The following is a 230,686-nucleotide window of genomic DNA, read 5'->3' as shown; positions in this document are numbered from 1 at the left end:
CGCCGATTGTCAATAATCAGCACATCACCGGCTTCCAGGACAGAACCCACAACAACACTCTCCAACGCGGTGCGCAGCGAGGCTAACGCAGCGGCGGCACCGTCAGTGATGGCGACCGTGGCATGAAAATCTACTGCCAGGTCAGGCACCTCCGCGGCACCGGCGATAACGCTATGTGCTGGCGAGACTAACCGACTGTCAAGCCCTCGAGTAAACGACGCCGATGCATGAGTCCGGAAAAGTGGTTGGCGCAGCGTTGCCATGTCCTCTTTAGACAGAAAAGGCAACGCACGGGTAATAGACGCGGCCGCCGTGACAGCTTTCCGATCATGATCGCTTCGAAGCGCAAATAAGCAGACAAAATCGGGCGGAAACGGGTGAAAACCATTTTCGGTGTGGAACTCTAGCCACACCGACCCGCTGTTTTCTTGTTCGGTACGTCTCCCCGCTATCGGGGCAATATCCTGCACAATTCTTCCGGCCTTTTCATCCTCGTATGAAACGAGATCGCCCAGCGTTCGCGCGATGAGCAAAAGTGGCAGGTCAAATTCAGCCGATATCGGCCATTCTGGGCCATAGCCGTTCGCGGGGGTCGGGATGAGGAAATCAGGTATCGGCACGTTTCGAATGAGCACAGCACCGGATTCGTTGGAATCTCTACGAAAATCCTGCAGGGTTTGCCACGATTCGGCCGAAAGTAGGGCATTCCCATCCTGAGTCAACGCGGAAAGTGCATAGTCGATTTCGCTCGATTCCGAGAGCAACCGGTGCCGGAGCTCACTCAGGTGATCGGCCGAATCCTCTTCTGCATGGAGGACTGATCCCACCGGAAAATCAATGAACTGCGGTGCTCGAGAATTCATAATCTCACGATTCCTTCGATGTCGCTGAAATAGCTGATGATTCCACGACGATAGGCGCATGATGCCCGCGAAACCTGGTGCACTTGTGAATTCTCAGAGCATAACGAGACTGCGTTGCGTACATGCACATCGTTCTCTTGACACAGTGCTGCCTTCCTGATTCGAAAACCAGCTGAAAGCTCAGCGCAGAAACACAAAACCGCCCGCTTCCGGGGAAGCGGGCGGTTCGGTGTGTGGACTAGGCCTTCGGCCAGGCTTCGGCGATCGAGGCGCGAACCTCGCCGAGCAACTGTGGCAGTGCCTTGGTCTTGGCGATGATCGGGAAGAAGTTCGCATCCGAACGCCAGCGCGGCACGATGTGCTGGTGCAGGTGGGCGGCGATCCCGGCCCCGGCAACCTCACCCTGGTTCATCCCCAGGTTGAAGCCGTCGTTGTGGGAGACCTCCTTGATCACGCGCATCGCGGTCTGGGTCAGCGCACCGATCTCGGCGACCTCCTCGGCCGTGGCCAGATCGTAGGTCGAGATGTGACGGTACGGGCACACCAGCAGGTGACCGCTGTTGTACGGGAACAGGTTCAGCAGCACATAGGCATACTTTCCCCGGGCCACGATCAGGCCGTCCTCATCGCTCATCGAGGGGGCCACGCAGAACGGGCAGTCATCCTTGGCGGGCTGCTGCCCGTTCTGGATGTAGACCATCCGGTGCGGGGTCCACAGCCGCTGGAACTCGTCGGGAACACCGGCTAGCACGTTGCCGTCCGGTTCGGCGACGAAGCCCATGCCGGGCTCCGCCGCCGGATTCTCGGGAACTAGTCCTGCCATGCGGTGTTGACCTGGGCGTGGGTTTCGATGGCGTCCACGATCTTGGCGATCGCCTCGTCCACCGGAACACCGTTGAGCTGGCTGCCGTCACGGAACCGGAAGCTCACGGCACCGGCCACGCGGTCGTCCTCACCGGCGATCAGCTGGAACGGGATCTTCGCCTTGGTGTGGGTACGGATCTTCTTGGGCATGCGGTCATCGCTGTGATCCACGTAGGCACGGACACCGCGGGCACGCAGGCGGTCGAAGATCTCCTCGAGGTACTCGGCGTACTCCTCGGCAACCGGGATGCCCACAACCTGCTCGGGGGCCAGCCACACGGGGAACGCACCGGCGTAGTGCTCCAGCAGCACACCGAAGAAGCGCTCGATCGACCCGAACAGGGCGCGGTGAATCATCACCGGACGCTGCTTGGTGCCATCGGCCGCGGTGTACTCGAGGTCAAAGCGCTCGGGCAGGTTGAAGTCGAGCTGGATGGTCGACATCTGCCAGGTACGGCCGATCGCGTCGCGTGCCTGAACCGAGATCTTCGGGCCGTAGAACGCGGCCCCGCCCGGGTCGGGAACGAGTTCCAGGCCGGACTCCACGGCCACCTGGCGTAGGGTCTCGGTGGCGTCATCCCACATCTCGGGGCTGCCCACGAACTTTTCGCTCTCGGGATCGCGGGTCGACAGCTCCAGGTAGAAGTCGTCGAGGCCGTAGTCCTTGAGCAGACCGAGCACAAACTCCAGGGTGGAGGTCAGCTCGGACTTCACCTGGTCCGGGGTGGCGTAGATGTGGGCGTCGTCCTGGGTCATACCGCGCACGCGGGTGAGGCCCTGCAGGGTGCCGGACTTCTCGTAGCGGTACACCGAACCGAACTCGAACAGGCGCAGCGGGAGCTCACGGTAGGAGCGTCCACGCGAGCGGAAGATCAGGTTGTGGAACGGGCAGTTCATCGGCTTGAGGTAGTAGTCGGCGCCCTGACGGGTCACGTGACCGTGCTCATCGCACACCTCGTCGAGGTGCATCGGGGGGAACATGCCATCCGCGTACCACTGCAGGTGACCGGAGGTCATGAAGAGGTCACCCTTGGTGATGTGCGGGGTGTTCACAAACGAGTAGCCGGACTCGGTGTGGCGCTTGCGCGAGTAGTTTTCCATCTCCTGGCGGATGATGCCGCCCTTGGGGTGGAACACCGGCAGGCCGGAGCCGATCTCGTCGGGGAAGCTGAAGAGGTCCATCTCGGCACCGAGCTTGCGGTGGTCGCGCTTGGCGGCCTCCTCCAGGCGGGTCTGGTAGGCGCGCAGCTCGTCCTTGGTGGGCCAGGCGGTGCCGTAGATGCGCTGCAGCTGCTTGTTCTTCTCGGATCCACGCCAGTAGGCGGCGGCCACGCGCATGAGGGCGAAGCCGTTGCCGATCAGACGGGTCGAGGGCAGGTGCGGGCCGCGGCAGAGGTCCTTCCAGACGGTCTCGCCGGTCTTGGGGTCGACGTTGTCGTAGATGGTCAGCTCGCCGGCCCCCACCTCAACGGACTCGTTGTCGCCACCGTTTTCGGCACCACCCTTGAGACCGATCAGCTCGATCTTGTAGGGCTCGTTCGCGAGCTCGGCCTGAGCCTCCTCATCGGTCACGACGCGGCGCACGAAGCGCTGGCCCTGCTTGATGATGCGTTCCATCTCCTTCTGGAGGGCCTTGAGGTCCTCGGGGGTGAAGGATTCGGCCACGTCGAAGTCGTAGTAGAAACCGTCGGTGACGGGCGGACCGATGCCGAGCTTGGCGTCGGGGTTGACCTTCTGAACCGCCTGGGCCAGCACGTGGGCGGCCGAATGGCGAAGGATGTTGAGGCCGTCCTCGGAATCGATCGTGACCGGCTCGGCCACGTCGGTAGTCTCCAGAGTGGTGGCGAGGTCCTTCAGTTCACCGTTGACGCGCATGGCGACAACGTTGCGGTCGGGGAATCGTTCGAATCCGTCAGACACCTGTTGTGCTCCTCTTGTAAATAGATTCGCCCATTCTATCGGTTCCGGGCCTGCGCCGCCGACCGTCACGCGCCGTGCATCCGAGGTCACGACGGTACGAAACTTCCGCGGTACCCCCGTAGCATTGCGGCATGAATGATCGTGAACTCCGCCAACCCGCGACCAGATTGCCCTTCACCTTGATCGTGCTGGGTTTTCTGGCAATACCGGTCTTGTGGCTCTGGCAGGTACTCAGCGGCATCGGAGCGGGCGGTGGGCTTGGCAACACCAGCTACAACTACACACTCATGACCATCTTTGTTCTGGCCGTACTCTCCGGAATCGTTCCGGCGATCCTCGGCGTGGTGGGTGTACGCCGCGCGCGGAGCATTCGGCGGCAGAATTCGAACGCACGGGTAGAGTCGGCAGCCTCGGTGTGGGTCATCATATTTGGTGTTTTTCTCGCCGTAGCCTCGGGCGCGGTGACCAGCGACTATGCACACCGCGGGCTCGAGAATGAGATCGAACACGCCTACCGGACGAGCCTGCCCCTCACCGACCGAGAATCCGCCTCCGTCGAACAGGTGACGGAACACCTCCGCGACTTCGCCGAACGCTCTCTCGCCTCGGTGGGAATCGACCCGACGAGCATGTCAAACATCGAGGTTGATTCTTCTTCATCCTGTTCACTCGGCAATCTCGATGACGGCGTTGAAGTATGGTTCACGGCGACGGCACCGTATGTCGTTGATGACGAAGGATTGTGGCAGGAAGCTCGTAAGTTAGGCGACCCCTACGAGAGGTATGCCGAACTGTTTTATGCCCCCATCCTGAGTTCCTGGATAGACCAGGGTGTAGACGCACAAATATCCGGACAGGGCAAGGATTCCTCGATAGAGATCACAAGGTTTTCGGCAGCTGCCGGTTCGAAAAACGAATTTGTTGATGGCGGGTGGCTCAGCCTGGACATCGGCATACCCGAGGTAAAGGTGAATTTCGGCAGCGTATGTGTGCGGGCCCCCGAAACCGCCCAGCCGACACCGTAGCCAGCGGTGCCGCGACCGGCAGAGACTTCTGCTGACGGTGCATCCGATCTATCGGTTTGTGTGTTGCCCTGCGGACCCCACGCGCGGTGTGTGCCATTGCCGGTGCACCTCGATACACTCGCAGGAATACCGCCGGGTTCACACCCGCCCCGAGAAGGAGCACCCCGTGACCGTAGATTCCCCCGTTCCATCCGATTCTCTCGTGCGGGTGAACCTTGCGACGGGGGTTTTGCGCGGGAGCGTACGCGGCGGGATCGCCCGTTTTCTCGGGGTGCCCTATGCCGCACCGCCGGTGGGCGAGAACCGCTTTGCCCCTCCGGCACCGGTGTCGCCCTGGACGGGTGAGCGCGATGCGACCCTTCCCGGTGCAACCTCGCCGCAGGCCCCGTACCTCGGGGCGCTGCACGAGCTGCTTCCCAATCCGATCATTGAGGGACCCGATTTCCTGACGGTCTCAATCTGGGCACCACACGCGCCCGCCGCCCCCGCACCGGTGCTGGTGTGGATCCACGGCGGCTCGCTGACCCGCGGGTCCAATGCGGTTCCCCTGTATGACGGCACCGCGTTTGCCCGCGACGGCATCGTTGTGGTCTCGGTCAACTACCGGCTGGGTGCCGAGGGGTTCTCGGTGTTGGACGGCGCACCGCTGAACCTGGGGATTCATGACCAGGTGGCGGCCCTGCGCTGGGTGGCGGAGAATATCGCCCACTTCGGTGGCGATCCCGAGCGGGTCACCGTGTGTGGCGAATCTGCCGGTGGTGCCTCGGCCGCGGCCCTCATGGTGTCGCCGGAAACACGCGGACTCATCCATCGGGTGATCGTCCAGTCCGGGCCGCTGCACACGGACTCGGCGCACAAGGGTGCGCGGTTCGCCCGTGCGATCGCGCGCACGCTGCGCATTCCCGCCACCAGGGAGGCGTTTGCCGAACTCTCTCTCGCCGAACTCCTGGCCGTACAGAATCGGGTGGAGGCATCCTCCTCGCCACTCACCGGGGGCGCGGCCTTTCAGATCAGCACCGACCCGGAGCTGATCCCGGTCTCCCCCGATGCGGCGCTGGCCGCCGGCGTCGCCGCCGACATTCCCCTCCTCCTCAGCACGTGTCGAGACGAGTACCGGCTGTGGTTTGTACCGGATGGACTGGTGAATCGAATTCGGCGCTGGCACATCACCGCCGCACGCCTGCGGTTTGGCGTGAGTGCCCGCACGATCCGCGTGTTCCGGCGCGCACGTCCGGAGAGCAGGCCCGGCGAGACGCTGGGCGAGGTGACCACCGATCTGATGCTGCGCGTGCCCGCGTATGCGGCAGCCGATGCGCGGCTGAGCCACGGGGCTAGCACCCACGTGTGTGAGTTTGCCTGGCCCACCCCCGTACACGACATTCGCGCGGGGCACGCCCTGGAAATCCCGTTTGTGTTTGACCGGCTGGATGACCCCGCCGCACTCCCCTACACCGGTGCGCGGCCGTCGCAGGACGTAGCCACGGCCATGCACGGTGCCTGGGTGGCGTTTATCCGCGGTGAGACCCCCGGCTGGCCCGAGTGGGATGCCTCCCGCCCGGTGGGAGTGGTGGGCGCTCCCGGACGCCCGGTGATTGAGACCGTGCACGGGCCTCGGGAACCGGAGCGCGCGTCCCTCGCTCGGGATCTGGCCTAGCGCTCGTCCGGCACGGGGGCAGCACCGTTTCGTGTCTCGCGGTCGAACGGCAGCACGGGCCGCCATCCACTCTCCAGGATGGGGACCAGCGGCAGGCACACCACGAGGCTCCAGCCGACCGTGGGCAGGTAGGATCCAGCCCACCAGGAGTTGCCACCCTCACCGCGCAGCAGGTCGAAGAAGGTGAGGGCGAACCCAAAGACCAGGGCCACGATCGAAATGATGCTCAGCCGGACGATGCCACCGCGGGTACTCGTCGAGGGCTTCAGGTAGAACGCGGCAAGACCGGCGATGACACCCACGAGGGCGTTGGCCAGGTGCCAGTCCCAGTATGTCCAGACGGACGAGCCCTGGAGAAGGTCGACGATGGGGTTTCCGATGAGACCCACCAGGCCACCGGCAATGGGACCGAACCGAATGCCGAGGAAAACGAGCACGGCGATGGCCGGACGAATGGTCACGTCGTCGCTGTGCGGCAGCGTGTAGCTGAAAATGCCCAGCAGGCCATACAGCAGTCCGCCCACGATGCCGATGCCCACAACGCGGAGTGAGAGCGTCCAGGGGGCGGGTAGGAGCGAGCGATTGAGCAGGCTGGGTGCGGTGACGGTCATGCTGGCAGCGTACTTCCACGACCGCCCAGCGCCATAGGTTTTGCCCCGAATGGGGGCGACGCTCTACCGCACGAATCGACGGCTCAGACGCCCTGCGATGTCCGGATACCTGGATCGACACATGCGGCCACGTAGTCTGAAAACATGGAAACCGAAGCAGCCCACCCCTCCACAGTTTCTACTGGGACGAAAGCCCCCACGCGGTCGGCACGGAACCTCCTCATATTTGGAGCCATCGCATTCCCCTTCATCTTCGTGGCGCTACTCCTTGGGCAGGTGTCCTCTTCCGTTGCCACGTCGTACAGTGCGGATCTGAATACGTTCATGATTTTCAATTTTTTCGCGGCACTGATCATCGGGCTGTTACCGGCAGCGTTTGCGGTACGAGACATCTTTCGCATCCATCGCAATCCCCCTACCGACACCACGTTTCGGATGGCCTCGGGTGGTTCATTCGCCATCGCCATCACCGGAATCATCATCGCCGCACTGGGTGCGAGCGCCACGGCACCCGCGGCGCTCAGCGCCTGGGAGAGCGAGGCCAGGCAGGCGCAAATTCGCTCCGCCCCTCCCACCACTCGGGAGCAGTGGGACGTTCAGGATGTTGCCTCGGATATGACCACACTGCTGGAGGGCGGGTTGCGTACGCTGGGTATCGACCCCGCGGGGCTCGTCGAGACGACGATTGGCCCGGAGCCCGGAGAGCGGACCTGCACCCTGTCCAACCTTCAGGCGGGGACATGGGTATCGGTGAGCGCGACGGTGCACCTCCCCGAGCTCCCCACGGATGAGGGGGCCACAGACGCGGATACCACCAACGCGGGTGCCACGGAGACGACCACCGCGGAGCCGCGACGATACACAACGATTCCGGTCACGTACTGGGCACCGCTTGAGGCGTACTGGGGTGAGCAGGGATTCCGGATACTGATCCCCGATGAGACTGAGCCATCCCTACACGCCATTGTTGATGAGCCCGGTCAGCTGCACGATGCTCAGCTCAGCCCGGCATCTGAGGCGATCCGGAGCGGAAGGGCCCAAATAACTGATCTCTCCCGAGGTTCTGCCAATTCGGGGCAGGCAAGCTCCGGGGCCGAGCTCAGCCTGACCATGAGCAGCTCCTGCGTGGTGGATCCCGAACGCTAGCGCACGAGGCGCGCGCCGCCGCGGAGCACGGTTCTCCGCGGCGCTCGCACCCTGGGGAGCGGTGTCCCGCAAAAAGCGAAAAACCCGGCAGACGCTGTGTCTGCCGGGTTTTTCTGTGGTGAGCGATACTGGGATCGAACCAGCGACCTCTTCCGTGTCAGGGAAGCGCGCTACCGCTGCGCCAATCGCTCAGGTATTAAATTATTGAGTGGAGGTGGCGACGGGATTCGAACCCGTGTGGACGGCTTTGCAGGCCGCTGCCTCGCCTCTCGGCCACGCCACCGCATGCGGGTAAAACCCGCGTGCCGTAACCGATCTTTCGATCGCTTCCCAACACTCGAGCGGATGACGAGATTCGAACTCGCGACCCTAACCTTGGCAAGGTTATGCGCTACCACTGCGCCACATCCGCATTTTGTTTACCGTTTCCGGCTACATCAATAGAATACAGGAAACGATGGGGACGAAGCGAATTACACCGGTGTTTTTCTAATATTCGCCCGCCGCATACCCTCACGATCCCCGGAATGGCGCGGATTTTCGACCCGTCACACAACGACGGCATCGGGCGTGTCCCCTGGCGCGGCGCTTCCCTCACACGGACGAAGTCAGAGTGAAGCCGTCGGCTACACTCGGGGCGCGGTGCCACACTCCCCCGCCCCTCGTCCCCGTCACTCATCCCCCGACAGTCGCGCAACGGGAATGGCATCCATCGACGCGAACCCGCAACAGCAAAAACCCCGGAGAAGTCACGAGGACTTCATCCGGGGTTTTCTTTTGTGAGCGATACTGGGATCGAACCAGCGACCTCTTCCGTGTCAGGGAAGCGCGCTACCGCTGCGCCAATCGCTCAAATGTGAAACTATTCTACACCCGAGGGTATAGGGAGAAAAGCTCTGCCGGTACGAGACCAGCCCGAAGGCTTATTCCGAGCGGATGACGAGATTCGAACTCGCGACCCTAACCTTGGCAAGGTTATGCGCTACCACTGCGCCACATCCGCATTTTGTTTACCGTTTCCGGCTACGTCTTAGACATTACCGAAGCCCCGAGCGGGGTTGCAAATCGAGGGCGATTTTCGGCGTTTCGCGCGCGTCTGCCTGTCTGGCGCCGCAGACCCAGATCCCCGCACGCCACAAAAATGCCCGAACACACAAAAACACCGGATCGGTCTGCTGACCGATCCGGTGTTTGATCTGAGCGGATGACGAGATTCGAACTCGCGACCCTAACCTTGGCAAGGTTATGCGCTACCACTGCGCCACATCCGCATATTTTGTTTTTGTCCCCGTTCCCGGGTACGTCATTACTTTATCCGCATCAGGCGATTCGATGCAAATCCCCCTCCCCCCTCGGCGTTTCGCACGCCGGAAAAGGAGCGGCAGGCCCGAGGTTGCGCACCTCGGCTCGGGCCTGCCGCTGGTCTATCCGCCCAGCATCGGCGCGATCACAAACGTGAAGAGTGCGATCAGGACGCTCACCGAAATCACCGCGGTACTCGCGAGGATTCCGGTGGCGGAAACTCCGGAGTTTCCGGTCATCCGATGACCGGCCAGCCCAAACGATACGCCGCCATCGCCCTGCCCGGAATCATCATCTCGGTACACGCTGGCCTGGCGAGCGAACCGTTCGTTAAGCAGCGCGATCGAGCCCAGCAGGGAATTCATGACCTCGGCTCGCCAGATTCGGGTGGTGTGCCGCATGTAGAGGTACAGGCGATCCTCGATCACCTCAACCTCGGCGTTTTGCGCCACATCCAATACCGCAGCCATCACGTCAGGGGTGAAGATGTACAGCGCGTCACGTTCATATCCGGCCGGGCAATACAGCGTGAAGTGGCGGTGAAAGTCGCCCTCGAGATCGAGCTTGACGCGGTTCCCCAGGCCCATCCCGGCGAGGGACAGAATTCGTGACTTCGGATTCTTCAGGATCATATGCGGCAGGTCTCGCGGCAAAATAATCTCCGCAAACACAAAGGGACGGGTGATGTTGACCCGATCGTTCCGCTCCGAATTGGTCGGATAATTGGTGCCGATATCAAGCCACTCGTTACGGATCATGCCACGCTCCACGTTTTTGGCCCGGAGCGGGAAGCCGAGCCCCGGACGTCCACGCGTGATCACACGGTCGCGGTACTCCAGCCCGTTCAGCAGCGCAAAGCGTGCCAGTCGGGTGCGGTGAGCCGCCCCCAGCAGCCAGTGCACGTAGCTGACGATCAGGATCAGGCCCCAGGCGGAGACGATCGCCAGCGGGATCCACGGCGGCGCATCCTCTAACAAAACGATCAACACCGCGGCAATCGCGAAGACGGCCAGGAGCCCCAGCAGCGAAAAGATACTTACCGCGGTGAGCCTGCCCCACCACGGCACCTGTGCGAATTTCCCCAGTCGGGTAAAGTCCCGCAGCCGAATCGGCGCATCCAGGGAATCGCCCGGGTGGCCTATTCCTTCCACGCCAGGTTTCCCCACGGGCCGTTACGGTCCCCGTTCATCGCGCGGGCAAAGGCAACCATCTCAAAGGTCTGCTTGGTTTCGAACTCGTCCTCAACCTCGGCGTCGGACCAGTGCATGGTGCGTCCGAGGACATAGCTGCGCCCAAACGCGGCCCAGGAGTCGAATTCGGCCCGGGCGATGGCATTGATCTCACGGATGGCCTGGGCCGACTCCTCGCGGGTAATCAGCCCCATGCCCACACTCCAGACGCACACGGCCACGGCCTGTCCGAGCGCATAGCCGTCCAGGCTGGTCACCAGGTCTCCAGCCTCAAACAGGCCACCCTTCTTCGCGCTCTTGCGTGCCTTGTTTTCGTAGTGCATCAGGCCGGTGACAAATTTACGTTCGTCTCCCTTACCGCTACCGCCGGCCTCCCTGATGGCCGTCAGCCATTCCTTACTCGTGGGTACCCGACCGAGGCGAGCGGCCAGACCCGCACGAATCCCGAGCAGCTCCTGCCACAGGGTGCGGCGGCGGCGATTCCCGATGAGGCGCTGCACGTTCTCCGCCCAGTCATCGCGTGTGTTCAACCCCCACTGCTTGGCCAGGGCCTTCTGCAAGCTCTTTGAGGACGCGATCTCGGTGGCGGTGGGATCGTTCCAGTCGATCATGGGGTTTTGCAACTGGATAAATCCGAGGGCCAGATCGTTGGCTTCACGGGAGTCGGCGGGGAAATCATCGCTCTGATGGGCCTTTCCCGCCGGCAGCAGCGCAAGCACCACAAAAATCAGTACGATCACGCCCACGATGATCGCCAGCAGAATCCAATTGTCCATCACCCACCCGATGGCTTGATCGATGATCGATGTGCTGATGCGTGCGGCATGAACCGACATGGTTTCCCTTTCGTGCGGCGGGCCTGCGCCTCACCGTCTCCCCGTATTGCGCCGTGATGAAACATACTCACCGCGCCCTAGAACACAAGAACAATATCCAGCCGGTGCCTCGAAAAAAGAAAACCTGTCGCAATCCGCACGCTCGCTGCGACACTACGTCACACTGTCGGAAACCGGCTATCGAGGGCACAGTCTCGCGTCACAGGGGCCGGTGATAATTACGGAACTGCGGGAACACATTCGCGACCGGCCAGAGCTCTACCGCTATCGCGTGAACCAGGATTTCTCCCGCCTCAAACCACTGCGGAGGGAGTTGTGGTCCGCTAGATGAATCCTGATTCAGCGAGAGGTCGGCGACCGTCCGCCAAAAATCTGTCCACGGTTTGAGCCTGGCCGCAAGCGTGTCACTGAGACCGAGTTCGCGAGGAGACCGCGGCCCATCGATGGATTCCCAGAGCGGCCACTCGCTCCCCCAGCCGGGAGACAGGCGAATTTCTCGAAGCTGCCCCGCATCTTCCAGGTTCCTCCGCCGACGCGCCTGCTGCATCGTCGCGAACGGTGGCACCACGATTTCCAGGCCGGAATCGGGGTCCGTCTCACACGGCCAGGACTCCTGATCGGCAAAGCGATAGGCGCGAGGTGGATATCGACGGCTCACGGGGCCAGCATACGCACCATCACAAGACGAGACAAGAGCCCCGAACCGCACACACTCCGCCGGCTCCCTCCCGGAAAACACAAAACCCCGCACCATTGGATGCGGGGTAATTTTGTGGGCGATACCGGACTCGAACCGATGACCTCTTCCGTGTGAAGGAAGCGCGCTACCAACTGCGCCAATCGCCCTTTTGAGTTGTGAACCCGTTCCCGGGCACATCAATACTTTATCTGATGGCCCGGGCGCATTCCTAATCGAGTGGGGGTACGCGTGTCGCGCTCGGGCGGGTGCGCCGCCGGGTGCCGAAGATCAGCGCGCCGGCGATCATCATCGCACCGCTCCAGCCCAGGATGATCTGCAGGGTCTGCCCCCAGGTAACACCCGGGGTGATCCCCCGGTACAGCGGCACGTCGGCGATCATGTATCCGGGCTGATACGGGGCAATCTCGGCCAGCGTGTTCCCGTTGGCATCCACGGTCTGGCTGGTCCCCACGGTGGAGATGTTCACCAGGGCCCGGCCGGTTTCCAGCGCGCGCAGTCTTGCGATGGCCAGCTGCTGCTCGTTCTCGGCGGTCTTGCCGAAGTCCGCGTTATTGGTCTGGGCCAGAATCACCTGGGCGCCGCGCTCCACACCCTCGCGCAGCAGGTTGTCATCCACGATGTCGAAGCAGATCGAAATGGCCGCGATGGTCCCCCGCACGTCGAATACGTTGTCCCGAGTACCCGGGGTGTAGTCTCGCCCGATCAGCCCGATCAGGTCCGGGGCCAGCGGTTCCCAGAAGGAGCGGTCGGGCACATACTCGCCAAAGGGAATCGGGCGCACCTTGTCATAGCCGTCCAGCGGCCCCTGGCCCGCTTCCCACATCAGCGAGGTGTTGTAGTAGTTACCGTCCCGCTGGGTGATGGTGCCGGTGATGATCGGGGCATCCAGCAGCTGACCCAGCGAATTGAGCGCCTGCGAGGCACGCGGATCCAGCATCGGGTTCAGATCCGATCCGTTCTCGGGCCAGACCACCATATCCGGTCGCTTATCCAGCAGCGGCAGGGATGCCTTGAGCTGACTCTGCAACACATCTCCCGGCTCACGCTTATCGAAATATCCGGCGGGACCATTGCCCTGGACCGCGGCGATCCGGCTGGTACCGATCTGCTCGGTCTGTGCGAGCGGAACCGCAAGCAGCGCGGCCACGATCAACGCGGGCAGCAGCGCACGCGCCGGACGGTGAGCGATTCCCGAACGCCAGAAGTAGAGGAACACCACCGGCAGCAGCGCCAGGACAAACGAGGCTCCGGTAAAGCCCACCCAGCTCACCAGCGTCCCAAACGGGCTCTCGGCATGGGCGAGAATCAGTCGACCCCAGGCAAACCCGCCATAGGGCCAGTTTCCGGCGATCTCCTCGCGGGTGATCCACACGGTCGCGATGGCCATCGGCGTCACGGCCCAGGCGACTCGCGGCGAAAAGATCCGCGGAATGCGTCGGGCTACCACGGCGATGCACCCGGCACCCAGGCCAAAGATGATGCCCTCCAACACCGAGAGCGCAAGCCACGGTACCGGGCCCAGATACAGCGCGGTCCAGGACACCAGCGTCAGATAGAATCCAACACCGGCGAGGATCCCGAGCCCGGTGGCCATCCAGAACCCGCGGCCGATGACCGCGAGCACAATCATGATTACGCCCACAAAGGTCAGCGGCCACCAGCCCAGCGCGGGAAACGCCGAGGCGAGCACCGGACCGGTTCCCAGCGCCAGCAGGAGAGCCAGCGGCCAGCGCACCCAGGGGGTCTCCGCGCTCAGCCGAGAGGTCTCACCCGGCAGCGGAGCGGGACGCAGGAAGCGCCGCCAGCGGCCGTCGGCGAGCACGCTCGCGCCGGAAAAATCGGGGATAAACCGCTGTGTCATTCACGCATCTTCCTGCCCGCGCGGTGCGCGGGTCCCTCAACTTCTATCAGACCGAGCTGTATGCAACGATGCCGCGACGCACACCGTTCAGCGCACGACGGGCAACGGTCGCAACCTCGGGGTCCGCGACATTGGCCAGCTGATCCAGCAGATCGATGGTTTGCTTGGACCAGCGCACAAAGTCGCCGGCGGCCATATCGGCCTCGCGCAGCACCTGATCCAGGTCGCGTCCCCGCACCCACTCAAACATCGCGTGCGAGAGTCCGGTAGCAAGCGGCTCGCTGCCGGGAAGCTGGTGGGCTCGCTCGGTATCATCCAGCGTCGACCACAGTTCCTCGGTTGCGCGCAGCGCATCGCGGAACGCGCCACCGGGGAGATCGCGCTCATCAAGGTTGCCCTCATCCCGGCGCGGTTCATAAACCAGCGCGCAGGCCATCGCGGCCAGCTGAGGAGCATCCAGCTCGCGCCAGAGTCCACGGCGCAGGGATTCGGCAACCAGCAGGTCCCGTTCACCATAGATGCGCTTGAGGATCCGACCGCTCTCGCTGAGCACCAGGGCCCCGTTATCATCCTTGACCAGATACTCGCGGTCCTTGAGCACGTCGGTCACCCGGTCAAAGACCCGGGCCACCGCACCGGTGCGCTCGTTGATCTGCCGGGTCAGCGAGTCCGTGGAGCGCTTCAGCTTCCACCAGCGCTCGGCCCAGCGTGCATGCTGTTCCCGTTCGGGACAGCGGTGACACGGGTGCTCGCGCATCTGCCCGCGCAGCTCGGTCAGACGGTCCTGACGACGGCGCTGGGTGGCCTTGGAGCCGTGCTCATTGGACTTGCGTTCGATATCGGTCAGCTCACGGCGAATACGCGAGTATTCGGCAAAATCACCCAGGTGGCAGGTCATCGACTCGGCGTAGCCCGCGAGCGAGGCACGCTGCTCCTGAACCTGACGGGCGAGACCCAGGACCGCACGATCGGCCTGGAACTGCGCGAACGAGGACTCCAGAATGTTGCGGGTCCGGTTGCGACCAAACTGATCGATCAGATTGACGGCCATGTTGTAGGTCGGCCGGAAGCTTGAGCGCAGCGGATACGTCCGCTTGGAGGCCAGCGAGGCCACGGCCTCGGCGTTGAGCTCCTCTCGCCAGTGGATCACCGCGTGGCCCTCAACATCGATCCCGCGACGCCCGGCACGACCGGTCAGCTGGGTGTACTCCCCCGGTGTGATTGGCACGCGGGCCTCACCGTTGAACTTCTCCAGCTTTTCCAGCACCACGGTACGCGCGGGCATGTTGATGCCCAGCGCCAGCGTCTCGGTCGCAAAAACGACCTTGACCAGCTTGCGGCGGAAGAGTTCTTCCACGACCTCCTTGAAGGCCGGCAACAGACCCGCGTGGTGGGCGGCGACGCCGCGCTCCAGCCCGTCGCGCCAGCGCCAAAAGTCGAGCACCGCGAGGTCCTCGTCACGCAGCGTCCGGGTGCGGTCGTTGACGATCGAGCGGATCTCTCGACGCTCCTCGGCCGTGGTCAGCCGGACACCGGTGCGCAGCACCTGGCGCACCGCCTGATCGCAGCCGTTGCGGCTGAACACAAAGAAGATGGCCGGCAGCAGGTCGTTTTCACCCAGCAGCTCCACCAGACCCGCGCGATCCAGCTGGCCGCTACCGGGCAGGGGGCGGCGCGGACGGCGGTCGCGTTCCCGACGGCCACGGCCGCGGGAGGACCCCTGGAAGCCGCCGTGCGCCATCCGAATAAACTCGGGATTAACGGTGCGGGTATCGCCACGGAACTCGGTTTCGAACATGTCCACGAGCTTGCCGCGCACCAGCACGTGCTGGTCCAGCGGAACCGGGCGCGCCTCGGAGACGATGACCTCGGTGTTGCCACGCACGGCCTGCAGCCAGTCGCCAAACTCCTCGGCGTTGGACACCGTGGCCGACAGCGCAATCAGTCGCACCGAGCGCGGCAGGTGGATGATGACCTCCTCCCACACCGCCCCGCGGAAGCGGTCGGCCAGGTAGTGCACCTCATCCATGACCACATAGGCCAGATTATTCAGCAGCGACGAGCCCGCATACAGCATGTTGCGCAGCACCTCGGTGGTCATCACCACGATGCGGGCACCGGAGTTAATGTTTGCATCTCCGGTGAGCAGACCCACCTGATCGGCTCCGTAGGTTTCCACCAGCTCGGAATACTTCTGATTGCTCAGCGCCTTCATCGGCGCGGTGTAAAACACCTTCTGCTTCTCGGTCTGCATCGCCGCGAAGATCGCGAACTCGGCCACCACGGTTTTACCGGCACCGGTGGGGGCGGCAACCAGAACACCGTTACCCGCCTCGACGCTGATTGCCGCGGCACGCTGGAACGGATCCAGCGCAAACTTCTGACCCTGCATAAAGGCGGTCGCCACCGGTCCCACCACATCGGGACGTTCGGGGGCCACCACCGGAGCTACCTCGGCCGAGAGCCCGGCATCAAACACCTGATCGGTAATCGGAGTTGCTGCGGGCTCAGGGGGCGAGGTGGTCATTTTGCGCCTTCCGGGTCCAGGGCGGCGGCCGCATCACGCTTGGCCACCCGCCGATCATGCATCCAGGCAACTGCCCAGGCGCCAAAGTACAGCACAACCATCGGGATCGCGAGCAGGAACATCGAGGCGATATCCGCGGCCGGAGTGGCCGCCGCGCAGAACAGCGCGATGATCAGGATGGCCCAACGCCATCCCCCGATGATGCCCTTCGCACTCAGAACCCCCACAAAGTTCAGCAGCACCAGCAGCACCGGCAGCACGAAGGCGATACCCACGGCCAGGATGAGCCGCAGCACGAAGTCGTAGTAGTAACCCGCCTGATAGATGTTCGCGGCACCCTCGGGGGTAAACCACGCCATCACCTCGACGATGTGCGGAAACACCAGCCACCCGGCAACACAGCCGGCAAGAAACAGCGGAATTGCCGCGCCCACAAAGCCGGCCGCGTAGAGCTTTTCCTTGCGGGTCAGCGCGGGCATAAAAAACGCCCAGATCTGCGAGAGCCACACCGGAGAGGACAGCACCACACCGATCGTGAGTGCCACCTTCATCTGCAGGTCAAATGGTGAGGTGACCGTATCAAAGTTCAGCAGCGCCGTGCCGGTGGTGCTGAGCTGCTTGATCGGTTGGGAGATTGCCGCAATCGCCTGCCGGGAGAAGATGAACCCAACAATCATCGCCAGGACGATGCCGAGGGCGCTGATGAAGAGACGCTTGCGGAACTCTCTGAGGTGCGCGCCGAGGGACATGCGTCCCTCCCGGTTTTTCACCGGCTTGGCGCTAACCGCCACGACGGGCTTAGTTCTTGGTCGGAGCGTCGTCCGCGGTCGGCTCAGCCGGGGTGGAGTCACCCTCGGGCTTCTTGCCGGCACGGATTTCGCTCTTAAAGATGTTCATCGACTGCCCCAGGCTGCGAGCCAGGCCGGGAAGCTTCGGCGCGCCCCAGATCAGCAGAATGATGAACAGCAGGACGGGCAGGTGCCATCCGGCGAGCAGGTTTTGCATGGGAAATCCTCTGGTTGGTGTACACGTACGTACACATCGAGTCTATCGCGAATCCGAGCGAAGCGCAGTGAGGTCGATTACAGCCCGTATCCGGCCAGCGCCTCACGCGACCAGGCGGCGACCTCCTCGCGGGCGGTTCCCGGATCGGTCACCTCGGCCAGGCCTCCCAGCCCCGCCACCACGCGCTTGAAACCGTGCACATGACCAAGCCGCAGGTTGACCAGCGAGCGATTGCCCACCTCGCGCACCTGAGAGTCGGCGGTAAAGAACTCGGCGATCATCGGAAGCGCCGCGGTCTCAATGTTGATGGTGACCGTGAGATCGGTTGCCGAGGGCTGGAAGAAATCGGAGGGCACGCTGAGGTCGTCGGCACCGTGCTGGGCCTGATTCTCGCCGATCTCGACCCCGCTCATTCGATCGATGCGGAAGGTACGCACGGCCTGGCGCAGGTGACACCAGCCACGCAGGTACCAGTCGCGGTCCAGGGACTCCACCCGCAGCGGGTCCACGGTCCGATGCTCGGTCCGGCCGTCGGCCGAGAGGTAGTCAAAGCTCAGCTCGCGACGCTGTGCGAGGGCATCCCGCACGGGCACCAGAGCGGCGGTGGCGGGGCTCGCGGCCACGGCCACCTCGGTCGGGCGACCGGAGGAACCGATCGCCAGCTTGGACATAAGCGAGCCGATCACCTCGTCATCGGCCGAACCCGGCAGCGCCGAGAGATACTGCAGCCCGGCGATCAACGCGGCCGCCTCCCGCGCCGAGAAGCGCGGGGAATCGTCGATGACCACGAGCCGGGTGAGCACGATCTGGTCGCGCTGCTCAAACAGATCCCAGTCGATATCGAACAGGTCTTCATGCTGATAGGCGCTGGTCTCCCCAGGAACACCGGAGACCGCAATCAGCGCCACGGACTCACGAATCAGCGCCTCACTCACCCCGAAGTGCTCGGCGGCGGTGGCCACACTGACCTGCTCATGCTCGATCAGATAGGGCACCAACACCAGCAGGAACGCCAGGCGGTCGCGCCCCTGAAGCCCGGCACCGGCGCGGGCGGTGGACTTGGTCATCGAGACTCCCCCTCGGATCGATCGGATACGGCCTGCGCCGTGTGGTTGCGCAGCGTTCGCCGCAGACGTTCAATCACCGCGTCCCGCAATGCCGCGGGTTCCCGCACCAACACTTCGGGACCATAGCCCGCGAGCTCATCGGCAAATACATTGACATCGGTGTAGTGGACCCGCAGCGGGGCATCATCGCGATCCAGCGCACGGGTGAGCAGGCGACGGGCAGCCTCGGTGTCCGGGCGCACATCCAGCAGCGCACACTGACTCTCATAAAGCGCGCGCAGGTCCGCCAGGGCGCGATCGGCGCTACCCGCGTTGTCTTCGGTGAACGAACGACGGGTTGTGGTCACCGCCCCCAGGATGCGCGAAAGCAGGAAGGTACGCGGCCCCTCGGCATCTCGATCGATACCGTGCACATGCCAGCGACCCTCATGCTGCACCAGGGCCAGCGGGGCCACACGGCGGCGGCGCGCGTGTTCGTCACCGGGCTTGAGGTAGTCGAAGGTGACCTCAAGCCTGCGATCCATCGCCGTGTTGAGCGGCGCAAACGCGCTCTCCCGGGTGCGCAGTCGCGGCGCGTAGCCGATCAGCGGGTCCGAGGACTCGACCCCCAGCGCACGCAGCTTATGCAGCGCACGCTGCGATTCATCCGAGAGCGAGCCCTCGCGCCACACGGTTCCGGCCAGCGAGAGCACCCCAATCTCGGCCGGCGAGAAGGTGACCTCGGCGGGCAGATCGTATTCACCCTTGGGGATGCGATAGCGCAGCAGCTGGTTGTTGCCGCTCTCCCCCGGAGGCTCCACGGTCTCCAGTGGAATACCCAGCTCACGCACGTCATCCTTATCGCGTTCGAACTGACGTTCGAGCGAGGTGTTGTCCCCACCACGCACAAAGCGCTGGCGATATCCCTGCACGGTGGAGAGAATTTCGGCTTTGGTCAGCCCCTGTTCACTTGCGAGCAGCGCAAGGACAAGACTGAAGAGCCGTTCCTCAACGGGAACACGGGGCGGGGTGGCGCGAGTAGATTCGAACACGTATTCAGTTTAGCGTGTTGTGACGGCCGGTGGTTGATTCGTGTCGGGCGCGGCGCATGGCCGGGTGCCGGAGACAAAAATACGCCGCACCCCGTTGAGGGATGCGGCGTATTTGGAGAACTGACTAGACCGAGACGGTACCCAGAATGTCCACCACGTAGATGATGGCGCTTCCGTTGCCCTGCTCGGCGGGATCCTGCAGCTTCGGCGGCACAACCACCAGCACGCGCGATCCGATGGTCTGGCCCTTCAGTGCCTCGGACAGGCCCTTGCCCAGCTTATCCAGCTGCGCCACCTGCGGGGTCTTCGAGGTCCAGGTGGTCGAGATGATCGAGCGCTCGTTCCAGCTGGCCACGGTCGAGTTCATCGCGAAGGTGTCCTTCGCGCCGAGCTCCTTACCGTCACCCTTGATCAGGGTGGCCACCTTGAGCTCGTCCGGGGACTTGCTCTTGGGGATGGTCAGACCCGGGGTGCCATCCGGTGCGCTGACAACGCTCGGGAAACCCGAACCGACAACCGGGACATCCCGTCCATAGGCGCGGTCGGGCAGCACCGAGGTGATGTCGGCCACAAACACGACGGCGGGCGAGTTGCCCTCGGACTGCTGCGAGCCCACGGCCGAGACGATGCGTGATCCGGCCTGAGCGCACTCGAGGGCGGGGCGGAACTGCTCGGGCAGGCTGTCTACCAGGTAGGGCTGCGGTCCGGTCTGCTCGCTGGACTGCAGCAGTTCGCCGTTCTCACCGTTGTAGAGCGAGAAGTTCATGGTGATCACCTGGTTGCCGGTGATCGGGATTCCGGTGCCCTCACGCACAACCGTGCGCTGACCGGCACCCTTGCCCACGTACAGCGGGGTCGGAATCTCGACCTTGGCGACCGAACCGGCCTTCCCGCTGGTCTTGATGTCTTCCGAGGCCTTCCCCGACGACATCGAGGGCTTGCAGTCGGCAGCCGACGGGGCGACGGTGGAACACGCGGTCAAGCCGCCGCCAACCAGCAGCGCTGCGGCGACGATGAGTGCGGGGGTGGTGCGCACGGTACCTCACTTTGGGTCAGGAATAGGAAGCGGTCGAAAAGTCAACGCGATCGTCAGACCAGTCTAGGTGACCGGATGCTGTGGATTGAACGCGAACGGGAAAGGGTGCACGCGGCGAGTCGCCGCCGCGTGCACCCGGAGGGACTAGTCCTGAGCGGCATCCGCATCAAAATCGCGGCTCAGCGAGGATTCGGCCGCGGCCTGAGCCTCACGCACACGCTTGCGCAGCGACTTGTCGCTGGCTTCACGCACACCCAGCGATCCGGGGGTCCACGCCTCGACGTCCTCGGCGCTGAACTCGGTCTTGGAGGCTCGACGCTTGAGCTCGGGCATGATCGTGCCGTCGGCAAGCTTGCGGGCGGTGATCAGGAAGCCGGTGTGGGCGATCATCCGGTGATCCGGACGCACGGCCAGGCCCTCGACGTGCCATCCACGCACCATGCTCTCGCTCGAGCTGGGGTTGGTTACCCGGCCGGTGGCGCGCATGGCCTCGGCCACGCGGGACAGCTGGGTCACGGTGGCCACGTAGCACAGCAGCACGCCGCCGGGCACGAGGGCGTCCAGGCAGGCGTCGATGCACTCCCAGGGGGCCAGCATGTCCAGGACGATGCGGTCCACGGTTCCGGGCTCGGTGGTCTGCGGGAGGGTCTCGGCCAGGTCACCGGCGGTGATCGACCAGTTCTCCGGGGTGTAGCCGAAGAAGGTGGTCACGTTTGCCCGGGCAACGTCGGCAAACTCCTCGCGACGCTCATAGGACTTCAGGGTGCCCTGCGGACCGATCGCGCGCAGCAGCCAGAGCGAGAGCGCACCCGATCCCACACCGGCCTCCACCACGGTGGCACCGGGGAAGATGTCGGCGTCACCGACGATGGCGGCGGCATCCTTGGGGTAGATGATTGCGGCACCACGCGGCATCGACATCACGAAGTCGATCAGCAGCGGGCGCAGCGCCAGGTACTCCTCCTCGGCGGAGTTCACCACAACCGAACCGTCGGGCAGGCCGATGATCGCGCTGTGCTGAATCACGCCGCGGTGGGAGTGGAACTCGCCACCCTCCTCCAGCGCAAAGGTGTTCTTGCGGCCCTTGGGGCCGGTCAGCTGGACGCGGTCGCCAAGGCGGAAGGGGCCGGAGTTGAGGGCCCGCTCGGTGCCGGGGACAATGCTCACGAAGAAATCTCCTGGGTGTTATTGAGGGTGGTGCGACGCCAAACAAGCGCGCTCAGATCATCCAGCGTCACCCCTTCCAGGGTGGGCCAAACGGTAAAGTCGGGGTTTTCGGCGACCTGTGTGGCATGGGGAACCACGATCGCGGTGGTGCCGGCGGCGGCCGCCGAGGTGATGCCCGGGAGGGAATCTTCCAGGGCCACGCACGCGCGGATATCCACGCCCAGCGCCTCGGCACCCAGCAGATAGGGCTCGGGGTGGGGCTTGGCGTGGGTGACCGAGTCTCCGGTGACCAGCGCATCAAAGGCGGGGAAATCGATCATGTCGATGACCTTTTCGGCCATCGTTCGAATCGACATGGTGACCAGCGCGGTGGGAACGTTGTTTTCCCGCAGCTCGCGCAGCAGCTCCAGCGCGCCGGGGCGGAAGGGCACACCGTGCTCCTCGATCTTGGCGATCACGCGACCGGTCATGGTGGCCACGATCTCATCCAGCTCCAGGGCCACGCCCTTGCTCTGCAGGACCGCGGCACACTCCCAGAGGCCCGAGCCCACCATCTGCAGGGCGTCCTCCTCGGTCCATGTGCCGCCATAGGAGCCCACAAGCTCCCGTTCGGTGGCAATCCAGTACGGTTCGGTGTCTACGAGGGTGCCGTCCATGTCCCAGAGGACTGCGGCGGGAAGCTGAGTGGTCACGGGGTCCCATGTTACCTGGTCCGGCCCGGGCAGTAGGGTGTAATCACGCCCGCGCGTCCCTCGGACGCGATCACGGGCACGAGCATGCAGGAGAGAATCTGGTGACTGAGCGAATTCTAGTGGTGGCCTTCGAGGGGTGGAATGACGCCGGCGAGGCGGCATCCGGCGCGGCCAAGGTGCTGCGCGAACACCTGGCGGCAACCCCGGTGAAACGCATCGATCCCGAACCCTATTACGATTTCCAATTCACCCGCCCGACGATCTATTTCGACGAGTCGGGACGCCGCGCGCTGCGCTGGCCCGAAACCGTTTTTTATGCCCCGGGCGAGACCACACACGATGCCGAAAGCATCGAGGCGCAGCCCGCCTTCATCCCCGAATCGCTGGGGGCACACGCCAGTACCAGCAACGAATCGCAGGTCTATCTCCTGCTGGGCACCGAGCCGAGTAGGAGCTGGCAGGCCTTTGTCTCCGAGGTGCTGGACACCGCGCTGGTGCACGACATCGGCCGCATCATCGTGATGGGTTCGGTCCTGGCCGACGCCCCACACACCCGCCCGATCCAGATCGAGTGTTCCAGCGACAACGCCGACATTCGTGGGGAGCTTGAGCTGGAGCGTAGCCAGTACGAGGGCCCGGTGGGCATCCTCAACGTGTTGTGCGTGGCCGCCGAGGCCGTGGGAATTCCCACCCTGTCGGTGTGGGCTTCGGTTCCCCACTACGTCCACAACACCCCCTCGCCCAAGGCGATTCTGGCCCTAATCGATCGGATCGAGGAGCTCGTGGGTGTGGTGATTCCGCGTGGCAACCTGCTTGCCGAAGCCGCCGAGTGGGAGCAGACCGTGTCCGCGCTGACCGCCGAGGACCCCGACATGGTGAACTACATCACCCAGCTGGAGCAGGCTCGCGACACGGTCGAGGATCCCGAAGCCTCCGGCGAGGCGATCGCGCGCGAGTTCCGCCGGTTCCTGGACAGCGCGCCGGAGGCCGAAACCGGAAGCGAGCCCGGACCCGACACCGACGAGGGCAAAACGGACGCCGCGGAAGGCGACACGGAAGACGGCACGGAGGGCGCCGGCGACCCCGACCTGCCAGATTCCCCCACCGCCTAGCCATCCACACAAAAACGCCGCCCGCGGACTGCGGGCGGCGTTTTGTCTGTGCGCGAATCGGGCTAGAGCGTGATTCCCAGCAGCGCCGACACCAGATCGGCGAACAGCTCGGTGTCATCGATCTCGACCAGGGCCGCATCGATCTCCGCGAGGGCGGCCGGTGTGTCCAGGTCGTCCTGCAGGGCGCCACGCACGCGCTCCAACAGCGCCAGGGTCGATCCGGCTACCGGGGCCGTGCCAGCGGTACGCCAGGAAGCCAGGCGGCGTTCGGCGCCGCTCAGGTCGGCGTCAAACCACTCCCAGTCGCTGCGGTAGTGGTGGGCGAGCACCGCAAGGCGAATCGCCGCGGGCTCGGTGCCGGCGGCGCGCAGCTTGGAGACCAGCACCAGGTTGCCCAGCGACTTCGACATCTTCTCGCCCTCGAAGGCCACCAGGCCCGCGTGGCTGTAGATGCGAGCCAGCGGCTCCCCGGTCAGGGCCGACGCGTGGGCGGCGCTGAACTCGTGGTGCGGGAACGGCAGGTCTCCCCCGCCGGCCTGCACGGTGAAGTTCTCCCCCAGCAGGCCGGTCGCGATCACGCTGCACTCGATATGCCAGCCCGGACGGCCCGCTCCGATTGCCGCCGGCCAGGACGGATCGTTCGGCCGCTCGGCGCGCCACAGCAGCGGGTCTAGGGCGTCACGCTTGCCCGGACGCTCGGGATCACCACCCCGCTCGGCGGAGAGGGTCAACATCAGCTCACGGGTGTACCCGCTCACCGATCCCAGGGTCCAGGGCCCCTGGGAAGCGGCGGCCGCGACATCAAAGTAGATGTCCTCACCCTCGGCATCGGTGGTTTCAACCCGGTAGGCGAGGCCCGCCTCCAGAAGCTCGGCCACGGCAGCGGCCACCGCATCGATGGTGTCGGTCACCGGCACATACTCACGCGGAGGCAGGATGTTCAGGGCCGCCATGTCCGTGCGGAACAGTTCGATCTGGTCGGCGGCGAGCGCGCGCCAATCCACGCCGGTGGCCGTGGCACGCTCCAGCAGCGGGTCATCCACGTCGGTCACGTTCTGGACATAGTGCACCTCGTAGCCGGCATCCAGCCAGACGCGCTGCAGCGTGTCAAAGGCCAGATAGGTCGAGGCATGGCCCAGGTGGGTCGCGTCATACGGGGTGATGCCGCACACATACAGTCCCGCGACACCGTCGGTGTTGGCCAGGGCGGAGGAACCGGTTGCGGTGTTCAGGATGCGCGGCGCACCACCGGTCCCGGGCAGCGCCGGGACCCGCGGAGCGGTCCACGAGGGGATCGTCCCGAGGCTAGTTGCCATATGCCGACAGCACCCCGGTTCCCAGCAGCACAAACAGCACCAGTCCGAGCGCGATCCGGTAGATCACGAACGGCAGGTAGCTGCGCTTGGAGATGTAGTTCATGAAGAACACGATCACCACGAGGCCCACCACGAAGGCGACGATGGTCGCCACGATGGTCGCGGCCACACCAAAGGGCTCATGGCCGCCCGAGGTGTCGGTGAAAGCCTTGTAGACCTGGTAGAAACCGGCACCCATCACGGCGGGGATTGCCAGCAGGAATGCATAGCGCGCGGCCGCGGCCCGGGTGTATCCGAGGGCGAGGCCTGCGGTGATCGTGCCACCCGAACGCGAGACACCCGGGATCAGCGCGAGCGACTGAGCCAGACCATAGATGATGCCGTGACCGTAGGTGAGGTCCTTGACCTCGAGGCGCTTGCGTCCCAGCCAGTCGGCAACACCCAGGATGATACCGAACACGATCAGGGTCGTGGCGGTGAACCACAGCGAGCGGAAGGTGGTCTCGATGTCATCCTTGAACAGCAGTCCAAGCACCACGATCGGGATCGAGCCGAGGATGATCAGCCAGCCCATCTTCACGTCGGGGTCGGTCCGCGGCACCTTCCCCACTAGGCCCTTACACCACGCACCGATGATGCGAACGATGTCCTTCCAGAAGTACAGGATCACCGCAAGCTCGGTACCAATCTGGATGATTGCGGTAAACCGGGCACCGGGATCCTCGCCGGTGCCGAGGAAGGCACCCACGATGCGAATGTGGGCGCTTGAGGAGACCGGAAGGAACTCCGTCAGGCCCTGCACCAGGCCCAAAATTATGGCGTTAATAAATTCCACGCGAGGGGTACTTTCTTCTGTGGGGATTAGTAGTCAAGAAGCAGATCGGTGAGAACCGCGCGGCCAAACACGAGGGCGTCCAGAGGAACGCGCTCGTCGACACCGTGGAACATCGCCGGGAAATCAAGATCGGCCGGCAGCTTCAACGGGGCAAAACCGTAGCCGGCAATGTCAAGTTTAGACAGAGCCTTGTTGTCGGTGCCCGCGGCGAGCAAATATGGGAGCACCGGCGCGCCCGGATCATGCTTCCCCAGTGCCGCGGTGACCGCATCCACCAGCGTTCCGGTGACCGGGTTTTCGATACCCACGTCCTGGTGAGAAATCTCAATCTGAACCTCGTCGCCGATCAGCGCCTGCAGCTGCGCCACGACCTCGGCCTCCTCTCCGGGGAAGCAGCGAATATCGATCCGCGCCTCGGCCCGGTCGGGAATCACGTTGTGCTTATATCCCGCGGAGAGCATGGTCGGGTTGCTGGTGGTACGCAGCGAGGCATGAATGAAGGCACCCGCCGGACCGGTAGCCAGCGCAATCTCTTCCGGCCCCACCCGCTGCGGATCCACACCGAGCATGCCCGCGAGCGAGGCAATCAGCGCCTCGGTGGTATCGGTCAGGCGCACGGGCCACTGAATCGACCCGATCGCGGCCACCGCACGGGCCAGCTTGGTCACCGCGTTATCCTCAAGCACCCGGGAACCGTGGGCGGCGGTGCCGGTGGCCACAAGCTTGGCCCAGACCAGCGCCTTCTCCCCCGTCTGCAGCAGGTAGGCCCGCTTATCGTTCACGGTGACGGAGTATCCACCGACCTCACTGATGGCCTCGGTGGCGCCGGCAAAGAGGTGCGGGTGGTTGTCCACCAGGTAGTGGGATCCGAAAATGCCACCGTTTTCCTCATCGGAAAAGAAGGCGATGACCAGGTCGCGCTCGGGACCACCCTGCTCAAGCACATCGGCGAGGGAGGTCAGGATCATCGCGTCCATGTTTTTCATATCCACGGCACCGCGGCCCCAGATCATGCCGTCCTTAATCACGCCACCAAACGGATCCACCGACCAGTTCTCGGGCTCGGCGGGCACCACGTCGAGGTGCCCGTGCACCACGAGCGCACCCTTGTCCCGGTTGCGCCCGGGGACACGCGCGACCACGCTCGTACGCCCCGGCGCGGCGTCAAACATCTGCGGCTCAAGTCCGAGCGCCCGCAGCTTCGCCTCCACATATTCGGCGGCCTCGGTTTCCCCGTTCGACACACCGTCGCCGTAGTTTGTTGTGTTCATCTGGATAAGTTCGCGCGTGATTATTGCAGTCTCATCGAGCGCAAATTCCGCGTCATTCTGGGCCTCGGTCATGACCACAAGGCTATCGTGCATCCCAACCGAATGCCGGAATTGTGTCGGTTGGTAAAAACGCCGGTGGGGCGTCTGGTAAAGTTTTCCCTGTTGGAATGGCCACGGCCCAGACAACAAACGCCGGTCACGAAAGTGATCAAGCCGAGAAATCGGAAGTTACCCGCGCGGGTGGCGGAATGGCAGACGCGCTAGCTTGAGGTGCTAGTGCCCGTATTAGGGCGTAGGGGTTCAAGTCCCCTTCCGCGCACACTGTGTTGAGACAGTACAGAAAGGCTCAGATCTTCGGATCTGGGCCTTTCCTCGTTGTGAGGGGCTCACCTCCCACAGCACCATTTACAGCAGCACACTGTGCTGAGACAGTACAGAAAGGCTCAGATCCCCGGATCTGGGCCTTTCCTCGTTTTTGGGAACGCGACAGGATGCTCGATTTTGAATACACGCTCAACCCTTGGGCGCGCCGAAAGTGCCTCCGCTGATTCGAGAAAAGGGGCCGCGACACTCGCGGCGTACAGCTAAAACGCCAACAAAATGCGGAGCAGATCACCCACCTCCACCATCGCGCAACCCCGAAAAACACCGGTAATTTCGCGGAAATTCACCCTCACGCACACCGACGGTCGCGATGGGTCGGTCGCAACCCGCGAAAACGACAGTTTGGTCTCTGGTAGTGTTCTATCTGTTGGAACGGCCACGGCCCAGACAACAAACGCCGGTCACGAAAGTGATCAAGCCGAGAAATCGGAAGTTACCCGCGCGGGTGGCGGAATGGCAGACGCGCTAGCTTGAGGTGCTAGTGCCCGTATTAGGGCGTAGGGGTTCAAGTCCCCTTCCGCGCACACTGTGTTGAGACAGTACTGAAAGGCTCAGATCTTCGGATCTGGGCCTTTCCTCGTCTCCCAGCGATTTCGAACGCCTATGGCCGAATAATCGTTATCCTCTGCCGCCATTTTCAACGACGCACATTCCATAGCTCTAGATTTGCGGAATAGATCAGCGTAGCCTCTGCATAAATACGGGGACCCAATGAAAAACAGTATTGCCACGCCCAGAACGGTTCATATGGCCAGATCGAGGGCGTCATCATCAATGAAGCGCTGATCAAAAAGCTCGTCTTGCATGCCACGGCTGGGTTTCCTGACGTTACCTTCAAACGCACTGATACAGGACCGAGCACAAGTTGCCCTGAGATCCACACGATCCACTAGCGTTGGAGCTTCAAGTACGTTTTGTCGGACGATGAGAGTGAACACATGGGTTGGTTTAGTCGGAAGACGAAAGTTGCAAAAGATGACACACCTGTGGCTGGACGCGACGTCTCGAGACCCATGATCAGGACTCCTCACCCAGACTCAACGCCACGCGTTCTTTCACATAGTGCTGCGCCACCAGTGGCGACGCGAATCCGCACTATGTCGCCTGATTCGTTTGGTCTCTTTCCACACGAACTTCTACTCCTGAACTATGCCCCCAAGATTCTCACCGGTAAACCGCCACAACAACAGTTTTGGCAATACAGATATGGCGTCTCCAGCCCAATGGATATTTTGCGAAACCTGGAATCCCGCGGGTTTCTCGAAGTCGCGGGTATTGATCATTCGATATCTGCCCAAACGCTCCCCATGCTGAAGTCGCTGCTGACCAAACTGTCCCTGAGCCCAACCGGTAGCAAGGCGAAGCTCGTAGCTCGCATTCTCGAGGAAGTCTCCCTGAAAGAGCTAAACCAGTATTTTCCTGAGCGCTATTTCGGCCGCACAGTACTTGGCCAAGCTGCAATAGATGCCAGCCCACACATCCTCTACATTCACCAAAATGCCGGCATAGAAGACCTCGACATATTTTCACTTACCGAACAGATCGCTGCGCACGGCGGCAGCTATCGGCAGGTGCTTTGGAACTATGTCCATCAGGCTCAAATCGACCACACACAGCGCAGAGACTTCGGTCTCGCCAGGAACGCAAAGCTCAGACTGTCCTACCTTCTCGCGGAGGAGAATCGATTCGTCGAAGCTATTGCGATGCTAGCCGAAGTGTTTTTCTCAGACGTCAACGGCTCCACAAACGGTTTTAACATGGATTTCCTGGCCATCTACGCCGAAAACTTTTTCCCCTACGACGCATCAACTATCACCATCGCTCCGGGACTGCCAAAGCACCTCACTAAGTGGATTGACCAGGCCGGAATTTCCGAGTCCGAAGCCCGAGAAATTATGGCGGCTCGTATGCAGATTCAAACCCTCCCACTCAGCGTCTTCACGCCGGAGGAGTGTATTGACCTAGTATTCCTCACCATTTCAGGAGAACAGACGCGCATTAAACAGCTCTACATCCAGGCCGAAACGCTCTTCCTCAAACGATACTCATACGAACTCTCCAGAGGCTAAAACTAAGCTGCACCCCCAGAAAAAGGGCCGGCCCGATTACTCGGGTCGGCCATTTTTCTGCGCGAGGCTAGTCCAGTGGTGCGGCGAGCACGATGTCCAGCAGGCCCGGGAAGCGAGCGGCCAGATCGTCCACGCGTACGCGGCTGCGCCGCTCGGTGCCGTATCGGCGCTGCTCGATCACGCCGGCCTCGCGCAGCACCCGGAAGTGATGGGTCAGGGTGGATTTGGGGCGGTCGATCCCCACCCACGTGCAGGAGCGGAAGGCATCATCGCCCTCGCTCATCAGGCGCTGCACGATGGTGATTCGGATCGGATCCGAGAGCGCCGCAAACACCACATCCGCCCGCATCTCACTCGGTGCGGGCTGCTCCAGGCGCGAATCCAGGCCCGGAGCCGACTCAATCTGCACGGTCATGGCGTTTAGCATACCCCGTTTGCCGCATAGTACGACTTTGGTAGTACTCTTTTCGAGTACGACAATTCTCGTACTTGAATCCCTGGAAGGCAAACCTGATGAATTCCTCGGCCTCTTCGCGACGGGGCGGGATCTGGATCCTCGCCGGCATCCTGCTCACCTCCATCGCCACCGGCTCCGCGCCCTCGCCGCTCTATCCGCTCTACAGCGCCGAGTGGCACCTCACCCCGCTGCTGACCACCACGGTGTTTGCGGTGTATGTGGGAGGACTGCTCATCACGCTCCTGACAGCCGGCGCGCTCTCGGACTACATCGGCCGCAAGCCCCTCATCGCGATCGGGCTGGCGGGACTGCTGATTGCGATGGGGTTCTTCATGTTCGCGAACGGGCCGGGCACCCTCATCCTCGCCCGCATCGTGCAGGGCGGCTCGGTGGGCCTCATGATGGGCACCCTCGGCGCGGCAATGCTCGACAACGCACCCCGCGGCAACACCGCCCTGGCAGCCACACTGAACGGCTCGGTCCCGCCGGTGGGGCTCGCGTTTGGAGCCATCGTGTCCGGCGTTCTCACCCGCTTTGCCCCCAACCCGGCATTCACCGTCTATGCGAGCTTCACGATTCTGCTCATTGCACTGGCCGTAGCGCTGATCTGGGTCCCCGAAACCGTCACGCGCCGCCCGGGCGGCCTCGCGTCGCTGCGCCCCACCCTTGCGATCCCCGCCGCCTCCCGCTCGCTGTTTGGGGCGCTGGCCGGCGCGTTTGCCGCGAGCTGGGGCCTCGGTGGCCTGTTCCTCGCCATGCTGCCGTCCATTCTGATCGCACGCTTTGGCCTCACCGATCACCTGCTTCCCGGGCTCCTGATCGGCCTGTTTACCCTGATCGGGGCGGCCACCGGGGTCGTCACCCGTGGAATGAATCCCCGACACGCCCTCCTGGCGGGGCTCGCGGGACTCATCGCCGGTTCGATACTCGTTGTGATCGCGGTGGATATTGAGTCCTTCGCGCTCCTGATCATCGCCAGCATCGTGGGTGGCATCGGATTTGGTGCGGGTTTCCAGGCACCCCTGCGCATGCTGACCGCCACGGCCGAACCCCAGCACCGCGCGGGGCTCCTCTCGGCGATCTACGTGGTCAGCTACCTATCCTTCGGTGTCCCCGTCCTCATCGCCGGAGCGCTTGAACCCGTGCTGGGCCTCGCCACCGTCGCAACCCTGTACGGTCTCGTCATGGCGGCGAGCGCCCTCATCGCACTGATCGCGCAGCTGACCTCTCGGCGGGACCGCCGCCTGGAACGCGAGGCCGAACGCGCCGAGCACAACCCGCACCCGGAAACCGGCCCGATCGCACCCGCCGCCTAGGGCACCAGGCTATTCGAACACCCGTTCGAATACGCGTGCGGGGGCGCGCTTCGCCCGGGATCCGGCGGGCTCCACGGGGACAAGCCCGGCCTCGGCGAGCCAGCTGGCAGTGCGCGCCCGCAGCGGAGGAAGCTGAGCGAGCGTGCCACGGCCGTGCCGGGCGACGCTCACCAGAAGCGATCGATTCGCGCCCGGTGCCTGGATCTCGACGCGTGCGGTCTCCCCCGAGACCGACCACACCAGCCGGGTCACGCGACTCAACGGAATCTGCACGCTCACGCCATCTTCCGTGAGAGTGAGCCCACGCGGGGTGAATCGCAGCACAACGGAACGCGTCCGATGGGCACACACGGCACGGAACACGAGATACGGCGGAAGTGCGACGATGGCCGCTGCGGCGAGAAAAACCATCGGCGACTGGTTTGCCCAGCGCGGCACGGCATCGTTCACAATGGGAATCGAGATCACCACGGCAACCAACACCGCGAGGGCGATCCCCCAGCCATACAGCGCGCGCAGGCGCATAGGAACGGCGTGGAACGTGACGGCTACCCCGGTGCGATCCTCGACCCACTCGGGTGCCGTGCGCGGGCTTCGCGCCGGTCTCCGGGCGAGGAGCGTCACCCGACTCAGCAGCCCCAGGAGCGTCCAGCAGATCGCCGGAATCAGTGCAAGCTGGCCCATGAACACGGGACCACGGAACGCCTCGGGCAGAGCGCGAATGAACGCACCGCCACCCTCCACACCGACGATCATCGCGGTGGTGGCCACCGCGGCCACCCCGACATGCACGATCACGCCGCGGCGCACCGGCTGCATTCTCAGGGTCAAGTTCACAAACGCGACCCCGAGAAGCCATCCACCAATGAGCGTCAGAATGAACGGCGCCGCATCCATACCGCGCTCATTCAGCGTCCAGGGAAGCGTGAGCGCCAGGCACAGTGCCGCCCAGATGAGCGGCTGCGAGAGCACACGACGCCACCACGAACGGTGTGCGTGCTCCAACGGAGACGGGGAAGACGCGGACATCTTCCGAGCCTAGCGCGCAGCGCGCCCGGTCGCGGTCGGGAAAACGGGCCAGCCGATTTCCGGGCACCCGGCGTCCGAATTGCACGCCCCGCATGCACCGCCTAGACTCGCGTTCACGATGACCACCGCACCACACCCATTCCCCACATGTCGCTGAACGGCCAGATCGACGCCGACCCCGTGTGGGCGATCGACACGGATGACTTCACGGTCGCCGAGGGGATCGAGTGGGGCGCGCACCGTCATGACAACCTCAACGAGCTGCTGTGGGCGACACGCGGAACGCTGACCGTGGAGACCGAACGCGGCTGGTTCGCCGTTCCCAATGCGGTCGGGCTGTGGATCCCCCGCGGCGTGGAACACCGCGTGGTCGCGGCGGCGCACACGTCGTTCCGGTGCACACACCTGGAACCGCACATCGGTTCCCCCGCCGACGACGTCACCGCCGTCGCGATCCCCGAGACCGTCGGAGCCCTGCTCTCACGCCTGCAGGTGCCGCCGTATCTGTCACAGGAGGTGCGCACACACGCGGAGCTGCTGGTGCCGATGCTGCTGGAGCCCGTGCAGGTGTCCACCGTGGATCTCCCGCTGCCGGTTGATGACCGCACGCTGAGGATCGCCCAGGCCATCCTGGCAGACCCGGCGGATGATCGGGAGCTCGTGGACTGGGGTTTCGCCGTCGGTGCCAGCGCACGAAACCTGTCGCGCCTGTTTGTGGCCGAGACGGGACTGACCTTCACGACCTGGCGCACGCGCGCACGGATGCGGCGCGCGATCGAACTCTTGGCGGCAGATCACTCGGTCTCGGCCGCCGCAGCCAAGGTTGGCTACGCCTCGGCGAGCGCGTTTGTGCAGGCGTTCCGCCGCGAGATCGGCCATACGCCCGGAGCCTTTGCGAGCGCGCGGGCACGCACAACCTGAGCCGCCGCCCGAGGAGTTCGGCTCCTGCGCGATAGCATGTGGCAGTCAGCCGATATGATGGCGAGTAATACTGGGTTAGTTAGGCAAGCCTTGCCTGAAAATCCCCCTCGCTTCTTATTCGAAGGACTCCGCCATGCGCTCCCGTGCCCTCGCCCTCCTCGCCGCAACCGCCGTCGCCGCCCTCGCGCTCACCTCCTGCGCATCGCAAGCCTCGGGCGGTGCGGCCGCCGCCGAGACCGTCTCGCTGAAGACACCCACCGGCGTCACGATCGAGATGCCGAAGGAGCCCAAGGCCGCGCTCGGGTTTTACACAACCGACCTCGACATCCTCATGACGCTGGGCTTCCACCTCGCCGACACCCAGCCGGTGCGCGAGGACTTCAAGACCTTCCCCGCGTATTTCCCGCAGGAACCGCTGAAGGGCCTGAAGACCTTCGTCAACTTCCCGGAGTACAACTTCGAAGGTGTGCTTGCGGTCAACCCCGACTTCATCCTCAACGGCATCGGCAGTAACACCGACCTCGATCCAAAGCTGCAGAAGATCGCCCCGACGTACACGTACAACGCGTTCGCCGGCAATGACTGGCGCGACCCATTCAAGCAGCTCGCCACCGATCTCGGCCGCACCGACGAGTACAACAAGTGGACCGCGGACTATCAGGCAAAGGTCGCCGACGTCCGCAAGCGTCTGGACGAGCGCGGCATCCATCCGGTCGTCGCCGATATGGCCTTCCGCGACGGGCAGGTGAGCGTCGGCTGCTACGGCGTGCCCTGCCTCGTGTTCGGCGACCTCGGCCTGACCATCACCCCGCTCGCCAACGCCGACGCGAAGGGCCTGCCCGTGGGCGACTCGACCGCGTTCAGCCTCGAGCAGCTCGGTGGCCTCGAGGGTATCGATGCCGTCTTCGCCGGAACCAACGAGGACGGCTCCGGCCTCCTCACCACCGACGAGGCGCTCAAGAGTAACGCGATCTGGAACCGTCTGCCCTTCGTGACCAACAACACCGTCTACGGCTACGACTACGAGATGGCCTACGGCTCCCCCAGCGGCCAGACCGCGTTCCTCGAGGTCGTCGAGAAGGCACTCCTCGGATGAGCGCCGCAGCTGAGACCACGGCAACCGAGAAAACCGTGCACCTGATTCACCGCATCGTGGTGCAGCGGGTGCGGCGCCTGACCACCGGCATGGTCCGCGTCGTGTTTGGCGGCGACGGACTGGACGGGTTCGTGTCCTCCGGCATCGGCGACGAATACCTGCGCGTGTTCTTCCCCGCCTCGCAGCGCGACGAGCCGGTCCTCCCCTTCCCCACCGATGACGGCTACTGGGACTATCCCGAGGGCGTCACCCCGGCCGAGATGCGCACCTACACGGTGCGCGGCTGGGACGAGGCCGCGCGCGAGCTGACGATCGACTTCGTTGTTCACGACGGGGGCATCGCCGCGGCATGGGCACTGGATGCCCAGCCGGGCGACGTGGTCGGCGTCAACACCCCGCGCGGACTGTATGCGCCGCCCGAAGACATCAGGTGGCAGCTTCTCGTGGCCGATGCGACCGGTCTTCCCGCGGCGGCACGCCTCGCCGAGACCGCTCCGGCGGGCGTGCGCACACGCATCGTCCTCGAGGTCGCGTCGGCGGAGGATGAGCAGCACCTCACCCTGCCCGCCGGCGTCGAGCTGCACTGGGTGCACGGCGGCAACGGGCACGGCCCGACCCGTCTCGCCGAGATCGTCGCGTCCGCCGAGCTTCCGGATGGCCCCGGATACGTCTGGGTCGCCGGCGAGACGCGCGCAACCCGCGGGGTACGCAAGCACCTGCGCCACACGCTCGGCCTGCCCGCATCGGCCTATAAGGTGATCGGCTACTGGACCGAGGGTGCCGAGGAGTGGCGCGACCGCTTCGACGCGCTGTCCGATGAGGATCGCGCGCGCCTGTCCGCACTCTGGGACGTCGAGGAGGGTACCGATGCGGAGAGCATCACCGACGCCTACGAGGCGGAGCTCGAGAAGCTCGGCCTGTGACCCGATGAGCACCACCCCTGCACCACGCGTCGCCGAATCAGCGTCGCCCGTGCGGCGCGTCGTCGCGCTCGCACTGCTCGCGGGCGGCCTCATCGCCGCCATTATCGCGAGCATCATCTTCGGATCCCAGTCACTCCCGCTCACCGACGTGTGGCACGGGCTGCTCGGCGCGGACACCGAGGCCGGCGTGATCGTGCGCGAGATGCGAATTCCGCGCACGGTGATCGCCCTCGCCGTTGGCGCGGCCCTCGGCGTGGCGGGCGCGCTGATCCAGGCGTTCAGCCGCAATCCACTCGCAGATCCCGGCATCCTCGGTGTCAACGCCGGCGCCTCGGCCGGCGTCGTCTTCGCGGTCGCGTTTCTCGGTGCCAGCGGCGTGTTCCAGTACATCTGGTTCGCGTTCGCCGGCGCGATCGCGGCGACGCTGCTCGTCTTTCTCATCGGTGCCGCCGGACGCGGAGACGCGGACCCGCTGCGCATGACCCTCGCCGGCGTCGCGCTCGGCGCGGTACTGTCGGGGATCACCGGCGGCATCGCGCTGCTGCGATCGGACGTGTTTGACACGATCCGCACCTGGACCGTCGGCTCCCTTCAATCGCTCACCAGCGACGTCTTCGGCGTGCTGCCCTTCCTCGTCATCGGGCTGATCATCGCCTTCTGGCTCGCACCGTCGATGAACGCCCTGGCGCTGGGTGATGACCTCGCCACGGCCCTCGGCACCCGGGTGGGACTCACGCGCGTGATGTCGATCGTCGCCGTCGCTCTGCTGTGCGGTGCCGCAACGGCCGCCGCGGGCCCAATCGGGTTCATCGGCCTCATGGTGCCGCACGCCGTGCGCTGGCTCGTTGGCCCGCACCAGGTGTGGATCATGGCCGGCACCGTGCTCGCCGCTCCCCTGCTCCTGCTGGTGTCGGACGTTGTCGGACGCCTGGTTCTGCCGTCGGGCGAGCTGCCGGTCGCGCTGGTCACCGCGTTCATCGGCGCGCCCGTGCTCATCGTGCTGGTGCGCGCGCGAAAGGCCAGTAGCCTGTGAGCGCCCTCGATACCCGCCCGCCGCGGATGCTGGAGATCGAGCGCGGCCCCTTCACTCGACGCATCAGTCTGCGCGGCGCACTCGCCGTGATTCTCGCGCTCACCGCGGCGCTGCTGGTCTCGATCCTCGCGCTCAGCCTCGGAGACTTTGTCATCGCACCGGGAGACGTCATCGCGACGCTGTTCGGCATGGGAACGCCAAAGCAGACGCTGGTCGTGGTCGAGTGGCGTCTGCCGCGGGCGCTGCTCGCCCTCATGCTCGGGGCGGCGCTCGGTGCCGCCGGTGCGATCTTCCAGTCGATGACACGCAATCCGCTCGGCAGCCCCGACATCATCGGCTTCGACGCCGGTGCCTACACCGGCGCGCTCATCGTGATCACCTCGGGAACGTTCGGGTACCTCACCATCGCTCTCGGCGCGTTCGGCGGCGGCCTGGTCGCGGCACTCGCCGTCTACCTGCTCGCCTTCCGGCGCGGTTTCCAGGGGTTCCGCCTGATCATCGTTGGCATCGCGGTGGGCTCGATGCTCGCCTCGGTGACGTCCTGGCTGATCCTGAACTCGGACCTGCGGGTGTCGATGATGGCGGCGTCCTGGGGCATGGGAACGCTGAACGGGGCCGGCTGGGACCGGATTTTTCCCGCCGTCGCGTGCCTCGTCCCGCTCGGCGTCCTGTGCGCTGTGATGGCGGATCGCATGCACCTGCTTGAGATGGGTGATGACACCGCCGCCGCACTCGGCGTCCGCACCGGACGCGTGCGGGCGCTGCTGCTGGTGGCCGGTGTCGGATTCAGCGCCGTCGTGATCACCCTGGCGGGCCCGATCGCCTTCATCGCACTCGCCGCCCCTCAGATCGCCCGGCGCGTGGCCCGCAGCGCCGGCGTGACACTATCCGGTGCCGCCGCATTCGGCGCGCTGCTGCTCGCGACGAGTGACCTCATCGCACAGCGACTGTTCGCACCCACCCAGCTCCCCGTGGGCCTGGTCACCGTCGTGCTCGGCGGCGGATACCTGGTGTGGTTGCTGATTCACGAAGCAAGGAGACGACGATGACCGCACAGACTTCCCTGACCACCCCGGCTTCCGAGGCAGACGGGCGAGGGCCCGCCCGCATCGCGGCACACGGCGTGCGCCTCGCGTATGACCAGCGGGTGATCGACGAACGCCTGGATGTCGAGATCACCCCCGGATCGTTCACCGTGATCGTCGGTCCCAATGCCTGCGGTAAGTCGACGCTACTGCGTGCGATGGCGCGCCTGCTGAAGCCGACGGCCGGGCAGATCCTACTCGACGGCACGGCGATTGCTCAGCAGTCACCGAAGGAGGTTGCCCGGAAGCTCGGGCTGCTGCCGCAGACCTCGATCGCTCCCGACGGCATCCGCGTGATCGATCTGGTCGCGCGCGGTCGGCATCCCCACCAGAGCATGCTGCGACAGTGGTCGCGAGAGGATCGCGCCGCGGTGGACAGCGCCCTGGAACTCACCGGCACCGACGCGCTGCGCAACCGGTTCGTCGACGAGCTCTCCGGCGGGCAGCGCCAGCGCGTGTGGGTCGCGATGCTGCTCGCGCAGGAGAGCCCAACCATGCTGCTCGATGAACCAACCACGTTCCTCGACATCGCGCACCAGTACGACCTGCTCAAGCTGTTTGCGCGGCTGAATGCCGAGGGACGCACGATCGTCGCGGTCCTGCACGACCTCAACCAGGCGGCGCGCTTCGCCGACACCATCGTGATGATGCGCGATGGCGAGGTGGTTGCCACCGGCACCCCCGCCGATGTCGTCACCGCGGACAACGTGGAACGCGTGTTCGGTCTGCCCTGCACGGTCATCACCGACCCGCACTCCGGCACCCCGATGATCGTCGCACGCTGACGACGAGGGATTCGCGACAAGGGCCACCGCAACCAACAGTCAGGCGAAGCGGGGCGGGCGGCGCGCCCCCCTCCGGTCGCGGACCTAGCGCTGGCTCCCCAGCTGACGACGCAGATACTGAATCCGTGACTGCAGCTGGGTCACACTGGCCTGCGGCACCGCGGGACCGCCGCACACCCGGCGTAGCTCGGCATGGACCAACCCGTGCGGCTGGCCACTCTGCTTGGCATAGAGCCCCACCAGTGAGTTCAGCAGCGAGCGCTGTTCCTTGAGGGTTCGATACAGCGGCTCGGGGGTGGTCTCCGGCGGCGCGATTCCCGCGGCCTCACGATCATCCTGGCGGCGCTGTTGACGCTGCTGGCGCTGGGTGAGCAGCTCGTGCACCTGCTCGGGTTCGAGGATGCCGGGCAGCCCGATAAAATCGAGCTCCTCATCGGTCCCGGGTTCCGCGTAGCCGCCGAACTCCTGACCGTCAAAGACGACGCGATCGAAGTTCGCCGAGGATCCCATCGCCTCGAAGGAGAACAGCTCCTGACCGAGTTCCTCGGAGGCGCGATCCTCCTTATTGGCGGCGGCCACCATGGCGTCTTCGGGATTGTAGAAGTCGCCCTCGTCGCTGGTGGGACGATCCAGCGCGTGGTCGCGCTCGAGCTCCAGCGCGGCGGCCAGATTCATCAGCGGCGGCACGTTCGGCAGGAACACCGAGGCGGTCTCGCCGCGGCGGCGTGCCCGCACGAAGCGGCCAATCGCCTGCGCAAAAAACAGCGGGGTGGACGAGGAGGTTGCGTAGACCCCCACCGCCAGGCGAGGCACGTCCACCCCCTCGGATACCATCCGTACGGCCACCATCCAGCGGCTGGTGCCCTGGGAGAACTCATCGATCCGGTCGGAGGCACCGGCATCATCGGAGAGCACCACGGTGACCTCCTCGCCGGTGATCTCCTTCAACAGCGCCGCATACGCGCGCGCGGTGTAGTGATCGGTCGCGATGACCAGCCCACCGGCATCGGGGATCGCGTGCCGAACCTCGGTCAGTCGCTTATTGGCCGAGTCGAGCACCTGCGGCACCCACTCCCCCTTGGGGTCCAGCGCCGTGCGCCAGGCCTGCGAGGTGATGTCCTTGGTATTGCCCTCGCCGAGGCGCGCCTCCATCTCATCGCCGGCCTTGGTGCGCCAGCGCATGTGTCCGGCATAAACCATAAACATCACCGGACGCACCACGCCGTCCTGAAGCGCGCGGCCGTAGCCGTAGTTGTAGTCGGTGACCGAGGTGCGAATGCCCTTATTGTCCGGGGCGTAGAGCACAAAGGGGATCGGCGCGGTGTCCGAACGGAACGGGGTTCCGGTGAGCGAGAGTCGGCGGGTCGCGGGCTCAAAGGCGTCGCGGATCGCATCGCCCCAGCTGAGCGCGTCGCCGCCGTGATGGACCTCGTCCAGGATCACCAGGGTCTTGCGCGACTCGGTGATCTCGCGGTGCAGGGAGGCCCGTACGGCCACCTGAGCATAGGTCACCGCGGCCCCGTGATAGTGCGAGGCATAGCGGCGCTCGGCATTGGAGAAGTTCGGATCAAGCCGGATGCCGGCCCGGGCGGCGGCATCGGCCCACTGCTTTTTCAGGTGCTCGGTCGGGGCCACCACGGTGACCCGCTCAACCGTGCGCCGCGCCAACAGCTCGGCGGCCAGACGCAGGGCGAAGGTGGTTTTGCCCGCGCCCGGGGTAGCCGCGGCGAGAAAATCGCGCGGCTCGGTTTCAAAATACTTCTCGATCGCCTCGGCCTGCCAGGCCCGCAACTTGCTGACCGTACCCCACGCCGCACGCTCCGGGAAGGAGGGTGAGAGGTGTTCGGCGGCGGAGGTTCCGATGCGTGGACCGGAACCAGAATCCGGTGTCATCAACTCTTCGCTCACTGAACTAGACACTACCGGATACCCTCCGACACTGCCGAGCCGATGGCGAGTTTGCGCCCGCCTCCGAAATTTCCCGGGCGAGCCGGGTACATTAGAGGCGACCCTCGTTAGCGACCGGAAGGAACCCCGTGACCACCCCCGAACCCGCGACCGAATCACAGCTTCACCCGTGGCGACGAATGGTCTCCATCGGGGACTCCTTCACCGAGGGCATCGGTGATCCCGAGCCCGGTGCTCCCGGCGGAAACCGCGGCTGGGCCGACCGTGTGGCCGAGGTACTCGCCCGCGACTGCCCGGATTTTGCCTACGCTAACCTGGCCGTTCGAGGAAAGCTGATCGGTCAGATCATCAACGACCAGCTCGAACCCGCACTCAGCCTGCACCCCGACCTGATCACCCTGTGCGCCGGTGGCAACGATGTGATCCGCCCGGGCACCGACCCCGATGAGATCGCCGAGAAGCTCGACGGTGCCGTGCGCACCCTCTCCCGGGACGGGGCGACGATCGTCCTGTTCACCGGGGTGGACACCGGTTTCTCCCCGGTCATGCGGGCACTGCGTGGCAAGGTCGCGATCTACAACGAAAACGTGCGCGCCGTCGCCCAGCGCTACGACTGCATCGTCGCCGACCAGTGGGCACTCTCCGAGATCCAGGATCCCGGCATGTGGGCCCCCGATCGCCTGCACCTCAACCCCCTCGGCCACCACACCGTGGCCCGGATGGTGCTGGACGCGCTGAACGTCCCCAACGATCTCCAGCCGCTGCGTCCCGAGGCAATGCCCGAGTCCTCCTGGCGGCAGGCACGCTCGGAGGATCTGGCCTGGGCGCGCGAGCACCTGGTGCCCTGGGTGATTCGCCGGCTGCGTCACCAGAGCTCGGGCGATAACGTCAGCGCCAAGCGCCCCGAGGCTGCACCGATCATCTTCCCGGAGCCCTAACGTCCCACCGGATGTGAACAAAAACGCCCCGGACCGCGCCAGCATGTGGCGCGGTCCGGGGCGTTTTGGTCTGCGTGGCTACATCGGGTTGGCCAGGCGCCACCAGATCGAGGCCCCGTCCAGGTCATCCGCGAGGGCCACCGGGACCTCGGTGGACACCCCGTTCTCGGTCACCGTGATCTTGCCGGCCGGATCACCCTGCTTTCCCGAGGCCAGCGGATCGATGCTGGCCTTGCGGGTCACCGGGGAATCACGCCACACCACGGCGCGGGCATCCTCGGTGGCAACCACGTTGGCGTGGCTTCCCCACGGGGTCTGGATGAAGCCCACCGGGTCACCCTTTTTGATCAGGGTGGCCTCGCCGAAGGCCGAATACGTGCTGTCCAGCAGCTTGCTCACCGAGGCGAACAGCTCCTCATGGGTCGGAGCACCAATCACCACACCCACCACGGTGACCTTTTTGCCCGCAACCTCGCGCTCGGCGGCAAACATCAGGCAGGCCCCGGCGACAATCGTGGTGCCGGTCTTGATCCCGATGACACCGCCGGTTCCCAGCAGCTCATTGGTGTTTTTGAGGTTGCCGGCCTCGCCCAGGGCGGGAATCGAGGCGGTCTTCTCGGAGACGACGGTGCTGAGGACCGGGTGTGCCAGCACCAGCTTGGCGATTTCCACCAGGTTCGGCGGGGAGGACTGGCTGCCCGGGTTGATTCCGCTGGCATCGGCCAACACGGTGTCGGTCAGGCCGTGCTTATCCAGCCAGGCGCGTGCGGCCGGGAGGAAGTTCTCCATCGACCCGTAGGCCCAGTTCGCCAGGGTGATCGCATAGTTATTGCCGCTGGGAAGCATCAGGCCCTCAAGCAGCTGACGCTCGGTCACCTGCGCGCCCACCACCACCGGGGCACGGGATCCACCCTCGGCCACGGTGTCCTGATAGATCTGCTGATCCTGCGCGGTAAACGTATAGGTGGGGCCGGACTCCCCCTTGGCCAGCGGAAGCTTTTCCAGGACCACCAGGGCGGTGATCGTCTTGGTCATGCTGGCGATCGAGGTGCGCTCCTGCGAGCCGTGGCTGGCCAGGATTCCGTCGTATCCCACCTCACCGATCGCGGCCACGCCGTTGGCGGGCCAGGCGATGGGCTCCTTCGCGCTGGCGGGGGTGGCCAGCGTGGCCGCAGGGGTGGCGGCCGAGGCGGGCAGGGGGCGCAGCAGCGCATACCCGCCATAGCAGGCGGCTAGAACGGCTAATACGATGGCGATCGCGAGGGGCGCGCGGAGCAGCGATCGGCTGCGGGCCCGGGATCGCCGGTCTCGACGAAGGGGGAATTGGGTCACCGAATCAGTTTATGTGCGATCCCCTGAGCGTTTCGTGCGCGCCGCCGGAAACTAGTCGCGAATCCGCAATTCCCACAGCGCAACCGCACTCGCGGCGGCGACATTGAGCGAGTCCACCCCGTGCAGCATCGGAATGATCACCGTGCTGTCGGCGTGGTGCAGGGCCTGTCGGCTGAGGCCATCGCCCTCACTGCCGAGCATCAGGGCGATCTTCTCGGGCGCGTTCGCCGAGAACTCATCCAGGGTTACCGCACGCTCATCCAGAGCCAGCGCGGCCACATGGAATCCCGCGGCACTGAGGATCTCGCGCGCGTCGTCCCACTCGGGCATCCGGGTCCACGGCACCTGCAACACCGTACCCATACTCACCCGGACACTGCGGCGGTAGAGGGGGTCGGCGCAGCGCGGCGAGACCAGCACGGCGTCGGCTCCCAGGCCGGCTACCGCACGGAAGATGGCACCCACATTGGTGTGGTCCACGATGTCTTCCAGGATCACGATGCGACGGGCATCCCGAATCAGCTCGGCCATATCCGGTAGCTCGGGCCGGTGCATCGCGGCGAGCGCGCCCCGATGCATGTGAAATCCGGTGAGTTTTTCCAGCGTGGCCGCATCGCCCACATACACCGGAACATCGGGGAAGTCGGCGAGGATGGGTTCCATCTCGGCCAGCCACTTCTCGGCAAGCAGAACCGATCGGGGCACGTGACCGGCGGCGATGGCGCGGGTGATGACCTTGCTCGACTCGGCGATGTAGAGCCCGCCCTCGGGCTCGGTCACCCGGCGCAGGGCCACGTCGGTGAGCCGTGCATAATCGGCCAGTTCATCGAGCCCGTCCGGCCCCAGGGGAATAACGCGCACCCAAATACTCCTGTACTCACTACGGTGGTTATGTAACACCACGAGGGGATCATCCGATCCCCCGCTAGACCATCATTCCATCCCCGGCCCCTGGAGGCGTCACGTGCCCATTCCCGATTCGGCAGACCTCGACCGCGCGGCGGATATTCTGCGGGGCCGCAGCCTGGCGATTCTGACCGGTGCCGGTGTCTCCACCGACTCCGGAATCCCCGACTATCGCGGCCCGGGTGCCCCGGTGCGCAGGCCGATGACCGGGCCCGAGTTTCGGGCCTCGGCCGAGCGCCGTCGCCGCTACTGGGCCGGAGCCTTCCTCGGTGGACGCCTCATGCGGGCGGCCAAACCCAACCCCACCCATCGACTGCTGGCCGCGTGGGAGCGTTCGGGACGGGCCCTGGGGATCGCAACCCAGAACGTGGACGGGCTGCACCGTCAGGCGGGGACCCGAAAGCTCGTGGAGCTCCACGGGGGTCTGGATCGCGTGGTGTGTCTGTCCTGTGAGCAGGGGTTCGCCCGGCAGGCAATCACCGATCAGATCGCCCGGGAAAACCCGTGGCTGGCCCAGCTGGGTCCCGAGGATGCCGACCGGCTTAACCCCGACGGCGATGCCGAGGTGCCCGAGCTGGACGGCTTCACCGTGCCCGTGTGCACGGTCTGTGGCGGCCCACTCAAGCCCGACGTGGTCTTCTTCGGGGAGACCGTCCCCTCGGCCCGCTTTGCCCGCGCCCGCTCGATCGTGCACCGTGCCGACGCGCTGCTGGTGCTCGGGTCCTCGCTCACCGTGAACACCGGAATCCGGCTGCTGGATCAGGCCCGTCGCGACGGCTCCCCCATCATCACGATCAACCGCGGCACCACCGGCGGCGCATCCCGCGCAACGCTGGTACTGGAGGGCTCGGTGGCACCGGCCCTGCACGCACTGGATGAGCGGCTCGCCCACTAGCCGCATTCCGACCGGCCGGCCGGGTGGGGTTTCGAACTCCCGCCTGACCGGCCGGTTATGTGTCCGCCGGGTTAATTTTTTGCGCAGAGAAAACGCATAGCTGGCGTAAATACGGGGCATAGAGGGCTCATAGCCACGCCCGAGATAACAATCACTTTTGTACTTCTTGACCCGTGTTTTGGGGGTGCACTTTACTGAGCCTCGGGGGGACGAAGAGTCTTCCCCGGCTCTGGGGGAAATGTCGCGGGTCGCGACGGCATGAGTCTCGAGCTGACACCCATCGCGACCTTTCAAGGAGAACCATGTCCATCACCCTGGATGGCTCGGCTTCGGCCGAAAACACCGCGCCGCGCTCAGCCCGCGTCGCCCGAAAGATTGTGCTCGCCCTGCTGGGAGCGGCGTGCGCAGCAATCCTCGCCCTGGGCGCCGCGCCCAGCGCACAGGCCCAGGTTTTCCAGCCGCTGCCGCAGAACGCGGACGGCCTGGAGCAGACCTTCTCGCCGGCCTACGACTACGACACCGACGGCTGCTATGCCACCGCCGCGATCAGCGCCAGCGGACAGATCAACTCGGGGCTCGGCCTCGGCGGCGCGGTCAACGGCCACTGCCACGATGCCCCGCAGCTGCAAAATGCCAACACCTACTCCCGCGAGAAGTGCAATAACGGCTGGTGCGCGATCATGTACGCCAGCTACTTCGAGAAGGACCAGTCCTCCAACGGCGTCGGGGAGATCGCCGGCGGCAGCAACGGCCACCGTCACGACTGGGAGCACGTGATCATCTGGGTGCAGAACAACCAGGTGAAGTACGTCTCGCGCTCGGTGCACTCGGGATGGCAGGTGGATCCCGCCTCCAACGTCCGCTTCGACGGCACCCACGCCAAGGTGGTCTACCACAAGGAGGGTGGCTTCACCCACTACTTCCGCCTGGCCAACGCCTCAGATGACCGGGTGGAAAACGTCACCGGCGGCTGGGTCTACCCGCGCCTGGTGGGCTGGAACGGCTACCCCTCGGACTACCGTAACCGTCTGCTCAGCGCCAACTTCGGTTCGGCCACCATCAAGATCGGTGACCAGAACTTCGGTTACGGCCTGAACGCCGGCAAGCCCGCGGGAATTTCCTTCAACCCCTGGGGCTAACCCCCGGCATCAAAACATCGCACCCGCATTCCGGTTCTCCGGGTGCGGGTGTGGTGGTTAGGCCGGCAGACCCAGTTCGTCACGGATGAGGGCGGCCGCCTGCTCGGGGGTCTCATAGTGAATCAGATGCCCCACCTCGGGGATGATCTCCAGGCGGGCATCCGCAAGCTTTTCGGCGAGCTCGCGCTGCTTGGGCACCGAGGTGATGTCATCGTTCTCTGCGGCGATCAGCAGGGTGCGCACGGGAATCCTGTCGGCATACTGACTCACGTCATAGCGCACCGAGGTGTCAAACGCGTCCATCACGCTGGCCCGGTCGGCAAAAGCGCTGAAGTAGCGATCATGCTGATCGTGGATCCAGGCCCGACGCTCGGGGTCCTTGGTCTTCGCCATCGCGATACTGGAGACCCGGGTGATGATCCGCGAGCGCAGCAGCGCAAATCCCATTCCCTCGGGCAGGGACTTACCCGCCCAGTAGTAGAAGACTGCGAGTCGGGTGAGGATTCCACGCGGTCCCGACAGCGCCGGCGCGGCAATCGGGTTGACCAGGATCAGCGTGGAGACCGGCTGTCCGTCGGCCACCGCGGCCGACACCACAATCGACCCGAACGAGTGGCCGAGGATCACCGGCGGTGCGGCCAGATCGAGCGCGGCAATGAAACCTTGCAGCCAGCGCACATAGCCCTCAATATCGTGGCGGCCGCTGATAAACGCCGCGGACTCACCAAACCCGGGCAGGTCGGGGGCGATGATATGCGCGTCGGGGAACTGGGCCACAATCGGCTCCAGCCCGTGGTGATCACCGCGGAATCCGTGCACAAACACCATCGTCACCGCGGCATCCGGGTCACCATATTCCCAGTACGCGGTGCGTGCACCCTCCAGGGTCACCTCGCCGCGGCGGGTCGCAATCTGGTCGAGACGGGGCTGGTACGGGGAGATCGGTGCAGTCACATCCTCAGTTTAGGTGTTGTGCACAACACATTCCCGCCCGCTGCCCCTAGACTCGTTCGGAAGACAGTTCGATCCACCTCGTGGATCGTGCCCGTGCACCACAGATTGGAACAGTGTGACCTTTACTGCGCCCATCCAGCTTCCCGGCCTCGCACGCGAACCGCTCTGGTATCGCCGCGCGGTGTTCTATGAGGTGATGGTCCGCTCCTTCGTGGATAGTAACGCCGATGGAACCGGCGACATGAAGGGTCTGATCAGCAAGCTCGACTACCTGCAGTGGCTGGGAATCGATGCGCTGTGGCTTCCCCCGTTTTTCACCTCGCCCCTGCGCGATGGCGGCTACGATGTGGCCGACTACCGGTCCATCCTGCCGGAGTTTGGCACGATCGAGGAGTTCCGCGAGCTGGTGACCCGTGCGCATGAGCGCAATATGCGCGTCATCATCGACATTCCGCTGAACCACACCTCGGATCAGCACGCCTGGTTCCAGGCCTCCCGCGAGGATCCCGAGGGACCCTACGGCAACTTCTATGTCTGGAGTGATGACAACGAGAAGTTCCCGAATATTCGGATCATCTTCACCGACACCGAGGAGTCCAACTGGGCGTTTGATCCGGTGCGCAAGCAGTACTACTTCCACCGCTTCTTCTCCCACCAGCCGGACCTGAACTACGGCGAGCCCGCGGTTCACGAGGCCATCTTTGACGTGGTGCGGTTCTGGCTGGACCTCGGGGTGGATGGCTTCCGTCTGGACGCGGTCCCCTACCTCTATGAGTCCGATGAGGGCAACGGTGAGGGCGAACCGGAAACCCACGAGTTCCTGGTGAAGTTGCGCGCGATGCTGGATGAGGAGTATCCGGGTCGGATCATGCTCGCCGAGGCGAACCAGTGGCCCAAGGAAACCGCCGCGTTTTTCGGGACGGACGACGCCCCCGAGTGCCACATGGCCTTCGACTTCCCGGTCATGCCGCGCATCTTCTATGCGCTGCGTTCGCAGCAGTCCGAGGAGCTGGAGCGGGTTCTGCGCGAGGTCACCCACATCCCCGACTGGGCGGGCTGGGGCGTGTTCCTGCGCAACCACGACGAGCTCACCCTGGAGATGGTAAGCGAGGATTACCGCCAGGCCATGTACGGCTGGTACGCCTACGATCCGCGGATGCGGGTCAACGTGGGCATCCGGCGACGCCTCGCACCGCTGCTGGACAACTCCCGTGCCGAGTTGGAGCTCGCCCACGCGCTACTCTTCTCGCTGGGTGGCAGCCCGTTCCTCTATTACGGGGATGAGATCGGCATGGGCGATAACGTCTGGCTGGATGATCGGGACTCCTCCCGGACCCCGATGCAGTGGACACCGGACCGCAACGCGGGCTTCTCGGCCGCCGACCCCGGCAAGCTGTATCTGCCCGTGGTGCAGTCCCTGGTGTACAACTTCCAGAGCGTCAACGTCGAGTCCCAGCTGGCCCAGTCGGCGTCTCTGCTGCACTGGATCCGCAACGTGATCCACATCCGCAAGTCCCACCCGGTGTTTGGACTCGGAACCCTCGAGGTGGTCGACACCAACCACGGCTCGGTGCTCGCCTTCCGGCGCAGCTACGAGGGCAAGGTGGGACCGCAGAACGAGCCGGCCGAGGACGTCCTGTGTGTGTTTAGCTTCGCGCACCACCCTACCCCGGTGACGATCACCGACCCGTCCCTGGCCGGACATCGGGTGCGTGACCTGTTTGGTGGGGCGACCTTCCCCTCCTTCGGCGAAGATGGCACGCTGAACCTCACCATGGGCTCGCAGAGCTTCTACTGGCTGCACGTGAGCCGGCCCAGCGCCTAGTACCCCATCCGAAAACGCCTCGCGCTCCCCGGAGCGCGAGGCGTTTTTGCTGCGTGGACGGCGCTAACCGCGGTGTTTTGCCGGGCGGGCTGCCGCATGACGCGGCGCGGGCCGCTTCGTGCCGCCCGAGAGGAGCGGTGAAACCAGCCGATTCCACCAGAAGCGGATCCCGCGCCCGGGCCCCCAGTCCTTGAGTCGCATCGCCCACTTTTCCACGACGTGCCAGCTGAGCCAGGCGAGCGCAAACGAAATGACCAGGCTGGCCAGGGTCCACGGCAGGTATCCCCAGTTATGCCAGCCGAGATACGCGGTGAACTGCTGCACGAGGAACCCGTACAGGTACAGGCCGTAGGAGTAGTCGTTTTTGGCACCGATCCACTGCCAGCTCTGCGGCAGCGCGGCAGCCACCCAGAACAGGAAGTAGGCCAGGGCCGGATAGCCGAGGGTGTCCAGCAGCTGGAACTGGATGGCGATCAGGAACACCACACCCGAGGCGATACCGGCGACGTTACTCATCGGGATCCGTGTGGAATAGACCGCGAGAATCGCGCCCCACAGGAACACCAGCGGCAGCTGGATTGCGAAGCGGTCGGTGAGGAAGGGCGCATACGCGGCCAGAAACTCGGGATTGATGTGACGGATGAGGGCAAACGTGAAAAACACCCCGGTGAGCACAGGAACCATCCATCGGGCGAATCTCATCGCCCCGATCAACACGAGCACGCCGATGATGAGGTAGCAGGCCCACTCTCGCTCGAGCGTCCAGATCGAACCGTTGAGTACCGATCCGCCGGTCTGATTTCCGTACGGTGTGGTGGATTGAAAGATGTCCAGGATGCCAAAGTGCTGGATGGTCAGCATGGCGTTGCCCCGTAGGTACGAGCCAAACCACCCCGGCTGAGAAACGAAGTACGCACTCAGCGGACGATCCATCAGGTGCCACACTAGCGGCCCCACCGCGAGGGCGGCGACAATCAGCACCAGCCAGTAGGCGGGGAAAATACGCAGGCTACGACGCCAGAAAAACTGTACGGCATCGGCGTTCATCCCGCTCTTGGTGATCAGATATCCACTGATCGCGAAGAAGCCCAAAACGGCGAGTCCACCCAGGTTTTCCTCTTTGGTCCACAGCAGGGTGGGGTCCTGACCCCAGCCGCCCAGCGGAAAGGCATGGGAGAAGATCACCGACCCGGCAAGCACGAGTCGGATAATCCCGAGTGAGTTGCGATGACCCTGGAGCGCCGCGGATACCGTGGGCCGTGCCCGGCTCGTCGATCCCTGAGCGAGCGATACGGTTCGCCCCATAAGGTTCCTTTCTCCGCGGAAGCACCATCCGGGCCCGGTTCAGCCCCGCTCCTGCGCCGCCACACGGCGGCGGGAAAGCAGGCCACTCATCGCCGGTTCTCCAAGCCCTAACCAGGCGGTCAGCGTATCCTTCGGCTTCGATGGTGCGCGCGGAGACGACACCCACTGCACGCCGAACTGTCGGATGTCGCCCGCGCCCCAAGACCCGGGTTCTCCCCGGGGCGGCGCGTGTTCCACACCGGTATCGGTGGTCCGGCCTAAGCTTAGAAACGTGAATACCACCACGAGCATCTGGACCCAGCCGATCGCCGTCTTCGACCTGGAAACCACCGGGATCGACGTCACCACGAGCCGCATTGTGAGCGCGCATGTGGGCATTCTTGATGCGCGAGGCGAGGTGATCCGCAACCACGACTGGCTCGCGGATCCCGGAGTCGAGATTCCCGAGCAGGCCACCGCGGTGCACGGCATCACCACCGAGCGCGCCCGCGCCGAGGGTCAGCCCGCCGCCCTGGTGGTGGCGGAGATTATCTCGGCGCTGCGGGAGCTACTCACCGCCAACGTGCCGGTGGTCATCTACAACGCCCCCTATGACCTCAGTCTGCTGCACCACGAGGCGCTGCGCTACGGATACACGCCGCTGGAGAACCCGTCCCCGATCGTGGATCCGCTGGTGATCGACAAGGCGGTAGACCGCTTCCGCAAGGGAAAGCGCACGCTGGAGGCCTCGGCCGAGTTTTACGGGGTCTCACTGCTGGACGCGCACGACGCCGCCTCCGACGCGATTGCCGCCGGCCATGTGGCTCAGGCACTGATCCGCGCCCACGCCGACAAGCTGGAGGGGCTGAGCGCCGCCGAGCTGCACGCCAAGCAGGTGGAGTGGTGCGCCGAGCAGGCTGCCTCCTTCCAGGAGTACATGCGCCGCTCCAAGAACCCGAACTTTGTGGCCTCCGGGGAGTGGCCGGTCCGCTAGGGCCGCCCCTGCGTGTTAGCGCTGTCCCCAGCGCGGAGCGTCGGCACCCAGCGCCCGCGCCGGATGTTCCGAATCCACCCGAATACTCGCGGCGGAGGCGGGCCAGGCCAGGCGCTGTGCAAGCCCCCAGGACGTGTGTTCAATCCGGGAGGTGGGGGCCGGCGACTGCGTGACGATGGTGAGTGGATCGGTGCCGATGCGCGAATCCAGCAGGCTCGCGGTCTTGGCCAGCGACAGGCGCGCCCGCACCCCCTCGCCGTGATGCACGGACTGCGCCCAGGCGCGCAGGGCGGCGGTGGCCGCGAGCATCCCGGTTGCGTGATCGAGGGCCTGCACGGGCAGCGAGACCGGCACCGTTTCTCCCGCGGGGACGGCCGCGACGCCGGTACTAAACTGCACGATTGAGTCGAACCCGCGGCGGCCTCGCCAGGGGCCGCTCCACCCGTAGGCATTCAACGCGACCTCGGTGAGTCCCGGGCGGATTCGGGCGCGCTCCCACTCACCAAAGCCCAGACGTTCGAGGGCGTCGGCGCGGTAGCCGTGCACCAGGATGTCGGCCTCGGCCAGGAGGTTGAGAAAACGTTCCCGGTCCACCCGGTGGCGCAGATCGAGCCGGGCCGTGCGCTTGCCCCACAGCATCTCGGATTCCAGGGCGGGTTCGGACCAGTCCGGTGGGTCGATGCGGAGCACGTCGGCACCCAGCAGTGCCAGGGTGCGGGTCGCGACCGGGCCCGCGATGACGCGGGTCAGATCGAGTACCCGGACCCCGCGCAGGGGCTGCTCGGGGTCCGGGGCACCCTGTCGGCGGGCGGGAAAGCCGGTGGGGCCCCAGGCGATGAGTGGTTCGGCCGCAATCGCCTGCCCGGGGGCGGAATGCTCCCACTCCGTGCGGGTCTGTAACCGGGCGGCCGCTCCCCCGAAGCCGACGATGCGATCCTCGGCTTCGATCGAGTCCAGCTGCGCCAGGCGGGCCTCCAGACGCGCGCGGGTGGTGTCGTGAGCGAGGCCCAGGGCATCCAGCATCGCGATTCGGTGTGTGGGGGCGTTGGCGTGGGTGCGGATCCATCCGTCGGCGGTCTGGATCCCACCCGAGAGCGGGCTCCAGGGGTTGCCGGGGAGCCACCCCAGTGGGCGCAGGGTGCCATGGAACCAGGCGGATGCGCCCATCCGGGAGACGGTGACGGGTGTGTGCGCGGCGGGGGCGATGAGGTCGGCGGCGGCGATCTGGGCGGCCGCGAAGGTTGCGGCGGCAACGCTGCTGAGCAGGTCGGCGGGAGTTTCGGGGTCCTCGATACTCAGGCGTGTCGCCGCGGGATCCTGATCGCCAACCGCGGGCACGGCCTCACCACTCGCGAGCGGCGGGCGGGCCGCGAGAATCACATCGAGCAGGTCGGCAGTTTCCATAGTTTTATCCTGCCTCGCGGGGCCCGGTTCGGCAATGGCGCGCCAAAACAAAACCGGGCCCCTCCCGAAGGAGGAACCCGGTTGAGGTTTGGGTGCGGGTTACGCGCCGAAACCTGCGAAGCGCTGGTTGAACTTCTCCACGCGGCCGGCGGAGTCCATGATGCGCTGCTTGCCGGTGTAGAAGGGGTGCGAAGCCGAGGAGATTTCGACGTCGATGACCGGGTAGGTCACACCGTCGAGCTCGATGGTCTTGTCGCTGGTGACCGTGGTACGGGTCAGGAAGGTTTCACCCGATGCGAGGTCGCGGAACACAACTGCTTCGTAGGTGGGGTGGATGTCGGTCTTCATGAGGACTTCCTTGATAGTGGATGGTGGTAACGATAAACGTCTTGGGATTTGGCCGCGCGGCGCGAAACCTGCGCAGCTAAGTCAGCTACTAACTTTAGCAGACTTCATACCGGGGTGTGCGCGCACGCCCCGGCGGGTCTTGGGCCTAGACCGCGCGGGCGTTGTAACGCCCGCCGGTTTCGGTCACGTTGATCGGCAGACCAAACGTGGTGGAGAGGTTGTCCGAGGTCACGGTGTCCGCGAGCGGACCCTGTGCCACGATGCGACCCTCGCGGATGAGCAGTGCGTGGGTGAAGCCCACGGGGATTTCCTCCACGTGGTGGGTGACCATGACGATGGCCGGAGCCTCGCTTGAGCGGGCAAAACCGCCGAGCAGTGCGACGAGCTCCTCGCGGGCACCGAGGTCGAGGCTCGAGGCGGGCTCATCTAGCAGCAGCAGCTCGGGGTCGGTCATGACCGCACGGGCAATCTGTACGCGCTTCTGCTCGCCATCGCTCAGGGTGCCAAACGCGCGGTCGGCGAGGTGGTCAAGCTTCCACTCGTTCAGCACGCGGTGGGCGCGCTTCTCGTCGATGTTTTCGTACTCCTCGGTCCAGCGACCGGTCACCGAGTAGGCGGCGGTCATCACGACGTTGAGCACGGTCTCGCCCTGCGGCAGACGCTTGAAGAGTGCGCTGGAGGCGAATCCGATCCGCGGGCGCAGCTCGAAAACATCGGTGCGACCCAGGCGGTCACCGAGGATGTCCACGGCACCGAGGGTCGGGTAGAGCTGGGTGGCTGCAAGCTGCAGCAGGGTGGTTTTCCCGGCACCGTTGGGTCCGAGGATGACCCAGCGCTCATCGGAACCGACCGTCCAGGTCGCCGAATCCAGGATGGGGCTGCCATCTCGCAGCACCGATACGTCTTCTACGTGCAGAACCTTCGCCATGTTCTAAGCCTATCGCTCCCCACCCGGAGTGCGTGACACATCCGTCGCCGAGTTGATGCCAGAATGAGGCGATAGCCGTTTTGCGACAGAGAGCAGAAGACCATGAGCGACTCCCCCGCCCGTTTCCTGGTGATCCTGGATGTGGATTCCACCCTGATCAAAAATGAGGCGATTGAGCTGATTGCCGAGCGCGCCGGGAGCCTGGAGCACGTGGCCGCGGTGACCGAGCGGGCGATGCGCGGGGAGCTGGATTTTGCCGCGAGTCTGCGTGAGCGTGTCGCAACCCTGAAAGACCTGAGTGTTTCCGAGATCGACGCGGTGCGCGCAAAGATCGAGCTGAGCGATGGCGCGCGCGATCTGATCGCCGGGGTCCATGGTGCCGGTGGCCGGGTGGCCGTGGTGTCCGGTGGTTTCCACGAGCTGCTGGATCCTCTGGCGGAGTCGCTGGGGCTTGACCGCTGGCGTGCCAACCGCCTCGAGGTGATTGATGGCGCACTGACCGGCAAGGTGCTGGGTGACATCATCGACGCCGAGGCCAAGGCCGTGGCGCTGCGCGAGTGGGCGGGCGAGTTCGGGGTGCCCCTTGAACGCACCATCGCCGTGGGTGACGGCGCCAACGACCTGAAGATGATGGCGATCGCCGGGCTCTCGGTGGCCTATGACGCCAAGCCCGCCGTGCGCGCCCAGGCGAGCGTCGCCGTGGGCAGCCGCAACCTTTCGGACATTCTGCCGCTACTGGGCCTGCGCGGCTAGGCACAGAAAAACGCGGGGCACCTCGGAATCGAGGTGCCCCGCGTTTTTTCGTGTGAGACTAGTGGCCCATGCCCAGGCCGCCGTCGACGGGGATCACGGCACCGGAGATGTACCCGGCGTCCTCGCCACCGATCCACGCCACAACCTTGGCCACCTCGGAGGGCGAGGCGAAGCGTGCGGCGGGGATGCTGGCCTTGTACTGCTTCTGGGTGTCCTCGGGCAGTGCCGCGGTCATGTCGGTCTCGATGAACCCGGGGGCCACCACGTTGGCAGTGATGCCGCGGGCACCCAGCTCGCGGGTGATCGAGCGGGCCATGCCCACCAGGGCAGCCTTGGAGGCGGAGTAGTTGACCTGGCCGGGACCACCGTAGAGGCCCACGACACTGGAGATCAGCACGATGCGGCCGTAGCGCGCCTTGAGCATCCCCTTCGAGGCGCGCTTGACCACGCGGAAGGATCCACCCAGGTTGGTGTCGATCACGGTGTCGAAGTCCTCCTCGGACATGCGCATCAGCAGCGTGTCGCGGGTGATGCCGGCATTGGCGACCAGGACCTCGACCGGACCGTAGGCGGCCTCGATCTCGGTGAAGGCGGCGTCCACCGAGGCGGCGTCGGTGACATCGGCACGCACGGTCAGCGAACCGGCGGGGCCCTCACCCGAGCGTGCGGTCACGGCGACGCGGTGGCCCTGAGCGAGGAATTCCTCGGCGATGGCAAAGCCGATTCCGCGGTTTCCACCGGTGACAAGGACGGTACGAGGTTCGGTCATGTTTTCTCCTGAAACCTGGGCCTCGGCCGCGCCGGCGCGTGGGCATCCGGCGCGAATTCGAGGGAATGTTCGTGTCTGCGGGGCCACCCGGTGGCCGCGCGCTGGTTCCAGCTTAGGGTGTCCCGGGAAAGAGCGTAGGCTTAGGACCGACATGAACGACTCCTCGATCACCACACTGCCGCGATCACCCGAGGAAGACCGTCGCCGGCGCATGCGCCAATACTTCATCGCGATGGCTATCCGGATGGTGTGTTTGGTGAGCCTGATGTTTGTGCACGGCTGGTGGATGCTGGTACCCATCCTGGGCGCGGTGTTCATCCCCTACTTCGCGGTGCTGGTGGCCAATATGCCCGGGCCGGCGGTTGAGGGACACCGGGAATCCCCCGGCGGGCTGATCCCCACGGCCTCGATGCCCGAGACCGTGCGCATTCCCGAGCCTGCCCCGCAGCCGAGCTTTACCGAGGAGTCTGCCGCCGAGACCCCCGCCGATGCCGAGCCCGGCACGCCCGACAGCTGGGTCATCTATGAGCACCCCGCCGACGCCCCGACCCCCAAACCGGAGACCGCATGACCTCCTCCCCGTTGAACGCGCAGGCCGCATGCTAGGCGGACTGTTTGGTGAGCCCGCGATTCACGAGTGCTCCCGCGCCGGCTGCCGCGCCGAGGCCACCGTGAAGATCACCTGGCGCAACCCCAAGATTCACGATGAAACCCGCAGCAAGGTGTGGCTGGCCTGCGCCGAGCACGATGGGTTTCTGACCGAGTTTTTGACCTCCCGGGGGTTCCCGGTTGAGGTGGCCCCCTTTATCCCCGAGGAGACCCCGTGAACCGCTGGCGGTTTGTGTTTGAAAAGCGCTGGTTTGCCTACCTGGGCGTGGCGATCGTGTTTGCCATCGCCTGCGTGCTGCTCTCCAACTGGCAACTGGATCGCCGCGGCGAGCGCGAGGATGAGATTGCCCGCGTGGCCAAGAACTTCGACGCCACCCCGGTGCAGATCGATCAGGCACTCCCCTCGGAGAGCGCGTTCAACATCAACGATCGCTGGCTTCCGGTGACCATGCACGGTCGCTATGAGGAGGATAAGCAGATCCTGGTGCGTAACCGTCCCTACGATGGCTCGCCGGGGTATGAGATTCTCACCCCGCTGCGCCTGGATAACGGCAAGGTGTTCCTGGTCAACCGCGGCTGGGTTCCGCAGGGCAACAACGCCGAGCGTCCCGATCACGTGCCCGCCCCGCCGAGCGGCGAGGTCACGGTGGTGGCACGGCTGAAGGCCAGCGAGGACACCATTCGTGGACGCGGAGCCCCCACCGGGCAGCTGGCGACGGTCAACCTGCCCGAGGCCGAGGCGATCCTCAAGGAGCGCATCTACACCGGTGCCTATGGCCTGCTGGATACCGAGGACCCCGCCCCCAGCGAGCAGCGTCCTGCCGCCGTGAAGAAGCCGGACCCCGATGAGGGACCGCACCTGTCCTATGCGTTCCAGTGGATCCTGTTTGCGCTGATGGGCTTCACCTTCCTGGGGTGGGCCGTGCGGGAGGAGTATCGCCGGGTGAACTCGGACGATCCGGCCGAGAAGGTGCGCGCCGCCAAGCGGGCCGCGAAGCGCGCCTCGAAGCTTACCGATGCCGACGTCGAGGACGCCGAGGTGGAGGACGTGCGCATCCACGCCGAACGCTAAAGATCTATCCCGAGAAACCGCGGATCCCCAAGCCGGGGTCCGCGGTTTTTTGCTGCCCGCACATCCAAAGTGTCAAAATATTTGAAAGTTCAGGTGAGGTAAGGCTAGACTAACCACACGGTTCGATGCCCCGGTCCGCAGATGCACCATCCGCGCCGACAGAGGCGCGCGTCGATCCCCGAGTCACCGATCAGGTGCACCCTCCCCCACCGAAAGGCTCCACATGCGACGCCCCGTCCAGCGGCCCCGCCGCACGCTCTTTGCCGCCGCCCTCGCCGCGGCCACCCTGGTTCTCGCGGGCTGCTCCGCCCAGGGAACCACCGGCGATGCCGCCGGCTCCGCCGACACCGTCACGATCACTCACGCGCTGGGGACCGCCGAGATCACCGGCACCCCCAAACGCATCGTGACCCTCGGGCAGGGATCCGCCGAAACCGCCATCGCGCTCGGCACCATCCCGGTGGGCATGGAGGAATACCCCTGGGGTAGCGATGACACCGGCTACCTCCCCTGGGTCCACGAGGCAGTGACCAAGGAGGGCGGGAAGCTGCCCAAGACCTTCACCGGGAACACCGAGCTCGATGTGGAAACCATCGCTGACCTCGACCCGGACCTGATCCTCGCACCCTGGTCGGGCGTGACCCAGGAGCAGTACGACGTGCTCTCCAAGATCGCCCCGACCATCGCCTATCCCAAGCAGCCGTGGACCATCACATGGGACGACCAGATCACCACCATCGGCAAGGCAATGGGCAAGTCCACCGAGGCCGCCGACCTGGTGAGCGACATCAAGACCCAGTTGGAAAACGCCAAGCGTCCCGAGTATGCGGGCGTGACCTTCTCCTACGTGTACACCACCGGCCCCGGCACCCTGGGCGTGTTCTTCCCCGGCGAGCAGCGGGTGGCCATGGCCTCGGCGCTCGGCCTCACCGTGGACCCCGTGGTCAACTCGTTCGAGGAAACCGAGGGTACCGACTCGGCGCTGATCGGCCTGGAAAACGCCGATAAGCTCGCCGGCTCGGACCTGATCTTCACCTTCTACTCCGATGAGGAGACCCGCGCCGAGATCGAGGCGCAGCCGCTCTACGCGGCAATTCCGGCGGTTGCCAAGGGGGCCGTGGTGGCACCGACCGACCAGCCCTTCGTCACCGGATCCTCGATGATCAACCCGCTCACCGTGCCCTGGGCACTCGAGCGCTACGTGCCGCTGATCGACGCCGCGCTCGCGCACGCCGGTAAGTGACGTCCGTCTCCACCACGCCTGCGGCCGCCCGGGATTCCCGGCGCGGCCGCTTGGGCGTTCGCTCGGCACCGATCAACCTGCTGATCCTCGTGGGGTTAGCCCTACTCCTGGCCGCACTCTCGGTGCTGTCGCTGTTTGCCGGCAGTCGGGTCACCGGGATCGCCGAGGTTGTGCAGGCACTCACCGGCGCCGGCGATCCACACCTACAGCTCGTGGTCACCGAACGCATTCCGAGGACAATCATCGGCGCCGTGGTGGGGGCAAGCCTCGCGGTCTCCGGGGTCATCGTGCAGGGGGTAACGCGCAATCCGCTGGGTGATCCGGGACTGCTGGGCGTGAGTGTTGGAGCCTCCGCGGCCGTGGTGACCGCGACGGCGATCACCGGGACCGCAATCGGCGCGGGGACCGTCTGGGTCGCGCTGGTTGGTGCCCTGGTCACGGTGATCCTGGTGGTCCTGGTGGCCGGACGCCCCACCGGCGGCGGCATCGTCCCGCTGCTCCTGGCCGGTGCCGTGGTCTCGGCGGTGCTGGGCACATACATCCAGGCGATGATTCTCACCCGCCCGGCCGTGTTCGACTCGTTCCGCTTCTGGGTCATCGGCTCCCTCGCCGGACGCCGTCTGGACACCCTCGCCGAGGTCGCCCCCGCGCTGATCCTGGGCCTGGTGCTCGCGCTGATCCTCGCCTCGGGACTCAACGCCCTCGCCCTCGGCGACGACCTCGCCCACTCGCTCGGAGTCTCGGTTCCCCGGGTACGCGCCGGGGCCCTGCTGGCTGCCGCCCTGCTGTGCGCCGGGGCCACCGCGCTGGTAGGGCCGATTGCGTTCCTGGGCCTCGCCGTGCCACACCTGGTGCGGGCACTGGTGGGAACCGATCATCGCTGGCAGATGCCCGCGGCGATTCTGCTGGGGGCCTCGGTCCTGATCGCCGCCGATATTGTGGGCCGAGTCATCGCGCGCCCCGGCGAGCTGATGGTGGGGGTGGTGACCGCGTTTGTGGGTGCCCCGTTCCTACTGATTGCCGTGCGGGCCGGACGGGCGGTGCGCGGATGACCCGGCTGGCTCGAGGGTCCCGGTATCCCCGCCTGAATACCCCGCGAGAATCATCCCCCACCACGGCCCGGCCGCCGCGTCTGTTCCGGATCGGTTCATGGGTTGCCCTGCCCATCCACCCCCGGGCGCTGGCCTGGTCGGGCATCGCCCTCGTTCTGCTCCTGATCGCGGCCGTACTAACCCTGAGCATGGGAAAGCTGGGAATCGCGCCCCAGGCGCTCCCGGCGGCCCTGTTTGACCCGCCGCGGGGAGCCGCCGGGTTTACGCTAACCACGCTGCGCGGACCGCGCCTGCTGGTCGCGATCGGCGTGGGCGCGGCGCTGGGCATCTCCGGCGCGCTGTTCCAGGCCGTGACCCGCAATCCGCTCGGCAGCCCCGACGTCATCGGCCTGGGTGCCGGAGCCGGGGCGGGAGTGGCGATCTGCGCGCTGCTCTGGCCCGGCGTCCTGCCCACCCCGGTGGGCGCGCTGATCGGCGCGGCCCTGGCCATCACCCTGGTGTATTTCTCCACCGGACGCGGATTTGCCGCCCCGGCGCGCATCATCATCGCCGGCATCGGCGTCTCGGCGATGGCCCACGCGGTGACCCAGTACGTGGTCAGCGTCAAGCTGCGCGATGAGGCCAGTCAGCTCGCCGGCTATCTCGCCGGATCGATCAACTCGGTGGGCTGGGGCGCGGTGGGGATCATCGCGATCACCCTGGCGATCACCCTTCCCGCCGCCTGGGTCCTGGCCCCCTCACTCAACCAGATCGGACTCGGGGATGCGCTGGCGCACTCGCTGGGCATCCGGATCACCGCGACCCGCACGGCGGCGATTGTCGTGGCCGTGGTCGCGGCGGCCGGGGCGGTCACCGTGGCCGGACCGATCTCGTTTGTGGCCCTCACCGCGCCGCAGATCGCCCAGCGCCTCACCCGCTCCCCCGCACTCTCCCTCGGACTCTCGGCCCTGCTCGGGGCGCTGATCCTGGTGATCGCGGACCTGCTGGCCCAGCAGGCACCGTTTGCGCGTGGGCTCCCGGTGGGGATCCTCACCGCCGGGGTCGGCGGCATCTACCTGGGCGCACTCCTGATTCGCGAATGGCGGAAAGGCAAACTATGACCCCCATCACCCCCGGCCTGATCGCCCGACACCTGCGCGTGGGCTACGGCTCACGCGAGATCCTGGGTGACCTCTCGGTGGCCCCACCCACCGGCGCATTCACCGCGATTATCGGCCCCAACGGCTGCGGCAAATCCACCCTGCTGAAGAGTCTGGGCCGGGCGATGACCCCGCGCGCGGGCACGGTCACCCTCGACGGAACCGATCTGGCCCGGATGCGACCCAAGGCCATCGCACGCCGCCTGGCCCTGCTCCCCCAGGATCCGATCGCCCCGGACACCATCCGGGTGCGCGACCTGGTGGCCCGCGGCCGCCACCCGTATCACTCGGTGCTGCGGCAGTGGGCACCGGGCGACACCGAAGCCGTGGACCGCGCGCTCGAACAGACCGGGGTTGCGCACCTTGCCGATCGTTTCGTGTCCGAGCTCTCCGGTGGCCAGCGGCAGCGTGCCTGGGTTGCGCTGGTGCTGGCCCAGGACACCGAGTACGTGCTGTTGGATGAGCCGACCTCGTTCCTCGACATTGCCCACCAGATCGATCTGCTACACCGCTGCCAGGACATGCGCGCAGCCGGGAAAACCGTGATCGCCGTGCTCCACGACCTCAACCAGGCGGCCCGCTATGCCGACCACCTGATCGTCATGCATGAGGGCGCGATCGTGGCCGAGGGTGCCCCCGCGGAGGTGCTCAGCGCCGAGCTGGTGCGCGAGGTGTTTGCGCTGCCCGCCGAGATCACCACCGACCCACAGAGCGGTTCCCCGCTGATCGTGCCGCTCGCGCGCGGCTAGCTCGGCGCATTACCGTCCAGCCACCGCCAGGGTGCCGCTAGCCCTGGGCGTCCCGCTCGGCCTTGAAGCGCGCCCACTCGGTGTCCAGCGCGCGGTTATCAACCATCCACCCCATGTAGTCTCGCATGTTGCGCACGCGCTCGTGGGCGAGGCCCCCGGCGGCCACATGCTCCAGGGCCCGTTCGGCGAGCGCGCGCTGGTTGGCGAGGTAGGTCTGCTCCTGCTTGAGGAATCCGCCCCACACATCGGCATCCATCGCAAAGTAGTGCGTGCGCGCGCCCGGGCGGCGTACCCGGTGCACAAAGCCGCCCTGCTCAAGCTTGCGCACGTGCGAGGACACCGAACCGCGGCTGATATCGAGTTCGCGGGCGAGCTCATCGGCGCTGACCCCGTCGGCTTCACTCAGCAGCAGGTAGCCGGCAATTCGCCCGCCGATCCGGGTACCGCCGCCGCCCTGCCAGAACCCGGCAAACGCGTCCACAAACCAGGTGTGGAACTCGGCCTTCTGCGCGGGCGCACTCTCGGGATGCCGGGGATCGGAAGTCATGAATTCAGTGTATCCAGCGGTGTGTGCCGGACCTGAAAACGCCGCGGCCCCGGACACCAAAAAGGTATCCGGGGCCGTGAATCACGTGCCGGCTAGGCGAGCTCGATCAGGTCGTTGTAGTCCTTGTTCCAGTGGTCTTCCACACCGTCGGGCAGAATGAGCACGCGCTCGGGGTTCAGCGCCTCCACGGCACCCGAGTCGTGGGACACCAGCACCACGGCACCGGTGAAGTGTGCCAGGGCATCCAGGATTTCCAGGCGGCTGGCGGGGTCGAGGTTGTTGGTGGGCTCATCGAGCAGCAGCACGTTGGCCGAGGACACCACCAGCATCGCCAGCGACAGACGCGTCTTCTCACCACCGGAGAGCACACCGGCGGGCTTGTGACCATCGTCACCGGTGAACAGGAACGAACCCAGCACCTTACGCGCCTCGGTCTCGCCGATGTTCGGGGAGGCGGAGAGCATGTTCTCCAGCACCGTGCGCTTCACGTCCAGGTTCTCGTGCTCCTGCGCGTAGTAGCCCACCTTAAGGCCGTGACCGGGGATGATCTCGCCGGTGTCGGGCTTGTCCACCCCGGCGAGCATGCGCAGCAGCGTGGTCTTTCCGGCACCGTTGAGGCCCAGCACCACCACCTTGGAACCGCGGTCGATCGCCAGGTCGACCGAGGTGAAGATCTCCAGCGAACCGTAGCTCTTGGAGAGGTTCTTCGCCATGATCGGGGTCTTGCCACAGGGCGCGGGATCGGGGAAGCGCAGCTTGGCCACCCGCTCGACCTGACGTACCTCGTCGAGGCCGGCAAGCAGCTTCTCGGCGCGCGCGACCATCTGGTGGGCGGCCGCGGCCTTGGACGCCTTGGCACCGAAGCGGGCCGCCTGCAGCTGCAGGGTCGTGGCCTTCTTCTCGGCGTTGGCGCGCTCCTTCTTACGGCGCTCCTCGTCGGCCTCGCGCTGACGCAGGTAGTTCTTCCAGTTCATGTTGTAGATGTCGATGACCTGGCGGTTGGCGTCGAGGTAGAACACGCGGTTCACGGTTTCGCCCACGAGCTCGATGTCGTGGGTGATCACGATGAAGCCACCGCGGTAGTTCTTCAGGAACTCGCGCAGCCACACCACCGAGTCGGCGTCGAGGTGGTTGGTGGGCTCATCGAGGATCATCGTCTGCGCGTCGGAGAACAGGATGCGCGCGAGTTCGATGCGGCGACGCTGACCACCCGAGAGGGTGGAGAGCGGCTGGTCGAGGATGCGATCCGGCAGGTTGAGGTTGCTGGCGATCGAGGCTGCCTCGGCCTCGGCGGCGTAGCCACCCAGCGCGTTGAAGCGGTCGGTGAGGTTGCCGTACTTCTTCATGGCGGCCTCGGCCACGGCCGGGTCGGTGCTCGCCATGTCCTGGGTGGCCTTGGCCATGCTCAGCGCGATCTGACCGAGTCCACGGGCATCCAGGATGCGGGTGCGCGCGAGGTCTTCGGGGTTTCCGGTGCGCGGGTCCTGGGGCAGATATCCCAGCTCGCCGCGGTTGTTGATCGCGCCGGCCGCGGCGGGAATCTCGCCGGCCAGGGTCTTGGTGAGGGTGGTCTTGCCGGCACCGTTACGTCCCACCAGACCGATCTTGTCGCCCGCGGCGACCTGGAAACTCACGTTTTCCATGAGTAGCCGTGCGCCAACACGGATTTCGAGATCCTGAACGGAGAGAGCCACTGCGGGTGTCCTTTGCTAACCAGGCACCACAAATAGCGCCATAAAAGTCGAGGTAAGTCACCCAGTCTACGCGGTTTAGCCACCGTGACCTATCTGAGCCGCCCCGCGCCGCAATATCCGCCGCCCAGATGGAGAGTGAGTGTCTGGGAATTTGGGGAGAGCCCCCGAGCGGCGCGCACCCGCAAACCTAAACTGGCCACAGATCCCCTATCGGAAGGAAACGACCATGTCCGAGGTATTTGACGGTCTGGCTACCATCTACAATCAGCAGCGGCCCCGCTACCCCCGCGCCGTGTACGCGCTGCTGGAGCAGCTGGTGGATCCGACGCCGCCGCTCAACATTCTGGATGCGGGCTCGGGGCCCGGCGTGGTCCTCGAAGACCTGCTGCCCACCTTCGGTCCACTGGCCCACTACACCGCGGTGGACATCTCCGCGGACATGGTCGCCACCGGCGCCGAGCGCCTGCCCGAGGCCACCTGGGTTCACTCCCCGGTCGAGCCGGATCTGGAGCAGCGCCGTGACCTCGCCCTGATCACCGTGGGTCAGGCCGCACACTGGTTTGATCGCCCGCGGTTCTACGCGGCGGCCATCCAGGCGCTGCGGCCCGGCGGCGTGCTGGCAATCATCCAGCATAACCGCGACTACACCCGCGGCGGGTTCGCCCAGGCGTGGGAGGAGCTGGCCGAGGCCTACTCCCCCGGCTACACCCGCACCTACCGCGATTTCCCCTACGCGCAGGAGCTGGCCGAGGCCTTCGCCCCGGCGGATTCGGATCACGGCGTGTATCAGGCCGAGTGGACCCTGACCCGCTCCCCCGAGGACACCCGCGGCCGCGCGCTGTCCTCCAGCAAGATGCAGGCCGCGCTGGCCGCCGCGGGCGACACGTTTGAGGCCGCACTGGATGCCGCCATCGCCGCGAACACCGAGGACGGTCAGGTCTCACACACCATGATCACCGAGGTGTACTGGGTGCGTACTGCTGCCTAGTCACGGCAACCGCAATAGCAACGGCGTCGGCTGCGTCCGGGATCACCCCGAACACTACCGACGCCGTTGCCGTGTTGTGGCGACGATATGAGCGCTTAGACTCGCTCAAGCAGGTGCAGGCTCGGGCTGTAGTCGATCGCCCAGTCGGTGTAGACGCCGGCGATGGCGCAGTCCTCGCAGCGCAGGCCCACGCTGACCCAGCGCACATCCTCGCCCTCGATCGCAAAGCCCACGGCCACGGTGAAGTCGGTGCCGTCGCAGGTGCACTCGGCGGCGTCGAGTTCGATATCGGAATCGGCGCGGTCCAGCAGGTCGGCCGAGTCGAGCAGCGCGACCTCGGTGTCGCACTTCGAGCACAGCCGCACGGCCACGCCCTGCTCATCGTCATAGCCGAGGGCGAAGACCTCGTTGCCGCAGGTACAGACGCAGTCGATGATGCGGTCTACCGGAAAATCGCCGGCCTCATAGTCGCGGATGGAGTCGTGCAGCTGTTCGCGGCCGGTACGGGAAGTCATGCTGCCAGCTTACCGGCATAGGAGCGCACAAAACCCCGCCCACCAAATGGTGAGCGGGGTTCTGAGAGGGCAAACTACATCGCGAAGCCGAGGGCTCGCATCATGTCGCGGCCGTCATCGGTGATTCTTTCAGGGCCCCACGGCGGCATCCAGACCCAGTTGATCCGGAACGCCTCCACGACGCCATCGAGTGCCTCACCGGTCTGCTCTTCGAGCACATCGGTCAGCGGGCAGCCGGCCGAGGTGAGGGTCATGTGGATGATGAGAGCGTTGTTCTCATCGTCCCATCCGAGGTCGTAGATCAGGCCGAGGTCAACAACGTTCACCCCGAGCTCGGGGTCCATAACGTCCTTGAGCGCCTCGGTGACCTCGTCGTAACGGGCCGGGCTCAGGGTGGTAGACATGGGTCTAGCCTACGCCTGGTCGGCGGTCTGGAGGTAGCGGTCGTAACCCTCGTCTTCCAGACGGTCGGCCAGCTCGGGGCCACCCTGCTCGGCAACCTTACCGTTCACGAACACGTGGACGTGGTCCGGCTTGATGTAGCGCAGGATGCGGGTGTAGTGGGTGATCAGCAGCACGCCGAGGTCGGTGTTCTCCTGGGCGCGGTTGACACCCTCGGAGACGATCTTCAGCGCGTCAACGTCGAGGCCCGAGTCGGTCTCGTCGAGCACGGCGAACTTCGGCTTGAGCAGCTCAAGCTGAAGGATCTCGTGACGCTTCTTCTCTCCACCGGAGAAGCCCTCGTTGACGTTACGCTCGGCGAACACCTTGTCCATGCGCAGGTTGTCCATGGCGGTGCGCACCTCCTTGATCCAGGTGCGGATCGCGGGGGCCTCACCATCGATGGCGGTCTTGGCGGTGCGCAGGAAGTTCGACACGGTCACACCGGGGATCTCCACCGGGTACTGCATGGCGAGGAACAGGCCGGCGCGGGCACGCTCGTCCACGCTCATCTCCAGGACGTCTTCGCCGTCCAGGGTGATCGAACCGGAGTCCACGGTGTACTTCGGGTGACCGGCGATGGTGTACGCCAGGGTCGACTTGCCCGAACCATTGGGGCCCATGATGGCGTGGGTCTCGTTGGAGTTGAGGGTCAGGTCTACACCGCGCAGGATCGGCTTGGTGCCCTGGTCGGTTTCCACGCTGACGTGCAGGTCGCGAATCTCAAGTACTGACATGGCGCTAGATCTCTTTCGTTACGGTCGGGTCGATAAAAATGTCGCCATCGCGCAGCTCCACGGCGTATACCGGGACGGGCTCATAGGCGGGAAGGGTCAGGGGCTTGCCGGTTTTCAGCGAGAATGCGGACCCGTGGGCCCAGCACTCGAGGGTCTCCCCCTCAACAAACCCCTCGGCGAGGGAAATATCGCCGTGGGTGCAGGTGTCTCCGATTGCGTGGACCTCACCCTGCGCGTCCAACACGAGTGCGATCGGAGTGCCGTCGACCACCACGCGCAGGGCCTGGTTGAGGGTCAGATCGGCAAAGGCAGCAACGCGGGTACTCACGACTGGAGGTCACCCGCCGCAAGCTCACGCTCGATGGCGGCCTCGATGCGCTCGCCCAGCTCGGCGTCGCCGATGCGCTGGATGATCTCCACCAGGAAGCCGTGCACCACGAGGCGACGGGCGTCGGCCTCGGCGATGCCGCGTGCCATGAGGTAGAAGAGCTGCTCGTCGTCGAATCGACCGGTGGCGCTGGCGTGACCGGCACCGGCGATGTCACCGGTCTCGATCTCCAGGTTCGGCACCGAGTCGGCGCGAGTACCCTCGCTGAGCACGAGGTTGCGGTTCTCCTCATAGGAGTCGGTCGCGGTACCGGTCTGGCGGATCAGCACGTCGCCGATCCACACGGTGTGCGCACCCTCACCCTGGAGTGCACCCTTGTAGCTCACGCGGGAGCGGGTGTTCTCGGCGTCGTGGTCGACGTACACGTGCTGCTCGAGGTGCTGGTGAGCGTCGGCGAAGTACACACCGAGCGACTCGATGTCGGCACCCTGGCTACCCAGGTGGGTCGAGGGGTTGACCCGGACGATCTTGCCACCCAGAGTCACGGCCACGTGCTTAAGCTTGGCGTCGCGACCGATCTCGGCGAAGTGCTCGGCCAGGTGGCGGGCATCCTCCGCCCACTCCTGAACGCTCACCACGGTGAGCTGGGCGCCATCGCCGACGATGATCTCGATGTTCTCAGTCAGCGCGGCCTGGCCGGCGTTTTCCAGGATGACCAGGGCGCGCGAGTGCGGTGCGGCCTCGATCACGGTGTGCGCGGCGCGGGCGGTGTTCCCCAGTGCGCTGCGGTGCAGGCGGAAGGTCTTCTCCTCCTCGCCGGTGACCGAGATTACCAGGGCCTTCTCAAACGCGGTCCACGCGTTGGCGGCGGCCTTGTTCTCGGGGGTACCGGCGGTGCCAATCCGCTTATCGTCGCGACCCACCCAGGCCACGGCGACGCCGTCGACGGCGGGTGCCTCAAACGGATACTCGGATCCGTCCAGCTCGCCATCAATCAGGTCGGCAAGCTGCGCGACCGGGGTGTACTTCCAGGCGGGCTCGCGACCGGTGACCGCCGGGAAGGCGGCCACATCGGTCGAGGCGAAGCGCTCGGAACGGGTCTGGACCGGCACGAAGGCGTCGCCGCCGTCGCTGTGCGCCTTGAACCCGTGCTGTTCGGTTTCGGTGCTGCTGGTTGCAGGGGATGTGGTCGTCATTTAGCCGACGGATCCTTCCATGCCCATTTCGATGAGCTTGTTGAGTTCGAGTGCGTATTCCATCGGGAGCTCACGGGCGATCGGCTCGATAAAGCCGCGCACGATCATGGCCATGGCCTCATCCTGCTCGAGGCCGCGGCTCATCAGGTAGAACAGCTGCTCCTCGGAGACCTTGGTGACCGTTGCCTCGTGACCCAGCTCGGCGTCATCCACACGAATGTCGATCGCCGGGTAGGTGTCCGAGCGGGAGATGCGGTCCACCAGCAGGGCGTCACAGGCCACGGTGTTCTTCGAGTGGTGCGCGTTGGCGTCCACCCGAACCTCACCGCGGTATCCGGCGCGGCCGCCACCGCGGGCGATGGACTTCGACAGGATGGTCGACTGAGTGTGCGGGGCCATGTGGATCATCTTGGCACCGGTGTCCTGGTGCTGACCGGGGCCGGCGAAGGCCACCGACAGGGTCTCACCCTTGGCGTGCTCACCGGTGAGGTAGATCGACGGGTACTTCATGGTGACCTTGGAGCCGATGTTGCCATCGATCCACTCCATGGTGGCGCCCTCTTCGGCGATGGCGCGCTTGGTGACCAGGTTGTACACGTTGGTCGACCAGTTCTGGATGGTCGTGTAGCGAACGCGGGCGTTCTTCTTCACGATGATCTCCACCACGGCCGAGTGCAGCGAGTCCGACTTGTAGATCGGGGCGGTGCAGCCCTCGATGTAGTGGACGTAGGAGCCCTCGTCGGCGATGATCAGCGTGCGCTCGAACTGACCCATGTTCTCGGTGTTGATCCGGAAGTAGGCCTGCAGCGGGATCTCCACGTGGACACCCTTGGGGACATACACAAACGAGCCACCCGACCACACGGCGGTGTTCAGCGCGGCAAACTTGTTGTCACCCGAGGGGATCACGGTACCGAAGTACTCCTCGAAGAACTCGGGGTGCTCACGGAGCGCGGTGTCGGTGTCCAGGAAGATGACACCCTGCTGCTCGAGGTCCTCGCGGATCTGGTGATACACCACCTCGGACTCGTACTGGGCGGCCACACCGGCGACCAGGCGCTGACGCTCGGCCTCGGGGATACCCAGCTTCTCGTAGGTGTTCTTGATGTCCTCGGGCAGGTCTTCCCAGGTCTGGGCCTGCTTCTCGGTCGAGCGGACGAAGTACTTGATGTTGTCGAAGTCGATGGCCGAGAGGTCGGCACCCCAGGCGGGCATCGGCTTGCGTTCGAAGATCTGCAGGGCCTTCAGGCGTCGCTGCAGCATCCAGTCCTGCTCGTTCTTGAGGTTCGAGATGTTGGCAACGACCTCTTTGGAGATTCCTCGTTTGGCGGATTGACCCGCCGCATCCGAGTCGGACCATCCGAATTCGTAAACTCCCAGGGAGTCCAATTCGGGACGGTCAATGAGCACGTCTGACATGTCTCTACCTCTTTTCTACCTGCCGGTAACAGAATTTCCGTACCTGGCATTCCCTCACGGTGATGCGCTATCAGGCGCGGGCATGAGAGGGGGGTGGCGCGAGACGCTCTCCGGCGTCTCTACAATTAGTTCAAGGGGGTTTCAGTACCTGGCCCGCGGCTGGCATGCAACGTGCCAAACGCAGACAACTACTCGAACTCTTCGTATTCTATAGGTTCCGGCATATTTCCGCATGGGTGATTACCGCGAGCCGCACCGTTAACTAAGGATGGGGACCGATTCCCGTGACCACGACCTCCCGGCCGACACCAAGCCTCTATCAGCGGATCACAAACTGGCTGCCGCAGAGCGTGAACCGACCGGTTCGTGTTTTTGCCTGGCTCTCGCTGATCTTCCAGACGGTGCTGATCGGCACCGGCGGCGCCGTGCGCCTAACCGGGTCGGGCCTCGGGTGCCCCACCTGGCCCAAGTGCACCCCCGAATCGCTGACCTCGACCCCGGAGATGGGGATCCACGGGATCATCGAGTTTGGTAACCGCACGCTCACCTTCGTGCTGGTGATCATCGCCATCGGCGCCTTCCTCTCGGTCTGGAACCTGCGTAAGCGGCGCCGCGACCTGTTCTGGCTGACCTTCGCCCAGGGCATGAGCATCCCGCTGCAGGCGGTGCTCGGCGGCATCGTGGTGCTGACCGGCCTGAACTCCTACCTGGTGGGTGCCCACTTTGTGATCTCCCTGGTGCTGGTGGGCCTGACCACCGCGCTGGTCTACCGCGTGTACCGCGGAGCCGCCGGCCCCAAGCGCAGCGCGGCGCCGTACCGGATCCTCACCCACATCATGACCTTCCTGGTTGCCCTGGCCGCGGTCATGGGCATCCTGACCACCGGATCGGGTCCGCACGCCGGCGACGCCAACGTGCCCCGCAACGGCCTGGACCCCGAGTTCATGCAGCACCTGCACTCCTGGCCCGGCTACCTGATGTTTGCCTCGACCGTCCTGATCCTGATCATCGGACTGCGCCTGCGCTACCCGGTGAAGCCGGTCATCTGGCTGCTGGTGGGACAGATCGCCCAGATCGTCCTGGGCATCGCCCAGTCCCGCCTGGGACTGCCGGAGATCATGGTGGGTACCCACATGGTCCTGGCCGGCGTTGTGATCGCCCTGGCCACCCGGGTCATGCTGGACACCCGCTCCTCGATCCCCGAGCCCGAGCAGGTGTCGGCCGAGCCGCAGGCGGCACGCGCCTAACCCGGCAACAATAAGGGGCGGTGGCTCCCTCTTCGGAGGGGGCCACCGCCCTTTTGTCTGGGTACCCACGGTCCCGATTCGGGCTCACGTTGGTTCACGAGCGCTGAACGTATGTGCAGCTAAATCGACCCGCCCGATACCCAAAGCGCGAAACGTGCTGCACGAACGTGCAGATTCGCCCTAGAAGTGCAGCAGCGGGTCAATCCCCACCGCGAGGAACACCAGGGTGAGATACGAGATCGAACCGTGGAACACACGCATCGGACTCGCCGCCGCACCGCGGATAGCGAGGTTGTACAGACGGTGTGTCTCGTAGATGAACCAGCCGCCGGCCAGTACCGCAACCACGCTATATACGATGCCCATGTTGCCCACCGGAATCAGCAGCAGCGAGCAGGCCACGGTGGCCCATGCGTAGAGGATGACCTGCAGGCCCACCTGGGCCCGACCGCGCACCACGGCGAGCATCGGGACACCCACCGAGCGGTAGTCCTCGCGGTACTTCATCGACAGCGGCCAGTAGTGCGGCGGGGTCCAGAGGAACACCACACCGAAGAGAATGAAGGGCTCCCAGGAGAGCGAACCGGTAACCGCCGACCAGCCGATCAGCACCGGGAAACAGCCCGCAATTCCGCCCCAGATGATGTTCTGAGCGGTGCGACGCTTGAGCCACAGCGTGTAGATCAGCACGTAGAAGGCGATGGCCGCGACCGAGAGTGCGGCGGCCAGTAGGTTGGTGGTGAGGGCCAGCCACACCGTGGAAACCACCGCCAGAACCCAGGAAAACACGAGCGCCTCGCGCGGGCTGACCTCTCCGGTCACAAGCGGTCGACCCTGAGTTCGGTTCATCACGCGGTCGATATCGCGGTCGAAATAGCAGTTGAACGCGCCGGCGGAACCCGCACTCAGCGCACCACCAATGACCGTGGCGAGGACCAGTCCGAGGGTCGGCAGACCACCCTGAGCGAGGATCATTACCGGGACCGTGGTCACCAGCAGAAGCTCCATAACACGGGGTTTTGTGAGCGCGATGTATGCACGCACCTTGCGCTTGGCACCGATCTTCTCGGTGGCGACGGGGGTCAACTCTGCGACGTCCATTAGTTCTATATACCTCTTCACTCGACTCGCCCATCCTACGGGATCGGTTTCGGGCGACCAACCGTGCACGCGCGCCCGAACTCCCCCGCTATCGGGAGCGGAACTCCCTATACTGGTAGACGCTCGCAATAACGCGACGCCTTTCCCCCGGTCCCGCACTTCGTTGTAGTGCCCGCCGCCGGGTGCGGCGCCGTGCGCGACACGCAGTTCGCTCAGCCACGGTGGCCAACCCAGGCCGCCGGGTTCGATTAGGAAAGGTCAATAATCTTGGCAGCTCTGAAGTGGGATCCCATCGACAACAAGGCGGTTAACACCGCTCGCGTTCTCGCGGCGGATGCCGTAGAAAAGGTCGGTAACGGCCACCCCGGAACGGCAATGAGCCTCGCACCGGTCGCCTACCTCCTCTTCCAGAAGGTCATGCACAAGGACCCGAGCGACCAGGATTGGCTGGGACGCGACCGCTTCGTGCTGTCGGTCGGCCACTCCTCCCTCACTCAGTACGTCCAGCTGTACCTCGGCGGATTCGGCCTGGAAAAGGCCGACATCGAGGCACTGCGCACCTGGGGCTCGAAGACCCCGGGTCACCCCGAATTTGGTCACACCGACCACGTTGAGATCACCACCGGTCCGCTGGGCCAGGGTCTCGCCTCGGCCGTGGGCTTCGCCTACGCCGCCCGCTACGAGCGTGGCCTGTTTGACCCCGAGGCCGAGGCCGGCACCAGCCCCTTCGACCACTTCGTGTACGTCGTTGCCGGAGACGGTGACCTGCAGGAGGGCGTGACCAGCGAGGCTTCCTCGCTGGCCGGTCACCAGGAGCTCGGCAACCTGATTGCCATTTACGACTCCAACCAGATCTCGATCGAGGACGACACCAACATCGCCTTCACCGAGGACGTCGCCAAGCGCTACGAGGCCTACGGCTGGGATGTGCGCATCGTCGACTGGAAGAAGAACGGCGAGTACGTCGAGGACGTTCAGGAACTGAACGACACCATCGAGGCTGCCAAGGCTGAGACCAAGAAGCCCTCGCTGATCATCCTCAAGACCATCATTGGTTACCCCTCCCCCAAGAAGCAGAACTCCGGTGGCATCCACGGCTCCAAGCTGGGTGCCGAGGAGCTCGCCGCGCTGAAGACCGTTGTGGGCTTCGACCCGGAGCAGAGCTTCCAGGTGGACGAGGACGTCATCGAGCACACCCGCGGTGCCGTGGCACGCGGTGCCGAGCTGCACGCAGCATGGCAGGTTCGCTTTGACGCCTGGGCCGCCGCAAACCCCGAGCGCGCCGAGCTGCTGGCTCGCCTCGAGGCTGGCGAACTGCCCGCCGACATCGAGTCCGCTCTGCCGGTCTTCGAGGGTGGCTCGTCGGTTTCGACCCGTGTTGCCTCGGGTAAGGTCATCAACGGCCTCGCCTCGGTGCTGCCCGAGCTGTGGGGTGGCTCCGCCGACCTCGCCGGTTCGAACAACACCACCATCGAGGGTGCCCCCTCGTTCGTGCCCGCCGAGCACTCCACCAACGCGTGGACCGGTAACGACTACGGTCGCGTCCTGCACTTCGGTATCCGTGAGCACGCCATGGGCGCAATCATGAACGGTATCGCCCTGCACGGTAAGACCCGCGTCTTCGGTGGAACCTTCCTGCAGTTCGCCGACTACATGCGTCCCGCCGTCCGTCTGGCCGCCCTGATGAACATCGCTCCGATCTTCGTCTGGACCCACGACTCGATCGCCCTCGGCGAAGACGGTCCGACCCACCAGCCGGTTGAGCACCTCGCAGCGCTCCGCGCCATCCCGAACCTGGACATCATCCGTCCGGCCGACGCCAACGAGACCGCTCACGCGTGGTTCGAGATGCTCAAGCGTCACACCGCACCGCAGGGTATCGCCCTGTCGCGTCAGAACCTCCCCGTGTACGCACGTGGCGAGGGTGCTGCCGAAGGCGAGACCTTCGCATCGGCATCGCTGACCGCTCGCGGCGCCTACACCCTGCTGGAGGCTCCGAACGGCACCCCCGAGGTACTGCTGATCGCCACCGGTTCCGAGGTGCAGCTGGCCGTTGAGGCTCGCACCGCACTGGCAGCCGAGGGCATCCAGGCCCGCGTCGTCTCGGTCCCCTCGCTTGAGTGGTTCGCCGAGCAGGACGCCGCCTACCAGGAGTCGGTACTCCCGGCAGCTATCACCGCTCGCGTTTCGGTTGAGGCCGGTATCGCCCTCACCTGGCGGGGAATTGTTGGCGACCGTGGACGTTCCATCTCCCTGGAGCACTTCGGTGCTTCGGCAGATGAGAAGACCCTGTACACCAAGTTTGGTATCACGACCGAGGCCGTTGTGGCCGCGGCCAAGGACTCGCTCAACGCGTAGGCGTTGAACAGGAAAGAAGAAGATTCAATGACTAACGAACGTACCGCCGCCCTGTCCGAGGCCGGCGTCAGCATCTGGCTTGACGACCTGTCCCGCGGACGCATCCAGTCCGGCAGCCTGCAGGCCCTGATCGCCGAGAAGAACGTTGTCGGCGTGACCACCAACCCGACCATCTTCGCCGGTGCCCTGAGCAACGGTGAGAGCTATGCCGAGCAGGTTGCCGAGCTCAAGGCTGCCGGTGTTGACGCATCGAAGGCTGTCTTCGAGATCACCACCGACGACGTTGCCGCCGCAAGCGACATCTTCGCCGACATCTACGCCTCCTCCAAGGGCTTCGATGGCCGCGTCTCGATCGAGGTCGAGCCGGGCTTCGCTCACGACGCCGCCGCGACCATCGCGCAGGCCAAGGAGCTGTGGGCCAAGGTCAACCGCCCCAACGCCATGATCAAGATCCCCGCGACCGTTGAGGGCCTCGAGGCCATCACCGCCGTGATCGCCGAGGGCATCAGCGTCAACGTGACCCTGATCTTCTCGCTCGAACGCTACCGCGCCGTGGTCAACGCCTACCTGGCCGGTCTCGAGCAGGCCAAGGCCAAGGGCATCGACATCTCGGGCATCCACTCGGTTGCCTCGTTCTTCGTGTCGCGCGTGGACAGCGAGATCAACGCTCGCCTGGACGCCGTGGGCACCCCCGAGGCCGTGGCCCTGAAGTCGAAGGCCGGCGTTGCCAACGCTCAGCTGGCCTACGAGGCCTTCGAGCAGGAGTTCGCCTCCGAGCGTGCCGCCGGTCTGCTGGCCGCCGGTGCAAACAAGCAGCGTCCGCTGTGGGCTTCGACCGGTGTCAAGGATGCCGCTCTGCCCGACACCCTGTACGTGACCGAGCTGGTTGCCGCCGGTGTTGTCAACACCATGCCGGAGAAGACCCTCGAGGCTACCGCCGACCACGGCGTCATCACCGGTGACACCGTGACCGTGGCCTACGCCGCCGCTCACGAGATCATGGACGCCGTAGCCGCCGCAGGCGTGTCCTACGACGAGGCCACCGCTCAGCTCGAGAAGGAAGGCGTTGAGAAGTTCATCGTCTCCTGGAACGAACTGCTGGACACCGTGAACGCAGCTCTGGAGGCTTCGAAGTGAGCTTCGAAATCCACCTCTCCGGCACCGTCAAGGTAGCCGTAGTAGAAGCCGTTCCCACCCTGGTGGCCGACCTGGTCGCCTCGGGTATCACCGCCCAGAACCCCACCCTGTGGGGCGCGGACGCCGAGGCCGAGTCCTCCATCCGTCTGGGCTGGACCGAGGCCGTTTCGGTCTCGCGTCCGCTGGTGGCCCCGATCATCGAGCTGCGCGACAAGCTGCGCGCAGCCGGCGTGAACCACATCGTGCTGGGTGGCATGGGCGGGTCCTCGCTGGCCCCCGAGGTCATCACCAACACGCTGGACGCTCCGCTGACCATCCTGGACTCGACCGCTCCCGGTCAGATCCTGGCCGCGCTGAACGACCGCCTGGAGACCAGCGCCCTCGTGGTGTCCTCCAAGTCGGGTTCGACCGTGGAGACCGACAGCCAGCGTCGCGCCTACGAGGCTGCGTTCACCGCGGTGGGCATCGACCCGACCGAGCGCATCATCGTGGTCACCGACCCGGGTTCCCCGCTGGACAAGTCCGCACGTGAGGCCGGTTACACCGTCTTCAACGCGGACCCCAACGTGGGTGGCCGCTACTCGGCCCTGACCGCCTTCGGTCTGGTCCCCGCCGGTCTCGCCGGTGCGGACATCGACGAGCTGCTCAACGAGGCCGAGGCCATCTCGGTTGAGCTCGCCGTGGACAACGAGACCAACCCGGGCCTGGTGCTCGGTGCGGCCATCGCATTCCGCAGCAAGCTGGGCATCGTCACCGACGGCAGCCACATCGTCGGTTTCGGCGACTGGGTGGAGCAGCTGATCGCCGAGTCCACCGGAAAGCTCGGCACCGGCGTCCTGCCGGTTGTGCTCGAGCCGCTCTCGACCGAGGTAACCGCGGACTACGCGGACACCCAGATCGTGCGCCTGGTGGACAACGCCCACACCCACTTCGACAACCACGCACGCGAGGGTGAAATCCTCGTCAGCGGCAGCCTCGGCGCTCAGCTGCTGGTGTGGGAGTACGCGGTGGTTGTGGCCGGTCGCCTGCTGGGGATCAACCCCTTCGACCAGCCCGACGTGGAGTCCGCTAAGATCGCTACCCGCGGTCTGCTGGACTCCCGCCCCGAGCCCACCGCGCCCGCATTTGTGGACGCCGGTATCGAGGTGCGCGGCCCGGCCGAGATCATCGGCTCCGCCACCACCGTCCGCGAGGTTCTGGATGCCCTCATCGGCACCCTGCCCGAGGATGGCTACTTCTCCGTGCAGGCCTACGTAGACCGTGTCGCCAACCCGCAGCTGCAGGGTGTCCGCGACCAGTTCGCCGCGGTAACCGGTCGTCCGGTCACCTTCGGTTGGGGCCCGCGCTTCCTGCACTCGACCGGTCAGTTCCACAAGGGCGGACCGGCCGTGGGCGTGTTCCTGCAGATCACCGAGACCGCCCCCGCGGACCTCGAGATCCCGGAGCGTCCGTTCACCTTCGGTGAGCTGATTGCCGCTCAGGCGCAGGGTGACGCAAGCGTACTGGCCGACCACGGTCGTCCCGTCGTAACCCTCACCCTGACCGACCCGGCCAGCACCATCGAAACCCTGTTCGCCGCCATCGCGCGCTAACAACCCCTCGCAAAACCTTCTAGGAGTCCCATGTCCCCCGTGGATATTACGCCGGAGTTTAATCCGCTCCGGCTGAGCTCGGACCGGCGATTGAACCGAATCGCCGGCCCGAGCGGACTGGTCATCTTTGGTGTTACCGGAGACCTGTCACGTAAGAAACTCATGCCGGCCGTTTACGACCTGGCGAACCGTGGGCTGTTGCCCCCGGGCTTCTCCCTGGTCGGGTTCGCCCGCCGTGATTGGGAAGACCAGGACTTCATGCAGGTAGTGCACGACTCGGTCCGGGAGCACTCCCGGACCGAGTTCCGGGAAGAGGTGTGGGACCAGCTTGCGCAGGGTATCCGCTTCGTTCCCGGAGAGTTCGATGACAACGAGGCATTTGACCGCCTCAAGCAGACCGTGGAGACCCTGGACCGTGAACGCGGCACCATGGGTAACTACGCGTTCTACCTGTCGATCCCGCCGAAGGCCTTCCCGGTTGTGACCGAGCAGCTGCGCCGCTCGGGCCTGGCCGACCAGAAGGAAGGCTCCTGGCGTCGTGTGGTCATCGAGAAGCCGTTTGGTTCGGACCTGAAGACCGCCCGCGAGCTCAACGCCGTGGTCGAGTCCGTGTTCCCCGCCGACTCGGTCTTCCGCATCGACCACTACCTCGGTAAGGAAACCGTTCAGAACATCCTGGCGCTGCGTTTCGCCAACCAGATGTTCGAGCCGCTGTGGAACGCCAACCACGTAGACCACGTACAGATCACCATGGCCGAGGACATCGGCGTGGGTGGTCGTGCCGGATACTACGACGGTATTGGTGCCGCCCGCGACGTGATCCAGAACCACCTGCTCCAGCTGCTCGCGCTGACCGCGATGGAAGAGCCCAACTCGTTTGACGCCGCAGACCTGCGTGCCGAGAAGGAGAAGGTCCTCTCCGCCGTGCGTCTGCCCGCAGACCTGGCAACCGCTACCGCCCGCGGCCAGTACGCCGGCGGATGGCAGGGTGGCGAACAGGTTCCCGGCTTCCTCGATGAGGACGGCATGAACCCCGAGTCGATCACCGAGACCTACGCCGCGATGCGCCTGGACATCAACACCCGTCGCTGGGCCGGTGTGCCCTTCTACCTGCGTGCGGGTAAGCGTCTGGGTCGTCGTGTGACCGAGATTGCCGTTGTCTTCAAGCGTGCACCGCAGTACCTGTTCGAGGAGAGCCAGACCGCCGAGCTCGGCCAGAACGCCCTCGTGATCCGCGTCCAGCCGGACGAGGGTGTCACGATCCGTTTCGGTTCGAAGGTTCCCGGCGCCAGCACTCAGGTGCGCGATGTGACTATGGACTTCGGTTACGGTCACGCGTTCACCGAGGCGAGCCCCGAGGCCTACGAGCGTCTGATTCTCGACGTTCTCCTGGGCGACCCGCCCCTGTTCCCGCGCCACGAGGAGGTTGAGCTCTCCTGGAAGATCCTCGACCCGATCGAGGAGTTCTGGGCCGCAGAGGGTGGCCCGCTTGATCAGTATCAGCCCGGATCCTGGGGACCGGCTTCGGCCGACGAACTCCTGCAGCGTGACGGCCGGAATTGGAGACGCCCATGATCGTCGAACTGCCCGACACCACCGTCAGTGCGGTGGCTAAGCGCCTGGTAACCCTGCGCGAAGACGGCGGAGCCGTCGCCCTGGGTCGCGTGCTGACCCTGGTGATCAGCTCCGAGCACGGTCAGGAAGAGGATGCAATTCACGCCGCCAATGAGGCATCGCGTGAGCACCCGATGCGTGTGATCGTGGTCTCCAACGAGGTCACCCCCGGTACCGTGGATCGTCTGGACGCGGAGATCCGCGTCGGTGGCGACGCCGGTGCCAGCGAGGTCATCATCCTCAGCGTCTTCGGCGCGGTCGCGACCAGCGAGGAATCGCTGATCACCGGCCTGCTGCTGCCGGACGCTCCGGTTGTGGCCTGGTGGCCCGGCAAGGCTCCGGCCGACGTGGCGCACACCGCGCTGGGTCGCATGGCGCAGCGCCGGATCACCGACGCCTCGATCGGTGAGGACGTGCTGGCCACGCTGAACACGCGTGCCACCACCTACACCGCCGGTGACACCGACTTCGCGTGGACCCGTCTGACCCTGTGGCGTGCTCAGCTCGCCGCGGCGCTGGACCAGCCGCCGTATGAGCCGGTCACCAAGGTGATCGTCTCGGGTGCCTCCGACTCCCCCTCGACCATCCTGCTGGCCGCCTGGCTGCGCCGTGCGCTGCAGGCTCCGGTGGAGCAGGTCGAGACCGAGCGCGGTTCGCACGACACCGGAATTCACTCGGTGACCCTCGTGCGCGACAGCGGTGAGGTGTCGATCGTTCGTCCGTTCACCAGCACGTCGGCTACGCTGAAGCTGCCGGGTCAGCCCGAGCACGAAATTGCTCTGCCCCGCCGCAGCCTGCGCGACTGCCTCGCCGAGGAACTGCGCCGGCTCGACCCGGACGCACTGTACGGCGATGTAATCACCACCGGACTGGCCGAACTGCTGGCCGAGTCCACCACGAAGTAAAGTAAGGGATCAACGATGACCAACGAACGCCGCGTCCTCATTCATAAGGATGCAGAAGCGCTGACGGCCTCCCTGGCCGCACGCTTCCTCACCAAGACCCTCGACCTGCTCGACGAATACGATCGTGTAAACGTTGTGCTGGAGGGTGGCCGTGTGGGGATCGCGGTGCTCGAATCCATCAATGCTTCCGCCGCGCGCGACAGCGTTGACTGGTCTCGTGTTCACTTCTGGTGGAGCGACGAGCGCTTTGTGCCCGCCGGCCACGAGGACCGCAACGATGTGAAGGCGTATTCGGCTCTGCTGGATCACCTGACCATCCCGGCCGAGAACATTCACCCGATGCCCGCATCGGATGCCGGACTCGACCTGGATGCCGCCGCGGTCGCGTATGCCGAGGAGCTGGCTCGTTTCGCCGATGGCGACTCGAACCTGCCCCGCTTCGACATCACCTTCCTGGGTGTCGGGCCCGACGGTCACACCGCCTCGCTGTTCCCCGGTTTCACCGAGGTACTGGACAAGGACCACACGGTCCTGCCGGTACGCAACTCGCCGAAGCCGCCGAGCGAGCGACTGACCCTGACCCGTACCGCGATCAACACCTCCCGCCGCGTGTGGGTGGAGCTGGCCGGTGCGGAGAAGGCGTCGCCGCTGGGTCTCGCCCTGGCCGGTGCATCCTATGCGGATGTGCCGATCGCGGGTGTCAAGGGCCGTCGTCGCACCGTCTTCTTCGTGGATGAGGCTGCTGCCTCGGAGGTTCCCGAAGACCTGATCGCTCAGTCCTACTAGGGTCCCTCAACACCGCGGCCCCCGTTCCTTTTGGGAACGGGGGCCGCGGTGTTTTTATTATGCTGCTAGGCCTCGTGGTAGCGGCGCACGGTCTCGCGCAGCGCATCGGCGTGAGTATAGATCTCGGTGGGGTGTTCGATCGGGATGCGGGTCTCGTTCTTGTCCGCGTCAATCAGGCCCAGGTACTTCTGGGCGCGGTTGAAGTGCAGGCGGGCGATCGGCTTGCGGTTGTTGTCATCGAACAGGATCGCGAAGTACGACTTGGCGTCCCGGTATACCACCCGGTCCACGTCCACATCCGAGCACACGATCGCGCGCACGATGTGGTACCCCTCAAGCTCCTCCAGCGTGGTGACGATGCCGTCATCCTCGGCCTCTCCCCCGCCCGCCTCGGATACCTCGTTAGTGGGTTCGGGATCCTCGTCTTCGATCCGGGTGATCGGCAACGGCCGTGCGCTCCCCAGAGCCGATTTCAGGCGCTCGTTCACCTGATCGTTGAGGTACTGCCCGGCGGCCTTGGTGACCAGCCCGCGGAACTGCTCACGCACCTTCTGGGTGATCACGCCGTCGTATACGCGGCTGGTGAGGAAGCGCACCCACTCGTCATCGGGCTCACGGAACTGTCGACCGATCACCCGCTTGATCTGGCCGATGTACTTCAACTCCCCGGCGGCGCTGATGATCGAATCGAGGTCAAAATCGGTTTTGGTGAGCTTCTGCAGCTCCCCCACGATGCTCTCGTCGATGTCCAACAGGTCCAGGACCAGGAACGGCTTCTCGTCCATCCGGTTCGGGGCGTCGATGTCGGAGTAGAAGTTGTAGGTAACCCCGTTCGTGAGCACCGCGATCCGGGCACTGGTCACCGCGAAATAGCGGAAGAGCTGCGAGGCGTTTTCCAGGTTGAGTGGCGCACCGGCCTTCTTGCACTCGATCAGCATCTGGATCTCCCCATCCTGCATGATCGCGTAGTCGATCTTCTCGCCCTTTTTGATCCCCACATCCGCCGTGAACTCGGGAATCACCTCGAGTGGATTGAAGACGTCATAACCAAGAACGGTCGCGATGAACGGCATAATGAACGCGTTCTTCGTGGCTTCCTCGGTCGCAATCTGCTGGTGCTGATCCCGCACCTTTTCGGCGAGGGCGGCAAGGCGCGGCAAGAGTTCCATGTGTTCCTTTTTCACAAAAATGGGTGGATGCCGCCATGCTATCGTTCGTGCCCTCAGCTTCGTGACCCTCGTTTGTGGGCATGCAAAAGCGCCCCGGGAGTTTCCTCCCGGGGCGCTTCTGGCGATAAAACTACTTCTTAGGGGCCGCGGTACCGCGACGCTCCCGCAGGGCGGTCAGCGCGTCCTCGAGCAGCGAGGCGGCTTCCTCCTCGGTGCGACGCTCCTTCACGTACGCGAGGTGGGTCTTATAGGGCTCAAGCTTCGCCAGAGCCGGCGGGTTTTCCTTGTCCCGGCCGGCGGGCAGACCGCTGGTGGGGCTGTCGATGGTCTCGGGGATCTCCTCGTCGGGCAGGTTTGCCGCGAAGTACCGAACCGTCTGGTTGCCCAGTGCGTCCCAGTAGGACACCGCCACGCGGTCGGCGTGGAAGCCGTGGTCCTGTTCACCCATGGGGCCCGCACCAACGCGAGAACCCCGAATTGCACTACCTCCGGTAGCCATGTTTACTCCTTGTACCGCTCAGACTTAGAAATGCAGAGTGCGGAAAGCTAGATAACCGACTGGAACTTCGTGATCAGGCCCAGGGCCACGATCGACACGAACCAGACCAGACCCAGGATCACGGTGATCCGGTTCAGGTTACGCTCGGCCACACCGGATGCACCGAGGTTCGACGAAACACCGCCACCGAACATGTCGGAAAGACCGCCTCCGCGACCCTTGTGCAGCAGGATGAGGAAGGTGAGCAGGAGGCTGGTAATGCCCAGCAGCACCTGCAGTACGATCTGAAGAATCTCCACGAAGGACCTTTCATGTGCCGAACGCGCATCCACGCGAACCGGTCAAGTATAACGTGACCGCAAACCAGGTTCGCGGTCGTACGGAATCAGCTTATCGCTTCCGGAGCCCTTTCGGGACCAGGCGACGCGCTTCACATACGAATCGGTCCCGGCATTTCTGCCGGGACCGAAAATTCGTGGGTGAACTAGCTGCCGACGTGCTGGCGGAAGCGCACGATACCGGCAAACTCGTCCACGTCGAGGCTGGCGCCACCAACCAGGGCACCATCCACGTTGGGCTCACGCATGAACCCGGCGATGTTTGCGGCCTTGACCGAACCACCGTAGAGGATCCGGGTGCGGTCGGCGATCGCGTCACCCAGGCGAGCGCGCAGGCTCTCGCGCAGCGCGGCACAGACCTGCTCGGCCTGCTCCGGGGTCGCGGCCTTGCCCGAGCCGATGGCCCAGACGGGCTCATAGGCCACCACGATGTCCGAGTCGGCCGAGACGGAGGCCAGGGCCTCCTCCAGCTGAGCAACCGGAACGGCGCTCGGGCCGTGCTTTTCGAGGTCCTCGGCGGTCTCACCGACGCAGATCACGGGAACCAGGTTGTGTTTGAGGGCGGCGGCGGTCTTGGCCGCCACCACGTCGTCACCCTCGTTGTGCAGGGTACGACGCTCGGAGTGACCGATGATCACGTACTGTGCGTCGAGCTTGGCCAGGAAGGCGGCCGAGATCTCGCCGGTGTACGCTCCGGACTCCTGGGTCGATACGTCCTGCGCACCGAAGTTGATCTTCAGCTTGTCGGCGGCGATCAGGGTCTGGACACTACGCAGGTCGGTGAAGGGCGGGAATACCGCAACCTCGGCGTCGGCCCCGTTGTGCTTGGCGTCATCCAGGGCCCAGGCGAGCTTCTGAACAAACGCGATGGCCTGGAGGTGATCCAGGTTCATCTTCCAGTTACCCGCAATGAGCGGGGTACGGGTGGCTACCATCCGAGGACCTCCAGTCCAGGCAGGCGCTTTCCCTCGAGGAATTCGAGGCTCGCGCCACCGCCGGTTGAAATGTGGCCAAACTGATCGTCAGCAAAGCCGAGTGCGCGTACGGCGGCGGCGGAGTCGCCACCACCCACCACGCTGAGGCCGTCCACCTGGGTGAGGGCCTCGGCGACCGCACGGGTTCCCCCGGCGAACGCATCAAATTCAAAGACGCCCATCGGGCCGTTCCAGAACACGGTCTTGGAACCGGCGATTGCCTGGGCGAATGCGGCGGCGGTGTCCGGACCGATGTCCAGTCCGATGCCGGCGGCACCAAAGGCGGTGTCCTCGATGGACTCGACCGGGCGAACCTCATGTGCGGCGTCGGCGGCGAACTTCTCGGCGACGATCACATCGGTGGGCAGCACAATCTCCACGCCGAGCTTCTCGGCCTCGGCCAGGTAGCCCAGCACGGTGTCGATCTGGTCGGCCTCAAGCAGGCTCGAACCGACCTTGTAGCCGCGAGCGGCCAGGAAGGTGAAGAGCATGCCGCCACCGATCAGCAGACGGTTGACCCGCGGAAGCAGGTGGCCGATCACGCCGAGCTTGTCGGAGACCTTCGAACCACCCAGCACCACCGCGTAGGGGCGCTCGGGGGTTTCGGTGAGGCGATCCAGCACATCCAGCTCGGCGGCAATCAGTAGGCCGGCCGCGCTGGGCAGCAGACCGGCGAGCTCATACACGCTCGCCTGCTTACGGTGCACAACACCGAAGCCATCGGAGACAAAGGCGTCTCCGAGCTGCGCCAGCGAGGCCGCGAAGGCGGCGCGCTCGGCGTCGTCCTTCGCGGTCTCACCGGCGTTGAAGCGCAGGTTTTCCAGCAGCGCAACGGATCCGTTCTCGAGGCCCGCGACGGCCTCTGCGGCGGAAGCACCGATGGTGTCCGACGCGAAGGCCACCTCACGGCCCAGCAGCTCACTCAAACGAGCGGCCACCGGCGCGAGGCTAAAGCGGTCCTCCGGCTCGCCCTTGGGGCGGCCGAGGTGGGAAACAATCACAACCCGCGCACCACGCTCGATGAGCGTGTTGAGCGTGGGCAGGGACGCACGGATGCGGCCGTCATCGGTGATCTTGCCCTCCGACAGGGGGACGTTCAGATCACAGCGGACGATCACGCGCTTACCGGCGAGATCTCCCAGGGATTCCAGAGTACGAAGCGTCATGCTCGCGGGGTTCCTTTGCTGCTAGGTGGTGGTTAGAGCTTATCCGCGACGAAGACCGTGAGGTCTACCAGACGGTTGGAGTAGCCCCACTCGTTGTCGTACCAGGACGACAGCTTGACCTGCTTGCCCTGGACGCGCAGCAGACCGGCGTCGAAGATCGAGGAGTGCGGGTCGGTCACGATGTCGCTGGACACGATCTCGTCCTCGGTGTACTTCAGGATGCCCTTGAGCGGACCCGACTCGGCAGCAGCCTTGTAGGCGGCCTTGATCTCGTCGATGGTGAGCTCACGCGAGGTGGTCACGGTCAGGTCGGTGATCGAACCGGTGGGTACCGGAACGCGCAGAGCGAAGCCATCCAGCTTGCCCTTGAGCTCGGGCAGAACCAGGCCGATAGCCTTGGCGGCACCGGTCGAGGTCGGCACGATGTTGACGGCTGCGGCGCGGGCGCGACGCAGGTCGCCGTGCGGGCCGTCCTGGAGGTTCTGGTCGGCGGTGTACGCGTGCACGGTGGTCATCAGACCGGTCTCGATGCCGAAGTTGTCGTTGAAGACCTTCGCCAGCGGAGCCAGGCAGTTGGTGGTGCAGGACGCGTTGGAGATGATGTGGTCGGTCTCCGGGTTGTACTCGTGCTCGTTGACACCCATCACGAAGGTCGCGGCGTCGCCCGAGGCGGGAGCCGAGATCAGAACCTTCTTGGCACCGGCGTCGATGTGCTTCTGAGCCAGCTCAGCCTTGGTGAAGAAGCCGGTGGACTCGATCACGATGTCCACGCCCAGCTCGCCCCAGGGCAGGTTGGCGGGGTCGCGCTCGGCGAAGGACTTGATGGCCTTGCCGTTGACAACGATTTCGTTCTCGTTGTAGGTGACCTCGGCGTCGAGGCGACCGGTGATGGAGTCGTACTTCAGGAGGTGCGCGAGGGTCTTGTTGTCGGTCAGGTCGTTCACGGCGACGATCTCGATGTTGCTGCCCTTTGCGAGGGCGGCGCGGAAGTAGTTACGGCCAATACGGCCAAAGCCGTTGATACCGATCTTGACGGTCAAAGGATTTCTCCTGTCGCTGGAGCGCCGAAGCGCTGCTATTTTTCTGTGGTGAACAGTGCGCAAACGAAAAAGCCCCGGACAGCGAGTGCTATCCGGGACTTCTCTGTCCCTTAAGACAGTACCAGGAGTCCGTTTGCGTTCGAGCGTGCGTTTTCGAAGCGCAGCTGCACGTTTTCCCAGTCCACGATGGTCCAGAACGCCTTCACGTAGTCGGCGCGGACGTTGCGGTAGTCCAGGTAGTAAGCGTGCTCCCAGACGTCGAGCATCAGGATCGGAATGATCCCGGCCGGGAAGTTAGCCTGCTGGTCGAAGAACTGCTGAACGATCAGCTGCTGACCCACTGCATCCCAGGCCAGAACGGCCCAGCCGGAGCCCTGGACACCCAGTGCGGCGGCGGTGAAGTGAGCCTGGAACTTGTCAAACGATCCGAAGAAGTCGTTGATTGCACTCTCCAGCTCGCCGACGGGCTTGTCGCCACCATCCTTGGACAGGTTGGTCCAGAAGATCGAGTGGTTGATGTGTCCGCCGAGGTTGAACGCGAGGTCCTTCTGCAGCTTGTTGACGTTCGCGAGGTTGCCGGAGTCACGCGCTTCGGCGAGCTGCTCCAGGGCGGTGTTGGCGCCGGTTACATACGCCTGGTGGTGCTTCGAGTGGTGGAGCTCCATGATGGCACCGCTGATGGCGGGCTCCAGAGCGCCGTAGTCGTAGCCCAGGTCGGGAAGGGTGTAAATAGCCATAAACCTATCTCCTCTTGTGTGGGGTTCGTGCTCAGTGTGACGAACCACTGAGTCACATAACTCAGCCTATCGGGGGCAACCGCCGGTTGCCCCCGAATATTTCTCGATATCGAGAAAAAAGCCGAAACTACGCGTCGATGTCGACCGGAAGGTTGGCCTCGGTACCGGGGATGCCCTTGTCCGAGGCACGCTTGTCGGCCATGGCCAGCAGGCGTCGAATACGTCCGGCAATCGCGTCCTTGGTCATCGGCGGCTCGGCGTGCTGACCCAGCTCGTCGAGGCTGGCCTCGCGGTGGCTCAGACGCAGCTGGCCGGCGTACTTGAGGTGATCGGGGATCTCGTCCCCGAGGATCTCGATTGCGCGCTCCACGCGGGCACAGGCGGCCACGGCGGCCTGGGCCGAACGGCGCAGGTTAGCGTCATCGAAGTTCACCAGGCGGTTGGCGGTGGCACGCACCTCGCGGCGCTGACGCAGAGCCTCCCACTCGGCCACGGTTCCCGCGGCACCCATCGCGATCAGCATGGCGCCGATGGCCTCGCCGTCGCGGATGACCACGCGGTTAATGCCGCGCACCTCGCGGGCCTTGGCGGGAATGCCGAGGCGACCCGCGGCACCCACCAGGGCCATCGCGGACTCGCCGGTCGGGCAGGTGATCTCCAGGGCCGCGCTGCGACCCGGGTCGGTGAGGGTTCCTCGGGCGAGGAAGGCACCGCGCCAGATGGCGGCGAGCTCCTCGCGGCCACCGGTGGTCAGCCGGTTGGGCAGTCCGCGTACGGGACGGCGACGCTGGTCCATGAGTCCGGTCTGACGGGCGAGGGTCTCGCCGTCCAGCACGCGGATGAGGAAGAACTCATTCCGGCGCGATCCCGAGGGGGCCATCCGGCCGGCCTCGCTGCGGATGCCGAAGAGCTCGGCCAGGTCCTTACGAACCCGGCGTACGAGCTCGGGGGTGTCAACCTCGGCCTCAATGGCCAGTCGCTGGTTAATCAGGTGAAGTCCGCCACTAAAGCGCAGGATGCTGGTGAGCTCCGCAGCGCGCACGGTTGTCTTGGGTGAGACAACCGAGGTGAGTTCTTTCTTGACCTCGTCGGTCAATGCCACGCGTGTTCCAATCGTTGAATCTCTGAAAGGGTAAGTTCTGCCCGGTACTACTCGCGCCCCAGGTCGCGGTGAGACAGGCTCACTGCGACGCCCGGAGACGCGGCCAGGGCAGCGGCAATCTTGGTCGCGATGGCGACGGAACGGTGTTTACCACCCGTACAGCCGATCGCGAGCATGGCGTGCCGCTTGTTTTCACGCTGGTAGCCGGCAAGTACCGGCTCCAGCACGTTCAGGTAGCCGGAGACGAATTCCTCGACTCCAGGCTGGGAGAGCACGTATTCGCTGACCGCAGCATCCTGCCCGGTAAGGGGGCGTAGCTCCGGCACCCAGAAGGGGTTCGGAATAAAACGTGCATCTGCAACCATATCGGCGTCCGGCGGTAATCCATATTTGAAACCAAAACTCATTACCGTGAGCGTGACGCCGGGGGTGCCTTCGGCCGCGAAATAGTCGCGAACCTTACCGCCCAATTGGTGGACATTCAGCTCCGAGGTATCGATCACCAGGTCACTGGATTCACGAATTGTGGCCAAACGTGCACGTTCGGATGCAATTCCGTCCAACGTGGTGCCGCCACCCTGCAGCGGATGCGGCCGGCGGACCGCTTCGAAGCGACGAACCAGCACCGCATCCGACGCGTCGAGGAACAAAACACGCAACAGCGTGCCCTCGCGCAGGCTCTGGATCATCGACTGGAGGTCGCCAAAGAAGTCTCGGCCACGTACGTCGACGATCACGGCGATCTTGGGGATCGCCCCCTCGGCCCGTTCGGCGAGGTCGATCAGGGGTCGCAGCATCTGCGGCGGAAGATTGTCCACCACGTACCAGGAGAGGTCTTCGAGGGCATTGGCCACGGTCGATCGCCCCGCACCGGACATGCCGGTAACGATGAGCACCTCTTGCTGGGGTGTTCCTTCGGCTTGGACGTTCATGACCTGCCCTTTCTGCCCCGTCTTGGTTCGTGGGCATCGTCTAGCATATCCGGCGCGGCGCACTTCCGTGGGATCCCACGTGCCCCGTTCGAGGGGCAGGACGCGCCCGAGCATGGCTACGGCGTGTCGCCCCGGATTTCCGGGGAAGTGTGCGTCGGGCGTGGCGTCGAGCTTATCCCGGACCACCCGGGAAGGGAAGGCCCGGTCGCCCACGCGGCACGCATCCGGAAAAACCCCAGGATATCTGATGCAATGTATCATCCCTGACCATCGGTTAGGGCCCACCAGATGCGGCCGCGGGACGCCAACGACACACGCGACGAGGGCCCGCATCGGATCGATACGGGCCCTCAAAAGTGGAAAAACCGTGGGGAAACTCCCAGGGATTTGCCTCCAAAATTTATGTTTCGCGCGGCGCCGCCAGCGTGGAAACGATGGTTTCGGCCAGCGTCTCCCCCACACCGGGCACCTCGGAAATGGCCACGGCATCGGCCTCCCGCAGCCGCGTCACCGATCCGAAATGCTTCAGCAGCGCCGAAATTCGGGCGGGTCCCAGCCCGGGAATCTCACCCAGAATGGTGGTGATATCGCGTTTGCGCCGGGAGCGTTGATGGGTAATCGCGAAGCGGTGAGCCTCGTCACGCAGACGCTGAATCAGGAACAGTGCCTCGCTGTTGCGGGGCAGAATCACCGGGTAATCGCTATCGGGCAGCCACAGCTCCTCGAGGCGCTTAGCAATCCCGGCGAGCTGGATTCCGGTCTGTCCCGAGTCCTCCAGCGCCCGCTTGGCGGCGGCCACCTGGGGCTGTCCGCCGTCCACGATCAACAGCTGCGGCGGATAGGCAAACTTCTTGGGCTTGGCCACGATCTCCGAGGCCAGCGCCAGCGCCTCGGCGTCGGTACCCGCGCCGGTGGACTCGTCCAACCCTGCGGCCAGGGCCGCCTCCAACACCGGCTCCTCGGGCTCGTTCAGGTATGCCAGGCGACGCGAGAGCACCTGATAGAGCGAGTCGGTGTCATCGGTGGATTCGGCGACGTTAAAGCGACGGTACTGGTCCTTGCGCGGCAGACCATCCTCGAACACCACCATCGACGCCACGATGTTGGTGCCCTGTAGGTGCGAGGCGTCATAACACTCGATGCGCAGCGGGGCCTGGTCCATTCCGATGGCCTCCTGGATATCGGCCAGGGCCTGCGAGCGGGCGGCAAAGTCGGCCGTCCGTCGGGTCTTATAGAGCTTGAGTGTGCCGGCCGCGTTGATCTGCGCGGTCTGCATCAGCGCGGCCTTCTCCCCGCGCTGCGGGGTCTTGATTCGCACCTTGGCACCGCGCCGCTCGGCCAGCACGGACTCCATCTCGCTGACATCCTCGGGCAGCTCGGGCACGATGATCTCGCGCGGGATATCCACCCGATCGGCGCTCGCGTAGACACGCTGCAACAACCCGTCCACCAGCTCCCCGGTCGAGAGCTCCAGCTCCTTGTCCACGGTCCAGCTCATCACACCGCGAATACGCCCGCCGCGCACCATGAACTGGTGCACCGCGGCCGAGAGCTCATCGTGGACCACACCGAATACGTCGGCGTCCAGGGAGTCCCGCAGCACCATCGCGCTCTTTTCCAGCACGGCCTCCAGGGAGAGCAGGGTATCGCGGTAGCGCGCGGCATTTTCGAAGTCGAGCTCGGCCGAGGCCTGCTTCATCTTGGCGGTGAACTCGGTCACAAACCGGCGGTCTCCCCCGGCCAGGAACGAGACAAAGTCGTTCACCCGTTCACGATGCTCGGCGATGGTCACCCGGCCCGAACACGGCCCACCACACTTGCCGATCTGCCCGGCAAAACAGGGCTTCCCGGTCTGCATGGCGCGCTTATAGTTTGTGTCGTTGCACGTGCGGATCGGGAAGGCCTTGACCATCAGATCCATCGTCTCGTGCACGGCCCAGATCTTCGGATACGGACCGAAATAACGGGCCCCACGAATCTTATGGTTGCGGGTCACCATGACCCGGGGCGACTCCTCCCCCAGGGTCACGCACAGGTACGGGTATGTCTTGTCATCGCGGAATTTGACGTTGAAGGGCGGATCAAACTCCTTGATCCACGTGTACTCCAGCTGCAGCGCCTCGATGTCGCTGCCCACCACGGTCCAGTCCACCTTGGCGGCGCTGGTGACCATCCGCCGGGTGCGCTCATGCAGGCTGCGCAGCGGCGCAAAATAGTTGCTCAGGCGCTGGCGCAGGTTTTTGGCCTTGCCCACATAGAGAACCCGCCCCGACGCGTCGGAGAACCGATACACGCCGGGGCTGGTGGGAATCTCCCCCGCCTTTGGTCGATAGCTGAGGACGTCGCTCATTTAGTTATCGGAACCCGTCTTCCGGGTCTTGGTGGGGGCGACCCGCGTGGTCACAACCTTGGAGGAGCGCGACCGCTTGGGCTTGACCGGGGCGGCAGCATCGGCCGAGGCCGCCGCTGCCTTCTTGGCGGCCGCGGTCTTGGCCGCCGGCTTCCCGGTGGCCTTCTTGGTGGCACCCTTGGCCGGGGCCACCACGATCGGGGTGGGCAGCACCCGCTCATAGCGCTCGGGGTTCAGCTCAAAGATCTCCTTGAGGAACATTCCGGTAAAGCTCTCGGGGTTCTCGGCCACCCGCTCGGGGGTTCCGGTGGCGATGATGGTTCCACCGCCGGCACCACCCTCGGGTCCCATGTCGATGATCCAGTCGGCGGACTTGATCACGTCGAGGTTGTGCTCGATCGTAATCACCGTGTTGCCCTTGTCTACCAGGCCGTCCAGCACCAGCAGGAGCTTGCGCACGTCCTCGAAGTGCAGACCCGTGGTCGGCTCATCCAGTACGTAGACCGAACGTCCGTTGGTGCGCTTCTGCAGCTCGGTCGCGAGCTTCACACGCTGTGCCTCACCACCGGAAAGTGTGGTGGCGCTCTGTCCCAGTCGGACGTAGCCCAGCCCCACCTCCACGAGGGTCTTCAGGTAGCGGTGGATGGCCGAGATGGGCTCGAAGAAGTCGGCGGCCTCGGCGATGGGCATGTCCAGCACCTCGGAGATGTTCTTGCCCTTGTAGTGCACCGCCAGGGTGTCGCGGTTGTAGCGTGCACCCTGACACACCTCACAGGCCACGTAGACGTCGGGCAGGAAGTTCATCTCGATCTTGATCGTTCCATCACCGGCACACGCCTCGCAGCGCCCACCCTTGACGTTGAACGAGAAGCGTCCGGCCAGGTAGCCACGAACCTTGGCCTCCTGCGTTTCGGCGAAGAGGTTGCGGATCTTGTCAAACACACCGGTGTAGGTGGCCGGGTTCGAGCGCGGGGTGCGGCCGATCGGCGCCTGGTCGACGTGGATGACCTTGTCCAGGTGCTCCAGGCCGGTGATTCGGGTGTGCTTACCGGCGACCCGACGGGCGCCGTTGAGCTTATTGGCCAGCACCCGGTACAGGATGTCGTTGACCAGGGTGGACTTGCCCGAGCCGGACACACCGGTCACCGCAACAAAGGCACCCAGCGGGAAGTCCGCGCTGACGTTCTTCAGGTTGTTCTCGGTGGCACCCACCACGTGCAGCATCCGCTGCTTGTCGATCGGGCGGCGCACACTCGGCGGTGCGATGGCGCGGCGTCCGGAGAGGTAGTCTCCGGTCACCGACTCGGTGTTTGCCAGCAGCTCCTTGTAGCCACCGGAGTGGACCACACGGCCGCCGTTAACGCCGGCACCGGGTCCGATATCAACGATCCAGTCGGCGGTGCGGATGGTGTCCTCATCGTGCTCCACCACGATCAGGGTGTTGCCGAGGTCGCGCAGGGCCACCAGGGTTTCGATCAGGCGGCGATTGTCGCGCTGGTGCAGGCCGATGCTCGGCTCATCCAGCACGTACAGCACGCCGGTCAGGCCCGACCCGATCTGGGTAGCCAGGCGGATACGCTGCGCCTCACCACCGGAGAGCGAACCGGCCGAGCGGGCCAGGTTGAGGTAGTTCAGACCCACCTGGATCAGGAAGTCAAGACGCACCTTGATCTCGCGCAGCACCTGCGCACCAATCTTCGCCTCACGCTCGGTGAGGGTCAGGGTCTCCATGAAGGCACGGGCATCGCTCAGGCTGAGCTCGGCCACATCGGAGATGTTCTCGCCGTTGATCAGCACCGCGAGCACCTCGGGCTTGAGCCGCTTACCCGCACATACCGGGCAGGGCACCTCACGCAGGTACTCGGTCCAGCGCTGACGCTGGGTATCAGTCTCGGCCTGCAGGTACTGACGCTCGATATACGGCATCACACCCTCGAAGCCCGAGGAGTAGGTCATCTCGCGCCCGAAGCGGTTCTTATAGCGCACCTTAACCGAGAAGTTGTTGCCGCGGAGGACGGCCTCCTGGATCTTCTTGGGCAGCTGATTCCACGGGGTATTGAGCGAGAAGTCTAGGTCGTCGGCGAGGCCCACCAGCAGCTTTTCGTAGTACTGGTAGAGGCCCTTGCCCTGGGTGGACCAGGGGACGATCGCACCCTCGTTGATGCTCGCCTCCGGGTCTCCCACCAGGAGTTCCTCGTCCACACTCATCCGGGTGCCCAGGCCCGAGCACTCGGGGCAGGCACCAAACGGGGCGTTGAAGGAGAAGGTGCGCGGCTCGATCTCGGTGAGCGAGATCGGGTGGTTGTTCGGGCAGGACAGCTTCTCGCTGTAGCTGCGGAGGGCGTCATCCCCCTCGCGATCCACGAAGCTCACCTGGACGATTCCGTCGGTGAGGCGCAGCGCGGTCTCCAGCGAGTCGGTCAGGCGGCCCAGCAGTTCGGGGCCGGCGACCAGGCGGTCCACCACCACCGAGATGTCGTGCTTATAGCTCTTCTTCAGGGTGGGCGGGCTGCTCAGCTGGATCTGCTCGCCGTCCACCAGCGCGCGGGAGAATCCGGCGGCGACCAGCTCGGCAAACAGGTCAACAAACTCACCCTTTTTCTGCACCACCACCGGGCTCATGATCAGGTAGCGGGTACCCGTCTCAAGCTCCATCAGCTGATCGGCGATCTGCTGCACGGTCTGCTTCTGGATGGGCTCATGACACTCGGGGCAGTGCGCGATACCGATACGCGCCCACAGCAGACGCATGTAGTCCCACACCTCGGTGATGGTACCCACGGTCGAGCGGGGGTTGCGGTTAGTCGACTTCTGATCGATCGACACCGCGGGGCTCAGGCCCTCGATGAAATCGACGTCGGGGCGATCCACCTGGCCCAGGAACTGGCGCGCATAGGCCGAGAGCGACTCGACATAGCGACGCTGCCCCTCGGCGAAGATGGTATCGAACGCGAGCGAGGATTTTCCCGACCCCGAAAGGCCGGTAAACACCACGAGCGAGTTACGAGGAATTTCCAGGTTGACGTCGCGCAGGTTGTGCACACGGGCACCACGGACACTCAGCGAATTCAGGGAATCAGGCAGTTGGATCGACACCCGATTAGTCTACGCGCGACCACCGACATTGCATTCCGCCAGCGGCGCAATGCGTTATGGGCGTGCCGTCGCGGTGGCCGCGGGCGTGCCCTTGGCGCTGGTCCACGCCTTGTCCCCCAGCTTGGTAAACCCGGCAATCATCGCGTTGGCGACGGCCACATGGCCCGCATCATTGGGATGCTCCCCGTCTTCATAGAGCAGGTCCGGCGCAGAGACCAACGGCTGTCCGATATCGAGGTAGTGTCCACCGATGGTCTGCACGTCGTGCTGCACCCGTTCACGCATTGCGACCATAGAGTCGGGCTCATCGGTGTTCTGCCAGATCGGGCTGGTGGCCACGATATCGGCGGTGGGGTGCGCCGCACGAAGCATCGCAAAGAACGTATCAATATGCGAGTCCGAATCGGTCTCATCCACATTGACCTCATTCTTGCCGCCGTTGACCAGGATGCGCTGAGCCGAAGCGGGAATTGAGGCGATCTGCTCCAGATACGAGGCGCAGCGGTCTTGGCCGCACTCGCTCTGACTGCTGTCTCCCTCAATCGAGGTTCCATACCCCACGCCCCCCTCGGAGAGGTTGTCTACCGTCCACCCATAGTGGGCGGCAAGCAGGTGCATGTTGTCATGCTGAGGATCACTGGCCCCGCTGCTGCGCGAATAGGAGTCTCCGAGAACATAGACCTTTGGGTTGGTTGACGCCGAGGCTGCGGATTTCGCCTCGAACGCACCGGCAACCGAGAGCTCGAGGTTGTGAGCATCGGTCCCCACAAACCCGAGTACCCCGTCATCTCCGGGAATCGCGAGCAGGGCGATCAGCGCCACCGGAATCATCCCCGCCAGGAGTGCGAAGATCGCACGGTTGCGACGCACGGCCCGACTCGGCTTTGACCGGCGTCGTCCGGGGTGTGCGTCGAGGCTCACGATCAGACCGGGATCACCGTCCCGATCGGCGGGGTGTGAATCTGCGGATGCGCGCCGCGAGGGTTTTGCGGCATCGAAGTCGGACAACATGGGGCCATACTACGCCCACCCCGACCGACACCCGAACGGGTGACACGCAATACTAATTAACCCCACAGCTTCCCGTAATCCGGGGAAACACGAGGCCCCACATTTCGGGAAAATGTGGGGCCCGGGGACCTCGCCGAACGCTAGATGTGCCCGGCCTTTTCCATCTGCCGGAGCTCCTTTTTGAGGTCCTGAACCTCATCACGCAGACGTCCGGCGAGCTCAAACTTGAGTTCGGAGGCGGCGGCGAGCATCTGCTCGGTGAGGTCGGCGATGAGCGTTTCCAGCTCGGCCGCACCCTCGGCGGCGATGCCCTCCCGGCGTAGGCGCGGGGTCGGCGACTTCTTCTTGTCCCCCTGCTTACCCGCGAGCAGCTCGGCCGTATCGGCACCCTCACGCAGCAGCTGATCGGTGATGTCGGCAATCTTCTTGCGCAGCGGCTGAGGATCGATGCCGTGTTCAAGGTTGTACGCGACCTGCTTCTCACGGCGGCGATCGGTCTCATCGATGGCCAGGCGCATCGAGGGCGTGATCTTATCGGCGTACATGTGCACCTGACCGGAGACGTTACGCGCCGCACGACCGATGGTCTGAATCAGCGAGGTCGCCGAACGCAGGAAGCCCTCCTTATCCGCATCGAGGATCGCGACCAGCGACACCTCGGGGAGGTCGAGGCCCTCACGCAGCAGATTGATACCCACCAGGACGTCGTACACACCCTGGCGCAGCTCGGTCAGCAGCTCAACCCGGCGCAGGGTGTCCACATCCGAGTGCAGGTAGCGCACCCGCACCCCGGCCTCGGTGAGGAAGTCGGTGAGCTCCTCGGCCATCTTCTTGGTCAGGGTGGTCACCAGCACGCGCTCATCACGCTCGGCGCGGGCGGTGATCTCCTCAAGCAGGTCGTCGATCTGACCCTCGCTGGGCTTGATCACGATCTCGGGGTCGACCAGGCCGGTCGGGCGGATGATCTGCTCCACCACGCCGTCGGCGATCCCCATCTCATACTTGCCCGGGGTGGCGGAGAGGTAGACGGTCTGGCCCACCCGGTTCTTGAACTCGGAGAAGGTGAGTGGACGGTTATCCATCGCGCTGGGCAGCCGGAAGCCGTGATCCACCAGGGTGCGCTTACGCGAGGCGTCGCCCTCGAACATTGCACCGATCTGTGGGACGGTCACGTGGGACTCATCGATCACGGTGAGGAAGTCGTCGGGGAAATAGTCGAGCAGACAGTTGGGGGCCTCCCCCGCCTGACGCTGGTCGATATGGCGGGAGTAGTTCTCGATGCCCGAGCAGAACCCGATCTGCTGCATCATCTCCAGGTCGAAGGTGGTGCGCATGCGCAGCCGCTGCGCCTCCAGCAGCTTGCCCTGACCCTCAAGCTCGGCCAGGCGGATCTCCAGCTCCTCCTCGATGGTTTTCATCGCGCGCTGCATCGTCTCGGGACTGGCCGCATAGTGCGTGGCCGGGAAGATCGAGACGGCATCCAGCTGCTTGACGATCTCTCCGGTCAGCGGGTGCAGCGAGTAGATCGCCTCGATCTCGTCGCCAAACAGCTCGATTCGCACCGCGAGCTCCTCATACACCGGGATGATCTCGATGGTGTCGCCGCGCACACGGAAGTTGCCGCGGGAAAAGTCGATGTCGTTACGGTTGTACTGCATGCCCACAAAGCGGCGGATGAGGCGATCACGCCCCACGTTCTCGCCCACCTGCAGGGCCACCATCGCGTCTAAGTACTCCTCGGCCGCACCCAGACCGTAGATGCAGGACACGGTGGAGACCACCACAACATCGCGCCGGCTGAGCAGCGAGTTGGTGGTGGAGTGACGCAGACGCTCGACCTCGGCGTTGACCGAGGAGTCTTTCTCGATGAAGGTATCGGTCTGCGGGACATAGGCCTCGGGCTGGTAGTAGTCGTAGTAGGACACGAAGTACTCCACCGCGTTATTGGGGAGCAGATCGCGGAACTCATTGGCCAGCTGCGCGGCCAGGGTCTTATTGTGCGCCATCACCAGGGTGGGGCGCTGGACCTGTTCGATCAGCCACGCGGTGGTGGCCGATTTACCGGTACCGGTGGCTCCCAGCAGCACCACATCGGCCTCACCGGCGTTAATGCGCGCGGCTAGGTCGGCGATCGCGGTGGGCTGATCACCACTCGGGGTGTACTGGCTGATGACCTCAAACGGACGAACGGAGCGGGTGGGTTCCATGTCTCCAGTCTAGGCACCACCACCGACACCGGGCCTCCCGTTCGCCCGGGGCTGATCCGCAATGCTCGCATGCCACCCGGGATGTCCGCTAACGTGAGCCCATGAGCACCTGGAAGCCCACCGATCTCCCCCGCCAGCAGGCCAAAACGTTTGTGGTGACCGGTGGCGGCGCCGGCATCGGGTACTTCATCGCCGAACAGCTTGCCACCACGGGTGCCGAGGTCATTATTGCGGCCCGCAGCGAGGAGCGGGCGAGCCGGGCACTGGAGACCCTGTCCGCGCGGGATCCGCACGCGAGGCTGGGATTCATCCGCCTCGACCTCGCCGACGCGGCCTCCATCGAGTCCGCGTCGGCCGAGATCGCGTCACTCACCCGAGTGGACGGCCTGATCCTCAACGCCGGGCTCAAGCCACAAACCGCACACCAGACCACCACGGCCGGGGACGAACTGGTCTTTGGCACGAACCAGCTGGGCAACTTCGCGCTGATCGCGCGCACCCTCCCGGTGCTGGAACGCACCCCCGGTTCGCGTCTGGTGACGATGGGAAGTCTCGGCTACACCCTGGCCAAACTCGACCCGAGTGACGTGGACCATGTGGACGCCCCCTACCGCTCGCTCCCCTTCTATACGGCCTCGAAGTATGCGCAGATGCTCACGGCCTTCGAATTGGACCGCCGTCTGCGCGCGGCCGGGTCATCAACCGTCTCGGTGGTTGCCCACCCCGGCGTGGCCATGGATCAGCTGGCCCCGGATCGCCGACCCGCACTGCCGTATGTCCCGTGGCCTGGCTATCGAGCCGTGCCGGCGCGCCTATTTTCCCAGGGCAAGGATGCCGGTGCCTGGCCGGCGGTGCGCGCGGCGCTGGACGCTCGGGTTACCGGAGGCGAGATGTGGGGTCCACGGTTCCTCTCCAGCCGCGGGGCTCCGGTTCGCGAGCGCCTGCCGAGAAAGCTACGCACCCGCGATCTGGCTCGCGAAATCTGGGATCTCAGCGTTTCCCGGACGGGCCTCGAACCGCTCGTGCACGGGTCGTCGCGATAATCGCGATGCGTCAAAACCACGCCGGCTGAGGGCCGCGGCACGGCTACACCCGCCGCCGCGACCCCATTCCCGCCGATAGAATAGGCGAATGACCGCCGTGACTCGCCCCCTGGATCCCAACGACCCGAGCGAGCTTACCGCCCTGCTCGCCCTCAATAATGCGGCGGTTCCCGCGGTGAATCACCTGGACACACATGAACTGCGCACCCTGGTCGAGACCGCACACCTCGCGGTGGCCGTGGTGGATCCCGCCGACCCGGAGACCATACTGGGTGCCGTCATCACCTTTGCACCGGGGGCCGCCTATGCCAGCGAGAACTATGCCTGGTTCTCGGCGCGCAGCCACGACTTCCTCTACGTGGACCGGATCGTGGTGGCCGAGCAGGCTCGCAGTCGCGGTCTCGGCCCGGTGCTCTACGCGGCCGTCTTTGCCGCGGCCCGCGCGGCCGGGCTGGGAACGGTGACCTGCGAGGTCAACACGGATCCGCCGAACCCGGGGTCCCTCGCCTTCCACACACGCCTCGGCTTCGAGCAGGTGGGGGCGCTCTCGACCAAGGGTGGTTCCGTGAGCGTCGCGCTCCTGGAGGCCCCGGTTCACTAGGTGCCCGGGCGGGTACGCACCGGCGCCTCCCGCGTAGATCCCAAACACCGGAACGATCTTGTCCGCTGTGTCCGGCTGAATCATGCCTCCGTGTTTCCTCGTGGATCGCCGTCAAACGGCCGGAGTTACGGGCGTGCGGCGGCCCACAACCATCTGGTCAGACAGACAACCGTACCGCGTGCGACCGAGCACCTCGCTCGTGCAGCGATTCTGCCTAGAGTGGGCGACGGCAATGCCGCCCCGCTCCAATCCCGAGTGCGATGGCGTGCCATCGAACAAAGGACAAAATCTATGTCGCGAACCACACGACCACGCGGACTGCTTGCGGCCCCGCCTCCCGCACCACGCCTCTCGGCGGAGGTCATCGCCAAACGGTATCCGCGCCTGCGGCTCCAGGTCTTCGTGGGGATCTTTATCGGGTACGCCGGATTTTATCTGATCCGCAACAACCTGCCGCTGGTCGCGGCGATCCTCGAGGAAAACGGGCAGATCAACAAGGCCGGCATCGGCCTGGTCGCCAATGCCACGCTGATCGCCTACGGATTCTCCAAGTTCTTCTCGGCCATCCTGTCCGACCGTTCGAATGCACGCTACTTCCTGCCGCTGGGCCTGGCTCTCTCGGCGGTCGCGAACCTCGCGGTGGCGTTCGTCCCGGCGGTCACCGCGTCGCTGGCGATCTTCGCGACGGTCATGTTCATCAACGGGTGGTTCCAGGGCATGGGCTGGCCTCCCAGCGGTCGCGTGCTCGTACACTGGTTCTCCACCAGTGAGCGCGGAATCAAGACGTCGATCTGGAACGTCGCCCACAACGTGGGTGGCGTGGGTGCCGGCGCCCTGGTGGCACTCGGCCTGCAGCTCACCGCCAATGACTGGACCACCGCGTTCTGGCTCCCCGCGGTGGTTGCGCTGGTGGTCGCCCTGGCCGCCTTCCTGCTGATCCGAGATACCCCCGAGTCTCAGGGGCTGCCGCCGATCGAGGAATACCGAAACGATCCGGCCAAGGTCGCGGCGGATGAGTCCGAAGATTCCACGCGCAGCGCCTGGAGCCTGATCAAGGAACATGTACTGATGAACCGCACGATGGTTCTGCTGGCCCTGGCGAACGTCTGTGTGTACGCCCTGCGCTACGGCGTGCTGGTCTGGGCACCGATCTATCTCACCCAGGTGCGCGGCGCCAGCGTGACCGGTGGGATCGCTGGTTTCTCGCTATTCGAACTCGCGGGTATCGGCGGCACGATCCTGTGTGGCATTCTCTCGGATAAGGTGTTCCGCGGTAACCGGTCGATGACCGGAATTGCCTTCATGGTCGCGGTGGCCGGAATGACCGCCGTCTACTGGCTGCTGCCCACCGGCGTCCCGATCTGGATGCCGCTGGTCGCGGTGACCCTGATCGGTGGTCTGATTTATGGGCCGGTCATGCTGATCGGCCTGCAGGCCCTCGATCTCTCCCCACGCCACGTCGCCGGAACGGCCGCCGGATTTACCGGACTGTTTGGCTACGTTATCGGTGCCACCATGGCATCCAGTGGGGTGGGGTTCCTGGTGGAGAACTTCGGCTGGAACATCACGTTCATCGCCCTAATCGCGATCGCGCTGCTCACCGTGGTGTTCCTCGCGCTGATCAATAGGGACGAGAAGGCGGCGCTGGCTCGCTAGTTCGTGCTGTGGCGGAGGCCGTCCGGATGATCCGGGCGGCCTCCTTGGTATTTGCTTAGCGCCGCGGGGACAGACCCGGCACCCCGTCGGCGAAGACGTCGACCGCGTCGAGGGTTTCACCCAGGGTCCCGCCGGTACTAATGATGTGGGTCGCCACCGCGCGACGTTCGGCGTCGGTAGCCTGCGCGCCGATCCGACGCTCGGCCTCGGCACGCTCCATCTGACGCAGTCGCACCATGCGCTCGATCCGTACGTCGGCGGGTGCTTCGGCAACCACAACCGCGTCAAAGGGATAGGGAAGCTTGGCCTCCACCAGCAGCGGAACGTCGTAGACAACCACCGCGTTCGGATTTTCGGCCTCGGCCGCGGCAAACAGCGCACGGGTGCGCTCCTGCACGGCGGGGTGAACGATGCCGTTGAGATCCGTCAGGGCCTCGGGGTTACTGAACACGATAGAACCCAGGGCCGGACGGTTGAGTGAACCGTCTGCGGCGATCACACCCTCACCAAAGCGAGCACGGATCTTCTCCAGTGCGGGTTCCCCTGGCTCCACCACCTCGCGGGCGAGGCGGTCGGCGTCCAGGTGCACGGCACCGCGTTTCTTGAGACGTTTGGCAATGGTGGATTTGCCCGAGGCGATGCCCCCGGTCAGGCCGATCAGATACACGCTGTGCCCTTTCGCGGTTGATTCTCCTCCACCCTACTCCCCGAACGCGGCCGGGCGAACCGAACACCGCTCAACAACTCGGGGAACAACAAACGGGCCGCCCTCCCGAAGGAGAACGGCCCGTTTGTTTACCGAAGCGAAACGCTCAGCGAACGACTAAAGGCTAGTTGTTGCCAATTAGTTGTTGCCAATTAGTTGTTGCTGGAGAGCTTCTCGCGCAGTGCAGCCAGCGACTCGTCGTCGGCAAGGGTGCCGGCGCCGGTCGACTCGCTCGAGAAGGACGAACCGGCGGCCGGAGCCTCGGGTGCGTTTGCCTCTTCGATAGCGGCCTGTGCGACCTGCTTCTTGTGAGCTTCCCAACGTGCCTGAGCGGCAGCGTAGTCCTGCTCCCACTTCTCGCGCTGAGCCTCGAAGCCCTCGCGCCATTCGTTGGTCTCGGAGTCGAAGCCCTCGGGGTACTTGTAGTTACCCTGCTCGTCGTACTCGGTCAGCATGCCGTAGAGTGCCGGGTCGAACTCGGTGCCCTCGGGGTCGACACCCTCGTTGGCCTGCTTGAGGCTCAGCGAGATGCGACGACGCTCCAGGTCGATGTCGATGACCTTGACGAAGACCTCTTCGCCAACCGAGACAACCTGCTCGGCGAGCTCAACGTGCTTGCCCGACAGCTCGGAGATGTGCACGAGGCCCTCGATGCCGTCGGCGACGCGAACGAACGCACCGAACGGAACCAGCTTGGTGACCTTACCCGGTGCAACCTGGCCGATGGCGTGGGTGCGGGCGAAGACCTGCCACGGGTCCTCCTGGGTGGCCTTGAGCGAGAGCGACACGCGCTCACGGTCCAGGTCAACCTCGAGGATCTCAACGGTAACTTCCTGGCCAACCTCGACTACCTCGGAGGCGTGCTCAATGTGCTTCCAGCTCAGCTCGGAAACGTGCACCAGACCGTCGACGCCACCCAGGTCCACGAAGGCACCGAAGTTGACGATCGAGGAGACAACACCCTTGCGGACCTGTCCCTTCTGGAGGTTGTTGAGGAAGGTGGTGCGCGACTCGGACTGAGTCTGCTCCAGCAGGGCGCGACGCGAAAGCACAACGTTGTTGCGGTTCTTGTCGAGCTCGAGGATCTTGGCCTCGATCTCCTGGCCCAGGTACGGGGTCAGGTCGCGGACGCGACGCAGCTCGATCAGCGATGCGGGCAGGAAGCCGCGCAGGCCGATGTCTACGATCAGACCACCCTTGACAACCTCGATGACCGAACCGGTCACGACGCCATCGGTGTCCTTGATCTTCTCCACATCGCCCCATGCGCGCTCGTACTGTGCGCGCTTCTTCGACAGGATCAGGCGACCTTCCTTGTCCTCCTTCTGGAGAACGAGGGCCTCGACCGAGTCGCCGACATTGACGACCTCGCTCGGGTCTACGTCGTGCTTGATGGAAAGTTCACGCGAGGGGATAACACCCTCGGTCTTGTAACCGACGTCGAGGAGGACCTCGTCGCGGTCGATCTTCACAACGGTACCCTCGATGAGGTCACCATCGTTGAAGAACTTCAGAGTCTTCTCGACCGCAGCCAGGAAGTCCTCGGCAGTGCCGATGTCGTTGATCGCGACCTGCTTGAGGTTCTTGGCGGTCGTTTCGCTTGTCATGTAGTGGTTGCTCCAGAATGGACAGGGTTTCGGGCCGTGGTGGCCGGGTCACCTGGTTGGTAACACGGGTTGATCATCACGGCAGAACGGATAGATTTGTCACGAGCGTGACGCTCTATCTTATCCCGGCGACTCGCCCGACTTCAAGCCGGGATCGCGCGGTATGTCGCGATCTGGGTCAGTGCCGGGGCCAGGGTCGGGTATCCGAACGTGAATCCGGCGTTTTCAAGCGTTTCCGGGATCACCCAGCGGCTCTTGAGGATCATCTCCGATTCGGTACGCAGGACCGCCATCGCCGGTTCGATCATCCAGCGGAACGCGGGCATCTCAACCGGCACCCCCACGCTTCGGCGCAGCTCGCGCATGAACTCGGCGTTGGTCACGGTACCCGGCGAGGACACGTTGATGGCCCCGTCCAGCTCCTCGTGGTCGCGAATGAACTCGATCGCGGAGATTACATCGTCGATGTGCACCCAGCTCATTTTCTGGGTGCCGCCTCCCCCGCCGAAGCGATGGTAGGTGCCGGCGGCCAGGCGGGCGCGGCTCGCGGGCCAGCGTCCATCCATCTGCGGACCGCCGATACCCAGCCGGGCCAGGCGGGTCAGCGGCACCAGCGCGCTGCCGTCTCCGAGGACGATCGCCATCCGCAGCGCCACGCGGCGCACACCGGGCAGGTCGCCGGCGAAAAACTCGGCCTCCCAAGCGGTCGCGATCGACACCGAGAACCCGGAGCCGATCTCGCCGGTGGACTCGGTCATCGGACGGTCCCGGGCGTCGCGGTAGATGGTCGCGGTGGAGGCGTTCATCCAGACCGGCGGCGGATTCTTCAGGCTCGCCACAATCTCGCGCAGCTCGCGGGTGGTCTCAACCCGGGAACGCAGGATTTCTCGGCGATTCGCCTCGTGATAGCGGCAGTTCACGCTCTTCCCCGCCATATTGATCAGCAGGTCCGCGCCCTCAAGCAGCGCGGCAATCTTCTCCCGCTCCCCCCAGCGGGCATCGGGACCCGAGCGGCCAATACGGCTCACCCGGGCCCCGAGCCCCCGGTAATAGGAGTCGAGGTGCGCACCGATAAAGCCCGATACCCCCGCCAGTACTACGTGCTTTGGTGCACTCACCCCAGACCCCCGGTACTACTCTGCGCGCAGCGCGTCGCGGAGGGTGTCGAGACCCACACCACCCAGGCCCAGGGCCTCGCGGTGGAAGTCGCGGATGTCGAAGGACTCCCCGGCACGGGCACGGTAGTCATCGCGCAGCTGCTCCCAGATGCGCTGACCGACCTTATAGGACGGTGCCTGACCGGCCCAGCCGAGGTAACGGTTGACCTCGAAGCGCACGAATCCGGCGTTCATGTTGACGTGCTGTGCCAGGAACTCAAACGCGTATTCGGCGGTCCAGACACCCTGACCGTCGGGACGCTGCTTGCCCAGGTGCACACCGATGTCGAGAACCACGCGGGCAGCACGCATGCGCTGACCGTCGAGCATGCCCAGGCGGTCGGCCGGGGTGCTCAGGTAGCCCAGCTCATCCATCAGACGCTCGGCGTAGAGGGCCCAGCCCTCGGCGTGACCGGAGGTACCGGCCAGCAGTCGACGCCAGGAGTTCAGCTGGTCGCGGTTGTACACGGCCTGACCGATCTGCAGGTGGTGACCGGGAACACCCTCGTGGTACACGGTGGTGAGCTCACGCCAGGTGTCAAACTCGGTGACACCCTGGGGAACTGACCACCACATGCGGCCCGGACGCGAGAAGTCATCGGTCGGACCGGTGTAGTAGATGCCACCCTCCTGGGTGGGGGCGATCATGCACTCGAGGGTGCGGATCTCCTCGGGGATGTCGAACTGGGTGGCACCGAGCTCGGCAACCGCACGGTCGCTGGTCTCCTGCATCCACTTCTGCAGGGCGTCCACGCCGTGCAGCTTCATGTTCGGGTCCTGCTCGAGGTGCGCGATGGCCTCGTGCACGGTGGCACCGGGGAGGATCTGGTCGGCAATGGCCTCCTGCTCGGCAACCATGCGGGCGAGCTCCTGGATACCCCACTCATAGGTCTCGTCCAGGTCAATCTCGGCACCGAGGAAGCGACGCGAGAACAGCGAGTAGGCCTCGCGGCCCACACCGTCCACCTCGGTTGCGACCGGGGCGAGCTCATCGCGCAGGAAGCTGGCCAGCTCGCGGTATGCGGTGGCGGCGGCCTCGGCGCCGGCCTCCAGCTCGGCACGAACGGCCGCTCCAGCCTCACCGGCGGCGGCAATGTAGGACGGGAAGAAGCCGTCCACGGCACCGTTGCGGTCGGACTGGTCGGCAACCTCGATCACCTGACGCTTGGCCGGGGTGATGCCCTTTTCCACACCGAGACGCAGGGTCTCGATGTAGCCGGCGAGGGCCGCGGGAACGCGGGCCAGGCGGCGCGAGATGATCGCCCAGTCTTCGGCGGTTTCGGTGGGAACCAGGTCGAAGGCGTCGCGGATCTCCTGCGGCGGGGAGGCGATCACGTTGAGGTCGCGCAGCGGCAGGCCGGCGTCGTAAATGTCGATGTCGAGCTGCAGCGAGCCGCGCAGGTCGGCCAGGGTCACACGATCCTGCTTGTCCTGCACCTCGGCGGCGTCGAGCTGCTCGATCACGGCCGCGGCGGCGGCGCGGTAGGCGGCAAGACCCGCGGGCGAGAAGTCGCCCACAAATTCGTTTGCCTCGGTCCGTCCAATGTACGTACCGGTTGTCGGGCTCAGGGATACCAGGGTGTCAACCCACTCCTCGGCGATGCGATCAATCGGGGTCTGGGGTCGGGAAACTTTCTCAGTCATAGCTCCAGCGTATCCCTCCCCCGCCGCCGGGCGACAGAACCGCGCGGAGTTATCCCAGAGCGTAATTCTCGGGTGTGGATCCCTCTCGAGGGAGAATGCGACGTGAATCGTGGCAGCGGATCCCCCAGCGAATACTGACGAACTCTCAGGACTCCCAAACCACGGGTGTGGTGGTTCCGGTTTCCCAGTCTCCGCGCAGCAGTGCATAGGCCACGGAATCCACGGGTTCGGAGCCTTCGACGGCCCATCCCTGACGATAGTGAGCTTCCTTGACGAACCCCACGTGTTCAAAGACACGCCTCATCGGGGTGTTATCGATCCGGGTGTTACCCTCGATCCGGTTGACCGCGGGGAACAGGGTGAACATCAGACCAAGACCGATGTCGAGCGCTCGTGTGCCAAATCCCAGACCCCTGCCGTGATCGGCGAGTCGAAGATCAAGCATCGGTGTGCCATCGGAAATCTCCTGGAAGTTGAGATAGCCGATCCGCTCACCCGCGCGAGTAATCCAGTACGCAAGGTTGTTGGGGAGCGCAAAATCTCCCGAATCCCACCTCTCGCGTGCGACCTCAATCGACGGTCGCTGCACAACGTGCATGGGGAATTGGTTGCCGGCGAGAAACCCTACGACCGCTTCCCCATCGGCCTGCGGATCGAACCGCACCAGTTGAATGTCCACAGGGCGACCCTAACGGATTTGCGCCTGCTCCCGAAGCGGGCACAGGGTGTTCAGGTCGGGTTTTCAGGAAACGGCACTGCCACCCGGGAGCGTCCAACTCCGAGGTGGCAGTGCGCGCGAAACCCGTCGATCGAACTAGTGCGCGGCGGCGTCCCAATTCTGACCGTGACCCACCTGGACCTCGAGCGGCACGCTGAGGTCGGCGGCCGAGGCCATCCGGGTGCGCACGATGGTCTCCAGGGTTTCGGCCTCGGCAGCCTTGACCTCGAAGATCAGTTCGTCATGAACCTGCAGCAGCATCCGGCTCTCCAAGCCCTGCTCACGCATGTCGGCATCGATGTTGATCATCGCGATCTTCATGATGTCGGCGGCGCTGCCCTGGATCGGGGCGTTCAGCGCCGCGCGGGCGGCGTTGTCGCGCAGCACGCGGTTGGCGCTGGCGAGATCCGGGAAGAGGCGACGACGACCGAAGATCGTGGTGGTGTAGCCGTCGATCTTTGCCTGCTCCACCACGTCGCGCAGATAGTCGCGCACGGCACCGAAGCGGGCGAAGTAGTCACCCATCAGCTGCTTGGCCTCGGCGGTGTCGATGCGCAGCTGCTTGGACAGACCAAACGCGCTGAGTCCATAGGCGAGGCCGTAGGACATGGCCTTGACCTTGGTACGCATCAGCGGGGTCACATCGGCCGGCTCGACCCCGAAGATCCGGGCACCCACGAAGCGGTGCAGGTCTTCACCGCTGCGGAACGCCTCAATCAGGCCCGCATCACCGGAGAGGTGCGCCATGATCCGCATTTCGATCTGCGAGTAGTCGGCGGTCAGCAGCGAGTCGAAGCCCTCACCCACGGTGAATGCCGAGCGGATCTGGTGCCCCACCTCGGAGCGCACCGGAATGTTCTGCAGGTTCGGGTCGGCCGAGGAGAGCCGACCGGTGCTGGTGCCGGTCTGGATATAGGAGGTGTGGATGCGGCCCTCCTCGTCGATCGCCTTGTCCAGGGTTTCGACGATCTGACGCAGCTTGGTGGCGTCCCGGTGCTCCAGCAGCAGCCCGAGGAACGGGTGGGGTGCCTTGGCCTGGAGGTCGGCCAGCGAGTCGGCATCGGTCGAGTAGCCGGTCTTATTGGCGCGGGTCTTGGGCATGTTCAGCTGGTCGAAGAGGACCTCCTGCAGCTGCTTGGGGGAACCTAGGTTGACCTCGCGACCGATCTCCGCATAGGCGCGGGCAGCCAGGTCGGCGGCGGTCACGCCGAGCGACTCGGAGAGTCCGGCCAGGAGGTCGTGGTCCACGGCCACGCCGAACTCCTCCATCCGGGCGAGGATCGGGGTCGAGGGGGTCTCGATGTCGCGCAGCACGCGGGCCGAGCCCTCATCCAGTGCCAGGATCTGTGCGGCGGCCACGCGGGCTACGTACCAGGCCTTGAGGGCCGGGTTATCCGCGTTGTCCTCGGGAACCAGCTGGTTGGGGTCATCCACCGGCATGTGCTCGTCGAGGTAGCGGGTGACCAGGTCGCCCAGGGTCTTATCCGGGCTGGCCGGACGCAGCAGCCAGCCGGCAACCAGGGTGTCGGTGCGCAGGCCCTCGAAGGCCAGGCCCGCGTGGGTGAACGCCTTAATAACGGGCTTGGCATCGTTCAGGATCTTGGGATCGGGACCGGCCAACCACGCCTCAAACGGCGCATAGTCGGCGCTGCCGGCGTGCCAGGCAAGCACGGTGGACTCGGTCTCGGAGGCGATACCGATCGCGGTCGGCAATCCCTCAACCACGTCGACGTGCAGCGCCAGACCGCCCGGGTGCGCGGCGGAGTTGCGGGTCAGCCAGGCACCCAGCTCCTCATCCAGCAGCTCCTGAACCGCGGGTGCCACGGCGGCGGGTGCCACGGGCTCGGCCGGGGCATCGGCCACGACACCCTCAAGCTTGAACACGCGGTCCAGCAGGGTGCGGAATTCCAGCCGGGCGAACATATCGCGCACGGCGTCGGCGTCGATCGGCTTGCGCTCAAGATCCTGGACGGTGACCGGCAGCTCGACATCGCGCACCAGGTGGTTCAGGCGACGGTTACGGACCGCGTTTTCCTTGTGCTCGCGGAAGCTCTCGCCCACCTTGCCGGTGATGTTGTCCGCGTTGTCCAGGATGCCCTGCAGGCTCCCGTAGAGTCCCAGCCACTTGACCGCGGTCTTCTCGCCAACCTTGGGCACGCCGATCAGGTTGTCGGAGGTCTCCCCCACCAGCGCCGCCACATCGGGGTACTGTTCGGGACGGATGCCGTAGCGCTCCTGTACCTTGGCGGGATCGTAGCGGGTGAGGTCGGACACACCCTGACGCGAGGGGTAGAGCAGGGTCACGTTGTCGTTGACCAGCTGGATCGCGTCCCGGTCACCGGAGACCACGAGCACCCGGTAGCCGGCCTCGGTGCCGCGCACCGAGAGCGTGGCCAGGATGTCATCGGCCTCGAAATCTTCCTTGGTGATGGTGGTGATGTTCATCGCGGCCAGGGTCTCCTGCAGCAGCGGGATCTGACCGATGAACTCACTCGGGGTCTCCCCACGGGTGCCCTTGTACTCGGGGTACTCCCGGGTGCGGAAGGAGAATCGCGAGATATCAAACGCCACGGCGACGTGGGTGGGAGCCTCGTTCTTCAGCAGGTTGAGCAGCATCGAGATAAAGCCGTGGATGGCGTTTGTGTGCTGCCCGTCACGGGTCTTAAAGCTGTCTACCGGGAGCGCGTAAAAGGCCCGGAAGGCCAGCGAGTGGCCGTCGATGATCAGGAGGGTAGGCTTCTTGTTTTCCGACACGCACCCAGCCTACAAGGGACCACCGTCACGGGGATATCCCCCACGCCGCCCGGGCAGCCGTTCCCACCCGGGCGAGTGTGGGAGTATCGGGGGACGCCGATCCCCATCCCCGAAACGAGGAATCATGACCGACTGGAACGTTGCCGACTACACCCCCGCCGAACTCGCCCAGCGCGCCCGCACCAAGCGACGTCGCGCCTGGATCGCCGGCATCGTCGCGTTTGCGCTGGTCGCCAGCAGCCTGCTGGGCACCCTGGCGGCACTCGGAATCCTCTCCTAGGCTGGGTTCATGAGCGACACTACCCCCACCGAGGATCCCGGCATGCGCTACCTGATTGAGCGCGGCATGGGAGCACTGGCCGAAAAAATGAACATCGAGTTCACCGAGTTTTCGGTGGAACGCTCGGTAGCCACCATGCCCGTCGCGGGTAACACTCAGCCCATCGGGCTGCTGCACGGTGGCGCGTATGTGGTGCTGGGTGAATCACTCGGCTCGATGGCCGCCAACCTGTATGCCGGAGCCGACCGGGTGGCCGTGGGTGTGGACATCAACGCCACCCACACCGGCTCGGCTACCTCGGGCATCGTCACCGGCGTCTGCACCCCCATCCATCTCGGTCGCACCCTCACCGTGCACGAGATCGTGGTGACCGACGAACGCGGCCGCCGCTGCTCTACCATCCGGATCACCAACCTGATCAAGGACAAGCCGAGTCGCTAAACACAAAACCGCGGGCCCTCTCATTCGAGAGGGCCCGCGGTTTTTAACGTGTGTGTTAGCTCTTGGCGCTGAGCTGCTCGATGATGGCCTGGGCCACATCGTGCATGGTCAGACGGCGGTCCATGGATGCCTTCTGGATCCAGCGGAACGCCTCGGGCTCGGTCAGGCCCATCTTCTCGTTCAGCAGGCCCTTGGCGCGGTCCACCAGCTTGCGGGTCTCGAAGCGCTCGACCATGTCGGCAACCTCGGCCTCAAGGGTGAGGATCTGCTGGTGGCGGCTCAGGGCGATCTCGATGGCCGGCAGCAGGTCGTTCGGGGTGAACGGCTTGACCACGTAGGCCAGCGCGCCGGCCTCGCTTGCGCGCTCCACCAGTTCCTTCTGGCTAAACGCGGTCAGCAGCACCACCGGGGCGATGTTGTTCTTGTGCAGGCGCTCGGCTGCCGAGATGCCATCCAGCTGGGGCATCTTCACGTCCATGACCACCAGGTCCGGACGCAGTTCGGTTGCGAGGGCGACGGCGGTCTCGCCATCACCGGCTTCGCCTACCACCTCGAATCCGTTGTCGCGGAGGATCTCCACGATGTCCATACGGATGAGGGATTCGTCCTCGGCGACAACAACGCGTCGCGGGGCGGGGGTAGAGGTTGCTTCTTGCTCAGTCACGGTTCAATTGTACGATACAGTTTCAGATATCGACGTTAGCCGGTGTGGCGGAATGGCAGACGCGGAGCACTCAAAATGCTTTGTTCGAAAGGACGTGTGGGTTCGAGTCCCACCACCGGCACCACCACGGCCCTCGCAGAAACTCCCAACTGGGAGGATGTGCGAGGGCCGCTTTTTTGTGTATCGGCGTGTCGGATAATCCACCCCGGAAACCCAAACGGCCCCCGGCTCCTCCCCGAGGGGAGACCGAGGGCCGTGATGCCGGGCGCTAGGCGCGGGCGAGAGCCTTGGCCTTGAGGTGCGCGAACTCTTCCTCGCTGATCGCACCATCGTCAAAGAGTGCCTTCGCGGTCGCGATCTCATCGCTCGGAGTCGCCTTACCGGCGGCCTCACGAATGTAGGCGTCGGCGGCGTTCTGTGCCGAACGCTGAGCCTCGGCGGAGCGCTGGGCCATGCCGCTGCCGCGAGCGATCAGGTAGACCAGCAGGGTCAGGATCGGGATGAAGATGAGCCCCACGATCCACAGCGCCTTCCACCCACCGGCGAGCTTGTGGTCACGGAACAGGTCCGAGATCACCGCGAACAGCGCAAACAGATAGCTCACAAACACCACGATGTAGAGCAGCAGTGCCAAAACGTTCCAGAAGTTTTCCCAGATGCTGGAAGCCATAGCAATCCTTTCGATAGACGGTCGAGCCCCCTAGATAACACGCTCGATCCGACTCCGACAGTACTGCACGCCCGCCGCGCCCCGCAGGTTATTTCCTCAGCTGGGGATGACCCCAAAACGGGGTACGCGGACGTGTCCGACGACACGCCCGCGCACCCGAATTGGGGAAAAATTCACTTCCCGGGCGCGGCGTTGCCTCGATCGCTGAACCCGGACTCGATCAGATCAGCCAGAGCGTCCACGGCCACGCGACCGTCGGGATCCGGGGAGGCGATCTCGGCCTCGGCACCGGGCATCAGCCCCAGCGACATGATCTGCAGCAGGCTCTTTCCGTCGCGTCCGTTGACCGTCACCGCCACCGGGAAGGTGGCGGCCAGCTTGGCAAACTCGGCCGCCGGGCGCGCGTGGAGTCCCTCGGGGTTCACCACCACCACGCTGCGCGCATAGCCGAGCGACGCCACCTCGGGGCTGTGCTCCTCGGCCGCCAGCGCGTCGGCGGCATCGGACGCAACGGCCGGGGTGCCGTCCCCGGCACTCAGGGCGGCGGCGATAACGGCCGCCAGGTTTCCTCCCTGCTCGGCGGCCACCGCGGCGGCCACAGCACCTTCGACCAGCGGAGCCGGGGACACATGGGCGCGTGAGCGGCGCTCGGCATCGAGGAACTCGATGGCCGACTCGGCCGTCATGATCGCCGAGCCGAGATCGGCCAGCACCAGGACTCCCCCGCCGGTATCGGCACCGATCAGCGCCTCACTCACCCGCGCAAAGTCGGTGCCGAGTCCGCCTTCGGCGTCTCCACCGGCGTCCAGGATCGTAATACTCGGGGCCATCTGCCCGGCCAGTTCCCGCACACCCTCGGCGATGCGACCGCTGTGGGACACCACCACGATGCCCACCCGGGTCTGTTCCACGCTCATCGGTCACTCACATCCTGGCGCGAGCATCCTCGGGTCACGAGCGAACCGCCGCGGCCGCCGCCTCCAGCAGCAGGGCGCTGGATGCCGCACCGGGATCACGGTGACCGCGGGAACGCTCCCCCAGGTAGCTGGCGCGACCGCGCTTGGCAATCATCGGCTCGGTGGCCTCGGCACCGGCGGCGGCACCGCGGGCGGCGGCCTCGATCACCTCTTCCACCGATCCACCGGCGGCCTGGACCGAGCGTGCCTCGGCCTGTGCGGCAAGCCAGGAATCCAGCATGGTCTTGTCTCCGGCCTCGGCACCGCCACGGCTGGCAATGCCCTCCACCGCGGCACCAAGCAGATCCACCACGCCCTGCGCGTCGAGTTCGGAGTGGCCCTGAAGGGCATCGGCCGCGCGCATCAGGGCGGTGCCGTAGAGCGGGCCCGAGGCACCACCCACGGTGGAGATCAGCGTGTGGGCGGCGGTGCGGAACAGCTCGGCCGGGGTCTCGCCACCCGGGCTGGAGAGCAGCTGTCCACGCACGGCACCAAAACCACGCGCCAGGTTCTCGCCATGATCGCCGTCTCCGATGAGGCGGTCAAGCTCACTGAGGTAGGCGCGGTCGCGATCGCATACGTCACCCGCGGCAACCAGCCACCGTGCGGCCCATTCGGCATTCAGGGTCATCTTTTCTCCTTCACTGACAAAACTGTTTTTGTGCGGGCGACACGGACGTCTTACGGGGCGCGCAGCACCGGGGTGTCCAGCGGGGCATCCCACAGCGAGAGTAACTCGGGATCCAGCCGCGCAATGCTCACCGAGACGCCCTGCATATCAAGCGCTGTCACATACGCCCCCACTAGCGCACGGCCGACCGCGAAGCCACGGCCCTCCAGATCGCGCGCGACACTGTCAAAGAACAGCGCGAGTTCACCCGGCGGCGTTCCTCCCATGCCATTGATAAACACCAGCAGCGTGTCCGCGGGAGTCGCCCTCAGCTCACCCAAAATTTCGGTCAGCAGGAGTTCGGCGATCTCGTCGGCGCGGCCACGGGGCACACGGTCTCGGCCGAGCTCGCCGTGGATGCCGATACCGACCTCCATCTCGTCCTCGCCCAGATCAAAACTCGCGACATCGGCCAGCGGAGAGGTGCCCGCGCGCAGACCCACACCCATCGAGGCAAGCCCGGCGTTCAGGCGATCACCAATCGCGACCAGAGTCTCCAGGTCGTCACCGCGTTCGGCAGCGGCCCCGAGGATCTTGAGCGCGACCAGCATGCCGGCGATTCCGCGGCGACGATCGGCGGGGATCAGCGAGCCGAGACCCACGTCATCGGAAACCACCACCAGGCGGGCGGGAATGCCGAGCTCGGCGCAGCGCTCGGCGGCGAGCTCGAAGTTGAAACGGTCGCCCGAGTAGTTTCCCACCACAAACAGGACCCCGGCACCGGCATGGGTGGCCTGCACCACCTCAAGGATGGACTCGGGGGTGGGCGCGCTGAAGATCTCGCCGGGCACCGCGCCGGCCAGGGCGCCGGCACCCACGAATCCCACGTGCAGCGGTTCGTGGCCGCTTCCACCGCCACCGATCACGGCCACGGTCCCAGGCAGCAGGGGGTCAACCCGCGCGACCCCATAACCGGTGCCCACGCGGCGCAAACGCGCGCCATGAGCGCGCACAAAACCGGCCACGGCCTGCTCGGTCACCGCGCGTGGATCGTTCATCAGCTTCTTCACCGATATCTCCCAATACTCTCGCCGCGGAGGCTTGTGGCCCGGTGCGGCGGCTATGCCGTGTGCTCGGATCGTCGCGACGTTGCGGCGACCCACTGATCCAGCTTAGCGAGGGCGGCCCCGGAATCAACAGCCTCGGCGGCAACTTCCAGGGCGTCCCGGAAGCGCGCCAGAATCGGCTGCTCCATCTGGGTGTGATCCTCGGCGAGGCGATAGGACACGATACCCGCGGCCGCGTTGAGCAGCACGATATCGCGCACGGCGCCGGTCTGGCCGGCCAGGGTTTCTCGAACGATCTCGGCATTACGCACCGGATCCCCGCCCACCAGATCCTCGATTCGCGCCCGGGCAATGCCCAGATCACCGGGGTCGAGGTCGTGCTCGGCGATCCGACCACGGCTGATCTCCCAGATGTGGGAGTGGCCGGTGGTGGTGAGCTCGTCCAGGCCGTCGTCCCCTCGGAACACCAGCGCGGTGGCACCACGGGTGCGGAACACGCCGGTGATCAGCGGTACCCGATCGGCCTGGGCAACACCCACGGCGGATGCTTCGGGTCGGGCCGGATTGGTCAGCGGGCCGAGGAAGTTGAAAACGGTGGGGATACCCAACTGGGCGCGAACCGGGCCGGCGTGGGCAAACCCGGGGTGGAAGGCAGAGGCGTAGGCAAAGGTCACCCCGGTCTCACGGGCAACATCGGCCACCGCCGAGGGGGCCAGCGAGAGGTCAATGCCGAGAGCCGCCAGCACATCACTGGAACCGGAGGCCGAACTCGCGGCGCGGTTGCCGTGCTTGATGACCGGGATTCCGGTGGAGGCCGAGACGATGGCCGCCATCGTCGAGACGTTCACGGTCCCGAAGCGGTCACCGCCGGTACCCACGATGTCCAGCGCCATCGAATCCAACGGCAGCGGAAGAGCGTGCTCAAGAATCGCGTCACGGAAGCCCACCACCTCATCCACGGTCTCACCCTTGGAGCGCAGCGCAACCAGGAATGCGCCAATCTGCGCCGGAGTGGCCGCTCCACTCATAATCTGCTGCATCGCCCAGGTCGCCTCGGCGACACTGAGGTTCTCGCCGGACAAAAGAGAGGTGAACAGGGAGGGCCAGGTGAAGGTATCCAACATAGGTCAAGCATATTGGTATCCGCGACGCTCCGACCCGCAAAAACCTTTATGCCGACGTTTTGCCGACACCACGACCGGAAAGCCGCGGAATCTCGGACATTCAAGGTGAATTCACGGCGAAAACTTAGGTAGCCCTAACCCCTTGTGAAGGTCGAGCGAGACGGGAAATGGCCAATACTCGCCCGCAAATCAGCCATAATGGAGGAGTGACGAGCACTTCTTTGAACTATGCGGCGAAAGCCCCGAAGATCAACAGACCCAATAACGTAGCCGTGGGCACCATTGTGTGGCTGGGTTCAGAGGTCATGTTTTTCGCGGGTCTGTTCGCGATCTACTTCACCCTGCGTTCCGTAGCCCCCGAAATCTGGGCTCACGGAACGTCCGTACTTAACGTGCCGTTCGCGCTGATTAACACGTTGATCCTCGTATCTTCCTCCTTTGCCTGCCAGGCGGGCGTGTTTGCAGCCGAGCGTCTCCAGCCGCGGTCGACCGGGCCTAAGCCGAGCCAGTGGGGAATGGTTGAGTGGTTCTTCCTCACCTATGCCCTTGGTGCAATCTTTGTCGCCGGCCAGATCTGGGAGTACGCCACCCTGGTCAGCGAGGGAGTCGCGCTGAACTCTGACGCCTACGGATCCGCGTTCTACATCACCACCGGATTCCACGGCATTCACGTTATCGGCGGACTGATCGCCTTCCTCCTGATCATTGGTCGCGGCTACGCCGTGAAGAACTTTGGTCACAAGGAAGCCTCCAGCGCCATCGTTGTGTCCTACTACTGGCACTTCGTTGACGTTGTGTGGATCGCTCTGTTCCTCGTCGTGTACGTCCTGAGATAACAACCGAGAGCCTAATAAAGCCATGTCACGCAAAACTTCACGTCCAGCCGCCGGCAAGAGCCGCCGCACCGGTCGCCGTTCCCCGGCTGCCGCCGCGGCGCTTATTGCTGTCGGCCTGCTGTTCACCGGCGGCGCCTACGCCGCGGTGAGCGCAACCACCGCCAACGCTCAGCCCGCGCCGGCCGCAGCCAGCCAGTCCAACGTTGAGGACGGCAAGAAGCTGTTCCAGGCGAACTGCGCTACCTGCCACGGTCTCGAGGCACAGGGCACCAGCGACGGTCCCAGCCTGATCGGTGTGGGTGCCGCCGCGGTCGACTTCCAGGTCGGAACCGGCCGTATGCCCATGCAGGGCCACGGACCGCAGGCTCAGAAGAAGCCCGTTCAGTTCACCCAGGAGCAGATCAACCAGCTCGCCGTGTACGTCGGAAGCACCGCTCCCGGCCCCTCCATCCCGGACGCTAAGTACCTGGATGCAGACGGCGACGCCGCCCATGGTGCGGAGCTCTTCCGTATCAACTGCGCCATGTGCCACAACGTGGCCGGTGCCGGTGGTGCGCTGACCGAGGGTAAGTTCGCCCCCAGCCTGGTCGGGGTCACCCCGGCTCACATCTACGAGGCAATGATCACCGGCCCGCAGAACATGCCGGTGTTCAACGACATGAACATCTCCCCCGAGGGCAAGCGCGACATCATCACCGCGCTGAAGTACCAGGAGAAGGTCGGTAACCCCGGTGGTATCGGACTCGGATCGCTCGGCCCGGTGGCCGAGGGTCTGTTCATCTGGATTTTTGGCCTCGGCGCCGTTGTGGCGCTTACGGTCTGGATCACGGCCAAGTCCAACTAGGACGGCCTTGATCATGACACTGCAATCACGTAAGGAGCACAATGGCACAGGACGATAACAGCGGCAAGGATCTCGCCGCTGCGAACTCCTCTTCCCATGACCTGCTGCCGGAAGATACCGGCACAGGCGTGGTGAGCCCCGACGCCGTTGAGAACCCGGGTCACCCGGAACACCGTCAGCGCGTCACCGACCTGAACCCGAAGAAGGAAAAGCAGGCCGAGCGCACTGTCTTCATCCTCTTCTTCCTCTCCGCCGTGGGAAGCCTGTGGGCGGTTGCCGCCTACATGATGTTCCCGATCGACGGTCAGATGGAACTGGTTCGGTCAAACAACCTCTTCATCGGCCTCGGTGCCACCCTGGCCCTGATGGCCCTGGGTATCGGAGCCGTCCACTGGGGCAAGGCCCTCATGGCCGACCACGAGTCCGTGGACCACCGCCACCCCGTGCGCGGTACCGACGAGACCCGCGCCCGCGCCATCGAGATCTTCGAGGAGGCGAATGAGGAGTCCGGCTTTGGCCGTCGCTCGCTCATCCGCAACTCGCTGATTGGCGCCCTGGTTGTCTTCCCGCTGCCCGCCGTGGCCCTGTTCCGCGGTCTGGCACCGTATGACGAGGACCCGGTAGAGCTGCTGCACCACACCATGTGGAAGAAGGGCACCCGCCTGGCGCGTGACCCCTCCGGTGCACCGATCAAGGCCTCCGATGTGACCCTGGGTTCGGCGTTCCACGTCATCCCCGAGGATCTCAACGACGCCAAGGACGTGCTGAACGAAAAGGCCAAGGCCATCGTTCTGCTCATGCGTCTGAAGCCCGAGGACCTGAACGAGCTCCCCGAGCGTAAGAACTGGTCGTACAACGGCATCGTTGCTTACTCGAAGGTGTGCACCCACGTGGGTTGCCCGGTTGCTCTGTACGAGCAGCAGACCCACCACCTGCTGTGCCCCTGCCACCAGTCGCAGTTCGACGTGGCAAACCACGCGACCGTGATCTTTGGTCCGGCCGCCCGTCCCCTTCCGCAGCTCCCGATCACCGTGGACGATGAGGGCTACCTCGTCGCTCAGAGTGACTTCCACGAGCCTGTCGGACCGAGCTTCTGGGAGCGTCATTGAGTACCGCAACGGCCGCACCGACGGCCCCCGCTAAGCAGTCCGGTGGTTTCACCGGCAAGGCTGCCAACTACCTCGACGAGCGCACGAGCATCTCGGGCGCCGTCAAGGAGTTCGGTCGCAAGATCTTCCCGGATCACTGGTCCTTCCTCCTCGGTGAGGTTGCGCTTTACAGCTTCGTTGTGATCCTGCTGTCGGGAACCTTCCTGACCTTCTTCTTCGACGCAGCCATGACCCACACCACCTATGAGGGCTCCTACGCCCCCATGAACGGTGTGCACATGTCGGCCGCTATGGCTTCGACCCTGGATATCTCCTTCGATATCCGCGGTGGTCTGCTCATGCGCCAGGTCCACCACTGGGCCGCCCTGCTGTTCGTGGCCTCGATCGGCCTGCACATGCTCCGCGTGTTCTTCACCGGCGCATTCCGCAAGCCGCGCGAGATCAACTGGGTGATCGGTTTTGTCCTCTTCGTGCTCGCCATGGCCGAGGGTTTCACCGGCTACTCGCTCCCCGATGACCTGCTCTCCGGTAACGGTCTGCGCATCATCGACGGCATGATCAAGTCCTTCCCGCTGGTCGGCACCTGGATCTCCTTCCTCCTGTTTGGTGGAGAGTTCCCGGGTGAGGACATCGTGGGTCGTCTCTACTCGCTGCACATCATGATCCTGCCCGCGCTGGTCATCGTGTTCATCGCCCTGCACCTGATGTTCCTGATTGTGCACAAGCACACTCAGTACCCCGGGCCGGGCCGTACCGAGGAGAACGTGGTCGGCTTCCCGATCCTCCCCGTGTACGCAGCCAAGGCCGGTGGATTCTTCTTCATCGTGTTCGGTGTGATCATGGCCTGCGCGACGTTCTTCCAGATCAACCCGATCTGGAACTACGGACCGTATGACCCCTCGCCCGTGTCCGCGGGTACCCAGCCTGACTGGTACATCGGATTCGCCGACGGTATGCTCCGCCTGGCCCCGCCGCACCTCGAGTTTGTGTGGCTGGACCGTACCTGGAGCTTCGGAATCCTGCTGCCGGTTATCATCCTGGGTCTGTTCATCGTGACCGTCCTGATCTACCCCTTCATCGAGGCGTGGGTCAGCGGCGACAAGCGTGAGCACCACCTGCTGGACCGCCCGCGTAACGCCCCGACCCGTACCGCTATCGGTGCTGCCGGTGTGACCTTCTACGCGGTCATGTGGGCCGCCGCGAGCTCGGACCTCATCGCCACCCACTTCCGGGTGACCATGGAGGGTGTGATTCACACCCTGCAGGCCCTGCTCTTCCTCGGACCGGTAATTGCGTACTTCGTCACGAAGCGCATCTGCCTGGGTCTGCAGAAGAAGGACCGCGAGATCGCGCTGCACGGTTACGAGACCGGACGCATTGTCCGCCTCCCCGGTGGCGAGTACATCGAGGTTCACGAGCAGGTGTCCGACTATGAGCGCTGGGAGCTCGTGAGCTACAAGGACAACGCTCCGGTGATGCTCCGCCCGAACGCTCAGGGCAAGATCACCGGCTCGATGCGCCTGCGCGCAGCGATGTCCCGCTGGTTCTTCGAGGACCGGATCGCTCCGGTCACCCAGAACGAGCTGGACCAGTCGCACGGGGACGACGAGCACCACTAGGCGCTCCCCCACACAGCACGTCACAGAAGAGTGCCGGATCCTCCACTGGAGGATCCGGCACTCGGTGTTTAACCGGACCTGCGCTAGGCTGGCTCGGATCCTTCAGGGGGAAACATGACCGACAACGCCGACTGGCGCCCGCTACTCGCGCTGCTTGCCAACGACACCACCCGAGAGGTGTGGGCCCACCTGATTGTGGGTGGGCAGGAGGCGCTGAGCACGTCCCCGATTCCGCCGCAGAAGGCCGAGCGCTCGCTAGCCGCACTGGAGCGGGCGGGGCTGCTGGACCGGTCTACCCAGCCGTGGACGCAGCATCCCGAGGTCTTCGCGGCCGCGCTCTCCCGCGCAACACCCGGTACCCCGGTGGGTATCGAACGATTTTTGAGCGAAGGCCGTATTCTCAGCATGCCCACGCGACCGGCCGAGCGCCGAGAGCTCCTGGAGCTGGTGGCCGCGCGCACGTTTACCGCGGACATCGACCTGACCGAGCCCGAGGTGAACGAACGGCTCGGGGCCTGGAGTGCGGATGTGGCCCTGCTGCGCCGCCACCTGGTCGATCAGGGGATCCTGGACCGAGACCCCTCCGGCGCGCACTACCGCCTGCCAGGCGCACCCACCGCTCCTCAGCTGCCGGTAGGGCCGGCTCTGGGATAGCGCGCTCCCCTCCCCCACCGAACGTCCGCACCTACCGGAGTTTCTCGGCCACCGAGGGCTACGATAACGACCGGCGGGTATTCTGAGGTTCAGACGCTCCAGAACACGCCTTCAGCGGCCACGGCACGCCCCTGAAGGCACCCCGAAACATCACCGGAGCCACCCCAGCACCTTCCCGAAACCTCCCCCGGATCCTTCCCAGCCTCGAATCGAGACACCGTGTCCCCGTCAGATGCAGCATCCGCCTCCGCTTCCCCGGTGAACTACGGCGGCGCGGCCACCCCCGTGGGATTTCGTGAAATCCGATTCGACCTGTGTGTCGGCTCGGGCGCGGCGCTGCACGCCGAGGTAATGGCAGACGTCGATTCCTGGCGGCTACACCACGAGTCCGGGCTGCTGGTCAGTGCGAACGGGACGGCATCGGAGATCGTGGGCGAAACCATTCGGATGCGCTACCGCCCGCTGCGGCGTACGGTCCCGATCACCATCACCACCGTGCACTGCGCCATCCTCTGGGCCGGCGAAGCGCCCGAAGGACCGGGGCTTGATCTGCTGCCCGGGTCGATCGCCCGCGGCTTCGGATATGAGGCAGACCCCCGGCACCGCGAGGAGGGGCAGGAGCACTTCCTGATCACCCATGAGCCCGATGACACCGTCTGGTTCCGCCTGCGCGGCTTCTGGCGGCCGCGTGCGCCCCGCTGGAGTCCGATCTATCCGCTGACGCTCCTCGGGCAGTCCTATGCCTCCCACGGCTATCTGCGCGCGCTCAGACGCCTCACGCAGCAGCGCTAACCCAACCCTTGCCGCCGTCGGGCACCTGGCACCGGGCTCCGGGAGCCGACGGGCGTCTCACGGGCTACTCCCCATCGCGATAGCCGCGCGGATTCCCAAACTTCCGGGTACAACAAAGCGGGTCCGCCTCCCCGAAGGGAAGCGGACCCGCTCCTGTGTTACTGAACCTTAGTGTGCGAAACGACCGCGGTAGAACTCGTATACCCAGCCGACCAGGGCGACCAGGACGATCGGGGCACCGAACCATGCCAGCCAGAAGTTACCCTCCTGGGCAACCGAGATGCCGATGATGACCACCGAGGCACCGCCAACCAGAACGAACGGCCACCAGCTCCACGGAGCAAAGTGTCCCAGCTCCGGGTCGGCGTCGTCGATGTTCGCGGCCACGTTGTCCTCGGGCAGCTCGCCACCCTGAGCCCGGTAGACCAGACGCAGGTAGAAGGCGATGAAACCGGAGAGGATGGCCGAGAGCAGCAGCGCCACGGTACCCACCCACTCGACACGGCCGTGGGCCGGGTCGGCGACGTTCCAGAAGGTGTAGACACCCGCCAGAATCAGGCAGAAGACGGCGAGGATCCAGAGGATCGAAATGTTGGACTTCATTACTTCGCTCCTCCTTCTTCAACGGTCGTAATTGCCGGGGTGTCGCGGCCGGTGAACTCGGCTGCCTCCGGGTGGTTCAGGTCGAACGCGGGACGCTCGGAGCGGATCCGCGGGATCGACGTGAAGTTGTGACGCGGCGGCGGGCACGAGGTGGCCCACTCAAGCGATCCACCGTAACCCCAGGGGTCGTTCACGGTGACCTTCGGTGCCTTGCGGGCGGTGATGTACACGTTCAGGAAGAACGGGATCAGCGAGACCGCGAGGATGAAGGATCCGATGGTGGACAGCTGGTTCATCCAGGTGATGTTGTCCGCGGGCGAGTACGTGTAGTAACGACGCGGGAAGCCCATCACACCGATCCAGTGCTGGATCAGGAAGGTGGTGTGGAAACCGATGAACAGCAGCCAGAAGTGCCAGTAACCCAGCTTCTCGTTGAGCATCTTGCCGGTCCACTTGGGCCACCAGAAGTAGAATCCGGCGAACATCGCGAACACCACGGTACCGAACACCACGTAGTGGAAGTGTGCGATCACGAAGTAGGTGTCGGAGACGTGGAAGTCAAGCGGCGGCGATGCCAGGATCACACCGGTCAGACCACCGAAGACGAAGGTAATCAGGAAGCCGAGCGACCAGATCATCGGGGTCTCGAAGGTGACCGAACCGCGCCACATGGTACCGATCCAGTTGAAGATCTTCACACCGGTCGGCACGGCGATGAGCATGGTCATCAGCGCGAAGAATGGCAGCAGGACCGAACCGGTCACGTACATGTGGTGTGCCCACACGGTCACCGACAGGGCGGCGATCGCGATGGTTGCGTAGACCAGGGTCTTGTAACCGAAGATCGGCTTGCGGCTGAACACCGGGAAGATCTCGGACACGATACCGAAGAACGGCAGGGCGATGATGTACACCTCGGGGTGACCGAAGAACCAGAACATGTGCTGCCACAGCATCACTCCGCCGTTTTCGGCGTCGAAGATATGGGCACCAAATACTCGGTCGGCGGCCAGCGCAAACAGTGCGGCGGCGAGGACCGGGAAGGCCATCAGAACCAGCAGCGAGGTCACCAGGGTGTTCCAGGTGAAGATGGGCATACGCCACATCGTCATACCCGGGGCACGCATCGTGATGATCGTGGTGATGAAGTTCACGGCACCGAGGATGGTACCGAAACCGGACATCGCCAGTCCCAGAACCCAGAGGTTTCCACCGATACCCGGTGAGTATGTCTGACTCGACAGTGGCGCATAAGCGAACCAACCGAACGAGGCGGCACCCTGCGGGGTGAGGAATCCACCCACGGCGATGAGGCTACCAAAGACGTACAGCCACAGGGCGAAGGCGTTCAGACGCGGGAAGGCCACGTCGGGAGCACCGATCTGAAGCGGCATCAGGGCGTTTGCGAAACCCGAGAACAGCGGGGTTGCAAACATCAGCAGCATGATCGTGCCGTGCATGGTGAACAGCTGGTTGTACTGTTCCTTGGTCTCGATCACGGTGAGACCGGGCTCGAAGAGCTGTGCACGGATCAGCAGCGCCATGACGCCACCGATGCAGAAGAAGATGAACGACGCGATCAGGTACATGTACCCGATGGTCTTGTGGTCGGTGGAGGTGATCCACTTGACCAGGATGTTTCCCTTGCTCTCAACCTTCGAACGGTTGAGGACACTGGCCTGACCGGCCGGGATGTTCAAAGTAGTAGACATCGTTTAGTGACCCTCTCCCTTTTCAGCCTCGGCAGGCTTGTCGATGCCGGGAAGGTTCTGGTTACGGTTGAACTCGCTACCGAAGTTTCCGACGTTACCGGCGGCCTTGAGGTCGGCGAGGTGCTGGTCGTACTCAGCCTGGGAGACTACCTTCACGTTGAAGAGCATCATCGAGTGGTCCTGACCACACAGCTCCGCACACTTACCCACGAACTCGCCTTCGCGCTGCGGGATGAACGACATGTAGTTGGTCTTACCCGGGTACATGTCCTTCTTGTAAAGGAAGTCCACTACCCAGAAGGAGTGGATGACGTCACGCGACTCCAGGGCAATCTTCACGGTCTTACCTACGGGGAGGTAAAGCTCCGGAATGCTCTTGGGGTCGAGCTCGCCGGGCTTGCCGCCCTCGAGCTGACGGGCCTGAACACCGGCGGTCCAGACATCCTGTCCGTCTACCGACTTGGGGTACACGAAGTCCCAGGACCACTGCTTCGCAAAGACCTGAATCTCCACGTCGGGGTGATCGTACTGGGTTTCGATAGCCGCCTGATCGCGTGCGGTGAAGGCAAAGAAGCCCACCACCAGGATCAGCGGAATCACCGTGTAAAGGATCTCGATGGGCATGTTGTACCGCATCTGCACGGGCAGGCCGGTCTGGCCCTTCCGGCGACGGTAGACAACAATTGCCCAAATGATCAGAGCCCACGTCAGAACACCGACGACGAGCAGGACAATCCACGAGTGAGTCCAGAGGGCAGCAACCCTCTCGGTGTGGTTGGTTACGGGGGTCTCACCCTCGTTATTGAAGCCGGGGAGATAGCCGTGAAGCTCGGCCTGGGTACAACCGGCTAGCACCGCGACAAGCGCGGCGGCTAACGGGAGTGAAGCCCAGCGGAGTCTACGTTTCGAGCGCACCTGGGACCTTTCGCAAAGACACTATTGGTTCAGCGTCCAGTGTATCCCGAATGTGGGGCACGTTCGGGACCATTCAGGCCCAAAGCTCTACATACGTACGTTCATTTTCCCAAGAAAGACTGAAAAAACGCCGAATGGGGCCCAAAATGGGCCCCATTCGGTCGGAGTGTCGAAGTTATCTCGATTTAGGCGAACGAGTCTCCACACGCGCAGGAGCTGCCCGCGTTGGGGTTGTCGATCGTGAAGCCCTGCTTCTGGATGGTGTCCTCGAAGTCGATGGTGGCACCATCGAGGTAGGGAACACTCATGCCATCCACGATGACCTCAACGCCGTCGAAGTCGACGGTGACGTCACCATCGAGGAAGCGCTCATCGAAGTACAGCTGGTAGATCAGGCCCGAGCAGCCACCGGGCTGCACGGCTACGCGCAGGCGCAGGTCGTCGCGACCCTCCTGGTTCAGCAGGCTACGAACCTTGTCGGCCGCGGTATCGGTCAGCGCCACACCGTGGGCGGGGGCCTCGGTCAGGGTTGTTGCGTCGCTCATGTTTCTCCTTCGTGACGGGTGCCGCGGTGGACACGGTCTTCAACCAGGATAACCGCGATCATCGATCGGGGATTCCCGGAATTCAGAAAATTATTTCGTCTGGTTGTTCAGACGCGCCAGCAGCAGCGCCTCGGTCAGCGTGGCGCGGTGGAACACACCCAGGTGCAGGGACTCGTTCGGGCTGTGGGCGCGTGAGTGCGGGTCTTCGACGCCGGTGATCAGGATCGCCGCCTCGGGGAACTCGCGGACAAGGTCGGCCACAAACGGAATCGAGCCGCCGATCCCGAGCTCAACCGGGGCAACCTCCCAGGCGTCGGCCATGGCCTGCTTGGCCGTGGTGACGATGGGGTGGCTGGTGTCCACCAGGAACGGACTGCCGGTGTCGATGTCATCAATCGAGAGCTGCGCGCCAAACGGGGCGTTCGCGCGCAGGTGCGCGGTGATGGACTCGACCGCCTGCTGCGGGTCCTGCCCCGGAGCGATGCGCACGCTCACCCGCACGGTGACCGCGGGGATCAGCGTGTTCGAGGCGTTCTGCATGCTCGGCGCGTCGATGCCGGTCACGGTGATCGAGGGCTTGTCCCACATCCGGCCCAGAATCGATCCGGTTCCAATCGGAGACACACCCTCGGTGAGTCCGGTTTCCAGGCGCAGCTGAGCCTCATCGTAGGCGGGGGTCTCGGCCTCACGCACAATCAGGCCTGGCACGGCCACCGAACCCTCGTCATCCCACAGCGTGTTGAGCAGGCGGAAGGTTGCCAGCATCGCATCCGGGACCGCTCCCCCGAACATGCCCGAGTGGGACGCGTGATCCAGCGTGCGCACGGTGAGGCGGAAGGTGACGTTGCCACGCAGACCCACGGTCAGCGCGGGGGTCTCGGTGTCCCAGTTGGCCGAATCGGCCACCACGATCGCGTCACCGGCGAGTTCGGTACGGTGCTGAGCGAGGAAGTTAGCAAACGAACGAGATCCAAACTCCTCCTCCCCCTCGATGAACAGGGTAATCCCCAGGCTGAAGTCGGTACCGGCGACCTCGCGCAGCGCACGAATGGCACCGATATGCGACATCACACCGGCCTTATCGTCGGCCGAACCACGCCCATAAAGGCGGTCCCCCACCACGGTGGGCTCATAGACGGGGGTGTTCCACTCGGCGTCGACCCCGGGCGGCTGGACATCGTGGTGCGCGTAGAGCACAACGGTGGGGGCTCCGGCCCGTGCCTTGCGGGTCGCCAGAATGGCGGGCTGACCCAGCTCGGTCGAGCCCTCAAGCGGTGCCTGCGAGATCACCACGTCGTCAAAAACGCCGGTGTCACGGGCGAGTTCGGCGATGGCCTCGGCGCTCTTGCGGACGTGATCGTGGTCGAAGCCGTCCCAGGCCACGCTGGGAATCCGCACCAGATCGCCCAGATCGGCGAGGGTGCGCGGCAGCTGATTCTGCACGGTCTCGCGCAGGCTCAGCTCAATCGGATCGTGCAGGTTTTGCGGGATGGTGTGGTTCGAGGCGTTCATACGGGTAATCTTAGAGCGTAACGCCAACCCAAGGATCAATAAGTGACTAAGCAGACTAACGGCACGCCGGCAGAGCCGGGCATGGAATCCCTCGAACAGACCGAGGCGCGGCTGAACGCGTCCGCTGGTAAGGGACGCCCCACCCCCACCCGCAAGGAGCGCGAGGCGGCTAATAAGCGTCCCCTCGTTCCGAACGACCGCAAGGAAGCGGCCAAGCAGGCTCGCGCCCAGATGTCGGTCGAGCGCGAAAAGGCCCGTGTGGGCCTCGCCAACGGCGAAGAGCGCTACCTCCCCATCCGCGACCGCGGACCGCAGAAGAAGTTCGTCCGCGACTTCGTGGATGCCCGCTTCAGCGCCGGCGAGTGGCTGATGCCGCTGCTGCTGCTCGTGGTCATCGCCTCCTTCATTCAGGACACCCGCGTGGCCGCCTACTCCCTGTTTGTGGTGTGGGGTCTGCTGCTGATCGCAATCCTCGACTGCGTCTTCCTCGGCCTGCGTCTGCGTCGCAAGCTCACCGCCAAGTACGGCTATGCCGAAAAGGGTGTGCGCTGGTATGCGGCAATGCGGGCCCTGCAGATGCGCTTCCTGCGTCTGCCCAAGCCGCAGGTGCGTCGCCGTCAGTACCCGCAGTAACCGGTCCCAGACCACACAAAACACCCGCCGAGATCTTCTCGGCGGGTGTTTTGTTATGCGCGTGTTTGCGCGGCAGGCTAGACCCGGCGCGCGGCGCGGATCCCGGCCAGGCCACGGTTGAGCTCGCGGCCCCACAGCGGGCCGCGGTAGATGAAGGCCGAATAGCCCTGCACCAGCGTGGCACCGGCCTCAAGGCGTTCGCTCAGCTCCTCGGCGGTCTCCACGCCGCCGGCGGAGATCACACACAGCTCGGCGGGGACGGCCGCACGAATCAGACGCAGCACCTCGAGCGAGCGAGCCTTGAGCGGCGCACCGGAGAGACCACCGGCACCCATGCCCGCAACCTTCTCGGCAGGGGTGTCCAGACCGTCACGACTGATCGTGGTGTTGGTCGCGATGATGCCGTCCAGCCCGGTGGAGACCACCAGCTCGGCGATCTTAGCCACCTGGTCGTCCTCAAGGTCCGGGGCGATCTTCAGCAGCAGCGGGGTACGGCCGGCGGCGGCCTTCACCGCGGTAAGCAGGGGCTCCAGGCGGTCCAACTCCTGCAGGCCGCGTAGGCCCGGGGTGTTGGGTGAGCTCACGTTGATGACCAGGTAGTCGGCGACCGGTGCCAGGAGGCGGGCGCTCTCCAGGTAGTCCTCGACCGCGTTGTCCACATCCACCACGCGGCTCTTGCCGATGTTGATCCCGATCACCGGCAGCGCCTTGCCGCTGGCGCGCAGGGCTCGAATGCGCTCGGCGGCGCCGTGGTTGTTAAAGCCCATCCGGTTGATCAGCGCACGGTCGGCGGGCAGGCGGTAAAGGCGAGGCTGGGGGTTGCCCGGCTGCGCGTGGGCGGTGATCGTGCCCACCTCGATGTGGCCGAAGCCGAGCACTCCGAGGCCCTCGATCATCGTGGCGTCCTTATCGAAGCCGGCGGCGATCCCAAACGGGGTCGGGAAGGTGATCCCCAGGGTACGCACCGAGAGATCCGCTCCCCCGGCTGTGAACTTTCGCGCGGCCCGGCCGAGTCCCACCCGAGGAATGGCCCGGATCGCGGTGGCCGCGAGGTGGTGTGCCTGCTCGGGCGAGAAGCGGGTCAGAACGGTTTTGAACAGGAACGGGTACATGCGGGGTCCAAGCTGGGCGTGGGCGAACGGGAAATAAGGGGAGTCTGGTTAGGCGGTGCCGGCACGCAGCGCGGCGATCGCCGACTCGAAGTCCTCGAGCGATTCAAACGCCTGGTACACGCTGGCAAAACGCAGGTAGGCCACCTCATCCAGTTCGCGCAGCGGCTGCAGGATGGACAGGCCGATCTCGTTGGCGTTGATCTGGCTGGTGCCGGTCTGCCGGATGGTCTCCTCCACGGTCTGCGCGAGCATCGCCAGATCCGGATCGGTGACCGGGCGTCCCTGGCACGCCTTACGCACACCCGCCACGACCTTGTCGCGGCTGAAGGGTTCCACCACGCCCGAGCGCTTGATCACGTTCAGGCTCGCGGTCTCCGAGGTGCTGAATCGACCGCCGCACTTGGGACACTGCCGGCGTCGGCGAATGGAGAGGCCGTCATCGCTGGTGCGCGAATCGATCACCCGAGAGTCGGGGTTGCGGCAAAAAGGACAGTGCATCGGGGTACCAGACTACTGAGCGGACGGAAGAAAACGGATCGCGACGGCATCACCGTGCGCGGGCAGCGCCTCGGCATCCGAGAGCGCGCGAATGCCCGCGGCAACCTCGTTCAGCCCCACCGGGCCGTACTCGATGATCTGCTGCGGACGCAGGAAGGTGGCGGCACCGAGGCCCGCCGAGAAGCGGCTCTGACCGCCGGTGGGCAGCACGTGGTTGGATCCGGCGAGGTAGTCGCCCAGGCTGACCGGGGAGTGCTCCCCCACGAAGATCGCGCCGGCGCTGGTGATGTTTCCCAGCACCTCGGTGTTGTGCGCGGTCTGAATCTCCAGGTGCTCGGGGCCGTAGGCGTTGCTGAACTCGGCGGCGGCCGCCAGGTCGGCAACCAGCACGATCGCCGACTGCGGACCGGCCAGGGCCTGGGCCACGCGGGCGGAGTGGGTGGTCTCGGCCGTCTGGCGGGCTAGCTCGTCACGCACCCGTTCGGCAAACTCGGCCGAATCGGTGACCAGCAGCGAGGCGGCCGCCTCATCGTGCTCGGCCTGGCTGATCAGGTCGGCGGCCACATAGGCGGCGTTGGCGTGCTCATCGGCGATCACCAGGATCTCGGTGGTACCAGCCTCGGAGTCGATACCCACCTGGCCCTTGACCAGGCGCTTGGCGGCGGCCACATAGATGTTGCCCGGTCCGGTCACGATATCCACCGGCTCCAGGCCGATGTCCGGCACACCGTAAGCCAGCGCACCAATAGCGCTGGCACCACCGATCGCATACACCTCGGTAATCCCCAGCAGGCCGGCGGCACCCAGCACCACCGGGTGCACGTTGCCATCGAAGTCGCGCTGTGCCGGCGAAGCCAGCGCAAGCGACCCCACGCCGGCAACCTGTGCCGGGACCACGTTCATGATCACACTCGACGGGTACACGGCCTTGCCGCCGGGGACGTAGAGACCCACCCGGTCCACCGGCTGCCAGCGCTGCACGATGCGCGAGTCATCGGTGAGCTCGGTCACCTGGGATGCGGGTACCTGAGCGGCGGATGCGCGACGCACCCGCTCGATCGCGGTCTCCAGCGCCGCGCGCACGGCGGGATCCAGCGCCTCCACGGCGGCGGCAATGGCCTCGGCCGACACCCGAATGCTGGTGGGCTCGCCCCCGTCGAAGCGACGGGCATGCTCGCGCAGCGCCGCCTCGCCACCGGTGCGCACCTCATCGATGAGGGTGCTCGCGGCTGTCATCGCGACGGAGATGTCCACGGTGGGACGCGGCAGGAGGGCGGTGAGCTCGGCACGGCCGGGGCGGAGCTCGCGAAGATCAATCGTCTGAATCATGTCGACGCCCAGTTTAGCGGGTTTTCGGGTATCTCCGCGGCGAGACGGGCCGGGTATCCCCCGAGAATCCGGTGCACACCCGTCCAGGGTTAATCCAAACGAGCCGGGACGCGCTTTCGCACATTCCCGGCCCGTTATATATCGCGAAGGTTATCCGCGGGTGAGGTTACTCAGATCGTGCAGAATTCCGATTCGACCGTCGTCGGTGCGCAGCACCAGCGCGGTACCCCGATCCTCAACCGCGAGTACCCAGGCACCCGGTCCCATCTCGAACAGCACGGACTGGCCATCCACGCTGTGCACCGGACGCGGGGTGTAGCTGTAGACCCAGAACGGTGCGGTCCGCACCGGCTCAGCCGGTGCGCCCGCGGACACACCAAAGCCGGCGGCACCCGGGGTGGGCTGCGTGGCACGCGGACGCGGCGTCGGAGTGATCACGCGGGGTGCGCGGGCGGCCGGAGCCGCCGGAACCTCCTCGCGCTCATCGAACTCGGACTTGAAGATCGGCAGGAACGGCGCGAAGGTCGAGGTGAACAGGGTCGCCAGGGCGAGGATGGTGCCCACCGGAAGTGACCAGTTGATCTGCCCGGGGACGGTCAGCACCGTGTAGGCCGACACAAACAGGACGTAACCGACCGCGGCGATCACCGTGGCAACCGAGGCGAACTGATCCACCGAGAGCGAACCCACCCGCCAGGACACCCGGGGAACCAGGCGGCGCAGCAGAACCAGGGCCAGCGCAATCAGCGGCAGAATCGACACGGCCACCGGCATCGGCGCGAACTGGAGGTTCCACAGCGTCAGCGGGGCACCGAACTGGCCCAGGTGGAAGGCCGGCACAAATGAGATCAGCACCAGCAGCGCGCTGAGGATCACAAAGAGAACCTCGCGCAGGGTGAACACTCCCACGGTTCGGACCGGACGCGGCTCACGCGCGGCGCGAGCGGGCTGCCCGGCCCCGGGCTGTCCGACAAACTGCCCCACCGAGAACGAGCCCGCGGCCGGGTGAGCTGCCGACTGATCGCCGGGCTGCCCCACCGGATGCCCCGCGGCCGAGTGTCCCGCACTCGCGGCGGCACCCTGCGCGAACCCGGGAAGCTGCGCAGCCTGCTGATCCTGCGCGAACCCGGGAAGCGGCGTCGCCTGCTGGCTTGCGTGCGGCGGCGTGAAGGTGTCGGCGAAGGGGGCCACAACCTGTGGTGCCTCGGCCGCACGCTCCAAACGCTCCCACACCCCGGTTTCGGCCCGCTCGTCGGCGGGCTGCTCGGGTGAGGTCGGGTTCTCTGGTGTACTCATCGGGTCCTCTCATGAACACGGGTAGTGCGGGGTGAATTCAACCTAACCGAGGCAGCCGGGACCAAGCAATGATTTGAGCTCGCCGAAGAGGTCCGGGCTCACCCGAACCGGGTAGTTTGGCACCTCAAACACCCGCGCCACGTCTCCGCGGGTGAGTCGCACCCGCAGCTCGCCGTCGCCGCGGTGGCGCTCCAGGATCTCGCGCAGGTTGGCGATTACCGGTGCGGTCGCCCGGGCGTCGGGCATGGTCAGGAACAGCGTAGTGTCGCCATCCTCCTGGACAAACTCGGGTGCCATCAGGCTGTAGGCGTGCAGGTTCATGCCGTCATCCCGCATCGAGACGCGCCCGCGGACCACCACGATCGAGTCTCCCAGCAGCATCGGACCAAACTCCTGATAGCCCTTGCCCATGAACATCACGGTAATCTCACCGCTGAAGTCCTCGACGGTGATCATGCCGTACTGGTTGCCGGACTGCTTGGCCACGCGGTGCTGCACGCTGGTCACCAGCCCCGCGATGGTCACGGTGTCGCCGTCCTGGGTGGACTCCGAACTCATCAGATCGAGGATCGTCGTGGTGGCATGCTTGGCCAGCTGGAGTTCCAGACCGGCTAGCGGATGGTCGGACACGTAGAGGCCCAGCATGTCTCGCTCAAAGGCGAGCTTGTCTTTCTTAGACCACTCGGGACGCACGGGAATCGGGTCGGATTCCTGCGGGTCGTCGAACAGGCTGTCGAAGTCAAACGCGAAGTCGCCATTGGACTCCTTACGCTTGGTCTTCGCCGCATCCTCCACCAGGTCCTCAAACACCTCGGAGAGCGCGCGCCGGGTATTGCCCATCTCGTCGAAGGCACCGGCCTTAATCAGCGACTCGATCGCACGCTTATTGGCCACCTGCAGCGGCACCTTCTTGAGGAAGTCGGGCAGGGTTGCATAGGCACCCTTTTCCTCGCGGGCCGAACGGATACCCTCCACCACGTTGCCACCCACGTTGCGGATCGCACCGAGACCGAAGCGAATGTCCTCGCCGACGGCGGCGAAGAACCCAATCGACTCGTTCACGTCCGGCGGCAGCACCTTGATGCCCATCCGGCGACACTCGTTGAGGTAGATCGCCAGCTTGTCCTTGGAGTCTCCCACCGAGGTGAGCAGCGCGGCCATGTACTCGGCCGGATAGTGCGCCTTGAGGTATGCGGTCCAGTAGGACACGAGCCCATAAGCGGCGGTGTGAGCCTTGTTGAAGGCGTAGTCGGCGAAGGACTCCAGCACCTTCCAGAGGGCGTCCATTGCCTCCTGGGAGTAACCGTTGCTGGCCATTCCGGCAAAGAAGTCGGCCTGCTGCTTATCCAGCTCGGACTTCTTCTTTTTACCCATCGCGCGACGCAGCACGTCGGCCTGTCCCAGGCTGAATCCGGCGAGCTTCTGCGCCGCACTCATCACCTGCTCCTGATACACGATCAGGCCGTAGGTTCCACCGAGAATCTCCTCAAGCGGTGCCTCAAGCTCGGGGTGAATCGGGGTGATCGCCTGCTGCTTGTTTTTTCGCAGGGCGTAGTTGGTGTGCGAGTTCACACCCATCGGGCCCGGACGGTAGAGCGCGAGCACCGCGGAAATGTCCTCGAAGTTGTCGGGCTTCATCAGGCGCAGCAGCGAGCGCATCGGCCCGCCATCCAGCTGGAACACGCCCAGGGTGTCTCCACGCGCCAGCAGCTCATAGGAGCCCACATCACTCAGGTCCAGGTCTTCCAACACCAGGGTCTCGCCCCGGTTGGACTTAATGTTATCGAGGGCGTCATCGATGATCGTGAGGTTGCGCAGCCCCAGGAAGTCCATCTTGATCAGGCCGAGGCTCTCACAGGCCGGATAGTCGAACTGGGTGACGATCTGGCCATCCTGCTCGCGCTTCATGATTGGGATGATGTCGATCAGTGGATCCGAGGACATGATCACACCCGCGGCGTGCACACCCCACTGACGCTTGAGGTTTTCCAGGCCCAGCGCGGTCTCGAAGACCTGCTTGGCCTCGGGGTCGGTCTCGACCACCGTGCGAACATCCACCGCTTCCTTATAGCGCGGGTGGTCCTTATCGAAGATGCCGGTGAGCGGGATGTCCTTACCCATGATCGCCGGAGGCATCGCCTTGGTGAGCTTCTCGCCCATCCCGAAGGGGAAGCCCAGCACCCGCGAGGAGTCCTTGAGCGCCTGCTTGGCCTTAATCGTGCCGTAGGTCACGATCTGAGCCACACGCTCGTCGCCGTACTTGGCGGTCACATACTGAATGACCTCCCCACGGCGACGGTCATCGAAGTCGACGTCGAAGTCGGGCATGGACACACGCTCGGGGTTGAGGAACCGCTCGAAGATGAGACCGTGCTGGATCGGGTCCAGGTCGGTGATCTTCATCACATACGCGACCATCGAACCGGCACCCGAACCACGGCCCGGCCCCACCCGGATGCCGTTCTTCTTGGACCAGTTGATGAAGTCGGCCACGACGAGGAAGTAACCCGGGAAGCCCATCTGGATGATGACGCCAACCTCGTAGTTGGCACGCTCGCGCACATCCGCGGGAATACCGTTGGGGTAGCGCTCGTGCAGGCCCTTCTCGGTCTCCTTGATGAACCAGCTGTCCTCGGTCTCCCCCGCCGGCACCGGGAAGCGCGGCATGTAGTTGGCCTTGGTGTTGAACTCCACGTTGCAGCGCTCTGCGATGGCCAGCGTGTTGTCGCAGGCCTCCTCGTAGTCTCGGAAGAGGTGGCGCATCTCCTCGGCCGACTTGAGGTAGAACTCATCGGCGTCGAATTTGAAGCGGTTGGGGTCATCCAGCGTGGAGCCGGACTGCACACACAGCAGCGCCGCATGTGACTTGGCGTCGTGCGCGTGGGTGTAGTGGAGGTCGTTGGTGGCCACCAGCGGAATGCTAAGGTCCTTGGCAATCTTGATCAGGTCGCCCATGACCTGCTTCTCGATCCCCAGACCGTGATCCATCAGCTCGCAGAAGAAGTTCTCCTTGCCGAAGATGTCCTGGAACTCCGCGGCCGCCTTGATCGCCTCGTCGTACTGGCCCAGGCGCAGGCGGGTCTGAACCTCTCCCGAGGGGCAACCGGTGGTGGCGATCAGGCCCTTGCCGTAGGTCTCCAGCAGTTCGCGGTCCATACGCGGCTTGAAGTAGTAGCCCTCAATCGAGGCCAGCGAGTTCAACCGGAACAGGTTGTGCATACCCTCGGTGGTCTCCGAGAGCAGGGTCATGTGGGTATACGAACCCGAACCCGAGACGTCGTCTCGCGAGCCGTCGCCCCAGCGCACCCGGGTGCGGTCGGTGCGGTGCGTGCGCGGGGTCAGGTAGGCCTCGGTACCGATGATCGGTTTGATTCCCGCATCGGTTGCCGTGCGCCAGAAGTCGAACGCACCAAACACGTTTCCGTGGTCGGTCACGGCGACGGCGGGCATCCCCGATTCCTTGGCGGCCTCAATCAGCGGTTTGACCCGCGCCGCTCCATCGAGCATCGAGTACTCGCTGTGCACGTGAAGGTGGACAAACTGCTTATCCGAAGGGGTCAAAACTGCTCCGCTACTTCTTCCGAGGATGAACTTCTAGGATACCCCTCACCACCGACCGGGGCACACGCAAAAACACCCCGCGAGTGATCGCGGGGTGTTTTTGGAGGGTCAAACCGGGGTTGCCTCTAGTCGTTGCGCAAAATCTCCAGGGCGTGTTCCAGGTCCTCGGGATACGGCGCCTCAAAGGTGACCCACTCGCCGGTACCCGGGTGGGTAAAAGCCAGCTGTCGGGCGTGCAGCCACTGCCGGGTCAGGCCCAGACGCTCGGCCTGCTGAGCGTCGCCGCCATAGAGCGGGTCGCCCACGCAGGGGTGACGCTGCGCGGCCATGTGCACACGAATCTGGTGGGTCCGTCCGGTCTCCAGGTGGATCTCCAGCAGGGATCCGCGCAGGAAGGCCTCGAGGGTCTCATAGTGGGTGATCGAGTGCTTACCGTCGGTGGTGATCGCGAACTTCCAGTCGTGACGCGGGTGGCGTCCGATCGGAGCGTCGATCGTCCCGGCCAGCGGATCGGGGTGACCCTGAACCACGGCGTGATAGATCTTCTCCACCTCGCGGTCGTGGAACTGACGCTTGAGCTCGGTGTACGCCCGCTCGGACTTGGCCACCACCATCAGGCCGCTGGTGCCCACGTCGAGGCGGTGCACGATGCCCGCCCGCTCGGCGGCACCCGAGGTCGAGACGGTGTAGCCGGCACCAGCCAGGGCACCCAGCACGGTGGGACCGGTCCAGCCCAGCGAGGGATGGGCGGCCACACCCGAGGGCTTGGCCACCACGATGATGTCCTCATCGTCGTAGACGACGTCGAGGTCCTCCACCACAACCGGAACGATCGTGGGTTCGGCCTTGGGCGTCCAGGACACCTCAAGCCAGTCCCCCGCCGACAGTCGGTCGGACTTGCCCAGGGTGCGTCCGGCCAGGGTAACCCCGCCCAGATCGGCAACCTCGGCGGCGAAGGTGCGGGAGAATCCCAGCAGCTTGGCCAAACCGGCATCCACCCGGGTGCCCTCGAGCCCGTCGGGCACGGGAAGGCTACGGCTTTGCATCGGGGTTCTCCTTGGAGATGTGGGAGCCATCGATCAGATCGGGCTCAATCGGGGTCATCACCTCGGCCGCCTCGGCCTCCGCACGCGCGCGTTCGGCGCGCTGGGCGGCGCGGCTGGGCGCGCGGGTTCCGTCCAGATTGATGCCCATGAACGAGAGGATCAGGAACAGGCCCATCGAGGACACAATCAGGATGTCCGCGACGTTGTACACGGCCGGCAGCATCCACGGCGTCGAGATGAAGTCCACCACGTGTCCCAGCCCAAAGGAGGGCTCACGGAACAGTCGGTCGGTGAGGTTACCCAGCACCCCGCCCAGCAGCAGGCCGATCATGACGGCCCAGGCACGGGAGCGGATCTTGCCACGGCGGGCAAACACGATGATCGCGATGACCACGGCGGACGCCAGAATCGAGAAGATCCAGGTCATGCCGCTGGCCAGCGAGAACGCGGCACCGGGGTTTTTAATGTAATAGAACACGAGGAAGTCACCGATGATCGGGACCGGCTCGTGCAGGGTCAGGTTGGTGGTGACCAGATATTTGGCGAACTGATCAGCAGACAGTCCCGCCGCGGCGATGATCACCAACAGCGGGACTGCCCACTTACCGGTTCTGGCCGGAGATTCCTGCGACAAGAACTTACTTCGAGGAACCGGTGCCCGACTGCTCGTCGAGCTCCTTCAGCTGGCCCTCGATGTAGCCGCGCAGCTGCTTGCGGTAGTCGCGCTCGAACGTACGCAGCTCGTCGATCTTGGTCTCCAGGACAACCTTCTGCTTGTCGAGGATCTCGACCTGTGCACGCTGCTTGGCCTCGGTCTCGGCGATGAGGCGGGCGGCGGTGGCGTGACCCTCGGCGATCAGCGCGTCGCGCTTCTCGGTGCCCTCCTTGATGTGCTCATCGTGCAGACGACGGGCAAGCTGCAGCAGGCTCGAGGAGCTCTCTGCATCATCACCGGCCGGTGCGGCGGCGGCCGGAGCGGCGGCAACCGGCACGGGCACGGCGGAAACCGGTGCCGGTACGGCGGCCACGGGGGTGGTGCTCGGAGCGGCAGCCACGGGAGCGTTGCCGCTCTCGTAGGCCTTCAGGCGCTCGGCGAGCTCCTGGTTTTCCTGGGTCAGACGACGCAGCTCAACAACGACCTCATCCAGGAAGTCATCAACCTCATCCTGGTCATAGCCCTCGCGGAACTTGGTCTGCTGGAACTGCTTGTTGACTACATCTTCCGGAGTTAGCGCCATGGCTGTTCACCCTTACTTGTAACGACAGATTGCGGATTTGATATCCCCACGGTTGCGAGGACCCAAAAACTTTATGGATGACCCCGCCAGAAGACGAGGGTCGTGACACTTCACCCTACCGTGAAGCGCCTAAATACGGAGAAAGTTGTTTACGAGTGTCATCGCAATGAGGACACAGAACATTGTGATGCTCCACCCGAAGTCGAGCATCGCCCCACCGATTCGCACCGGAGGGAGGATCCGCCGAAAGAACCGAATCGGCGGATCCGTCACGGTGAACACGATTTCCGCGATCACCATGAGGGCTCGGCCCGGACGCCAGCCCGGCCGGATGGAGCGGAAAAGCTCCAGCGCAAACCGCGCCCAGAGGATCAGAAAGTAGAGGAGGAGCAGGTTCCCAATAATGAACCGGAGAAGACCAATCACCGCGAAATCAACTACTGCTGAGCGAAGAAGGTGTTCTCGGCGTCCGCGGACTCGGCCGCGTCACCCAGGATTGCCACGTGCTGCGGCGAGAGCAGGAATACCTTGCTGGTCACACGCTCGATCTTTCCGCCCAGGCCCTGGGAGAGGCCACTGGCGAAGTCGATCAGGCGACGCGCGTCACCGTCGCTCATCTGCGACAGGTTGATGATGACCGGCACTCCCTCGCGGAAGGTCTCGGCGATCACCTGGGCATCCTTATACTGCTTGGGGTGCACGGTGAGGATCTCGTTGAGCTCGTTCGGCGCGGCCTGACGGGTCACGGTCGGACGGCGCAACGGGGTGACCGAGGCACGCACGGGTGCCTGGACCGGAGCTACCGGAGCCGGAGCGGGTGCGGCACTGGCGGGCGCGGCGGGTTCGGCCGCCTGCGTCTGTGCGGCAGCCTTCTGCTGAGCCTCCTGATACTCGAGGTCATCATCAGCCAGTCCCAAATAGACCATGGTCTTCTTGAGCGGGTTGGACATTGGTACCTCCGATTTTCGCGCGGTTCTTAGGAAAATGTTAACGTGGTCAGCGGCGATTGCCGGTGATTGCGGAACCAATTCTCAGGTGTGTCGCACCCTCGGCAATGGCTTCGGCAAAGTCGTGGGACATCCCGGCAGAGATATACCGGGCGTCTGGTTTGAGCGTACGCACGCGATCTGAGAGTTCGCGCAGACGCTCGAAGGCGATCCGCGGGTCGCCCTCCAGCGGTGCCACGGCCATGACCCCCTGCAGGCTCAGTGCCGGCGCCTCGAGCACGCGGGTCGCCAGGGCGAGGACATCGTCGGGGTGCACACCGCCACGGGCGGGGTCATCGGTCAGGTTGACCTGAATGAAACCGGGCAGCGGGGGCGCGTCGGGAAACTCGGGGTCCACCTGGGCGAGGGCGTCCACGACGCTGGCTCGATCCAGCGAGTGCACACTGCTGGCGTAGCGCCGCACCTGGCGCGCCTTCTTGGACTGGAGCTGGCCGATGAAGTGCCAGCGCAGACCGATCAGGTCCGCGGTTTCCTCGGCCTTGTCCCGGGCCTCCTGATGGCGGTTCTCCCCCACGTCGCGCACACCGAGGGCATACAGGTCACGGACGAGGTCGGCCGGATGAAACTTGGTGACCACAATCGTGGTGATGTCCTCGGGGCTACGACCCGCGGCGCGGGCCGCGGCGTCAATGCGCGCGGTCATCTCGGCCAGCGCCGCGGCGCGGGTGGGATCGGTGAGCACGGGGGTGGATGCCGCAGCGGCGGCGAGGGGGCCTCCCTCGCCGCCGGCGGGCACACTGAGCGTCATGCGTGAAACTTCTTGTTACTTGAGGAAGTCCGGGATGTCCAGCTCGGCCGAGTCGGCGAATGCCGGGTCGGCGGTGGCCGGCGGGGTGTCGAGGTTCTCGGCGGTGACGTTCCAGCCCGAGGCCGGCTCGTCCACGATCATCTCGGTCGCGGCAACCTCCTCGGTCGAGGTCAGAACCCCGCCCGCGCCGATCTTCGCGTCCTTCATGGCCTCGACGTTCTTCGCCGGCGGTTCTCCGCCGTCAAAGCCCGCGGCGATGACGGTGACGCGGACCTCGTCGCCGAGGCTGTCGTCGATCACGGTACCGAAGATGATGTTCGCCTCGGGGTGGACGGCCTCCTGGACCAGACGCGCGGCGTCGTTGATCTCGAAGATACCCAGGTTGGAACCACCCTGAATCGAGAGCAGCACGCCGTGTGCACCCTCGATCGAGGCTTCCAGCAGCGGCGACGCCACGGCGAGCTCGGCGGCCTTGATCGCGCGGTCTGCACCGCGCGAGGAACCGATACCCATCAGCGCGGAGCCCGCACCCTGCATGACCGACTTGACGTCGGCGAAGTCAAGGTTGATCAGACCCGGGGTCGTGATCAGGTCGGTGATGCCCTGGACACCGGCGAGCAGCACCTGGTCGGCGGTCGCGAAAGCCTCAACCATCGAGATGCCGCGGTCGCTGATTTCCAGCAGGCGGTCGTTCGGCACCACGATGAGGGTGTCGACCTCTTCCTTGAGCTTGGCCACACCGAGCTCGGCCTGGGCCTGACGGCGGCGACCCTCGAACCCGAAGGGCTTGGTCACCACACCGATGGTCAGGGCACCGATCGACTTGGCGATGCGTGCGACGACGGGGGCACCACCGGTTCCGGTTCCACCACCCTCTCCCGCGGTCACAAAGACCATGTCGGCGCCGGCGAGGGCGTTCTCGATTTCCTCGGCGTGGTCCTCGGCGGCACGGCGGCCCACCTCGGGGTCCGCGCCGGCACCGAGGCCGCGGGTCAGCTCACGGCCGACGTCGAGCTTGACGTCGGCGTCGCTCATCAAGAGCGCCTGGGCGTCGGTGTTAATGGCGATGAATTCAACGCCGCGGAGGCCAAGCTCGATCATGCGGTTGACGGCGTTCACGCCGCCTCCGCCGATGCCGACGACCTTGATCTCGGCGAGGTAGTTCTGGTTTGCTGTCACGTCGACCTCCGGTGAGAACTTTCAACCTCTACTTGAGGCTTAAAGTTATGCTCAGTATGCATTTCCTTTCCCTGACGGTATGCCCAACGAACGCTCCCGCGCCGCCGACACGCCCGCGTGTCGAGAGTTTCCCGGCAAAGATGGGAAAAACCGCCCGGACCGGGTGGTCCAGGGCGGTTTTCCCAGGCGGATTTCCTGGCTTAGCCGACCACACCAATCTCCGGCGAGGTCACGTTGAAGCGCTGCGCATCGGGCTGGGCTCGCATCAGGGCCTCCAAAAGCTTCGCCTTGACCACCCCGTCGCTTGCATCGCCCCACAGCACCACCGTCTCCGAATCGACGAGCCCGAAGGTAACGTCGTCCCGCGTGGTAGCACCGATCGAGGACACCTTGGCCCGCAGGTCTTCGGGCATGGCGCGCAGTACCGCGGCCGCGGCACGGAACGCGTCCATAGACTTCGCTCGATCCACGGTGATCACCGGATAGTCGGCGGGCTTTTCCCCGGTGCGTTCGATCACCACACCGGCGGCATCCACGAGCTCAAACCCTCCGTCCACCGCGACCACCCCGACCGGGGTGCGTTCGACGATGCGCAGGATCAGCGTCGAGGGCGGGCTGGATTCCACCCGATACGACTCGATCAGCGGAAACTCGGTGAGCACGGCCTTGATCGCACTCTGGTCCACCAGCGGGAACGGGGTACCCAGCTCCCCGGAAAGCTTGTGCTCCAGGGCGGATGCGCTGAGCCGATCGGTGCCGCGCACCTCGATCTTGCGCACCGAGAGGATCGGGGTATAACTCACGATCAACGCGAGCAGCGCCACGACCGCGACCGAGCCGAGACCGATCAGCCAGGCCCGGCGTCGACGCCGACTCCGTACGGTGAAACGACGCACCTCGGCGCGCTCGAATCGCTTCCGCTCACGGCGCGCATCCCGCGCGGTCTGCGCCGCACGCTCGGGCGCCGGTGCGGCCTGGTCCTCGCGACGAGGAGCATCCGTGCCGCGCGGCTCGGAGAGGCCCGCGGGAATCGTGGGAGCGCGCAGCGCCGAGAGGTCCTGGGTGGCCTCATCGTCGCCGCGAGCGGACACCGCTTCGCCTCCTCGGTCGGCTGCCGACGACGAGACGGGGGGTGTGACATCGTTCCCCGGCCCAGAGGGCGCGGAGGGCTTGGAGGCTTCCGGCGCGGTGGCATCGGCGGTCTGTGCCCCGGCCGCGGCCCGGGCTCGCGAGAGCGCCTCTGCTACCCAGCCGGTTGGCGAAGATGCATCCTGACTGCTTGAGGTTTCAGGTGAGCCCGGCCGTCCGGACTCCGAACTGACCGGTGATTCCGCGGCCGGCTCGACTGTCCCTCGCGTAGCCGCACCCTCATCCGCGGTGGGCTCGACCGGCGACGCCCCGTCCCGGGCGGGACGACGCGTGTTCTTTCCCTCACCGGATGTGGGCGTGTGCGGGATTCCGGACGGGCGCTTCACCTAGTTGCCGTGTTCCTCGAGGGAGGTCAGCACCTGCGGGATGATCTTGTACACATCGCCACAGCCCAGGGTCACCACAAAGTCGCCGGGACGGGCAACGGTGGCCACGTAGTCGGCGGCCGCCTGCCAGTCGGCCTCGTAGTGCACGCGAGTGGGGTCCGCCCAGCGGGAGGAGACGATCTCTCCAGTCACGCCGGGGATCGGGTCCTCGCGGGCGGCACAGATGTCCAGCACCACGGTGTGGTCGGCCACGCGCTCAAGCACCTCGGCGAACTCGCCGGCCAGGGCCATCGTGCGGCTAAACAGGTGCGGCTGCTGGATCGCAATAATGCGCCCCTCCCCCACCACGTCGCGGGCGGCGGTCAGCGCGGCCTCGACCTCGGTCGGGTGGTGGGCGTAGTCGTCATATACGCTCACGCCGGAGACCACACCGTGCAGGTCGAAGCGGCGCTGGGTGCCACCGAACTCGGCGACGGCGGCCAGCGCGGCGGCCGGGTCAAAGCCCAGGCCGATCAGCACGGTCACTGCGCCCGCGGCGTTCAGCGCGTTGTGGTGGCCGGGCACGCGGAGGGTCGCCACATGGTCCACACCCTGATAGGTCAGGGTGAAGGTCACGTTGCCGTCGGTGAGGATGTTGTGCACGCGCACGGTGGCGTCCTCGGCCTCACCGAAGCTCAGCACACGGGTGTCCGCCGAGAACTGCGCGGTGATGCGCTTGGCACCGGGGTCATCCGAGGAGATCGCCACAAACTCGGAGGTCTTCTCGGCGAACTCCACAAAGGCCGCGTCAAACGCATCGAGGCTGCCGTAGTGGTCGAGGTGATCGGTGTCCACGTTGGTGATCAGTGCCACCGCGGTGTCATACAGCAGGAAGGAGCCATCGGACTCGTCGGCTTCCAACACAAACAGCTCGCCGGTACCGCCATCGCTGGAGACACCGAAGGGCTCGATCACGCCGCCGTTAACAAAGCTGGGGCTCTCGCCGAGGCCCAGCAGGCCGGTGACCAGCATGCCGGTCGAGGTGGTTTTGCCGTGAGCGCCGGCGACGGCGACCAGGCGCTTGCCCCGGGTCAGCCCGGCCAGGGCCTGCGAACGGTGCAGCACAGGAATACCGTTGTCGATCGCATAGCGATACTCGGGGTTCTCCGGCCACAGGGCGCTGGTCACCACCAGGGTGTCGGCACCCACCGCGTTGGCGGCGTCGTGGCCCACCGAGGTGGTGGCACCCAGCTCACGCAGGCTCGCCAGCTTGGGCGAGTCCTCACGGTCCGAACCCGACACCTCAAAGCCCGCCTGCAGGTACATGCGTGCGATGCCGCTCATGCCCGAACCGCCGATGCCCACAAAGTGCAGGCGGCCCAGGTTTTCGGGAATCTCTACCGAGAAGTCCGGTTTGATCACGATGTGTTTCCTCCTTCGCGGGTGCACCCCGCGCCGTAAAAATATGTGGGGACGGGACTAACCCTCGGCCACGGCCTCATCGATCACCGCGATGAGGCGCTCGGTCCCGTCCAGGCTGCCCATCAGACGCGACTGTACAGCCATATCCTGAACGCGGGTTCGGTCACCCAGCAGCGGGATCAGCGTGTCGCGCACCCACGCGGGGGTGAAGTCGGCGTCATTAACCAGCAGCGCGCCACCGGCGCGCACGGCGTCGGCCGCGTTGAAGCGCTGCTCGCCGTTACCCACCGGGTAGGGAATGTAGGCCGCGGGAATTCCCAGGGCCGAAATCTCACTCACGGTCGCGGCACCGGCGCGCGAGACGGCGAAGTCGGCCACGGCGAGGGCCAGGTCCATTCGGTCGCAGTACTCGATCACCCGGTAGCCGGGGGCACCGGTATCGCGCAGGTCGGAGCGTCCACCCACGATGTGCAGGATCTGGAAGCCCGCGGCCACGATCTGCTCCTGCGAGGAGGCGATGGTCTGGTTGAGCTTGCGGGCACCGGTGGAACCACCGGTGACCAGCAGCGTGCGCAGCTTCGGGTCCAGACCAAACAGCTCATAGCCTTCGGCCCGGGCGCTGTCGCGCTCGAGGTTCACGATCTCGCTGCGCAGCGGCATGCCCACATAGCTGCTCCCCCGCAGCCGAGTGCCGTGGAAGGCAACACCGATGTGATCGGTGTAGCGAGCACCGGCCTTGTTGGCCAGGCCCGGCTTGGCATTGGCCTCGTGGATGACCAGCGGGGTCTTGGTGCGCTTGGCCGCGCGGTAGGCGGGCGCGGAGGCATAGCCGCCGTAGCCGATCACCACGTCAATGTTGCGGTCGCGGATGATCCGCTCCACGTCTCCCACGGCCCGACGGAAGCGGGCGGGGAAGGTCAAGGCGGCACCGTTGAGACGGCGCGGGAAGGGCAGACGCTCGATGGTCAGCAGCTCGTAGCCGCGGGCGGGGACGAGGCGTGCCTCGAGTCCCTCCTTGGTCCCCAGGACAAAGATCTGAGCCTGGGGATCGCGGGCGCGCAGGGCGTCCGCGGTGGCGAGCAGCGGGTTCACGTGGCCCGCGGTTCCACCTCCGGCGAGAAGGTAGTTGGTCATGGATTACTCCGATTTCTGGGCGGAGACGACGGGCGCCTCACGCATGTTATTTTGCGACTGCCCCCGGGCGAAGGATAGCACCACTCCGATGGCGGCAAGCGAGGTGATCAGCGCGGTACCACCCTGGGAGAGCAGCGGGAGTGGCACACCGAGAACCGGCAGCAGACGCAGCACCACCGCGATGTTCACGAGGGCCTGGCCGACGATCCACACTAGGATCGCACCCGTGGTGATGCGCACCATCGGGTCGGTGGCCGAGCGAATCACCCGGATGAAGCCGATGGTCAGCAGGGTAAAGAGGGCGAGGACCACGATCGCGCCGATCAGGCCGAGCTCCTCACCGATGATGGCAAAGATGTAGTCGTTGGAGGCCGCGGGCAGCCAGGAGAACTTCTCCCGCGAGTTGCCAAGGCCCAGCCCAAACACGCCGCCGTTGGCCAGCGCCCAGGTGCCGTGCAGGGGCTGCCAGCACAGACCGTTATAGTCGGCGCACCCCTCCTCCAGGAATGAGCCGATGCGGTCGGTGCGGTTCTGGCTGGTCATCACGAAGAAGAGCACGGCCACGCCGGCCAACAGGATCGGCACGGCCAGGTAGCGCAGCTTGACGTTGGCAAAGAACAGGCCACCAAAAACCAGCACGGCCATGATCATCACGGTACCGAGGTCGTGGCCGAGCTGAACCAGCCCGAGTGCCACGATCGACACCGGAACAACCGGGATCACCACGTGACGCCAGTTGTCCAGCATGTTGTACTTGCGACCGAGAACGACACCAAGCCAGATGCACAGCGCGAGCTTCACGGCCTCGGAGGGCTGGGCGGTAAAGACACCCAGAGAAATCCAGTTTCGGTTACCACCGTCTTCGATACCCAGCGGGGTGAAGACCAGCAGCTGCAGCATCAGCGTGATGCCCAGCAGGACCCAGGCCCACTTCTTCCAGAAGTCCAGGCTGAACCGGCTGATGATCAGCATCAGCGGGATACCGATCACCGCGAAGGTGGCCTGCTTCCAGAACCCACCAAAGAAGCCCTTATCGTCCAGCCAGGAGTCCACGCTGGACGCGGAGAGCACCATGACCAGGCCGATCAGCACCAGGAAGATCGTGGTGCCCAACAGCAGATAGTAGTTCGATGACTGCGGGGAAAACAGCTTGCCCACGCTCACCCGAGCGGTGGTTTTATCCTGCGGTGTGCTCACCGGAGAGTCCACTGGCGCTTCCTCCCCACTTCTCGATGACCGCGGCCGCAAAACGCGTTCCACGATCGGCATAGCTCACAAACTGGTCCATCGATGCCGCGGCCGGGGCCAGCAGGACGGTGTCACCCTCCCGAGCCAGACCGGCGGCCAGTTCGACCGCCTGCGGCATGACATCTCCAGTTTCCGCTGCCGTGACCTCAACCAGGCTCACCTCGGGGGCGTGTCGCGCGAACGCGTCGCGCAACTCGTCTCGCTCGGCCCCGATCAGGACCACGCCGCGCAGGCGCGGGGCGAAATCGGTGATCAGGTCGTCGAGGTGGGCACCCTTGAGCAGCCCGCCCACAATCCAGACCACCGAGCCGAAGGCACCGAGCGAGGCACGGGCCGCGTGGGCGTTGGTGGCCTTGGAATCATCGATCCAGTGGATGCCGTGGGCCTCCAGGATGGACTCCACCCGATGGGCGTCGGCGCGGAAGGTCGACAGCGCGGTGTTGATCGACTCGGGGGTGATGCCCACCGAGCGAGCCAGCGCGCTGGCGGCCAGCACGTCCTCAACCAGGTGCGGGGCACCCAGACCGCGCTCGGCCAGGGCCTCAACGGTGATCAGTTCCAGGGCCGAGTGGTGACGGTCCTCATGGAAGGCACGATCCACCAGGATTCCCTCCACCACACCCACGTCGCTGGGTCCGGGCACACCGAGGTCAAATCCGATCGCGCGGGCACCGTCACGGACATCGGCCGCGCGGACCATCTCCTCGGTCACCACATCGGCCTTGTTGTACACGCAGGCATTGGCCACGTTCTCGTAGACGAAGCCCTTGGCGGCGATATAGCTCTGCAGCCCACCGTGCCAGTCCAGGTGATCGTCGGCGATGTTCAGGCACACCGCGGAAATCGGTTCCAGCGGGGTCTTCCCCGCCTGGACGGCCAGGTAGTGCAGCTGGAAGCTGGAGAGCTCCACCACAAAGAAGTCGAATCCCTCGGGGTCGCGCACGGCGTCCAGGACCGGCACACCGATGTTTCCACACGGGGCAACCTTGAACCCCTGGGCGGCGATCATCGAGGCCGTCAGCTGGGTTGTGGTGGTCTTACCGTTGGTTCCGGTGACCAGGATCCACTCGGCCGGGGTCCCGACCTTGTCGCGGACCCGCCAGGCCAGCTCGATGTCTCCCCAAACCGGCACGTGGGTCTCGGCGGCCCAGCGCACCAGCGGGTGGTCCGGGCGGAAGCCCGGGGACACGATCAGCAGGTCCGCGTTATGAGCGCTGAGCTCCGCGGGGACCGTGCCCAGATCGCCGGTGTACAGGGTTGCCCCGATGACCGGGACCAGGCGGGCCAGGTCGCTCTCGGCCGACTCGGCCAGAACCAGAACCTCGGCTCCGAGCTCGGTCAGGGTATCGGCCACCGAGAATCCGGTTTTGCCGAGGCCCAGGACGGCGACCCGCAGGCCCTTCCAGTCCGAGTACCAGCTGTTGAGGGAATCAAGCGATGCAGTCATACGTTCTTTCTTGGCCTAGCGGTAGAACCACTCGAGGTAAAACACTCCGACACCGGCGGCACACAGCAGCCCGGCGACGATCCAGAAGCGGACCACCACGGTGACCTCGGCCCAGCCCTTGAGTTCGAAGTGGTGATGAATGGGCGACATCAGGAAGATGCGCTTGCCATGGGTGGCCTTGAAGTAGGCCCGCTGGATGATGACTGATCCGGCCTCGATCACGTACAGACCACCGATCAGGATCAGCAGCAGCTCGGTGTGGGTCAGGATGGCCAGGGCCACCACCGCACCACCGAGGGCGAGCGAACCGGTGTCACCCAGGAAGATGTCGGCCGGCGAGGTGTTCCACCAGAGGAAGCCGATCAGCGCACCGGCAATGGCCGCGGCAACGATCGCCAGATCCAGCGGGTCCCGTACGTTGTAGCACTTGTGCACCACGTCGGCGGCGAGGGCCGGGTTGAAGCAGGACTGGTTGAACTGCCAGAACCCGATGATGATGTAGGAGCCGAGCGCCAGGATGGTGGCACCGGTGGCCAGTCCATCCAATCCGTCGGTGAGGTTCACCCCGTTGGAGGTTCCCACCACGAGGAACGAGGTCCAGATCAGGTAGAGCGCGTATCCGATGAATGGACCGGCAAAGATCAGGTCAAAGTTCAGGTCCCGAGTGAAGGAGATCGCGGTGCTCGCGGGGGTGACGCCGTTGGAGTTGGCGAAGTTGATCGCCATGATCCCGAAGGCCACGGCCACCACCAGCTGCCCGGCGATCTTGGACCAACCGCCAAGACCCAGGCTCTGCTGCTTGCGCACCTTGAGGAAGTCATCGGTGAAGCCCACGAGGCCGAGGCCCACCATCATGAAGAGCACCAGCAGGGCGGAAACCGAGACGGCCTCCCCGGTGACCAGCTTGGCGATGAAGTAACCAAACAGGGTGCCGATGATGATGACGATGCCACCCATCGTGGCGGTTCCCCGCTTGGAGTGGTGCGACTGGGGTCCATCGCTGCGGATGAACTGACCCCACTGGAGCTTATGGAACAGCTTCACAAAGACCGGGGTCAGCGTGAGGGAGAAGACCATTGATAGGACAACGGCCAAGAGCAGTGCTAGCACGTGAAAAATTCTCCCAGTCGGTCGCCGAGTAGTCGCAGGCCCGCCGAATTGGAGGACTTAACAAGCACCGTGTCTCCGGGTCGGATTGCGGTGGACAGATACTCGAACGCCGCATCTGCCTCCTCACAATATACCGACTCCCCGTCCCACGAGCCCTCATTGATGGCGGTGATGTGCAGGCGGCGTGCTGCCTGACCCACCACCACCAGCTGGGAAATATTCAGGCGGACCAGCTGCAATGCAATCCGGTCGTACTCGTCTCCGGCGATTTCACCGAGTTCGGTCATCACACCCAGAACCGCGACGGTGCGGCGCTCTCGCGGGGTGATCTGCGCCAGAGTACGGATCGCGGCGGCCATCGAATCGGGGCTCGCGTTATAGGCGTCGTTGATGATCGTGACGTCGTCACGGCCACCCAGGACCTCCATCCGCCAGCGCTCGGCGCGCGCCAGGGTACCCAGCGCCGCAATGGCGTCCTCGAGTGCGATCCCGAGCGCGTCGGCGGCGCTCAGCGCGGCCAGCGCGTTATAAACGTGGTGCTCGCCGAGGATGCGCAGGTGAACCGGATACTCGGCACCGGATTCGGTGTGCAGCACAAAGTCGGTGCCGGTACGGGTGCTCTCCACACCGCGGGCACCAAAGGTCGCCTGGTCGGTGTCCATCGCGAAGGTGCGTACCCGGGCGACGGTCTTTTCCGCCATGCCCATGACCCGATAATCATCGGCGTTCAGGATGGCCACATCCGAAGGTGTCAGTTCGGTAACCATTTCGCTCTTGGCCAAAACCGTGCGCTCCACGCCACCAAATTCGCCGGCGTGGGCCAGGCCCACCTTGAGCACGATGCCCACATCGGGCTTGGCAATCGACACCAGGCGGGCGATATCGCCCACGTGGCTCGCGCCCATCTCGATGATCAGGAAGCGGGTGTCATAGGTGGTGCGCAGGATCGTCAGCGGCGCCCCCACGTGGTTGTTGAATGAGGCACGCGGGGCGACGGTCTCGGCCCGAGCCGAGAGGATCGCGTTCAGCATGTTCTTGGTGGTGGTCTTGCCGTTGGAGCCGGTGATCCCGACCACCTTCAGGTCCCCCGCTGCCCGCACCCGGGCGACCACGGCACGGGCGAGATCGGCGATGGCCACCACGACATCGGCGACGACGATCTGGGCGATGTCCTCATCCACCACACGCTCGGTCAGCGCGAGTGCGGCACCGGCGGCCAGGGCGGTGCCCACGAAGTTATGTCCGTCGGTGACCTCCCCGGGCTTGGCCACGAAGATATCGCCGGGCTGGATCAGCCGGGAATCGGTGTCGACGAGTCCCGAAACGGTGTCGGACGCCGAGAGCGTGGTGGGGGTGCTGTGGAGTTCACCTCCAACAATTTCGGTGATCTCGGTGAGGGTCAAAGCAATCATGGTGTTTACGATCTTTCGTGCACACGAACCGGGGTGTGGCCGTGTTGAGTCTGACCCGCACCCCCGTTTGCCTCGGGGTGCGGGCGGCGCGTGTTAGTAGGTGCCCTTCCAACCGGGCGGGGTGGTGGTCGACGGCGGGATGCCGTACTTCTTGATGACCTGAGCGACGATCTCCTTGAACAGCGGAGCGGCCGCGGCCGAGGAGCGGTAGGTCAGCGGGGACTTGAGGTGGACGGTGACCACATACTGCGGGTCGTCCGCCGGGAACATGCCCGCCATCGAGGCCACAAACGTGGTCTGCAGCTGGCCATCAACGAACTGCTCACCGGTACCGGACTTCGCCGCGACCCGGTACCCGGGCATGCGCAGCTGGTCGGCAAGGAATCCGTCGGTAACCACGGTCTCCATCATACCGATCGTTTCTTTGGCGGCGCTCGCGGAGAGGATCCTCTCGCCGTCGGTCTTGGCGGGGGCATCGGTGACGGTGCCGTCGGGGTAGGAGCAGCCCTCCACCAGTTCGAGCGGCTTCATCACACCATCGTTGGCGATGCCCTGGTAGATCTGGGCCATCTGCACGGCGGTGGTGGACAGCCCCTGACCGAACATGGTCACGTACTTGGTCTGGTTGTCCCACTTATCCACGGGGTGTAGCACACCGGAGGACTGACCGGGGAACTTGATGTCGGTGGACTGGCCGATCCCAAACTTCTTCAGGTACTCGTAGCGCTGATCGTCGGGCATCTTCTCGCCGAGAATGCTCAGGCCGGTGTTGGAGGACTGCTGCAGCACGCCACTCATGGTCAGGCGCTCATCCTCATGCGGGAGGGCGTCCTTGATGCTGGCACCGTTTTTGGGGTGGTATCGGTAGGGTGCTACCACCTGCGTGTTGTGATCGGCGAGGCCGGCATCCACGAGCATTGCGGCGGTCAGCGGCTTAAAGATCGAACCGGGCTCAAACGGCACCTGGAACGCGCGGGATCCGCGGAACTCCGCCGGGGTACCGTCCACGTTGCCGGGATCCACGCTGGGCGCCTCGGCGATCGCGCGAATCTTGCCGGTCTTGACCTCGGTGACCATCGCGATACCGTACTCGGCCTTGGTATCGGCCACCTGCGAGGCGACCAGCTGCTGGAGGGTCCAGTTCAGGTCCTTGTCCAGGGTGAGCTGGAGGGTGCCACCGGGCTTGGCCTCGGTCACCGTCTCGGTGGTTCCGGGCAGGGGCACACGGTCCTTGGACTGCTGGAACTGCTGACGCCCATCGGTGCCCTCGAGGCACTGTTCGGCGCTGAGCTCCATGCCGGCCTGGCCCTGGTTGTCGGCCCCCACAAAGCCCACGATGTTTCCGGCGACAGCCCCGTTGGGATACACCCGACCGAAGGTCTGGCGAATGTAGAGCCAGGGAATGTTCATGGCGCGGATCTTGGCGAACTGGTCGTAGCTGACCTTTTCGGCCAGCAGCGCGTACGCCGCGTCCTTGTTCTTGGCGAGGGCATCGTCGATCTTGGCCTGCAGGGTCGCGGGATCAACCTCGAGGACCCCGGCAATGTCGGCGATGGCCTGCTGGGTGGAAATCTTGACGGTCTTTTTGCCGTCCTTACGGTCGAAGGCCTTGACGTCCTTCGGCGAGGTGGTGATTTCGAACTGGGCGATGCTGGAGGCCAGCACCGCACCGTTGGCATCCACGATGTTTCCGCGCGGCGCGTAGATGGTGCTGGATCCACCCATCTTCTCCAGCGAGTCGGCGACCAGGCTCTCGGCCCGCACCACCTGGATATCAACCAGCCGAGCGACAAACCCGGCCAGGATCAGGGCCACCACGATCAGGACCGCGACGAGTCGCCGCCTGGTGGACATTGCCGATGAGGTCATGCAAACACCTGGAACATTTTCTCCTCAGTTGCGTCCCCCGAGGCGGAGGGCGAGGATGACGACACGGTACCGGTTCGCGCAGCGCGGGCCGCGCGAACCGGTGGGTGCGGGCGAGGCCCGCGCGATAACCGAGGTTGCCGCGTGAAACTAGTGGGTCTTCGGCGACGGAAGTCCCGCGTCCAACGATACGTTGGCGGGGCCCGCGGGAGCGTTTGCCGCGCCCGAGTTGATCACAACATCTCCCCCGGCGGTCGCGATGGGCGCCCCCTGGATCATCGAGTTCTGAATCGAGTTCGCCGGGACCTGCTTGACCGGACCGGTGCCCGCGGCGGTGCCGGTCACCTCACCGGTCTTCAGCGAGAGATAGGCGGGGGTTCCCCCGAAGGTCATGCCGAGCGCCTGGGCGTTGGCGGCAATGTACTGCGGCGAGGAGATCGCGGCCAGGTCGGTGCCGATCGACTGGCTCTGCCAGCCCAGCTCACGGTGCTCCTTCTGCAGCGCATTGAGCTCATAGGCACCCTGGCTGAGGCCCACACTGAGCAGGATCTGGGTCAGCACAATCGCGCCGATGGCTCCCAGCGCCATAAACGCATAGAGCAGCTTGGGCTTGGCCTGGGCGCGGGTACGCGTGCCCGGGGAGACCGCGCGCAGCGGCCGTTCCCGGCCGCGCTCGGGTGCCTCGACCGGTGCGGCGGTAACATCCCACGCGAAATCGTTGCGTGCCAGGTTTTCACTCATGATCAGCCCTCACGTACTCGTTCTGCCGCGCGCAGCCGAACCGGCTTGGCGCGGGGGTTTTCTTCGATCTCGGCATCCGAGGCGAGCTCGGCGCCACGAACCAGGAGCCGGAAGCGTGCCGCGTGTTCGGGCAGCTCCATGGGCAGACCGGCCGGCGCGGTGGACGCCGTGGCCTTGGCAAACAAACGCTTGATGATGCGGTCTTCGAGGGACTGATAGGACAGCACCACGATGCGTCCTCCCACATTCAGCGCGTCCAGCGCGGCGGGAATCGCCGCGGACAGCACGCTGAGTTCGGTGTTAACCTCGATCCGCAGGGCCTGGAACACACGCTTGGCCGGGTGGCCGTTGCGGGAGACCGCGGCGGGGGTTGCATCCTGCAGGATCTGCACGAGCTGACCCGAGCGGGTGATCGGGGCTTCGTTGCGCGCGGCGATGATCGCCCGGGCGTAGCGACCGGCGAGCTTTTCCTCGCCGAAGTCTTCGAAGATGCGGCGCAGGTCGCCCTCGCGATAGGTCGCCAGGATGATCTCGGCGGTCAGCTCGCTGGTGCCGTCCATGCGCATGTCCAGCGGTGCGTCCTGTGCGTAGGAGAAGCCGCGCTCGGCGCGGTCCAGCTGGAGCGAGGAGACACCGAGGTCAAACAGGATCGCGTCCACGCCGGAGACCCCGGCGCTTTCCAGGGCACCCTCGATGCCGTCATAGACGGTGTGCACGAGGTGGGCCCGGTCGGCCACGGCGGCAAGCCGAGTACCGGCGATTTCCAGCGCCTGCGGGTCGCGGTCCAGGCCGATCAGGTTGAGGTTCGGGTAGCGGGTCAGCATGGCGAGCGAGTGCCCACCCATGCCGAGGGTCGCGTCAATCGCCCAGGCGCCGGGCTTTGCCAGCGCGGGGTCGAGCAGCTCGAGACAACGCTCGAGGAGTACGGGGGTATGAATCTTGTCGAGTTCCATAGTGTTTTCTTCCGGTGCCCGATGGGCAATCCCTGGGGCCTGATCCCCATCCGCTCCGTCCCGCCGCCAGGGAAGGGGCGTCGGCACGTTGGTGAACGGCGGGGGGTCGGGGTGCAGGGACTAGAACAGTCCCGGAATCACCTCCTCGGCGGTGTCGGCGAACGCCGCTTCCTGCTCGGCCAGATAGGCCTCCCAGGCTTCGGTGTCCCAGATCTCGGCGCGGCTACCCGCACCGATGACGGTGAGTTCGCGGCTCAACCCGGCATAGTTGCGCAGTGCCGAGGGAACCGTGATGCGGTTCTGCTTGTCCGGAGTCTCCGCGCTCGCCCCCGAGAGGAACACACGCAGATAGTCGCGGGCCTGCTTACTGGTCACCGGGGCCTGCCGAATCTTGGTGTGCATGTCCTCGAACTCTCGAGTACTGAACACGTAGATGCAGCGTTCCTGGCCACGGGTCATCACCACCCCGCCGGCGAGTTCCTCACGAAACTTGGCCGGCAGGATCAGGCGGCCTTTTTCATCCAACTTCGGGGCATAGGTACCGAGAAACATGTCTCCAGCTCCCTCCCCCGATCGGACGACCTCCACCGCTTGCCCCCACTTTACTCCACCCCCTACCACTTTCCTAGGAACCAAACCTAATTTTTCGATTTAACGCGCCGACAGCCCAGTAAATACGGGACCTGTGAAAGTGGAGGGAAATGGAGCGTTAAATCCGTTCAGCGAGTCTATGTGCCCGTATAAGCCGGAATTTGGCCAAAAAAATACCCTCCACTGCGCAAGTGGAGGGGCGTGGAGGGCTCCGGGGAGGAGGGCGGAGGAGCGCGGGGAGGGATGTGGAGCAATGCGACACAGGCCGTACAAACAAACATGGGCCACCCCGAAGGGTGACCCATGTCAAAAAATTCTCGAGAGCTACTGTTCTCCGCCGTCGCGACGATCCCAGCGCTCACCCATGCGATCCATAAATGAACTCGACGGGGAGGATGAGGAACCACCCTTGGCCTTGGCCGGCTGGGCGAAGAACTCACCCGAGGGTGCCGCCGCCGGTGCCGCCTTCTTGGAGGGGGTGATGGCAACCAGCACTCCGGCAAGCATCGCGGCAAAACCAACGATGCCAAACAGTGGCTGTTTCAGCATCACCGCGACGATCAATCCACCGATACCAACGATTGCCAGCAGCGCGCCCAGCGCGATGCTGCGGTAGCTCGGACGCCCACGTTTACTGCCCGCGGTCGACACAAAATCTGCGTCATGCCCGTACAGGCTACGCTCCATCTCGTCAAGAAGACGCTGCTCCTGCTCGGATAGCGGCATTCCGATCGCCTCCTCCATCACCTAATGCGCAAGTGCGCCCTCTCACTCTAGCCGCCCAGGGAAAGCTAAGCTAGACGCGTGAACGAAACCGAGCACCTCCGTGACCAGCTCCAGCTCCGCATCGATCAGTTTCTGATCGAGCATGAATCCATTCTGGCGCGGATTGCCCCCGACCTCTCCACGTTCTCGACGTACTCCCAGAAATTCCTCAGCGGAGGCAAGCGCTTTCGAGCGATCTTTGCCTACTGGGGCTGGCACGGGGTCCGGGCGAGCGACCCCTCGCTGAGCCTGGATGATCCCGCCGCCCGCGACATCATCCTGGGTGTGGGCGCGGCGCTGGAGATCTTCCATGCCGCCGCCCTGGTCCACGACGACATCCTGGACAACTCCGACACCCGCCGCGGAGAACCCGCCATTCACCGGCGCTTCGAGGCCCTCTCGGCCGAGGCAAACTGGCGTGGGGATCACGCGGCGTTCGGGCGTGGCGCGGCGATCCTCTTTGGTGACATGCTGCTCAGCTGGAGTGACGAGCTGATGTACAACACCCTCGCCGCACTCCCCCGCGACAACGATATGGCCGCGCGTGCCGAGTACCAGAACATGCGCACCGACGTGACCGCCGGACAGTACCTCGACGTGCTGGAGGAGAGCGCCTGGTTTGGTCACTCCGACGAGGAGCTGATCACCCGCGCACGCCAGATCCTGACCTATAAGTCGGCCAAGTACAGCGTCGAGGTACCCCTCGCTTTGGGGGCAAGTGTTGCCGGCGGGTCGGACACCCAGCTGGCCGCACTGCGCGCCTACGGCCTGAGCGTGGGAACGGCGTTCCAGCTGCGGGACGACATTCTTGGTGTCTTCGGGGATGCTCGGGTCACCGGCAAGCCCAGCGGCGATGATCTGCGCGAGGGCAAGCGCACCCTCCTGGTGGCGCTGACCCGGCGCGAGCTGCCCGAGGCCGAGCGTGCTCGCTTCGACGCCCAGATTGGCAACCCGGAACTGAGCGATGAGGAAATCCTCACGTTGCAGAACCTGATGCACACAACCGGGGCGGTCGCCGCGGTGGAAACCATCATCGCCGAGAGCGTGGCAACGGGACGAGCAGTGCTGGCCGATTCCGGACTCGGTGCCGAGGCCCGATCGGCCCTGGACGCCCTCGCCCTCAAGATGAGCAGCCGCAGCGCCTAACCCGCACAGACACAAAACCGCCGCGCACCATGGGGTGCGCGGCGGTGTGTTGTCTGGGGTTAGGCCAGGGCCTGGGTGATGCGACGCACCTCGGTCTTCCGACCGGAGATCAGCGCATCAATCGGTGCCACTCCCAGGGTCTCCTCCTCGGAGAGCAGCCACTCCATGGCCTCCTCGGTGCTGAACCCGGCGTCCTCCAGCAGGAACAGGGTTCCGCGCAGGTGCACCAGCGGTTCACCGTCCTTCAGGAAGTCCGCGGGGACACTCAGGACACCGTTTCGCTTGATTCCAAGCAGGTGCTTGTCCTCAATCAGCCGGCGAATCCGGCTCGGGGTCTGGTCAAGGATCTCTACCAGCTCGGGCATTGCGAGCCACTCACGCTGTGCATATACATCGGTCACCCCACAAGTCTTACACGCGTGGCCCCTGGGAGCCCACTTTGAACGCGACACGCGGTCACTTTTTGCCCAAAAACCCGGGATCCCCACCACCGAGCCCTCGGAAACGTCATCCCGCGGGCCTATTTCCGGCCGCCACACCGCGCCACAAGGCGTTTTGTACAGGGTCCACGCAGCTCTGACCGTAAACTTGACCCGTGACGTCCAGCCCACTTCCCGATCCCCTGATCGGTCGTCTGATTGATGACCGCTATCAGGTGCGCTCGCGTATCGCCCGTGGCGGCATGGCCACCGTGTATTTGGCCACCGACCTGCGCCTGGAGCGCCGGGTCGCGCTCAAGGTGATGCACGGGCACCTCTCCGACGACACCAACTTCAAAAACCGCTTCATCCAGGAGGCGCGTTCGGCCGCCCGGTTGGCCGACCCCAACGTGGTGAGCGTGTTTGACCAGGGCCAGGATGCCGATATGGCCTACCTGGTCATGGAGTATCTGCCGGGTATTACCCTGCGCGACCTGCTACGCGATCACGGCCGGCTGACGGCTCGCCAGGTCATCGACATCATGGATGCGGTCACCAGCGGCCTCGCCGCCGCCCACCGCAGCGGCATCGTGCACCGCGACCTCAAGCCCGAAAACGTGCTGCTGGCCGATGATGGCCGGATCAAGATCGGTGACTTCGGGCTCGCCCGGGCCGTGACCGCACAAACCGGTAGCGGCCAGGCCCTGCTCGGCACGATCGCCTACCTCTCCCCCGAGCTGGTCACCCGCGGCGAGGCCGACGCTCGCAGCGACATCTACGCACTCGGCATCATGATGTACGAGATGCTCACCGGCGAGCAGCCCTACCAGGGCGAGCAGCCGATGCAGATCGCCTACCAGCACGCCAACGAGTCGGTACCGCGGCCCAGCGCCAAGGTTCCCCAGGTCCCCGCGGACCTCGACGACCTGGTGCTGTGGTGCACCGAACGCGAGCCCGAGGAACGTCCCACCGATGCCGGCGAGCTGCTCGAACGGCTGCGCGAGGTGGAGCGCCACCTGGGCCTGTCGCACGCGACTCCGGCACCCCCAACCCCGACCGCCGTGGCCACCACCGTGTTCCCGGCACTGCTCGGGGCGAATGATGGTGCCGATGTGACCCGCGTGCTCACCTCGCCGAGCGTGCGCACGGGGCCGGTAGATCCGCACGATCAGACCTCGGCGCTCAGCGTGCGCTCCAACCGTCGCGCCAAGCGCGGCTGGTGGGTCCTGCTGCTGGTGCTCATCCTGGGTATCGGTTCCGGAACCGCCGGCTGGTACTTCGGCTTCGGCCCCGGCGGGCTGCTGGATGTCCCCAATCTCGTGGGCAAGCCCGCGGCCGAGGCATTCGACACCCTGAACAAGGCCGAGATCAAGACCGAGCGCGCCGAGGAATACTCCCTCACCGTGCCCGCCGATACGGTGATCTCCACCGATCCCGCGGGGCCCGCCCGGATCGACAAGGACCGGGTGGTGAAGATCACCGTGTCCCTGGGCCTCAAGAACGTATCCCTCGGTGCGCTGGGTGGCAAATCCCTCGAGGAGCTGCGCCCGGTTCTCGCCGAGAACAACCTCACCGAGGGCACCATCACCAAGCACTACTCCAGCAAGGTTGCCGCCGGCAACATTCTGGGAGTCAGTGTGGGCGGTAGCGACATCACCGAAAGTGGCGAAACCCAGTGGGGTCAGACCCTCGACTTCTCGGTGTCCGCCGGGCCGATCCCTCCGGTGAGTGGGCTCGCCGAGGATGCCGCCCGCAGCGCCCTGACCGGCGTGGGTCTCGTGGTCGCCAGCGAAAACAAGACCGAGTTTAGTGACACGGTCCCCGCGGGGAGCGTGATCGCCGTCAGCGAGCTGCGCGCCGGCGTGGTTCCCGATGTCGGCGGCACCGTGACCCTGGTGGTTTCACTGGGCCCCGACCTGGTCGCCGTCCCCGACGTCACCGGCAAGCCGGTCAAGGCCTCTAAGAAGGCTCTGGAGGACGCCGGGTTCACCGTGACCGTGAAGTCGGGAATCCCCCAGGCCGTGGCCGATCTGCTGGGCGATGCGTTCACCGTGGCAGGCACCGATCCGGCCGGCGGAACCAAGATCAAGCGCGGCGCGGCCGTGACCATCCAGGCCAACTTCTAGGCCGCACCCATGCGCCGCTATCGAACGCTTCTGATTGTTGGTGTGGCCGCGCTGCTGGCGCTCTGGGGCCTCGCCTATGTGGTACCCGATGACTGGTCCTGGCTGATCCTGATGGGCTACGCCCTGGTGATCGTGGGGGGCGGGCTGGCCGCAAAGTGGATTCAGCGTCGCGGGACACGCGACCGCCAACGGTAGCAGCGAGGGCCCCTGCGGCCGCGTAGGGCCCGAAAACGGCGATGGCCCACGTTCCCGAGGGAACGTGGGCCATCGCCGTTTCTGAGCGGGTTACGCGTTGCGCGCGGCCAGCTCCTCGGCCACCAGGAACGCGAGTTCGAGGGACTGCTTGTGGTTCAGGCGCGGGTCACACAGCGACTCGTAGCGGGTAGCCAGGTCGGCCTCATCGATGTGCTCGGCACCACCCAGGCACTCGGTCACATCGTCGCCGGTCAGCTCCACGTGGATACCACCGGGGAACGTGCCCACCTGACGGTGCGCCTCGAAGAAGCCCTTGACCTCGTCCACCACATCGTCGAAACGACGGGTCTTGTAGCCGTTGGGGGTCGAGAAGCCGTTGCCGTGCATCGGGTCGGTGACCCACAGCGGGGTCGCGTCGGAGTCCTTAATGGCTTCCAGCAGCGGGGGCAGTGCGTCGCGGATCTTGCCCGCACCCATCCGGGTGATGAAGGTCAGGCGGCCCGGCTCGCGGTTCGGGTCCAGCTTGTCCACCAGGCGCAGCATGTCGTCCACGCTCGTGGTGGGCCCCAGCTTCACGCCGATCGGGTTGCGGACGCGCGAGAGGAAGTCGACGTGTGCGCCATCGATCTCGCGGGTTCGCTCGCCGATCCAGATGAAGTGCGAGGAGGTGTTGTACGGGGTTCCGGTACGCGAGTCGATCCGGGTCATCGGACGCTCGTAGTCCATCAGCAGACCCTCGTGACCGGTGTAGAACTCCACCCCGCGCAACGAGTCGAAGTCGGCCCCGGCGGACTCCATGAACCGGATGGCCCGGTCGATGTCCTTGGCCAGCTTCTCGTAGCGTGCGTTGGCCGGGTTGGCGGCGAAGCCCTGGTTCCAGCGGTGCACCTCGCGCAGGTCGGCAAAGCCGCCCTGGGTGAAGGCGCGCACCAGGTTCAGGGTGGACGCGGCGGTGTGGTAACCCTGCACCAGACGCTCGGGGTTCGCGGTGCGCGACTCCGGGGTGAAGTCGTAGCCGTTGACGATGTCACCGCGGTACGCGGGCAGGGTCACGCCATCGCGGGTCTCGTCATCACTCGAACGCGGCTTGGCGAACTGACCGGCCATCCGGCCCATCTTGACCACGGGCATCGAGGCACCGTAGGTCAGGACAACGGCCATCTGCAGCAGGGTACGAACGCGGTCCCGGATCTGGTCGGCGGTCGCCCCGGCAAAGGTCTCGGCGCAGTCGCCGCCCTGGAGCAGGAACGCGTGCCCACTCGCGGCGGCGGCCAGGCGATCACGCAGCACGTCTACCTCACCGGCAAACACCAGCGGAGGCAGGGTCGAAATGGTGGCCGAGGCGCGCGCGACGGCGTCCTTGTCCGGCCAGTTTGGCTGCTGCTTGATCGGAAGCTCGCGCCAATAGTCCAGCCCGGCAATCACAGCGTCATCTGCTTGCACAACCGGCTCTAATGGATTTCCCACGGCACTTCCTATATCTGTTGTTGATGTCTTCCTGGCCGACCGATTGGGGCCAGCGATACCCAGCCTAGCGGGTAGTTGAGGCGGTCTTGTTTTTCATCGTCGTGGCGTACACATCTACATACTCCTGACGGCTCAATCGCTGCATTTCGCTCATCAGCTCGTCGGTTACCGAACGCAACACAAAACGGTCGCTGGCCATTCCCTCGAAGCGGCTGAAGTCCAGCGGCTCACCGATGATGATGCCCAGCCGGCGCGGACGCGGCAGGGCCTTACCCAGCGGCTGTGCCTTCTCGGTGTCGATCATCGCGACCGGGATCACCGGCACACCGGATTCCAACACCATCCGGGCCACACCCGTGCGTCCGCGGTACATGCGCCCATCCGGGCTGCGGGTTCCCTCGGGGTAGATCGCCATCAGATCCCCCTCGGAGAGCACACGCAGACCCGTGTTCAGCGCCGCCTCGGACGCCTTGCCTCCCGAGCGGTCGATCGGGAGCTGCCCGGTGGCCAGCATGAAGTGCTTCACCAGCCAGCCCTTGAGGCCCTTCCCGGTGAAGTAGTCACTCTTGGCCAGGAAGGTGACCCGGCGGCGCAGATACAGCGGCAAAAAGATCGAGTCCACCACCGAAAGGTGATTGCTGGCGAGGATCGCGGCACCGTGGGTGGGCACGTTTTCGGCACCCACAACCCAGACCCGGAACAGGGGCTTGAGGATGGGGGCGATAATGAACAGCTTCATGAACCGATAAAACATGGGGACCTTATTTCGGATGCCGGATCGTTCGAGCATAGCGCGTGGGCCTCAAAACAGGTGTGCACCCGGAAGCAATTGCTCCCGGGTGCACGTCGCAGCGTGTGCTGACTAGGCCGGGATACCCTCGGCATAGCGGCGTGCGATGTCCGCGGCACCCACGACGCCGGCGTCGTTGACGAGCTCGGCGATTACGAAGGTGGCCTCGGGGTGGAAGCCGTGAGCGGGGTGGTGGGCGCGATAGGCCTCGCGGATCGGACCCAGCAGGTCCTCCCCCGCCTGGGCGACGCCGCCACCGATCACAAAGAGCTGCGGGTCCAGAACGGCGCCCAGCGAGGCGGCCGCGGTGCCGATATAGGTACCGAGGATGCGCAGGGCCTCCAGGGCACCCGGGTCCTTGGCCTGGCTCAGCTGCGAGATCAGCGTGCCGTTGAGCTCGCCACCGTTCTCGGCGCGCACGCGGGCCAGCTCGGCGCCGATGCCGTCGGCCTGGGTGTCGGCGATCTCCTCGCAGTAGCGCTGCAGGGCGCGGCCCGAGCCGTAGGGCTCGAAGCAGCCGTGCACACCACAGCCACACTGGATCCCGTCGGGGATCAGGCGGATGTGGCCCAGCTCGCCACCCACGCCGAACCCGCCGCGCAGCAGGCGATCGTTCAGCACAACCGCACCACCCACGCCGGTTCCGATGGTCAGCATGACCATATCGCTGGTGAGCGCGCCGGCACCGTGCACAAACTCGGCCCAGCCGGCGGCGTTGGCGTCGTTCTCGATGATCACGGGCAGGTCGATTCGCGCCTGCAGCTTGTCACGGAAGGGCTCGTTGCGCCACGCCAGGTTCGGTGCGTAGTAGATCTCCGACTGGGCGGCGTCGATGAAGCCGGCGGCGGCGACGCCCACGGCGGCCACCTCAAACTCCTGGCGCAGGTCCTCTACCATCGCGACAACGGCGTCCTCGATGCTCTTCACGTCCGACGCGTCGGTGGGTACTCGGCGGGCTGCCACAATGTTGCCCTGCTCGTCTACAACCGCACCCGCGATCTTCGTGCCACCAATGTCGATACCGACTGCATGCATGCTGCGCAAAACCTTTCCTCGGGCTGTCTGGGTATTAACGCCCTGGTCGAGTTTAGTGGCCCCCGGCGCGCCCTGCACGACCACGCCGATATTCGGCAAAACGTTCATGATTCTCGCTGGGAACTCGGTTACGTTTTCACCCAACCCACGTTTTGCGAACTAAGGTGGGGTGTACCCGATTCCAACTGGTACCAAAGGAGATACCGTGGCTCAGATCGAGATACCCGCCGTCGTCCCCGCAGATCCGGAAGCCAACACCACCGATTTGCTGATTGAGCGAGTGCGACTCACCCCAGACCGTGCGCTGTTTGCCGTTCCCCGTGGCGACAGCGAGTGGGTCGATATCAGCGCTTCCGAGTTTTTAGACCGGGTGACCGCCCTGGCCAAGGGTCTGGTTGCCGCCGGTATTGAGCCCGGTCAGAAGATCGGCCTGCTCGCCAAGACCCGCTATGAGTGGACCCTGATCGACTTCGCCACCTGGTTTGCGGGAGCCATCCTGGTCCCGATCTATGAGACCAGCTCGCCGAGTCAGATCCAGTGGATCCTCAGCGACTCGGGTGCCACCGCGCTGATCGTGGAGAGCCCCGAACACTTCGCCAAGTTTGATGAGGTGCACCCCGAGCTCCCCGAAATCGGACAGGTGTGGCAGATGCACCTGGGCGCGATCGAAAAGCTGATCGTCGCCGGCGCCGAGGTCCCCGATGAGGAGATCGAACGCCGCCGCAACCTGGCACGCGGCGAGGATATGGCCACGCTCATCTACACCTCGGGCTCCACCGGACGCCCCAAGGGCTGTGTGCTGACCCACTCCAACTTCGTCGAGCTCACCCGCAACTCGGCCGTGGACCTGGCCGAGGTGGTCAACATGCCCGGTGCCTCCACGCTGCTGTTCATCACCACGGCCCACGTGTTTGCCCGGTTTATCTCGGTACTCACCGTGTACTCGGGGGTCAAGACCGGTCACCAGCCCGACACCTCCAAGCTGGTGGAGTCGCTGGGTTCGTTCCACCCGACCTTCCTGCTCGCGGTGCCGCGGGTCTTTGAAAAGGTCTACAACTCGGCCGAGCAGAAGGCCGAGGCCGGTGGTAAGGGCAAGATCTTCCGCAAGGCCGCCGACACCGCGGTCGAGTACTCCACCGCGCTGGAATCCGGCTCGGTTCCCTTCGGGCTCAAGCTGCGCTTTGCCCTGTTTGACAAGCTGGTCTTCAGCAAGCTGCGGGCGGCCATGGGTGGCCGGATCAAGTACGCGGTGTCCGGCTCGGCCCCGCTGGGACCGCGACTGGGTCACTTCTTCCACGCGCTGGGGATCACCATCCTCGAAGGCTACGGCCTGACCGAGACCACCGCGCCGGCAACCGTGAACCGCGCCCGGACCGCACGCATCGGGACCGTCGGTCCCCCGCTGCCCGGGAACGCCATCCGCATCGCAGAGGACGGCGAGGTTGAGGTGCGCGGCGTGTGTGTCTTCCAGAGCTACTGGAACAACCCCGAGGCCACCGCCGCGGCCTTCGACGACGGTTGGTTCCGCACCGGCGATCTCGGCACCCTGGACGAGGACGGCTTCCTGCGCATCACCGGCCGGAAGAAGGAAATCATCGTGACCGCGGGTGGCAAAAACGTCTCCCCGGCCGCGCTGGAGGACCCGATCCGCGCCAACCCGCTGGTTGGCCAGGTGGTGGTCGTGGGCGATCAGCGCCCCTTCATCTCCGCCCTGATCACCCTGGATCGCGACATGCTGCCCACCTGGCTCAAGAACAACGGGCAGGACGAGAGCCTGGACATCGCCCAGGCCGCCACGAACCCGGCAGTTCTGGCCGAGATTCAGCGCGCAATCGATGCCGCCAACACCCGGGTGTCGCGCGCCGAGTCGATCCGCAAGTTCGTCATCCTGAGCACCGAGTTCACCGAGGCCAGTGGCCACCTGACGCCGAAGCTCAGCATCAAGCGTGGCGAGATCCTGCACGACTTTGCCGGGGTCATTGACGGCATCTACGCCAAGACCCCCACCCAGAGCGTGTCGCTGCCCTAACCCGTACGGCAAAACGCCCGTGGCCCATCCTTTTCAGGATGGGCCACTGGCGTTTTCGCGGAGGCTAGAACCAGGTACTCTCGCGCACCTCGCGCATCGCGGTGCGACGGTTTTCCTTGCTCAGCCGGTCGAGGTAGAGCATGCCGTTGAGGTGGTCGGTCTCATGCTGCAGCGCCTGGGCCAGCAGCCCCTCTCCGGAGATGGTGATCGGGTTACCATCCAGGTCGATACCGGTGACGGTGGCGCGCTCATACCGGGGCGTGGGGAACCACAGGTCGGGTACCGAGAGGCAGCCCTCCCCCACCTCGACCAGTTCGCCGGCCAGCTCGGTGATCTCGGGGTTGATGATGTAGCCGATTACCCCGTCCACGTTGTAGCTGAACGCACGGAGGTTTACCCCGATCTGGGCGGCGGCCACACCGGCGCGCCCGGGGAGCTTCACCGAGTCCACCAGGTCACGGATCAGGCCGCGCACGCGCTCATCGATGGTTGTGATGGGGTCCGAAACGGTCTTCAGGACGGGGTCGCCGAAGATGCGGATCTCGCGTTCACTCACCGGTGGTTCTCCCGACCGCTGGGCAGGCCCTCGACCACGGCGGCGGCCAGCTGACGGGCTGCCAGACGGGTTTCCGGGGCCAGGTTGGCGAAGTCGATCGCCGAACCTGCGGCCAGGCGCGGGTCATAGGGCAGGTGCACCAGGGCGCGCACGCGGGAGGCGAAGTGACGGTCGATCTCCTCAATCTTGACCAGTCGGCTGTTCGGGGTGGGCGCGTTGACCACCACCACCGCGTTGCGTACGAGCTCCTCGTGTCCGTTGACCTCGAGCCAGCTGAGGGTTTCCGAGGCCAGCTTGGCGTCGTCCACACTGCCACCGGTGACGATGATGATCGAGTCGGCCCGGCCCAGGGTCGCCTTCATGACCGAGTGCACGATTCCGGTGCCGCAGTCGGTGAGGATCAGCGAGTAGTACCGGGCGGCCAGGTCGGCCACCACGTTGTAGTCGTCCTCGTTGAACGCCTCGGACAGGTGCGGGTCGGTGTCCGATGCCAGCACGTCCAGGCGGGTCTCGTCACGGGCAACCAGATCGGAGAACTCGTTGTAGCCCACGATGTTTTCGGCGTCGCGCACGACGTCGCGCACGGTGTAGCGGCTCTGGTGGGCGATGCGCTCGGCCAGGGTTCCGCGGTCGGGGTTGGCATCCACGGCGATCACGCGGTCGCTGCGCGAATCAGCCAGGGCCATGCCCAGCAGGGCGGTGACGGTGGTTTTACCCACGCCACCCTTCCGGGTCAGCACCGGCACAAAGCGGGCCTCTCCGCCGAGGGAGCGACCAATCTTGGTGTCCAGGTCCTTGCGCTCACGCACGGCCTTGGCGTCACCCACGTTGATCAGGTGACCCGAGGCGCTGTACAGCAGGTGCTGCCAGAAGCCCTCGGGAGCGGGACGGCTGGAGGGGCGGGTCTCCAGCAGGCGGTCTGCGGTGAGCAGCGCGGCCGATTCGGGACCGGCCACCTTGCCCTGCTGCTGAATACCACCGGGACGCGCAGCGGAAACCACGGCCGAAGACACGGGGACGGGAATCTCGCCGGTGGGACGCACGGTGCTCTGCTGCCCGGGCTTGGTGGTCACACCGGTGGCGGATGCCCTGTCGGTGGTGGTGTCGGCGCTGGTCCGGTCAGACGGGTTGGTCATGTCCTGGCTTTCGTCGGTCGGCTCCGCGTCGGCGGAGGGGGCGGCGAGTGATTCGGCGGGGCCGGGCTCGCTCGCGGTGATGGTGTCCGTATCGGACTCTACGTCTGCGGCCGGGTCGAGGCCGTCGGGGGTGTCAGTTTCGGCCGCCGCGATGTCGTCAACGGGCGAATCGGTGTGCTCATCTTCGACCTCCTCGTACTCGGCCTCGATTTCGGCGTCCTGGTCCGCGGCCGCCGCTTTCGTCGTGCGCTCGTCGTCGGCGATATCCGCGGGCTCGGTCTCCTCGCCGTGTGCGAGTTCGCCCTCGTCAACCACGTCGACGTCGATCACCTCGGCGTCGACCGCGTCAGCATCGGCCGGATCGACCTCTGCCAGGTCGGCGTCTGCGGCCTCCTCGGCGGCGCGCTCCTCGGCCAGGAGGCGCTCGAACTCAGCCTCCTCGGCCGCACGAGCGGCCTCGGCTTCGGCAGCGGCACGCTCTTCCTCGGCCACACGAGCAGCTTCGACTTCCTCAGCGAGACGAGCCTCCTCGGCGAGGCGCTCCTGCTCGGCAACACGTTCTTCCTCGGCGACACGAGCGGCTTCGGCTTCGGCAGCAACACGCTCTTCCTCCGCCACGCGCGCAGCTTCGGCTTCCTCAGCGAGACGAGCCTCCTCGGCTACGCGGGCTTCCTCGGCGAGACGCTCCTGCTCAGCTACGCGCTCTTCCTCCGCCACACGGGCAGCTTCGGCCTCCGCCGCCAGTCGCTCCTCCTCGGCAACGCGCTCTTCCTCGGCAATACGAGCAGCCTCAGCCTCCGCCGCAACACGCTCCTCCTCGGCAATACGAGCAGCCTCAGCCTCCGCCGCAACACGCTCCTCCTCGGCGATACGAGCAGCCTCAGCCTCCGCCGACAGTCGCTCCTGCTCGGCGATGCGCGCCTGTTCGGCTTCCTCGGCAAGGCGGGCCTGCTCGGCAAGGCGGGCCTCTTCGGCCAGGCGCTCGCGCTCGGCCTTCTCGGCGGCGCGCTGCTCCTCGGCGAGACGGGCTGCCTCGGCAGCCTGCTGCTTCTGCTCGGCGATGCGGGCGGCCTTGGCCTCTCGCGCCGCGCGCTTCTGCTCAAGCTTGGCTTCCTTAGCCGCGCGCTTCTGCTCGGCAATGCGCGCCTGCTCGGCCTCGCGGGCCTGACGTTTTTCCACGGCCACACGGGCTGCTTCGGCGGCCGCCACGCGCTTTTCTTCGGCGAGGCGTTCCTCCTCGGCGATGCGAGCTTCCTCGGCCAGGCGGGCCTGCTCGGCAGCCTCGGCGATACGCGCCTCCTCGGCGACGCGGGCTTCCTCGGCCACACGGGCCTCTTCGGCTTCGCGCTCACTCGCGGCCTGCTCGGCGATGCGCCGCTCCTCGGCTTCACGCTCCGCCTCGGCCTCCTCGGCCAGACGCCGTTCCTCGGCTTCACGCTCCGTCTCGGCCTGCTCAGCCTGGCGCTTCTGCTCGGCCAGGCGATCCGCCTCGGCCTGCTCGGCAGCACGAGCCTCCTCGGCAACACGGGAAGCCTCGGCCTCTTCGGCCTCGCGCTGCTCGGCCTCCAGACGCTCGGCCTCGTCCTGCTCGGCTCGGCGTGCAGCCTCGGCCTCGTCATTCGCGCGGGTCTCCTCGGCGATGCGGGCGGCCTCGGCCTCATCGGCCACGCGTGCCTCTTCGGCCTCGCGTTCGGCCGCGACCTGCTCGGCCAGCGCAACCTCGGCGGCGGCCTCGGCCGCGTGCAGATCATCTACCGAAAGCGGGCTCGGTCGTTCGGTGGTGTCGGCGTCAAAGTCACCGTTCACACTCACCAGGTCGTCCTCCAGGACGTCCTCATCAAAGTCATCATCGTCGGCGTACTGCGCAAGCGCAGCGCCCACGGGGATCGATACCGTGGCCGGTGCCGCAACGCTGAGCGTTACGGCACCGGGATCGAGTTCATCGATCGGGGGTAATTCAATTTCGTGCTCGTCCATGGCAGCGCCATTATCGGCCTGTGGTGCCATTGTCCTTCGCCTCCAGCTCTGGGAGCACGAACCGAATAGTTCGTGCCTAAGCGCTCGCGCTGATCACTGCGATCAGATCGCCGGCCTCTACCTGCTGGGTGCCGGAGATTGCGAGCCGCTCAATTTTGCCAGCGATCGAGGCCGTAATTGCGGCCTCCATCTTCATTGCTTCAATCGAGGCGACCGGGGTTCCGGCCTCCACAACATCACCAATCTGACCCTTAAGAGTAACAACTCCAGAGAACGGCGCCGAAACGTGGGCGGGATTGCCCGCGTCGGCCTTCTCGGCAACCACGGTTTCCACGGTGATCGAACGGTCCCGAACGAACACCGGACGCAGCTGTCCGTTGAGGATCGTCATGACCGTGCGCACGCCCTTGCTGTCGGGTGCACCGATAGCCTCCAGGCCCGCGTACAGACGCACACCCTTGGAGAACTCCACCACGTGCTCCCCGCCCGGCTCCAGGCCGTACAGGTAGTCCAGGGTGGCGAGGATCGACAGATCACCGTACTGCTCACGGCTGCGCTCGTAGCTCGCGGTGGGAGCCGGGAAGAGCAGGCGGTTCAGGGTCGAACGACGCTCCTCGGAGGTTCCATCCAGCAGCGCGGCATCGGCCGCGGAAACCTCGGCGATCGAGATGTCCACGTTGCGTCCGGCCAGCACCTTGGTGCGGAAGGGCTCGGGCCAACCACCGGGCAGATCGCCCAGTTCGCCGGCCATGAAGCCCACCACGGAGTCCGGGATGTCGTACTTCTCGGGGTTCGCCTCAAAGTCCGCCGGGTCCGCCTTGACCGCCGCCAGGTGCAGGGCGAGGTCGCCCACCACCTTGGAGGACGGGGTCACCTTAGGCACGCGGCCCAGGATGCGGTTGGCCTCGGCGTAGAGGTCCTCGATCAGCTCGAAGTCATCGGCCAGGCCCAGCGCGATGGCCTGCTGGCGCAGGTTGGAGAGCTGGCCACCCGGAATCTCGTGCCGGTACACGCGACCGGTCGGGCCCGGCAGGCCGGACTCGAAGGGCTTGTAAACGTGACGCACGGCCTCCCAGTAGGGCTCGAGGTCGCTCACCGCGGCCAGCGAGATGCCCGCGTCGCGCTCGGTGTGAGCGAGGGCGGCCACCAGGGCCGAGATCGAGGGCTGGCTGGTGGTGCCCGACATCGGGGCGCTGGCCACGTCCACGGCGTCCGCGCCAGCCTGTGAGGCCGCCAGCAGGGTCGCCAGCTGGCCGCCGGCGGTGTCGTGGGTGTGGACAACCACCGGGACGTCAAAGCGCTCACGCAGGGCGCTGACGAGCTTGGTCGCGGCGGCCGGACGCAGCAGGCCCGCCATGTCCTTGATCGCGAGCTGGTGGGCACCGGCATCCACGATCTGCTGGGCCAGGTTGAGGTAGTAGTCGAGGGTGTAGAGGTCCTCGTTGGGGTCCAGCAGGTCTCCGGTGTAGCACAGGGCAACCTGGGCGACGGCGGTCTTGGTGGCCAGGACCGCGTCGATGGCCGGACGCATCTGCTCAACATCGTTCAGGGCGTCGAAGATGCGGAAGATATCCACACCGCTCTCGGCTGCCTCACGCACGAAGGCATCGGTGACCGAGGTGGGGTACGGGGTGTAGCCCACGGTGTTCCGGCCGCGCAGCAGCATCTGGATAGCGACGTTCGGCAGAGCCTCACGCAGCTTGACCAGACGCTCCCAGGGGTCCTCGCCGAGGAAGCGCAGCGCGACGTCGTAGGTCGCACCACCCCAGGCCTCAACCGAGACCAGCTGCGGGGTCATCCGGGCCACATACGGGGCCACGGCGACCAGGTCGCGGGTACGCACACGGGTCGCCAGCAGCGACTGGTGAGCATCACGGAAGGTCGTGTCGGTCACACCCAGTGCGGTCTGGGCGCGCAGCTCGGCGGAGAAGGCCGCCGGGCCCACCTCGAGCAGGCGCTGACGCGAACCGGCCGGGGCGGGGATGGTCAGATCCAGTGCCGGCAGCTTCTCGGCCGGGTCGATGGTGTTCGGACGCGCGCCGTAGGGCTGGTTGACCGTGACATCGGCCAGCCAGTTGAGGATCTTGGTTCCGCGGTCCTTCGACACGCGACCAGCCAGCAGCTGGGGACGCTCGTCGATGAACGAGGTGCTCAGGTCACCCACCTCGAACGACGGGTCATCCAGCACGGCCTGCAGGAACGGAATGTTGGTGGAGACACCGCGAATTCGGAACTCGGCCAGGGCGCGACGGGCGCGGATCACCGCGGCGCCAAAGTCGCGGCCACGGCAGGTGAGCTTGGCCAGCATCGAGTCGAAGTGGGGGCTGATCTGGGCACCGGGGTTGATGGTTCCACCATCCAGGCGGATACCGCCACCGCCCGGGGAGCGGTAGGTGGTGATCTTGCCGGTGTCGGGACGGAAGCCCTGGGTCGGGTCCTCGGTGGTGATGCGGCACTGCAGCGCGGCACCACGAATCACCAGGGTGTCCTGGTCGAGACCGAGGTCACTCAGGGTCTCCCCCGAGGCGATCCGCATCTGCGACTGAACGAGGTCCACATCGGTGATTTCCTCGGTGACCGTGTGCTCCACCTGAATTCGCGGGTTCATTTCGATGAACACGTGCTGGCCCGCGCGCGCCCCGGCGGTGTCCACCAGGAACTCCACGGTGCCGGCGTTGGCGTAGTTGATCGACTTGGCGAAGGCCACGGCGTCGCGGTAGAGGGCCTGGCGCAGCTCATCGGAGATGTTGGGGGCCGGGGCGATCTCAACAACCTTCTGGTTGCGTCGCTGCACCGAGCAGTCGCGCTCGAACAGGTGCATCACGTTGCCCTGCTCATCGGCGAGGATCTGCACCTCGATGTGACGCGGACGCAGCACCGCCTGCTCCAGGAACATGGTGGGGTCACCAAACGCGCTGTCGGCCTCGTGCATGGCCTCCTCCAGCGCCGGACGCAGCTCGGCGAGGGTCTCGACGCGGCGCATACCGCGTCCACCACCACCGGCGACCGCCTTGGCGAACAGCGGGAAGCCCACACCCTCGGCACCGGCGAGGAGTTCCTCGATGTCCCGCGAGGCGGGGGTCGAGACCAGAACCGGAACGCCCGCGGCAATCGCGTGCTCCTTGGCGGTGACCTTGTTTCCGGCCATCTCCAGCACGTTGTTGGCCGGACCGATGAACTTGATGCCGTGGGCGGCTGCCTGCGCGGCCAGCTCGGGGTTCTCGGACAGGAATCCGTAACCCGGGTAAATCGCATCGGCGCCACTCTCCAGGGCGACCCGAATAATTTCCGACACGTTCAGGTAGGCGCGTACCGGGTGACCCTTCTCACCAATCTGGTACGCCTCATCGGCCTTCAAACGGTGCATCGAGTTGCGGTCCTCATACGGGAAGACGGCAACGGTCTTGGCACCCAGCTCATATGCGGCGCGGAAGGCGCGAATCGCGATCTCTCCGCGGTTTGCCACGAGAATTTTCTGGAACATGTAACCCTTTCTGGCAGCGGGGCCTACCTGATCTTTCAGGCGAGTTTTAGGTGTAGACAGCTTAGTGAAGGTAATATCTAGTTTTGTGCATGTACTTAGCGTTTCTAGCCTCAAGGGCGGCGTCGGGAAAACTACGGTTAGTCTCGGCCTCGCTTCCGCCGCCTTCGCTAAGGGCGTTAGGACCCTGGTGGTTGATCTCGACCCCCAGTCCGACGTCTCAACGGGGATGGACATCGCGGTGGCCGGTCGACTCAATGTAGCGGATGTTTTGGCGTCCCCCAAAGAGAAGACCGTCCGTCAGGCGATCGCGCCCTCAGGTTGGACAAAAACCCACCCAGGAACCCTTGACGTGATGATCGGCAGCCCGTCGGCCATCAACTTCGACGGTCCGCACCCCTCGATCCGGGATATCTGGAAGCTCGAGGAGGCGCTGGCCTACGTCGAAGATGATTACGACCTCGTGATCATCGACTGCGCCCCGTCGCTCAACGCCCTGACCCGTACGGCCTGGGCGGCCAGTGACCGCGTGTGTGTCGTGACCGAGCCCGGGCTCTTCTCCGTTGCCGCCGCCGACCGTGCGCTGCGGGCGATCGAGGAGATTCGCCGTGGTCTCAGCCCGCGCCTCCAGCCGCTGGGCATCATCGTCAACCGCGTTCGATCACAGTCGATGGAGCACCAGTTCCGCATCAAGGAGCTGCGGGACATGTTTGGTCCCCTGGTGCTGAGCCCCCAGCTGCCCGAGCGTACCTCGCTGCAGCAGGCTCAGGGCGCAGCCAAGCCGCTCCACATCTGGCCCGGCGACTCGGCTCAGGAAATGGCCAAGCACTTCGACCAGCTGCTGGAGCGCGTGCTGCGCACCGGTCGGGTGGGCGAGTACGCCGAGCCCGACCAGCCCTCCAACAGCCGCGCCGCCGCCATCCAGGCGGACTAGCCGGACACACCCGTCAGAGCGGGCTCGGACCTTCGGGTCCGGGCCCGCTCTCCGTGTTGTGGCCACACCACTCCCGCCTGAATTTGCCGGAGTTTGTGACGGATCACGGGGACCCGCGGCGCAAGTTGGGTCACACTCGCGGCGCAGGAATCACCAAAATTGCCCCTCTTCGGGGTGCAATTCGCGCAAACGTGCAGCGCAATCAGACTCCGCGACACGCCGAAGAATTGAGCGCGTCGGGAAAAGTTCAGAAACTCGTCAGCAGACTCTCAGCACACGGAAAAAGCACCCGCGGCAGGGGAAAAGCACCCGCGGCGGGGAAAAACAAACGAGCCAGGGGGAATCCCTGGCTCGAAGAAAACGCGGACTCCTAGGAAACGGAGCGTCCGCGGCGGCGGGCCGCGAGCTCATCCGAGGGTTCGTGCTGCTGGCGATCGAATTCCACCAGCGTGGATTCCACCTCGCGCAGAACCTTGCCCACGGCGATGCCAAACACGCCCTGGCCGCGGCTCACGAGGTCGATGACCTCATCGTTGGAGGTGCAGAGATAAACCGAGGCTCCGTCGCTCATCAGCGTGGTCTGGGCGAGATCGTGGACCCCGGCCTCACGCAGCTGCTCAACGGCCGTGCGGATCTGCTGGAGCGAGATACCGGTGTCCAGCAGACGCTTCACCAGCTTGAGCACCAGGATGTCGCGGAACCCGTAGAGACGCTGCGTCCCGGAGCCGGCAGCACCACGAATGGTGGGCTCTACCAGGCCGGTACGGGCCCAATAGTCCAGCTGACGATAGGTGATCCCCGCGGCGCGAGCGGCGACGTTACCGCGGTAACCCGCGTCGGCGTCCAGCTCCGGCAGTCCATCCGTAAACAGCGGATCAAGGTCGTAGCGCGGGCCTGTGCCCGAACCCGGTTCGTTCATGTGCCCGCTCCCTTCTGCAGTCTTCGGCGGGTGATATATCCCACGCTACCGGCAGCCGCGGACTTCTCGGCTTAGGCCCCCCAAAAAGGTGCGGCGTGTCGAGCCAAATCGGCGGATCCGTAATCGTTCCGTGATCTAGAGAGCCCGCCGAACGGCGTGTCGTGGACGGGGACACTCAGTCTAACCCCGCGGGACGTGTGAGGCCAGGATGTGGTCCCGGTAACCGCCCGGCAGGAACCACTCGACAGCATCCGCCCGGCAGAACCGACCGGGCGATAGTCACACCGATCGCCGGTTAGGGGCGCGGGCGATCCAGGGCGGCACGCAGCAGCACCGCGCGAACCCGATCAAATCCCTCGCCGATCTCGGCGGCATGCTCGGCCGCACGGGCACGACTGGCCGCATCGGGACGCGCCGCCAGCGAGGAGACCGACCGCTCGATCAGGCCCACCTCGCGCTCGATCTGGGCATGGAAGCCGCGCAGATGGCGCGGCTCAATACCCCGCTGGGACAGCGAAACCAGGGTGGATAGCATCGTTGCCGCATCCTCGGCGTAGCTCTCCCCCGCGGGAATCAGACCGGCACTCACCGCCTCGGTCAGCAGCGAGGCAGGCGCCCCCGTTGCGGACAGCAGCGTCTCACGAGTGAGGCGGCGCGCACCCTGCAGCATCGAGGTAGATCCGCCCGGGAGGACCGGAGTGATCCCGTTATCCATATCCGACAGATAACCCCGGATCACCTTCAGCGGAAGGTAGTGATCCCGCTGCAACGAGAGAATCAGGCGCAGCCGCTCGACGTCCTCGCCCGAGAACTTCCGATAACCCGAACGGGTGCGCTGCGGTGAGACCAGGCCCTGTTCCTCCAGGAAGCGCAGCTTGGAGTTGCTTAGGTCGGGAAAATCGCCCGAAAGACGAGCGAGTACCTGCCCGATACTGAGCAGACCGGTCACGCGTCCCAGATCCTGGGACGCGTGACCGGTCTGTGAACGAGCGGGTTGTGCCGACACGTTGTTAGGCGTCACCCGGTACGTGCTGGTCGACACGCAGGTCGTGGCGCGACGGGTAGAAGGTCAGGCGGAACTTGCCCACCTGCACCTCGGCACCGTCATAGAGTTCCACACTCTCGATCCGCTCACCGGCGTGGTAGGTGCCGTTGAGGGAGTTGAGGTCGCGCAGCTCGAAACCGTTCGGGGTGCGCACAAATTCCGCATGACGACGCGACACGGTCACATCATCAAGGAAAATGCTGGCGTTGGGGTGACGCCCGACAGTGGAAAGATCCGAATCGAGCAGGAAGCGAGCACCCGTATTGGGGCCGCGACGCACGATCAGCAGCGCCGAGCCCGGGGGCAGCGCGTTAATGGCCGACTGCTCGGCCTCGGAAATCTCTCGATCGATGGGCGCAACCGTGGTGCCGAGATCCTGGCTGTAAGCAGCCGTAGCATCGACAGCGGGTTCTCCCGCGTCACCTGTTGCGGGACGACGCACAAACGACTGCGTGTGCGGGTTCTTATCTTCATGGATTGACACCGTGTACCTCCTTTTTCCAGCCTATCGGATTGAACGTGCCGTGGGGAGTGCAACGCACGGACCTCTTTATAGAAGTCATTTTGGATCGGTAACCCGAACAAAAAATATGAAAATAACCCCGGGGTACCCCCAACCCGTGGGACAGATTCTCGGTAATTCGCGGCGCAACCCGCCACTTTCGCACAAAAGCGGTGTGTTTCTTTTGATTCTGCGCTACTGTGAACGAAGCAAGCTCAGTGTGTCTGAGCGGTTCGCCTCGATGTGCATCGAGGAGGAAGTCCCCCGCTGACACACTCCGCACCAACACAGGGCACCCCCAGAAAGCACACGGGGGTTCCTCGGAAATTAGATGTCACGCATTACCACGCAGACCCGGGCCACGGCGGCCCTGGGGTGTTGGCCGAGCCGGCCGACCCGCATCGCGGGTGCCATGGCGCTGTATTCAGCACCGGGTATGCCGCGGCGTGCATCAGACATGTCGATTCATTCCATGTCCCCCACCCCGATGTCGGCCAGCCCGGCATCTCCCGTCGACACGACCGTCGCGCTCTCGCGCCCTGTCGTCTCCGTCCGGGAATCCTCAGATCTTCGCGTTGACCGGACCTCGGTTGCGCGTTCATACTCGTTCACACGAGCTCCTCGGGGTTTTGGTTTCGGCCAAAACCTGTCAGGATCCTCGGTGAACGTTGTCGCACCGTTGTTGTATTGCACAGGTTTTGGGGCAGTCAGGTCTTCTTCGCAAGACATGATCGCTTTTCTTCAGGAGCTAGCACAGAACACCGCGACGAACCGGTTCGAAACTCGTACCGGGTCACCTAAAGAAAAGAGATAATCATGGCAACTGGAACCGTGAAGTGGTTCAACGCTGAAAAGGGCTTCGGCTTCATCACCCCGGACGACGGTTCGGCTGATGTTTTCGCGCACTACTCGGCAATCGCATCGAGCGGCTTCCGCTCGCTCGACGAGAACCAGCGTGTTGAGTTCGAGACCGTTGCTGGCCCGAAGGGCCTGCAGGCTGAGAACATCCGCGGCGTCTAATACCGCAACCCCGAAACCCCCGTCGTCCCTGTGGACGGCGGGGGTTTCGTCGTTGGCCAGCCGCCCCGGGGCGATAGGCTGAGGATATGAACACGGAAGGCTCGGTACGCCTGGACAGCTGGCTCTGGGCCGTGCGCCGCTATAAGACTCGCTCCCAGGCCACCACCGCGTGCCGCGCCGGTCACGTACGCGTGAACGGCGACACGGTAAAGGCATCCACCCAGGTCAAGCTGGGTGACGAGGTGCGGGTACGCATCGCCGGGTTCGATTCGATCCTCGAGGTCACCGCACTCATCACCAAACGGGTTGGTGCCCCCGCCGCCGCGCTGGCGGCCAAGGACAACACGCCGCCGCGTCCCTCAAAGCTTGAGACCGCCGCGCCCATCCTGCGTGATCGCGGAGCCGGTCGGCCCACCAAGCGGGAGCGCCGCGCACTCGATGAGCTGCGCGGCTTCGAACGCGACTAGCGCGAATTCACACGCGACCGGCGCGCGGCGTCGAACGCAGCAGCGCGGATTAGTGGGTGGCGGCGAGGGTGCCGGAAACGGCGGACTCGGTAGCGTCGATTCCGGAAGCGGGAGTCAGCCCCGAGTGCACCAGCGAGATGGTTGCACGGGCCACACGCACGTAGTCGTCCCCGCGCGCGATACGGCGCGAGCCGGCCTCAACCAGACCCTGAATCAGTTCCACCATCAGGCTGGGGTTTTCTACACCCATCTGGTCGACCGCGTCGCGCAGCGGCGACATCAGTGCCACATGCAGTTCGATGACCTCGCGACGGTGATAGTCCGGCAGTCGGGTGCCACCCAGCGCGTCGGCCACATCGTGCTTGCCCTCGGCGACCAGGCGCAGGGAGGTGAAGATATAGCCGTCCAGACGCTCGGAGGCGGTGGCCGAACCGGCCAGCGCCCGCTCGATCTCCCCGGTCCACTCGGCAAAGGATCCCAGGGCGATTTCGGCCAGCAGATCGGTGGCGGAGTTGAAGTACTCGTACACGCTGGAGCGCGCCAGCCCGATGCGCTTTCCCACCCGGGCAAGCGTGACGGCGTCGACACCGGACTCCAGGAGCTCCTCGGTGGCGGCCTGGATCAGCTCATCCCGACGACGCGAGCGGTGCTCGGCTACGGTGGGCGCGGTGATACGTGGCATGACTCAAGTATCGCTCACCATCCTCCAAAAGGTGTAATGATTCCGACAATCTGTCGGATAGGGTTTTAAGCATGGAGATCCTGAGAAACGTTCTGCTCATCCTTCACTTTGTGGGTCTGGCCGCCATTCTGGGCGGTGCAATGACCCAGATCAAGGCCATTAAGACCGGCACCGCACGCCTGGTTCCCGGCATCCTGCACGGCTCGTGGTTGCAGCTGGTCAGCGGTCTCGGTCTGGTGGCCCTGGCGGAAATGAACTCCGCCGTGGCGGTTGATCACATGAAGGTCGGTATCAAGCTGCTGATCCTGGTGGCGATTCTGGTCATCGCCCTGATCAACAAGAAGAAGGAGCCCCTGGCGGGCTGGGTGATCCCCACCGTCGCCGGGCTGACCGTGGTCAACATCATCGTGGCGGTCGTGGTTCGCTAATTCCCCTCCCCTTTTCCCCGCCGGGCCTCGAGCCCGGCGGGGTTTTCTGTTTAGCGCGTGGGGATCGCGTCCCAGATATCCGCGGCGAGACGCTCCAGCAGTGGGCCCGCCTCGGCCATGCTGCGCGCGGGATCGGGCTCGATCGCGGTGAGGGCGAACACGCGACCCAGGTGAGCGTCCCGTATGTGCGCCGGGGTGAGTTCCGAGCGCCCGCACACGACCATAACCGGCACACCCGCGCGATGCGCGGCCTCGGCCACGCCCACCGGAACCTTGCCGCCAAGGCTCTGCAGGTCCAGGCTCCCCTCGCCGGTGATGACCAGGTCGGCGTCCCGAATGAGCCGATCCACACCGGTGAGTTCACGCACCACATCGATACCGGGCCGGCGGGTGGCGTTCAGCATCCCCAGCGCCGCAAACCCCACCCCACCCGCGGCTCCGGCACCCGGGGTCCGCGCGGCCGTGCGGACCGCCGGAGCACCGGGGCCCGAAGCCGTGGCCAGCACCTCCACCAGCCCGGCCAGGGCCGCATCAAGGCGTGCACACAGGGCCTCGTCGGCACCCTTCTGAGCTCCGAATACCCGGGCCGCCCCGCGGGGCCCACACAGCGGATTATCCACGTCGGAGGCGAGGATAAATTTGCACGCGCGCACACGTGGATCAAGGGTCGAGAGATCCACCGCGGCGAGAGCTTCCAGCCCCAGGCCGCCGAGCGGGATCCGTGCTCCGGCGTGATCTTGCAGGCGGGCACCGAGGGCCATCAGAAGCCCCGCCCCGCCATCGGTGCTGGCGCTGCCACCCACGGCAAGGATGATGCGGGTGGCCCCGTGGTCCAGGGCCGCGCGGATCAATTCGCCGGCCCCCAGGGTGGTGGCTCCACCGGGATCACGGCGATCCGGCGGCACCAGTTCCAGGCCCGAGGCGGCGGCTAACTCCACCAGCGCGGTGCGGGATGATGCGGGTGGGTCCGCGGGGCTGTGTGTGCGTCCGGATTCGCTGCGGGATGGGGGCATGGGCGAGGTGTCGGCGGGTGGGAACAGCGCGAAGGATGCCACTACCGTGGCACCGTTTGGCCCGGTCACCCGCACCGGAATCTCCTCCGCCCCCGCGTCCAGCGCGGCGCGCAGCGTGCCCTCCCCACCGTCGGCCAGCGGCACCGTGTCAATGATCGGTTCCGAAGCTCCCGCCGCGTGGGCGGCCGCGCGCAGGCCGCGCGCCAGATGGGTGCCCACGGCGCGAGCGTCGAGGGAGTGTTTGAACTTATCGGTCGCAATGACGATGCGCATGGGTCCGCCTTCGTTGGCCAGCCTGGGGTGGCACCAGCCTAGCGGGCGCTCCGGACCCACGGCACAGACACGAATGCCCGGTCCCGCGGAGGCGGAACCGGGCATCGTCGAAGCGGTCTAGTCGGCGTCGAAGGGGCGCACGTTGAACGCGGCAGCCAGCGCCATGATCTTGCGGGCGCGGCCGAGGCGCGGGAGATCCGAACCATCGCGAACGATCTCACCGCGGGCGGTGAAGTCCAGCAGGAAGGTGTTGGCCCAGCTCACATCGGTGCGGGTGGGGCTGATGACCTCGTTGACCACCGGGGTCTGATCCGCGCTCAGGCAGAGCTTGCCGGTCATCCCCATCATCACGGTGATGCCCGACTGCTCGCGCAGAATCGGGTGGCTCTCGCCCACGGTAGGACCATCGATCGGGCCGGGCAGACCGGCCGCGCGGCTGGCAACAACCAGGCGGGCACGCGGGTAGGCCATCGCCTCACGGTCGGCGCTCATACCGGTATCGCGGCGGAAGTCACCGGAGCCAAAAGCCAGGCGGAAGGCACCGGGCGCGCGGGCGATCCGGCCGGCGTCCTCGATGCCCAGGGCCGACTCCACCAGGGCAACCACGGGACGCTGTCCTCCCAGGATCTGATGGGTCGCGGTGACCTGCTCGGGATCCTCGGTCTTGGCGAGCATCACACCCAGCAGACCCGGTGCGTGACGCAGGGCCTCCAGGTCGTCGCGCCAGAACTCGGTGGTGTAATCGTTGATGCGCACCCAGGCACTGTTGCCCTCGGTGTGCAGCCAGCGGGCGACGTCCTCACGCGCCTGCGGCTTGCGGCTCGGGTCCACGGCGTCCTCGATGTCCAGGATGACCGCGTCGGCCGAGGAGCGGACGCCCTGCTCGATCAGATCGGGCTGGGTCGCGTTGACCAGCAGCCAGGAGCGCGCGAGGTCCGCGGGCACCACGGTACGACGCCGAGTCGAGGGAAGATCGATGGTATTCGTGGGCAGCGGTTCACTCAATTTTGTACTCTTTCCCATTCCCCAGCCGTGGAATGTGTTCACCGGAGGCACACATGCCCGGGTACTCTCGTCCATTCACGGGTCGCGACGTCGCGAGTGGCACCACGGGGCGTGCCAGCGTCCATCGTATCCCGGCACCGCCGCGTACACGCCGAGGGGCACAAAACTCCGGGATGACCACGCGGTTTATCGTGCCCACCAACAGACACGGGGCCGAAACTTTTGTTGTCGGAGCGGATACGCATGCACCCAGAATCCGCGACTTTTCGGGGTTCTCCCCCGGAGCCTCGACGCCGGGGATCCCCAACCCGTCGGTTTGCCGAGTATTGCCCTCGTCTGGTGGGACAGACAGAAACCCGTGTCCCCGGTGTGGCAGGGCGCTCGTGCGCGACCTAGACGTACGGGCGCAGTGCGGCGACGATTCCCGCACTTCCGGCGATCAGTAGCCCGGCATCGGCACGGCCATTCGCTGGGCCCTCCGCCGCCGAAGCCTCCAGCGCTGAGACTTCGACCGCTGAGCCCTCCACCAGCCCGCCCGCTTCGCTCACGATCAGCGCGCCGGCGGCCCAGTCCCAGGGCGCGAGCCCACGCTCGACGTAGGCGGCCACGTGTCCCGCGGCAACCGCACACAGGTCGGCGGCGGCCGATCCTCCGATTCGGAGATCCCGGACCAGCGGGGTCAGCGCCTCCAGGGACGCGGCCTGGCGACGACGAATGGTCGGGTCATAGGCCAAACCGGTCGCGATGATCGCCGCGCTCAGGTCGGCACCGTCCAGCGCCCTGACGGTCCGGCCATCCGCGGTGGCGCCGCCGCCCGCGTGGGCGGAGAACAGCGTGGTCGCGGCATCGCCCAGGCACAGGGCGATCGCCCCGGCATAGGCGGTCCAGCTCGCCGGGTCGCCCGGGGCACTGACCGCCGCCACCGAGACGGCAAAGGGGCCGGCCCCGGTGACAAAGTTGGTGGTGCCATCGATGGGGTCAACCACCCAGACGATCCCGCTGGTGCCGGCGATCCGCGCGGTGCCCTCCTCGCCCAGGAAACCGTCCTCGGGACGGGCAGTCAGCAGGATCTCCCGCAGCAGGTGTTCGGCCTCGCGATCCACCTCGGTCACCACGTCGATGGCCGAGGACTTGGTGTCCACGGCACCGATACCCGTGCGGCGACGCTCGAGGATGTGCTCACGCACCCGCAGCGCGGCGAATTCGGCGAGCGCGCGCAGCTCGGTGAGGTCTGCGGGAACCGGTGAATCGGCGGAAAGGGCGGCGTCTGTCGGGCCGGCAGAGTCGGCGGTGCCGGTGGGGAAAGTGGCGGAAGTGGCGGTCATGGACGCGCTCGCTTTCTGGGGAGGCGGAGGCTAGGACAGCCCCACGACGGGCTGCACCACCCGGCGCTGTTCGGGTGTGTGGGCGGTGAGGAAATCAAAATCGCAACCGGTGTCGGCCTGCCCCACGTGACGGCGGTAGAGCAGCGGCCATCCACGCAGATCCGCGGGTTCGGGCTGAACCCGAGCCGCCAGACGGGCCTCAAGCTCGGCCGCGTCAATGTCGACGTTCAGGCTGCGTGCGTCCAGATCCAGGGAGATCAGGTCACCGGTTTGCACGAGCCCGATGGGACCGCCAATCGCCGCCTCGGGACTCACATGCACGATGCAGGACCCAAACGCGGTTCCGGACATTCGACCGTCGCTGATCCGCAGCATGTCGGTCACCCCCTGGGCGGCGAGTACCCGGGGAATGGGGATCACACCCCACTCGGGCATCCCCGGGGCTCCCACCGGTCCCGCGCCGGTGAGCACCAGCACGGTGTCCGGGGTGACCGCCAGGTTGGGATCATGAACTTCGCGGCGCATCTGCGCGTAGCTGTGCCAGACGAGGGCCGGTCCGGTGTGTACGCGGCGCAGGTCGGGGGCGGTGGCCAGGCGGATCAGGCTACCGCGCGGGGCGAGATTGCCCCGCAGGACGGCGAATGCCTCGGGGGCCACGGGGTCCGTGAGCGGGCGGATAGGCCGCGCGGTTCCCGCGAGATGCCCCGGTCGGGCAGATGGCTCGTGCTCGGTATCATCGGCGGGCGCATCAAGGCTGGGAGCTGGATGCGCCTCGGTACCATTGGCGGGCGCAACCGGGCCGGATACTCGCTGCGCCTCGGTACCATTGGCGGGCGCAACCGGGCTCTGCCCCGACACCGTCTCGGCGGCGCGCAGGTGCGTGCGCCAGGGGCGTCCGTCGGCGGCGCGCAGGTCCGCATCGATCAGGGTATCCAGCGTGTGCAGCAGGGAGGGGGTACCACCCGCGCGGTCGAAGTCGGCGAGCAGCCCGGCCCCGGCGGGTTCGATGTCCGCGATGACCGGGACCTCCCGGGAAATGCGATCCAGGGTATCCGCATCCAGGGTGATTCCCATCCGCCCGGCGAGCGCAATCAGATGGATCACCGCGTTGGGTGAGCCACCCAGCGCACACAGCGTCACCAGCGCATTGCGGAAGGCCGACTCGGTGAGGATGCGCTGCGGGGTGTCCGCGGGATCCGCGCGCAGCACCGTCTCGGTCAGCGTGATCCCGCTGCGATAGGCGGCATCCGCACGGGCCACACTGCCGGCGGCGGCCCCCGCGGTCCCCGGGAGCATGAAGCCGAGCACCTCGGTGAGGATCGCCAGGGTCGAGGCGGTCCCCATGGTGTTGCAGGTTCCGGGACCGCAGGCCAGCGCCCGTTCAAAACTCTTCCAGGCCGCCGTACCCCGGGTGCCACTCTGCCGCTCATGGTCGGCACGCCAGAGGGCCGTGCCGGTTCCCAGCCGCGTATCGTCAAGGACCCCGGCGGCACGCGGACCGCTCACCACCGCGAGGGTCGGCAGATTGGCGCTGGCCGCCCCCATCAGGGCACCGGGCAGCGACTTATCGCAGCCAGCCAGCAGGAGCAGCCCGTCCAGCGGATACGAGCGCGCGTACTCCTCCACCTCGATCGAGAGCAGGTTGCGATAGAGCATCGCCGTGGGCTTCATCAGGTCCTCGCCGAGGCTCATCACCGGGAACACCACGGGAATGCCGCCGGCCTCGCGGATGCCGCGCTCGGCATCCTCCACCAGGGAACGCAGCGGGAGGTTACACGGGTTCAGCGTCGAGGAGGAGTCGGCGATCCCAATCAGCGGACGACCCGACTCCAGGTCCTCGGTCACCCCCGAGTTGCGTAGCGCGACCCGGTGCATGACCGAGATTTCGGAATCGCCAACAAACCACTCGGCACTACGAGGTGTATACATCGGGTCACTTCTCTCGGGTGGGCAGGAGGCCGATCGGGGCCAGCGCCGGGTCAAGCCCAATCGGCACGGGCACGGGCACCCGGTCATCGCGGCCCAAGTCGTCTACGGGATGGGCGTCGACGCGCCCGATGGGAAGACCGGGAACAGCACCGGTCGGGCTCCGGCACACCCATCGCAGCAGCGTTTAGTGGCCGGGAGGTGGACACCAGAAGACGCACCGGTAAACGATCCTCGCCGCCCCGGCGGGCCCGGGTGAACACTTCGAATCAGCCCGCGCGGGCGGGACCTCGGCACACCGCCGCGGCATAGAGTGACCTCGGCCCAGCACCCATCAGGAGGAAACCGTGTCCGAACCCGCGTCGCGCCAGGGCGTCGAACGCCGCGACTACACGGTGGCCAGCGTCGCCCGCGCACTGCGCGTGGTGGACGTGGTTGCCGAAGCCGGAACCGATGGGCTGACCCTCACCGAACTCGCCCGCCTGTCCGGCATGTCCAAGAGCGCGGGCTTTGCGATCGCGCGCACGCTGGTGGACGCGGGCTATATCCGCGAGGTGCATCCCGGGCCCCGCTACCGGCTGGGCCTGACCCTGGTGCGCCTGGGTGACCGGGCGGTGGAGACGCACCCGCTGACCGAGCTGGTCAAGCCCGTGCTGCACGATCTGACCCGGCGCACCCAGATGACCGCGCGGGCGGCGATCAACGATGATGGCTATCCGATGTTCATCTCCCGGGTGGATGCTCCCGGTGTGATCCGCTTCCATGCACCGATGGGGGTGCGCGAGCTCCCCCACTCCTCCGCCGCCGGCAAGGCGATTCTTGCCCATCTGCCCGAGAGCGAGGCGATCCGCATCGCCGAGGAAACCGGGCTCCCTGCACGCACCCGCCGCACCATCACCACCGTGCCCGGGTTTTTGGAAGACCTACGCCGGACCCGCGAGCGCGGCTTCGGCATCGATGATGAGGAGGATGAGATCGGCGTTTACTGCCTGAGCGCACCCGTATTCGGACTGCACGGGGGCGTCTTTGGTGCCCTGTCGGTCACCACCATTAAGACCGGCTCCCCCGAGCGCCGCGCGAGCGAACTGGGCGGGATCCTGCGCCGGTTTGCCGCGCAGATCACCGCGCAGATTGCCGGCCGTCCGCGGGGACGCGACTAGTGCGGGCGCTGCGTATCCCGCACCCCGGAACCCTGCACCTGGCCGAGGTTGCCGAGCCCGTCGCGGGTCCCGGCGAGGAGATCTTCAGGCCGCAGCTGGTGGGGCTGTGTGGAACCGACCTCGACCTGATCGACGGCCTGGTGGACCCGGCCTTTGTGCGCTATCCGCTGACCCTCGGGCACGAGTGGGTGGGGCTTGATCCCGCCGGACGCACCGTGGTCACCGAGGGCCTGATCCCCTGCGGCACCTGCGTGCGCTGCGCCGAGGGCCGCGAAAACCTGTGTGCGACCTACGCCGAGCTGGGCTTCACCCGGGACGGGGCGGCCGCATCGGCCGTGGCCGTGCCGCGGAGCCTGGCGCACGAGATCGCGCCGGGCATCGATCCGCTTGCCGCGGTGATCGCCGAACCCGCGAGCGTGGTCTATCGAGCCATGGAGCGCGCGATTCCCGCCCCCGGGGCGCGCATCCTGGTGATCGGAGACGGCACGATCGGTCTGCTCGCCGCCGCCCTCGCCCGCGTCTGGGAGCCCGAGCGGGTCGACCTGCGCGGCCTGCGCACCGAGCAGGCGATCCTCGCCGAGCACGCCGGGGTGGACCGCTTCCTCACCCGGCGCGCGGCCAAGGGCTACGACCTGGTGATCGAGGCCTCGGGCTCCCCCGCGGGCGTCGCCGCCGCGATTGCCGCGACCCGGCGCGGGGGCACCCTGGCACTCCTCGGCTATCTGGGCCGGGATGTCCGCTTCCCGCTGGATGTGGACGCGCTGATCAACGCCGACCTCACCGTGCTGGGCAGCTTCGCCTCGACCTCGGCGTCCTGGCGCTCGGTGGTGGAGCTGATCAACGCCGGCACCCTGGATGCGGGCTGGCTGGTCACCCACCGTTTCGCGCTGACCGACTACGTGGCCGCCGTGGACGCGCTGCGCCACCCGGGCGGTGCCCGCGGCAAGATCGTGCTGGAGATCCCGCAGGGCTAAGTTCCTGCAAAACTCTCCGCCTCGATCCGCGGGCAACACAAAATCGCCGGGCTGGAAAACCAGCCCGGCGATTTTTGTGGTGCGTGCTACTTGATACCCGAGCGCAGGAACGAGTTGATGAATCCGCGCTGACCGATCAGGAAGGCCGCGAGCAGCGGGCCGATCACGATCACGGTACCGGCGGCCATCTTGGGGAAGTCCATGCCGGTTTCGGGGGCCAGGAAGCGCACCAGTCCCACGGTGATCGGCCGGGTCTCATCCGAGGTGGCCACGATCATCGGCCAGAGGAAGTTGTTCCACTGGGTTGAGACCGACACCAGCGCGTAGGCGATGATGCTGGGCTTGGCGGCCGGCAGGAACACCTTCCAGAGGATGCCCAGACGCGAGCTGCCCTCCACCTGTGCGGCCTCAACCAGCTCATTGGGCACGGTCATAAACGCCTGGCGTAGGAAGAAGATACAGAACGCGCTGGCCACATACGGCAGGCCGATTCCGGTGATCGTGTCCAGCAGCCCGAAGCCCGCCACGGTCCGATAGTTCTCGGACATGAACACTTCGGGGAAGATCATCAGCTGAATCAGAACAAACACGAAGAGTGCATTCTTGAACGGGAAGGTGAACCGCGCAAACGCGTAGGCGGCGAGCGCCCCGAACACCAGCTGGGCCAGGGTGATGCCCACCACCAGCAGCGTGGTGTTGAGGTAGTACTGACCAAACGGCGCGGCCGACCAGGCGTTTGTGAGGTTATCGAAGCCGAAACGGCTCCCCTCGGGGGATTCCACGATCACCGAGCGTACAAACACGTACGCCAGCGGGGCGATCCAGAGCAGGCCGGCGACCCAGGCGAGAACCCGTTCGATCCGGTCCGAGGTGGTGAGGATGCGATCCACTATGTCTCCTAGCGATAGTGGATCTTGCGATCCATCAGTCTGATCTGGATCAGGGCCAGTGCCACCAGCACGGCCACAACCACGAGTGAAATGGCGGCGGCGAACTGCGGCCAGTGCTGGGCGAAGGCCACCTTATAGATGTAGAACAGCAGCAGGTTGCTGGCGTTGTCCGGGCCACCCTGGGTCATCACAAACACGAAGTCGACCATCTTGATCGAATCCGAGAGCGCCACGATCGCCGCAAACAGCGTGGTGGGCATCAGCAGCGGGAAGCTGACCTTCCAGAAGTGGCGGAACTTGCCCGTGCCCTCCAGCCGCGAGGCCTCCTCGAGCTCGGGGTCGATGCCCTGGAGTCCGGCGAGATAGAACAGCATAAAGAATCCCGCCTCCTTCCAGACCATCATGACCATGAGCGAGGGCAGCACCAGGCCGGGATCGCCCAGCCAGTCGGGAGTGGGCAGGCCCACGGCACCGAGGATCGAGTTGATCACTCCGATATTGGGCTGGTAGAAGTACATCCAGATCACCGCGACGGCAACCATCGGGAGGATCGCCGGGGCAAACACGCCCGCGCGCAGGAAGCCGCGGCCGCGCACGTTCTGGTGCAGCAGGACCGCGAGCAGCATCGCCAGGCCGAGGGACACCGGCACGGTGATCAGCGAGAACAGGAAGTTGTTGCCCAGGGCCTTCAGGAAGACGTCATCGGTGGCCAGGCGGGCGTAGTTATCGAGGGTAAACCCGTCGCCACGGCGGGGCTGGGTGCTGGCGATGATCGAGCCGATCAGTGGCTTCACCGTGAACAGCGCCAGGAAGATGAAGGCGGGGAGGAGCAGGAAATAGGCGAAGCCGGCATCCGGGAGTTTGCGGGCGGCGCGGAGGGGATTCCACGACGAGCGTTCGGTCGGAGGCGCGACTGCGGGGGCGTCGGTCATGACGGGTGGCAGCCTTTGGTTCGAGGGTGTTCGGGGCGGACCGGGAGGGCCCGCCCCGAACGGGGTGTGGGGTGGTGCGAGTGGGGTGTTACTTGTGCTCGGCCAGAATCTTGGTGATGTCTGCCTGAGCCTTGGTGAGTGCTTCCTTGGCGTCGGCACCGTTCAGCAGGACCGACTGCAGGGCCGGGGCCAGGGTCTGGTAGACCACGCGGTCACGATCCAGGGTCGACATCTCGGGGATGGCGTCGGCAACGGCGTCGTGAGCGGCGATGGCCTGCGGGAACTTCTTCACGTGGGCGACCATGGCGGGGTCGTTCCAGGCTGCGTCCGAGGTCGCGATGTAGCCGGACTTGACGGACACGTCGGCCGCGCGCTCGGGGGTGGTGAGGAACTTCGCCAGGGTGACGGCTGCCTCGCGCTGCTTGTCGGAGACACCCTCGTTGAAGAGCATCAGGCTGCCACCACCGGTGGGTGCACCGGCGGCAACGTCCTTGGGCAGTGCGGACACGCCCCAGTCGAAGGTGGCCTTGTCCTGGATGGTGCCCATGCGGCCCGAGGTGGTCCACAGCATGGCGGTCTGACCGGCGAGGAAGTCATCGGTCGAGGTGGACCAGGCGACCTCGGTGCTCGGGGCGATGCCCTCGGCACCCAGCGAGGCCCAGAACTCCAGAGCCTTCACGTTCTCCGGGGTGTCCAGGGTGACCTTGGTGCCGTCGGCGTTGCTGATTGCGCCGTCGCCACCGGCCTGCTGGACCAGTGCCTGGTACAGCCAGTAGGCGGTACCGGTGGAGGTGGGGATGAACAGACCGTACTTCGATCCGCCCTTCTCCTGGGTCGCGCGGGCGGCATCCAGCAGCTCGCTGCGGGTGGCCGGACCGTGCTCGGGGTCGAGGCCCGCCTTGGTGAAGTAGTCCTTGTTCCAGTACTGGACGATGGTCGAGCGTGCGAAGGGCACACCCCACACGTGGCCGTCGCTGTCGGTGGAGTTCTTCATGAACTGCGGGTAGAAGCCGTCGAGCCACTTCTTGCTCTCGTCGTCCTTGAGGTAGTCATCCCAGCTGGAGATCGCGTCGCGCTCCACCAGGTCGAGGACGAAGGTCTGGTCCATGATGGCCAGGGCGGGGGCCTTGCCGCCGTCGATCGCGGTGTTGACCGCGGTGAGCGTCTGGTCGTAGTCGCCCGAGTAGACGCCCTTGACCTTGATCTTGGGGTGCTCGGCGGCAAATTCCTTGAGGTAGCCGTCGATCAGGGTGCCCAGGGTGCCCACCTGGTCGGGGTAGTAAAACTCGATGCTTACCTCTTCGTCGGCCTGTGCGGGCGCCGAGCAACCGGTCAGCACAACGGCGAATGCGAGTGCGGCACCGGCCGTGGCAAGAAGCTTCTTGCGGATCGGGGAAGACATGGGAAATAGGGTCCTTTCTGGAACCTTGTGGATGGGTTGTGATTGAAGGTGTTGCGGGGAGGAAAAGTTTTGGGGTGCGGGCCGGACTAGGACGCCTGGGCGAGGACCGGGCGGATTGCCGCGGGGATGCGGATCTGATCGGCGCGGGTGAACAGGTGCACGTGGTCGAGGCTCGCACCGAGCTGGGAGATGGTGGGCAGGGTGCTGGCCGCACGCACGCGGACCCGCAGGTTCTGGTCCCCCACCGAGTAGGTGGCCAGGCGGTCGGCACCGAGCAGTTCCTGGCGCTCGAGTACGCCGGGCAGACTCAGCGCGCCGGTGTCGGAAGCCACGTTCTCGGCGCGCGACGGGGAGCCGAGGCCTGGTGTCAGGTCTTCGGGCCGGATGCCCAGCAGCAGCTCCTCGGGCAGGTCGTGTCCGAAGCGGGCAAACAGGTGGGCGGCGGGGATGCGCTGGTCACCGATCAGCAGGGCATCGCCGTCCCGACGCGCCTCGATCACGCTCATCGGCGGAGCGCCGATAAAGCGGGCCACATGCGCGTTCTCGGGCAGGGCGTAGAGGTTTTCGGGGGCGCTGATCTGGTCCACGAAGCCCTCGCGCATGACGATGACCTTATCGGCCATGGTCATCGCCTCGACCTGATCGTGGGTCACATACAGCACCGTGAGGCCCAGACGCTGCTGGAGCTCGCGGATCTCGGTGCGCATGTCGGCACGCAGGCGGGCGTCGAGGTTGGAGAGCGGCTCATCCATCAGGATCAGGCGCGAGCCGCCCACCAGCGCCCGGCCGAGGGCCACGCGCTGACGCTGACCTCCGGAGAGCTGACCGGGGCGACGGTCCAGGTAGGGCTCCAGCTGAAGCTGACGGGCGGCCTCGAGCAGGCGCTCATTGCGCTCGGCCTTACCCACGCGGCGCACCTTGAGGCCGAAGATGATGTTCTCGGCGACGCTGAGGTGCGGGAACAGGGCGTAGTTCTGGAAGACCATGCCCAGGCCGCGCTCGGAGCTGGGGACGTTGCTGACATCGCGGCCGCCGATCAGCAGCTCACCGCTGTCGGCACGGTCGAGGCCCGCGACAATGCGCAGGGTCGTGGACTTGCCACAGCCGCTGGGGCCGAGGATCGCGGCGAACTCACCGTCGGCGACCGTGAACCCAACATCGTGCAGCACCGTGTGGCGGTCACCGCGGGTACCGGTGAACGATTTGCTGAGCGAGCGGAGAAGTACTTCGGGCACGGGTGTCCTCATCTGGTGTGACTGGTTCGGGAGGGGCGAACGGGGGATCGCCTTCGCAAAACAGAGTGACACGGGACTAAGACCCGGCCCGGGTACGGTTCCCATCCGCACGATGAACGTCGAATGAAGCCCCGGGGTCGGGGTTCGGCGCTGCCGAACAGGCGGGTGGGCTGGCCGCACACGCACCCCGGGCACTCAGCCAATTCCCGGGCGAATGGCCAAAGATATGCGCCCCAAACGGGGGTAGTCTCCGCGCGGACGCCACGGTACCCGGGTGACTGGACGCGGGAGCCTCGCCCGGGCGACCGGACAGGGGGACCTCCGCGCGAACAGCACAACGCCCGGGTGACCGAACCGACGCTGGATGCGTCGGCCGGGCCACCCGGGCGCCGGCGGGGACACCGGTCCCCCGCGAAACCTACTGTCCGGAGACGGTGTAGTGCTGCAGGTACATGAAGATCGACTTCAGGCCCGAACCCACGTTCAGCACGTGCAGCTGGCCACCGGTCGGTCCGAGGTCCACGGCGGTGATGCCCTGCACCTCGTCCTTGGGCTCCACGTCCTGCTTGAACTGCCAGTTGACGGCACCGGTCACGGTGTTGATCGAGTAGACCGACTTGTCACCGGAAATGTCCACCGACGCGTACAGCTCGCCGTTGTACATGGTGGCGCCCTGGATCCGGCTCAACGGACGCGAGAGCTTGACGGTGTGATCCACGGCCAGGGTAGCGCCGGGGGCGGCGGTCAGCAGGTCGTTCAGGCGGTAGGCGATCAGGCGATCGGTGCCCTCCTCGGCGCGCTGGGTCCACGGAGCGACCCAGACCAGGCCTGCCGCGGCGTCCACGGCCACCCACGGCACACCGCCGGGCAGCGAGTCCAGCGGCAGCTTCACATAGCGGCCAGTGTAGTTGAGGTTGTTTGCGTCATACAGGGCCAGCAGCGGGTTCTGGTAGCCGTTCTTACCATCCTCAAGCGGGGCTACCACCAGGCCGTCGTGGTAGGCGATGTCACCGATGTGGTTGGACTTGAAGGTGTTCGACAGGTCCGCCGGGATCGCGAAGTTGTTCTCGGCAACCTCGTGGTCATCGCTGATGCGGGTCTTGACCATGCTCATCAGGCCCGAGTAGTAGAAGTAGGTGCCGTCGTTGGCGATCCCCTGACCGCGTTCGAGGGCGTTGAAGCCGGTCCAGCGCTCATACTTGGCGGTGCGGGTCCAGGTCGCTGCGTAGGCGGCCTGCGGAACGGTGGTGAGTCCGATCGTGGCTGCGGCAACGATCGCAATGACTGCACGCAGTCGAGTTTTCTGCACGGTGTTCTCCAAAGAGTGTGTGGGTGGACGCCCGTCGCGCCCTGCACCCAGGAGACCAGTTCGGGGCACGTATCCGGCAGTCCCGATCGGTGAATTGCCGGACGCGTGGACATGAACGACCGCTGCACATCCGATGTGCTCACAGTCGACGGGTGCCAACTGGTGAGTGTTTACACCGAAGTTGCGCCGCGGGGGTTGGTCCTGCCAAACACCTGTTTGGCAGCGGACGACCCGTTTACCCCGCGTCCATCCACACCCGTCACACTGGGCGCACCAAGCAGCACCATGCATCCCCCTCCCCGGAGAAAGGCCCACGATGACCACACTCGTCCACTCCACGCCCGTGCGCGTCGATGTCCTGGATGTCGGCCAGGGTTCCTGCGCGATCATTCGTACCGGGGACGGGGTTACCGTGATCGACGGGGGTGCTCGGCGCGAATATGCGGTGCGCACCGATCCGGTCACCTGGCTGCGCGAGAACGGCATCACCCGAATCGACGACCTGATCCTCACCCACCTGCACCGCGATCACGTGCAGGGCCTGGTTGCGCTCGCCAAGGCCGTCCCGGTGTTGCGCGCCCACCTCCCGTACCCGGAGATTCCCGAACCTGCGATGAGCGATGTCTGGCGGGAGAGTTTCCGCCCCGACGCCCACGTGGATTCCCCGGACGGGCAGATTCAGTCCCTGCGGGAATTCGCCGAGCTGACCAGAATTCTGCGCGCCGGTGGCACCACCCTGCGGCCCTTCTCCCCCGCCTCCGATCCCACCGTATGGACCACATCGGGACCGGACGGCTTTTCCCTGGAACGCGTGTATCCGGTGGCCGGCGATACCGTGACCACCCCGGGCCTGGTCGCGGCGCTCGCCGAGATCTCCCCCGAACGAGCACAGACCATCGAGGGAACCGCGGCCACCACGGCCCTGATCCATGAAATCTCGGAGCAGGCAAACGCCGAATCGGGCGTGTTTATCCTGCACCGGGTGGGTACCACAGCGCATGCCCCGACCTCCGCCAACCATCCGGGTGGCGCCCTCATCTTCGCCGGGGACCACGCGGGTGAGGGATCACACTGGGAGGCGATCCACGCGCGAGATAGCGCGGGTCTCCTGCGCGACGCACTCTGGATCCTCCCCCACCACGGTGGCGATGATGGGCCCTCCCCCGAGTGGTTGGCCAAGCGTGAACCGCGCGCCCTCCTCGCCTCGGCGAACACCGATCACGCGCTCCTGAACGCCGAATACTGGGCACGCCTGCGCGCGGTCACCGGCGTGGCCGTGCGCGGGACCCACGACACGAGCCCCGTGCTCATCGAGAACACGGGGCCCGGAATCACGCTGCGCTTTGGCTAGCTAGAAGACGATTACGCTGCGCGCAACCACGCCCTTTTTCAGCTCGGCATAGCCCTCGTTGATGTCCTCGAGGGCGATGGTCTGCGAGACCAGGTCATCGAGGTTGAACCGGCCCTGGGTGTAGAAATCGGCGAACATCGGCACGTCGTGCTTGAAGTTGGTGGATCCCATGACCACACCGCGCAGGCCCTTCTGCATCGGCAGCATCGAGGTGATCGGGTCAATCTCCAAAATGGTGCCGGGCTTTTGCATCCCGATCAGGTAGGCGGTGCCACCCACGGCCAGGATGTCGTAGGCCTGCATCGCGGTGGCCTTGAGCCCGATGACCTCAAACGAGTGCTTCACTCCGCGGCCACCGGTCAGAGCCTTGACCTGCTCCACCACGTCCCCATCGGCGGTGTTCACCACGTGGGTCGCCCCAAAACGCTTGGCGAGTTCCAGCTTCGCGGGCTGGAGGTCGATGGCGATCACGCGGCGGGCACCGGCGATCGCCGCGCCCTGCACGGCCGAGAGTCCCACGCCGCCGCACCCGATCACGGCCACGGTGTCGCCCACACGAACGGCGGCGGAGTTGATCGCGGCACCGGCACCGGTCACCACGCCACAGCCAAGCAGCGCGGCCTTATCGAAGGGAATGTCCTCATTGACCGTGACCAGGTTGTTTTCGTGCACCAAAACCTGCTCGGCGAATCCGCCGATGTCCATAAACCCGAAAACGGGCTGTCCGTCCAGGCTGTAGCGGGGCTCCTGATCGGGGGTGCGCTGCACAAAGGTCGGGTTGAAGCACTCATAGGAGCGCCCCGCGCGGCAGGCCTCGCAGGTGCCGCAGTGACCCACCAGGCAGGCCACGACGTGGTCACCCACGGCAAACTCGGTCACATCGGGGCCGATCTTGGCCACGATCCCGGAGATCTCGTGACCAAGCAGGCCGGGCAGCGGGTAACCGAAATCGTTTTCGGCCACGTGCAGGTCGCTGTGGCACAGGCCACTGGCCTTGACCTGCACGGTAACCTCGCGTCCGATCGGCTCGGCGATATCCACATCACGGATGACAAACGGCTGGCCTACGGCCTCGATGATGGCGGCTTTCATGGGGTAATCCTCACTTTCGGGTCGACCTTGACCCGGGGCTGTGACGGCAGGGATCTGCCAACGGTGGGTGACCGTCGAGTTAATTAAGCAACAGATGTTGCATAAATACAAGACGGGACACGCCGTGATCTTGCCCTAGTTCCACCAGTCCGGATACATCGCGTGTACACCGGCCACAAATTCGGCGCGGGTAATCGTCGACCCCTGCGCCGTCCAGGCATCCACCGCACCGGTGAACCCGTAGGCCAGATACCGCGCAGCCAGACTCGGGGGCACCGCGGGCCGCCGGTCGGGATCGGTTTCGAGCATCAGCTTCTCGCAGGACTCGGTGAAGTGATCGATGAGGACATACCGCGCGGCCCCGCTGGTTGGCTCGGCAAAGGCTCGTCGGTAGACGGCGGCAAACCGCTCCACATGATCGGCGACCTGCTCAACCGATTCGTCGATCAACCCGAGCCTGGTGGCATCAAACCGCTCGGTCCGGCGGCGCCAATCATCGGCGCGAATCCGGTCAAGGTCCTCGCGCAATACGCTGGCCAGTAGATCCGTGGGCGAATCCGCATGGCGATAAAACGTGGCGCGGTTGATCCCCGCGGCATCGGTCACCTGGGCCACCGTCAACGCCGCCACCGACTCGGTTTCGGCCAGGCGCAGGATCGCCGCCTCGAGCGCGGCGCGGGTTGCGCGAATGCGTGCGTCTACCATCGGGAGCCCTTCATCCAGCACCCCGGCGGGGTGAGCTGCTGCTTGAAGCCTAGCCCGTCGCCGCGAGCCCGGGCAGAAGAATGCGCCGGGGACCGTGTGGTCCCCGGCGCATCGGGTTGTGGCGAATTAGTCGCGGGGGTTCTGCGTGTCATCGGAGGGGAACTCCGACACCGCACCATCCGCCGCCGCACCGCTCACGGTGCTTCCCGCCTCGGTGGTGATCCCGTCTCCGGCCACCAGGGTGACCCCGGCATCGGCCGGGCTCTGCGCCATGATGTCAATCGCGCTGGTCGCGACCGGAACCTGGGGCAGCCCACGCCGGCGACGCAGGAAGCGTGCACCCATCCGCGGCAGCGAGCCCTCCTCATTGGGTTTATCCACCTCGAGGCCGTAGTGATCACCGATCTGGTTCACAAAGGCCGAGCGTCGCGCCTTATCGTAGAGGCGATTCTCGCGCCTGAACGCGATCGCGGTGGACCAACAGATACCCAGCATGATCACGCTGAAGGGCAGCGCGATGATGATCGCCGCGGTTTTCAGCGCCTCCAGTCCTCCGGTCAGCAGCAGGGCGATGGCCAGCAGCGAGGAGGCGCAGGCGAAGAACACCCGAATCCAGCGCTTGGGTTCGGCCTGGCCGCCGGTCGCGATCATTCCCATCACCAGGGCACCGGAGTCGGCGGAGGTGACAAAGAAGATCGCGATCAGGATGATGGCACCGATGGTGAGCACCGAACCGCCGGGCAGGTTGTTCAGCATCTGGAAGAGCGCGCCCTCCACATCCACGGTGTTGCCCGGGCCAATCAGCCCGCCGCCCCCGTGCAGGGCCTGGAAGATCGCGGTACCACCGAGCACGCTGAACCACAGGAACGTGATCAGCGTGGGAACCAGGATCACACCGGTAATGAACTCACGGACGGTACGACCACGCGAAATCCGCGCGATAAAGATGCCCACAAAGGGTGCCCAGGAGATCCACCAGCCCCAGTAGAACGTGGTCCACGACGCCTGCCAGGCCTCACCATCGGCCCCGGCAAATGCCGAGACATTGAAGGAGAGCCCGATGAAGTTCTGCAGGTAGTTACCGATGGACTGCACAAAATCGCGCAGCAGGAACTGGGTCGGCCCGACGATCAGGATAAACAGCACCAGGACGGCGGCCAGGATCAGGTTGGTGTTGGAGAGCCACTTCATCCCCTTGGACACACCCGAAAGCACCGAGAAGAGCACGGCACCGGTGATGACCACGATGATAATGACGTTGCTGAAGTCGGTGGATTTAAACAGACCCGCGTGCTCGAGGCCCGCGCCAATCTGCAACACACCAAAGCCCAGCGAGGTGGCCACACCAAACATGGTTCCCACCAGGGCGACCACATCGATCAGGTTGCCCCAGCCACCGCGGACGTTGCGTCCCAGCAGCGGCTCAAGCGCCCAGCGAATCGAGATGGGCCGACCGCGACGGTGAATCGCGTAGGCCAGAGCCAATCCGATCACCACATAGATGGCCCAGGCATGCACACCCCAGTGCAGGTAGGTCTGCGAGAGTGCCTGCTGGGCGATCTGTGCCTCGGTGCCGGAAACCCCGGGACGCGGATTGGCGAAGTGACTCAGCGGCTCACTGACCCCGTAGAACACCAGACCGATTCCCATGCCCGCCGCGAACAGCAGGGAGAACCAGGATCCCAGGGAGAACTCGGGCTCGTCGTCGTCCTTACCCAGCTTGATGTCACCGAACTTCCCGAAGCCCATCCAGAGACAGAAGGCCACAAAGAAGGCGGCGATGAGGACGTAGTACCAGTTGAAGTTCTTGACGATCGTGGATTGAATCGAGGCGAACGTGGACTCGGCCACATCCGGCGCGATCATCGCGAACGCCACAAAAACAATGACAATAATCGCTGCGGGCCAGAAGACCCAGCGACTAAACGGCGGAGATTTCTCGACGGTAGTCATGCGCACTAGCGTAACGAATCGCCGTACAATCGGCCGTTATTTCCCAAACCCGGGCGCTGCGGATGACGCATTTGTGGGGATTCGGACCGTCCACCGGGTGGAAATTGGCATGTTTTTGCCGCCAGATTGGCTCGGTTGGACCTTCTAAGATGAGGGCATGTCTTTCGAAACCGCCCCGCGTCCCGCGATCACCCTGACCATTGCCGGATCCGAAGCCACCGGCGGTGCCGGTGCGCAGGCCGACCTCAAGACCTTCCAGGAACTCGGCGTCTACGGCATCACCGCGCTGACCTGCATCGTGTCCTTCGACCCCAAGGACAACTGGAACCACCGCTTCGTGCCGGTGGATGCCGGCGTGATCGCCGACCAGCTTGAGGCCATCCAGACCTGCTACGCCGGGTCCCTCGACACCGTCAAGATTGGCATGCTCGGCAGCCCCACCACCATCTCCACCGTGCGTTCGGCCCTGCAGAACCAGGACTGGAAGAACGTGGTGCTGGACCCGGTACTGATCTGCAAGGGGCAGGAGCCCGGCCACGCGCTGGACACTGACCAGGCTCTCAAGGCCGAGATCCTGCCGCTGGCCACCTTCGTGACCCCCAACCACTTCGAGGCGGAGTCCCTCTCGGGTATCACCATCAACTCGGTTGAGGACCTGACCGAGGCCGCCCGGATCATTCATGAGATCTCCGGTGCCGCGGTCCTCGCCAAGGGTGGCGTGCGCATCGCCGGCCCCGACGCCGTGGACGTCTACTATGACGGCACCGTCACCGAGATTCTCAGCGCCCCCAAGGTGGGCGAGGTCGCCGTCTCGGGTGCCGGCTGCTCGCTGGCCGCCGCGATCACCGCCGAGCTGGCCAAGGGCGCGACCCCGCTCGAGGCCGCCCGCACCGCCAAGGCGTTTGTAACCGCCGGGATCGCCGCCCGGGTGTCCTCGAACGCCCCGTTTGACGCGCTGTGGCAGGGTGGCGCGCGCGCCGCGGTGTCTGCCTAGTCTTCAGACCGAAGCCATCAAGAATTGTCGGGTCCCACCCTCCGTCTCTGTCGGGAGGATGGGACCCGGTCGCCGTTTGCGCTTCGGCGATGCGCGGTTACGCCGGCACCCGGGCGGGCAGAACCCGCGGGTGCGCACCGGCGATGCGCTCCAGCACACGCATCACCTGACAGCTGTAACCGAACTCGTTGTCATACCAGACGTACAGGATGAGGTTTGTATCGCGGGAGATCGTGGCCAAACCATCCACGATGCCCGCGCGGTGTGAGCCCACCAGATCACTGGAAACCAGCTCCGGCTCGGCCACAAAATCAATCTGCTGGCGCAGGGTTGAGGCGGCGGCGACCTGGAACAGGCGCTCGTTGACCTCGTCTCGGGTGGCCGGACGCTCAAGCTCCAGGTTCAGGATCGCCAGCGACACGTTGGGGGTGGGCACCCGGATCGCGCTGCCGGTCAGCTTCCCGGTCAGCTCGGGCAGGGCCTTGGCCACCGCGGTGGCCGCGCCGGTCTCGGTGAGCACCATGTTCAGGGCTGCCGAGCGTCCGCGACGATCCCCGGTGTGGAAATTGTCGATCAGGTTCTGATCGTTGGTGAAGGAGTGCACGGTCTCCACGTGTCCGTGGCGCACCCCGTAGGCATCGTTGATGACCTTGAGTACCGGGGTGATCGCGTTGGTGGTGCAGGAGGCGGCGGAGAGGATCCGATCCTCGGGCGCAATCGCCGCGTCGTTCACTCCAAAAACGATGTTTTTAATGTCGCCTCGGCCCGGGGCTGTGAGCAGAACCCGCTCGGCACCCGGCGCCACCAGGTGACGTTCAAGCCCCTGAGCATCGCGGAACCGACCGGTGTTATCCACGATGATCGCATCGGTGATTCCATACTCGGTGTAGTCAATCGACTCGGGCTCGGCGGCATAGATGACCCGGATCAGGGTGCCGTTGGCGAGGATGCTTGTGCCCTCGGGATCCACGGTCACCGTGCCAGGGAAATCCCCGTGAACCGAGTCGTGGCGCAGCAGGCTGGCGCGCTTATTCAGGTCGCCCGGGCCCCCGGGGCGCACCACGATGGCCCGCAGCCGGAGCCCGTGGCCGCCGCCCGCATGGGTGATCAGCAGGCGGGCAAGGATGCGACCGATCCGCCCAAATCCGTAGAGCACGACATCACGAGGTTCAATCCCCTCGGGCGCTTCCGCGTCCACCTCGCTCGGGATGCCCACCGGCAGATCCAGGCTTTCGCGCAGGTGCCGCACCGGATCTTCTCCCCCGGCACCGCGCCAGCCGGCGCTCAGGGCCGTGAGATCCAGCGACACCGGACCCGGGGCAATCTCGGCCAGGGCGTCCAGAATCAGCTCCAGATCCGCAAGCTCTCGATCGACTCCGGCGAGATCGTCGGGGTGGGTTGCGGTGCGGGTCAGGGTGCCGAGCACGTCGATCGAGGCGAGCCCAATCAGTCGGCGACCGCCGAGGGAGGTCACGACTCCGTGGTCGCGATAGAGGGAACCCACCCGGGAAACGATGCGATCGGCGGCGGCCTCCTGGGCCAACCAGCGGCGACGATGTTCACGGATGTCGATGTCCACGCTTCTCCTCTTCTCCGAGCCACCCTGGGTGTGGGAGCTCCACGCTCTGGCCGGTAAGGCCATGACCCGAGACTAGGGGAACGCCCCGAGGGGGCGCAGGAGTTTTTCGACTTATTGCGCGTCAAGAAACGCGATTCTTAAACCGAGGTTAAATCTGTTTCCGCTCACCCCTCCGCGTATTCGATCCGGCTGGGCCCGGCACCGCTCGCGTGCACGGTGAGCCTGGCGGGAATCCGCTCCTGCATGGCCGGGACGTGACTGATGACGCCGACGGTGCGACCGCCCGCCCGCAGACCGTCCAGCGTGGCCATCGCGGTGTCCAGGGTCTCCGCATCCAGGGATCCAAATCCCTCATCGATAAACAGCGTGTCCAGCGTGATGCCGCCCGCCCGCTGGGTCACCACCTCGGCCAGTCCCAGCGCAAGCGCCAGGGAGGCCAGGAAGGATTCCCCGCCCGACAGCGACTGGGTTGCCCGCGGGACTCCCGTGAATCCGTCAAAGATATTCAGGCCAAGGCCCGACTGGCCCCGTCCATGCTGCACGGTATCGTCATGTTCGAGGTGGAACCGTCCGCCACTCATCTCGGCCAGTCGCAGGTTTGCCGCCCGCACGATCTCCTCCAGCTCGGCGGCGAGGACAAAGCTTTCCAGCCTCATGCGACGGGCGTTATTCTCCCCGCCGCGGAGCACCGTGGCCAGGGCGCGCAGCCGCTCGAAAGTGGTGAGCTCCTCGGCGATGTCGGCCTGAGCGTCGGCCAGCGAGGTGAGGAGGGTGTCCAGGTCCCGGTGCCGGCTGCGCTGATCGTGATGGGCGCTCGCGGCGGTGTCACGGTCCAGGCCGGCGCGGTGCTCGGCCTCGCGTGCCTCACCCGGGTCCACCGGCTCGGCCGGCAGATCCACGAGGTCGGGGGCATCGATCCGGCCGGACACCGCGGCCAGGGCGGCATCATGGGCCGTGATGCGGGCGCGGATCTGCTCGCGGTCCGCGCGACGGGCGGCCGCCCACTCCTCCTCGCAGGAGAACCCGTTGGCCGCGAGCGCCAGGTCTCGCTCGTCCCGGGCGGTCTCCACTGCCGCCTCCAGCCGGACCCGGTCGCCCATGATTCGGGCACGATCGCGGGCCAGGTCTCGCGCGCGCGTCACCGACTCGATGGCCGCGGGAAGATCCGGGTAGCCGACGTGGGCGAGAGCCAGGCGTCGAGACAGATCCTCCGCCGCCTGATGCGCGCTCACCCGCGCCGATACGGCTGCCGCCAGGGTGTCCCGGGCCTCCGTGATCACCGCATCAACCCGATTCTGCTCGGCTTCCAGGGCCTGAATCTCGGTCTCCCGCGCGGGTAGATCCCGGGCCGCCTGCTCGGCCTCGGACCGGGTGCGGGTCGCCGCGGCAAGATCGGCGACCAGCGCGTGCCGCGCGGCCTCAAGATCCTCGGGCACGTCGACCGTGCCAAAGGCACGGGCACTCAGCGCCGAACGGTTCTGCGCCAGTTCCCCCAGGGTTGAGGTCGCGGCGGCGAGCGCGCGGGCGGCCTCGGCGACCCGCGCCTCGGCGGCGGTCACGTCCTCCTCCCCCACGGCATCCGCGGATGCCTCGGCCGGATGCGGATGGGTGGTGCTTCCGCAGACGGCGCAGGGTTCCCCGGGTTCCAGCCCGGCCGCCAGCTCCCCGGCGAAACCGGCCAGGCGACGCCGGAGCACCGCACGCTGATGCGCGGCCGCCTCCTGCTGGGCCGCCTCGGCCGATGCTGCATCCTCGCGGGCGGATGCGAGGGTCGGGCCGAGGGCGATCAGGGCGCTCAGCGCCTCGGCCCGTGCGCTCAGAGACTGGGTCTCCGCCCGCAGCGAGTCCAGGCGTGCGGCTCGCGCCGCGGTCTCGTTTCGGGCCTCGCGCGCCCGGGCAAGGTCGGCGGGCAGTGCCGCTCCCCGCTCCTGGGCGCGGGTCAGCGCACTCGCCGCGGCCCCCTCCTCTTCCGTTCGGGTGGCAACCCGAGCGTGGAGGGTGGGGAGCTCGCGGGCGGCCCGAGCCTCGGCTTCCAGCCGGCCCAGGTGACGGGTGCGGCGCTCGGCGATCGCGGTCAGGGCATCTTCGGGGGTTGCGGGATCGGCCACGAGTATGAGGTCTGCGGATTCCGCCTTCGCGTTGTCGGAGTCCTCGGTTTTCGCGGCCTCCGCCGCGCGGATCAGCGCGGTGTGGGTGTCCTCGATCGCCGCGCGGGCATCCCGAGCCGTAGTCAGACGATGCACCAGGGGCTCAACCTGCGCCGCCCGATCGGCGGCCTCCAGGGTTACCCGCTCGCCATCGATCTCGGGGGAACGCTCCCCCAGCGCGGCAAACTCGGCGCGCGCGGCCGTCAGCCGGCGTTGCCGGTCGGCCAACGCCTCGCGCTCTCGCAGCGCCTCCCGAGCCTCCTGCTGGCGGGCATCGGCCACACCCAGCGCAATCTCGGTGCGGGCAACCTCCGCCGCCGATACCTCGCGTGCCCGCGCAAACCAGTCGGCGTCGGGAACCGCGGGCATCGGGGCCAGCGTGGCGGATTCGTCGGGAAGCACCGCCTCGACCCGCGCAGCCAGCGCCTCGGCGGCCGCCTTGCGGGTGGAAAGCTCACCCTCGGCCGCCCGCATGCGCTCAAAGATGTCCCGTTCATAGTGTTCAAAACGGGCGGTTCCAAACAGCGTCCGCAGCAGTTCCAGTCGCTCGGAACTCTGGGCACGGAGAAACTCGCCAAACCGGTTCTGGGCAAGCAGGATCACTTGCAGGAACTGTTCGCGCCGCAGTTTCACAATCTCGGCCAGCTCCTTACCCACCTCGCGCGGCTGAGAAAACAGTACCTCCCAGCCGTCGGGCCGGAAAATCGCCAGCTCCGCCGTGGGCTTTTGCATGGTGGTCCCGGTTCCGCGGGATTTAGGTCGCTCATACCCCGGCGAGCGCCGCACCCGATACCGCTCACCCCCGGTGCTAAACTCCAGCTCCACCAGCGTGGGATCCCCGGGGCCACAGTGGTCGCTGCGCAACCGGCCCGGCGTACCGTCATAGCGCGGGGCACCGTCATAGAGCGCAAAACAGATCGCATCCAGGATGCTGGATTTCCCGGCCCCCGTCTTGCCCGCAATCAGAAATAGCCCCTCGGCGGCAAAGGCGTCAAAGTTCACCTCCTGGGGTTCCAGGAACGGCCCAAACCCCGCGATGTTCAGACGATGAATCCTCATGCCGCACTCTCCTGCACTCTCGTTTTCATCGGGTCACTCATGGCGCTCTCGGCGCTGTTCTGCACGGATCAGATCGGCGATCAGCGCCCGCTCCTCGACGTCCGGCCCCACCCCCTCACGCACGAGTTCCAGGAACCCGGCAATGATCTCATCATCCCCACGCTCGCGCACCCGGGTCGCATAGCTCGTGGAGGCATCCACGGCGACGGTGTCCGGCGCATGCTCCAGGGTCAACGCATAGGGGAATCTCTCCTGTAGCCTGCGCATCGGATCCAGCGGACGCACCGGATCCGCGAGGATCGCTGCGACCCAGTGCTCGCGCAGCGCCTCATGGGCGGGCTCGGCCAGGATCTCCTCGAGGGTGCCACGCAGCACCGAGAGCGGGCGCGGAATCGGGAGGTCCACCCATCGCACCTCGGAGAGACCGGCGCCGTCCAGATCCACGATCCACCCACCCCGGGGCTTATTCACCTCGGAGAAGGAATAGTGCAGTGGGGCCCCGCTATAGCGGATGTGCTCGCGCAGGGTGGCTCGGCCGTGAATATGACCCAGGGCGGCATAGTCCACCCCGTCAAACACATCCAGCGGGACCGAGTCGATGCCGCCCGCGGTGATGTCGCGTTCCCCGTCTCCCCCGCTGGCCCCGGAGGCAAAGCAGTGGGCGGCAATCACCGTGCGGGCCGGCGGCCGGGTGGCGATATCCGCCCGGATGCGATCCATCGCAAACCGCATGGTTTTTTCCTGCCCGCGCAGATCGGCATCGGGATAGCGGTAGCGCAGCAGCGCGGGTTCCAGATAGGGAATGCCGTAGATCAGGACCGGTCCATACTCATCGGCCAGTTCGATCGGCACATCCAGCGTCTCGGGATCGGTGCATACATACACCCCGGCAGTCGCCGCAAACTCGGCCAGGAATCCCAGCCGCTGGGCCGAATCATGATTACCCGAGGTGAGCACAATGCGCACCCCGGTGCGGTGCAGGTCACGCAGGACATTCCCGAGCACCGTATAGGCGGCAGCCGAGGGGGTCCCGGTGTCAAAAATGTCTCCGGAGACCACCATCACATCGACCCGCTCCTCGGTCACGATCCGGGTAAACTCCCCCAACACGGCCTCCAGATTGGCCAGCGTGCTGGCCCCGTGGAAGCTGCGCCCGACGTGCCAGTCGGAGGTGTGCAGTAGTCTCATACCCTTACGATACCGAGCCCGACGCACCGCATGCCCGGCTCGCCACACCAAAAAGTTCACCCCCGCTTTACCCTTTTGCGGAATGAACCCATGGGCAACGCCGTTAGCTCTCTGTACGTTATCCCTGAATGTCCCCAGAGGAAGAGTCTTTTTGTCATCTGTTACCACCACACCCGTCTCCGACGAGGTCGCAACCACCCGACGCAATAATCGGGTCATCGGCTTGCTGATCGCCGCCGCGTTTGTGGTGATTCTGAACGAGACCATCATGAGCGTGGCACTGCCCTCACTCACCCATGATCTCGAAATCACCATTGCCGCAGCCCAGTGGCTCACCACCGGCTTCCTGCTCACCATGGCCGTGGTCATCCCGATTACCGGGTTCCTGCTGCAGCGTTTTAATACCCGCCCCATCTTCATCGCCGCGATGGGACTGTTCTCCCTGGGCACCCTGATCGCCGCGGTGGCACCCGGATTTGTGCTGCTTCTGCTGGGCCGCATCGTCCAGGCCAGCGGTACGGCCATCATGATGCCGCTGCTGATGACCACCCTGATGACCCTCGTCCCCGCCGAAAAACGCGGCCGGATGATGGGTTCGGTGTCCATCGTCATCTCGGTAGCCCCGGCCATCGGCCCCACCATTTCGGGCCTGATCCTGCACTCGCTGGGCTGGCGCTGGATGTTTGGTCTGGTGCTCCCGATCGCGATCATCATGCTGATCATCGGCATCCGCAGCATCTCCAACGTGACCGAACCGCGCGTGGTTCCGCTGGATGTGTTCAGCGTGATCCTCTCCGCCCTCGGTTTTGGTGGACTGATCTTCGGTATCAGCCGTATCTCCGAGGAGAGCACCGACGGTGGCGTCACGCTGATCGTCTCCCTGGTTGTGGGTGCCCTGAGTCTCGCAGCCTTCATCATTCGTCAGATCCTGCTGTCGCGTCGTGACCGTGCGCTGCTGGACCTGCGTACCTTCCAGTCGCCGACCTTCACCGCCGGCATCCTGATGATGGTGGTGGCCATGGCCGCGCTGTTTGGCACGATCATCCTGTTGCCGATCTACCTGACCAATGTGATGGGTCGCGACACCATCGAGATCGGGTTGTTCATGCTCCCCGGTGGTCTGGTCATGGGCCTGATGGCACCGTTTGTGGGGCGCCTGTTTGACCGGGTGGGTCCGCGTCCGCTGATGATCCCGGGCTCGATTATCGTCGCCGGTTCCCTGTGGTTCCTGGCCACCGTGGGCACCGCCGCCGGCAGCTCGATCTGGGTTCTGCTGGGCACCCACATCGTGATGAGCTTCGGCCTCGCGCTGCTGTTCACCCCGCTGTTCACGGTGAGCCTGGGCGCGGTTCGTCCCGCACTCTACTCCCACGCCAGTGCGATCGTGGGCACCGTGCAGCAGGTCGCCGGGGCCATCGGCACGGCCCTGTTCATCACCATCCTGTCGGTTCAGAGCCAGGCGCTGCTGGCCGGCGGTGCCACCGCGGGTGCGGCGGTCGCCGGCGGTGTATCCCAGGCGTTCCTGGTCGGTGCCTGCATCGCCACCGCCCTGATCCTGATTGCCCCCTTCATCGGCAAGCCCGCGGATATGCCCGAGGGTGGGGCCCCGATGGGACACTAGCCCCGTCACCGATCACACACACGCATCGCGTGGACATCCCAGATGTCCACGCGATGCGTGTTTTCGGATAGTTTCCGCGGGCACCAAGCGCACCCGGTCGGACTGAATAACGCGCGTTCCCGCGTTGTCTGCGAGACTTATCCTCTTCGTATTCATTCATCGCTTGGAAACATCTGTGAGTTCAACACCCCGTTCCACCCTCGGCCTGGCCGCTCAGGTGACCCGCCGCCGACCCATCGACGTCCCGCTCACGGATGGATCCCAGCCCGCCCTGCGCCGCAGCCTCGGACTCTGGCAGCTGACCATGATCAGCATCGGTGCCACCCTGGGAACGGGGGTCTTTGTGGTCCTGGGGACCGCCGTGCCCATGGCCGGGCCCGCCGTGTGGATCGCCTTCATCGTGGCGGGAATTACCGCGATGCTCTCCGCTTTGTCCTATGCCGAGATGGCCGGCAGCGTGCCGGTTTCCGGATCCAGCTACTCCTACGCCTACGCGACGCTGGGTGAGGGGCTCGCCTGGGTCTGTGGCTGGTGTCTGATTCTTGAATACGCGGTCTCGGTGGCCGCGGTGGCCGTCGGCGCGGGCGAATACGTGAACGACGCGCTGGGCGTGTTCGGGCTTGAACTTCCCCGCGAGCTGGTGGCCGGGCCCGATGCCGGTGGCATCGTCAACCTGCCCGCGGCCGCGCTGGTGTTGATCGCGATGTTCCTCCTCGTGCGCGGCACCAGCGAATCGATCACCGTCAACACCATCATGGTGATCCTCAAGATTGCCACCATGCTGCTGTTCATCGTGATCGCATTCACCGCATTCCAGGCCGGAAATCTCGAGCCGCTGGCCCCGATGGGGACCGCCGGGATCGCCGCCGCAGCCTCGCGCCTGTTTTTCTCCTATATTGGCTTTGATGCGGCCTCCACCGCGGGCGAGGAGGCGCTGAACCCGCGCCGGGATCTGCCCCGTGCGATCCTGCTCTCCCTCGGAATCGTCACCGTGATCTACATCCTGGTGGCAATCGCCGCCCTCGGTGCTCACCCGTGGACCGAGTTCACCGAGAATGGCCCGACGCTCGCGGCCATTCTGGATGAGATCACCCACACCCCGTGGATCACCCTGGTCATGGCCATCGGTGCGGTTATCGCCATCGCCAGTGTGGTTCTCACGGTACTTTATGGTCAGACGCGAATCCTGATGAGTATGTCCCGGGATGGCATGGTGCCCCGGGTGTTCCAGCGCATCTCCGCCAAGAGCCACACTCCGGTGGCCGGCACGCTGATCATCGGGATCGCGGTGGCGATCACCGCCGCGCTGATTCCGCTGGGTGAGCTCGCCGATGCCACCAGCATCGGGACGCTCTTCGCCTTTGCCCTGGTCAACCTCGCGGTGATCTATCTGCGTCGAGCCCGCCCCACCGCTCCGCGCGCCTTCAGGGTGCCGCTCTACCCGGTGATCCCCATCCTGGGGTTCCTGTGCTGTGTGGGGCTGATGGTGAGCCTGGGCAGCAACACCTGGATCGTGTTTGTGATCTGGATGATCATCGGCGTGATCTGGTATCTGGTGTACTCGCGCTCGCACTCGGTCGTGGGTGCACTGAGCGCCGATGAGTATGAGCAGGCGCACGTTGCCGGGCTGGCGCACGCCGAGCGCCTCGCCCGTGAGGACGATAATCCGGACGCAGAATCGGAGCGCGACCCCCGTTCCTAGAAGTTGCCCACAGCGTCAAATAGGCGCAACGTTCTCCACAATTTGAAACCCTAGACGGCGTCAAATCCGTGCCCCTGATGGACTGAGAAACCAACCAATCAGATCCAGGGAAGGCTCCGAACGGCGGCGTCACACGCGTCGACTCGCGCACACCAGACGCATCCGTGCACCGGTGCCTCCCCCCAGAAGCAGGGAGCACGCCATGAAACCCACACCCGCTGATCGCGGTCACCCCGGGGCACCGGCCTCGGAATCTGTGCCCACGGGGCCCCCGCAAGCGGTGCCGAGGGCGGGGGCGGCAGCACGTGTCGCCGGGATTCGAACGGATGCCGAGCTCACCGATCTCCCCGAGAGCGCGGTTCTCCACCGGTTGATCCGCGATGTGCGGTTTCGGGAGCGCTCGCGCTCCCCCGTGCGGTTCCCGCCGGCCGAGCCAGCCCCGCCGGGTCCGCTGCCGGTGGGTTTTGCGGGCGCTCAGGGATCGTCACTCCCGCGTATACCCACGGCCATTAGCTCACGGGCTGCGCATCCCGCGCGGGCCCGCCAGGGGACGGTTTTGGACGCGTACGAGGCCTCGCTCCCATCGCCCTGGGGAACCCTGACCGTGCTCGCCTCGGCCGCCGGGGTGGTGCGACTTACCTTCGCCGAGGCCGGCGGCACCAGCGGTGCGCTCGCTCACCTGGCGGCGGGTCTGCGTATCACGCCCGAGCGCTCGCGTGCCCACGTTGGACTAGCACTCGAACAACTACGCGAGTACATCGCGCATCAGCGGCGGCGTTTCGATCTCCCGATCGATCTCGGGCCGTTTGGGCTTTACCATCGCGAGGTACTCGGGTTTCTCCCCCGATTACGTTACGGCCACACGGTCAGCTACGGCGAGGTGGCCTCGGCAACCGGGCGCCCGCTGGCCATGCGCGCGGTCGGCGCCGCGTGTGCCCTCAACCCGGTGCCGATCATCTTTCCCTGCCATCGGGTTATCCACGCCGACGGGAGCCTGGGCGGCCATATTGCCGGGACCTGGGTCAAACATGCCCTCCTCACGCATGAGGGGGTGTTTGACGAATGAACGGACAAACGGCGAGGGGCCGCATGGTGTGCGAAACACACCATGCGGCCCCGGTAACCCGAACCGTAGCCCGACTCCTAGCTGGTGGGCTGAGTGGGAATCGCCCCGGTGGCGTCAAAGGCCAGCGGGTCCGAGGACTCCTCCAGCTCATGACCGCCCGAGAACTGGGACATGTACAGGTTGTAGTACGCGCCCTGCTGCTTGAGCAGCGACTCATGCGAGCCCTGCTCAACAATTCGGCCCGACTCCATAACCAGGATCGTGTTGGCATCACGAATCGTAGAGAGTCGATGCGCAATCACAAACGAGGTACGGTCGGTGCGCAGCGCGGCCATCGCCTGCTGGACCAACAGCTCGGTGCGGGTATCCACCGAGGAGGTGGCCTCATCCAGAATCAGCAGCGACGGGGACGCCAGGAATGCCCGTGCGATTGTGATCAGCTGCTTCTCGCCGGCCGAGACGTTGGAGCCGGCATCATCCAGGATGGTGTCATAGCCCTCTGGCAGCTGACGCACAAACCGGTCCACAAACGTGGCCTGAGCCGCGGCGATAACCTCCTCATCGGTGGCATCAAGGCGCCCATAGCGGATGTTGTCACGAATCGTGCCCTCGAAGAGCCAAGCATCCTGCAGCACCATGCCCACCTTCGAACGCAGCTCCTGGCGCGGCACCGTGGTAATGTCCGTGCCATCGAGCAGAATGCGTCCGCCCTGAAGCTCGTAGAAGCGCATGACGAGGTTCACCAGGGTGGATTTGCCCGCCCCGGTGGGACCCACAATGGCCACCGTGTGTCCGGGTTCTGCCTCGAAGGACAGGTCCTCGATCAGCGAGGTCTCCTCGTTGTAGGAGAAGGTCACGTGCTCAAACTCCACGTGCCCATCGGTGTGAGCGGGCAGGGCACCGGTGGTGTCATCCTCGCTCTGTTCCTCGGCGTCGAGCAGCTCAAAGGTCCGCTCGGCCGAGGCCACACCCGACTGCAGCATGTTTGCCATGCCGGCCAGCTGGCCGATCGGGCTGGTGAACTCACGCGAGTACTGGATGAATGCGGTGGCATCACCCAGGGTCATCGACCCGGTAGCCACACGCAGCCCACCCACAACCGCGATGCCCACATACGAGAGATACGACACAAACTGCATCGCCGGCATGATGATGCCGGAGATGAACTGCGCACCAAACGAAGCCTTAAACAGCCCCTGGTTACGCTCGTCAAAGCCCTCCAGCATGTCCTTCTGACGGCCGAACAGGGTTACCAGATCGTGGCCCGAGAACGACTCCTCGATGTGCCCATTCAGGACACCGGTGTTTTTCCACTGAGCGGCGAACAGCTTCTGCGAGCGCGAGCCAATCACTCCGGCCACAATCGCCGAAAGCGGCAGGGCAATCAGCGCGATCAGCGCGAGTTGCCAGGACACGATAAACATCATCACCACGATGCCGATAATCGTCAGCACGGCCTGAATCATCTGCGCAAACGCCTGTTGGAGGGCGTTTTGAATGTTATCCACGTCGTTGGTCACCCGCGAGAGCAGGTCTCCACGCTGGCGAGTATCAAAGTAGTTCAGCGGCAGACGGTTGAGCTTGGTTTCGATGTCCCGACGCAGGTTGTACACAACCTTCATCACCAGCTTGTTCAGGATGTAGCCCTGGGCCCACATGAAGAAGGAGGAAATGAGGTACATCGCCAACACGATAAAGATCAGACGGCTCAGGTTGATGAAGTCAATTCCCTGCCCGGGGGTGAAGTTGATCTTCTCGAGCATATCCGCGCGCGACTGATCACCCGAGGCGACCAGTCCGGCGATGACCTGCTCCTTGGTGGCCCCGGCGGGCATTCCCGCACCGATGGCCCCACCAAAGATCACGTCCATCGCCTGACCCAGAATCTTGGGGGCAATCACGCCCAGGACCACAGATACCACGACCATCGCGACAACGATGGATACGCCCACCCGCTCGGGTGCCAGCAGCCCCATCAGGCGCTTGGCCGAGGGCCAGAACGCCTTGGCCTTCTTGGGCGGTGCCCCGCCTCCAAACATGTCGTCGCTGGATCCCGCGGTCAGCTCGCGCTCGTCAAATTCCAGAACGGCTTCGGGGGTTTCAGATTCCAGGGAATCGTTTTTCTTGCGCGCCATGAGTTACGCCACCTCCGATGCGCTGAGCTGGGAATTCACAATTTCCAGATAGGTTTCATTGGATTTAAGCAGTTCCTCGTGGGTGCCTCGACCCACAATCTTGCCGTCATCCATGACCAGGATTTGATCCGCGTCGGTGATTGTGGACACGCGCTGAGCCACGATGATCACCGTGGCATCACGGATTTCCTCCTTGAGCGCCGCGCGAAGCTTGGAGTCCGTGGTCACATCCAGCGCAGAGAACGAGTCATCAAACAGGTAGACCTTGGGCTCTGCCACCAGGGTTCGGGCAATAGACAGACGCTGGCGCTGTCCACCGGAGACATTGGTACCTCCCTGGGAGATTGGACTATCCAGCCCGTGTTCCTTCTCCCGAACAAAGCCGGCACCCTGTGCCACCGTCAGAGCCTGCCAGAGCTTGTTATCGTCGGCATGCTGATCGCCGAAGCGCAGATTACTGCCCACGGTGCCCGAGAACAGGAAGGGACGCTGGGGAACCATTCCCACCCGATCGGAAAGCTGTGCGCGGGTGTAGTGCGAAACCGGAACTCCGTCCAGGAGAACCTCGCCCTCGCCCGCGTCGTAGAGGCGCGGGATCAGGTTCAGCAGGGTCGACTTACCGGATCCGGTCGAGCCGATAATGGCCGTGGTTTTCCCGGGCTCCGCGGTAAACGAGAGCCCTTCCAAAACCTGGTTCTCGGCACCCGGATAGCCGAAGCCGACGTTACGGAACTCCACCACACCGCGCGGGTTGGAAACCTCCACCGGCTCCTCGGGCTCGGCCATGGTCGGCTCCACATCGAGAACCTCACCGATTCGCTCGGCACACACTACGGCCCGCGGGATCATCATGACCATAAAGGTTCCCATCATGACCGCCGCCAGAATCTGCAGCAGGTACTGCAGGAATGCCGTCAGCGAGCCCACCTGCATGTCACCGGTGTCGACCCGGTGACCGCCAAACCACAGCACGGCGGCCGTGGCCAAGTGCAGGATCATTCCAATCAGCGGGAACATCAGCACAAAGATCGAGCCGACCTTCAGCGAAACCTTGGTCAGCGCATGGTTCGCATCGCCAAAGCGCTGGGTTTCAAAATCCTCACGCACAAAGGCCCGCACCACGCGGATGCCGATGATCTGCTCACGCAGAACGCCGTTGATACCGTCAATCTTGTCCTGCATCGACCGGAACAGCGGCATCAACAGGGTGACCAGGTAACCAACAACGGCAATCAGCAGGGGCACCGAGACCCACACCAGCCAGGACAGGCCCGCATCTTCGCGCAGGGCCATCACGATGCCACCCACACACATGATCGGGGTAGACACCATAAAGTTCAGGGTCATCAGCAGGAGCATCTGCACCTGCTGAACGTCATTGGTTCCGCGGGTAATCAGCGTCGGTGCACCAAAGCGGCCCAGCTCCTGAGCGCGGAAGTTAGAAACGCGACCGTAGACGCTGCGGCGCAGGTCGCGACCCACGGCCATTGCGGTTTTGGCACCAAAATAAACGCCGCCGATCGCGGCGGCGACCTGGACCAGGCACACCCACAGCATGGTGGCACCGGTGGCCCAGATGAAGTTAACGTCGCCCTTAGCCACGCCCTGATCGATAATTTGGGCGTTCAGGCTGGGCAGATAAAGAGCGGCAAGAGTCGCGATCAGTTGCAATATAACAACGGCCACGATCCACCGAACATACGGGCGCGAATATCGCAGTAAGAGCCGTAAGAGCATGAGATCCATCCTGGTATGGAGTGTAAACAAGAGAGCTTCTAGCGGACGCAACCCGCTGAGCACTCATGCTAACGCGGTTTAGTTCGATTTAGCGTCCATCATTTGGCTGATGTTCGCAGTCCGTGTCGCACGATACGCGGAACCTGCGACATCGCGACGGCCTCGGCACGGGCACCGTGATCGTTGGTGAGTGGGGCCAAATCCGTTACTGTGATCACATGCGTCTCGGTGTACTCGATGTTGGCTCAAATACCGTCCATCTTCTCGTGGTGGATGCTCACCCCGGCGCGGGTCCCATCCCGATGACCGATCACAAGTCGGTGCTGCGCCTGATGCGCTACATCGATGCCGAGGGACGCATCAGCGATGAGGGCGTGACCACCCTGATCGACGCGGTGAGCGCGGCGGCAAGGATCGCCGATGCGGCGGGGCTGGACGCCTTTTTGCCCATGGCCACATCCGCAATTCGCGAGGCTGTCAACGGCCCCGAGACACTCGAGCTGATTCGCGCCCACACCGGCGTGGAACTTCAGGTCCTCAGCGGGGAGGAGGAATCCCGGCTCACCTTCCTCGCGATTCGCCGCTGGTACGGGTGGTCGGCGGGAAACATCCTGGTCTTTGACATCGGCGGCGGCTCCCTGGAAATCTCGCAGGGGTCCGATGAGATGCCCGATGTGGCCGTCAGCCTGCCGCTCGGTGCCGGACGCACCACCGTTTCTCACCTACACGATGACCCACCCACGCTTGCTCAAACCGAGGAGCTGGCATCCCATGCACGCCGGATTCTCGGTGAGGCCCTCCCGTTGTTTTCCGAGCAGGGAGCACCCGATCACATTGTGGGCTCCTCCAAAACCATCCGTTCCCTCGCGAAGCTGGCCGGCAGTAGCGGCGACAATACCGAGGGGCGCACCCGACTCAGTCTCAAGCGACTCACCGATTGGGTCCCGCGCCTGGCGATGATCCCGGCCAGCGCAAGACACGCACTTCCCGGCATTACCGAGGACCGTGCCTTCCAAATTGCCGCCGGAGGAATCGTGCTGCGCGAGGCCATGGTCACCATGGGTGCGACCTCCCTCGAGGTCTCACCCTGGGCTCTGCGCGAGGGCGTCATCATGCGTTATCTGGACCAGCTGCACGGTGTGCAGTAGCCGCGAGCCACGCGGGCGATACCGGGGCCTGGGCGCCGTTGCCCTCCCCAGCGCCGAGGTCTAGGCTGAGCATATGGAGATCACCCGATCAAACGAGCATTCCCGCTACGAACTCCGCGAGGACGGCATGGTGCACGCCACACTCGCCTTCACCGAGCGTGAAGGTGTGACATTTCTCACTTACAGCTACACCGAACCCACCCAGCGTGGTCGCGGACTTGCCGCACAGCTGGTCGAGTTTGCGATTCAGGACATCTCCCAAGACCCGGCACGTCGGATCACCCCAACCTGCGGGTATGTGCGCGGGTGGTTCGCCGCTCACCCCGAGCACCAGGCCCTGCTGGCCAGCTAGCGGCAAACGCCTGCGGCCCACGGCGGCCGAAATCGGCCGCCACCACCACTACAGCCACGAATCCGGCACGCCTACGACCACGGCGACAGCTACACCTACAGCTACAGCTACAGCCACAGCAACAGCAACAGCCACGAATCCGGCTACTTCCACCGTGAGTTTCGTCTGTCGGTGCCGGCAATAGCGGGAGCATCCGGGCCGATGCTTTCACCGATCTGATCCAAAAAGCGCACGACGGCGGCCCGCTCGGCCGGGTTTAGTGATTCGGCCGCGGCAAGCATGCGCTCATGTCTACCGCTCAGGGTGCTGCGCACCTCACGGTGGGTCTGGGTGCTGGCCTCAAGCAGGATCGCCCGACCATCCACCGGATGCGGCAAACGACGAAGGTGCCCCGAGGCCTCCAGCCGATCGGTGAGTTTGGTCGTCGAGGCCGAGGATATCCCCAGATGATCGGCAAGTCTTTTCCCCGTAACCGGTTCGTCACGACCGGCGGCGGCGATCAGGAATCGGAGGGCTGCCATATCGGTCTCCCCCATTCCCATCTCCCGTCGGGTTTCCCGGCGCATGGCCTCGTCGCGTTCACGCCAACGTCGCAGCGCCCGCAAAACCCCGACCGGTCCAACCGTTTCGGTGCCCGACTCGGCACCCATCGCGGTCCGCGCGTCCCGACCGGAACGAGAATCGGCAGCGGTGTCCTCGTCAGCAGCCCACTTGGGAACCGCACCCTCGGGAACCGCACCTCCGGTATTAGCACCGGGTTCAGCGGGAGCGCCCGCCGCGATTGAGACGTCGAGGTCACCCACACCGGATTCGCTCGCTCCGGGATCTGCCACAACGGGTTCACTTCCCGAAGCACTCCGCCCCGTGGACCCTGGCGCGGGCGCTGTGGACGCCTCGTCCTGCAGATACCAATAGGGGGCGTTCATGAGGTCCAAAAGTTTGGGGACGGGATGCGAAATGCACTGATCACATGATACCGTCAACTCATTAGCTAGCCTAGCTAGTTATTTAATCCGGGAGGCACAACGATGAATGCACCGCTAGGTCACACCCTCGTTCGAGCAACACCCGCCGGGACGGCCGCACCCACGGCATCGTCCACGGAGGAGGAGTCAACCGCCGCGTCGTCCGCGCGCGAACGGCATCGACTCGCCCGGATTAGGTCCGTGACTGGCGACCCGAATGCACGTCATGGGCACAGCCACCTCCCCGGGGGCGCGATCCAGAATCACGATGAACGTGCACTGCTCGTTTCCGTGGACGGTGGAATCCCCTCCCCCCAGACCGCCATCACCGATGGCGCAGCACGCGTCGAGCATGCGCTCCCCTCGGACTCCGAGCTGGGTGCGCTGCTCGACGCCGGCTACGATCAGGACGGGCTCGACAGCGTTTGCACCTGCGACATCCCGCCACGAGTGAGCGAGCTGAGCCACCGCGTGGAAACCACACTTTCGGCCTTCCTGCAGGATGGTCTGGCCAAGAGTCGCCGGATGGACGCCTCCTATCCCCCGCTCTGGGCGGGGCTAACCCAGGCGCTCACCGGGGGCAAGCGCATCCGCCCGCGCCTGGTCCTCGGTGCGTATCTGGCTCTGGCCGCAGAGGACGCCGTGCCGGAGGGCATCAAACCAGCACTCGAGAGCGGCGTCGCCGGCGACCCGACCCAGACACGGCCCGCGGCCGCCAGCTCCGCCACCGCCGCTGCCAATGCCACTGCCACTGCCACTGCCACTGCCGCTGCCGCTGCGACGGACTCTCGGCTGAGCGCCCTGGTGGCGACGGCCGCCGCGCAGGAACTGCTGCACGGGGCATTTGTGGTGCACGATGACATCATCGACGGCGATCTGCTGCGTCGAGGCAAGCCCAACCTGACCGGGGCCATCCTCGCCGAGCACCCGCTGCGCGAGTCCGATCCGGCGCGGGCCCGCCGCGACGCCGAGTCCTCGGCCATCATCGGCGGAGATCTGCTACTCAGCGCCGCCCAGCGACACATCGCGCTCCTCGACGTGGACACCCGGATCCGGCATCGCCTGCTCGATCTGTTTGACGAAGCCGTACACATCACCGCGGGCGGCGAACACGCCGATGTGAGTCTCGCCGCGCTGGAATCCGGATCCCCGTCGATCACACGCATCCTCAACATGACCGAGCATAAGACGGCCAGTTACACCTTCTCGGTCCCGCTGCGTGCGGGGGCGGTCCTCGCCGGGGCGGATGAAAATCTCCTGGGGGCACTGGATGAGGTCGCCCGGGCCCTCGGCCTGGCGTTCCAGCTGCAGGATGATCACCTCGGGGTTTTTGGGGAGAGCGCCCGCACCGGTAAGAGCATCACCGCCGATCTGTCCTCGGGCAAAAACACCGCGCTGGTCTCGCTCGCCCGTGATAGCACCGCCTGGCCACTGATTGTCGCCCTGCAACACGCCCCCGAATCGGCGAGCGCCGCCCAGTGGGAGCAGGTGCGTTCCGAGCTGGTGCGCGCCGGGGTGCGCGAGCGTCATGATGCGCTGGTGGCCGATGCCACCCGGCGAGCCCAAGCCGCGACCCTGTCCCCCGCGTTACCGCCACGGTTGCGCAGTTACCTTACATCCGTCATTATCGAGCTCGGGGGACGTGATGTTTAGTCTGCGACTCCTGGCAACAGCGCCCGTTCCCACCCAGATTGAGCCCGTGACCCCCACCTCCGAACACTCAGACAGCGGCACACAGCCCGCAGCGACCCCGCCCGAGGCTCCGCGGAGTCGGCGTCCGTCCGCGCCCGCGCGCACCCCGGAGACCGGGCTCGACCTCTACAATCGGGTCGCGACCGAGAACAGTGTGCACCTCCTCAGCCGCTACTCAAGCTCATTCGGTGCCGCGAGCCTCCTGCTGCCTGGTCGCATGCGCACCCGAATTGCCGCGATCTACGCGCTGGTGCGGGTAGCCGATGAGATTGTGGATGGGCCCGGTGAGAGCGCCGGACTCAGCACGGCGGAGTGTGCGCAGACCCTGGACGCCCTGGAGGCCGAGACCGAACACGCCCTGGACACCGGATTCTCCAGCAACCTGGTGGTACACGCGTTTGCCCAGACCGCCCGTGCCGCCGGTTTCGGAACCGAACTGACGCGACCGTTTTTTGCCTCCATGCGCATGGATCTCGAGCAAAACGTGCACGATCAGGCGAGTATCGACACCTATATCTATGGTTCGGCGGAGGTCATCGGGCTGATGTGCACGGCGGTATTCTGCCAGGACTCCCGCGTGGATCCGCAGCGCCCCGAAATTGTGGATGCCGCCCGGGCGCTGGGCGCAGCCTTCCAGAAAATCAACTTCCTGCGCGATCTGGGCAGCGATCTGGACGCGCTGGGGCGTAACTATTTCCCGGGGATCAACGTGGCTCTGCTGACAGCGCGAGATCGTGACACCATCATCGCCGATATCGATGGCGACCTGGCCCGCGCGCGGGCGGGCATTGGCCTTCTCCCGCGGGTGAGCCGCCCGGCGGTGATCTGCGCGACCGAGCTGTTTGCAACCCTGACCCGCAAGATGGGAGCCGTTCCCGCGCGGGAGCTGCTGCGCCGCCGCATCCGCGTGAGCAACCCCCATAAGGTGGTGATCGCGCTGCGCGCCCTGGTTGTCGGCCGGTTCCTGCCCTTCCGCGGCGGGCGGTAGCCCGGAGCTCGCTCGCCCCGTTCTACGACCGCTCTCCCTCGGCCATCCGCCACCACTCAACGATTGGACCCCTCCTTGTCCGAGACCGCACAGCCCGACACCTCCGCAGGGCACCCCCAGCATGCCGTGGTGATCGGGGGTGGCGTGGCCGGGTTGGCCACCGCCGGGCTGCTGGCCCGTGACGGATACCGGGTCACCCTGGTGGAGCAAAATGCCCAGGTGGGTGGGCGTGCTGGTTCCTGGAGCGCCGAGGGCTTCCGCTTTGATACCGGACCCTCCTGGTACCTGATGCCCGAGGTGTTTGATCACTTCTTCGCGATGATGGGGTCCAGCACCGCCGCCGAGCTCGACCTGGAAACCCTGGACCCGGGTTATCGGGTGATCTTCGAAAAGGATCACGAGGCCGTGGACATCCGCGCCCAGCGGGACGCCAACCGGGCACTGTTTGAGCGGCTGGAACCGGGGTCCGGGCCCGCGTTTGACCGCTATCTGGCCTCGGCTGAACAGACTCTGGAGCTTGCCACCCGGTCCTTCCTCTACACCAACTTCGAAAACCTCTCGGCTTTTTCCAGTCGCGCGGTCATCGCCCGCGCGGGCACACTCGTTCGTCTACTGACCCGATCTCTGCACGCGTTTGCGCGCGACCACTTCACGGATTCGCGGATCCTGCGGATACTCGGCTACCCGGCGGTGTTTCTGGGGTCCTCGCCGTTTCAGGCCCCGGCGATCTATCACCTGATGAGTGGCCTGGACCTGAACGGCGGAGTGCAGTACCCGCGCGGCGGTTTCACCGAGCTGGTGCAGGCGCTCGCGCGACTGGCACACTCCGCCGGGGTCACGATCCTCACCGACACCCGGGTACGGGAAATTACCACGGCACCGGGCGGCCGCCGGGCACGCGCCACCGGGGTGATCATCGAGCGCGGCGACGAGACCTCCAGAATTGAGGCGGACATTGTGGTGTCCGCGGCGGATCTGCACCACACCGAGACACAGCTTCTTCCTCCGGCACTGCGGTCCCGGCCCGAGCGCTCCTGGAAACGCACGGTCCCCGGTCCCGGCACGGTTCTGGTGTTCCTCGGCATCCGCGGGGAGATTCCCGAGCTCGCGCACCACACCCTGCTGTTTACCGAGGACTGGGAGGGTAACTTCCAACGAATCGACGCCCCGGCACCCGCCCCCGGGGAGCCCTGGCTGCCCGATCAGACCTCGCTGTATGTGTGTCATCCCTCGGCCTCGGATGCCAGCGTGGCACCGCCGGGCCACAGCAACCTGTTTGTTCTGGTGCCCGCGCCCTCCAACCCCGATCTGGGCGGCGAAGGCGATGCGGAGGTTGAGCGGATCACCGATGCGGCGATCGACCAGATCGCCACCTGGGCGAAGATCCCCGACCTGCGCGAGCGGATTTTGGTGCGCCGCAGCATCGGCCCGCGTGATTTCGAACGGGACTTCAACGCCTGGCGCGGAACCGCACTGGGCCTTGCCCACACCACCGCACAGAGCGCGTTCTTCCGCGGCAAAAACGTCTCCTCCAAGGTGTCCGGGCTGTACTACGCCGGGGCCACCACGGTTCCGGGCATCGGGTTGCCGATGTGCCTGATTAGCGCCGAGCTGGTTCTCAAGCGCCTGCGCGGAGACCGTAGCAGCGCGCCGCTGCCCGAGCCCGCCCGCACACTCGGCGATCGCGACACCGCATGACCGGCGCCTACGCCCTCGCACTGCTGATCTCGATCGGCGGTCTCGCCCTGATCGACCTGCGCCACAAGCTGTTTTTCTGGGCCTCCCCGATTCGCGCCGCGCTGACCCTGACCGCCGGCCTGGTCGCGTTCATCGCCTGGGACCTGTGGGCGATCCACGCGGGCATCTTCTTCCGTGGTGACAGCCCGCTGCTGTTGCACTGGAACCTCGCACCCGAGTTCCCGGTGGAGGAGATCCTGTTCCTCACCCTGCTCTGCTATTCGGCGATGATCCTCTACACCCTGGGGGCCAGACTACTCACCCGCATCCGCACCCGTCGGAGCGCGGCCGCATGATGTACTGGCAGATCTGTGCGGTCGTGCTGGCCGGCGGGCTGGGGGTGTTTGCCCTCACCCGTTCCGGAGGTGCCCGGGTCTCACTCGGCGCGGCGGCCATTTCCCTGGCCGGGCTGACCGTGGCGACCGCGATCTTTGACAACATCATGATCGCGCTGGGCCTCTTCGACTACAACCGCGACACCCTGCTCGGTCTCAACATCGGCAACGCCCCAATCGAGGACTTCACCTATCCACTGCTCGCGCTGCTGATCCTGCCCGGTGTCTGGCTCGCGCCGGGCACGCTCAGTAACGCCGACTGGCGGACGATACTGCGCTCCTCCCGGCCGGTGTCCTGGATCAACACCGCCTATCCGTTTGCGGCGGCCATGCTGATCACCCGCGGCACCGTGGATGGCGAACTCATCGTGGGCACGCTGTTTTTCCTGATCCCCTACAACCTGCTGATGTACGGGGTGAACGACGTCTTCGACTATGAGTCCGACCTGCGTAATCCGCGCAAGGGTGGCATCGAGGGCGCGGTGCTCGAGCGCCGACTGCACCGGCCGGTTCTGTGGACCGGCGCGCTGCTCGCGCTGCCCGGCTTTGTGTACCTACTCGCGGTGGGCAGTCCCCTCTCCGGGCTGCTCCTGATCCTGTGTGTCGCCGGCGTGCTCGCCTACTCGGTCCCGCCGTTGCGTACCAAGGAGCGCGCGGTGGCCGACTCGGTCACCTCAAGCCTGCACTTTGTGGGCCCGGCGATCGTGGGTCTCGCTCTCGCCGGTGCGCAGTGGACCCCGGCGCTGATCTGCCTCCTGGTGGCGTTTTTCCTCTGGGGTGCCGCCAGCCACCTGTTTGGGGCCGTCCAGGATGTGGAGGCCGACCGCGCCGCCGAGATCTCATCCTCGGCCACCGCCTGGGGTGCCCGGGCGGCGGCGCGGGTGTCCGTGCTGCTCTATCTCGCGGCGGGAATCGCGGCCCTCGGCATCCCCGGTTGGGGCCGGCTCTCGGCGCTCCTGGTGATCCCGTACCTGATCGTGACCCTGCCCTCCTGGAACATCACCGATGCCACCGCCGAGAGCGCCAACCGTGGCTGGCGACGCTTCCTGCTGCTCAATCAGTTCACCGGGTTTGTGATCACGATGCTGCTGATCCAGTTCGCGCTGGCCACCGTGCAGGCCTAGCCCGAACGCCCCACCCTCCAGTACCCGCAAAACATGATCCGGTCCTTGGGGACCCCTCGGGACACCCACTCGCGGCGCACCCCGGTCGCCAGCGCCGACTCCCCCACCACCCAGCCGAAAAATCCCTCGACGGGCAGTGGCACATCCGCGGCGATGGTGCGGGCCAGCACGCCGGGCACCGCATGCGGGTCCTCGCGCACCAACCAGCGCACCGAGATGCCACGCGGAGCCGCCAGCACACGTCGATCCTCCTCGGCGGGAATCTCCAGCAGGGCGGTGCCGCGCACGTGCGCCGGGAGGGCCGCCAGGACCCCCTCGGCGGCGGGCAGTCCGCTCTCATCGGCGACCAGCAGGACGTGGGAGATCCCGGTGGGCAGGGCGAATCCGGTACCCTCGTCCAGGATCGCAACCTCATCCCCCGGCACGCAGTTCTGGGCCCAGGCCGAGGCCACCCCCGCCGCCCCGACTCCGTGCACCACAAAATCGATATCGATCTCGGGACCGTCCGGCCCCGCGGCTCGATACTCGCGGATCGTATAGGCGCGCAGCACCGGGCGCTGGTCTCCGCGGGCACTCGCCAAAAAGCGCGCATAGGATCCGAGAGACAGGGTGCTCGGGACCGCCGCCAGGTCGCCACCGTTTTGCGGAAGGAAGAGGCGCACCCACTGATCGTGGCCCAGCGGGACAAACGATTCGATGTCACCACGCCCCAGGGTCACCCGGATGAAGTGCGGCGAAATCTGCTCACGGGCGAGCACCTCCAGGCCCACCGCTCCGGTGGTGCTGGGGCGAACCCGGGTGCTGCGAATATTTGTACGTGCCATGCGCGAACCCTTCACTAGTTAGTACAGCCTAACCTTAATTAACATCGTTGCCGAGTGTCCCCCAATTGGTAGGCACCCGGTTCGGGGTATTGACCGGGTCTCGCGCGCGCGGTGAGATGGCTCAAGAAGATTGCGAGACGATGATGCCCCATCCCCCCATCACCGCCCCGGATCCCGGCGCACTCATCCCCGAGACCCCGGTGTCCAGGCGATGGATCGCCGCATTCACGCTGGCCTGGTTCGGTTACTGGATGGCCAGCCTGGTGCCACTTCAACTCCTGCTCCCCAGCCAGTTTCAGGCCCTGAACCCCGGTGACAAGGTCCGCGATCTGGCCATCACCAACGGCGTGGCCGGGGTCGTGGCCCTGGTGACCCTGCCGGTTTTTGGAGCGCTATGCGACCGCACCATCTCGCGCTTTGGCCGGCGCCGCCTGTGGATCGCCGGAGGCGCGTTTGTGGGTGCCCTGGCCGTAGCCCTGGTGGGCGAGCAGACGAGCACCGGCGGGGTGGTCCTGTGGTGGGCGGTGGCCACCGCGGGGGCCAGCGCGATGATGGGTGGTCTGACCGCGGTCATCGCCGACCGGGTCCCCGAGCGCCAGCGCGGCATCCTCTCGAGTGCGATCTATGGGCCGCAGGCGCTCGGCGTGGTGATCGGCATCGCCGCCGTGACCCTGTTTGCCCTGCAGCTGCGCACCGCGTATCAGCTGCTGGGGATCGCCCTGGTGCTGTGTGCGATCCCGTTTGTCTGGATTCACCGCGAGCGCCGTGGCATGCGCACACCCCCGCTGACCTTCTCGGCAATCGCCTCGGGTCTCTGGGTCAACCCGCGTCGGCACCCCGAGTTTGCCTGGGCGTTCGGGAGCCGCACGCTGGTCAACCTGGCCAACTCACTGGGCACCTGCTACATGCTCTTTTTCCTCACCGACGGCCTGCAGATGGACAGCCCCGAGGATGCGCTGCTGATCGTCACCCTGGTGTATCTGGCCGCCGCCCTCGCCTTCACCTACCTGGCCGGACTCTACTCGGATCGGACCGGCCGCCAGCGCGGGGTCCTGATTATCGCCGGCCTGGCTCAGGCCCTCGCGGCGGCGCTGCTGGTCTTCGCCCCGAGCTTTGTGATGGCGATCATCGCCGCCGCGTTTATCGGAGGAGGCTTCGGGGCGTCGATGTCGGTGGGCCAGGCGGTGGTGACCCGGGTACTCCCCGACGCCGAGAACCGCGCCAAGGACCTGGGCATCATGAACATCGGCCTGGTGGTGCCCACCACGATCGCCCCGCTGATCGCGGCGATCCTGATCACCACCAGCGGCGGCTACACCCTGCTGTTCGCGGCCACCGCGGTGTTCGCGCTCGGCGGGGTGTGGATGATCACCCGGCTTAGGAGTATCCGCTAGGAACTGGGACGCGGCTAGCGGTGCAGCTGCACCCAGATCGCCTTCTCCCGAGTCCACTGCTCAAACGCGCGCAGCGACTTCTCGACCCCGCCGAAGCCGGACTCGCCCCAGCCGCCAAACGGGCTGGTGAGGTCGCCCTCGCTGTAGGAGTTGATCGAGACCACCCCGGCGCGGATCGAGCGGGCCACACCCAGGGCCCGATCGATGTTCGATGACCAAACCGACGCGGCCAGGCCGTAGGGGGTGTCGTTGGCCAGCGCGATTGCCTCGGCCTCGGTGGTGAAGGTCTGGATCGTGACGATCGGCCCAAACAGCTCCTCGCTCAGGATCCGCGCATCGGCGGGCACCTGGTCCAGGACGGTGGGGGTTACATAGTGCCCACCCGGAATCACCGGGACCTCCTCGCCGCCGAGCAGCACGCGGGCACCGCCCGCCCGAGCCTCCTCGACCACCGCGAGCATCCGCCGGGCCGCGGCACCGTTGATCACCGGACCGATATCGGTGTTCGGGTCCTCGGGATCGCCGACCCGCAGCGCACGCGCGGCGGCGACAAACCGACGGGTGAACTCCTCGGCGATCGAGGCCTCCACCAGGATCCGTGACCCGGCCGTGCAGTTCTGCCCGGCGGTCACAAACGCACACTCGAGGGCCTGGGAAATCAGATCCTCCCCGTAGCCCAGCGCATCGGCGAAGATGACCTGCGGACTCTTGCCCCCCATCTCCAGCGAGACCCGCTTGAGGTTGGTTTCGGCGGCCGCGGCGAGGATCACTCGACCGGTGCGGGTCGACCCGGTGAAGGAGAGCGCGCCGATGCGCGGGTCTCGGGCGAGCGCCGCCCCGGTCTCGGATCCGGTTCCCGGCAGCACCCGCAGCACGCCGGCGGGGATCCCCGCCTCGAGCGCGAGCCTTTCCACGTGCAGCACCGAGCGCGGGGTGGTGTCGGCGGGCTTCAAGATCAGGGAGTTGCCCACGGCGAGCGCCGGGGCAATCTTCCAGGCGGCCATCGCCAGCGGATAGTTCCAGGGCAGGATCGCGGCGACCACGCCGAAGGGCTCGCGCTCGGTCAGGGCGATCACGCCCGGGCCCGCCGGGGTGGTCTGCCCGGTGAGCTTGTCCACGGCCTCGGCGAACCAGCGGATCGATTCGATTGCCCCGGGGACGTCGTTTTCCACGCACTCGCGGATCGGCTTGCCCGCGTCCTCACACTCGAGCCGGGCCAGCACATCGGCGTCGCGCTGCATGAGGTCGGCCAGGCGCAGCAGCGCCGCCGCCCGCTCCCGAGGCTCCAACCCCGACCAGACTCCGGAGGCGTAGACGCGCTCGGCGTCGCGGGCATGCTCGGAAACCTCGGCGGCCGAGACCGCGGGGATCGGGGTATCGCCGGCCGATCCGTCTCGGGGGCGCAGGAGGGGCAGGGTGGCGGGCTGAGTCACGGAGGGGTCCTTCGGGTTGGTGGGTATGGGCGGGTGCGGGTGCGGGTGCGGGTGCGGGTGCGGGCTGACGCTAGGGTTGGGTGAGCTCGGGATGGGCCTCGCCCTCGGCGAGCCGCCAGCCGGTCTCGGTCCGGACGATATCGCCGCGAGCGGCAAGTTCACGAACAAACTTCGCCATGCCCCGATCCCCGCGCTTGCGGAACATCGGCAGCAGGCGCGGCAGCACGTTGGGCATCGTCATGACCGCGCGCAGCAGGCGCGATTCGCCGATCCGCGGATAGGCCTCGAGTCGCGGCCGATCCAGCAGGCTCATCATGGCCTTGGCAACGCGTTCGGGCGGCTGGGGCGGATCCTGGAACTGGAGCGAGTTGCCCCCCTCGATCGCCTCCTGGCGGAGCATCCGGGTGTCGGTGGCCGAGGGCAGCACCGACCCGACCCGGATCCCGCGCGCGGCCAGGTCGAGGCCGATCGAGAGCATTGCCCCGCGCAGCCCAAACTTCGAGGCCGTATAGATCGGGGTTTCCCCGAGCGGGAAGACTCCGCCGAGCGACACCGTGGAGATGATCCGCGGATCCCCCGCACGCTCCAGCAGCGGGATGGCCAGCCGGGTGAGCACCAGCGGGGCCGTGAGGTTGACCGTGAGCTCGCGCTCGATGCTCTCCACGCTGCGCTCGGCAAAGCGCTCCGAGGAGGTCATTCCGGCATTGTTGACCAGCACGTCGATGCGGCCAAAGGTGTCCTCGATGTGCGCGATCAGCTCCTCCACCAGGTCCCGCTTGGTCAGGTCGCAGCCGAGTCCCACGTGGGCACCCCCGGCGGCCGGATGCACGGGGAGGGTGGCCGCCTGGGTCACCGCACGTTCGGCCCGAATATCCACCAGAATCACCCGGGCCCCCAGCGGCGCGATCCGGCGTGCCAGGGACATGCCGATGTCCCCGGCCCCACCGGTGATCACGATCACCTTGCCCGCATAGTTATAGGCCATCTCAGCGCACCCGTTCCCGGGCCGATCGCGCGGATGTCTTGGCTGATCCGCCGGTGGGCGTAGTCGCCCTCGGGTCCCACCCCATCTGGGTGAAGAGCTTGCGTAGGTGCGAGGTCAGCGCGTGGGAGTCCACGTAGCCGCGGTGACGCGGGGAGCGGTCAAACTTCACCCCGCCACTCAGATCGGGCCGTTCGGTGCGGATCAGGAAGGCGAAGCGGGCGGCGCTGTCGGCCCCGTTCGCGCGGGCGGCCAGATAGTTGGCGATCAGCTGGGCCTGCAGGTCAAACACCTGGTAGGCACCACTGTTGGTCTCCACATACCCGACCCCGAAGAGCCCGGCGTGCTCGCGCGAGAACGAGCTGAGGTAGAGGTCGGGGTGCTGGGGATCACCGAAATACTCCTGCCCGTGCGGGACCAGGTGGCGGTAGCCGGTGGCCAGCAGGATCAGGTCAAAGTCCTCGCTGCGCCCATCGGTGAAGGTAACGGTTTTGCCCGCGGTGGTCTTGATCCCCGGCCGCGCCTCAATGTCGCCGTGCTGCAGGTGGTGCCAGAGCATCGAGTTCAGCACCGGATGGGTTTCAAACAGCCGATGGTCGGGCTTTTGCAGGCCCAGCCGTTCGGGCTTACCCATCAGCAGGCGCAGCATCGAGCCAAACACCGCCTGCTCGACCCGCTTGGGCAGGTGCGGTCCGTTTTCGGCAAACACGTCCACTGGCTGGCCGAAGATGTGTTTGGGGATGAACCAGTAGCCCCGGCGCATGCTGATCACCGCCCGGTCGGCGCTGCGGGCCGCGTCGCAGGCGATATCGCAGCCGGAGTTTCCCGCGCCCACCACCAGCACCCGCTTGCCCTCGAACTCGTGCGGGCTGCGGTAGGTCAGCGTGTGACGCACCTCGCCGCTGAAGGTGCCGGGGATCTCGGGCTCATTGGGGAACCACTGGGCACCGGTGCAGGAGACCACGTTATCGTGCCTGGTCGCGGTCCCGTCGGCGCGCTCGACCAGCCAGGATCCGTCCTCCAGCTTGGTGATGTTTTTCACCGTCACCCCGAACTCGATCCTCTCGGTCAGCCCGTAGGCGTCGGCGAAGGCGCGCAGATAGGCGAGGATATCGCGGTGGGGCGGATAGTCGGCATAGGTGTCGGGCATCGGAAAACCGTCGAACCCGGAGAGGGTACGGCTGGAGATAAAGTGCGCCGACTCGTACATGGGGGTGCCCGGGGCATCGATATCCCAGACCCCGCCGGTGGCGGTATGGCGCTCGATCTGCGTATACGGGAGCCCGTGCTGGGCGAGAGCCCGGGCGACCGCCAGGCCGGCCGGGCCCGCGCCGATCACGCAGGTGTCGTGCAGATTCTTGGGGAGGGCTGCAGTGCTCATCGTGACTCCAATCGGGCCGGCGACCACGTCCTCGTGGACGCCTGCAGCCACGCTATCGCCGCGACACCCCGATTTCGCGGGCCCCGACGGACCAATAGCGGACTCTAGCGGCCAGTGCTAGTGTCTGTTCATGGCCGATTTGATCCCCCGAGGCACCACGCCGACCCCACCCGCGGGCGCGATCTCGGCCACCATCGCGCCCAATATCCTGCGCTATCTGGCTCGGGTATCCGGGGAGCTCGGCGTCACCCTAGGCGACGCCCTGGACCGCGTCGGCCTGACCCCGGATCTCCTGGACAGTCCCGAGCTGCGGGTCTCCTTTCGCCAGGGAGACGCGGTCATTCGCGCGGCGCTCACGCGCAGCCCCCGCGCGGACCTGGGCCTCCTGGTGGGCACCGCGCAGCACATCGCCGCCTCGGGACCGGTGGGGTTTGGGATGATGACGGCCCCCACGCTGATCGACGCGATCCGGCTGGGTATCGAGTTTCAAAACCTGGCCGGGTCGATGGTGGTGTGGAGCGTGCGCGAGGATGACACCCACACCCATGTGCGCGCCGAGCTCACGGCGGTTTCGGCCGACGATCCGGTGGGCCGGTTTCTGATCGAGGAGGGCATCGCCAACATCACCCAAATGGTGCGCACGGCACTCGACCCGGGTTTTGATCCGGCCCGGGTGAGCTTTGCCTGTGCACAGCCCGCGTATGCCGCCGAGTATCGCGCGCTCCTTCGCTGTCCGGTGACCTTCGGCGCGCCCCACACCGAGTGGACGCTGCCTACCGGATGGCCCGCGCGCATGCTCCCCGGTGCCGATCCCTGGGTTCATGCCCAGATGCGCGCCCTGCTGAGCGAGCTGACCATCCGCATCGGAGATCGACAGGAACTCTATCGGCTCCTGGAAGCCCGGATCGCCCGCGCGCTGCCCGAGATTCCGGCAATCGGCGCGGCCGCCCGCGCGCTCCACCTGACCGAGCGGACCCTGCGCCGCCGTCTCGCCGAACTCGGCACCACCTTTGCGGAGATTGTCGACGGGGTGCGCCGCGAACGCGCGCTGCACCTCCTGGAGGAAAACGTGCTTCCGCTGATCCAGATCAGCGCGGAGCTGGGGTTCGCGGATGAGCGCTCGCTGCGCCGTGCGTGCGTGCGCTGGACGGGGCTCTCCCCCGCGCGGCTCCGCGGCGAGCGGGGCTAAGACTGGGCCGGCGGCGCGACTAACGTATCGGCTGCGCGGCGCGCGGGGCTAGTGCAGCAGCACGGCCTTGAGGATCGCGATCCCCGCACACGCGACCGCGAGTCCAATCCCGGTCAGCAGCGAGCGCAGCGAGGCCTTCTTATTACGCAGGTGCCCCAGCACCAGGCCGAGGAACCCCATTCGCACCACGGTCACCGCAATCGCCAGACCCAGCGCCAGCGGGGCCGAGATCCAGCCCCAGGCCGCGGCCGCGAGCAGCAGCGCGGGGGTTGTGGTCGCCGAGACGATGGGCAGGGCGTTGCGCAGCTCGTGCCGCACCATCTCACGGCTGGGTTTGGCGTCATAGCGCACCCGCTCGCCGAGCGATTCGGCAAAGGTGTGCGCGAGGTACGTGGTGAATCCGGTGGCCAGCACGATGACCGCCGCCCGGCCGTGCGCAACCTCGTCGGGATGCTGGCTCACCAGCGCGGCCAGAACCAGCAGGTTTCCGTAGACGTAGGCGGAGATTCGAGTGGCGGCATCGGATCGGGACAGCTCGGAACGGTTCTTGCGCATTCCCCTATTCTCCCGCAGGTTTGGCCGCCCACGGACGCCCGGGCGCACGAACGTGCCCGGGGCGACTCCAGCGCGGCCCCACCCCGGGCACGGGTACGAACCTAGGCCGCGGTGATCCCCTGAGCGGCATAGCGCTCGTGGATCGGAGCGCTCAGGCTGGCATGTGCGCCACGGGCGATCTCGTCGGCGAGGGACTCGTGAGCGCCGGCCTCCAGATCGGTGTAGATGTTGTTGACCACGTCGCGCGGGTCACCCTTGGGCACGTCCAGGGCCTGGATCATCGGGGTGTCGGTGTAGCCCAGGTGCGCGCCCAGAACCTGGGTTCCCTGGCTCGCCAGTTCCACCCGGAGTGAGTTGGTGGCACCCCAGAAAGCCGACTTGGTGGACGAGTAAACCCCCGGGATGCTGAAGAAGCTCAGCGCCGAGTGGACGTTGATGATCGCGCCGCCGCCGTGGCCGGCGAGCACCGGTGCATAGGCCTGAACCAGGGCGATCGGACCGAACACGTTGGTTTCGTAAATAGCCCGGACGTCCTCGGGGCTGGTGGCGAGCAGGGTGCCAAACTTCTCGATTCCCGCGTTGTTGATCAGCACGGTGGTGTCCCCGGTCTGCGCGAGCACGTAGGCGATCGAGGCGGGGTCGGTCACATCCAGGCGCAGCGGCACCACGCGGGCGTCATCCCAGGTACGCGGGGTGCGGGCGGTCGCGTAGACCTTGGCGGCGCCGCGGGCGAGGGCCTGCTCAACAAAGTGGACGCCGAGGCCTCCGTTGGCGCCGGTCACGAGAACTACGGCATTGGTCAGGGTGGTCATGGGGTTCTCCGATACATCAGGGCGAGACCATCTCGCTCACTTGGAAAACCAAACCTAGCATGCTGTGTTGGAAAATCAAACCGTGATGTATTCTGGAGTCATGAATCCGACCGGCCTGTACCCCGAAAGCCTGTGTCCGATTGCCCGCAGCCTGGATTTGCTGGGACAAAAATGGTCACTCATGATCGTGCGTGAAGCCGTGGCCGGGGCCACCCGCTTCGCCGACTTCCGCGCGATCGGCATCCCCAGCGATATCCTCACCAAGCGCCTCACCTCCCTGGTGGACGCCGGCGTGCTGGAGCGCCGCCCCTACCGCGAGGCCGGCGAGCGCGCCCGCGACGACTACCACCTCACCCCCGCGGGGATGGCCCTGCTCCCGGTGCTCTCGGCGCTGGTCGAGTGGGGCACCGATTACCTGCCGATCCCCGCCGGACGCACCTTGGAAAACGTCACCACCGATACCCATGAGGCCGTGCGCGTGGCCTACATCAACGATGCCGGCGAGATCATCAACCAGGATCGGGTGACCATCCAGACCATCCCCGCCGCCTAGACCCGGGCCCGGGCCCGGGTACAACAAAGGCCCCGTACTGTGTGTACGGGGCCTTCAGCTCTGCATGACTAGGCGGCTAGGGCGACGTCGGATCCCAGGGATACGGCGGTGTCCCAACCGCGGCGAACCTCGGCGAGGCCGCGGGTCTGCTCGGGGTAACCGAGGTGCAGGTGGGTGTTACGCCAGTCCAGCAGGGCGGCGGCGCGGGTCGCGGCGAAGTGGCCGGGACGAACGCCGCGAGCACGGGTGGCCGCGTGGAATCCGTCGAGGAAAAACGCGGTCGGCGGGCTCTGGTGGATACGGGTGTTGGTGTTCATGATTACTTCCTTTATGTCTGTGCCGGGCGTGCGACAACGCACCCTCCCGAATTTGTGTGTGCCGGGGCGGAGCCTCGCGGGGGCGGGCTGGCCAAATGGCGGCGGCTGCGGCGTCGGGCGGATCACGTCGGGGATCGCCTGCCGGGTGTGAATACTCGCGATATCGGATGTGGAGCAATCGGAAATACATCGGGTATTTCGATTGACCGGAATGTTCACGATCCGAAAGCGTCGGCGGGATCCTGCAACGGGACTCCGGCCGGATGGAGCCGATCACGCTAGAGGGGGCGTAGATCGCGTTCACATAACGCAGCAATAGATTAGCTTACGCGACTCAGTCCTCCCGCACAAGGGGTGATCTCGAATCTCCGGGTTCGGCGGCGAACAGATCTCCCCGCTCGTTCAGCGCGCCCTCGGCCGTCAGCTCCCACACTCGGTCGCAGTGGATCCGCGTCAGGAAGGCGTCATCATGACTCACCACCAGCAGCGCCCCACGATACTCGCTCAGTGCCTCGACCAGGCGATCCACACTCGCGAGGTCGAGGTTATTGGTGGGCTCATCGAGGATCAGCAGCTGGGCGGGAGGCTCGGCAAATAACAGCCGCGCCAGCGAGACGCGAAAACGCTCCCCGCCCGACAGGGTAGACACCGGACGATGCACCGCATCCCCGCGCAGGAGCATCCGCGCCAGGATGCCGCGAATCTCCCCGTCCGGAGTCTCGGGGGCTGCCAGGCGGAGGTTCTCCAGCGCGCTCGCCCCCTCGATGAGGCCGTCGAGACGCTGCGCCAGATACCCCACGCGATCGGTGAGCAGACGTGCCCGCCGCACGGCCGCGGAGTCCAGGAGCTCGCGCAGCAGCGTGGTTTTCCCCACCCCGTTGCCGCCGATCAGCGCAACCCGCTCGGGTCCCTGGATAACCAGGGTTCGCCCGGACAGCTCGAACTCGGCGATCCGCCGCGACCGCGCCACCCGGGGATCGGGCAACTCCAGGTGGATACTCTCCTCCCGGCGCACCCGCTCGGCCGCACGATCACGCGCCTCGGTGGCCGCCTCGACCCGGTTTTCCAGGTTGCCCCGCAGCTTGCCCGCCGACTCCTGCGCCTCGGAGGCGCGCTGATTCATCACGATCTTGTCGCCGCGACGCTGCTCGCTTGCCTTCTTCCCCGCGCGGAGCCGACGTGCCAGCAGGGTTTCGGCTTCCTGACGCTGACGCCGCTCCTTCCTAACCGCCAGGTCGGCGCTGCGCTCGGCCTGGATCGCGGCCGCCTGTTCCTGCTCATGGTGCGCCCGCCAGGCCGAATAGGGTCCACCAAACACGGTGAGGGAACCGGCGAAGAGTTCGGCGGTCTGCTCCATCCGATCCAGCAGCACGGTGTCGTGACTGACCACCACGAGGGTGCCCTGCCAGGTTTCGACCATCCGATAGAGGGTGTGCCGGGCATCGCGGTCCAGGTTATTGCTGGGCTCATCCAGCAGCGTGATCGGGGCCCGAGCCAGGCGCAGCCCGGCGATCGCGATGAGCATGGCCTCGCCGCCGGACACCGTGCCAATCCTCCGCTCCAGGTCGGTCTCGGGCAGCCCGCACTCGGCCAGGGCGCGGGACCCCTGGGCCTCGACATCCCAGCGGTCGCCGAGGACGTCGAAGTGGTGGGGATCCACATCCCCGGATTCGATCGCGCGGAAGGCGCGCAGCTGCGGCCCGATCCCCAGGACGTCGGCCAGGGTCGCGTCGGTATCCAGGGTCAGGGTTTGCGGCAGGTACCCCACCGCTCCCCCGGTCGCCACCCGACCCCGGGTCGGGGTCAGCTCCCCGGCGATGAGCCGGAGCAGGGTGGATTTTCCCGAGCCGTTGGTGCCGATCAGACCGGCGCGGCCGACCCCGATGGTGCCCGAGAGTCCGTCGAGGGTCACCGTCCCATCGGGCCTAGTCAGGCTCAGATCGAACAGCGAAATGGCGGGTTGAGGGTGCTGGGACATACGTTGTCCTTTCGTTATACCCGGGGCCTGTGGGCACATCCGGGCAGCGAGAAATGGATATCGCACACCAACGGGGGCACCCGGGCACCGCAAAGAGCGCGGCGGGGTGCGGGTGATGTGCGGACGGTAGACCGAGCACACGCAGCGATTCGAACGGGGAAAAACCCCGCGACACTCCCTAGAGTGCGCGCCCAGTGGAAATACCAAATGGGCGCGGATCAGGCACCCGGGGATCCCTCAGAAAAAGGGGATCAACCCTGGGGCTGCGCGCGCATGCCACCGCCGGGGCGGAGGCTAGGCCCTGTCGATCTCGTCGATTATCACCCCGGAACGCTAACACGCGTTCAAACTTCGGTCAACTAACACGGGCAAAAACGGGTACTCTGGAAGTTATGACTTCCCCCGACTCCGATACCATTCCCTTCTCCGAACTCGGACTGAGTGACTCGGTCCTGAAGGCCCTGAAGGACGTCGGGTACGAAACCCCCTCCGCAATTCAGGCCGCCACGATTCCCCCGCTGCTCGAGGGCCGCGACGTCGTAGGCCTTGCCCAGACCGGAACCGGAAAGACCGCTGCGTTCGCGCTGCCGATCCTTTCCCGGCTCGACCCGGACCAGAAAACCCCGCAGGCACTCGTGCTTGCGCCGACCCGTGAGCTCGCGCTGCAGGTGTGTGAGGCGTTCGAAAAGTACGCCGCCCACCAGCGCGGTGTCCGCGTCCTCCCCGTTTACGGTGGCCAGGGCTACGGCGTTCAGCTCTCCGCGCTGCGTCGCGGTGTACAGGTTGTTGTGGGTACCCCGGGTCGGATCATGGATCACCTCAACAAGGGCACCCTGGATCTCTCCGAGCTGCGATTCCTCGTACTCGATGAGGCCGACGAGATGCTGAAGATGGGTTTTGCCGAGGACGTGGAAACGATCCTCGCGGACACTCCGGATTCCAAGCAGGTGGCCCTGTTCTCGGCCACCATGCCCCAGGCAATCCGCCGCATCTCGGCACAGTACCTGAACGATCCCCAAGAGGTCACCATCAAGGGCAAGACCACCACGTCTGCCAACATCACCCAGCGCTACATGGTGGTGTCCTACGCCCAGAAGGTTGACGCCCTGACCCGAATTCTCGAAACCGAGAACTTCGAGGGCATGATCATCTTCACCCGCACCAAGAACGAGACCGAGACCCTGGCCGAGAAGCTGCGGGCTCGCGGATTCTCCGCCGCCGCGATCAACGGTGACATTGCTCAGGCTCAGCGTGAGCGCACCGTGAACCAGCTGAAGTCGGGCAAGCTCGACATCCTGGTTGCCACCGATGTGGCCGCACGAGGCCTGGACGTGGAGCGCATCAGCCACGTCATCAACTTCGACATCCCGGTGGACACCGAGTCCTACGTGCACCGCATCGGCCGCACCGGCCGTGCCGGTCGTACCGGTGACGCGATCTCGTTTGTCACCCCGCGCGAGCGTCGTCTGCTGACCGCGATTGAGCGGGCCACCCGCCAGCCGCTGACCCAGATGTCGCTGCCCAGCGTGGACGATGTGAACACCACCCGCCTGAGCCGCTTCGATGACTCGATCACCGCGGCGCTCGAGCAGACCAGCCGGATCGATCGCTTCCGCGACATCATCGCCCACTACGTCGAGCACCACGACGTTCCCGAGGCAGACGTTGCCGCGGCCCTCGCCGTGGTTGCCCAGGGTGAGACCCCGCTGCTGCTCAACGCCGAGGACGAGCGTGATGCCCGTCGTCGCGAGCGTGAGGCACGCGAGTTCAGCCGGGACGAGCGTGGCGGTCGCGACCGTGACGCCCGTGGCGGATCGCGTTTTGACCGGGACGACCGCGGAGACCGTGGCAACCGCTTTGACCGCGAGGAGCGCCGTCCGCGCAACTCCGGCGCACCGATGACCACCTACCGCATCGCCGTGGGTCGTCGTCACCGCGTCGAGCCGCGTCAGATCGTCGGTGCCCTGGCCAACGAGGGAGGACTGAACCGCGAGGACTTCGGCGCGATCCAGATCCGTCCGGACTTCTCCCTGGTGGAGCTGCCCGCCTCGATGCCCGCGGACACCCTGGACAAGCTGGCCGACACCCGCATCAGCGGCAAGCTGATCGAGATCCGTGCCGACCGTGGTGCCCCCGCCCGCCGGGAGAACCGCTTCGAGCGTGACAACCGTGAGGACCGCGGCGACCGCGGTGGCAGCTGGAACCGCGACCGCGCCCCGCGCGAGGATCGTGGCGACCGTGGCTTCGACCGCAAGCCCCGCCACTAGGCGCTAGCGCTCGTCGCTAACCGACCGTTGTCCGGCCTCGTGCCGGGCGATAGAACAGGCGGCACCCACTCAATCGAGTGGGTGCCGCCTGTTTTTCACTGTGCGGTGCCGGTGCTGATGCCGATGCCGATGCCGATGCCGATGCCGGGAGCGTGCGTCCTGGAGATGGCACGGCCGGGAGGGTACTCTCTTTTTCGCGGAGGGGGGGGGGGGGGTGGTGGTTTTATTTGATATGAAACAAAAACCCCCCCAAAACCCGCCGGGGGCGGCCCCGCGCCGGGCCCACCCCCGCCGGCGCCCCCCCCCCC

General features: G+C 65.5%; 201 protein-coding genes and 10 tRNA genes (1 of these 211 cut by a window edge). 74 read left to right on the top strand and 137 right to left on the bottom strand.

Going from position 1 to position 230,686, the window contains the following annotated elements:
- From M2390_RS11335 to thrS, 3 genes are all read right to left on the bottom strand, one after another.
- On the bottom strand, nucleotides 1-863 hold the 5' portion of the coding sequence (locus tag M2390_RS11335) for a TauD/TfdA family dioxygenase (RefSeq protein WP_259178780.1). It extends 172 nt beyond the left edge of the window; the window shows 863 of its 1,035 coding nt (coding positions 1-863); its start codon is at nucleotides 861-863; its stop codon lies beyond the left edge, outside the window.
- 238 nt (nucleotides 864-1,101) lie between these two features.
- Entirely contained in the window at nucleotides 1,102-1,644 is a 543-nt protein-coding gene (locus M2390_RS11330) for an HIT domain-containing protein (RefSeq protein WP_259178857.1), read from the bottom strand.
- 29 nt (nucleotides 1,645-1,673) lie between these two features.
- Nucleotides 1,674-3,602 (bottom strand): threonine--tRNA ligase, encoded by a 1,929-nt coding sequence (thrS, locus tag M2390_RS11325; protein WP_220700575.1) that lies wholly within the window; start codon nucleotides 3,600-3,602, stop codon nucleotides 1,674-1,676.
- Nucleotides 3,603-3,778: 176 nt separating this feature from the next.
- Here thrS and M2390_RS11320 point away from each other — a divergent pair, with 176 nt between their 5' ends.
- On the top strand, nucleotides 3,779-4,672 hold the full coding sequence (locus tag M2390_RS11320) for a hypothetical protein (RefSeq protein ID WP_259178777.1): 894 nt from the start codon (nucleotides 3,779-3,781) through the stop codon (nucleotides 4,670-4,672).
- Nucleotides 4,673-4,838: 166 nt separating this feature from the next.
- Nucleotides 4,839-6,326, top strand: coding sequence for a carboxylesterase/lipase family protein (locus M2390_RS11315; RefSeq protein WP_259178775.1), 1,488 nt, complete (start codon nucleotides 4,839-4,841; stop codon nucleotides 6,324-6,326).
- On the opposite strand, the gene M2390_RS11310 is transcribed toward M2390_RS11315, so the two are convergent.
- Nucleotides 6,323-6,937 (bottom strand): ECF transporter S component, encoded by a 615-nt coding sequence (locus M2390_RS11310; RefSeq protein ID WP_259178773.1) that lies wholly within the window; start codon nucleotides 6,935-6,937, stop codon nucleotides 6,323-6,325. The two genes, M2390_RS11315 and M2390_RS11310, sit on opposite strands and share 4 nt — an antisense overlap.
- Nucleotides 6,938-7,261: 324 nt before the next feature.
- Here M2390_RS11310 and M2390_RS11305 point away from each other — a divergent pair, with 324 nt between their 5' ends.
- Nucleotides 7,262-8,083, top strand: coding sequence for a hypothetical protein (locus M2390_RS11305; protein WP_259178772.1), 822 nt, complete (start codon nucleotides 7,262-7,264; stop codon nucleotides 8,081-8,083).
- Nucleotides 8,084-8,199: 116 nt separating this feature from the next.
- On the opposite strand, the gene M2390_RS11300 is transcribed toward M2390_RS11305, so the two are convergent.
- The 19 genes from M2390_RS11300 to M2390_RS11210 form a co-directional block, all read right to left on the bottom strand.
- Nucleotides 8,200-8,274: transfer RNA gene (locus tag M2390_RS11300), tRNA-Val, on the bottom strand.
- Between the two features lie 18 nt (nucleotides 8,275-8,292).
- A tRNA-Cys gene (locus tag M2390_RS11295) sits at nucleotides 8,293-8,366 on the bottom strand.
- Nucleotides 8,367-8,423: 57 nt separating this feature from the next.
- Nucleotides 8,424-8,495, bottom strand: a tRNA-Gly gene (locus tag M2390_RS11290).
- Nucleotides 8,496-8,863: 368 nt separating this feature from the next.
- Nucleotides 8,864-8,935, bottom strand: a tRNA-Val gene (locus M2390_RS11285).
- Nucleotides 8,936-9,014: 79 nt separating this feature from the next.
- A tRNA-Gly gene (locus tag M2390_RS11280) sits at nucleotides 9,015-9,086 on the bottom strand.
- Between the two features lie 196 nt (nucleotides 9,087-9,282).
- Nucleotides 9,283-9,354 (bottom strand) — tRNA-Gly (locus M2390_RS11275).
- A gap of 153 nt (nucleotides 9,355-9,507) precedes the next feature.
- Nucleotides 9,508-10,536, bottom strand: coding sequence for a DUF3137 domain-containing protein (locus M2390_RS11270; protein WP_259178771.1), 1,029 nt, complete (start codon nucleotides 10,534-10,536; stop codon nucleotides 9,508-9,510).
- The gene (locus tag M2390_RS11265) at nucleotides 10,524-11,411 is read right to left on the bottom strand and encodes a DUF1266 domain-containing protein (protein ID WP_259178770.1); all 888 of its coding nucleotides are present in this window, start codon (nucleotides 11,409-11,411) and stop codon (nucleotides 10,524-10,526) included. Before M2390_RS11265 ends, M2390_RS11270 begins: the two co-directional genes overlap by 13 nt.
- 199 nt (nucleotides 11,412-11,610) lie before the next feature.
- Entirely contained in the window at nucleotides 11,611-12,069 is a 459-nt protein-coding gene (locus M2390_RS11260; protein WP_259178769.1) for a hypothetical protein, read from the bottom strand.
- 115 nt (nucleotides 12,070-12,184) lie between these two features.
- Nucleotides 12,185-12,257 (bottom strand) — tRNA-Val (locus M2390_RS11255).
- Nucleotides 12,258-12,319: 62 nt separating this feature from the next.
- Nucleotides 12,320-13,972: an apolipoprotein N-acyltransferase gene (gene lnt / locus M2390_RS11250; protein WP_259178766.1), complete on the bottom strand. Its 1,653-nt coding sequence runs from the start codon at nucleotides 13,970-13,972 to the stop codon at nucleotides 12,320-12,322.
- A gap of 46 nt (nucleotides 13,973-14,018) precedes the next feature.
- The gene (locus tag M2390_RS11245; protein ID WP_259178856.1) at nucleotides 14,019-16,364 is read right to left on the bottom strand and encodes an RNA helicase; all 2,346 of its coding nucleotides are present in this window, start codon (nucleotides 16,362-16,364) and stop codon (nucleotides 14,019-14,021) included.
- Nucleotides 16,365-16,495: 131 nt separating this feature from the next.
- Nucleotides 16,496-17,248 carry a twin-arginine translocase subunit TatC gene (gene tatC / locus M2390_RS11240; RefSeq protein WP_121688524.1) on the bottom strand — a complete coding sequence of 251 codons (753 nt, stop codon included), beginning with the start codon at nucleotides 17,246-17,248 and terminating at the stop codon, nucleotides 16,496-16,498.
- Between the two features lie 49 nt (nucleotides 17,249-17,297).
- Nucleotides 17,298-17,504, bottom strand: coding sequence for a twin-arginine translocase TatA/TatE family subunit (locus M2390_RS11235; RefSeq protein WP_030143432.1), 207 nt, complete (start codon nucleotides 17,502-17,504; stop codon nucleotides 17,298-17,300).
- A gap of 77 nt (nucleotides 17,505-17,581) precedes the next feature.
- Nucleotides 17,582-18,571: a YafY family protein gene (locus tag M2390_RS11230; RefSeq protein WP_259178762.1), complete on the bottom strand. Its 990-nt coding sequence runs from the start codon at nucleotides 18,569-18,571 to the stop codon at nucleotides 17,582-17,584.
- Entirely contained in the window at nucleotides 18,568-19,602 is a 1,035-nt protein-coding gene (locus M2390_RS11225) for a YafY family protein (RefSeq protein ID WP_259178760.1), read from the bottom strand. The genes M2390_RS11230 and M2390_RS11225 overlap by 4 nt, the downstream gene beginning before the upstream one ends.
- A 124-nt stretch (nucleotides 19,603-19,726) precedes the next feature.
- On the bottom strand, nucleotides 19,727-20,638 hold the full coding sequence (locus tag M2390_RS11220; RefSeq protein ID WP_259178759.1) for an FKBP-type peptidyl-prolyl cis-trans isomerase: 912 nt from the start codon (nucleotides 20,636-20,638) through the stop codon (nucleotides 19,727-19,729).
- 144 nt (nucleotides 20,639-20,782) lie between these two features.
- Nucleotides 20,783-21,799 carry a tRNA (adenine-N1)-methyltransferase gene (locus M2390_RS11215; RefSeq protein WP_259178855.1) on the bottom strand — a complete coding sequence of 339 codons (1,017 nt, stop codon included), beginning with the start codon at nucleotides 21,797-21,799 and terminating at the stop codon, nucleotides 20,783-20,785.
- A 2-nt stretch (nucleotides 21,800-21,801) separates the two neighbouring features.
- Nucleotides 21,802-22,497 carry an HAD family phosphatase gene (locus tag M2390_RS11210; protein ID WP_259178757.1) on the bottom strand — a complete coding sequence of 232 codons (696 nt, stop codon included), beginning with the start codon at nucleotides 22,495-22,497 and terminating at the stop codon, nucleotides 21,802-21,804.
- A 101-nt stretch (nucleotides 22,498-22,598) separates the two neighbouring features.
- On the opposite strand from M2390_RS11210, the gene M2390_RS11205 reads away from it, so the two are divergent.
- On the top strand, nucleotides 22,599-23,609 hold the full coding sequence (locus M2390_RS11205) for a PAC2 family protein (protein WP_259178755.1): 1,011 nt from the start codon (nucleotides 22,599-22,601) through the stop codon (nucleotides 23,607-23,609).
- A 62-nt stretch (nucleotides 23,610-23,671) separates the two neighbouring features.
- Here the strand turns inward: M2390_RS11205 and mshC are convergent, their stop codons facing one another.
- From mshC to M2390_RS11190, 3 genes are read right to left on the bottom strand one after another with little or no spacing between them, the layout of a single operon-like run.
- Nucleotides 23,672-24,925 (bottom strand): cysteine--1-D-myo-inosityl 2-amino-2-deoxy-alpha-D-glucopyranoside ligase, encoded by a 1,254-nt coding sequence (gene mshC / locus M2390_RS11200; RefSeq protein ID WP_396822978.1) that lies wholly within the window; start codon nucleotides 24,923-24,925, stop codon nucleotides 23,672-23,674.
- Nucleotides 24,915-25,760, bottom strand: coding sequence for an undecaprenyl-diphosphate phosphatase (locus M2390_RS11195; RefSeq protein WP_259178753.1), 846 nt, complete (start codon nucleotides 25,758-25,760; stop codon nucleotides 24,915-24,917). Before M2390_RS11195 ends, mshC begins: the two co-directional genes overlap by 11 nt.
- A 26-nt stretch (nucleotides 25,761-25,786) precedes the next feature.
- The gene (locus tag M2390_RS11190) at nucleotides 25,787-27,103 is read right to left on the bottom strand and encodes a M20/M25/M40 family metallo-hydrolase (protein WP_259178751.1); all 1,317 of its coding nucleotides are present in this window, start codon (nucleotides 27,101-27,103) and stop codon (nucleotides 25,787-25,789) included.
- 162 nt (nucleotides 27,104-27,265) lie between these two features.
- On the opposite strand from M2390_RS11190, the gene M2390_RS11185 reads away from it, so the two are divergent.
- The 3 genes from M2390_RS11185 to M2390_RS11175 all read left to right on the top strand — a co-directional run bounded on the left by M2390_RS11185 (nucleotide 27,266) and on the right by M2390_RS11175 (nucleotide 29,484).
- Nucleotides 27,266-27,350, top strand: a tRNA-Leu gene (locus M2390_RS11185).
- 504 nt (nucleotides 27,351-27,854) lie between these two features.
- Nucleotides 27,855-27,939, top strand: a tRNA-Leu gene (locus M2390_RS11180).
- Nucleotides 27,940-28,512: 573 nt separating this feature from the next.
- Complete coding sequence (locus M2390_RS11175; protein ID WP_259178749.1) at nucleotides 28,513-29,484, top strand: hypothetical protein; 972 nt, start codon at nucleotides 28,513-28,515, stop codon at nucleotides 29,482-29,484.
- A 67-nt stretch (nucleotides 29,485-29,551) separates the two neighbouring features.
- On the opposite strand, the gene M2390_RS11170 is transcribed toward M2390_RS11175, so the two are convergent.
- Complete coding sequence (locus tag M2390_RS11170; protein ID WP_259178747.1) at nucleotides 29,552-29,899, bottom strand: helix-turn-helix transcriptional regulator; 348 nt, start codon at nucleotides 29,897-29,899, stop codon at nucleotides 29,552-29,554.
- Nucleotides 29,900-29,997: 98 nt separating this feature from the next.
- Here M2390_RS11170 and M2390_RS11165 point away from each other — a divergent pair, with 98 nt between their 5' ends.
- A complete protein-coding gene (locus M2390_RS11165; protein ID WP_259178744.1) occupies nucleotides 29,998-31,257 on the top strand; it encodes an MFS transporter in 1,260 nt (419 codons plus the stop codon).
- Between the two features lie 9 nt (nucleotides 31,258-31,266).
- Here M2390_RS11165 and M2390_RS11160 read toward each other — a convergent pair whose 3' ends face one another.
- The gene (locus M2390_RS11160) at nucleotides 31,267-32,286 is read right to left on the bottom strand and encodes a hypothetical protein (protein WP_259178743.1); all 1,020 of its coding nucleotides are present in this window, start codon (nucleotides 32,284-32,286) and stop codon (nucleotides 31,267-31,269) included.
- 147 nt (nucleotides 32,287-32,433) lie between these two features.
- Between M2390_RS11160 and M2390_RS11155 the strand changes: the two genes are divergently transcribed.
- From M2390_RS11155 to M2390_RS11130, 6 genes are all read left to right on the top strand, one after another.
- The gene (locus M2390_RS11155) at nucleotides 32,434-33,207 is read left to right on the top strand and encodes an AraC family transcriptional regulator (RefSeq protein ID WP_259178740.1); all 774 of its coding nucleotides are present in this window, start codon (nucleotides 32,434-32,436) and stop codon (nucleotides 33,205-33,207) included.
- Nucleotides 33,208-33,340: 133 nt separating this feature from the next.
- On the top strand, nucleotides 33,341-34,303 hold the full coding sequence (locus M2390_RS11150; protein ID WP_259178738.1) for an ABC transporter substrate-binding protein: 963 nt from the start codon (nucleotides 33,341-33,343) through the stop codon (nucleotides 34,301-34,303).
- The gene (locus tag M2390_RS11145) at nucleotides 34,300-35,226 is read left to right on the top strand and encodes a siderophore-interacting protein (protein WP_259178735.1); all 927 of its coding nucleotides are present in this window, start codon (nucleotides 34,300-34,302) and stop codon (nucleotides 35,224-35,226) included. Before M2390_RS11150 ends, M2390_RS11145 begins: the two co-directional genes overlap by 4 nt.
- 4 nt (nucleotides 35,227-35,230) lie before the next feature.
- On the top strand, nucleotides 35,231-36,259 hold the full coding sequence (locus tag M2390_RS11140; protein WP_259178733.1) for an iron chelate uptake ABC transporter family permease subunit: 1,029 nt from the start codon (nucleotides 35,231-35,233) through the stop codon (nucleotides 36,257-36,259).
- Nucleotides 36,256-37,308: an iron chelate uptake ABC transporter family permease subunit gene (locus M2390_RS11135; protein WP_259178729.1), complete on the top strand. Its 1,053-nt coding sequence runs from the start codon at nucleotides 36,256-36,258 to the stop codon at nucleotides 37,306-37,308. Before M2390_RS11140 ends, M2390_RS11135 begins: the two co-directional genes overlap by 4 nt.
- Nucleotides 37,305-38,129, top strand: a complete 825-nt coding sequence (locus M2390_RS11130; RefSeq protein ID WP_259178728.1) for an ABC transporter ATP-binding protein — start codon at nucleotides 37,305-37,307, stop codon at nucleotides 38,127-38,129. The genes M2390_RS11135 and M2390_RS11130 overlap by 4 nt, the downstream gene beginning before the upstream one ends.
- Before the next feature lie 84 nt (nucleotides 38,130-38,213).
- Here M2390_RS11130 and M2390_RS11125 read toward each other — a convergent pair whose 3' ends face one another.
- Nucleotides 38,214-40,022, bottom strand: a complete 1,809-nt coding sequence (locus M2390_RS11125) for a DEAD/DEAH box helicase (protein ID WP_259178726.1) — start codon at nucleotides 40,020-40,022, stop codon at nucleotides 38,214-38,216.
- Nucleotides 40,023-40,216: 194 nt separating this feature from the next.
- On the opposite strand from M2390_RS11125, the gene M2390_RS11120 reads away from it, so the two are divergent.
- Complete coding sequence (locus M2390_RS11120) at nucleotides 40,217-40,975, top strand: SGNH/GDSL hydrolase family protein (protein WP_121688457.1); 759 nt, start codon at nucleotides 40,217-40,219, stop codon at nucleotides 40,973-40,975.
- Between the two features lie 78 nt (nucleotides 40,976-41,053).
- On the opposite strand, the gene M2390_RS11115 is transcribed toward M2390_RS11120, so the two are convergent.
- Both M2390_RS11115 and M2390_RS11110 read right to left on the bottom strand, forming a co-directional pair.
- Nucleotides 41,054-42,307, bottom strand: a complete 1,254-nt coding sequence (locus M2390_RS11115) for a D-alanyl-D-alanine carboxypeptidase family protein (protein WP_259178724.1) — start codon at nucleotides 42,305-42,307, stop codon at nucleotides 41,054-41,056.
- 51 nt (nucleotides 42,308-42,358) lie between these two features.
- Nucleotides 42,359-43,168 carry an RNA methyltransferase gene (locus M2390_RS11110; RefSeq protein ID WP_121687910.1) on the bottom strand — a complete coding sequence of 270 codons (810 nt, stop codon included), beginning with the start codon at nucleotides 43,166-43,168 and terminating at the stop codon, nucleotides 42,359-42,361.
- A gap of 103 nt (nucleotides 43,169-43,271) precedes the next feature.
- Between M2390_RS11110 and M2390_RS11105 the strand changes: the two genes are divergently transcribed.
- Together M2390_RS11105 and M2390_RS11100 are read left to right on the top strand one after the other, a co-directional pair.
- Nucleotides 43,272-44,108, top strand: coding sequence for a Sir2 family NAD-dependent protein deacetylase (locus M2390_RS11105; protein WP_259178719.1), 837 nt, complete (start codon nucleotides 43,272-43,274; stop codon nucleotides 44,106-44,108).
- 302 nt (nucleotides 44,109-44,410) lie between these two features.
- Nucleotides 44,411-45,247, top strand: coding sequence for an NPP1 family protein (locus tag M2390_RS11100; RefSeq protein ID WP_259178717.1), 837 nt, complete (start codon nucleotides 44,411-44,413; stop codon nucleotides 45,245-45,247).
- A gap of 57 nt (nucleotides 45,248-45,304) precedes the next feature.
- On the opposite strand, the gene M2390_RS11095 is transcribed toward M2390_RS11100, so the two are convergent.
- A complete protein-coding gene (locus M2390_RS11095; RefSeq protein ID WP_259178715.1) occupies nucleotides 45,305-46,201 on the bottom strand; it encodes an alpha/beta fold hydrolase in 897 nt (298 codons plus the stop codon).
- Between the two features lie 115 nt (nucleotides 46,202-46,316).
- Here M2390_RS11095 and treS point away from each other — a divergent pair, with 115 nt between their 5' ends.
- Nucleotides 46,317-48,026: a maltose alpha-D-glucosyltransferase gene (gene treS / locus M2390_RS11090; protein ID WP_259178713.1), complete on the top strand. Its 1,710-nt coding sequence runs from the start codon at nucleotides 46,317-46,319 to the stop codon at nucleotides 48,024-48,026.
- A 63-nt stretch (nucleotides 48,027-48,089) separates the two neighbouring features.
- Here the strand turns inward: treS and M2390_RS11085 are convergent, their stop codons facing one another.
- Nucleotides 48,090-49,331, bottom strand: a complete 1,242-nt coding sequence (locus M2390_RS11085; protein WP_259178712.1) for an acyltransferase — start codon at nucleotides 49,329-49,331, stop codon at nucleotides 48,090-48,092.
- 271 nt (nucleotides 49,332-49,602) lie between these two features.
- Here M2390_RS11085 and M2390_RS11080 point away from each other — a divergent pair, with 271 nt between their 5' ends.
- Nucleotides 49,603-50,304: a 3'-5' exonuclease gene (locus M2390_RS11080; RefSeq protein ID WP_245991927.1), complete on the top strand. Its 702-nt coding sequence runs from the start codon at nucleotides 49,603-49,605 to the stop codon at nucleotides 50,302-50,304.
- A gap of 15 nt (nucleotides 50,305-50,319) precedes the next feature.
- Here M2390_RS11080 and M2390_RS11075 read toward each other — a convergent pair whose 3' ends face one another.
- From M2390_RS11075 to M2390_RS11065, 3 genes are all read right to left on the bottom strand, one after another.
- Nucleotides 50,320-51,708 carry a CoA transferase gene (locus tag M2390_RS11075; RefSeq protein ID WP_259178710.1) on the bottom strand — a complete coding sequence of 463 codons (1,389 nt, stop codon included), beginning with the start codon at nucleotides 51,706-51,708 and terminating at the stop codon, nucleotides 50,320-50,322.
- Between the two features lie 99 nt (nucleotides 51,709-51,807).
- A complete protein-coding gene (locus M2390_RS11070; RefSeq protein WP_121687917.1) occupies nucleotides 51,808-52,056 on the bottom strand; it encodes a type B 50S ribosomal protein L31 in 249 nt (82 codons plus the stop codon).
- 145 nt (nucleotides 52,057-52,201) lie between these two features.
- Nucleotides 52,202-52,984, bottom strand: coding sequence for an ABC transporter ATP-binding protein (locus M2390_RS11065; protein ID WP_259178708.1), 783 nt, complete (start codon nucleotides 52,982-52,984; stop codon nucleotides 52,202-52,204).
- A gap of 102 nt (nucleotides 52,985-53,086) precedes the next feature.
- On the opposite strand from M2390_RS11065, the gene serB reads away from it, so the two are divergent.
- Nucleotides 53,087-53,737 (top strand): phosphoserine phosphatase SerB, encoded by a 651-nt coding sequence (serB, locus tag M2390_RS11060; protein WP_259178706.1) that lies wholly within the window; start codon nucleotides 53,087-53,089, stop codon nucleotides 53,735-53,737.
- A 58-nt stretch (nucleotides 53,738-53,795) separates the two neighbouring features.
- Here serB and fabG read toward each other — a convergent pair whose 3' ends face one another.
- On the bottom strand, nucleotides 53,796-54,506 hold the full coding sequence (gene fabG / locus M2390_RS11055; protein ID WP_121687920.1) for a 3-oxoacyl-ACP reductase FabG: 711 nt from the start codon (nucleotides 54,504-54,506) through the stop codon (nucleotides 53,796-53,798).
- A gap of 151 nt (nucleotides 54,507-54,657) precedes the next feature.
- Between fabG and M2390_RS11050 the strand changes: the two genes are divergently transcribed.
- The 7 genes from M2390_RS11050 to M2390_RS11020 all read left to right on the top strand — a co-directional run bounded on the left by M2390_RS11050 (nucleotide 54,658) and on the right by M2390_RS11020 (nucleotide 60,370).
- Nucleotides 54,658-55,077, top strand: coding sequence for a DUF3099 domain-containing protein (locus M2390_RS11050; RefSeq protein WP_259178702.1), 420 nt, complete (start codon nucleotides 54,658-54,660; stop codon nucleotides 55,075-55,077).
- A gap of 28 nt (nucleotides 55,078-55,105) precedes the next feature.
- On the top strand, nucleotides 55,106-55,333 hold the full coding sequence (locus M2390_RS11045; protein WP_259178701.1) for a hypothetical protein: 228 nt from the start codon (nucleotides 55,106-55,108) through the stop codon (nucleotides 55,331-55,333).
- The gene (locus M2390_RS11040; RefSeq protein ID WP_121687923.1) at nucleotides 55,330-56,187 is read left to right on the top strand and encodes an SURF1 family protein; all 858 of its coding nucleotides are present in this window, start codon (nucleotides 55,330-55,332) and stop codon (nucleotides 56,185-56,187) included. Before M2390_RS11045 ends, M2390_RS11040 begins: the two co-directional genes overlap by 4 nt.
- A 223-nt stretch (nucleotides 56,188-56,410) precedes the next feature.
- Nucleotides 56,411-57,430 (top strand): iron-siderophore ABC transporter substrate-binding protein, encoded by a 1,020-nt coding sequence (locus tag M2390_RS11035; RefSeq protein ID WP_259178700.1) that lies wholly within the window; start codon nucleotides 56,411-56,413, stop codon nucleotides 57,428-57,430.
- On the top strand, nucleotides 57,427-58,482 hold the full coding sequence (locus M2390_RS11030; protein ID WP_259178698.1) for an iron ABC transporter permease: 1,056 nt from the start codon (nucleotides 57,427-57,429) through the stop codon (nucleotides 58,480-58,482). The genes M2390_RS11035 and M2390_RS11030 overlap by 4 nt, the downstream gene beginning before the upstream one ends.
- Nucleotides 58,479-59,582 carry an iron chelate uptake ABC transporter family permease subunit gene (locus M2390_RS11025; RefSeq protein ID WP_259178696.1) on the top strand — a complete coding sequence of 368 codons (1,104 nt, stop codon included), beginning with the start codon at nucleotides 58,479-58,481 and terminating at the stop codon, nucleotides 59,580-59,582. The genes M2390_RS11030 and M2390_RS11025 overlap by 4 nt, the downstream gene beginning before the upstream one ends.
- The gene (locus M2390_RS11020) at nucleotides 59,579-60,370 is read left to right on the top strand and encodes an ABC transporter ATP-binding protein (RefSeq protein WP_259178694.1); all 792 of its coding nucleotides are present in this window, start codon (nucleotides 59,579-59,581) and stop codon (nucleotides 60,368-60,370) included. The genes M2390_RS11025 and M2390_RS11020 overlap by 4 nt, the downstream gene beginning before the upstream one ends.
- 37 nt (nucleotides 60,371-60,407) lie before the next feature.
- Here the strand turns inward: M2390_RS11020 and M2390_RS11015 are convergent, their stop codons facing one another.
- Together M2390_RS11015 and abc-f are read right to left on the bottom strand one after the other, a co-directional pair.
- Entirely contained in the window at nucleotides 60,408-60,917 is a 510-nt protein-coding gene (locus tag M2390_RS11015; RefSeq protein WP_259178693.1) for a GbsR/MarR family transcriptional regulator, read from the bottom strand.
- A 92-nt stretch (nucleotides 60,918-61,009) separates the two neighbouring features.
- On the bottom strand, nucleotides 61,010-62,560 hold the full coding sequence (gene abc-f, locus M2390_RS11010; RefSeq protein ID WP_121687928.1) for a ribosomal protection-like ABC-F family protein: 1,551 nt from the start codon (nucleotides 62,558-62,560) through the stop codon (nucleotides 61,010-61,012).
- A gap of 277 nt (nucleotides 62,561-62,837) precedes the next feature.
- Here abc-f and M2390_RS11005 point away from each other — a divergent pair, with 277 nt between their 5' ends.
- Nucleotides 62,838-63,599 (top strand): trans-aconitate 2-methyltransferase, encoded by a 762-nt coding sequence (locus M2390_RS11005; protein WP_259178690.1) that lies wholly within the window; start codon nucleotides 62,838-62,840, stop codon nucleotides 63,597-63,599.
- Nucleotides 63,600-63,694: 95 nt separating this feature from the next.
- Here M2390_RS11005 and M2390_RS11000 read toward each other — a convergent pair whose 3' ends face one another.
- The 6 genes from M2390_RS11000 to sufB form a co-directional block, all read right to left on the bottom strand.
- Nucleotides 63,695-64,114 carry a hypothetical protein gene (locus M2390_RS11000; RefSeq protein WP_121687930.1) on the bottom strand — a complete coding sequence of 140 codons (420 nt, stop codon included), beginning with the start codon at nucleotides 64,112-64,114 and terminating at the stop codon, nucleotides 63,695-63,697.
- A 74-nt stretch (nucleotides 64,115-64,188) separates the two neighbouring features.
- Nucleotides 64,189-64,518: a metal-sulfur cluster assembly factor gene (locus M2390_RS10995; RefSeq protein ID WP_030143390.1), complete on the bottom strand. Its 330-nt coding sequence runs from the start codon at nucleotides 64,516-64,518 to the stop codon at nucleotides 64,189-64,191.
- Between the two features lie 9 nt (nucleotides 64,519-64,527).
- Nucleotides 64,528-65,292, bottom strand: coding sequence for a Fe-S cluster assembly ATPase SufC (sufC, locus tag M2390_RS10990; RefSeq protein ID WP_121687931.1), 765 nt, complete (start codon nucleotides 65,290-65,292; stop codon nucleotides 64,528-64,530).
- 4 nt (nucleotides 65,293-65,296) lie between these two features.
- The gene (locus tag M2390_RS10985; protein WP_259178688.1) at nucleotides 65,297-65,620 is read right to left on the bottom strand and encodes a non-heme iron oxygenase ferredoxin subunit; all 324 of its coding nucleotides are present in this window, start codon (nucleotides 65,618-65,620) and stop codon (nucleotides 65,297-65,299) included.
- Nucleotides 65,617-66,816: a Fe-S cluster assembly protein SufD gene (sufD, locus tag M2390_RS10980; protein ID WP_259178687.1), complete on the bottom strand. Its 1,200-nt coding sequence runs from the start codon at nucleotides 66,814-66,816 to the stop codon at nucleotides 65,617-65,619. The genes M2390_RS10985 and sufD overlap by 4 nt, the downstream gene beginning before the upstream one ends.
- Nucleotides 66,817-68,235 (bottom strand): Fe-S cluster assembly protein SufB, encoded by a 1,419-nt coding sequence (sufB, locus tag M2390_RS10975; RefSeq protein WP_030143386.1) that lies wholly within the window; start codon nucleotides 68,233-68,235, stop codon nucleotides 66,817-66,819. It lies immediately after the preceding gene.
- 284 nt (nucleotides 68,236-68,519) lie between these two features.
- On the opposite strand from sufB, the gene M2390_RS10970 reads away from it, so the two are divergent.
- Entirely contained in the window at nucleotides 68,520-69,482 is a 963-nt protein-coding gene (locus M2390_RS10970) for a heme A synthase (RefSeq protein WP_259178683.1), read from the top strand.
- Nucleotides 69,483-69,662: 180 nt separating this feature from the next.
- On the opposite strand, the gene M2390_RS10965 is transcribed toward M2390_RS10970, so the two are convergent.
- On the bottom strand, nucleotides 69,663-70,583 hold the full coding sequence (locus tag M2390_RS10965; protein WP_259178682.1) for a heme o synthase: 921 nt from the start codon (nucleotides 70,581-70,583) through the stop codon (nucleotides 69,663-69,665).
- Between the two features lie 267 nt (nucleotides 70,584-70,850).
- Between M2390_RS10965 and tkt the strand changes: the two genes are divergently transcribed.
- The 6 genes from tkt to pgl are packed head-to-tail and all read left to right on the top strand — an operon-like array spanning nucleotide 70,851 to nucleotide 78,975.
- Nucleotides 70,851-72,941, top strand: a complete 2,091-nt coding sequence (gene tkt, locus M2390_RS10960; protein ID WP_259178680.1) for a transketolase — start codon at nucleotides 70,851-70,853, stop codon at nucleotides 72,939-72,941.
- Between the two features lie 27 nt (nucleotides 72,942-72,968).
- Nucleotides 72,969-74,078, top strand: a complete 1,110-nt coding sequence (gene tal / locus M2390_RS10955) for a transaldolase (protein WP_030143382.1) — start codon at nucleotides 72,969-72,971, stop codon at nucleotides 74,076-74,078.
- Nucleotides 74,075-75,670 carry a glucose-6-phosphate isomerase gene (locus tag M2390_RS10950; protein ID WP_259178671.1) on the top strand — a complete coding sequence of 532 codons (1,596 nt, stop codon included), beginning with the start codon at nucleotides 74,075-74,077 and terminating at the stop codon, nucleotides 75,668-75,670. Before tal ends, M2390_RS10950 begins: the two co-directional genes overlap by 4 nt.
- A gap of 30 nt (nucleotides 75,671-75,700) precedes the next feature.
- Entirely contained in the window at nucleotides 75,701-77,245 is a 1,545-nt protein-coding gene (gene zwf / locus M2390_RS10945) for a glucose-6-phosphate dehydrogenase (RefSeq protein WP_121687937.1), read from the top strand.
- Nucleotides 77,242-78,189: a glucose-6-phosphate dehydrogenase assembly protein OpcA gene (locus M2390_RS10940; protein WP_121687938.1), complete on the top strand. Its 948-nt coding sequence runs from the start codon at nucleotides 77,242-77,244 to the stop codon at nucleotides 78,187-78,189. The genes zwf and M2390_RS10940 overlap by 4 nt, the downstream gene beginning before the upstream one ends.
- 15 nt (nucleotides 78,190-78,204) lie before the next feature.
- Nucleotides 78,205-78,975 (top strand): 6-phosphogluconolactonase, encoded by a 771-nt coding sequence (pgl, locus tag M2390_RS10935; RefSeq protein ID WP_030143378.1) that lies wholly within the window; start codon nucleotides 78,205-78,207, stop codon nucleotides 78,973-78,975.
- 65 nt (nucleotides 78,976-79,040) lie between these two features.
- On the opposite strand, the gene M2390_RS10930 is transcribed toward pgl, so the two are convergent.
- The 13 genes from M2390_RS10930 to uvrB form a co-directional block, all read right to left on the bottom strand.
- Nucleotides 79,041-80,144: a type I restriction endonuclease gene (locus M2390_RS10930; protein ID WP_259178665.1), complete on the bottom strand. Its 1,104-nt coding sequence runs from the start codon at nucleotides 80,142-80,144 to the stop codon at nucleotides 79,041-79,043.
- Nucleotides 80,145-80,274: 130 nt separating this feature from the next.
- Nucleotides 80,275-80,643 (bottom strand): RNA polymerase-binding protein RbpA, encoded by a 369-nt coding sequence (locus M2390_RS10925; RefSeq protein ID WP_030143376.1) that lies wholly within the window; start codon nucleotides 80,641-80,643, stop codon nucleotides 80,275-80,277.
- A gap of 47 nt (nucleotides 80,644-80,690) precedes the next feature.
- Nucleotides 80,691-80,942 carry a preprotein translocase subunit SecG gene (gene secG / locus M2390_RS10920; protein ID WP_030143375.1) on the bottom strand — a complete coding sequence of 84 codons (252 nt, stop codon included), beginning with the start codon at nucleotides 80,940-80,942 and terminating at the stop codon, nucleotides 80,691-80,693.
- Between the two features lie 185 nt (nucleotides 80,943-81,127).
- A complete protein-coding gene (gene tpiA, locus M2390_RS10915) occupies nucleotides 81,128-81,916 on the bottom strand; it encodes a triose-phosphate isomerase (RefSeq protein WP_259178662.1) in 789 nt (262 codons plus the stop codon).
- Entirely contained in the window at nucleotides 81,910-83,121 is a 1,212-nt protein-coding gene (locus M2390_RS10910) for a phosphoglycerate kinase (RefSeq protein ID WP_259178660.1), read from the bottom strand. The genes tpiA and M2390_RS10910 overlap by 7 nt, the downstream gene beginning before the upstream one ends.
- A 32-nt stretch (nucleotides 83,122-83,153) precedes the next feature.
- The gene (gene gap / locus M2390_RS10905) at nucleotides 83,154-84,161 is read right to left on the bottom strand and encodes a type I glyceraldehyde-3-phosphate dehydrogenase (protein WP_121687940.1); all 1,008 of its coding nucleotides are present in this window, start codon (nucleotides 84,159-84,161) and stop codon (nucleotides 83,154-83,156) included.
- Between the two features lie 110 nt (nucleotides 84,162-84,271).
- Nucleotides 84,272-84,898, bottom strand: a complete 627-nt coding sequence (locus M2390_RS10900) for a superoxide dismutase (RefSeq protein ID WP_030143371.1) — start codon at nucleotides 84,896-84,898, stop codon at nucleotides 84,272-84,274.
- A 127-nt stretch (nucleotides 84,899-85,025) separates the two neighbouring features.
- Nucleotides 85,026-86,000 (bottom strand): DNA-binding protein WhiA, encoded by a 975-nt coding sequence (gene whiA / locus M2390_RS10895; protein ID WP_030143370.1) that lies wholly within the window; start codon nucleotides 85,998-86,000, stop codon nucleotides 85,026-85,028.
- Nucleotides 86,001-86,047: 47 nt separating this feature from the next.
- Nucleotides 86,048-86,932 (bottom strand): RNase adapter RapZ, encoded by an 885-nt coding sequence (gene rapZ / locus M2390_RS10890; RefSeq protein ID WP_121687941.1) that lies wholly within the window; start codon nucleotides 86,930-86,932, stop codon nucleotides 86,048-86,050.
- A gap of 400 nt (nucleotides 86,933-87,332) precedes the next feature.
- Nucleotides 87,333-89,282 carry an excinuclease ABC subunit UvrC gene (uvrC, locus tag M2390_RS10885; RefSeq protein ID WP_259178658.1) on the bottom strand — a complete coding sequence of 650 codons (1,950 nt, stop codon included), beginning with the start codon at nucleotides 89,280-89,282 and terminating at the stop codon, nucleotides 87,333-87,335.
- Nucleotides 89,283-92,378, bottom strand: a complete 3,096-nt coding sequence (gene uvrA, locus M2390_RS10880; RefSeq protein ID WP_259178656.1) for an excinuclease ABC subunit UvrA — start codon at nucleotides 92,376-92,378, stop codon at nucleotides 89,283-89,285.
- 54 nt (nucleotides 92,379-92,432) lie between these two features.
- Nucleotides 92,433-93,389, bottom strand: coding sequence for an SGNH/GDSL hydrolase family protein (locus M2390_RS10875; protein WP_259178655.1), 957 nt, complete (start codon nucleotides 93,387-93,389; stop codon nucleotides 92,433-92,435).
- A gap of 140 nt (nucleotides 93,390-93,529) precedes the next feature.
- Nucleotides 93,530-95,596, bottom strand: coding sequence for an excinuclease ABC subunit UvrB (gene uvrB / locus M2390_RS10870; RefSeq protein ID WP_121687945.1), 2,067 nt, complete (start codon nucleotides 95,594-95,596; stop codon nucleotides 93,530-93,532).
- A gap of 101 nt (nucleotides 95,597-95,697) precedes the next feature.
- On the opposite strand from uvrB, the gene M2390_RS10865 reads away from it, so the two are divergent.
- The 3 genes from M2390_RS10865 (at nucleotide 95,698) to M2390_RS10855 (ending at nucleotide 98,896) form a co-directional block, all read left to right on the top strand.
- Nucleotides 95,698-96,639: an SDR family NAD(P)-dependent oxidoreductase gene (locus M2390_RS10865; RefSeq protein WP_259178653.1), complete on the top strand. Its 942-nt coding sequence runs from the start codon at nucleotides 95,698-95,700 to the stop codon at nucleotides 96,637-96,639.
- 88 nt (nucleotides 96,640-96,727) lie between these two features.
- A complete protein-coding gene (locus M2390_RS10860; RefSeq protein ID WP_259178652.1) occupies nucleotides 96,728-97,240 on the top strand; it encodes a GNAT family N-acetyltransferase in 513 nt (170 codons plus the stop codon).
- A 291-nt stretch (nucleotides 97,241-97,531) separates the two neighbouring features.
- On the top strand, nucleotides 97,532-98,896 hold the full coding sequence (locus M2390_RS10855) for an MFS transporter (protein ID WP_259178651.1): 1,365 nt from the start codon (nucleotides 97,532-97,534) through the stop codon (nucleotides 98,894-98,896).
- A gap of 55 nt (nucleotides 98,897-98,951) precedes the next feature.
- Here the strand turns inward: M2390_RS10855 and coaE are convergent, their stop codons facing one another.
- From coaE to polA, 6 genes are all read right to left on the bottom strand, one after another.
- Entirely contained in the window at nucleotides 98,952-99,563 is a 612-nt protein-coding gene (gene coaE / locus M2390_RS10850) for a dephospho-CoA kinase (protein WP_259178649.1), read from the bottom strand.
- A 191-nt stretch (nucleotides 99,564-99,754) separates the two neighbouring features.
- Nucleotides 99,755-101,209: a 30S ribosomal protein S1 gene (rpsA, locus tag M2390_RS10845; protein ID WP_030143360.1), complete on the bottom strand. Its 1,455-nt coding sequence runs from the start codon at nucleotides 101,207-101,209 to the stop codon at nucleotides 99,755-99,757.
- Nucleotides 101,210-101,352: 143 nt separating this feature from the next.
- Nucleotides 101,353-102,327 carry an epimerase gene (locus tag M2390_RS10840; RefSeq protein WP_259178644.1) on the bottom strand — a complete coding sequence of 325 codons (975 nt, stop codon included), beginning with the start codon at nucleotides 102,325-102,327 and terminating at the stop codon, nucleotides 101,353-101,355.
- Between the two features lie 15 nt (nucleotides 102,328-102,342).
- A complete protein-coding gene (locus M2390_RS10835; RefSeq protein ID WP_121687951.1) occupies nucleotides 102,343-104,010 on the bottom strand; it encodes a DUF885 domain-containing protein in 1,668 nt (555 codons plus the stop codon).
- 145 nt (nucleotides 104,011-104,155) lie between these two features.
- The gene (locus M2390_RS10830; RefSeq protein ID WP_259178642.1) at nucleotides 104,156-104,608 is read right to left on the bottom strand and encodes a GNAT family N-acetyltransferase; all 453 of its coding nucleotides are present in this window, start codon (nucleotides 104,606-104,608) and stop codon (nucleotides 104,156-104,158) included.
- 216 nt (nucleotides 104,609-104,824) lie between these two features.
- Nucleotides 104,825-107,482 carry a DNA polymerase I gene (polA, locus tag M2390_RS10825; protein ID WP_259178640.1) on the bottom strand — a complete coding sequence of 886 codons (2,658 nt, stop codon included), beginning with the start codon at nucleotides 107,480-107,482 and terminating at the stop codon, nucleotides 104,825-104,827.
- Between the two features lie 124 nt (nucleotides 107,483-107,606).
- Here polA and M2390_RS10820 point away from each other — a divergent pair, with 124 nt between their 5' ends.
- Nucleotides 107,607-107,762 carry a hypothetical protein gene (locus tag M2390_RS10820; RefSeq protein ID WP_183091873.1) on the top strand — a complete coding sequence of 52 codons (156 nt, stop codon included), beginning with the start codon at nucleotides 107,607-107,609 and terminating at the stop codon, nucleotides 107,760-107,762.
- Nucleotides 107,763-107,771: 9 nt separating this feature from the next.
- Complete coding sequence (locus tag M2390_RS10815; RefSeq protein ID WP_259178637.1) at nucleotides 107,772-108,203, top strand: hotdog fold thioesterase; 432 nt, start codon at nucleotides 107,772-107,774, stop codon at nucleotides 108,201-108,203.
- Between the two features lie 55 nt (nucleotides 108,204-108,258).
- Here the strand turns inward: M2390_RS10815 and M2390_RS10810 are convergent, their stop codons facing one another.
- Nucleotides 108,259-108,867 carry an ANTAR domain-containing response regulator gene (locus tag M2390_RS10810; RefSeq protein ID WP_030143355.1) on the bottom strand — a complete coding sequence of 203 codons (609 nt, stop codon included), beginning with the start codon at nucleotides 108,865-108,867 and terminating at the stop codon, nucleotides 108,259-108,261.
- A 38-nt stretch (nucleotides 108,868-108,905) separates the two neighbouring features.
- Between M2390_RS10810 and M2390_RS10805 the strand changes: the two genes are divergently transcribed.
- Nucleotides 108,906-108,991 (top strand) — tRNA-Leu (locus tag M2390_RS10805).
- A 144-nt stretch (nucleotides 108,992-109,135) separates the two neighbouring features.
- Here the strand turns inward: M2390_RS10805 and M2390_RS10800 are convergent.
- The 5 genes from M2390_RS10800 to trpD form a co-directional block, all read right to left on the bottom strand.
- Nucleotides 109,136-109,537: an SHOCT domain-containing protein gene (locus M2390_RS10800; protein WP_030143354.1), complete on the bottom strand. Its 402-nt coding sequence runs from the start codon at nucleotides 109,535-109,537 to the stop codon at nucleotides 109,136-109,138.
- Nucleotides 109,538-109,710: 173 nt separating this feature from the next.
- A complete protein-coding gene (gene dhaM / locus M2390_RS10795) occupies nucleotides 109,711-110,454 on the bottom strand; it encodes a dihydroxyacetone kinase phosphoryl donor subunit DhaM (protein WP_259178632.1) in 744 nt (247 codons plus the stop codon).
- Nucleotides 110,455-110,488: 34 nt separating this feature from the next.
- Complete coding sequence (gene dhaL, locus M2390_RS10790) at nucleotides 110,489-111,124, bottom strand: dihydroxyacetone kinase subunit DhaL (protein ID WP_259178630.1); 636 nt, start codon at nucleotides 111,122-111,124, stop codon at nucleotides 110,489-110,491.
- Between the two features lie 50 nt (nucleotides 111,125-111,174).
- A complete protein-coding gene (locus M2390_RS10785; RefSeq protein WP_259178629.1) occupies nucleotides 111,175-112,173 on the bottom strand; it encodes a dihydroxyacetone kinase subunit DhaK in 999 nt (332 codons plus the stop codon).
- Nucleotides 112,174-112,223: 50 nt separating this feature from the next.
- Entirely contained in the window at nucleotides 112,224-113,294 is a 1,071-nt protein-coding gene (gene trpD / locus M2390_RS10780; RefSeq protein WP_259178628.1) for an anthranilate phosphoribosyltransferase, read from the bottom strand.
- Nucleotides 113,295-113,461: 167 nt separating this feature from the next.
- On the opposite strand from trpD, the gene M2390_RS10775 reads away from it, so the two are divergent.
- The 6 genes from M2390_RS10775 (at nucleotide 113,462) to M2390_RS10750 (ending at nucleotide 119,148) form a co-directional block, all read left to right on the top strand.
- On the top strand, nucleotides 113,462-114,130 hold the full coding sequence (locus tag M2390_RS10775; RefSeq protein WP_081863820.1) for a heme-copper oxidase subunit III: 669 nt from the start codon (nucleotides 113,462-113,464) through the stop codon (nucleotides 114,128-114,130).
- A 22-nt stretch (nucleotides 114,131-114,152) separates the two neighbouring features.
- Nucleotides 114,153-114,974 (top strand): c-type cytochrome, encoded by an 822-nt coding sequence (locus M2390_RS10770; RefSeq protein WP_259178627.1) that lies wholly within the window; start codon nucleotides 114,153-114,155, stop codon nucleotides 114,972-114,974.
- A gap of 41 nt (nucleotides 114,975-115,015) precedes the next feature.
- A complete protein-coding gene (locus M2390_RS10765) occupies nucleotides 115,016-116,083 on the top strand; it encodes a ubiquinol-cytochrome c reductase iron-sulfur subunit (protein WP_259178625.1) in 1,068 nt (355 codons plus the stop codon).
- Nucleotides 116,080-117,702, top strand: a complete 1,623-nt coding sequence (locus M2390_RS10760; RefSeq protein ID WP_030143346.1) for a cytochrome bc complex cytochrome b subunit — start codon at nucleotides 116,080-116,082, stop codon at nucleotides 117,700-117,702. Before M2390_RS10765 ends, M2390_RS10760 begins: the two co-directional genes overlap by 4 nt.
- 114 nt (nucleotides 117,703-117,816) lie before the next feature.
- The gene (locus tag M2390_RS10755; RefSeq protein WP_259178622.1) at nucleotides 117,817-118,356 is read left to right on the top strand and encodes a DUF2087 domain-containing protein; all 540 of its coding nucleotides are present in this window, start codon (nucleotides 117,817-117,819) and stop codon (nucleotides 118,354-118,356) included.
- A 219-nt stretch (nucleotides 118,357-118,575) separates the two neighbouring features.
- Nucleotides 118,576-119,148 (top strand): DUF1990 domain-containing protein, encoded by a 573-nt coding sequence (locus M2390_RS10750; protein ID WP_259178621.1) that lies wholly within the window; start codon nucleotides 118,576-118,578, stop codon nucleotides 119,146-119,148.
- Nucleotides 119,149-119,316: 168 nt separating this feature from the next.
- On the opposite strand, the gene M2390_RS10745 is transcribed toward M2390_RS10750, so the two are convergent.
- The 5 genes from M2390_RS10745 to M2390_RS10725 all read right to left on the bottom strand — a co-directional run bounded on the left by M2390_RS10745 (nucleotide 119,317) and on the right by M2390_RS10725 (nucleotide 124,435).
- Nucleotides 119,317-119,751 carry a cytochrome c oxidase subunit 4 gene (locus tag M2390_RS10745; RefSeq protein WP_121687964.1) on the bottom strand — a complete coding sequence of 145 codons (435 nt, stop codon included), beginning with the start codon at nucleotides 119,749-119,751 and terminating at the stop codon, nucleotides 119,317-119,319.
- Nucleotides 119,751-121,463 (bottom strand): cytochrome c oxidase subunit I, encoded by a 1,713-nt coding sequence (gene ctaD, locus M2390_RS10740; RefSeq protein WP_121687965.1) that lies wholly within the window; start codon nucleotides 121,461-121,463, stop codon nucleotides 119,751-119,753. Before ctaD ends, M2390_RS10745 begins: the two co-directional genes overlap by 1 nt.
- A 3-nt stretch (nucleotides 121,464-121,466) precedes the next feature.
- The gene (gene coxB / locus M2390_RS10735) at nucleotides 121,467-122,378 is read right to left on the bottom strand and encodes a cytochrome c oxidase subunit II (RefSeq protein ID WP_259178616.1); all 912 of its coding nucleotides are present in this window, start codon (nucleotides 122,376-122,378) and stop codon (nucleotides 121,467-121,469) included.
- A 185-nt stretch (nucleotides 122,379-122,563) separates the two neighbouring features.
- Nucleotides 122,564-122,923: an iron-sulfur cluster insertion protein ErpA gene (erpA, locus tag M2390_RS10730; RefSeq protein ID WP_030143341.1), complete on the bottom strand. Its 360-nt coding sequence runs from the start codon at nucleotides 122,921-122,923 to the stop codon at nucleotides 122,564-122,566.
- Between the two features lie 90 nt (nucleotides 122,924-123,013).
- Nucleotides 123,014-124,435 (bottom strand): dipeptidase, encoded by a 1,422-nt coding sequence (locus tag M2390_RS10725; RefSeq protein WP_259178614.1) that lies wholly within the window; start codon nucleotides 124,433-124,435, stop codon nucleotides 123,014-123,016.
- A gap of 81 nt (nucleotides 124,436-124,516) precedes the next feature.
- Between M2390_RS10725 and M2390_RS10720 the strand changes: the two genes are divergently transcribed.
- Entirely contained in the window at nucleotides 124,517-125,068 is a 552-nt protein-coding gene (locus M2390_RS10720) for a DUF3043 domain-containing protein (RefSeq protein WP_183091922.1), read from the top strand.
- 77 nt (nucleotides 125,069-125,145) lie between these two features.
- On the opposite strand, the gene M2390_RS10715 is transcribed toward M2390_RS10720, so the two are convergent.
- The 24 genes from M2390_RS10715 to M2390_RS10600 all read right to left on the bottom strand — a co-directional run bounded on the left by M2390_RS10715 (nucleotide 125,146) and on the right by M2390_RS10600 (nucleotide 152,186).
- Complete coding sequence (locus tag M2390_RS10715) at nucleotides 125,146-126,180, bottom strand: quinone-dependent dihydroorotate dehydrogenase (RefSeq protein WP_259178613.1); 1,035 nt, start codon at nucleotides 126,178-126,180, stop codon at nucleotides 125,146-125,148.
- A 48-nt stretch (nucleotides 126,181-126,228) separates the two neighbouring features.
- The gene (gene nrdR, locus M2390_RS10710; RefSeq protein ID WP_121687970.1) at nucleotides 126,229-126,678 is read right to left on the bottom strand and encodes a transcriptional regulator NrdR; all 450 of its coding nucleotides are present in this window, start codon (nucleotides 126,676-126,678) and stop codon (nucleotides 126,229-126,231) included.
- Nucleotides 126,679-126,690: 12 nt separating this feature from the next.
- The gene (gene hisD, locus M2390_RS10705) at nucleotides 126,691-128,007 is read right to left on the bottom strand and encodes a histidinol dehydrogenase (protein ID WP_259178612.1); all 1,317 of its coding nucleotides are present in this window, start codon (nucleotides 128,005-128,007) and stop codon (nucleotides 126,691-126,693) included.
- 150 nt (nucleotides 128,008-128,157) lie between these two features.
- Complete coding sequence (locus M2390_RS10700) at nucleotides 128,158-129,303, bottom strand: hypothetical protein (RefSeq protein ID WP_259178611.1); 1,146 nt, start codon at nucleotides 129,301-129,303, stop codon at nucleotides 128,158-128,160.
- A gap of 42 nt (nucleotides 129,304-129,345) precedes the next feature.
- Nucleotides 129,346-132,810, bottom strand: a complete 3,465-nt coding sequence (gene dnaE, locus M2390_RS10695; RefSeq protein WP_396823001.1) for a DNA polymerase III subunit alpha — start codon at nucleotides 132,808-132,810, stop codon at nucleotides 129,346-129,348.
- A 179-nt stretch (nucleotides 132,811-132,989) separates the two neighbouring features.
- Nucleotides 132,990-133,910 carry an RluA family pseudouridine synthase gene (locus M2390_RS10690; RefSeq protein WP_259178609.1) on the bottom strand — a complete coding sequence of 307 codons (921 nt, stop codon included), beginning with the start codon at nucleotides 133,908-133,910 and terminating at the stop codon, nucleotides 132,990-132,992.
- Entirely contained in the window at nucleotides 133,897-134,544 is a 648-nt protein-coding gene (lspA, locus tag M2390_RS10685) for a signal peptidase II (RefSeq protein ID WP_259178608.1), read from the bottom strand. Before lspA ends, M2390_RS10690 begins: the two co-directional genes overlap by 14 nt.
- A 4-nt stretch (nucleotides 134,545-134,548) precedes the next feature.
- Nucleotides 134,549-135,148: a DivIVA domain-containing protein gene (locus tag M2390_RS10680; protein WP_259178607.1), complete on the bottom strand. Its 600-nt coding sequence runs from the start codon at nucleotides 135,146-135,148 to the stop codon at nucleotides 134,549-134,551.
- A gap of 129 nt (nucleotides 135,149-135,277) precedes the next feature.
- The gene (locus tag M2390_RS10675; protein WP_121687976.1) at nucleotides 135,278-135,574 is read right to left on the bottom strand and encodes a YggT family protein; all 297 of its coding nucleotides are present in this window, start codon (nucleotides 135,572-135,574) and stop codon (nucleotides 135,278-135,280) included.
- A gap of 11 nt (nucleotides 135,575-135,585) precedes the next feature.
- Complete coding sequence (locus M2390_RS10670; RefSeq protein ID WP_121687977.1) at nucleotides 135,586-136,098, bottom strand: cell division protein SepF; 513 nt, start codon at nucleotides 136,096-136,098, stop codon at nucleotides 135,586-135,588.
- Nucleotides 136,099-136,144: 46 nt separating this feature from the next.
- Nucleotides 136,145-136,798 (bottom strand): YggS family pyridoxal phosphate-dependent enzyme, encoded by a 654-nt coding sequence (locus tag M2390_RS10665; protein ID WP_259178852.1) that lies wholly within the window; start codon nucleotides 136,796-136,798, stop codon nucleotides 136,145-136,147.
- Between the two features lie 120 nt (nucleotides 136,799-136,918).
- Nucleotides 136,919-138,082 (bottom strand): cell division protein FtsZ, encoded by a 1,164-nt coding sequence (gene ftsZ / locus M2390_RS10660; RefSeq protein ID WP_030143327.1) that lies wholly within the window; start codon nucleotides 138,080-138,082, stop codon nucleotides 136,919-136,921.
- A gap of 200 nt (nucleotides 138,083-138,282) precedes the next feature.
- Nucleotides 138,283-139,173 carry an FtsQ-type POTRA domain-containing protein gene (locus M2390_RS10655; protein ID WP_259178606.1) on the bottom strand — a complete coding sequence of 297 codons (891 nt, stop codon included), beginning with the start codon at nucleotides 139,171-139,173 and terminating at the stop codon, nucleotides 138,283-138,285.
- A gap of 384 nt (nucleotides 139,174-139,557) precedes the next feature.
- Nucleotides 139,558-140,958 (bottom strand): UDP-N-acetylmuramate--L-alanine ligase, encoded by a 1,401-nt coding sequence (gene murC / locus M2390_RS10650; protein WP_259178605.1) that lies wholly within the window; start codon nucleotides 140,956-140,958, stop codon nucleotides 139,558-139,560.
- A 57-nt stretch (nucleotides 140,959-141,015) separates the two neighbouring features.
- Complete coding sequence (locus M2390_RS10645; RefSeq protein ID WP_259178604.1) at nucleotides 141,016-142,092, bottom strand: glycosyltransferase; 1,077 nt, start codon at nucleotides 142,090-142,092, stop codon at nucleotides 141,016-141,018.
- Between the two features lie 3 nt (nucleotides 142,093-142,095).
- Nucleotides 142,096-143,289 (bottom strand): putative lipid II flippase FtsW, encoded by a 1,194-nt coding sequence (gene ftsW, locus M2390_RS10640; protein WP_259178603.1) that lies wholly within the window; start codon nucleotides 143,287-143,289, stop codon nucleotides 142,096-142,098.
- Nucleotides 143,270-144,787, bottom strand: coding sequence for a UDP-N-acetylmuramoyl-L-alanine--D-glutamate ligase (murD, locus tag M2390_RS10635; RefSeq protein WP_259178602.1), 1,518 nt, complete (start codon nucleotides 144,785-144,787; stop codon nucleotides 143,270-143,272). Before murD ends, ftsW begins: the two co-directional genes overlap by 20 nt.
- A 15-nt stretch (nucleotides 144,788-144,802) precedes the next feature.
- Nucleotides 144,803-145,897: a phospho-N-acetylmuramoyl-pentapeptide-transferase gene (gene mraY, locus M2390_RS10630; RefSeq protein WP_259178601.1), complete on the bottom strand. Its 1,095-nt coding sequence runs from the start codon at nucleotides 145,895-145,897 to the stop codon at nucleotides 144,803-144,805.
- Complete coding sequence (gene murF / locus M2390_RS10625) at nucleotides 145,891-147,309, bottom strand: UDP-N-acetylmuramoyl-tripeptide--D-alanyl-D-alanine ligase (RefSeq protein ID WP_259178600.1); 1,419 nt, start codon at nucleotides 147,307-147,309, stop codon at nucleotides 145,891-145,893. Before murF ends, mraY begins: the two co-directional genes overlap by 7 nt.
- A gap of 93 nt (nucleotides 147,310-147,402) precedes the next feature.
- On the bottom strand, nucleotides 147,403-149,178 hold the full coding sequence (locus M2390_RS10620) for a penicillin-binding protein 2 (RefSeq protein ID WP_259178598.1): 1,776 nt from the start codon (nucleotides 149,176-149,178) through the stop codon (nucleotides 147,403-147,405).
- A 147-nt stretch (nucleotides 149,179-149,325) separates the two neighbouring features.
- Nucleotides 149,326-149,916, bottom strand: coding sequence for a hypothetical protein (locus M2390_RS10615; protein WP_121687986.1), 591 nt, complete (start codon nucleotides 149,914-149,916; stop codon nucleotides 149,326-149,328).
- Between the two features lie 2 nt (nucleotides 149,917-149,918).
- Complete coding sequence (rsmH, locus tag M2390_RS10610) at nucleotides 149,919-150,869, bottom strand: 16S rRNA (cytosine(1402)-N(4))-methyltransferase RsmH (protein ID WP_121687987.1); 951 nt, start codon at nucleotides 150,867-150,869, stop codon at nucleotides 149,919-149,921.
- A 120-nt stretch (nucleotides 150,870-150,989) separates the two neighbouring features.
- Nucleotides 150,990-151,421 (bottom strand): division/cell wall cluster transcriptional repressor MraZ, encoded by a 432-nt coding sequence (mraZ, locus tag M2390_RS10605; RefSeq protein WP_030143316.1) that lies wholly within the window; start codon nucleotides 151,419-151,421, stop codon nucleotides 150,990-150,992.
- A gap of 363 nt (nucleotides 151,422-151,784) precedes the next feature.
- Nucleotides 151,785-152,186, bottom strand: coding sequence for a DUF3040 domain-containing protein (locus tag M2390_RS10600; protein ID WP_259178596.1), 402 nt, complete (start codon nucleotides 152,184-152,186; stop codon nucleotides 151,785-151,787).
- 78 nt (nucleotides 152,187-152,264) lie between these two features.
- Between M2390_RS10600 and M2390_RS10595 the strand changes: the two genes are divergently transcribed.
- Complete coding sequence (locus tag M2390_RS10595; RefSeq protein ID WP_259178594.1) at nucleotides 152,265-153,371, top strand: polyprenyl synthetase family protein; 1,107 nt, start codon at nucleotides 152,265-152,267, stop codon at nucleotides 153,369-153,371.
- Nucleotides 153,372-153,430: 59 nt separating this feature from the next.
- Here the strand turns inward: M2390_RS10595 and M2390_RS10590 are convergent, their stop codons facing one another.
- A complete protein-coding gene (locus M2390_RS10590) occupies nucleotides 153,431-153,772 on the bottom strand; it encodes an Rv2175c family DNA-binding protein (RefSeq protein ID WP_030143313.1) in 342 nt (113 codons plus the stop codon).
- Nucleotides 153,773-153,966: 194 nt separating this feature from the next.
- On the opposite strand from M2390_RS10590, the gene pknB reads away from it, so the two are divergent.
- Both pknB and M2390_RS10580 read left to right on the top strand, forming a co-directional pair.
- Nucleotides 153,967-155,916 (top strand): Stk1 family PASTA domain-containing Ser/Thr kinase, encoded by a 1,950-nt coding sequence (gene pknB / locus M2390_RS10585; protein WP_259178593.1) that lies wholly within the window; start codon nucleotides 153,967-153,969, stop codon nucleotides 155,914-155,916.
- A gap of 9 nt (nucleotides 155,917-155,925) precedes the next feature.
- Complete coding sequence (locus M2390_RS10580) at nucleotides 155,926-156,111, top strand: hypothetical protein (protein WP_259178592.1); 186 nt, start codon at nucleotides 155,926-155,928, stop codon at nucleotides 156,109-156,111.
- Between the two features lie 90 nt (nucleotides 156,112-156,201).
- On the opposite strand, the gene M2390_RS10575 is transcribed toward M2390_RS10580, so the two are convergent.
- The 3 genes from M2390_RS10575 to M2390_RS10565 all read right to left on the bottom strand — a co-directional run bounded on the left by M2390_RS10575 (nucleotide 156,202) and on the right by M2390_RS10565 (nucleotide 159,403).
- A complete protein-coding gene (locus M2390_RS10575; protein ID WP_259178849.1) occupies nucleotides 156,202-157,536 on the bottom strand; it encodes a class II 3-deoxy-7-phosphoheptulonate synthase in 1,335 nt (444 codons plus the stop codon).
- A gap of 106 nt (nucleotides 157,537-157,642) precedes the next feature.
- Complete coding sequence (locus M2390_RS10570) at nucleotides 157,643-158,332, bottom strand: 1-acyl-sn-glycerol-3-phosphate acyltransferase (RefSeq protein WP_030143309.1); 690 nt, start codon at nucleotides 158,330-158,332, stop codon at nucleotides 157,643-157,645.
- Nucleotides 158,333-158,440: 108 nt separating this feature from the next.
- The gene (locus tag M2390_RS10565; RefSeq protein ID WP_121687991.1) at nucleotides 158,441-159,403 is read right to left on the bottom strand and encodes an ROK family glucokinase; all 963 of its coding nucleotides are present in this window, start codon (nucleotides 159,401-159,403) and stop codon (nucleotides 158,441-158,443) included.
- 205 nt (nucleotides 159,404-159,608) lie between these two features.
- Between M2390_RS10565 and M2390_RS10560 the strand changes: the two genes are divergently transcribed.
- Nucleotides 159,609-161,432, top strand: coding sequence for a long-chain fatty acid--CoA ligase (locus M2390_RS10560; protein WP_259178588.1), 1,824 nt, complete (start codon nucleotides 159,609-159,611; stop codon nucleotides 161,430-161,432).
- Nucleotides 161,433-161,496: 64 nt separating this feature from the next.
- On the opposite strand, the gene def is transcribed toward M2390_RS10560, so the two are convergent.
- The 3 genes from def to M2390_RS10545 form a co-directional block, all read right to left on the bottom strand.
- A complete protein-coding gene (gene def, locus M2390_RS10555; protein WP_121687993.1) occupies nucleotides 161,497-161,988 on the bottom strand; it encodes a peptide deformylase in 492 nt (163 codons plus the stop codon).
- Complete coding sequence (locus tag M2390_RS10550) at nucleotides 161,985-165,101, bottom strand: MinD/ParA family protein (RefSeq protein WP_259178583.1); 3,117 nt, start codon at nucleotides 165,099-165,101, stop codon at nucleotides 161,985-161,987. Before M2390_RS10550 ends, def begins: the two co-directional genes overlap by 4 nt.
- Nucleotides 165,102-165,177: 76 nt before the next feature.
- Nucleotides 165,178-168,585 carry a pyruvate carboxylase gene (locus tag M2390_RS10545; protein WP_259178581.1) on the bottom strand — a complete coding sequence of 1,136 codons (3,408 nt, stop codon included), beginning with the start codon at nucleotides 168,583-168,585 and terminating at the stop codon, nucleotides 165,178-165,180.
- A gap of 85 nt (nucleotides 168,586-168,670) precedes the next feature.
- Here M2390_RS10545 and M2390_RS10540 point away from each other — a divergent pair, with 85 nt between their 5' ends.
- On the top strand, nucleotides 168,671-169,516 hold the full coding sequence (locus M2390_RS10540) for a ParA family protein (protein WP_051701507.1): 846 nt from the start codon (nucleotides 168,671-168,673) through the stop codon (nucleotides 169,514-169,516).
- Nucleotides 169,517-169,886: 370 nt separating this feature from the next.
- Here M2390_RS10540 and M2390_RS10535 read toward each other — a convergent pair whose 3' ends face one another.
- The 3 genes from M2390_RS10535 to M2390_RS10525 form a co-directional block, all read right to left on the bottom strand.
- A complete protein-coding gene (locus tag M2390_RS10535) occupies nucleotides 169,887-170,435 on the bottom strand; it encodes a MerR family transcriptional regulator (RefSeq protein WP_030143303.1) in 549 nt (182 codons plus the stop codon).
- 295 nt (nucleotides 170,436-170,730) lie between these two features.
- On the bottom strand, nucleotides 170,731-171,441 hold the full coding sequence (locus M2390_RS10530) for a MerR family transcriptional regulator (RefSeq protein WP_396822941.1): 711 nt from the start codon (nucleotides 171,439-171,441) through the stop codon (nucleotides 170,731-170,733).
- Between the two features lie 4 nt (nucleotides 171,442-171,445).
- Entirely contained in the window at nucleotides 171,446-171,922 is a 477-nt protein-coding gene (locus M2390_RS10525) for an FHA domain-containing protein (RefSeq protein WP_396822998.1), read from the bottom strand.
- Between the two features lie 876 nt (nucleotides 171,923-172,798).
- Between M2390_RS10525 and M2390_RS10520 the strand changes: the two genes are divergently transcribed.
- Complete coding sequence (locus M2390_RS10520) at nucleotides 172,799-173,002, top strand: cold-shock protein (RefSeq protein WP_121647134.1); 204 nt, start codon at nucleotides 172,799-172,801, stop codon at nucleotides 173,000-173,002.
- 86 nt (nucleotides 173,003-173,088) lie between these two features.
- Nucleotides 173,089-173,469 carry an RNA-binding S4 domain-containing protein gene (locus tag M2390_RS10515; protein ID WP_259178575.1) on the top strand — a complete coding sequence of 127 codons (381 nt, stop codon included), beginning with the start codon at nucleotides 173,089-173,091 and terminating at the stop codon, nucleotides 173,467-173,469.
- Nucleotides 173,470-173,518: 49 nt separating this feature from the next.
- Here the strand turns inward: M2390_RS10515 and M2390_RS10510 are convergent, their stop codons facing one another.
- The gene (locus M2390_RS10510; protein ID WP_259178573.1) at nucleotides 173,519-174,151 is read right to left on the bottom strand and encodes a TetR/AcrR family transcriptional regulator; all 633 of its coding nucleotides are present in this window, start codon (nucleotides 174,149-174,151) and stop codon (nucleotides 173,519-173,521) included.
- 71 nt (nucleotides 174,152-174,222) lie between these two features.
- On the opposite strand from M2390_RS10510, the gene M2390_RS10505 reads away from it, so the two are divergent.
- Nucleotides 174,223-174,579 (top strand): hypothetical protein, encoded by a 357-nt coding sequence (locus tag M2390_RS10505; RefSeq protein ID WP_259178570.1) that lies wholly within the window; start codon nucleotides 174,223-174,225, stop codon nucleotides 174,577-174,579.
- Between the two features lie 50 nt (nucleotides 174,580-174,629).
- Here M2390_RS10505 and M2390_RS10500 read toward each other — a convergent pair whose 3' ends face one another.
- The 4 genes from M2390_RS10500 to M2390_RS10485 all read right to left on the bottom strand — a co-directional run bounded on the left by M2390_RS10500 (nucleotide 174,630) and on the right by M2390_RS10485 (nucleotide 180,124).
- Nucleotides 174,630-175,865, bottom strand: a complete 1,236-nt coding sequence (locus tag M2390_RS10500; RefSeq protein ID WP_259178569.1) for a glycerate kinase — start codon at nucleotides 175,863-175,865, stop codon at nucleotides 174,630-174,632.
- Between the two features lie 117 nt (nucleotides 175,866-175,982).
- Nucleotides 175,983-176,888 carry a CoA ester lyase gene (locus tag M2390_RS10495; protein ID WP_121688466.1) on the bottom strand — a complete coding sequence of 302 codons (906 nt, stop codon included), beginning with the start codon at nucleotides 176,886-176,888 and terminating at the stop codon, nucleotides 175,983-175,985.
- A gap of 374 nt (nucleotides 176,889-177,262) precedes the next feature.
- Nucleotides 177,263-178,195, bottom strand: coding sequence for an inositol monophosphatase family protein (locus M2390_RS10490; RefSeq protein WP_259178566.1), 933 nt, complete (start codon nucleotides 178,193-178,195; stop codon nucleotides 177,263-177,265).
- Nucleotides 178,196-178,225: 30 nt separating this feature from the next.
- Nucleotides 178,226-180,124 carry a dihydroxy-acid dehydratase gene (locus M2390_RS10485; protein WP_259178565.1) on the bottom strand — a complete coding sequence of 633 codons (1,899 nt, stop codon included), beginning with the start codon at nucleotides 180,122-180,124 and terminating at the stop codon, nucleotides 178,226-178,228.
- 344 nt (nucleotides 180,125-180,468) lie between these two features.
- Here M2390_RS10485 and M2390_RS10480 point away from each other — a divergent pair, with 344 nt between their 5' ends.
- The gene (locus tag M2390_RS10480) at nucleotides 180,469-181,281 is read left to right on the top strand and encodes an IclR family transcriptional regulator (protein ID WP_121688001.1); all 813 of its coding nucleotides are present in this window, start codon (nucleotides 180,469-180,471) and stop codon (nucleotides 181,279-181,281) included.
- Complete coding sequence (locus tag M2390_RS10475) at nucleotides 181,281-182,255, top strand: zinc-binding dehydrogenase (protein WP_259178562.1); 975 nt, start codon at nucleotides 181,281-181,283, stop codon at nucleotides 182,253-182,255. Before M2390_RS10480 ends, M2390_RS10475 begins: the two co-directional genes overlap by 1 nt.
- An 86-nt stretch (nucleotides 182,256-182,341) precedes the next feature.
- On the opposite strand, the gene M2390_RS10470 is transcribed toward M2390_RS10475, so the two are convergent.
- The 5 genes from M2390_RS10470 to M2390_RS10450 all read right to left on the bottom strand — a co-directional run bounded on the left by M2390_RS10470 (nucleotide 182,342) and on the right by M2390_RS10450 (nucleotide 188,023).
- Complete coding sequence (locus tag M2390_RS10470) at nucleotides 182,342-183,145, bottom strand: carbohydrate ABC transporter permease (protein ID WP_245991933.1); 804 nt, start codon at nucleotides 183,143-183,145, stop codon at nucleotides 182,342-182,344.
- Between the two features lie 8 nt (nucleotides 183,146-183,153).
- Nucleotides 183,154-184,077: a carbohydrate ABC transporter permease gene (locus M2390_RS10465; protein ID WP_220700546.1), complete on the bottom strand. Its 924-nt coding sequence runs from the start codon at nucleotides 184,075-184,077 to the stop codon at nucleotides 183,154-183,156.
- Between the two features lie 88 nt (nucleotides 184,078-184,165).
- A complete protein-coding gene (locus tag M2390_RS10460) occupies nucleotides 184,166-185,479 on the bottom strand; it encodes an ABC transporter substrate-binding protein (RefSeq protein ID WP_259178558.1) in 1,314 nt (437 codons plus the stop codon).
- An 86-nt stretch (nucleotides 185,480-185,565) separates the two neighbouring features.
- Nucleotides 185,566-186,714, bottom strand: coding sequence for an ABC transporter ATP-binding protein (locus M2390_RS10455; protein ID WP_259178557.1), 1,149 nt, complete (start codon nucleotides 186,712-186,714; stop codon nucleotides 185,566-185,568).
- A gap of 418 nt (nucleotides 186,715-187,132) precedes the next feature.
- Entirely contained in the window at nucleotides 187,133-188,023 is an 891-nt protein-coding gene (locus M2390_RS10450) for a hypothetical protein (RefSeq protein WP_259178556.1), read from the bottom strand.
- Between the two features lie 316 nt (nucleotides 188,024-188,339).
- On the opposite strand from M2390_RS10450, the gene M2390_RS10445 reads away from it, so the two are divergent.
- Nucleotides 188,340-189,374 (top strand): ComEC/Rec2 family competence protein, encoded by a 1,035-nt coding sequence (locus tag M2390_RS10445; RefSeq protein WP_259178554.1) that lies wholly within the window; start codon nucleotides 188,340-188,342, stop codon nucleotides 189,372-189,374.
- Here M2390_RS10445 and M2390_RS10440 read toward each other — a convergent pair whose 3' ends face one another.
- The 3 genes from M2390_RS10440 to M2390_RS10430 form a co-directional block, all read right to left on the bottom strand.
- Complete coding sequence (locus M2390_RS10440; protein WP_259178551.1) at nucleotides 189,375-190,466, bottom strand: Zn-dependent alcohol dehydrogenase; 1,092 nt, start codon at nucleotides 190,464-190,466, stop codon at nucleotides 189,375-189,377.
- A 135-nt stretch (nucleotides 190,467-190,601) separates the two neighbouring features.
- Nucleotides 190,602-191,171: a TetR/AcrR family transcriptional regulator gene (locus tag M2390_RS10435; protein ID WP_259178549.1), complete on the bottom strand. Its 570-nt coding sequence runs from the start codon at nucleotides 191,169-191,171 to the stop codon at nucleotides 190,602-190,604.
- A 126-nt stretch (nucleotides 191,172-191,297) separates the two neighbouring features.
- Nucleotides 191,298-193,124, bottom strand: a complete 1,827-nt coding sequence (locus tag M2390_RS10430) for a BCCT family transporter (RefSeq protein WP_259178548.1) — start codon at nucleotides 193,122-193,124, stop codon at nucleotides 191,298-191,300.
- Nucleotides 193,125-193,281: 157 nt separating this feature from the next.
- Here M2390_RS10430 and M2390_RS10425 point away from each other — a divergent pair, with 157 nt between their 5' ends.
- Nucleotides 193,282-194,118: a hydroxymethylpyrimidine/phosphomethylpyrimidine kinase gene (locus tag M2390_RS10425; protein ID WP_259178546.1), complete on the top strand. Its 837-nt coding sequence runs from the start codon at nucleotides 193,282-193,284 to the stop codon at nucleotides 194,116-194,118.
- 97 nt (nucleotides 194,119-194,215) lie between these two features.
- On the opposite strand, the gene M2390_RS10420 is transcribed toward M2390_RS10425, so the two are convergent.
- The 3 genes from M2390_RS10420 to M2390_RS10410 all read right to left on the bottom strand — a co-directional run bounded on the left by M2390_RS10420 (nucleotide 194,216) and on the right by M2390_RS10410 (nucleotide 200,091).
- Complete coding sequence (locus M2390_RS10420) at nucleotides 194,216-195,697, bottom strand: glyceraldehyde-3-phosphate dehydrogenase (protein ID WP_259178545.1); 1,482 nt, start codon at nucleotides 195,695-195,697, stop codon at nucleotides 194,216-194,218.
- 164 nt (nucleotides 195,698-195,861) lie between these two features.
- The gene (locus M2390_RS10415) at nucleotides 195,862-198,903 is read right to left on the bottom strand and encodes an AAA family ATPase (protein ID WP_259178543.1); all 3,042 of its coding nucleotides are present in this window, start codon (nucleotides 198,901-198,903) and stop codon (nucleotides 195,862-195,864) included.
- A 33-nt stretch (nucleotides 198,904-198,936) separates the two neighbouring features.
- Nucleotides 198,937-200,091, bottom strand: coding sequence for an exonuclease SbcCD subunit D (locus tag M2390_RS10410; protein ID WP_259178542.1), 1,155 nt, complete (start codon nucleotides 200,089-200,091; stop codon nucleotides 198,937-198,939).
- A gap of 82 nt (nucleotides 200,092-200,173) precedes the next feature.
- On the opposite strand from M2390_RS10410, the gene M2390_RS10405 reads away from it, so the two are divergent.
- The 3 genes from M2390_RS10405 (at nucleotide 200,174) to M2390_RS10395 (ending at nucleotide 204,480) form a co-directional block, all read left to right on the top strand.
- A complete protein-coding gene (locus tag M2390_RS10405) occupies nucleotides 200,174-201,712 on the top strand; it encodes an MDR family MFS transporter (protein ID WP_396822931.1) in 1,539 nt (512 codons plus the stop codon).
- Between the two features lie 175 nt (nucleotides 201,713-201,887).
- Nucleotides 201,888-203,414, top strand: a complete 1,527-nt coding sequence (locus M2390_RS10400; protein ID WP_259178539.1) for an APC family permease — start codon at nucleotides 201,888-201,890, stop codon at nucleotides 203,412-203,414.
- Between the two features lie 556 nt (nucleotides 203,415-203,970).
- Entirely contained in the window at nucleotides 203,971-204,480 is a 510-nt protein-coding gene (locus tag M2390_RS10395; protein WP_259178537.1) for a methylated-DNA--[protein]-cysteine S-methyltransferase, read from the top strand.
- Between the two features lie 77 nt (nucleotides 204,481-204,557).
- Here M2390_RS10395 and M2390_RS10390 read toward each other — a convergent pair whose 3' ends face one another.
- Together M2390_RS10390 and M2390_RS10385 are read right to left on the bottom strand one after the other, a co-directional pair.
- Nucleotides 204,558-206,615 (bottom strand): ABC transporter ATP-binding protein, encoded by a 2,058-nt coding sequence (locus M2390_RS10390; RefSeq protein ID WP_310503980.1) that lies wholly within the window; start codon nucleotides 206,613-206,615, stop codon nucleotides 204,558-204,560.
- Nucleotides 206,616-206,618: 3 nt separating this feature from the next.
- A complete protein-coding gene (locus M2390_RS10385; protein WP_259178536.1) occupies nucleotides 206,619-208,352 on the bottom strand; it encodes an ABC transporter ATP-binding protein in 1,734 nt (577 codons plus the stop codon).
- Nucleotides 208,353-208,570: 218 nt separating this feature from the next.
- Here M2390_RS10385 and M2390_RS10380 point away from each other — a divergent pair, with 218 nt between their 5' ends.
- The gene (locus M2390_RS10380; protein WP_259178535.1) at nucleotides 208,571-209,500 is read left to right on the top strand and encodes a Ppx/GppA family phosphatase; all 930 of its coding nucleotides are present in this window, start codon (nucleotides 208,571-208,573) and stop codon (nucleotides 209,498-209,500) included.
- A 73-nt stretch (nucleotides 209,501-209,573) separates the two neighbouring features.
- Nucleotides 209,574-209,852 carry a GNAT family N-acetyltransferase gene (locus M2390_RS10375; RefSeq protein ID WP_259178534.1) on the top strand — a complete coding sequence of 93 codons (279 nt, stop codon included), beginning with the start codon at nucleotides 209,574-209,576 and terminating at the stop codon, nucleotides 209,850-209,852.
- 143 nt (nucleotides 209,853-209,995) lie between these two features.
- On the opposite strand, the gene M2390_RS10370 is transcribed toward M2390_RS10375, so the two are convergent.
- The gene (locus M2390_RS10370) at nucleotides 209,996-210,685 is read right to left on the bottom strand and encodes a MarR family winged helix-turn-helix transcriptional regulator (protein ID WP_259178532.1); all 690 of its coding nucleotides are present in this window, start codon (nucleotides 210,683-210,685) and stop codon (nucleotides 209,996-209,998) included.
- A 333-nt stretch (nucleotides 210,686-211,018) separates the two neighbouring features.
- On the opposite strand from M2390_RS10370, the gene M2390_RS10365 reads away from it, so the two are divergent.
- From M2390_RS10365 to M2390_RS10345, 5 genes are all read left to right on the top strand, one after another.
- Nucleotides 211,019-212,470 carry a polyprenyl synthetase family protein gene (locus M2390_RS10365; RefSeq protein ID WP_259178531.1) on the top strand — a complete coding sequence of 484 codons (1,452 nt, stop codon included), beginning with the start codon at nucleotides 211,019-211,021 and terminating at the stop codon, nucleotides 212,468-212,470.
- 46 nt (nucleotides 212,471-212,516) lie between these two features.
- Nucleotides 212,517-213,497 carry a phytoene/squalene synthase family protein gene (locus M2390_RS10360; RefSeq protein ID WP_259178529.1) on the top strand — a complete coding sequence of 327 codons (981 nt, stop codon included), beginning with the start codon at nucleotides 212,517-212,519 and terminating at the stop codon, nucleotides 213,495-213,497.
- Nucleotides 213,498-213,572: 75 nt separating this feature from the next.
- Nucleotides 213,573-215,195 carry a phytoene desaturase family protein gene (gene crtI / locus M2390_RS10355; RefSeq protein ID WP_259178528.1) on the top strand — a complete coding sequence of 541 codons (1,623 nt, stop codon included), beginning with the start codon at nucleotides 213,573-213,575 and terminating at the stop codon, nucleotides 215,193-215,195.
- Nucleotides 215,192-215,530: a lycopene cyclase domain-containing protein gene (locus tag M2390_RS10350; protein WP_259178526.1), complete on the top strand. Its 339-nt coding sequence runs from the start codon at nucleotides 215,192-215,194 to the stop codon at nucleotides 215,528-215,530. Before crtI ends, M2390_RS10350 begins: the two co-directional genes overlap by 4 nt.
- On the top strand, nucleotides 215,527-216,693 hold the full coding sequence (locus M2390_RS10345; RefSeq protein ID WP_259178525.1) for a prenyltransferase: 1,167 nt from the start codon (nucleotides 215,527-215,529) through the stop codon (nucleotides 216,691-216,693). Before M2390_RS10350 ends, M2390_RS10345 begins: the two co-directional genes overlap by 4 nt.
- On the opposite strand, the gene M2390_RS10340 is transcribed toward M2390_RS10345, so the two are convergent.
- Complete coding sequence (locus tag M2390_RS10340; protein ID WP_259178524.1) at nucleotides 216,690-217,517, bottom strand: siderophore-interacting protein; 828 nt, start codon at nucleotides 217,515-217,517, stop codon at nucleotides 216,690-216,692. The two genes, M2390_RS10345 and M2390_RS10340, sit on opposite strands and share 4 nt — an antisense overlap.
- Nucleotides 217,518-217,657: 140 nt before the next feature.
- On the opposite strand from M2390_RS10340, the gene M2390_RS10335 reads away from it, so the two are divergent.
- The gene (locus M2390_RS10335; protein WP_259178523.1) at nucleotides 217,658-218,911 is read left to right on the top strand and encodes an MFS transporter; all 1,254 of its coding nucleotides are present in this window, start codon (nucleotides 217,658-217,660) and stop codon (nucleotides 218,909-218,911) included.
- 14 nt (nucleotides 218,912-218,925) lie between these two features.
- Here the strand turns inward: M2390_RS10335 and M2390_RS10330 are convergent, their stop codons facing one another.
- The 3 genes from M2390_RS10330 to M2390_RS10320 all read right to left on the bottom strand — a co-directional run bounded on the left by M2390_RS10330 (nucleotide 218,926) and on the right by M2390_RS10320 (nucleotide 222,707).
- Nucleotides 218,926-220,344 carry an aldehyde dehydrogenase family protein gene (locus tag M2390_RS10330; RefSeq protein ID WP_259178520.1) on the bottom strand — a complete coding sequence of 473 codons (1,419 nt, stop codon included), beginning with the start codon at nucleotides 220,342-220,344 and terminating at the stop codon, nucleotides 218,926-218,928.
- 70 nt (nucleotides 220,345-220,414) lie between these two features.
- Nucleotides 220,415-221,329 (bottom strand): SDR family oxidoreductase, encoded by a 915-nt coding sequence (locus tag M2390_RS10325; RefSeq protein ID WP_259178519.1) that lies wholly within the window; start codon nucleotides 221,327-221,329, stop codon nucleotides 220,415-220,417.
- Between the two features lies 1 nt (nucleotide 221,330).
- Nucleotides 221,331-222,707 (bottom strand): NAD(P)/FAD-dependent oxidoreductase, encoded by a 1,377-nt coding sequence (locus M2390_RS10320; RefSeq protein ID WP_259178517.1) that lies wholly within the window; start codon nucleotides 222,705-222,707, stop codon nucleotides 221,331-221,333.
- A 130-nt stretch (nucleotides 222,708-222,837) separates the two neighbouring features.
- Here M2390_RS10320 and M2390_RS10315 point away from each other — a divergent pair, with 130 nt between their 5' ends.
- Nucleotides 222,838-223,896: an AraC family transcriptional regulator gene (locus tag M2390_RS10315; protein WP_259178516.1), complete on the top strand. Its 1,059-nt coding sequence runs from the start codon at nucleotides 222,838-222,840 to the stop codon at nucleotides 223,894-223,896.
- A 48-nt stretch (nucleotides 223,897-223,944) separates the two neighbouring features.
- Here M2390_RS10315 and M2390_RS10310 read toward each other — a convergent pair whose 3' ends face one another.
- On the bottom strand, nucleotides 223,945-224,451 hold the full coding sequence (locus M2390_RS10310) for a hypothetical protein (protein ID WP_051701496.1): 507 nt from the start codon (nucleotides 224,449-224,451) through the stop codon (nucleotides 223,945-223,947).
- Nucleotides 224,452-224,552: 101 nt separating this feature from the next.
- A complete protein-coding gene (locus M2390_RS10305; RefSeq protein WP_259178514.1) occupies nucleotides 224,553-225,263 on the bottom strand; it encodes an SDR family oxidoreductase in 711 nt (236 codons plus the stop codon).
- 100 nt (nucleotides 225,264-225,363) lie between these two features.
- Between M2390_RS10305 and M2390_RS10300 the strand changes: the two genes are divergently transcribed.
- Nucleotides 225,364-225,816, top strand: coding sequence for a helix-turn-helix domain-containing protein (locus tag M2390_RS10300; RefSeq protein WP_259178513.1), 453 nt, complete (start codon nucleotides 225,364-225,366; stop codon nucleotides 225,814-225,816).
- A 68-nt stretch (nucleotides 225,817-225,884) separates the two neighbouring features.
- Here M2390_RS10300 and M2390_RS10295 read toward each other — a convergent pair whose 3' ends face one another.
- Complete coding sequence (locus tag M2390_RS10295; protein ID WP_187976236.1) at nucleotides 225,885-226,133, bottom strand: hypothetical protein; 249 nt, start codon at nucleotides 226,131-226,133, stop codon at nucleotides 225,885-225,887.
- 334 nt (nucleotides 226,134-226,467) lie between these two features.
- A complete protein-coding gene (locus M2390_RS10290; RefSeq protein WP_259178512.1) occupies nucleotides 226,468-228,111 on the bottom strand; it encodes an ABC-F family ATP-binding cassette domain-containing protein in 1,644 nt (547 codons plus the stop codon).
- A 392-nt stretch (nucleotides 228,112-228,503) separates the two neighbouring features.
- Between M2390_RS10290 and M2390_RS10285 the strand changes: the two genes are divergently transcribed.
- Nucleotides 228,504-230,378: a DEAD/DEAH box helicase gene (locus M2390_RS10285; RefSeq protein ID WP_259178511.1), complete on the top strand. Its 1,875-nt coding sequence runs from the start codon at nucleotides 228,504-228,506 to the stop codon at nucleotides 230,376-230,378.
- Nucleotides 230,379-230,686: the final 308 nt, after the last annotated feature.

This window comes from Mycetocola sp. BIGb0189, assembly GCF_024810155.1.
GTDB classification, from domain to species: Bacteria; Actinomycetota; Actinomycetes; order Actinomycetales; family Microbacteriaceae; genus Mycetocola; species Mycetocola lacteus.
This window is presented reverse-complemented; position numbering and strand designations above follow the sequence as displayed.

Coding starts and splice junctions, on each gene's coding strand:
- dhaL (WP_259178630.1), bottom strand. CDS start 111,124: ATGACCCTGAATGCCGAATGGGCCGCACGGTGGCTGGTTGCCGCGGGT.
- lnt (WP_259178766.1), bottom strand. CDS start 13,972: ATGACACAGCGGTTTATCCCCGATTTTTCCGGCGCGAGCGTGCTCGCC.
- hisD (WP_259178612.1), bottom strand. CDS start 128,007: ATGATTCAGACGATTGATCTTCGCGAGCTCCGCCCCGGCCGTGCCGAG.
- uvrB (WP_121687945.1), bottom strand. CDS start 95,596: ATGGAACCCACCCGCTCCGTTCGTCCGTTTGAGGTCATCAGCCAGTAC.
- M2390_RS11145 (WP_259178735.1), top strand. CDS start 34,300: ATGAGCGCCGCAGCTGAGACCACGGCAACCGAGAAAACCGTGCACCTG.
- M2390_RS10505 (WP_259178570.1), top strand. CDS start 174,223: ATGGAGATCCTGAGAAACGTTCTGCTCATCCTTCACTTTGTGGGTCTG.
- M2390_RS10775 (WP_081863820.1), top strand. CDS start 113,462: ATGGCCAATACTCGCCCGCAAATCAGCCATAATGGAGGAGTGACGAGC.
- M2390_RS10350 (WP_259178526.1), top strand. CDS start 215,192: ATGACCGGCGCCTACGCCCTCGCACTGCTGATCTCGATCGGCGGTCTC.
- M2390_RS11015 (WP_259178693.1), bottom strand. CDS start 60,917: ATGACTTCCGATCCCCGGCATCCCGAGAGTGCGCCCGCGCAGAAGGCC.
- M2390_RS10425 (WP_259178546.1), top strand. CDS start 193,282: ATGTCTTTCGAAACCGCCCCGCGTCCCGCGATCACCCTGACCATTGCC.
- M2390_RS10680 (WP_259178607.1), bottom strand. CDS start 135,148: ATGGCGCTAACTCCGGAAGATGTAGTCAACAAGCAGTTCCAGCAGACC.
- M2390_RS10565 (WP_121687991.1), bottom strand. CDS start 159,403: ATGCATGCAGTCGGTATCGACATTGGTGGCACGAAGATCGCGGGTGCG.
- M2390_RS11020 (WP_259178694.1), top strand. CDS start 59,579: ATGACCCCCATCACCCCCGGCCTGATCGCCCGACACCTGCGCGTGGGC.
- M2390_RS10535 (WP_030143303.1), bottom strand. CDS start 170,435: ATGAACGAACCGGGTTCGGGCACAGGCCCGCGCTACGACCTTGATCCG.
- M2390_RS10965 (WP_259178682.1), bottom strand. CDS start 70,583: ATGGACGTCGCAGAGTTGACCCCCGTCGCCACCGAGAAGATCGGTGCC.
- M2390_RS10445 (WP_259178554.1), top strand. CDS start 188,340: ATGACCACACTCGTCCACTCCACGCCCGTGCGCGTCGATGTCCTGGAT.
- tpiA (WP_259178662.1), bottom strand. CDS start 81,916: ATGGTAGCCACCCGTACCCCGCTCATTGCGGGTAACTGGAAGATGAAC.
- M2390_RS11165 (WP_259178744.1), top strand. CDS start 29,998: ATGAATTCCTCGGCCTCTTCGCGACGGGGCGGGATCTGGATCCTCGCC.
- M2390_RS11155 (WP_259178740.1), top strand. CDS start 32,434: ATGTCGCTGAACGGCCAGATCGACGCCGACCCCGTGTGGGCGATCGAC.
- M2390_RS10725 (WP_259178614.1), bottom strand. CDS start 124,435: ATGAACGCCTCGAACCACACCATCCCGCAAAACCTGCACGATCCGATT.
- M2390_RS11175 (WP_259178749.1), top strand. CDS start 28,513: ATGTCGCCTGATTCGTTTGGTCTCTTTCCACACGAACTTCTACTCCTG.
- M2390_RS11000 (WP_121687930.1), bottom strand. CDS start 64,114: ATGACTTCCCGTACCGGCCGCGAACAGCTGCACGACTCCATCCGCGAC.
- M2390_RS10700 (WP_259178611.1), bottom strand. CDS start 129,303: ATGAGTACACCAGAGAACCCGACCTCACCCGAGCAGCCCGCCGACGAG.
- M2390_RS11190 (WP_259178751.1), bottom strand. CDS start 27,103: ATGACCGAGGCCCAGAATGACGCGGAATTTGCGCTCGATGAGACTGCA.
- rapZ (WP_121687941.1), bottom strand. CDS start 86,932: ATGAACGTCCAAGCCGAAGGAACACCCCAGCAAGAGGTGCTCATCGTT.
- M2390_RS10285 (WP_259178511.1), top strand. CDS start 228,504: ATGACTTCCCCCGACTCCGATACCATTCCCTTCTCCGAACTCGGACTG.
- M2390_RS10860 (WP_259178652.1), top strand. CDS start 96,728: ATGACCGCCGTGACTCGCCCCCTGGATCCCAACGACCCGAGCGAGCTT.
- M2390_RS10645 (WP_259178604.1), bottom strand. CDS start 142,092: ATGACCAACTACCTTCTCGCCGGAGGTGGAACCGCGGGCCACGTGAAC.
- murF (WP_259178600.1), bottom strand. CDS start 147,309: ATGATTGCTTTGACCCTCACCGAGATCACCGAAATTGTTGGAGGTGAA.
- M2390_RS10835 (WP_121687951.1), bottom strand. CDS start 104,010: ATGACTGAGAAAGTTTCCCGACCCCAGACCCCGATTGATCGCATCGCC.
- M2390_RS10855 (WP_259178651.1), top strand. CDS start 97,532: ATGTCGCGAACCACACGACCACGCGGACTGCTTGCGGCCCCGCCTCCC.
- M2390_RS11245 (WP_259178856.1), bottom strand. CDS start 16,364: ATGCAGGGTCAGAAGTTTGCGCTGGATCCGTTCCAGCGTGCCGCGGCA.
- M2390_RS10410 (WP_259178542.1), bottom strand. CDS start 200,091: ATGAGACTACTGCACACCTCCGACTGGCACGTCGGGCGCAGCTTCCAC.
- M2390_RS11265 (WP_259178770.1), bottom strand. CDS start 11,411: ATGTCGGTTCATGCCGCACGCATCAGCACATCGATCATCGATCAAGCC.
- M2390_RS10615 (WP_121687986.1), bottom strand. CDS start 149,916: ATGAGTGAAAACCTGGCACGCAACGATTTCGCGTGGGATGTTACCGCC.
- M2390_RS10460 (WP_259178558.1), bottom strand. CDS start 185,479: ATGTCTTCCCCGATCCGCAAGAAGCTTCTTGCCACGGCCGGTGCCGCA.
- M2390_RS11065 (WP_259178708.1), bottom strand. CDS start 52,984: ATGGCGAAGGTTCTGCACGTAGAAGACGTATCGGTGCTGCGAGATGGC.
- M2390_RS10600 (WP_259178596.1), bottom strand. CDS start 152,186: ATGCCGCTATCCGAGCAGGAGCAGCGTCTTCTTGACGAGATGGAGCGT.
- M2390_RS11075 (WP_259178710.1), bottom strand. CDS start 51,708: ATGGAAACTGCCGACCTGCTCGATGTGATTCTCGCGGCCCGCCCGCCG.
- M2390_RS10290 (WP_259178512.1), bottom strand. CDS start 228,111: ATGTCCCAGCACCCTCAACCCGCCATTTCGCTGTTCGATCTGAGCCTG.
- M2390_RS10800 (WP_030143354.1), bottom strand. CDS start 109,537: ATGGCTTCCAGCATCTGGGAAAACTTCTGGAACGTTTTGGCACTGCTG.
- M2390_RS11170 (WP_259178747.1), bottom strand. CDS start 29,899: ATGACCGTGCAGATTGAGTCGGCTCCGGGCCTGGATTCGCGCCTGGAG.
- M2390_RS11025 (WP_259178696.1), top strand. CDS start 58,479: ATGACCCGGCTGGCTCGAGGGTCCCGGTATCCCCGCCTGAATACCCCG.
- rsmH (WP_121687987.1), bottom strand. CDS start 150,869: ATGGAACTCGACAAGATTCATACCCCCGTACTCCTCGAGCGTTGTCTC.
- M2390_RS11320 (WP_259178777.1), top strand. CDS start 3,779: ATGAATGATCGTGAACTCCGCCAACCCGCGACCAGATTGCCCTTCACC.
- M2390_RS11140 (WP_259178733.1), top strand. CDS start 35,231: ATGAGCACCACCCCTGCACCACGCGTCGCCGAATCAGCGTCGCCCGTG.
- tatC (WP_121688524.1), bottom strand. CDS start 17,248: ATGTCCCTCGGCGCGCACCTCAGAGAGTTCCGCAAGCGTCTCTTCATC.
- M2390_RS10670 (WP_121687977.1), bottom strand. CDS start 136,098: ATGTCCAACCCGCTCAAGAAGACCATGGTCTATTTGGGACTGGCTGAT.
- M2390_RS10940 (WP_121687938.1), top strand. CDS start 77,242: ATGATCGTCGAACTGCCCGACACCACCGTCAGTGCGGTGGCTAAGCGC.
- M2390_RS11330 (WP_259178857.1), bottom strand. CDS start 1,644: ATGGGCTTCGTCGCCGAACCGGACGGCAACGTGCTAGCCGGTGTTCCC.
- M2390_RS11235 (WP_030143432.1), bottom strand. CDS start 17,504: ATGCAAAACCTGCTCGCCGGATGGCACCTGCCCGTCCTGCTGTTCATC.
- M2390_RS11230 (WP_259178762.1), bottom strand. CDS start 18,571: ATGACCAAGTCCACCGCCCGCGCCGGTGCCGGGCTTCAGGGGCGCGAC.
- M2390_RS10325 (WP_259178519.1), bottom strand. CDS start 221,329: ATGGCCTATAACTATGCGGGCAAGGTGATCGTGATCACCGGTGGGGCC.
- M2390_RS10435 (WP_259178549.1), bottom strand. CDS start 191,171: ATGGTAGACGCACGCATTCGCGCAACCCGCGCCGCGCTCGAGGCGGCG.
- rpsA (WP_030143360.1), bottom strand. CDS start 101,209: ATGACAAGCGAAACGACCGCCAAGAACCTCAAGCAGGTCGCGATCAAC.
- M2390_RS10875 (WP_259178655.1), bottom strand. CDS start 93,389: ATGTTGTCCGACTTCGATGCCGCAAAACCCTCGCGGCGCGCATCCGCA.
- M2390_RS10550 (WP_259178583.1), bottom strand. CDS start 165,101: ATGGACGAGCACGAAATTGAATTACCCCCGATCGATGAACTCGATCCC.
- M2390_RS10375 (WP_259178534.1), top strand. CDS start 209,574: ATGGAGATCACCCGATCAAACGAGCATTCCCGCTACGAACTCCGCGAG.
- M2390_RS10390 (WP_310503980.1), bottom strand. CDS start 206,615: ATGGCGCGCAAGAAAAACGATTCCCTGGAATCTGAAACCCCCGAAGCC.
- tal (WP_030143382.1), top strand. CDS start 72,969: ATGACTAACGAACGTACCGCCGCCCTGTCCGAGGCCGGCGTCAGCATC.
- M2390_RS10900 (WP_030143371.1), bottom strand. CDS start 84,898: ATGGCTATTTACACCCTTCCCGACCTGGGCTACGACTACGGCGCTCTG.
- M2390_RS11125 (WP_259178726.1), bottom strand. CDS start 40,022: ATGACACCGGATTCTGGTTCCGGTCCACGCATCGGAACCTCCGCCGCC.
- M2390_RS10515 (WP_259178575.1), top strand. CDS start 173,089: ATGAACACGGAAGGCTCGGTACGCCTGGACAGCTGGCTCTGGGCCGTG.
- sufD (WP_259178687.1), bottom strand. CDS start 66,816: ATGACGACCACATCCCCTGCAACCAGCAGCACCGAAACCGAACAGCAC.
- M2390_RS10755 (WP_259178622.1), top strand. CDS start 117,817: ATGACCGACAACGCCGACTGGCGCCCGCTACTCGCGCTGCTTGCCAAC.
- sufC (WP_121687931.1), bottom strand. CDS start 65,292: ATGTCAGTACTTGAGATTCGCGACCTGCACGTCAGCGTGGAAACCGAC.
- M2390_RS10865 (WP_259178653.1), top strand. CDS start 95,698: ATGAGCACCTGGAAGCCCACCGATCTCCCCCGCCAGCAGGCCAAAACG.
- M2390_RS10510 (WP_259178573.1), bottom strand. CDS start 174,151: ATGCCACGTATCACCGCGCCCACCGTAGCCGAGCACCGCTCGCGTCGT.
- M2390_RS11120 (WP_121688457.1), top strand. CDS start 40,217: ATGGTCTCCATCGGGGACTCCTTCACCGAGGGCATCGGTGATCCCGAG.
- murD (WP_259178602.1), bottom strand. CDS start 144,787: ATGACTGCATCGCTTGATTCCCTCAACAGCTGGTACTCGGACTGGAAG.
- M2390_RS10340 (WP_259178524.1), bottom strand. CDS start 217,517: ATGGCACGTACAAATATTCGCAGCACCCGGGTTCGCCCCAGCACCACC.
- M2390_RS10485 (WP_259178565.1), bottom strand. CDS start 180,124: ATGTATACACCTCGTAGTGCCGAGTGGTTTGTTGGCGATTCCGAAATC.
- M2390_RS11085 (WP_259178712.1), bottom strand. CDS start 49,331: ATGGGGCGAACCGTATCGCTCGCTCAGGGATCGACGAGCCGGGCACGG.
- M2390_RS10765 (WP_259178625.1), top strand. CDS start 115,016: ATGGCACAGGACGATAACAGCGGCAAGGATCTCGCCGCTGCGAACTCC.
- M2390_RS10620 (WP_259178598.1), bottom strand. CDS start 149,178: ATGACCTCATCGGCAATGTCCACCAGGCGGCGACTCGTCGCGGTCCTG.
- M2390_RS11100 (WP_259178717.1), top strand. CDS start 44,411: ATGTCCATCACCCTGGATGGCTCGGCTTCGGCCGAAAACACCGCGCCG.
- M2390_RS10380 (WP_259178535.1), top strand. CDS start 208,571: ATGCGTCTCGGTGTACTCGATGTTGGCTCAAATACCGTCCATCTTCTC.
- M2390_RS11070 (WP_121687917.1), bottom strand. CDS start 52,056: ATGAAGACCGACATCCACCCCACCTACGAAGCAGTTGTGTTCCGCGAC.
- M2390_RS10520 (WP_121647134.1), top strand. CDS start 172,799: ATGGCAACTGGAACCGTGAAGTGGTTCAACGCTGAAAAGGGCTTCGGC.
- abc-f (WP_121687928.1), bottom strand. CDS start 62,560: ATGGAAAACGTGAGTTTCCAGGTCGCCGCGGGCGACAAGATCGGTCTG.
- M2390_RS10715 (WP_259178613.1), bottom strand. CDS start 126,180: ATGTACCCGTTCCTGTTCAAAACCGTTCTGACCCGCTTCTCGCCCGAG.
- M2390_RS10815 (WP_259178637.1), top strand. CDS start 107,772: ATGAGCGACACTACCCCCACCGAGGATCCCGGCATGCGCTACCTGATT.
- M2390_RS10320 (WP_259178517.1), bottom strand. CDS start 222,707: ATGAGCACTGCAGCCCTCCCCAAGAATCTGCACGACACCTGCGTGATC.
- M2390_RS10545 (WP_259178581.1), bottom strand. CDS start 168,585: ATGTTCCAGAAAATTCTCGTGGCAAACCGCGGAGAGATCGCGATTCGC.
- M2390_RS10305 (WP_259178514.1), bottom strand. CDS start 225,263: ATGACCACCCTGACCAATGCCGTAGTTCTCGTGACCGGCGCCAACGGA.
- M2390_RS10490 (WP_259178566.1), bottom strand. CDS start 178,195: ATGACCGCCACTTCCGCCACTTTCCCCACCGGCACCGCCGACTCTGCC.
- M2390_RS11310 (WP_259178773.1), bottom strand. CDS start 6,937: ATGACCGTCACCGCACCCAGCCTGCTCAATCGCTCGCTCCTACCCGCC.
- M2390_RS10830 (WP_259178642.1), bottom strand. CDS start 104,608: ATGCACGTTGTGCAGCGACCGTCGATTGAGGTCGCACGCGAGAGGTGG.
- M2390_RS10345 (WP_259178525.1), top strand. CDS start 215,527: ATGATGTACTGGCAGATCTGTGCGGTCGTGCTGGCCGGCGGGCTGGGG.
- M2390_RS10300 (WP_259178513.1), top strand. CDS start 225,364: ATGAATCCGACCGGCCTGTACCCCGAAAGCCTGTGTCCGATTGCCCGC.
- pgl (WP_030143378.1), top strand. CDS start 78,205: ATGACCAACGAACGCCGCGTCCTCATTCATAAGGATGCAGAAGCGCTG.
- M2390_RS11045 (WP_259178701.1), top strand. CDS start 55,106: ATGCTAGGCGGACTGTTTGGTGAGCCCGCGATTCACGAGTGCTCCCGC.
- thrS (WP_220700575.1), bottom strand. CDS start 3,602: ATGCGCGTCAACGGTGAACTGAAGGACCTCGCCACCACTCTGGAGACT.
- M2390_RS11005 (WP_259178690.1), top strand. CDS start 62,838: ATGTCCGAGGTATTTGACGGTCTGGCTACCATCTACAATCAGCAGCGG.
- M2390_RS10690 (WP_259178609.1), bottom strand. CDS start 133,910: ATGCAAAGCCGTAGCCTTCCCGTGCCCGACGGGCTCGAGGGCACCCGG.
- M2390_RS10295 (WP_187976236.1), bottom strand. CDS start 226,133: ATGAACACCAACACCCGTATCCACCAGAGCCCGCCGACCGCGTTTTTC.
- M2390_RS10315 (WP_259178516.1), top strand. CDS start 222,838: ATGGCCGATTTGATCCCCCGAGGCACCACGCCGACCCCACCCGCGGGC.
- nrdR (WP_121687970.1), bottom strand. CDS start 126,678: ATGCACTGTCCTTTTTGCCGCAACCCCGACTCTCGGGTGATCGATTCG.
- serB (WP_259178706.1), top strand. CDS start 53,087: ATGAGCGACTCCCCCGCCCGTTTCCTGGTGATCCTGGATGTGGATTCC.
- erpA (WP_030143341.1), bottom strand. CDS start 122,923: ATGAGCGACGCAACAACCCTGACCGAGGCCCCCGCCCACGGTGTGGCG.
- dnaE (WP_396823001.1), bottom strand. CDS start 132,810: ATGCTCGATGGAGCGGCGCGGGTCAAACCGCTGATTGAGGCCGCCAAG.
- dhaM (WP_259178632.1), bottom strand. CDS start 110,454: ATGAGCGTGGAACAGACCCGGGTGGGCATCGTGGTGGTGTCCCACAGC.
- M2390_RS10310 (WP_051701496.1), bottom strand. CDS start 224,451: ATGCGCAAGAACCGTTCCGAGCTGTCCCGATCCGATGCCGCCACTCGA.
- fabG (WP_121687920.1), bottom strand. CDS start 54,506: ATGACCGAACCTCGTACCGTCCTTGTCACCGGTGGAAACCGCGGAATC.
- M2390_RS10770 (WP_259178627.1), top strand. CDS start 114,153: ATGTCACGCAAAACTTCACGTCCAGCCGCCGGCAAGAGCCGCCGCACC.
- M2390_RS10335 (WP_259178523.1), top strand. CDS start 217,658: ATGATGCCCCATCCCCCCATCACCGCCCCGGATCCCGGCGCACTCATC.
- M2390_RS11160 (WP_259178743.1), bottom strand. CDS start 32,286: ATGTCCGCGTCTTCCCCGTCTCCGTTGGAGCACGCACACCGTTCGTGG.
- M2390_RS11050 (WP_259178702.1), top strand. CDS start 54,658: ATGAACGACTCCTCGATCACCACACTGCCGCGATCACCCGAGGAAGAC.
- M2390_RS10910 (WP_259178660.1), bottom strand. CDS start 83,121: ATGACGCTTCGTACTCTGGAATCCCTGGGAGATCTCGCCGGTAAGCGC.
- M2390_RS10440 (WP_259178551.1), bottom strand. CDS start 190,466: ATGAAAGCCGCCATCATCGAGGCCGTAGGCCAGCCGTTTGTCATCCGT.
- M2390_RS10430 (WP_259178548.1), bottom strand. CDS start 193,124: ATGACTACCGTCGAGAAATCTCCGCCGTTTAGTCGCTGGGTCTTCTGG.
- mshC (WP_396822978.1), bottom strand. CDS start 24,925: ATGGCAACTAGCCTCGGGACGATCCCCTCGTGGACCGCTCCGCGGGTC.
- mraZ (WP_030143316.1), bottom strand. CDS start 151,421: ATGTTTCTCGGTACCTATGCCCCGAAGTTGGATGAAAAAGGCCGCCTG.
- M2390_RS10925 (WP_030143376.1), bottom strand. CDS start 80,643: ATGGCTACCGGAGGTAGTGCAATTCGGGGTTCTCGCGTTGGTGCGGGC.
- M2390_RS10415 (WP_259178543.1), bottom strand. CDS start 198,903: ATGAGGATTCATCGTCTGAACATCGCGGGGTTTGGGCCGTTCCTGGAA.
- M2390_RS10580 (WP_259178592.1), top strand. CDS start 155,926: ATGCGCCGCTATCGAACGCTTCTGATTGTTGGTGTGGCCGCGCTGCTG.
- M2390_RS10385 (WP_259178536.1), bottom strand. CDS start 208,352: ATGCTCTTACGGCTCTTACTGCGATATTCGCGCCCGTATGTTCGGTGG.
- ctaD (WP_121687965.1), bottom strand. CDS start 121,463: ATGTCTACTACTTTGAACATCCCGGCCGGTCAGGCCAGTGTCCTCAAC.
- zwf (WP_121687937.1), top strand. CDS start 75,701: ATGTCCCCCGTGGATATTACGCCGGAGTTTAATCCGCTCCGGCTGAGC.
- M2390_RS10500 (WP_259178569.1), bottom strand. CDS start 175,865: ATGCGCATCGTCATTGCGACCGATAAGTTCAAACACTCCCTCGACGCT.
- M2390_RS11150 (WP_259178738.1), top strand. CDS start 33,341: ATGCGCTCCCGTGCCCTCGCCCTCCTCGCCGCAACCGCCGTCGCCGCC.
- M2390_RS10570 (WP_030143309.1), bottom strand. CDS start 158,332: ATGTTTTATCGGTTCATGAAGCTGTTCATTATCGCCCCCATCCTCAAG.
- M2390_RS10720 (WP_183091922.1), top strand. CDS start 124,517: ATGGAATCCCTCGAACAGACCGAGGCGCGGCTGAACGCGTCCGCTGGT.
- trpD (WP_259178628.1), bottom strand. CDS start 113,294: ATGTTGGATACCTTCACCTGGCCCTCCCTGTTCACCTCTCTTTTGTCC.
- M2390_RS10495 (WP_121688466.1), bottom strand. CDS start 176,888: ATGGGAAAGAGTACAAAATTGAGTGAACCGCTGCCCACGAATACCATC.
- M2390_RS11130 (WP_259178728.1), top strand. CDS start 37,305: ATGACCGCACAGACTTCCCTGACCACCCCGGCTTCCGAGGCAGACGGG.
- M2390_RS11035 (WP_259178700.1), top strand. CDS start 56,411: ATGCGACGCCCCGTCCAGCGGCCCCGCCGCACGCTCTTTGCCGCCGCC.
- M2390_RS10820 (WP_183091873.1), top strand. CDS start 107,607: ATGACCGACTGGAACGTTGCCGACTACACCCCCGCCGAACTCGCCCAG.
- M2390_RS10745 (WP_121687964.1), bottom strand. CDS start 119,751: ATGAAGTCCAACATTTCGATCCTCTGGATCCTCGCCGTCTTCTGCCTG.
- M2390_RS10665 (WP_259178852.1), bottom strand. CDS start 136,798: ATGACCGCGCGCATTGACGCCGCGGCCCGCGCCGCGGGTCGTAGCCCC.
- uvrC (WP_259178658.1), bottom strand. CDS start 89,282: ATGAGCGACGTCCTCAGCTATCGACCAAAGGCGGGGGAGATTCCCACC.
- M2390_RS11305 (WP_259178772.1), top strand. CDS start 7,262: ATGATTTTCAATTTTTTCGCGGCACTGATCATCGGGCTGTTACCGGCA.
- M2390_RS10465 (WP_220700546.1), bottom strand. CDS start 184,077: ATGACCGACGCCCCCGCAGTCGCGCCTCCGACCGAACGCTCGTCGTGG.
- M2390_RS10930 (WP_259178665.1), bottom strand. CDS start 80,144: ATGGAACTCTTGCCGCGCCTTGCCGCCCTCGCCGAAAAGGTGCGGGAT.
- M2390_RS10995 (WP_030143390.1), bottom strand. CDS start 64,518: ATGTCTACCACCCTGAGCCCGGCCCGTTACGACGAGGTCACCGAGGCG.
- sufB (WP_030143386.1), bottom strand. CDS start 68,235: ATGTCAGACGTGCTCATTGACCGTCCCGAATTGGACTCCCTGGGAGTT.
- M2390_RS10405 (WP_396822931.1), top strand. CDS start 200,174: ATGAACCCATGGGCAACGCCGTTAGCTCTCTGTACGTTATCCCTGAAT.